Here is a 171,404-nt window from a genome sequence, read left to right on the forward strand (position 1 = left end):
CGTGGTCGAGAGGGAAACAGCCCAGACCGCCAGTTAAGGTCCCAAAGTTGTGGCTAAGTGGGAAAGGATGTAGGACGGCCAAGACAACCAGGACGTTGGCTTAGAAGCAGCCATCGTTTAAAGAAAGCGTAACAGCTCACTGGTCTAAATAAGCTGTCCCGCGCCGAAGATGTACCGGGGCTCAAGCCACACACCGAAACTGCGGACTTGTCTTTGACAAGTGGTAGCGGAGCGTTCCGTAAGCCTGTGAAGGTGTGCCGTAAGGCATGCTGGAGGTATCGGAAGCGAGAATGCTGACATGAGTAGCGATAAAGGGAGTGAGAACCTCCCTCGCCGAAAGCCCAAGGGTTCCTGCGCAAGGCCAATCCGCGCAGGGTGAGTCGGCCCCTAAGACGAGGCAGAAATGCGTAGTCGATGGGAAACAGGTTAATATTCCTGTACCCGTGAGAAGTGACGGCCTCTGGAAGTAGTTTTTCCTTATTGGATTGGAGAAGCTGCCAAGGAGGTCCAGGAAATAACTCTCACATATGGACCGTACCCCAAACCGACACAGGTGGGCAGGTTGAATATACCAAGGCGCTTGAGAGAATGGTGTTGAAGGAACTCGGCAAATTGCCCCCGTAACTTCGGGAGAAGGGGGCCCACCGTGAAGGCAACTTTACGGTGGGGGCACAGACTAGGGGGTGGCGACTGTTTACTAAAAACACAGGGCTCTGCGAAGTCGCAAGACGACGTATAGGGTCTGACGCCTGCCCGGTGCCGGAAGGTTAAGAGGAGATGTGCAAGCATTGAATTGAAGCCCCGGTAAACGGCGGCCGTAACTATAACGGTCCTAAGGTAGCGAAATTCCTTGTCGGGTAAGTTCCGACCTGCACGAATGGCGTAACGACTTCCCCACTGTCTCCAACACCAACTCAGCGAAATTGAATTCTCCGTGAAGATGCGGAGTACCCGCGGTCAGACGGAAAGACCCCGTGCACCTTTACTACAGCTTTGCAGTGGTATCAGGATGTGAATGTGCAGAATAGGTGGGAGGCTTTGAAGCCATGGCGCCAGCCGTGGTGGAGCCACCTTTGAGATACCACCCTTTTGCTTCCTGATATCTAACCGAGGTCCGTTATCCGGATCCGGGACCCTGCATGGCGGGTAGTTTGACTGGGGCGGTCGCCTCCCAAAGAGTAACGGAGGCGCGCGATGGTAGGCTCAGGCTGGTCGGACATCAGCTTAAGAGTGCAATGGCAAAAGCCTGCCTGACTGCGAGACTGACAAGTCGAGCAGAGACGAAAGTCGGTCATAGTGATCCGGTGGTCCCGCGTGGAAGGGCCATCGCTCAACGGATAAAAGGTACGCCGGGGATAACAGGCTGATACTCCCCAAGAGTCCACATCGACGGGAGTGTTTGGCACCTCGATGTCGGCTCATCACATCCTGGGGCTGGAGCAGGTCCCAAGGGTTTGGCTGTTCGCCAATTAAAGTGGTACGTGAGCTGGGTTTAGAACGTCGTGAGACAGTTCGGTCCCTATCTGCCGTGGGCGTAGGATACTTGAGAAGAGCTGTCCCTAGTACGAGAGGACCGGGATGGACGCACCTCTGGTGTACCGGTTGTTCCGCCAGGAGCATCGCCGGGTAGCTAAGTGCGGAAGGGATAACCGCTGAAAGCATCTAAGCGGGAAGCCCCCTTCAAGACTAGGTATCCCTATCAGATCCCTGGAAGACCACCAGGTTGATAGGCTGGGTGTGGAAGCGCAGCAATGTGTGAAGCTAACCAGTACTAATTGATCGATCGGCTTGATTGATCCCTCTTGCTACTGTCCTGCAATATGACTTGCGCAGCGGTAAAATCAGCAAGACCAATACAATACGCACCAACAATAGTTCACGATCTTACGAAATATCCGATCTCTTCGCTGTGTTTTGACGGCCCGGTGGCCATAGCGGCCGGGAACCACCTGATCCCATCCCGAACTCAGAAGTGAAACCAGCCTGCGCCGATGGTACTTTGTCTTAAGGCACGGGAGAGTAGGTCACCGCCGGGCCTTCTAAACACAGCAACTCATATTCCCTATACTCAACCAAACATCAAACGCCGCTTCAAACATGACGCGGCGTTATCTGTTTAAATGGCCCGCAAAGCCAAAACAGACCACTGACGCGGGGTGGAGCAGCCCGGTAGCTCGTCAGGCTCATAACCTGAAGGTCGCAGGTTCAAATCCTGCCCCCGCAACCAACATTAAATAAGCTCGCCCAAATGGGCGGGCTTTTTTAATGTCTGGTAGGTGGGGTAGGTGGACTTGAACCGATTGTTCAAACCAAGCAAAGCATCGCTTTGCGCCGGTTCAGCGAAGCGCAGAGCGCGTAGATAAATCCTGCCCTCGCAACCAAATCAATCTTTTGCCGTCAAAAACATCGGGCCGCCCTTGTGGCGGGGGAAGCCATAGCCGTTGACCATGACAACATCGATGGCATCTGGGCTGTTTGCGATGCCTTCCGAGAGGATTTTTTCGCCCTCATTGCGCATTGCAGAGAGAATAGTTTCGGTGATCTCAATATGGGTGAAACTTCTCCGTGTGATGCCCTTCTTCTCTGATTTTGCGACTATGAGTGCATCGACTTCGGGGTCACGTTGGGCTTTGCCGTTTTCGTCGTAGCGATACCATCCGAGGCCGTTCTTTTTGCCAAAGCGGCCCATTTCACAGAGATAATCGCCAAGTGCCACGTAGCGTTCTGCTGGATCGCGGAACGGGGCGAGGCGTTTGCGGGTTGCCCAGGAAATTTCAAGGCCTGCCATGTCCTGCATGGCAAAGAGCCCCATCGGGAAGCCGAATTCGACCATGGCGACATCGATCTGATGGGGGAGCGCGCCGTCTTCGAGCATGTATTCACACTGCTTGCGATAAGCCGACATGATACGGTTTCCGATAAATCCGTCGCAAACGCCGCATGGGACCGCAATCTTGCCTAGCGCACGGCCAAAGGCAAAGGCGGTTGCAAGACTTTTGGCGTCGGCCTTGGCCGTGCGGACGACTTCAAGCAGCTTCATAATATGGGCAGGCGAGAAGAAATGAAGGCCGATTACTCGACCCGGATTAATGCAGCGTGCAGCGATTTCGTTGATGTCGAGATAGGATGTGTTTGAGGCGAGAACTGCATCGGCCTTGCAGTGAAGGGACAGCTTGCCAAAGACGTCATGCTTGACGGCCATGTCTTCGAAGACGGCTTCAACCACCAGATCGGCATTGCCTAGATCCGCGTAGTCGGTGCTGGTCGAAACGGCCGTCATCAGGGCGTCAAACTTATCCTGACTGATCAGACCGCGTTTGAGGCTGCCTGTCAGGTGTTTTTCAACGGTTGCCCGACCATTTGCGCAGGCTGCTTCATCACGTTCAATGATGGTGACATTAAAGCCAGCAAGCAGGGAGGCTGTTGCAATCCCCGCACCCATGATGCCGCCGCCGATGACGCCGATCTCGGAGAGCTTGTTTGGCTTTACGCCATCAAGTTCCGGCAGTTTGGCAACAGCGCGTTCGGCAAAAAAGATATGACGTAAGGCCTTGGATTGATCACTGTCGCGAAGAGTAACGAATGTTTCGCGTTCATGTGCAAGGCCTGCGTCCGCCCCCTGTTCGACGCCGGTGCGGACTGCATTGAGGGCGGCAATAGGTGCAGTTTGACCGCGGGCTTTTTTCGTTGTCGCAGCGTTGAGTGCATCCCATTCATCTGAGCTTGGCACATTAACGGGTGCGCGTTTGGTCAATGGTTCGGGAAGTTCGCAATCTACAATGGTCTTGGCAAAATCAAGGGCAGCATCTCGGAGCGGACCGTGCGTGATGGCATCAATCAGGCCGATTTCATTGGCCTTGGCACTTGTGATCGGTTTGCCACCAGTGATCATGTCGATGGCATCTGTAACCGGAACAAGGCGGGGTAGTCGGACTGTGCCACCGGCGCCCGGGATCAGGCCAAGATTGACTTCCGGCAGGCCCAGTTTGGCTGATGCATCGGCGACGCGGTAGTGACAGCCCAGGGCAACCTCAAGTCCGCCACCAAGGGCGTGGCCATGAATGGTCGCGATGATTGGTTTGGTACAAGCTTCAAGACGTTTGATCACGTCCGGCAAGATCGGGTCCTTTGGCGGTTGGCCAAACTCCGTAACATCGGCACCGGCAATAAAGGTTTTCCCATCGCAAATCAGGATGGCGGCACGCACCCCATCTTTACCATCGATTTGATCAAGTGCATCGACAAGTCCCGCACGAACCACATGGCTGGTGGCATTGATCGGTGGGTTATCAATCGTGATGAAGGCAATGTCGCCTTCATAGCCAACAGTAACGGCGGTCATGTTAAATGTCCTCCGCGCTGATCGGGGTTAGCAAGCAGGCGGTCAGATCGGATTCCGGATCGGCCAGATCGGCAATGACATTGAAATGGTGTTTATCAGGTGCATGAACCGCGCGCGTGGAAGCGCCAAGACCGGTCCAGATATTGGCCAGAAGATCGTTCTGGCGGATAAATTCGGGGCGCTCATCCGCACCAACCCAGCAGGTGATCGAGCAAGGCATAGTCGGGTGCAGAAGGGCAGCACTTTCAACGCAGGTTTCGTCATCATCCAGTCCCAGCACATCATTCATCGATGTTTTCAGGAGCGGGCGCAGATCATGCAGGCCTGATATCGAAACCGTGTTTTCAACGCGCGCCAAAACGGATGGGGACAGGGGCGAGCTGTTGCTGACCATACGGCTGGCCAAATGTCCGCCAGCCGAATGTCCGGTCAGATGTATCGGGCCGGAAATTCGGGCTGCGACATGGTTGATGGCCGCTGCAACCTGACGGGTGATGTGCGACAGGCGGGCTTCCGGGGCGAGGGTATAGCTTGGCAGGCAAACAGCCCATCCTTTGGTGACCGCGCCATTGGCCAGATGCGACCAGCTTGCTTTATCAAACGCCTTCCAATAGCCGCCATGAACAAACACAACCAGCCCCTTGGGCGTGCCGGTTGGCAGGAACAAATCGTATTTTTCACGCGGAGCATCGCCATAGGCAATATCAAGTTCCGCGCGATTATTGCTTAGGAGTTCTTCGCGAAACTTGGCGGATTGCTCTGCCCACATGGCCGGGTACGTGGCGGCTTCGGCAATATAATCGCCATTGGCGTAAGCATCATCCCAGTCTGTAATCATGGCGGCTTTCCCTGCAAATCTGTGTGGTGGCCCGTGATGTGATCGTCGGGCGCATATTGTTTATAGGCGAAATTCTAGGTAAATTCACAGATATTTCAAACTTAAAATATTTGTGCTTGAAATAAAATAAAACGAGGCGTACCGTTTTATCAGTTTCCCGAAACAACCAAACAAATCAGGAAGGGAAAAGCTGGTGAGAGTAGCTTGTCTGGGTGGCGGTCCTGCGGGACTTTATTTTGCAATATCGATGAAATTGCGCGATCCGGCGCACGAAGTTGTCGTGATCGAACGCAACAAGCCTGATGACACATTTGGCTGGGGTGTTGTTCTGTCAGACGAGACTCTGACCAATCTGGCGGAGAACGACACCAAAAGTGCTGAAGCCATTCGTGCCAACTTTTCCTATTGGGATGATGTCGCGGTTCAGTATCGCGGTGAGAAGACGATTTCGACCGGTCATGGTTTCTGTGGCATTGGTCGCAAAAAACTTCTGATCCTGCTGCAGCAGCGCGCTCGTGAATTGGGTGTTGAGCTGCGTTTTGAGACCGAGGCCGAAAGTGCCGCACATTATGCCAAGGCCTATGACCTTGTCGTTGCCTGTGATGGATTGAATTCCAGAACCCGTACCGAGTTTGCCGATCAGTTCCAGCCTGATATCGATACCCGCAAATGCAAGTTTGTCTGGTTGGGAACGCATCAGAAGTTTGATGACGCCTTTACCTTTATCTTTGAAGAAACCGACAAGGGTTGGGTTTGGGCGCATGCCTATCAGTTTGATGATGAAACAGCGACTTTCATCGTCGAATGTTCACAAGAAACCTGGGATGCATTCGGCTTTGGCGAGATGTCCAAGGAAGAGTCGATCGCGACCTGCGAGGAAATCTTCAAGGATCATCTGGGCGGTCATGACCTGATCAGTAATGCGCATCATATCCGCGGATCGGCATGGTTGAGCTTCCCGCGCGTTCTGTGCAAAAGCTGGTCACATGAAAACATCGTTCTGATGGGCGATGCGGCGGCAACTGCGCATTTCTCCATCGGGTCGGGCACCAAGCTTGCACTTGAAAGTGCGATTGCGCTGGCCAATTACCTTCATTCCGAAAGCGACCTTCCGTCCGCCTTTGGCAAATACGAAGACGAACGCCGTCTTGAAGTTCTGCGCCTGCAATCGGCTGCGCGCAACTCGATGGAATGGTTCGAAGAGATCGAGCGTTACTTCGATTTCGATCCGACCCAGTTTACCTATTCGCTTCTGACCCGATCACAGCGCATCAGCCACGAAAACCTGCGTGTGCGCGATGCCAAATGGCTTGAGGGGGCAGAACGCTGGTTCCAGCAGAGTGCCGGGCTCCCAGCAGCCGAGCCTGTACGCCATCCGATGTTCGTCCCGTTCAAGCTGCGTGATATGGAGCTTAAAAACCGTATCGTTGTCTCGCCGATGGCGCAGTACAAGGCGGTTGATGGCAGCCCGACCGACTGGCATCTGGTGCATTATGCCGAACGTGCCAAGGGTGGCGCGGGGCTTGTTTATACCGAGATGACCTGTGTGTCACCCGAAGGGCGCATCACGCCAGGTTGCCCGGGAATTTATGATGGCAGCCACGAACAGGCCTGGAAACGCATCACGGATTTCATTCACGCTGAAACCGATGCCAAGGTCTGCATGCAGATTGGTCATTCCGGGCGCAAGGGTTCGACCCAGCTTGGTTGGGATGAAATGGATGCACCATTGCCCGATGGCAATTGGCCGCTTTTGTCCGCATCGGCGATTGCATGGTCGGATCGCAATGCAGTGCCAAAGGCAATGACGCGCGATGACATGGATATGGTGCGTGATCAGTTTGTGGCATCTGCCAAAATGGCTGATCGTGCGGGCTTTGACATGATCGAAGTCCATGCCGCGCACGGTTATCTTCTGTCATCCTTCATTAGCCCGGTCAGCAATATCCGCGATGATGAGTATGGCGGGTCGCTTGAAAACCGCATGCGTTATCCGCTTGAGGTCATCAATGCAGTGCGTGCAGTGTGGCCTGCGAACAAGCCGATGTCGGTGCGTATTTCGGCCAATGACTGGGTCGGTGATGCCGGTGTAACCCCCGAAGAGGCAGTTGAAATCGCCCGCATACTTCAGGCCAATGATGTCGATATCTGTGACGTTTCTGCTGGGCAGACGACCAAGGATGCCCGCCCGGTTTATGGCCGTATGTTCCAAACGCCGTTCTCTGACCGTATTCGCAACGAAGCAAATATGGCGACCATGGCGGTTGGCAATATCTATGAGGCCGATCATGCCAACTCAATCCTGATGGCCGGTCGCGCTGATCTTGTTTGCCTTGCGCGCCCGCATTTGGCGAACCCGTATTGGACGCTGCATCAGGCAGCAGGCCTTGGCAATCGCACGCAAAATTGGCCAGCCCCTTATTATGCAGGCCGTGATCAGATGTGGCGCCTTGCCGAGCGTGCCGAAACCATGACCGGAAAGGTGTAATCAACCATGTCTGATCTTGCCGTGAAATGTGCATTGATCACCGGCGGCGGTTCCGGGGTGGGGGCCGTTATGGCCCGCATGCTGGCCGATGCCGGGGTAAAGGTCGTTGTTTCTGGCCGTCGCGCCGAAATGCTGGCCGAGGTTGCACAGCACGCCAATATCACGGCAATCACAGCAGATGTAGCCGATGAAGCATCGGTGCGCGCGATGTATGCCAAAATGGTCGATGAGGTCGGTGCACCGGATTTGGTGATTGCCAATGCCGGCATGGCCGAAAGTGCGCCGATTGGCAAAACCTCGGTCGAGCTTTGGCAACGCACGATGGATGTCAATCTGACCGGCACGTTTTTGACGTTCCGCGAAGGACTGGCCGTGATGGATAAATCCAAACCGGGACGTCTGATTTCCATTGCATCAACTGCCGGGCTTAAGGGCTATGCCTATGTCACGGCCTATTGCGCAGCCAAGCATGGTGTTGTTGGCCTGATCAAGGGAATGGCCGCCGAGCTTGCCAATTGTCCGATCACGGTCAATGCGGTTTGCCCGGGCTTTATGGAAACGCCGATGCTTGAAAAATCAGTTGAAAACATCGTTGCGAAAACCGGCATGAGCACAGATGCCGCGCGCGCAAGCCTTGCCAAAATCAATCCGCAGAACCGTTTCATTCAGCCAAGCGAAGTGGCCGATACCGTTCTGTGGCTTTGCAGCCCGAATGCGGCATCCATTACCGGACAGACGATTTCCGTTTCGGGAGGAGAAGTATGAATATGAACAAGTCCGAAGGACTGCCCGAGCATATGGAAAATGAAACGTCTGATCTTTCCAAGGCGCGTTTGCGTGCATGGCTTCAGATCCTGAAAGTATCGCGCAAGATCGAAGGGGAACTTCGCGAAAAGATGCGTGTTGAGTTCGGATCGACCTTGCCGCGGTTTGATGTTCTGGCGGCCCTTTATCGCGAACGTGATGGCATGCGCATGAGCGAGCTTTCCAAATCACTGATGGTATCAAACGGCAATGTCACCGGCATTGTTGATCGGCTGGTAGCCGAGGGGCTTGTCGTCCGTCTGCCGGTCGAAAATGACCGCCGTGCATCCATCGTGCGCCTGACCGAAGCCGGTGAAAAGGACTTTGCCGAACGCGCACTTGTCCATGAAAGCTGGGTTTCGGATCTGTTTTCCGATCTGTCATCGGGCGATGCGGATGCATTGATCCGAATTTTGCGTACCATTTCCCACCATAACGAGGCGCCCCACCATGACTAAGATGGCCAACATCAAGCCAACCCATTTCAACTGGCGCATGGAAGGCGACGTTGCGGTCATTTCATTGGACCGTCCGGATCGCAAAAACCCGCTGACCTTTGATAGCTATGCCGAGCTTCGCGATACCTTCCGCGATCTGGTCTATGCCGATGACATCAAGGCGGTCGTGTTTGGATCAAACGGGGGCAATTTCTGCTCTGGCGGCGATGTGCATGACATTATCGGTCCGCTGATCGACAAGGACATGAAGGGACTTCTGGAATTCACCCGCATGACCGGTGATCTGGTCAAGGCGATCATTGGCTGTGGCAAGCCCGTGATTGCTGCTGTGGATGGTGTTTGCGTGGGTGCGGGGGCAATCATTGCCATGGCATCCGACTTGCGTCTGGCAACCGAAGCTTCCAAAACAGCCTTCCTGTTTACCCGTGTTGGTCTTGCCGGATGTGACATGGGGGCGTGCGCGATCCTGCCGCGCATCATCGGTCAAGGCCGTGCAGCCGAGCTTCTTTATACCGGTCGCGCCATGTCGGCAGACGAAGGTGAGCGTTGGGGGTTCTATAACCGCCTTGTTGAGCCGGACGTTCTTGAAGCCGAAGCCATCGAGCTCGCCACCCGCATTTCCCGTGGTCCGAACTTTGGGCACATGATGACCAAAACCATGTTGGCCCAGGAATGGAATATGTCGATCGAACAGGCGATCGAGGCCGAAGCACAGGCTCAGGCGATCTGCATGCAGACCGAAGATTTCAATCGTGCCTACAAGGCATTCGTTGCCAAGGAAAAACCGGTATTTGAGGGTAACTGATGGCTGATACATCCTACCTCGCCTGGCCGTTTTTTGAAGATCGTCATCGTGAGTTGGCGGTAAAGCTTGATGCATGGGCCAGTGCCAACCTTGATGGCATTGATCATGAAAATGTCGATGCTGCCTGTCGCGATCTGGTCAGCCGTCTGGCCGATGGTGGCTGGCTGCGCAATGCGGCCGTTGATCCGGATGATGCCAGCTCAAAGCTTGATGTCAGATCGCTTTGTCTGATCCGCGAAACGCTTGCGCGTTATGATGGTTTGGCTGATTTCGCCTTTGCCATGCAGGGCTTGGGCAGCGGGGCGATTTCGCTGTTTGGCTCGGAGGCGCAGAAATCCGAATGGCTGCCAAAGGTTCGTAGTGGCAAGGCAATTGCCGCCTTCGCACTGACTGAACCGCAATCGGGATCCGATGTTGCCAATATCGCGCTAGAAGCAAAGCGCGACGGCGGTGACTTTATCCTGAATGGAGAGAAAACCTGGATCTCAAACGGCGGGATTGCAGATTTCTATTGTCTGTTTGCGCGTACCGGCGAAGCACCGGGTGCAAAGGGCCTGTCGGCATTTATCGTCCCTAAAGACCTTCCGGGATTTGAGGTTGCTGAGCGTCTTCACACCATCGCCCCCCATCCATTGGCACGGCTTAAATTCACTGATTGCCGTATTCCGGCATCAAGCTTGATGGGCAAGGGCGGGGACGGGTTCAAGATCGCGATGTCGGTTTTGGATGTGTTCCGATCGACTGTTGCTGCCGCCGCCCTTGGTTTTGCGCGACGTGCCCTTGATGAAACCATCACACGTGTTCAGGACCGCCAATTGTTTGGTGCACCACTGTTTGATCTTCAGATGGTGCAGGGGCATGTGGCCGACATGGCGCTTGATATCGATGCATCGGCCCTTCTGGTCTATCGCGCGGCATGGCTGAAAGACAGCGGTGCTGCACGGGTCAGTCGCGAAGCGGCAATGGCCAAACTTTATTCCACCGATCATGCACAAACCGTCATTGATAAGGCGGTGCAAATTCATGGCGGCGATGGTGTGCGCAGCGGGCACATCGTTGAAACGCTGTACCGGGAAATCCGCGCCCTTCGCATTTATGAAGGCGCATCCGACGTCCAGAAAATAATCATCGCACGGCAAACGCTGGCGCAATAATGGCTGTATCAGGGACTTCACAATGCTCGGACCAACCGCACATACCGATAGCTTCACACGGGACAAGCTTCCCCCGTTTGCAGAATGGCCGGAATTCAATCTGGATGGATTTGCCTATCCCGAATATCTGAATGCCGGGGTCGAACTGACCGACAAGATGGTCGAACAGGGATTTGGTGATAACACCGCCCTGATCGGCAATGGTCGCCAGCGTACCTATAAGGAACTGGCTGACTGGACCAATCGCATCGCCCATGCGCTGGTCGAGGATTACGGCGTTAAGCCGGGCAACCGTGTGATGATCCGTTCGGCCAACAACCCGGCCATGGTGGCTTGCTGGTTGGCGGCGACCAAGGCGGGCGCGGTTGTGGTCAATACCATGCCGATGCTGCGAGCTGGTGAGCTTTCCCAGATTGTTGATAAGGCCGAGATCGAGTTTGCGCTGTGTGATACGCGCCTGATGGATGAGCTGGTGGCCTGCGCCAAGGACAGTAAGTTCTTAAAAAAGGTGATCGGTTTTGATGGCACAGCCAATCATGACGCCGAGCTTGATCGCATTGCCCTGACCAAGTCGGTCAAGTTTGAGGCAGTTAAAACCGGTCGCGATGATGTTGCTTTGCTTGGTTTTACGTCCGGCACGACCGGAAGCCCAAAGGCCACCATGCATTTCCACCGTGATCTTCTGATCATTGCCGATGGCTATGCCAAGGAAGTGCTGAACGTCACGCCTGACGACGTCTTTGTCGGCTCCCCGCCGCTTGCCTTTACTTTTGGGCTTGGTGGTCTTGCGATCTTCCCGCTTCGCTTCGGGGCGACGGCGACCTTGCTTGAAAAGGCATCGCCGCCCAACATGATCGAGATCATCGAAACCTATAAGGCGACCGTTTGCTTTACCGCACCAACTGCCTATCGCGTGATGTTGTCGGCGATGGAAGATGGGGCTGATCTGTCATCACTGCGTGCTGCGGTTTCGGCGGGTGAAACCCTGCCAGCCCCAGTTTACGAAGCATGGATGGTAAAAACCGGCAAGCCGATGCTTGATGGTATTGGCGCGACCGAGATGCTGCATATCTTTATCTCCAACCGTTTTGGCGACAGCCACCCGGCCTGCACGGGCCGTCCTGTCACGGGTTACGAAGCCAAGATCGTTGATAACGATATGAAAGAAGTTCCGGTCGGAACTGTAGGGCGTCTGGCCGTGCGTGGGCCGACGGGATGTCGTTATCTTGATGATGTCCGTCAGGGTGTTTATGTGCGCGATGGCTGGAACCTTACGGGGGACGCGTTCTTTGTGGATGAGAACGGCTACTATCATTTTGCTGCCCGTAACGACGATATGATCGTTTCGTCTGGCTACAACATCGCCGGTCCCGAGGTTGAAGCAGCCCTTCTGTCCCATGCCGCGGTTGCTGAATGTGCTGTCATCGGCGCACCAGATGAAGAACGTGGCACGATCGTTCAGGCCCATGTTGTTCTGGCAGCCGAATATCATCCGACGCCCGAGATGGCCAAAGCGCTTCAGGATCATGTAAAAGCGACGATCGCGCCGTTTAAATACCCGCGTTCCATCGTCTTTATCGAGACACTGCCAAAAACCGCGACTGGGAAAATCCAGCGCTTCAGACTGAAACAGGAAATGTCTGCATGACCGACTTTGCCGCCACCAAATCCCTATTCCATATCCCGAAAGGTGTGATTTACCTTGATGGGAACTCGCTTGGCATGTTGCCGAAAACGGCTGCAAACCGTGCCAAGTCGATGATCGAAGACGAATGGGGGGAAATGCTGATCCGGGGCTGGAATGACGCCAAATGGATGGAGCAACCCGAACGTGTCGGCAATCTTGTCGCGCGTTTGATCGGGGCGGCACCCGGTACTGTGGTTATGGGCGATACCCTGTCGATCAAGGTTTATCAGGCCTTGGCAAGTGCGCTTGAAATGCGCCCGGATCGCAAGGTTGTTGTTTCTGATAACGGCAACTTCCCGACGGACCTTTATATGGCCGATGGCCTGATCAAAAGCCTAGATAAAGGTCATGTCCTTAAAACACCAAACCCGGAAGATGTCGAAAGCCTGATCAACGAAGATCTTGCTGTTTTGATGCTGACCCAGGTGGATTATCGCACGGGCCGCATGCATGACATGAAACGCATCACCGATCTTGCCCATGCGGCGGGTGCGATCGTGATTTGGGATCTGGCCCATTCTGCGGGTGCGGTTCCGGTTGATCTTGCTGGTTGCAATGCCGATTTTGCAGTCGGTTGCACGTACAAGTACCTCAATGGTGGACCGGGCGCGCCAGCATTCATCTATGTCCGTCCCGATCATGCCAAAACCGTCCGTCCGGCACTTTCAGGCTGGCTTGGCCATGCGGCACCGTTTGCCTTTGACCGCGAATATACCCCGGCACCCGATGTATCGCGCATGCGTGTTGGTACCCCGCCGGTTATTCAGATGACGGTCCTTGAAGAAGCGATGAAGGCGTGGGACGGCGTTGAAATGGCCGATATCCGTAGACGCAGTATCGAGCTTTGCGAACAGTTTATTGCCGGTGTTGAAGCAAACTGCCCGATGTTGGAGCTGGCAAGCCCGCGCAATCCTGAAGAACGTGGTTCGCAGGTGTCGTTCAAGTTTGATCAGGGTTACGCCGTGATGCAGGCCTTGATCGCACGTGGTGTGATTGGTGACTTCCGTGCTCCGGACGTGATCCGCTTTGGCTTTACCCCGCTTTATATCGACAATGGCGATTTAGATGGGGCGGTGAAAATCCTTGCTGAAATCATGGAAACCCGTGCTTGGGACAAGCCGGAATTCCACAAACGCAATGCGGTGACCTGATCATGGCAAAGCAAACCACACCATATGATCCAAGCTCTGAGGGCGCACGCACGGACTTCTCCGATCAGATGTCCTATGGGGATTATCTGTCGCTTGATGCGATCCTGACCGCCCAGCATCCGCAATCCAATGCCCATGATGAGTTGCTTTTCATCATTCAGCATCAGACATCCGAACTTTGGATGAAGCTTGCGATCCGGGAAATCGGTGCGGCACGTCGTGCGATCCATAATGGAGATCTGCGTCCGGCATTTAAAATGCTGGCCCGTGTGTCGCGAATTTTCGAGCAGCTTAATAATGCGTGGGATGTTCTGCGCACCATGACGCCAAGTGACTACACCACGTTCCGCGATGCGCTTGGCCCGTCATCGGGGTTCCAGTCCTATCAGTATCGTCAGATCGAATTCATGTTGGGCAACCGCAATCACGCAATGTTGCGCCCGCATGCCCACCGTGAAGACATCACCGAGATGCTGAAGGCCGAACTTGCAACGCCAAGCCTGTATGACGAGGCCTTGCATCTTTTGGCGGGCGAGGGGCTCGAACTTCCCGATCATGTACTGAACCGGGATGTTTCGGCGCCCTACACACCCGATGATGCGGTGATTGCAGCGTGGCACAAGGTTTACAGCGACCCGGCAAAGCACTGGTCGCTCTATGAGCTGGCTGAAAAGTTGGTCGATTTTGAGGACTATTTCCGTCGTTGGCGCTTTAACCACGTCACCACGGTCGAACGCGTTATTGGTTTCAAACGCGGGACCGGGGGGACAGGTGGAGTGAGCTACCTTAAAAAAATGCTGGAAGTAGAACTGTTTCCGGAACTCTGGCGGGTAAGAACCACGCTTTGAGGATAGACGGACGTGATGCAAATACTGCAAGATCAGGGGCAGGCATCAGGTTCGTTAAAACCGCGACGAAAAATGAATAAAAAGTCGTGGGATCAACGTGTTGCTAAACGAACAAATGTATAAACACGGAGGCTTTAATGAAGGGTATGAAGACAACGATTGCAGCGGTTGCTGCATTGTTTGCAGCTGGTGCAGCGCAGGCTGAACCGGTCAAGGTTGGCATGATCACAACGCTTTCGGGCGGTGGTGCCGGTCTGGGTATTGATGCACGTGACGGCTTTATGCTTGCTGTCAAACAGGCAAACAACCCGGAACTCGAAGTGGTGATCGAAGACGATCAGCGCAAGCCGGACGTTGCTGTTCAGCTGGCTGATAAAATGATCCAGCAGGAAAAAGTTGATGTTCTGACCGGTATCATCTGGTCGAACCTTGCCATGGCTGTGGTTCCGTCTGCAGTAGCGCAAGACAAGATCTATCTGTCGGTAAACGCCGCACCGTCCCAGCTTGCTGGCAAGGGCTGCAACAAGAACTATTTCAGCGTTTCCTATCAGAATGACAACCTGCATGAAGCAGCCGGTGGTTATGCGTCGAGTGCCGGTTACAAAAACGCCTTCATCCTCGCACCGAACTATCCGGCTGGTAAGGACTCCCTGACCGGTTTCAAACGCTTCTTCCTTGGTGACATCGCTGAAGAAGTTTACACCAAGCTTGGTCAGACCGACTATGCCGCCGAAATCGCACAGATCCGTGCATCGGGTGCGGACAGCGTCTTCTTCTTCCTGCCGGGTGGCATGGGCATCGCGTTCATGAAGCAGTACGCACAGTCCGGTGTTGATATTCCGCTGATCGGTCCGGCATTCTCGATGGATCAGGGCATTCTTGGTGCCGTTGGTGATGCTGCACTTGGTGTGAAAAACACCTCGAACTGGTCCAAAGACATCGACAATCCGACCAATGCGGCATTCGTTGAAACCTTCCAGGCGGAATATGGCCGTTTGCCGTCGCTTTACGCGTCGTTTGGTTTCGATACGGCCAACCTTCTGCTTTCGGCAATGGGTAAGGCCAACATTTCGGACAAGGATGCATTCCTTGATGCACTGCGTTCCGCAGACTTTAATTCGGTCCGCGGCAAATTCATCTTTGGCCCGAACCAGCATCCGATCCAGGATCTCTATGTTCGTGAAGTCGTGAAAGAAGGCGACGTTCTGACCAACAAAATTGTCGGAACGGCTTTGACTGACCACTCTGACGCATATGCGTCCGAATGCTCGATGTAATCACGAGCTGACAAGCAGCCGGGGGCCGTTCCGAATTCTGTTCGGCCCCTGACTACCTTGTGACGGAGTTTCCAATAATGTTCTCTCTTTTTCTGGAGCAGCTGTTAAACGGCCTTCAGTCTGGTGTGATGCTGTTTTTGATGGCATCGGGACTGACGCTTGTTTTCGGTGTGATGGGGCTGATTAACCTGGCCCATGGCTCGCTCTATATGGTCGGTGCATTTGCCTGTGCGGCAGTTGCGGCATGGACGGGTTCATTCTGGCTTGGCCTTGTTGCCAGCCTGATGGCGGCGGCACTTGCCGGAGCGCTGGTCGAAATGTTGATTATTCGCCGTCTTTATAACCGCGATCACCTTGATCAGGTTCTGGCGACTTTTGCACTTATTTTGATTTTTTCCGAAGGCACGCGCTGGATTTTCGGATCCTTCCCGCTGTTCCTGAGCGTCCCTGATTTCCTGACCGGAACGGTTGTTTTAGGTGGATCGTTCGAATATCCGCTCTTCCGCCTGGCAATCATTATTGCCGGTCTTTTAGTGGCGGCAGGCTTGTTCCTTTTGATTGGCAAGACCCGCCTTGGTATCCGCATTCGAGCCGGTGAAGCCGACCGCGGCATGATTGCTGCCCTTGGTGTCGATATTGATCGCCTTTACACCATGGTATTTGCGCTTGGTGCTGCATTGGCAGGCCTTGCCGGTGCGTTTGTCGGTACCACCCAATCGGTTCAGGTTGGTATGGGCGAGCCTGTTTTGATCCTGGCCTTCGTCGTGATTGTGATCGGCGGGATCGGATCGATCAAAGGTGCCCTTGTTGGATCGCTTCTGGTTGGTTTTACCGACACGATGGGCCGATTTCTTCTGCCGCATGCATTTGCAACTTTCCTAGATCCGTCCAGCGCGACCGCGATCGGATCGGCACTTGCATCCATGTTGATTTATATCGTGATGGCGTTGGTTTTGTTCCTGCGTCCAAGCGGTTTGTTCGGGACGGAAGCCTGATATGACCATGAACCGCGAAACACTTATCAATATTGTTCTGGCCATTGCGCTGGTGGCTGTGCCGCTCATCGCACTTGGCATGGATGAACCCTTTATCATTACCCTTGCCACCAAGGTCGCGATCCTTGCGATGGCCGGCGTGGGGCTTAACCTTGTGCTTGGGTATGGCGGGCTTGTGTCCTTTGGCCATGCTGCGTTCTTTGGAATTGGGGGTTATGCTGCCGGTATCCTTGCCAGCCATGCCCTGAATTACGAACCGATCATGGAAAGCCCGTTCCTGATCGAAGGCACGACGCAGATGATTGCTATCTGGATTGTTGCCTTGATGGTGTCGGGTCTTGTGGCACTGGCGATCGGTGCGATCACGCTTCGGACCAGTGGTGTCTATTTCATTATGATCACACTGGCTTTTGCGCAGATGATCTATTACTTCGCGATTTCCTGGCCGGCATATGGCGGAGAAGACGGGCTTTCGATCTATGTTCGCAACGGCTTCCCGGGGATCAATACCCTTGATCCGATCAGTTTCTTTGCACTTTGTGCGGTGATGCTGGGCATTGCCATGATCTTTTCGGCTGTTCTGATCCGCTCGCGCTTTGGCTTGGCCCTTCAAGGGGCGCGTCAAAACCCGCAGCGTATGACAGCCGTTGGTATTGCGCCGTTTCGCATTCGTCTGGTGGCGTTTGTCATCTCGGCGATGATCACGGCCCTTGCCGGTGCGCTTTATGCCGATCTCAACCGTTTCGTCAGCCCGACGATGCTGTCTTGGCATATGTCTGGCGAGATCATGGTGTTTGTCATCCTCGGCGGTGTTGGACGTTTATTTGGTCCGCTTGCAGGTGCTGCGCTTTACATCATTCTCGAACATCTGTTGGGCAGTGTGTGGGAGTTTTGGCAATTGCCGCTTGGCGTGTTGTTGCTGATTGTTGTTCTGTTCGCGCGCGGTGGTCTTGTTGGTGTATTGGCGGGGGAGCGTAAACATGCCTGATGCCATTCTTTCCCTTTCAAATGTCACCAAGCAGTTCGGATCGCTTCTGGCCAGTGACAATGTGACGCTTGATCTTATGCCCGGTGAAATCCATGCCCTGATCGGTCCGAACGGTGCAGGCAAATCAACCCTGATCAAACAGATCGCGGGCGAGATCACATCGGACAGCGGCGACATTCATTTCAATGGCCAGCATATCAATGGCCTTGATGCCGTTGCCCGGTCACGCATGGGCCTTGCCAGAACGTTTCAGGTGTCATCGCTGATGCCTGAATTCTCGGTCCTTCAGAACGTCATGCTGGCCCGGCAATCTGTCAGCGGCAAGGTATTCCGCTTCTTCCGTCCGGTTCTTGGTGATGCGTCACTGGTGGAACCGGCAATGGCACAGCTTGAACGGGTCGGGCTTGCCGATCGTGCGCAGATGCGTGCGGCCGACATTTCACACGGTGAACGGCGTCAGCTTGAAATGGCAGTCGCCCTTGCGCTTGAGCCAAAGGCGTTTCTTCTTGATGAGCCGATGGCCGGAATGGGACCGGAGGGATCCAAACGTCTGACCGGGTTCCTTGATGGATTGCGGGCACAAGCACCGATCCTTTTGGTCGAACACGACATGGACGCGGTCTTTGCCTTGGCGGATCGTATTTCAGTCCTCGTTTATGGCCGGGTGATTGCGACCGGTACGGTTGATGAAATTCGCGGCAACGAAGATGTCAAACGTGCCTATCTCGGGGAGGAAGCCTGATATGACTGCACTTCTCGAACTTAGTGGCGTGACGGCGTTTTACGGTGCATCACAGGCCCTGTTTGGAATTGATCTTTCGCTCAATGAAGGCGAAGCGGTGGCGCTTATGGGCCGTAACGGCATGGGCAAGACCACGACGATCAAGACCATTTGTCGCATGATGGAACATCGCGATGGTTCCATCCGCTTTGCCGGTCAGGATCTGGCAAAAATGCGATCGCACAAGGCAGCGCGCCTTGGCCTTGGTCTGGTGCCGGAAGGACGTAGATGTTTTGCGCGCCTTAGTGTGACTGAAAACCTGATCGCGGCAGCGCGTCCTGGTGAATGGGATTTTGACCGGGTCGCGGGTTTGTTCCCGCGATTGGCCGAGCGCCGTGATCAGAAGGCCATGACCCTTTCGGGTGGTGAACAACAGATGCTGGCCATTGGCCGGGCGCTTATGACCAATCCGCGTTTGTTGATCCTTGATGAAGCGACAGAGGGGTTGGCGCCGGTTGTGCGTCAGGAAATCTGGGCTGCGATCAATCAGCTCAAGCAATCTGGTTTGACGATCCTTGTTGTGGACAAGTCGCTTAAGGAGCTTTCGGGCGTAGCTGACCGCTATGTGGTGGTCGAGAAGGGTGTGACTGCCTGGACCGGTAAGGTAGATGAGCTGACCGAAGAGTTGGCTGATCGGTATCTGGGGGTCTGATATGGCGGTGTTCACTTACCACCAAAAGGTCCTGTTTCAACATTGCGATCCGGCGGGGATTGTTTTTTACCCCCGCTATTTCGAGATGGTGAATGCCACGGTCGAAGAGTGGTTTGATGTGGTGATCGGCTGTGGCTTTCCGACCATGCATGGTCCGATGCAGGCAGCCGTGCCGACGGCCGGGCTTTCGATCGCATTTACCGCACCAAGCATGCTTGGCGATCAGCTGGAATTCCGCCTCAAGCCAATACGTATCGGCCGGTCGAGCCTTGAGCTTGAAATTGCGGCCTTTGCAGGTGACGAGCAACGCCTGAAAACAACAGTAACGCTGGTCTTTACGAAAAAAGGGGCCGGAAAGTCAGTGGCATGGCCAGATGATTTGCGTGCCAAAATCGAAAAAGAAATCAATCAAGTGGTAGAAAAAAATGCATAAAATCGTTCAGCCAGACGGATGGAAAGAGCCCAAGGGATACGCAAACGGTGTGTTGGCACAAGGTGCAACGCTTTATATCGGCGGTCAGATTGGCTGGAACGCAGATCAGGTGTTTGAAGCCAAGGATTTCGTTGGCCAGATGGAACAGGCGCTTAAAAACATTGCCGCCGTTCTTGAAGCGGCTGGCGGCAAACCCGAATACCTCACGCGCCTGACCTGGTATGTCACCGACAAACAGGAATACCTCGCCAAACAACGCGAAGTTGGCCAGGCATACCGCGCCGTCCTTGGCAAAAACTTCCCGGCCATGACCATGGTGGTGGTCAGCGCCCTTGTCGAAGATGAAGCCCTGCTTGAGATCGAAGGTACGGCGGTTATTCCGGTTTGAGTTTGAAGCCAGATCAAGAGACCGAGACCAGAGAGCAGCTTTTGGCTGCTCTTTGTTGTTTGTGCAAAAGGCAATGTACCAACAGTTTTGCTTTTCCATCGCCGCTGAACTAAGCTTTTAAAAAACAAAAAATAAGTTTCTGCGGAGGAACATCATGAGATCGACCGTTTTGGGGGCGTCCGATGGGGATGCGCCTGCCGTTGGTAATGACGTTGGTTATTCCGGTCTTGGTCCTGAATTCGGGCCGTGGCTGGAAAAGGCGTCGATCCTTGTTGTCGATGATGAGCCGGGCATGCGGAACTTTTTGGTGCGCACGTTGGGCCCCCGCGCCAAGCGGGTGGAGGAAGCGGCTGATTGTGAGGAGGCCACAGCCCTTCTTGATAAGCACCACTTTGACGTCGTCATCCTTGATAACATTATGCCGGGCAAAAGCGGGGTCGAGTGGCTAACCGAGCAGCGTGAGATCGGCTTTTTCTCTGACGCGATCCTGATGACGGCGTATGCGGATCTGGATACCGCGATCAAGGCATTGCGTGCCGGTGCTGTTGACTTTGTCCTGAAACCATTTCGCTCCAACCAGATTTTGAACGCCGTTGCGCGTTGTCTGGATCGTATGCGATTGCGGCGTGAAAACCATGTTTTGCGCCATGAGTTGCGTGCGACGTCTGATCATGTTTTGTTGCGTGACAAGCTGATTGGTTATTCTGCGCAAATTCAGGAAATCCGCGAAACCATTGCCCGGGTCGCCCCACTTCCGACCTCAATCCTGATTTCCGGGCAAAGCGGGACAGGTAAGGAAGTCACGGCGCGTTCGTTGCATTCGCTTTCTGCTCGTGCGGAAAAGCCGTTTGTACCGATCAATTGCGCGGCCATTCCGTCGGAAATGATTGAGGCCGAGCTGTTTGGCCATGTCAAAGGCGCCTTTACCGGCGCACAGTCTGCACGCGATGGTCTTTTCATGCATGCGCAAGGCGGTACACTTTTTCTTGATGAAGTCGGTGAATTGTCGCTTGCCACCCAAAGTAAACTTCTGCGCGCGATTGAAAGTCGCCGTATCCGCCCGGTGGGCTCGGAGCGTGAAGCACCCGTCGACCTGCGCTTTATCTTTGCCACCAATGCCGATCTTGAGACCGAGGTCGAAGCCGGGCGTTTCCGCGCCGATTTGTTTTATCGCATCAATGTCATGCATATCGAAATGCCCCCACTTTGTGAGCGCGGGGATGATGTGCTTGAGCTTGCGACCCTGTTCATGACCAAGCTTTCCAAGCAGCTTGGCGTGCGTGAAGTCCCTATGGACGCCGCCGTTCGGGCCGGGCTAACGCGCTATGACTGGCCCGGCAATGTGCGCGAGTTGCGGAACCTGATCGAGCGCACGCTAATCCTTGGCCGGTTCCCGAACGAATTCCGGGATGCCGAGGCGGAGGTGGCGGCGCAGACTGATGGTGACGAAACCCTTGATGAGATGGAGCGTCGCCACATCCTGGCGATGCTTGATAAAACCGGAGGCAACCGGAACGAGGCCGCAAGGCGTCTTGGTGTATCGCGCAAAACGATTGATCGTAAGTGCGCCAGCTGGGATCAGGAATGACGCTATTTTCGCGATCACTCGTCGATAAACCCAAGCGCACCCGATCTGTTCGGTTCAAATTACTCGCGATCGCGTTGCTGCCCACTTTGGTCATCCTGCCTTTATTGCTGGGCGTCATGATGGTGCGCTGGAACAGCAAGTTTGACGCACTTCTGACATCAAAGGTCAGTGGTGATCTGACAATCGCCCATCAATATTTCACCCATATCCTTGAAAACACAGGCGAGCAGCTTGACGCACTTGGTCAATCAGTAGCGCTTCAGGATATCTTGGCGGCGAATGATACGGCAGCGTTGAACAAGTTGCTTGATGCGCGTCAACAGGCACTGGGTCTTGATTTCCTGTATCTGTCCGATGGTGAAAACCATGTCCAAGGGGCGCATCGTGATGGCGATTGGCCCGTCATTGCAAGTGCGCTGGCCGGGAAATCCTCCACCAGCATCGATATCTTTAGCAATACCGATCTTGCCGCCATTTCGTCGGATCTGGCCGAACGTGCGCAGCTTGAGTTGATCGAAACACCCAATGCCGTGCCCACAACACGCGACCGCGAAACACGGGGCATGGTGGTGCATTCGGCAAGCCATGTCGCATTGCCATCAGGTGAAACCGTCGCCCTGGTTGGTGGTATCCTGCTAAACCAGAATTTGGGTTTCATCGATACCATCAACGATCTGGTCTATCGCCAAAGCAGCCTGCCCGAAGGAAGCCAGGGTACGGCGACCCTGTTTCTGGATGATGTGCGTGTGAGCACCAATGTCCGTCTGTTTGCCGATCGCCGAGCACTTGGCACGCGTGTTTCAAGCATCGTGCGCAAAAAGGTTTTGGAGGATGGAGAGGTCTGGCTTGATCGCGCCTTTGTCGTCAATGACTGGTATATCTCGGCCTATGAGCCGATCACTGACAGTTATGGCAAACGGGTTGGCATGCTGTATGTCGGGTTTCTTGAGGCCCCGTTTGCCCAGACGAAATATGAAAGCCTTTTGATCCTGATCGGTGCTTTCCTGTTTGTCGCCATCCTCTCGGTTCCGCTGTTTCTGCGTTGGGCGCGAGGTATTTTCAAACCGCTTGAGAAAATGACCAATACCATCGCGCGTGTCGAAAGCGGGGATTATTCCGCACGCACTAATATTGATCGGGTACAGGATGAAATCACGCTGGTGGCCGATCATCTCGATGATCTTCTCGATCAGGTGCAAGAACGTGATAAGCGCCTGCGCGCCTGGAATGATCAGCTTAATGCCCGTGTTGATGCCCGCACCAGTGAATTGCGCGAAGCCAACCGCGCGCTTGAAGAAACCACCCGCCAATTGATCATGTCCGAAAAGCTTGCTGCGATTGGTGAAATCACAGCGGGTGTCGCGCATGAGATCAACAATCCCGTCGCCGTCCTTCAGGGCAATCTTGATGTGTTGCGTGATCTGTTGGGCGAGCATGCCTATCTGGGTGAAACCGAATTCCGCCTGATTGACGAACAGGTCAATCGCATCAATCTGATCGTCACCAAACTTCTGCAATTCGCCAAGCCAGAGGAATATGCAGGTTTCGTCGAGCGCCACAGCGTTGCCGAAGTGATCGAGGATTGCATGCCCCTTGTTGCTCACTTGCTGGGGCGGGCTGACATTAAGGTCATCCGCGATCATAAATCGACCCGACTGATCCTGATGAACCGTACAGAGCTTCAGCAGGTTCTGGTCAATCTGATGGTCAATGCACTTCACGCCATGCCTGATCAGGGGACCTTGACCCTGATTGATGTTGATGATGTGCGCGATGAAAAGCCCGGTGTGCTGATAACCGTCCATGACACGGGAACGGGCATGGAAAAGGATGTTCTCGATCGCATTTTCGACCCGTTCTATACGACAAAACGCCGCGAAGGGACTGGTCTTGGTCTATCCATTACCAAGACACTGATTGATCGCCAAGGTGGCTTTATGGATGTGAAAAGTACGCCCGGTGAAGGCACTGAATTCACCATCTGGCTTCCCGAAGCCGATTAAAATACCCCTGCAAATCCGCTCATAAATGCTGCAAATGCGAGTGGACATTTTGTCCATATGCGCGTTTTGCGTGCATTTCATGGTTGGACATTTTGTCCATGCGCGTGCGCTGCAATATCGCCTTTTACTTTTGAAAAGTGACAGAAAGCTTCGCAAGTGACGCTGTGGCACGATGATTGCCACGTTGTGAATTCCGGAACGAACCGCGTTTGCCCTGCACCATGACCAAAAAGTGCGACGGGGAAGGGCAAGAAAATCATAATACCGGGAGGAAACAACGTCATGTTTGACAAGCTAAAGAAAGAACACATCGTCGCTGGCGACGATTTCAATCGCTGGAAAGTTCCACCAGCATCCATCGCCATTCATCTTTGCATCGGCTCTGTCTATGCCTGGAGTATCTTTAATCCGCCATTGATCAAGGAATTCGGTGTGGTTGCCGCAAGCTCCGGTGACTGGGGGCTGCAATCTGTTGTCTGGATTTTCTCGGTCGCCATTGTGGTGCTGGGCTTGGCCGCGGCATTTGGCGGCAAGTGGCTTGAAGAAGTCGGTCCGCGCATGGTTGGCGTGGTTGCTGCGTTCTGCTGGGGCGGTGGTTTCATCGTTGGCGGGGTCGGGATTGCGACCCATCAATTGTGGCTGGTCTATCTTGGCTATGGCGTGCTTGGCGGGGCCGGGCTTGGGCTTGGCTATGTTTCACCGGTATCAACCCTGATCCGCTGGTTCCCGGACCGGCGCGGTATGGCGACCGGCATGGCGATTATGGGCTTTGGCGGTGGTGCGATGATCGCAACCCCGATCAAGGAAGGCCTGCTGTCGGCATTCTATAAAGTTCCTGAATATCTTGGTCCGGAAAGTGCCGTGAACCTTGTTACCGAAGGTGGCAAGCGCATGGCCGAAGTCGGCGGACAGATGGTTGAGGTCGTCGTTGCTGGTGCCGCACAAGTGGCATCCGCCCCGGTTCCGATCGAAGAAGGCGTTTACATTGCAGGCACGGGTAATACCGGTGCGGCCTCGACCTTCTTCACGCTTGGTGTTGTCTATTTCATCGTCATGATGATTGCGGCGTTCTCCTATCGCGTTCCGCGCGAAGGCTGGTTGCCAAAAGGCTGGACGCCGCCGACTGCGGATACCGCGTCCAAGCGCATGATCACCCAGAAAAACGTCCATATCGATCAGGCACTGAAAACCCCGCAATTCTATCTGCTGTGGATTGTTCTGTGCTTTAACGTGACGGCAGGCATCGGGGTGATTGGCGTTGCCAAAACCATGATGTCGGAAATCTTTGGTACGACCTTGCCGCTTGTTGTGAATTCCGCCTTTGCGGCGACCTATGTGTTCATGATTTCGGTCTTTAACATGTGTGGCCGGTTCTTCTGGGCATCCATGTCGGATTATATCGGGCGCAAGAATACCTATTACTGCTTCTTCATTCTGGGCATTGCGCTTTATCTGTCGATCCCGTTTGCCGCAGAACAGGTCAGCATTAATCCGGCTGTGACCTATCTGGTGATGTTCTATGCCGCAACCATGATCATCTTCACGATGTATGGTGGTGGCTTTGCGACCATCCCGGCATATCTGGCGGATATCTTTGGTACCAAATATGTCGGTGGTATCCATGGGCGTCTTCTGACGGCCTGGAGTACCGCTGGTGTGCTTGGTCCGTTGGCGATCACTCAGTTGCGTCAGACCTCGGTCGCAAACTCGATCAAGGATCTGGCAGCAAAGGTCGACCCGGCAGCCTTCCAGGCGAAATTCGGTGCGGGCATTGAACAGCTTGATCAGCTGGTCGCGGCCAAAACCGTTACCATCGGGCGTCTGATGGAAATTGCCCCGGCAGGTACGGTTGATCCGACCTCAAGCCTTTATAACACCACCATGTATGCCATGGCGGCTCTTCTGGCGATCGCATTGATTGCCAACAAGATGGTCCGTCCGATTGACGAAAAGCACTACATGGAAACCAAGGAAAGTGGTGTTGGCGCAACCGGACGCGAAGCAACGTCCGAAGCGTAAGCGACCATGGGCGTCGATCACCGCACCCCTGTGATCGACGCCCGATTGGCTAACGATGTCTGTCCGTTAACCATGTGGGGCATGATTGGCACAGTCATGTACGGTCATGTCTTGGGTCCGGGTTCCGTTCATCCGATCCGGATCCGCGTTCTGTTGCAGGAATAACCTTTAAGCCCGTAGGGGTAATCGGTTATCCTGCAATCAGGATGCCGCCCAGCGCTTTCGGTGTTCATCCACAAAAACGTGCATCCAATCAATGTGATGCCAGTCGCCATGCCGGATATAAAATGATCGATAAGCTCGAAATGTTTATGGTGCTTGCTCGTGAGCAGCATTTTGGCCACGCCGCAGAAGAATGCGGTGTGACACAGCCAACGCTGTCCAGTGCCTTGCGCCAGCTTGAAGACCATCTTGGTGTGGTGCTGGTAAAACGTGGATCACGCTATCAGGGGCTGACGCCCGAAGGTGAGCGTGTTCTGGAATGGGCGCGTCATATTGTCGGCAGCACACGGTCCATGCGTGATGAAATGCGCGCGATGCGGTTTGGTCTGACCGGACAGGTGCAAATTGCGGTAATCCCGACAGCGCTTTCGATGGTCCATGAATTAACCACCCCGTTTCGCGAAAAGCACCCGGATGTCAGCTTTGCCATCCTGTCGCGGACCTCAACGGAAATTCAGGCATTACTGGATGATCTGCAAATCGATGCCGGGATCACGTATCTGGACAATGAACCGCTTGGCCGGGTGACATCGATCCCGCTTTATCGCGAGCGCTATCATCTGGTGACGTCCAATCTGGATGAATTGGGCGATCAAAATGCGATTACCTGGCATGAAACGGCGAAGCTGCCCTTGTGTCTTTTGACGCCGGATATGCAGAACCGACGCATCATTGATCAACATCTTGATGCGGCCGGGGCAAAGGTCAGTGCTACCTTGGAAAGTGATTCCATGATTGCACTGTTCAGCCATGTTCAGACCGGAAACTGGGCCAGCATCATGCCCGAAAAAATGGTCGAAAGTTTTGGTATGCGGGATCGGGTTAAGTCCATTCCGATCATTGAACCGGATGCCAGCCACATGGTCGGCTTGATCGCCGCAAAACGCGAGCCTGCAACCCCTGTGGTTTCAGCGCTTTTGAAGGAAGCCGCCCGAATTTCCGAGCTGCAAACCGTTTGATAGGTTTTCGCTATCGCGTAACGGGATGGCTTTATTGAACAGGCGGGCCGGATGCCCGAAACTGTCAGCAATAATAAATACATGTTCAACATGCTTGAGAGAGAGGCCTGCATGTCGGAAACGACCGAGGACCAAAACGTCCGCGTCGCCGCCATTTGTGATCAGTTGATCACGTTGGAAGGGCCGCTATTGCCAATCCTGCACGAGGTGCAGGAAGAATTTGGCCATATCCCTGAAGGCGCGCTTCAGACCATCGCCAAGAAGCTTAATCTCAGCCGGGCAGAGGTGCATGGGGTTGCAAGCTTCTATCACGACTTCCGCGAGGAAAAGGCAGGTAAGCACGTCGTCAAGATTTGCCGCGCCGAAGCCTGTCAGGCCATGGGGGCAGATGCGCTTGGGGAAAAGGTGCGCCGTCATCTCAATGTTGACTGGTCGCAAACCACAGCGGATCGCAAAGTCACCCTTGAACCGGTCTTTTGCCTTGGTCTTTGCGCCTGTGCACCGGCCGCGATGATCGATGGCAAGGTTGTTGGCCGCGTCAGTGCCGATCGCATTTTGGCAAAGGTGGGGTCATGAGCATCAAGGTTTACGTTCCACTTGATTCCGGTGCCGTCGCACTTGGTGCCGATGACGTTGCAACCGCCATCGCGCAAAAGGCATCATCGGCCGGGGCCGATATCAAGCTCGTGCGCAATGGTTCGTTTGGCATGTATTGGCTCGAACCGATGGTCGAGGTCGAAACACCGCGCGGTCGCGTGGCCTATGGCCCGGTGACCACCGATGATATCGATGCGCTGTTTGCGTCTGATTTCCTGACCGGTGGGGAACATCCGCTTTATCTGGGCAAGACCCAGGATATCCCGTTCTTGAAAAGCCAGTCGCGTTTGACCTTCCAGCGCTGCGGGTTCATTGACCCGGTATCGCTTGAAGATTACCGTGCCCATGATGGTCTGACAGGGCTTGAAAACGCGCTTAAGATGTCGGATGCGGAAATCGTCAAGGCTGTCACAGACAGTGGCCTTCGTGGTCGCGGTGGTGCCGGTTTCCCGACCGGCATTAAATGGAACACGGTCCGCGAAGCAAACGCCGATCAGAAATACATCGTCTGTAACGCTGATGAAGGCGATAGCGGAACGTTCGCCGATCGCATGATCATGGAAGGCGAGCCGTTTGTTCTGATCGAAGGCATGATCATTGCTGGCCTCGCGACAGGTGCGACCAAGGGCTATGTCTATACCCGTTCAGAATATCCCGATGCCATCCGCATCATGAACGAGGCGATCGAAGTTGCCCGTGCCGCCGGTGTTTTGGGCGATAACGTCCTTGGATCGGGCAAGGCGTTCGATATGGAAGTCCGCATGGGTGCGGGCGCCTATGTCTGTGGCGAGGAAACATCGCTTCTCAACAGCATGGAAGGCAAGCGCGGTGTTGTCCGCGCCAAGCCGCCGCTTCCTGCCCTTGAAGGTTTCATGGGCCGCCCGACGGTTGTGAATAACGTGATTTCGTTGTGCTCTGTTCCGGTGATCCTGGAAAAGGGCTCGGAATATTACCGTGATTTTGGCATGGGCCGGTCGCGTGGCACCATTCCGATCCAGATTGCAGGTAACGTTAAACATGGCGGCCTTTATGAGGTTGGCTTTGGTTTGACGCTGGGCGAAATCGTCGAGCAGATCGGCGGTGGTACAGCAACCGGACGTCCGATCAAGGCGGTTCAGGTCGGCGGTCCTTTGGGGGCCTATTTCCCCAAGGAACTGTTTGATACGCCCTTTGATTACGAAGAATTTGCCAAGCGTGATGGTCTGATTGGTCATGCCGGTGTGGTCGTTTTTGATGACACGGTCGACATGATGAAGCAGGCGCGCTTTGCCATGGAATTCTGCGCGATTGAGTCATGCGGCAAATGCACGCCATGCCGCATTGGTTCGATCCGGGGCACCGAAGTTGTCGACAAGCTCGAACGCGGTGAAGACCCCGAATTGCAGATCGAATTGCTGACCGATCTTTGTGAAACCATGAAGTTCGGATCGCTGTGCGCATTGGGTGGCTTTACGCCCTATCCGGTGATGAGCGCACTGACCCATTTCCCTGATGATTTCAAGCCACGCGCGCTTGATATAGCTGCGGAGTGAAACGATGTCCTTGATCAAAGAAGTCGACTACGGAACCCCCGCGAAGAATTCAGAAAAGACTGTCACCCTGACCATTGATGGCAAGGACGTGACGGTACCCGAAGGTACATCCGTCATGCGTGCCTCAATGGAGGCGGGCATTCAGGTGCCGAAACTGTGTGCGACCGATATGGTCGATGCATTCGGATCCTGCCGTCTGTGCCTGGTCGAAGTCGAAGGCCGCAATGGCACGCCGGCATCCTGCACCACGCCTGTGATGGACGGGATGGTTGTTCGCACCCAGACCGAGCGGCTTAAGAAAATCCGCAAAGGCGTGATGGAGCTTTATATCTCTGACCATCCGCTTGATTGTCTGACCTGTGCGGCCAATGGCGATTGCGAATTGCAGGATATGGCCGGTGCGGTGGGCCTGCGCGATGTGCGTTATGGTTATGAAGGCGGCAACCATGTTGAGGTCCGCCAGAACGGGGAAGAAAATCCGCGCTATATGGCAAAGGATGAAACCAACCCGTATTTCACCTATGACCCGTCCAAATGCATTGTCTGTTCGCGTTGTGTCCGTGCCTGCGAAGAAGTACAGGGCACCTTTGCGCTGACCATCGAAGGCCGTGGCTTTGAATTCCGCGTGTCACCGGGCATGCATGAAGACTTTCTTGATTCCGAATGCGTGTCGTGCGGTGCCTGTGTGCAGGCATGCCCGACCGCAACGCTTCAGGAAAAGTCGGTTATTGAAATCGGTCAGCCGGAACATTCCGTCGTTACCACCTGTGCCTATTGCGGGGTCGGCTGTTCGTTTAAGGCGGAAATGCGCGGCGAAGAACTGGTCCGCATGGTTCCCTATAAGGATGGTAAGGCCAACCGGGGCCATTCCTGTGTGAAGGGGCGTTTTGCCTATGGCTATGCCAATCACAAGGACCGCATCCTGAACCCGATGATCCGCGAAAATGTCGAAGACCCTTGGCAGGAAGTCAGTTGGGAAGAGGCACTTCGGTTCACCGCAGACAAGTTCAAAGGCATTCAGGCCAAGTACGGCAAGGGTGCGCTGGGCGGTATCACCTCGTCCCGTTGCACGAACGAGGAAACCTTCCTTGTTCAGAAACTGATCCGTGCCGGATTTGGCAATAACAACGTTGATACCTGTGCACGTGTTTGCCACTCGCCGACCGGTTATGGTTTGAAAACCACCTTTGGTACTTCGGCCGGGACGCAGGATTTTGATTTTGTCGAACATACCGATGTTGTCATCCTGATCGGGGCAAACCCGACCGATGGCCATCCGGTGTTTGCATCGCGCCTGAAGAAACGTCTGCGCCAAGGTGCGAAACTGATCGTGATCGATCCGCGCCGGATTGATCTTGTTCGGTCCCCGCATATCGAAGCAGTTGCGCATATCGCCCTTCGTCCGGGCACCAACGTTGCGGTTCTGACGTCGCTTGCCCACGTTATCGTGACCGAAGGCCTGTTTGACGAGGCGTTCGTACGTGAACGTTGTGACTGGGATGAGTTCCAGGATTGGGCAACCTTTGTGTCTGATCAGAAGCACAGCCCCGAGGCCATTGCCGATATGATCGGTGTGGACGGGGAAACCATGCGCAAGGCCGCACGTGCCTTTGCCACCGGCGGTAATGGTGCGATTTATTACGGTCTTGGTGTGACGGAGCACTCACAGGGTTCCACCACCGTTATGGCGATTGCCAACCTTGCGATGGCGACCGGCAATATTGGTCGTCCGGGCGTTGGCGTGAACCCGCTACGTGGTCAGAACAACGTTCAGGGTTCATGCGATATGGGATCGTTCCCGCATGAACTTCCGGGCTATCGCCACATTCAGGACAGCGCATCGCGCGATATCTTTGAAGATATCTGGGGCGTTAAACTGGATGACGAGCCGGGCCTTCGTATCCCCAACATGCTCGATGCTGCTGTCGAAGGTACGTTCAAGGGTATCTATATTCAGGGCGAAGACATTCTTCAGTCCGACCCGGATACCAAACATGTCGCCGCCGGTCTGGCAGCAATGGAATGTGTGGTTGTCCATGACCTGTTCTTAAACGAAACGGCGAACTACGCGCATGTGTTCCTGCCCGGTTCGACCTTCCTTGAAAAGGATGGCACATTCACCAACGCAGAACGCCGTATCAACCGTGTTCGCAAGGTAATGACGCCGCTCAATGGCTTTGCTGATTGGGAAGTCACCCAGAACCTTGCACGTGCAATGGGTCTTGACTGGAATTACACCCACCCGTCACAGATCATGGCCGAAATCGCCAAAACCACGCCAAGCTTCACCAATGTCAGCTATGACCTGCTCGAGCGTGAAGGGTCGGTTCAGTGGCCATGTAATGACAAGGCACCGCTTGGCACGCCCGTCATGCATATCGATGGCTTTGTCCGTGGTAAGGGCAAGTTCGTTGTTACCGAATATGTTGCGACCGACGAACGGACCGGTCCGCGCTTCCCGCTTCTTCTGACGACGGGACGTATCCTTAGTCAGTACAATGTGGGGGCGCAGACGCGCCGTACGGAAAACACTGCCTGGCATAAGGAAGACCTTCTGGAAATCCATCCGCATGATGCCGAACAACGTGGCATTCGCGAAGGTGACTGGATCCGTCTTGCATCACGGTCGGGCGAAACATCCCTTCGCGCTACCATCACCGATCGTGTGGCACCGGGTGTGGTGTACACCACTTTCCACCATCCGGGCACGCAGGCCAACGTCATCACCACCGATTACACGGATTGGGCAACCAACTGTCCGGAATACAAGGTGACGGCAGTACAGGTTTCACCGAGCAACGGTCCGTCCGAATGGCAGGTGGAATATGATCGTCAGGCGGAAATGTCGCGCCGGATCAAGCCGCGCGTGGATGCCGCCGAATAGGATGCCCTGCCAGACATTGTGCTATACTCCCTTGGCATGATGTCTGGCACCTCCTTTACCTGAAAAGTTTACAGCCAAAGAGTGAACAGCAATGGCACCTGACAAGCTTGTCTATATGGCCAATCAGATCGCGACCTTTTTTAAATCCCAACCCCATGACGAAGGGGTATCGGGTGTTGCCGGTCATATCAGCGATTTCTGGGAACCGCGCATGCGCAAGCAGCTGTTTGACATGATCGCAGCTGGCCATGATGGTTTTCATCCGCTGGTGATCGAAGCAGCCCCGTCGATCCGCAAGGTCAAAGAAACCGCATGACGCCCAAACCATCTGAGAACCGCATCCTTGATGGCCGTGATTTTGATATGGCACGTGCCGTATCGCGCGATGACGGCAATGATGATGCGCCCATTACCTTGCAGCCGGAAGTCCCGGCTGCATTGACGTTTAATGGGCAATCGCATGCGGTGATGATGGTATCCCCCCATGATCTGGAAGACTTCATGATCGGCTTTTCCCTGTCTGAGGGGATTGTCGATGATGTTTCGCAAATCACGCTGCGCGATGTGCGCAGAACCCTTCAGGGCTATGTGATTGAAGCCGACCTTCATGATGATGTTTTTGATCGTCTTGATGATAAGAAACGCACGCTTGAAGGTCGATCTGGCTGCGGCCTGTGTGGTGTGCAATCGCTTGAGGCAGTGGCAATGGATAAAATCGGCAAAGTCACCCCGTCAAACATGGCGCAAGACGTTGTTCTGCGTGCGATTGATGAATTGCCCGCCCGACAAACGCGCAACCGTGAAGGCGGTGGGCTTTTGCATGCCAGCGCCTTTGTCGATGTGACTGGGGATATCAAACTGGTCCGCGAAGATATCGGCCGTCACAACGCACTTGATAAGGTGCTTGGTGCCGTTGCGCGCGAAGGCATTGATACAGAAGGTGGTTTTGTTCTGATGACCAGTCGCTGTTCATATGAAATCGTCACCAAAACGGTGCAATGCGGCGTTGGCGGGCTTGTGACCTTGTCCGGACCGACCTTAACCGCGGTCAATCTGGCCCGTCAGGCGGGGCTAACCATGATTTGCCGGGAACGTCGTGGGCTGTTTCGCCGCTTTGCCTGATTGATCTGATCAGGTCGATGCGCGTTCGATAATCTCAAATCCGATATCGATTGTATTTGTCGGAAGCGGCCGGTTTTCAATCCGGGCCACCAACGCTTCTGCTGCCTGTTGGCCAAGATGCGGCCGGTCGACCTGCACCGTTGTCAGAGCGGGTAGGGTGAAGGGCGAAAAGTCCTGATTACCAAAACCAAGCACGGCCATGTCTTCAGGGATGCGAAGACCGCGTGCCTGTGCTTCGATCAGGATGCCGTGGGCCAGAAGGTCCGAACTGCACATGATGATGCCGTTCTTGAACCCCTTTTCCAGTCCTGACGTCAGGCCATTGCGTCCGCGCTCAATCGTTGCTCCTGCTTCATACAGAACCTCAATCGGCGCATTTCCCGTCAGTTGAGTGAATTGCGCGGCAAAGGCTTCTTTACGACGGACTGCGCGTTCATCGCCCGCAGAGACGATAAGTGCCTTGTCATAGCCCTTCTTGACCGCATAGCGCGCCATTTCTTCACCGGTTTTGATATGCGAAAAGCCGATGCAAACATCAAGCGGGTTTTCGGTAATGTCCCAGACCTCAATCACCGGGATACCAGCACCAAGAAGCATACGCTTGCAGCCCGCAGAGTGATGGATGCCGGTCAAAAGGATGCCATCGGGCCGGCGGCTGAGCATGGTGGAGACAACAGCCTGTTCTTCATCTTGTGAAAAGCCGGTTTCGGCCATCAAAACGTGATAGCCCGATCCGCGAATGACATTGATGAAGTTCTGCATCATATCGGAATAGATCACGTTCGTGATCGATGGCACGAGGGCCGCGATCAGCTTGCTGCGCTTTGATGCCAGCGCACCTGCAACCATGTTGGGAACGTATCCGGTCAGCTCTATGGCATCCTGAATACGTTGCAGTGTCTTGGCCGAAACCTTTTTCGGATCATTAAGCGCACGTGAGACCGTAACTTGCGAGACACCCGCGATACGACCCACTGTCTCCATCGTGACAGTACCGCTTTTGATCTCGGCTGCGGTGATCGGATCGCTGTTTTTCGCAATGGATGACAAGTGTTTTTGTCTCTTGATCTGGTGACCTGACAATCAATTGTCCGGCGGTGTTGCGGCGCAAAGTCGGCCAATATCAGTCTGTTTCGGACATTACATCAGCAAAATAAGGGGGGCAAGAAGCGTGGCCAGGGTGGGAGCCACTTTACAATACAGGGAGAGGATTGTTGCTTCTTGCCCGGCGGTGTTCGGTCTTACGAGTTACTGGTCGGATCCTTCGCTCATGCGTTTTTTCTTGCGCGCGACCGAGATGGAAAACGCGATCGAAATCACAATCAGGACCCAAAGCAGCACCGCGATCCAGCTTTTGGTAAAGAAGATCGAAAACGTGCCAAAGGATTCCAGGCTTTTGACGAAATAGATTTCAGCCGACGGACCCAGGATAAAGCCGATGATAAAGGGCGCGATTTCAAGCCCGATCTTATGGGCGAGGTAGCCAAACAGACCAAAGATCAAAAGCGTCCAGACATCAAACATTACCCCGTAATTGATTGTGTATGCGCCAACCACGCACATCATCAGGATGATCGGGAACAAGATGTTTTTCGGAACCGTGACCACTTTGGCCAGATGACGGATCGCAAACACCATGACAAGGAACATCACGATATTGGCCACAAGCATGGCAATGATCATCGCATCCCAGGTAATCGGGTTGTTGCCGATAAACAGCGGACCAACCTGTATTCCCTGAAGGGTAAAGGCGCCAATCAGAATGGCGGTGGTTGAATTGCCCGGAATGCCAAGCGACAGGAGTGGCACAAGTGCTCCACCCGTCAGGCCATTATTGGCACTTTCCGATGCAATCACGCCAGCGGGCGCACCCTTGCCGAACTTCTCCGGGTTCTTCGAAAAGTTCTTTTCCTGACTATAGGCCAGAATGGACGCGGCACTGCCGCCAACGCCGGGCAAAATGCCAACAAAGGTGCCAATCGATGACGAGCGGATCAGGTTAATGAATTGGCCTTTGAACACCGAAAGCTTGAACGGCGCACCGCCGATCTTGACCTTCGACAGGCCCTTTTCATCTTTCATGCCCTGTTCGGCATCAATCAGGATGGTCGCCAAACCAAACAGGCCGATCAGAACCGGCAAAAGCGAAAAGCCGCTTTCAAGGTAGTATTCCAGAAATTCCGGAACCAGACGCAGCTCGCCATTGCCGCCGCGCGAAATGTCATAGGCACCGATCAGGCTGATGAAGATGCCCAGAAATCCGCTGAAAATCCCGATCAGTAGGCTGCTTGAAAGGGCTGCCATCACGGTCAGTGCAAAGAATATGATCAGGAACTTTTCGATATAGGAAAACTTGATGGCAAAGTCGGCCAGTGCTGGGGCGAACAGGTAAAGCGCTGCAAGGCTGATCAGGCCGCCAACCAGTGACGATGTAATGCCGATCTTAAGCGCGCGTTCTCCTTCGCCATTCTGGGTCATCGGATACCCGTCAAGCGTGGTCGTGATCGATGACGGAGTGCCCGGAATGTTTAAAAGAATGGCCGGAACAAGGCCGCCGGAAATCCCGCCAACATAAAGACCAAGCAAAAGTGCCAGACCATTTTCAAGTCCCAGCGAATAGGTCAGCGGCAAGCAGACAGCAACCGCCATGGTCGCGGTCATGCCGGGAATGGCCCCAAAAATGATGCCGATCACGGTGCCAGCGGCAACCAGTCCGAAAAACAGCGGGGTAAGAATGGATAGAAGTTCCATAACAAATCTCTTGGCTCAATCCGCGCCAATGGCGCCCGTTTCGGGGCCTTAAGGCAGCGAGATGTTGAAAAGTTCGGACAGGATGTACCAGACGACACTTGGTGCGATCAGCGCATTGGCGCCTGCGATCGTAAGGGTTCGACGGCTGCGTTCATGCAAGAACAGCGTGCTTAGCGCGAACAGATACGGGATCGAGCACAGATAGAACCCAAGTCCGGTATTGGGGAAAAGATCCCCGACACTTGGCATGGCAAGAAAGTAGACCACGGTCAAAGCCAGCGTACCAAAGAAGCGAACATGGTCGATGCCCGCTGGCCACCAGGTGCCATTGGTAACCGTCGCCAAAATGGTACTGCCGCGCGTGATCAGGATCGAGATGAACAGAATGCCAAGGATTACGGCGATAATCGTTGGGAAAATCAGATGTGACGAGCTGAAATCAACCGTCACATGAAAGGGGGAGTCAAACGACATGGGACGCCTCCGATATGTGCCTGTTTTATCCCCATGGTACTGATTTCCAAGCACGATGAAAATCGGATCGGGGTATTTTTAGCGGGATTGGCTGGCGGGGCGCATAAAGCCACCAGATCAGGCAAGGATGGCCCGGCGAATGAATGCCGGGCCAAAGCCATGATTAGTTGGTCGCGATGGAGTCAATAACCTGACGGTACTGATCGCGCTTTGCCTTCAGGTAGCTCGAAGCTTCAGCCTGCGGCTTGTAATTCGGAATGAAGAAGGACGCTTTCTGGGTTTTCTGGATGTCGCCCGCGTCATAGATTTCCTTCAGCGCGGTGTCGATTGCCGCAATCTGTTCTGCATCCATGTCCTTGTTGAACAGGAAGAAGAATTCCTTGTCGAAGGTGAAGTTGCTTGAACCATCAAGGGTGACGCTGACATTCGGGGTGGTGAAGGCCAGAAGTTCGTCACGGGTGGTGTCGCCCATGCCTTCCGGGTTTGCCTGCTCGATGGTTTCTTCACGTGCGGTCAACCAGATGAAGCGCATTGCTTTCTGATCTTCTGCGGCAAGCTGGGTGAACTGTTCGTTTGCCTGAACCGAACCGTTGATCACGTCAGCCTGGCCATCAAACATCAGCTGGTTTTTATCAGCCTGGGAGCCGGTATTGACCGGAACGATGTTGGCTTCCGAACCCGGGTTCATCACACGGGCTGCGTTTTTCATGGCCGAGAAGCCAATTTCGGAAACGCCACCGGCCTGAATGGCAACGCGAACGCGCTGACCAGCCGCTGCCGCAGCAAAGACGTCTTCCATCGACTGCATGGGCGAGTTTTTCGGCACGAGATACGCGTTGCCCGGGTTGATCGCGACGGTCGGGCCGACGATGTAGTTTTCAAAGATGTCGTCATAGCCACGAACACCATACAGGTTCCCGAGATAGGACTGATCATGGAAGATCATGATGGTGGTGCCGCGAGAGTCGCGCTGCAGCGCCTTGAAAGCTTCGCTCGAACCAACAGCATCGACCTTAATATTGATGTCGAGTTTCTTGGCGAGTGCTTCGGCGACAATCGCGCTGTTCTGATAGGTGTCGCCACCGGTTGATTTTGAACCGATGACAAGGCGGATGTTGCTCGGCAGATCAGCAGCAGAGGCGAGAACAGGCGAAGCAACCATGGCGGCAAAGCCAGCAGCGGCGGCGATGGTTTTAAAGAGTCCGGTCATAAGATTCCTCCCGAATGACGTATTCCTGAATATGGGGGTGTCCCCGGTATCCCCAAGGTGTGGTTCCCTTAAGGCGTTGGTGTTGCTTGTTCTTGTTGTTATTCAGCTTGTAAACTAACAAGCGTTATGTATGCGCATACATATTTTGATACATCTTGTTTCAAAGCCTGTCAATTGTTGAATCCGTAAGTCATTTTGCTTAGAGAAAATCATGCTGCGCTGCTTGTAAGGATGCTTGACATCCTGTCTATGTATGCGCATACATAAAGCATCGATCAAAAAACTACAGGTCCCTTGATCTTATGTCGTGTGACAGATTGGCGGGGCCGAACGACGGGAGAGACGTCATGTCCGACAAAATTAAAAAGTCCGCAGAAGATTTAAGAAGTGCGCGTTGGTTCGCGCCTGATGATCTTCGTTCGTTCGGGCATCGTTCGCGTTTGATGCAGATGGGTCTTGATCCCGAAGATTGGACGGGGCGTCCGGTAATCGGCATCCTCAATACTTGGTCGGAGATTAACCCGTGCCACCTGCATTTCCGTGAGCGCGCGGCCGACGTCAAAAAGGGCGTGCATCAGTCGGGCGGTTTCCCGGTCGAACTGCCGACGATTTCCGTCGACGAATCCTTCACCAAACCGACCTCGATGCTTTATCGCAACCTGCTTGCGATGGAGACCGAGGAAATGATCCGTTCTCACCCGCTTGATGGCGTGGTTCTGATGGGCGGTTGCGATAAAACCACGCCGGGCCTTGTGATGGGGGCGCTTTCGGCTGGTGTGCCAATGATCTATCTGCCGGCTGGTCCGATGTTGCGCGGCAACTATGCCGGTAAGATCCTTGGGTCTGGTTCCGATGCCTGGAAATACTGGGACGAACGCCGCGCTGGTAACATCAGTGACGAAGAATGGGTTGGCGTCGAAGGCGGTATTGCCCGTTCATATGGTCACTGCATGACCATGGGAACCGCATCGACCATGACCGCCATTGCCGAGGCGATGGGGCTTTGCCTTCCCGGCGCGTCTTCGATCCCCGCACCAGATGCCGGTCACATGCGCATGTCGACCCAATGTGGTCGCCGCATCGTTGATATGGTTTGGGAAGATTTGACCCCGAACAAGATCGTCACCCCGGAATCGGTTCGGAACTCTGCCGTTGTTGCAATGGCGACCGGCTGTTCGACCAACGCAGTTGTCCACTTACTGGCGATGGCGCGCCGCGCAGGCATTAAAATCACCCTTGATGATCTTGATGCGTTGGGCCGCACGACACCGCTGATCGCCAATATCCGCCCGTCGGGCAAAGGCGATTACCTGATGGAAGATTTCTTCTATGCCGGTGGCCTGCGTGCCCTTATGGCGCAGTTGGGGGATATGCTTGATACGTCTGTAACGACCGTGACCGGCAAGACCCTTGCCGAAACCCTCGAAGGTGCAGTGGTTTATAATGATGATGTCATCCGCCCGCTTTCAAATCCGGTTTATCATGAAGGATCGCTTGCGGTTCTGCGCGGGAACCTGTGCCCGGACGGGGCTGTGATCAAGCCTGCTGCCTGTGACGAGAAGTTCCGCAATCATCAGGGCCCGGCACTTGTCTTTGACAGCTATCCGGAAATGAAAAAGGCGGTGGAAGATGAAAACCTCGAAATTACGCCAGATCATGTGATGGTTCTGCGTAATGCGGGGCCGCTTGGCGGGCCGGGCTTCCCGGAATGGGGCATGCTTCCGATCCCCAAAGCGCTGATCAAGCAAGGTCATCGTGACATGTTGCGTATTTCGGATGCGCGTATGTCTGGCACGTCTTATGGCGCATGTGTGCTTCACGTCGCACCGGAAAGCTACATTGGTGGTCCGCTGGCACTGCTTAAGACTGGCGATATCGTCAAACTTGATCTCGATAACCGTCGTCTGGACATGCTGGTTGATGACGCAGAACTCGAACGTCGCCGTGCGGCCTGGGTTCAGCCCGAACCCCGCTATCAGCGTGGATATGGCTGGATGTTTGGCAAGCATGTCACCCAGGCCAACGAAGGCTGCGACTTTGATTTCCTTTCGCCGGAATTTGGCGAGACCGCAGGCGAACCAGACATCTTCTAAGTCAAAGATACCGATAAGAACCAGGGTCCGGAGTGGTATGTGCCCCGTGACCCGCAGCATTCAGGGATATTGATCCATGGCACTTTCCAAATCCGATCTGCGCGGCGTGCTGTCGGGAATTTCGGGCATCCTTGTTACGCCCTATGACGAAAATGGTGATCTTGCCCCCGCCAAGCTCAAGCCGATCATTGATCGTGCGCTGACCGCCGGTGTGCATTTTCCGGTCGTGAATGGCAATACCGGCGAGTTTTATGCACTGACCACCGATGAAGCCATCACCATGGCGAAATCTGTTGCCGAGATGCTTGATGGTCGCGCACCGATGTTGGCCGGGATTGGTCGTGGTGTGCGTGATGCCTGTGCGCTTGCCAAGGCATCGGCAGAAGCCGGGGCAGAGGCGCTTATGATCCATCAGCCGCCAGATCCTTTCGTCGCCCCGCGCGGTGTTGTTGAATATATCAAACGCATTGCCGATGCATCGGGCGGGCTTCCGATGATGTTGTATCTGCGCAATGACACCATTGGCACCAAGGCGATTGCGGATCTATGTGCCATCGAAGGTGTAGCTGGTGTGAAATGGGCAACGCCAAATGCGATGAAACTGTCCGAGGCAATCAATGCCTGTGATCCGGATATCGTTTGGGTCGGTGGGTTGGCAGAAACATGGGCACCGGCATTTTACGCGGTTGGCGCGCGTGGTTTCACATCGGGTCTGATCAATGTCTGGCCGGAACGTTCCATGGCGATCCACGCAGCGCTTGAGGCAGGTGACTATGCCAAAGCACGCCAATTGATCGGCGATATGAGCGCCTTTGAAGAAGTTCGTGCCGAAGAAATGAACGGTACGAACGTGACCGGTGTGAAAGCCGCACTGAAATTGCTGGGTGATGATTGTGGTGCGACGCGCCCGCCATCTGCTTGGCCATTGACCGATACGCAGCATGCCAAGCTGGTTGGCTTCATGCGCGAAAACAATCTTGTAAAATAAGCGGCCCCGCCGCACCAAGGAGGCACCTATGTCCTATACTCTGACAGGAAAACATCTGATTGCCGGCGCGTGGGTCGCAAGTGATCAGACCTTCCAGTCCGAACCGGCACACGGCCCGGCAAATACCTTCCCGGTCGGAACGCCAGCACTGGTTGATCAGGCTGCCAAGGCCGCCGAAGAAGCGTTTTGGAGTTTCGGTTATTCGACCCGCGAAGAACGCGCAAAATTCATCAATACCATTGCCGATGAAATCGATGCGCGTGGCGATGAAATCACCGAAATCGGCACGCAGGAAACCGGCCTGCCCGAAGCCCGCCTTCAGGGTGAGCGGGGGCGTACGGTTGGCCAGCTTCGTCTGTTTGCAAGCCATATCCTTGATGGCGCTTATCTGGATCGTCGTTATGACGAAGCCCTTCCGGATCGCGCACCGCTGCCGCGTCCTGATCTGCGCTTGATGCAGCGTCCGATTGGCCCGGTTGCCGTGTTTGGCGCGTCAAACTTCCCGTTGGCATTTTCGGTCGCGGGTGGCGATACGGCGTCTGCCTTGGCGGCTGGTTGCCCGGTTGTGGTGAAGGGGCATTCGGCACATCCCGGCACGGGCGAGATTGTTGCACAGGCCATTGATGGCGCGATCAAGAAATGCGGTATCCATCCGGGTGTATTCAGTCTGATCCAGGGTGGCAAGCGTGATGTGGGTCAAAGCTTGGTGCAGCATCCGCTGATCAAGGCGGTTGGCTTTACCGGCTCGCTTGGTGGTGGTCGTGCGCTGTTTGATCTGTGTGCATCACGCCCGGAGCCGATCCCGTTCTTTGGCGAACTTGGCTCGGTCAACCCGATGTTCCTTCTGCCCAATGCGGTGAAGGCGCGCGGCGAAGCACTTGGCAACGGTTGGGCCGGGTCGCTCACCATGGGGGCAGGGCAGTTCTGCACCAATCCGGGGATTGCTGTTGTGATTGATGGTCCGGATGCGGATGCATTCGTTGCCTCGGCCAAAGAAGCACTTTCGGGTGTAGCGGCGCAAACCATGCTGACCGATGGCATGGCAGAAACCTATCGCGCCGGGGCGAAACGCGTTGCTGCAACGTCGGGTGTCAAAGAAGTTCTGACCACGTCATGTGATCTTCGCAATGCGACGCCGTATCTGTTTGAAACCACCGGTGATAACTGGCTTGCCAATCATGAGCTGGGTGAAGAGGTCTTTGGCCCGCTTGGTCTGGTTGTGCGTGTTTCTGATGTTGCTCAGATGCGCACGATTGCCAAATCGCTTGAGGGCCAGCTGACCTGCACGCTGCACCTTGATGCCGATGATGCCGCAGATGCCCGTTCGCTTCTGCCGATCCTTGAGCATAAGGCAGGTCGCGTTCTGGCCAACGGTTTCCCGACCGGTGTGGAAGTTTCCGACACCATGGTGCATGGCGGACCATATCCGGCATCGACGAACTTTGGCGCAACTTCGGTCGGGACGATGGCGATCCGTCGCTTCCTGCGTCCGGTTTGCTATCAGAACATTCCGGACGATGTGCTGCCGGCTGACATCGCGTAACTGCTTTTCCATCAAGATGCGGCCCGATCAGAAATGGTCGGGCAAACCCACGGAGACGAAATATGAGTGATTATGTCCTGAGCAGTGCGACACGCGACAAGCTCAAGAAAGTCAGCACCGCTTCGCTTTGCACTGCGCTCTATAAGCGCAACCTGCGTAACCAGTTCATTCAGAATGTGCATCAGGTCGCGACCAAGGAAGAAAACATGGTCGGGCAGGCCTATACCCTGCGTTACATCCCGGCGCGCGAAGACCGCAACCCGATCGAGGTTTTCCGCGATCCCAATCATCCGCAGCGCATCGCGGTCGAACAATGCCCGGCTGGTCATGTTCTGGTGATGGATAGTCGCAAGGATGCACGTGCGGCATCTGCTGGTTCAATCCTTGTCACCCGTCTGGCACAGCGTGGCGTTGAGGGCATCGTTACCGATGGTGGCTTCCGCGATGCGGATGGCATTGGCAAGCTTAACATTCATTCCTATCACTCCCGCCCGAGTGCCCCGACCAACCTGACCCTGCATGAGGCCTATGACCTTAATGTGCCGATCGGCTGCGGTGATGCGCCGGTCTTCCCGGGTGATGTTCTGGTCGGTGACAAGGATGGCGTGGTTGTTGTCCCGGCCCATCTGGCGGATGAGCTGGCGGATGAATGCACCGGCATGGAAAGCTTTGAGGACTTTGTTCTCGAAGAAGTCCTTGCGGGCAAGCCGATTATTGGTCTGTATCCGGCAACCAAGGATGAAACCAAGGCCAATTACGAAGAATGGCGCAAGAAGACCGGTCGCTAAGACCGGATGCTTCGTCAGCGAAAAAGCCGCTCCAGCTGGGGCGGCTTTTTATTTTGGGGTGTTGGGGTCAGTTGGCGACAGGTGCTGCCTGAAACATGTTTTCATCATGTCGCAGCAGGCTTTGGCCAATCGCGCCCTGTAATGCCAAATCCTTGTCCCATGCCAGATGGGTGATTTGGGGACCGCGGCGGAGTTCCGGCACCTGTGCCTGACTAAGGCCGCGCTGCAATTCCGGTTCCATCATGTCATAGGCGCGTGCACCCGATCCGGTGATGAAAATCTGTTTGGGACCCAAAAGGGCAATCAGATTGGCAATGCCATATCCCAGAACCTTGCCTGCATGGCGGAACAGGTCGGCCAAATCTTCGTCGCCTTTGCGTGCGCGTTCGACCAGATCCATCATTTGTTCTTCGCTTGGGTGCAGGCTATTGGCATCGGGCAGATCAATCAGGCCACGTGCATCGCGAAGGATGGCGTAATCACCGATATAGGCCTCAAGACATCCACGTCGCCCGCAATTGCAAAGCGGTCCATCGGGCTGGTATTTGGTGTGTCCAAATTCGGCAGCCGTTCCGAAATCACCATTATAGACCGATCCGTTCAGGACCAGTCCCATGCCGATACCATAGCCCAGCATGATGACGGCAAAGTCGCCATCGCGATGCAGGTTGGTGTTTTGCGAGATGGCGGTGGCGATGCAGTTGGCGTCATTTGACATCTGCACAATGCCGCCAAACCGTTCACCAAGTGCCTTGGTCAGCGCAATGTTGCGATGGCGCAGGGCAGGGGACCAGATGATTTCGCCGGAATTACTGTCGCATACGCCCTGAACCGCGATGCTGATGCCGACCGGTGGACGTGATGAGAAACCCTTGTGATCGGCGATAAACCCGTCAATCAGCTTGATCAGGGTTGCGATCAGTTCTGCTTCATCAAGGTCGCGGGTATTGATGCTGTGCTCGGAACTTGTTTCGATCTCGCCTTTGAAATTGCCAAGCGCAATTTCGATCAGGTTAATCGTGATCTTGACCCCGATAACGCAGGCCGCATTTGGCACCAGATCAAGCAGAACTTTGGGGCGGCCGCGCGTGGCGCCGTGGTTGCCATTGGTGGCCCCATTCGTGCCATTACTGCCCTGGCTTTCCTGCACCAAGCCTTGTGCCATCAAGTCGGCGGTCAAGGAGGTGACGGTTGCCGGGCTGAGCCCCGTGGCGGTGCCAATATCGATACGTGCCGCAGGGCCATGGATGCGCAAATAACGCAAAATCGCGATCTGGGATGGTTGGCGCGGAGTGTCTGCGTCGGTGCGGCGGCTCATGAGGCTGGTCTGTATCCTTTGAAATGCGCAAGGCGGGCGTTTCACCCGCCTTGTTGATATGGGCATTTTTTATCCCTTTTTGGCAAGGGATTAGAGCAGGCGGCGTGCCGCCAAATTGGTCATCAGTGCTGTAATGCCAAACTGCCACGGATTGATCGCATCGGATCGATCCACCTGATTGATCAGTTTGCCAAGGCTTGGTGTGGAGATGGTGACAATATCGCCCATTTCATGGGTGAAGCCCTTGCCAGCGCCGCCGCGATCATCGGTGGGCGCAAACATGGTGCCCAAAAACAGCATGAAGCCATCCGGGTATTGGTGATGGCGACCAATGGCCTGCCCGACAAGGCTTTCAGGCGTGCGGCTGATCTGGCTCATAGAGCTTACCGCATCAAGGTGATAGCCATCCTTGCCATCAACCGCCATCGCAAGGTCGGCTGATTTCACGGTTTCAAGGGTGAAATGATCGTCAAACAGGCGTATGAACGGGCCGATGGCGCACGACCCGTTATTGTCCTTTGCCTTGCCAAGTAAAAGGGCTGATCTGCCTTCGACGTCGCGCAGATTGACATCATTACCAAGCGTCGCGCCGACGATCTTTCCCATCGAGTTGGCGGCAAGAACGACTTCGGGTTCCGGGTTGTTCCAGTTTGAAATCGGGTGCAGGCCAACATGCGCGCCATATCCGACAGCGGACATAACCGGGGCCTTTGTGAAAATCTCGGCATCCGGGCCGATCCCGACTTCAAGATATTGCGACCATGCGCCTTTTTCGATCAGGATACGTTTGATCTCGGCGGCCTTCTCCGATCCCGGCTCAATCTGCGACAGGTCATCACCGATGATGCCGGTGATTTCGGTTCTGATCTGATCGGCCTTGCTGGCATCGCCGCGTGCCTGTTCCTCGATCACGCGTTCCAGAAGGCTTGCGACAAAGGTGACGCCGCTTGCCTTGATTGCCTGAAGGTCATTGGGGCTTAGAAGGTGGGTGGTTTTGCTATTAGCACCCGGACGGGATTGTTCAATCACATCGCCAAGTGATGCAATCGTCGGGAAGACCGACGCATTTGACAGTCTGGCAACCAGATCGTCGCGTTCGAGTAGCTGGCTTATGGTTGGGGCGAGGCTGCTGATATCTCGCAGCGTTTCGCCGTCAACCAGAACCGGGGTTGGGCCCGACACGCGTGGGTCCCAGATACGTCCGATCAGAACTGCGCGATTGGCGTCTTCTGGCAGGATGTCAGTTTGGTTTGCCGGAAAGCCATGGGTCATGTGGTGGCCTCATCTGTTTTGCGGTTGGTCGCACCCGGGCCTGCCAGATGCAAAAGATGTTCAGGCATTTTGCCCAGAATGATCATGCCCAGGACATCGTCATGGGTAACGTCTTCGGTCCGAACGCTGCCGACCAGTTTGCCGTTCTTCATGACATGCAGCCGATCAGAAAGATCAAACACATCATGAAGATCGTGGCTGATCAACAAAATACCCAAACCGTCACGTTTAAGCTGATCAATCAGCTCACCGACCATTTTGGTCTCATGCACGCCAAGGGCGGCACAGGGTTCATCCATGATCAGTACGCGGGCTTCGAATAAAAGCGCGCGGGCAATGGCAACCGATTGCCGCTGCCCACCGGAAAGGGCGGAAACGGGGGATGTGAATTTCTTGAAATTCGGGTTCAGACGATGCAGGACTTCACGCGCCTTATGTTCCATCGCCGCATCATCAAGAAAACCAAACTTGTCGATGACTTCGCGGCCCAAAAACAGGTTCTGGGCAGCATCAAGATTATCGGCCAATGCAAGGTTCTGATAGATCGTTTCGATATTGTTATCGCGTGCGTCGCGGGCATTTTCGATTTTGGCTTCCTTGCCATCGACAATGATCTGGCCGCTATCGGCCTGATAGGCACCCGACAGGATTTTGATCAGTGTCGATTTGCCAGCGCCATTGTGGCCCAGTACACCGACCACCTCACCGGGATAAAGATCAATCGAAACCCCGTCGACCGCCTTGACCCCGCCAAAGCTGATATGGATGTCGCGCATTTCGACCAGCGGATCATTCGTCATATTGGTATCAGTCATATCCGGTCTCCTTACGCGGTCGGGTCGCTGTAGCGACGGTGGAAATACTTGTCGCTAAACACGGCCAGAACAAGAACCAGTCCGATGACAATGCTTTGAAGCGATGTATCAACACCCAAAAGCGCCATGCCGCTTTGCAGGCTTTGCATCACCAATGCACCAATCAGCGCGCCATAGATCGTCCCAACGCCACCGGCAAGAGATGTGCCGCCAATCACAACTGCTGCAATCACACGTAGTTCATCAAGGGTGCCAAGATCATTGCCAGCCGACTGCAGGCGGGCCGATGAAATGGCCGCACTGATTGCGCACAACACACCCATCAGAGCAAAGACAGCAACAGTCATGCGTTTGACATTGATCCCTGCCAGTTCTGCAGCCTGTGGGTTGCCACCCATCGCAAAGATATAGCGACCAAACCGGGTGCGTTTGACGACAATGGTCAGAACAATCGCCACCAGCGCAACAATCAGAAGCGGGATCGGGATTTCGTGCGCAATTTCAAGGTTTTCCGGTGTGATCGGAATGCCCTTGTTTTCCAATAGGCGCTCTGCCGCGCGGGTTGGCAGGTGATAGGCGTTCAGTGTCGTGATCACGACCAGAACAAGGCCGCCCTTGATGATGGTGTTGGTGTATTCCGCCCAGATCGGTTTGACCGGGAATTCAAATGACAGCCTGCGACGGCGTTCCATGATGGCGGCATAAATGATGGCAAGGATTGCAACCAGTGCGACGATCCAGCTCCAGGTTGCGCCAATCGTGCCTTCAATCCCGCCGCCCAGCAAAATGAAATTATGGTCAAGCGGAGCAACCGTGCGCCCCTGTGTCACCCACCATGCCGCACCACGCCAAACCAGAAGGCCGCCCAGCGTGACGATAAAGGCCGGAACACCAAGATAACCAACGGCAACGCCTTGTAGCCCACCGATAGCTGCACCCAATGCAATGCCGACCAGAACGGTCAAGATCCAAGTGATCGGGTGATTGTAATCAAGGAATTGGGGCAGGATATCGGTCTGAACAACGCCCATGATCATGGCCAGAACACCCAGCATCGCACCGACTGAAAGGTCGATATGGCGGGTGACAATGATCAAGACCATGCCGCAAGCCATAACGGCGACAGAGGCGGTTTGAACAGACAGGTTAAAGATATTGCGTGGCGTGATAAATCGCCCGCCTGATGCGATGTCAAAGCCAACCCAGATGATCAGCAAAACAACGGCAAGGCCAACCAGACGACGGTCGACTTCCATTTTCGAAAGCAGTCGTGACATGAAAAAGCTCGTAAGGCAGCGGGGCCGACATGCTGTGAGGGAGTGTGCGGGTACAGCTGTCGGCCCCTTGTTAAGCAAGGCAGAACGAAACAGTATTGCCTTAGTTGCAGGCAGCTACCTTGCCGCTTGACACGCCTTGGCAGACGACATCCTTGGAAACCCAGCCAGCATCAATCACCAGATCAAGTTTGTTCTGGGTGATCGCAACCGGATCCAGGAAGAAGGATTTCATCGTGACACCATTCGGGCTCTGCCAATCCTGGGTGCCATTTACATCGCCAAGTTTGGTGCCAGACGCCAAATCAACTGCGATTTCCGCTGCGCGCTGACCCAGCAGGCGGGCGTCTTTCCAGACCGAAACTGTCTGGGTGCCAAGGGCGACACGGTTCAGCGCCGCATGATCGCCATCCTGACCGGACACCGGGATGCCTTGCATGCCTTGCGCTGAAAGGGCGGCAACCACACCGCCCGCCGTGCCGTCGTTGGATGCGACAACCGCATCAACCTTGTTATCCGCAGCGGTCAGGAACTGTTCCATGTTGCGCTGTGCAATCGCTGGTTGCCAGCTGTCGGTATAGGCTTCGCCGACAACATTGATCGAACCTGAATCAATCGCAGCCTGAAGCACTTCAAGCTGGCCCTGATGCAGGATGTTGGCGTTCGGATCGGTCGGTGCGCCCTTGATGAAGACATAGTTGCCTTTGGGCTGCGCGCCAAAGACGGCTTCTGCCTGTAGGCGGCCGACTTCCTTATTGTTGAACGTGATGTAATAGGCGTTCGGGTCTTCGATCAGGCGGTCATAGCCAACCACCGGGATGCCTTCGTTAAGTGCCAGCTCAACAGCCGGGCCGATGGATGCGGAGTTTGTGCCAGAACGATAAGGGCATCTGCACCCCGTGCGATCAGGCTTTCGATATCGGAAAGCTGTTTGGATGGATTGCTCTGTGCGTCAGCGCTGATGTATTCCGCGCCGGCTTTTTCCAAAGCAGCCTTGATGGCGGCTTCATCGGTTTTCCAGCGTTCTTCCTGGAAGTTGGACCAGCTGACGCCAACGGTCAGATCGGCCGCAAAGGCGTTGGCAGACAAAAGCACGGTACCGGCCAGCATGGCCGTTGAAAGGAGTTTTTTCATCGGTTTCTTCCCTGAATGAGTGTGTCTTGCAGTGACATTTATTTTTGTTGTCGAAAAAATGTTGACGCGAAGATGGCGTCCTGTCAAATTTTTTTTAGTGATTAAATTAAAAATGACGATCTGAGCGCGAAAATGATCTCAAAATCCTTTGTTTTGGGTTGGGTTTGATGTCTTTTCGCCTGTTGCGTTGCACAATTTAATTTAATAATAGAAAATAAAATGAAGAATGACAGGGAACGTTATGACAGCGAGTTATCACGACATTGATGGGAAATCGGTGCTGGTTACCGGTGGTGCGTCGGGCATTGGGGCTTCTATTGTCCGCGCGTTCTGTGCGCAGGGCGCACATGTTGGTTTTTTTGACATCGATGATGATGCCGCAGCCAAATTAATCGATCAGATTCGCGATCAACATGGTGTGGCACCGGTCTACAAGTCGCTTGATTTGCGCCAGCAATCAGCCATTCCGGCCGCTGTTCGCGAAATCTCGGCGGCGATCGGGCAGATTGATGTTTTGGTCAATAACGCCGCGCGTGATGATCGTCATGCGCCAGAAGATATCGGGCCGGATCAATGGCGGGACGGGTTGGATGTTAATCTCAACCATCACTTCTTTTGCGCGCAGGCAGTCGCCCCGGCAATGAAGCAAAAAGGGGCTGGCAGCATCATTAATTTCAGTTCCGTAAGTTATATGATGGGGCTTCCTGATCTAGTGACTTATGAAACGGCAAAGGCCGGGATCATTGGCCTGACCCGCGCACTTGCGCGCGATTGGGGCCATGACGGCATTCGCGTTAATGCCGTAACCCCGGGCTGTATCATGACCCAACGCCAGCTTGATCTTTGGATTTCGCCTGAAGACGAAGAACGCATTCAGGAACAGCAATGCGTCAAACGCCGCCTTGTTGGTGATGATGTCGCACAGATGGTTCTGTTCTTGGCGTCCGATGTGTCATCGGCCTGTTCATCGCAGAATTTCATTGTCGATGGCGGCATCGTATGATCGCACCCGTTTTGCCTTTCCGCCAAGTCACGCGTTAGTTTGAGTATCCATCATCATGTCGCCCACCAATCTGCCCGAAACCCCGATCATCATTGATGAAAAGGCCAACCCATATCGCGACTGCATTCAGGGATTGGCCAATCAGCCCATCACCGTGGTGCGTCTGCTGCGGGATGCCGTGAATGAAAACCCCGTCGTTGCGCGGGATCGGCATTTTACAGTGCCTGAAATAAAGGACGTGGTGGGTCGACTTGTGGAAAACCGGCCACGTATCGCCATCATTGGCGGCGCACCGGATCATCCCGCACATCTGTTGGACCGCCCGCAGGCCCTGATGGCGGCGATCCGTATTTGGGAAATGGGCGGGGTGCCGTTCCTGTTTCATGTGCCGGTGATTTGCGATGGCACCGCACAAAATAATATCGGTCAAAGCTATTCACTGGCGTCACGCAATCATACAGCAGCGGCGGTCAACATCACGTTCGAAGGTCACAGTTATCATGCTGCCTATGTCATTGCCGGGTGCGACAAATCACCTGCGGCCGTAGTAGCAGGACTGGCATCAGCCGATCATGCGCGCGCCTATCGCGGCGATCAGGCGCCGGTTTGGGCGGTGTTTGCGCCGTCGCATGTTTTAAAGGGCGGTGAAATTCCCGATGGCACACGCCGGATGTTGGAGCATATCGCATCTGATGTCGACGATGCCGGGCATGATGATCTGGGATCGGATATCCGCGAAAATATGCGCTATATCCTGCAATGCACCTCGGACGAGGCCTTTGCCGGATTGTTGGAGCGCGCGCGTCTTCTGGGGATCATTGATGGTGCACTTGAACGGCGCGTGCTGGATCAGTTGGCCGCAGCAACGTGCGACTCAAAAGGGGGCATTTGCGCCTTTAACGGCACGGGCAATTCATCACGGACAATGTTGGCAGCCTTTGGTTTGACGCCGCCTGAGTTGGAGCTTCTGACAGACGTGCCGCCATTTAGTGCCGTGGCGGCCGGGATCGATGCGCTGTTTGGGATTTTCAACAAGCCCGAATATGCGATTGGCAACTTGCTCAAAGCCAACTTCGCCAATTTCGTTCGCATCCATAATGCCACGGGATCAAGCAGCAACATGCTGCTGCATTTGCCGTTCATGATGCGCTATGCCGGTTTTGATGTGTCGATTGATGATTATCAGGATGTGCGTATCAATACGCCCGTGCCGGAAATCTTCGCCCATAGCCTGACCGAAAACCGCGACACATTTGTTCTGGCCCAGCAAATGGCGGAGGGCAAAAATCGCGGCATGGAAAGCATCTATCGCATTCTGGCTGATCTTGGCGTTGCGATGGATCTCGATGCGCCAACTGTACTTGGCATGACATGGGCGGAGCGGATTTCGCATCTTGATAACCCGGTTGATCTGTCGCTTGGCGATGCATCGGTCATCCGCGCGACGCCTGTGCGTCAACGATCCGGTGTGGACGTTTTGACGGGCAGTTTCTTTGAAAATTGTGCGGTCAAGACATCGGGCATGAGCGATCATTTGCTATCGCATTTCGACGATCATGTTTTCATCGTGCGTTATTACGAGAACGAACATCTCTGTAATGCCGACTTTGCATCACCTGATCTGGTAAAGCGTCTGGTTGAAACCGATGGCGTAGACGAAGCACTGATCGCCGCCGTCGTGCGCCGAAATGGTGGCAATCATGTCGATATGACCCACCCCAAAGACATGCTGGCACAAGGGCATTTATCCTTTGCCTTTGTCATTGGCGGGCAGGGGCCGGAAGCATATGGAATGCCTGAAATGTTCTCGCCCTCTCAGAACTTGCGTCATCACCGGATTCTTGAAGCATCATCGATGCTGATTACCGATGGGCGTTATTCCGGTGTGACAAAGGGCGCGTGCATTGGTCATATGGTGCCAGAGGCCTTTGCAGGCGGCGGGATCGGCTATTTGCGCGATGGCGATGTTCTGCGCTTGAACCTGACCAGCTTGAAACTTGATTGGCTGGACCCAAAAGCCTTTTTGCAAGGCGAAGAATTGGCAGCAGACCCAAAATCGCATGACGATCGACGCGATTTGTTTGATGGGCGCATGCAGCGCATGGAAGCCCGCCAATGTGATATTGCCGCAAGCAATGTTCTTGATGCGATTGGCAATGCCGCGCGGGGCATTGTTCCGCGTGCGGTGGATCGACGTGCGATCAAGTCCTGGCGTTAACCTTGATCTGTTTTTTGATCGCGGGGCCTTGTGATGTCACAATCAGGGCATAACTGATTGGGCACAAAGATCAAAACACGGAGGACGATTGCGATGACCAAGCTTGCTGTAACCACCCCGGACGGAAATTTTGATGCCTATGTGGCGATGCCCGAAACACTTCCGGCACCGGTTGTTGTGGTTATTCAGGAAATCTTTGGCGTCAATGCGGTGATGCGCGGCATTGCCGATGATTATGCCAAGCAGGGCTATATCGCAGTCTGCCCCGATCTGTTCTGGCGGATTGAACCGGGCATCGACATCACCGATCAATCCGAAGCCGAATGGAAGCAGGCCTTTGGCTATTATCAGGCATTTAATGTCGACAAGGGTGTCGAAGATATCGCCGCAACCATGAAGGCCGCACGTGGCATTGATGGCGCCAATGGCAAGGTCGGTGTGGTTGGCTTCTGCCTTGGTGGTTTGCTCACCTTCCTTTCAGCGACCCGAACCGATGGTGATGCCTTCGCGGCCTATTACGGTGGCGGCATGAACAATTTCATGGCCGAGGCTGATAACATTTCTAAGCCGCTGATCGTTCATCTTGCTGGCAAGGATGAATATATTCCGGCCGACGCACAGGCTGTGATCAAAGAAGCGCTGGGCGATCATCCGTTGACTGAACTTCATTTCTATCCGGAACGTGACCACGCCTTTGCGCGCAAAGGTGGTGCGCATTACGATGAGGTCGACGCCAATACGGCCAATGGCCGCACAGCAGAATTCTTTGAGGCCAATCTGGTTTAAACCGAAACAGGCACACACGACAAAAGGGCTGCGATCATCGTAGCCCTTTTGTCTTTGTAGGTCTTGGTGGTCGGCTTGGCTTACTTCACCAAAACAGCCAAAAGCTTATCAAGAAACGCTTCGCAACGGCCAAGCTGATCAAGTTCGATGAACTCGTCGGGCTTATGCGCCTGTTCGATGTTGCCAGGGCCACAAACAACGGTCGGGATATCGCCAAGGGCGGAAAATACGCCGGCTTCCGTGCCAAAGCTCACCTTGCCGGTGGTGTTTGCCCCGGTTAGCGCCATGACAAGTTTGGTGACTTCTTCATCGTCACCGGTGGCAAGACCCGGCATATCGGATATGACTTCGATCTCGACCCCGACATCGTCATAGGTTTCGCGCATTTCCGGGATCAGGGTGTTTTCCAGATAATCGAAAATCTGCGCCTTAAGCGCATTACGATCATCATTGGGCAGATTGCGGAATTCAAAATCGACCGTGCAATTTTGCGGTATGATGTTGAGCTGCGTGCCGCCCTTGATCACACCGGTATGGAAGGTGGTGTGGTTTGGGACAAACTCATCATCATGCGGGCCCTCGTCACGGCACTTGCGGCCCAGTTTGCGCAGAAAAACAACAAACTCTGATGCAAACTCAACAGCGTTAACACCTTCACCCGGAAGCGATGAATGCCCGGCTCTGCCGGTGAAATGCGCGCGTGCGGAATATTTGCCTTTGTGCTGGGTGATGACCTTCATTTCGGTCGGTTCGCCGACAATGCACATGGCGGGCTTTTGCGGCAGATTGTTGATCGCCTCAACCAGACTTGGCACACCAAGGCATCCGACTTCTTCGTCATAGGTGAATGCCAGATGGATCGGCACACGCAGGTCTGCATTTTTGAATGCTTCAGCCTTGGCCAGAAGGCACGCCAAAAAGCCCTTCATGTCGCATGATCCGCGGCCATACATCTTGTCGTCGCGAATATCGATCTCGTAGGGATCGGATGCCCAATTCTGGCCTTCGGTCGGGACCACGTCGCTATGACCAGACAGGATTACGCCGCCATTAACCGCCGGGCCGATGGTGGCATAAAGGTTGGCCTTGGTGTTGCTGTCATCGCGGACAACCAGCGTTTCATAGCCAAGCCCGTCAAGGAAGGTTTTGACTTCCTCGATCAGGGCCATGTTTGGTGTCATGCTGACGGATTGATGGGCAATCAGTTTGCGGCACCATTCAATGGTCGCGGTGGACGGTGCAAGTGCGGCGGTGGTCATTCGACGAATTGTTCCTTAAGGATACGTTCTTCGAGATTGTGTTCCGGATCAAACAGCAGCTTGATCTTCATGCTGCGGTCTTCACGGATCTTCACATGCGATACGTCACGGACCTCGGTATAGTCAGCCACGGCAGATACCGGGCGCTTTTCCGGGTTCTCGATCTGAAACACGACTTCGGCCCCGTGCGGCAAAAGCGCACCGCGCCAGCGACGTGGACGAAACGGACTGATCGGGGTAAGTGCCAGCAACCCGCTTCCCATCGGGAGGATCGGACCATGAGCCGAAAGGTTATAGGCCGTGCTTCCCGCAGGCGTACAAACCAGTGCGCCATCGCAAACAAGCTCGGCCAGGCGCTCAACACCATCAACCTTGATACGAAGCTTCGCCGCCTGACGGGTTTCACGCAGAAGCGATACTTCGTTGATCGCAAGCGCACACAGGCTTTCGCCAGAAACAGTATGGGCTTCCATCTGAAGAGGATGCAGCTCAACGGTCTGGGCTTCCTTGATGCGATCGGTCAGATCCATCTCGCGGAATTCATTCATCAAAAAGCCGACCGTGCCCCGGTTCATGCCATAGATCGGCACTTTGCGGCCCATATAACGGTGCAGGGTTTCAAGCATGAAGCCATCCCCGCCAAGGGCGACGATCACTTCGGCCTTGTCAGGCGCGATGTGGCCGTATCGATGTTTCAGCCGGTACATCGCATCCTGTGCGATTTTGGTTTCGGCTGCGACGAAGGCGATGGAATCAAGCTGCATCTGCTTTCCGACGGGTAATTGGGGCTCTGTCCAAAAGGACAATGGCAGACAATAGAGTACGCTTTGCATTGAATTGCAAGGGGCTGCGTCATGTCCGTGATCACACAACGGGCTTTGTGCGCAGGCTGTCTCTGTTGACCTTGCAAAGAAAAGAGTGGAACCTGACAGGCAGGATCAATTCCAATTCAGATTGGCGCAATGTCAAAAGAACCCTTTAGCATCTCGGCAGCCCTTTCACGCATAACCGGTCATGATGACGATGTGCTTGAAGTCGGCGAAAGCATGGAACTTGCTGATGCCACCGCCGGGGCCCTGGTACCAAAGCGTGTGCGTGATCCTGATGCCACCCGGCAAAAGCTTTTGGATGCTGCATTTGGCGAAATCCGCCGGGCCGGATTTGGCGGGGCGTCGATCAATAATATCCTTGATCATAGCGGCTGCACCAAGGGCGCGCTCTATCACCATTTCTCGGGCAAGGCCAAACTGGTCAATGCCGTGATCGAAGAATGCCTGCCGGGTTATGTTGATGAAGTCTGGCTTGATGAGCTTGAGGGCGTTGAGGACATCCTGCCGGTGATGATGGGGCAGGTGGATCGACTTGGGCGCGATGATGCGCCAGAACTTCTTGATGGCGGCTGTCCGCTGGCACGCCTTGCATCCGGGGCGGGCGAGCTTGACGAGGGCCTTCGCAAACGCATCGATGGGGTCTATCGTTATTGGCGGCGCGGTTTGGCGTCGCATATCGGCAAGGCGCAGTTTAACAAGACCGTACGAACCGATATCGAGCCATCATCGGTGGCCGAGTTTCTGATCGCATCCCTGCACGGATTCCTGACCCGCCCACCAGCGCTTCGTAATCTGGAAACCCAAGATGCCTACGCGCGCGAATTTGCCCGCTATCTGAATAATCTTCGTCCCTGAGAGATTTTACGGTGCTCAACGCAACCAGATATTGGTCGGGCAGTAACAACAACAAAAAACTGTTATATATGTTTTATTGACATTCAATTTTGACAAATTACATATATTCCACAAATTGATGACTTTCTAAATTATGGAGACAGGCCCCATGCGCTCTCTTATTCTTTCTGCTGTTACCCTGGTGGCTTTTGCCTTTGTGGGCAGCCCTGCGCAGGCAGAACGCCTTACGGAAAAGCCGTTGGTTGATGCCAACTGGGTAGAAGAACATCTTGAAGATCCGTCTTTGGTGGTTGTTGATATTCGTTCGATGACGAAGGATGGCAGCCCTTATGATGCGGGTCATATTCCCGGTGCGGTTTACGCGCCATACGGCAAGTTTGGCTGGCGCGCAAAGGTCGATGACGTTGTTGGCATGCTGCCGCCCGTTGATGTCATTTCCAAACGCATTGGATCCCTGGGTGTTGATAGCGACAAACAGGTCGTGATCGTGCCGGCGGGTGACAACAGCTCGGACTTTGGTTCCGCAACGCGCGTTTACTGGACTTTCAAAGTTCTTGGTCATGACGCCGTCACCATTCTTGATGGTGGTCAGCGCGCATGGCTTGCCGCAGGCAAACAGGTTTCCAAGGATGCGGTGGCGCCAGTGGCTGTTGCCTTTAATGCCAATTTCCGTCCGGAACTGATTGCTTCTGCGGATGATGTGGCCAAGGCCCGTGCTGAAGGCATCGAGCTTATTGATGCCCGTCCTGTTTCACAGTTCAAAGGCGAAGCCAAAAGCGGTGTCGTTGCCCGTGCGGGTGCAATCCCGGGTGCTAAAAACATTTCGCAATCAGAGTTTTACAATGATGCAGAAGGTGCGTTTGTCGCATCCGACGTAATCGAGAACCTTGTTGGCAATGCCGGTGTGGCAAAGGATGCCAAGGAAATCACCTATTGCAATACTGGTCACTGGGCGTCGGTTGCATGGTTTGGTCTGTCTGAAGTGATGGGCAACAAGAACACGGCGATGTATGATGGTTCCATGACCGAATGGGCTGCCGATCCGAGCCGTGAAGTGGTTATCCCAAAATAACCAGCAGGCTTTAGAAGCCGATCAGCAAGATCAATTTGGACGGAACCGGTGCATGCCGGTTCCGTTTGCATTTGAAGAATTCCATCAGAGTTTTGAGCGTCACCATGTCTGAAACCACCCTAAAAGCGCGCCCGGAAGTGCCGGGCTTTGACTTTGACAAGGGACCGGCTGCGATCACGGCTGTGTTGTTTGTTCTGGTCGGGATTGCCATCGCCCAGGCCGTCGATCTGCATCAGGCAGTTCTTTATGGCCTTGGCGGATTGCTTGGCATTTCGCTTTATCACGCATCCTTTGGCTTTACCGGCGGCTGGCGCCGCTTCTCGGTCGAAAAGCGCGGGCGTGCGATGCGTGCGCAGCTGCTTATGATCGGTGTGGCCGCAGCAGCATTCATTCCGATGCTCGCCCTCGGCAGTCCGCTTGGCAATCCGATTGTCGGCGCCGTTGCCCCGGTGGGCACGTCGGTTTTGATTGGTGCGTTTCTGTTTGGTCTTGGCATGCAGCTTGGTGGTGGCTGTGGATCTGGCACATTGTTCACCGTTGGTGGTGGCAGCGCGCGTATGCTGCTGACGCTCGTCTTCTTTATCATCGGGGCTGTGATCGGAACGGCGCATTTACCGATGTGGCTCGAACTGCCATCGCTTCCGCCCATGAGTGTCGGGCGTGAGTTCGGTGTTGCCGGCGGGCTTGCAATCACCTTTGGTGGCTTGGCGCTGATTGCCCTGATCACGGTGCTTGTTGAAAAACGTGCGCATGGATCGCTTGAAGTCACGCCCGTTGCCCCGCGTTCAGGGGTAGCACGTCTGTTTCATGGTCCATGGCCGCTGGTCTGGACCGGACTTCTTTTGGCCGGGCTTAATATCGCGACCCTTTTGATTGCGGGCCACCCGTGGTCGATCACCTTTGGCTTTGGCCTTTGGGGCGCAAAGATCGCGCAGGTCATCGGTATCCCGGTTGAAGCCTGGGAATTCTGGAATTGGGCGGGGCCTGCCAAGGCGCTTGGCAATTCGGTTCTTGAAGACAACACTTCGGTCATGAATTTCGGCATCGTTATTGGCGCTGCGTTTGCAGCCGCTTTGGCGGGTAAATTCGCACCAAAGGTTTCTGTGCCGCTTGCCTCACTTGTTGCCGCTGCGATTGGTGGTCTTTTGATGGGCTATGGCGCGCGTTTGGCATTTGGTTGCAATATTGGTGCATTCTTTAGCGGGATCGCATCGGGCAGTGTGCATGGTTGGCTTTGGTTCGTGCTGGCATTTGCCGGCAGTTGGATCGGCATCGCGCTACGTCCTGTGTTTGGTATGGATGGTTTCCGGAAATGAGCGAGAAAAACACACTTCTGTTTGGTGCGGTCTTCCTTGCAGCAACCGGTGCCGTTGCGCTTGACCATTACAGCCACAGCAACAACAGCCCGGCGATCGCCAACCCGGCACCGGCAAAACTTCCAAGTGCCAGCGCAAATCCATGTGCCGGGAATCCATGCGCTGCAAACCCATGCGGCTCAAACCCATGTAGTGCGAATCCTTGTGCAGGATACAACCCGTGCGGGGTCAATCCGTGTGCCGCGGGGAATCCATGCAGTCCCTGTAGCCCATGTGCGGCGGCAAACCCATGTGCTGCGGCAAACCCATGTGCTGCGGCCAACCCCTGTGGGGCAGGGTATAATCCATGTGCGGCGTCGCCTTGTAGCGCATCGCCATGCGGTGCCTATAATCCTTGTGGTGCGTCGAACCCGTGTGCGGCCTTCAATCCGTGTGCCGCTTCACCTTGCGCAGCTTCTCCATGTGGGGCGTCACCGTGTGCGCCAGCATCAAGCAATCCATGCGCAGCAGCAAATCCATGTGCCGCCTACAACCCGTGTGGCGCGGCAAATCCGTGTGGGGCAAGTAACCCCTGTTCGGCTTACTGAGCGCCAAAAATTGGTTGAAAAGCATCTGATCATAAACAGGCCCAGCGCGCAAATCTGCGGGGCCTGTTTGCGTAAAACGCGGGGCTGTAACAAATATGGCGTTTGACAAGGGGGGCAAACTCTGCGCATGGTGTCGCTGATATTTGATCGCTCCAGAAGCGTAGAGGGGATGGAAATCCCCCACTGTTGAGTGGTTAACGTAAGAACGCATTGAGATGTCCAGCTACGCGGGTGTCTCCAGAACTGCAAGGCGCAGACCTGATTACTAAACTTCACCGGGCGATGTCCCAGCTGTCTGCAGCCTCTAATTTACGAGTTACCCTTATTTGACCCAGTTTTCCGAACTCGGCCTGGCCGAGCCGGTCCTTCGCGCATTAGCGCAAGAAGGCTACGATGCGCCGACACCCATTCAGGCGCAGTCCATTCCGTCCCTACTAGAAGGTAAGGACCTGCTTGGTATCGCTCAGACCGGTACCGGCAAGACGGCAGCATTCGCGTTGCCGATTCTTGATCGTCTTTCCAAAACCGAAGGTCGTACACCCAAAGGTGCCTGCCGTGTGCTGGTGCTGGCCCCGACGCGCGAACTGGCAGCCCAGATCGGTGACAGCTTCCGTGCCTATGGCCGCTTCCTTAATGTCCGCGTTGCTGTGGTCGTTGGTGGTGTTGCCCATGGTCCGCAGATCAAGGCGATCACGCCGGGTGTTGAGGTTCTTGTTGCGACGCCAGGTCGTTTGCTTGATCACGTTGATAGTGGCAAGTTGAGCCTTAAGCATGTTGATGTGGTTGTGCTGGATGAAGCTGACCATATGCTTGATCTTGGCTTCCTGCCGCCGATCAAACGCATCATTAAAATGCTGCCGCGCGACCGTCAGAACCTGTTCTTCTCAGCCACCATGCCGACCCAGATTGGTCAGTTGGCAGGTGACATGCTGTCAGATCCTGTCAAGGTATCGGTAACGCCGGTTGCAACCACCCAGGAACGTGTCGAGCAGTCGGTTTACCTGATCGAACGCACCCGCAAGCGTCAGCTTCTGGCAGAGCTTCTTGATAATCCGGTTTTCAAGCGTACGCTGGTCTTTACCCGTACCAAGCGTGGTGCCGATCGTGTGGCGCGCCATCTTGAAGCCAACAAAATCAGCGCAGCTGCCATTCACGGTAATAAAAGTCAGAACCAGCGCGAGCGTGCCCTGAACGCCTTTAAGGACGGTCAGATTGGTGTGCTTGTCGCAACCGATATCGCAGCACGCGGTATTGATGTTGATGGCGTTACCCACGTTGTGAACTTCGAACTTCCGAACGTTCCGGAAAGCTATGTCCACCGTATCGGCCGTACGGCCCGTGGTGGAGCAAGCGGTACCGCGATTGCGTTTTGTGATGCCGAAGAACGTGGTCTTCTGCGTGATATTGAAAAAACCACCCGTCAGTCGATCCCGGTGATCGATCGTCGGGATGCTAAAGCCGCAGCCGAACAGGAAGCGCAATCCGAAGAAGCGCGTGAAAATAACCGTGGCCGCCGCAATGGTGGTGGTCAGTCGCGTGGAAATGGTGGTCGTGGTGCATCGGGCGGTAATGGTCGCGGTGGTCGTCAGGCCAATGGCCGGAATGATCGCAATGATCGTTCGGATCGCAGTGATGCGCGCGCATCTGCGCCGCGTCGTGATCGCGACGATGCGCGCAAGGCACCTCAGCGCCGTGACGGCGACGGAAATGCCAATGCGAATGCAGCAGCAGACAAAGCACCGGTAAGCCCGGCGCTGGAAAAATCCAAAAGCCGTTATAAGGGCGGGATCAAATCCCAGCCGGCAAACGGTCGTGGCAATGGTGGCGACAACAATGCTGCCAATGCTGACGGGCGCAAGCGTCCGGTCAAGCGTGTGGATTCCAATGGAAACCGCCGTGACCGTGATCGTAGCGACAATTCAATTTCTTCCGGTCTTTCCTTTATGGGTAGCACCGAGGAACGCCGCGCGAATGGCAACGGGGGCAATGGTGCCCGTAATGCCAGACCGCAAGGCAAGCGCACCGGTGCAAACCGCAATCGCAATCAACGTGGCCCTCAGTCTGGCGGGCAGCCGGGCGGCGCGGGTCGCGCAAACTCTTCTGGAAAACAATCGCGGCGTGAACGCGCCTGATTGTTTTTCGAACCCCTATAGGCGCACCCACGCGGGGTGTGTCGTAACGCCAATCAATACTCGATAGGAGATTTAAAGATGGCAACTGGTACCGTTAAATGGTTCAACGCAACTAAAGGTTTTGGTTTCATTCAGCCGGACGAAGGCGGAAATGACGTATTCCTGCACATCAGCGCTGTTGAACGCGCTGGCATGGGTCACCCGCAGGAAGGCGACAAAATCAACTACGAACTGCGCACCGATTCCCGTTCGGGTCGCGTTTCGGCTGATGATCTGACCGCTGCCTAATTCGGCTTGCCATTCCTTAGTGAATGGCACCGTATTAACGAAGCCCCCATCCGCGAAAGCGGGTGGGGGTTTTGTTTTGCGTGTTTCTGAGTGCATGGCTTAAGGGGGGTATTCTTAGGGGCGCAAAAACGCGATCTTTGCCCGGGTTGCGGCGCTTAAAACATGAAAATGCATGGCGTCACGTGCGCCTGATGGATTGTGTTCGCGGATATGGCGCAGGACCTGTTCATGTTCTGCCAATGGTGCGGCAATCGCGCTGGCATTGGCAAATGGCAGCATCTGGTTTTCATGGATGGTTTGTGCTGCCGGATGCATGGCATCGGCAAACATCGGATTGCCTGATGCCAGCAAAAGAATTTCATGAAAATCCGTATCGGCCATAGCGGCCGCAATCAAGTCGTCCGCATCAAGGGCCGCGCGCATGTCATCAATGCTGCTTTGAAGGGCACTTAGGTGGTCCTTGGTTCGCATTTGCGCTGCCAGTCCCGCGACATAGGGCTCAATCGCCAGACGGAACTGATAGACCTGTGCGGCTTGTCGACTTTTGATCTGATCGCGTGGTGTATGGGTCTGGCGATCGGCAATGTATACGCCTTTGCCTGCATGGATATGCACCATGCCCAATGCCTCGAGTGTCGCAAGTGCTTCGCGCAGGCTGGTGCGACTTATGCCAAGCTCAAGCGCCAGACTTCTTTGGGCGGGCAGCGAGTCACCAGCTTTTAATCCTTTGTTTTTAATCAGATTTCGAATGTCTCGAGCGGCGCGCTCTGGCGTGGTTTCGCTGCGTATCATGTCGTTCCCTGTTTCTGGTCAGACCAGTTTAGGCTGTGCTTATATGTCAAAATCATAGGTTTTAAGCGGTATATGCCGTTCCCTGATATGGAATTTACGACGATCGAAAAAATATTCATAGACAAAAGATCAAAAAATATGCAGCAATTTATACAGGTTAAAAAACGTGCATATTACATTCAAAAATCGGGTAGAGGCTCATGAAACATTTCTTCAAAACCGCAATCGCGGCTCTGACCATGCTTGCCGCACCGCTTGGTGCAGCACAGGCAGGTGCGCTTGACAGCATTGCTGAGGCCGGCGTTCTTAAGGTCGCAGTTCCGCAGGATTTCCCGCCATTTGGGTCGGTCGGGACCGATATGCAGCCAAAGGGCTATGACATCGATATGGCGGCTCTGATCGCCGAGGACCTTGGCGTTAAGCTTGAACTGGTGCCGGTCACGTCAAGCAACCGCATCCCGTATCTGACCACCGGCAAGGTCGATCTGGTGATTTCAAGCCTTGGCAAGAACCCGGACCGCGAAAAGGTGATTGATTTCAGCGATCCATACGCACCGTTCTATAACGGCGTCTTTGGCCCGGCGGATTTCTCGGTTGAAAAGGCAGCTGATCTGACCGGCATGTCGGTCGGTGTGACCCGTGGTGCGATCGAAGATCTGGAACTGACCAAAATTGCGCCGTCGGACGTTGATATCAAACGCTACGAAGACAATAACGGCACGATTTCTGCATTCCTGTCGGGTCAGGTTGACCTGATCGCAACGGGTAATGTCACTGCTGCTGCGATCATTGAACGCAATCCGCCGCGCAAGCCGGAGCCGAAATTCCTGATCAAAAATTCCCCCTGCTATGTCGGCCTGAACAAGGAAGAGCCGGAATTCATGGCCAAGGTCAACGAGATCATTGCCGCTTCCATGAGTGACGGTCGTTTGAATGCGATTGCCGAAAAGTGGCTTGGCATTCCGCTTCCGGAAAAGCTGTAAGCCGATTGGCTGACTGACAGGATCGTTTGAGATCAATGGCATATCAATTCGACTTCGGCGCCATCGTGCCGCATTGGGAGCTGCTGTTTGACGGGGTCATCCTGACCACGGAGCTAACAGTGATCGGGGCTGTGGTTGGCGTCGGGCTCGGTATCATGGGGGCGTGGGCGCGTGCGTCGCGCGCCCCGGTGATCAGCCAGATTGTCGGTGTGTATGTGGAACTGATCCGCAATACACCGTTTCTGGTGCAACTTTTCTTTATCTTCTTCGGGCTTCCGGCCCTTGGCGTGAAGCTGACGGAATTTCAGGCCGCTGTTTTGGCGATGATCGTCAATCTTGGGGCCTATTCGACCGAAATCATCCGTGCTGGTATTCAGGCCATTCCACAAGGGCAGATCGAGGCCGCACAAAGTCTTGCGATGAACCGGCTGCAGATTTTCCGCTATGTCGTGATCTTGCCAGCACTTCAGAAAATCTGGCCGGCTCTTTCTAGTCAGATCGTCATTGTGATGCTGGGATCGTCGGTCTGTTCGCAGATCGCAGCAGAAGAACTGACCTTTGGTGCAAACTACATCCAGGCCATCAATTTCCGCGCCTTTGAAGTCTATTTCGTTGTCACGGGATTGTATCTGGTGATGTCGATTTTGCTGCGCATGGGGCTAAAGGTTCTGGGCAACTTCCTGTTTGAACGGCGGCGTCATGTCTGAATTTTCATTATGGGACATCGTTTATAACCTGCTGATGGCCGGGCGCTGGACGGTGTTGTTGTCCCTGACCGCCTTTGTTCTGGGCGGGGTGGTTGGCCTGATCCTTTTGATGGTGCGCACCGCTGGTAATCCGTGGGCGGTTCGTTTGGTGCGTGGCTATGTCGAGCTGTTTCAGGGCACGCCGCTTTTGATGCAGCTGTTTATCGTATTTTTCGGTTTGCCACTAATCGGGCTTGATGTGTCGCCCTGGGTGGCGGCGACCCTTGGCCTGACCTTGTTCACAAGCGCCTTTTTGACCGAGATCTGGCGCGGATGTGTTGAATCAATTGGCAAAGGCCAATGGGAAGCATCGGCCAGCCTTGGCATGAATTTCACCCAGCAGATGCGCTATATCGTCCTGCCACAGGCGCTGCGAATTGCAGTTCCGCCAACGGTCGGTTTTTCGGTTCAGGTGGTTAAGGGCACGGCTGTTGCCTCGATCATTGGATTTGTTGAGCTGACCAAGGCCGGAACCATGATCACCAACGCCACCTATGCACCGTTCACGGTCTATGGCTGCGTGGCGGTGATGTATTTCCTGATTTGTTATCCGCTATCGCTTTTTGCCCGTCATCTCGAAGGAAGGTTCCGCCATGTCGCTCGTTGAATTGCATGCCATCCATAAAAGCTTTGGCGAGCTTGAAGTCCTTAAGGGCATTGATCTTTCAATCGATGAAGGACAGGTCATCGCCCTGATTGGCAAAAGCGGGTCGGGCAAAAGTACACTTTTACGCACGATCAACGGGCTTGAAGCGATTGATGATGGGGTGATTATGGTGGGCGGGAAAAAGATCAGCGAACGCGATGCAGACATGCTGGCCCTTCGGCTTCAGGTGGGCATGGTGTTTCAGCAGTTCAATCTGTTTCCGCACTACACAGCCCTTGAAAACGTCATGTTGTCGCCGCAGGTCGTTAAAAAGCAATCCAAGACCGAGGCAAAAGAAATTGCCGAAGAAATGCTGGCCAAGGTCGGGCTTGCTGACAAGATGATGCATTACCCCGATCAGCTTTCCGGCGGCCAACAGCAACGCGTGGCAATCGCCCGTGCTCTTGCGATGAAGCCCAAAGTCCTTCTATGTGACGAGGTCACATCCGCCCTTGATCCCGAATTGGTCAATGAGGTGTTGGCCGTTGTCCGCCAACTGGCCGAAGAAGGCATGACCCTTGTCATGGTGACCCATGAAATGCGTTTTGCCCGTGAAGTCTGTGACAAGCTGGTCTTCATGCATCAGGGCCGCATTCATGAAACCGGCGATCCGGAAGATGTCTTCGCCAATCCAAAAACGCCAGAGCTTTCAAGCTTTGTCGGTGGCCTTGCCTGATTGTGCCCAAGCCATTTCGTGATGCTTTTATGACATCTGATGCGTAAAGCGCAGAAAGGTTTAACCATTTAAGGTTGAGGCGCTAGAAGAACTCCTTGATGCCATGACAGGTGATAGGAGCAACTTCGATGCGTGATGATGGGGCAAGTGATCTTGGATCGGGCGGCAAGGCCGTGCCGTCGCCAATCATCGCACTTTTGGATCGCTATCCTTTCCTTGTGCTTGGCCTTCTTCTGGTGGGGGCGTTTACTTCATCCAGTGCAGCGCCACTGGCCGGGCTTTACGTGGTTGAAGGGCTTGGTCAGGCACCCTGGAAGCTTAGCATGGTTGCGATCGTTCAGGTCTGTGTGACCCTGATCGTTAATCGCAGTTTTGGACGTGCAATTGACCGTGCTGTTCCGGTCAAACTGCTGCTGATCACCAGTATCCTGTGCTTTGGAATTGGCATGGCGTTGCTGGGCACGTTTGCCAATTATTGGGTCTATCTCAGCATTGTGTCGATCCTTCTGGGGATCGGCTCCGGGGTGCTGTCGGTCATGTATTCGTTCGGTCGATTGTTTGCTGAGCAGACCAATCGCGATGTCGTCAAATTTAACGGTTTCCTGCGCATGCAGACATCGCTTGGCTGGATGGTCGGACCTGCGGCAGCGCTTTCGTTTTATGGTGTGTTTGGCTTTGCCGCGACCTATTACGCGATTGCCGCCTTGTCCGCAGTTTGGTTCGTCACCTGTTTATGGATCGTCCCGGCGGCGTTTAAAACCCATCACCCCAACAGCCTGAAACGGGGGCAAAAAGTTCCGTTCAATTTCGGGCTTCTGGGGGCGTGCATCCCGGTATTTTTCATCGGGGCGGCCAATGTGGTGTTTGTGTCTGCCGTGCCGCTCTATTTCTCGACCGAGCTTGGCCTGATGGCGTCATCGGCGGGCTTTGCGCTGACCGTAAAATGCTTTGTCGAGGTCGTGGTGATTTACTACTGCGCGTCGCTGATCAAACGGGTGGGGGAGCGCAAGGGCATGTTGATCGCAGCCCTTCTTGGTGCTGTGTTCTTTGGCCTGATCCACGAGGCGACCACACTTTCAGATGTGCTTATTTTGGCGATCCTCGATGGGCTTTATTACGGCATCTTCGCCGGGATCAGCATGACATTCGTTCAGAATTTTGCACCCGATCAGCCCGGTGTCGCCACAAGTTATTATGTCAGCACGCTTTTTGTCGGCGGACTGATTGGCAATCTTTTGACCGGTGTAATCGCCAGCATGTTTGATTTCCAAACGACCGTTTTGATGGCCTGTGTGTTTGCCTTTGTTGGCGGGGGCGTCCTGTTTGTGATGCGTGATGCCAAACCCGATGTCGCGGCCACATCCTGATCAAGATGGCTTGACTTTGAAGCCGTCCCGGTGATGATCGCGGCATGTCAGAAAGTACTGAAAATACCCGTCCGCGATTGCTTGTTGATGCTGATGCCTGTCCGGTAAAGGCTGAATGCGAACGCGTGGCCGAACGTCACCGGATTGAGATGATCCTGGTCTCGAACGGTGGTATTCGCCCGTCGCGCAATCCGCTGATCAAGATTGTTATTGTGCCGCCTGAACCCGATGCGGCCGATGACTGGATTGCCGAAAATGCGCGCGCACGCGATGTGATCGTCACCAACGATATTCCGCTGGCATCACGCGGGCTTGAGATTGGTGCGCGCGTCCTTAAGGCCAATGGGCAGGAATTCACCGAAGCCAATATCGGTAATGCCTTGGCTGGTCGTGAAATTGCTGCTCACATGCGTGAAGTTACTGGCGAGCAGGGGCGCAATGCATCCTTCACGCAAAAGGACCGATCGAAATTCTCAAGCGCGCTTGAGGTGCTGGTTCAGGTCGTGTTGCGCGACTGATCCTGTGCCCGAAACGACGCAGGCCGCCAAAGCGCGGAGCGTCTGGCGGCCTGCACACAGGTCCTGATTTGTAAGGGAACTCAATACAAATCAGGCTTCCCCCCTGCGTAACTTGACATCAACCGGGCAGGGGTTCTGCCCGGCCGACAATATGGTGCGTCTTAGAACGGGTAATGGCGTTTGCCGCTTTGGATCGTGATCCAGCGCATTTCGGTGAATTCATCAATCGATGCCTGCGATCCGAAACGGCCATAGCCAGACGATTTCACACCACCAAACGGCATCTGTGCTTCGTCCTGAACGGTCGGGCTGTTGATGTGGCAAATGCCGCTTTCAATGCGTTTGGCAACTTCCATCGCGCGCGGAATGTTGGTCGAGAAGACCGCGGATGACAGGCCATATTCGCTGTCATTGGCAATACGAACCGCTTCGTCTTCGTTACCAGCGCGGATGACGACACAGATCGGACCAAAGCTTTCCTCGGAATAAATTTTCATCGCAGGCGTCACGTGATCCATCAGGGTCGCGTCCATGAGAACGCCGTCCTTGGCTTTGCCGGAACCGGCAACCAGCTTCGCACCCTTGGACACAGCATCTTCAACCAGTTCTTCGATGCGATTGACCGCTTCGACATTCACAACACCGCCAAGGATGTGTTCGGCCTTTGCCGGATCACCAGCGGTCAGTGTTTTGGCTTTGGCGGCCAGTTTGGCAACAAAGTCATCGGCAACCGCATTGTCGACGATCAAACGTTCGGTCGACATGCAAATCTGGCCCTGGTTCATATAGGCACCAAAGGCCGCGCCATTAACCGCTTCGTCCAGATCGGCATCATCAAGGACAAGGAACGGTGCCTTGCCACCCAGTTCAAGCAGAACCGGTTTAAGGTGTTCTGCACCCAGTTTGGCAATGATGCGACCTACACGGGTCGATCCGGTAAAGTTGATGCGACGAACTGCCGGATGGGCAATCAGGGTTTCAACGATTTCCGGGGCATCTTCCGGTGCGTTGGTCACAACGTTAACAACACCGGCCGGTGCGCCAGCTTCGACCAGGCATTCACCAATCAGGCGATGCAGGGCCGGGCAAAGTTCGGATGCCTTAAGGATCACGGTGTTACCGCAAGCAAGCGGCATGGCAATCGCGCGCGTGCCCAAAATCACCGGCGCGTTCCATGGGGCGATCCCCAGAACAACACCGACAGGCTGGCGCACACCCATGGCCATCAGACCCGGATGATCAGACGGAATGATGTCGCCCGTGATCTGGGTGGTCATCGCACCCGCTTCACGCAGCATATTGGCCGCAAGATGGGCGTTAAATCCGCCCCACATGCGCGTGCTTCCGGTTTCATCAAGAACCAGTTGGCCGAACTGATCGCCTTTGGATTCCATGATGTCGGCGGCCTTAAGCAGGATCTTGCGGCGTGCGCCCGGGCCCATCTTTGACCATTCCGGGAAGGCGGCAGCGGCTGCATCCGCAGCCTTGCGCGCATCTGATGCATTGGCGGCGGCTGCAACGGTGGCGGTTTCGCCGGTTACCGGGTTTTTGCGTTCAAACGTGCGGTTGTTTGATGCGTTGACGTCCTGGTTGTCGATCAACAGTTTGACATCGTTCATGACGTTTCTCCTGACTTTCTCATGTTCTGCTGTGTGGTGGCGAAAGGCTGCATCAAGCAGCCCCAAGGCCAAGGAAGGCCTTTTGCACAGCAGGGTCGGATTGCAGAGCCTTGGCAGTGTCCTGCCCGGTAATGGCCCCGTTTTCGATCAGATATCCCCGATCTGATATGGCAAGGGACTGGTGGGCGTTCTGTTCGACCAGAAGCACACCAACTCCGGTTTTGCGAATGGCAGCAAGTGCCTTGAACAATTCCCCGGTCATGATGGGCGACAACCCCAAAGACGGCTCATCAAGCAGAAGGATATCGGGATTGGACATCAATGCGCGTCCGATCGCGACCATCTGTTGTTCACCGCCACTCATGGTACGGGCTGCCTGGTCAAGCCGTTCAGCCAGTTTCGGGAAAAGATCAATCACCCGTTCAAGGTTCTGTTTTTCTGCCGCCCGGGCCCGTTTGGCAAAGGCACCAAGTTCAAGATTTTCGCGCACGGTCAGTTCGCCAAAAATCCCGCGACCTTCGGGGACAAGGGCAAGGCCCGCCTCAACGATCTTATGGGCGGAAAGTTCGGTCAACTCGCTGCCCGACAAATTGATTTTCGTGTCGCTTTGCGGGGTAACAAGACCAGCACATGCCTTAAGCAGGCTGCTTTTTCCCGCCCCGTTTGCCCCGAGCATCACAACGATTTCACCGCGATCAACCGTAACATCAACGCCGCGAAGGGCTGCGTGCTTGCCATAGGAAACCGACAGGTTTTTGATATCAAGCATGGCTGTCTCCCAGATAGGCACGCACGACTTCGGGGTCGGACAAAACATCATCCGGGGTGCCATCGGCAATCTTGGCCCCGGCATTCATCACGACACAGCGATCACAAAGGCTTCGGATCGCATCCATCACATGTTCGACCATGATGATGGTAAGCCCCTCGTTCTTGAGCTTACGCACAAGGGTAATACCATCCTGAAGCTCGGATGGGTTGAGACCCGCCAGCCATTCATCAAGCAAAAGCAACTTGGGCTGCAGGGCCAAGGCACGGCCAAGCTCAAGACGTTTCTGATCGATATAGGTCAGATCACCAGCCGGTGTGTGGGCCTGTTTGGCAAGGCCGATACGTTCCAGAAGAACCATTGCCTCTTCATGTGCCGCATCCCCCCAAAGCGGGTTGGTGCGATAGGCAAGACCCGCTTCGATATTTTCGATGCAATCAAGATCGGGCAGAACGCGCACCAGCTGGAAGGTGCGGGCAATGCCGGAATGGCTGATCTTGTGGGCCGGAAGACTTGTGATGTTTTTCCCGCCAATGACAACCTTGCCTTCATCGGGCGAAAGGGCTCCTGAAATCAGGTTCATCACGGTGGTCTTGCCCGATCCGTTGGGGCCAAGCAGGCCGACAATTTCACCGGCATAGACATCAAACTGCATCTGGTTGACGGCAATCAACCCGCCAAAGGCCTTATGCAGCCCGGAAATGGACAGAAGGACTTCTGTGCTCATGCTGCTTTCTCCTCTGACTTGGGGGTGTCGTGGTTGCTATCGGTTGAAAGCGCACGCTTTTTCGGTGCGCGGTATTTTTCATACAGGCCGACAACGCCACCGGGCAGAAGATAAACAATGACCATAAACACGCAGCCCAAAAGGATGCTGAAATGGTTCGGGAAGCTTGCGGTCAGAACTTCAAACAGAAGGGTCAGCGGAATGACACCCAGAAGCGGACCAAGCAAACGGCGCGGACCACCCAGAAGCGCCATAATGACGACCTGGAAGGACAGCATCGGGTTAAAGGCAATGATAGGATCGATATAGGTCCAGCGCGGTGCCATGATGGCTCCGGTCAGCGTCATGAACAAGGCCGAGAGGACAAACAGCGCAACTTTGACGCGGGTAACATCAATGCCGCAATGTTTGGCGACGGTTTCATCTTCGCCAATGATGCGAAGCGCAAAGCCAAGGCGCGAACGACCAAGAATGAAGCCGGTCAGAAGCAATACTGCAAACAGCGCAAGCAACTGCCAATAGATGTCATTCTGGGTGATATCAAGGAACACATAGCGTCCCATTTCACGCGTGACATTGACTTCGTACCAACTGACCACCTGGCGTACCAGTTCGGTCAGGCCAAAGGTAAAGATCACGAAATACACACCCGCCAAGCGCAGGGTCGAAAAACCAACCAAAAGGGCAATGACCGATCCGGCAAGACCTGCGAACAAAAGTACCAGCGGGAAAGCCAGAACTTCGCCCAGAACCGCGACGGTATAGGCACCAATCCCAAAGAATACGACAGATGCCAGCGAGATATAGCGCGTCGGGCCAGAGAACATCGACCATGCGGTCGCAAGGATGGCAAAGCTCACCACGCTGATCGCAAGTGACATGTAATAGTTGTCAACAAGCGACGGCAGGAATGCCAAGGCAGCAAAGATCACGGCACCAATGCCGACCGGCTTGATGAAATCAGGTTTTACGATGCTCATGACGCAGCCCTCCCGAACAGACCAGACGGCTTGATGAGCAAGACCAGCAGGAAGATTACATAGGTCACCGCAATGGTCAGACCCGGATCGATATAGGTCGCAACAAGGCTTTCAGCGATACCAAGAATAAGACCGGCAATCAGTGCGCCAAGCAGGTTGCCAACACCGCCCATGATCACAACGATCAGGGCCTTCATGGTAAAGACAACACCCATCGAGGTGGAAAATGTCAGGAACATACTGACCAGAACGCCACCAACGGCGGCAATGGCACCACCCAGTGCAAAGGCAAAGCAGGACGCGAAATTGACATCAATTGCCACAAGGCGGGCCGATGTCGGATCAACGGCAACCGCGCGAAGGGCGGTGCCAATGCGCGTACGTGTCAGGATCAGATAGAAGCCAAGACCAATCACAACGGCAAAGCCAAGTGCCACCAGACGGTTGGCTGCAATCGCTGCGCCAAAGACGTCGACCGCAGCATTGAGAAAATCATAGCTGTAATAGCTGCCACCAAACCAGACCAGCAACACGCCCTGAACGATAAACAGCAGGCCAAAGGTGGCCAGAATGCTGTCGACTTCGAGCATGCCACGGTTCTTTGCGCGAGCGACCAGCGGGGTCAGCAGGATGCGATATATCGCCCAGTTCAGCGCAAAGCTTGCAGGGATGATGATCAAAAGACCGACAATCGGATTGATGCCAAGGGCGGTCATGAAAACAAAGGCAATAAAGGACGCGACAATGACCAGCTCGCCATAAGCGAGGTTCATGATGCGCGATACACCATATTGCAGGGTCAACCCCATGGCGACGAGTGCATACATGCCGCCAAGTGTGATCCCGGAAAAGACTGCGTAGCTAAACATTCACTTTATCCAAAAGGGGCGCCGGGGCCTGCGCAGGTTGTGCGAAACACAAACCCCGACGTCCTTATCAGGTGCGCTTATTGCGCAGCTTTCCATTCAGGCTTCGGGAAGACGAGCTCGGCTGCACCTTCCATGCTGGTCGGTGCAAGACCAACGAACTTGCCGTCCTGCCACTGGCCAACCTGCCAGAAGGTCTGATCGCCCGGCTTGTAGGTGCCAAGGATGGTGTCAAAGCCACCTTTGGCCAGTTCTGCACTGATGGCTTCGCGGTCGGTGGAACCGGCACGCTCGATCGCCTGTTGCAGAGACTGCAGGGTCGACCAGTTAACGATCGATGCCCAACGATCTGGCTCACGCTCGGCAAAGGCGACGTGACGCTTGATGTAATCTGCAATCATCGGATCGTCTTCGCTGGCACCGCCAAGGCTGATGACGCCTTCGGCATTTGCGCCAAAGCGGTTTTTATAAAGCGGGAATGCCGTGCCAACACCGGCATAGAAGACTTTCGGATTAAAGCCCAAAACACGCGACTGTTCGGTCAGGCCAAGGGTGCCCGGCGGATAGGAGAAGGCAACAAAGGTGTCTGCGCCAAGTGATTTGATGTCATTGACGATGGTTGCCAGATCCTGGGAGCCCAGCGGATAGGTCTTGTCATAAACAAGATCAAAGTCGCGTTCTTCAAGTGCTTCGCGACCTGCCTTGGAAAGCTCGATGCCAAAGCCGTCAGCAACCGCGATCATGGCGACCTTGTCGTTGATCTTGCCTTCGTCTTTCAACTCTTTCAGGAACTCAGCCATCTGAACGGCATATTGTTCACCCGTACCCAGCAGCCAATAGGAGTTTTTCCAACGCTGCGCCAGCTGCGGCGCTTTGTCGGTCACAGCCGTACCGGCAAGATGTGCATAGCCCGCGCGATCAAGGATCGGTGCGACCGCAAGGTTAAGGCCAGTGCCCCAAGGCGACAGGATAAAGTCAACCTTGTCCTGGTTGATCAGGCGTTCGACGGCGCGAACAGCTTCTTCGGAGCTCGAACGGTCGTCATATTCAACAACTTCGATCGGAAGCTGTTTATCGCCGACTTTAAGGCCGCCCGCATCATTGATTTCCTTAACCCACATTTCGTAGTTCGGAATGGTGCTGGTGGCGGCCCCCGGTGCGCCCGGGCCGGTTTTTGAGACGGCATAACCAATGCGATATGTTTCCTGGGCATTGGCGCCAAACAGCGTCGCGGAACTCATGAGGGCAGTGGTTGCCGCTGCAATGGTCGCGATGCGCAGTTTTGCAGAAATTTGCATGCTATTCCTCCTGATCTCTTATGCAGAGACGGTTTTCCCGTTTTCGCGCTGTATCAGGAGATTAGGCAAAGAGAATTCTGTTATCTACTTCACAGTGTGAAGTAAATCTCCGGCGTATCCTCCCGCCCATTAGTTCGCATATGCAAAATAACGGGAACGCATTCTTGCTTTGTATTGTTGTTTTTGACGGTTTCTTTGACCGTCATTCTAGTAAGCGACGGAACTGTTATAATGTAAAGATAGCGAAATTGACATTTTAAGACGAAAAATTGTACTTTTATACATGTAACCATTTGGAATAGTTGGGGTCGAAAAAGGCATGTCTCCGCAATCTGAAAGACATATTCCGGTTTCAAGTCCGGTCAGGCTGTCGGATAACCCGTTTGAAGATCTGGTCCCGGTCACAGCCCAAGCTGTGATGGATCGGTTTGATCACCCGCTGTCTGTTCAGAACTGGGTGATGAATGATCCGGGGCGTCGGGATCGATGTTATGCCGTGCTGTTGCTGAGCGGTCGGGCACAAATCGGCTTGCGCCAGGGTACCATCGAATGCCGTGCGCCAGCCCTTGTCTGGTTACCCCTTGGCGAGACGCAGCGTTTTGCGGTTTCAGCGGGCGGGGATGGCTATTTGCTATCTGTCGCAGATGATCTGGTCGCACGTCATTGTGGGGATGTTGGCGGTGGGGCCAATCCGGCAGGGGGTGGGCTTCCTTTGCGATTTGCCGCTGACACCGTTCATAACGTTATCCCGGCGGAAAACAGTGAAAACCTGTCGCTTCTAACGCACAGTTTCGAAGCAATCCGCTTGGAGCTTATGCAAAACGCGCTGGGTGCCAGCCTTGTGGTCGGTGCGCATTTACAGATCATCCTGACCATGGTGCTTCGTTTGGCGGAAGGTGTCATGGAACAGCGCGACAAACATGGTCCGGGCTCAATCACGTTCCAGCGGTTTTTGCAGGTCCTTGAATTGCACTTTCGCGAACATTGGAATGTTGCTGAATATGCAACCGCCCTTGGGGTCAGTGAACGTCGATTGGGGTCGGCGGTTTTGCGTGCGACTGGCAAGCCGCCCTTGACCGTCATTCATGAACGGGTCTTGCGCGAAGCTTGCATGCGTCTTGAACAGTCCCCACTTGGCGTGGCACAGATTGCCTATGGGTTGGGCTTCCGTGATCCGGCCTATTTCAGTCGGTTCTTTAAACGTTATATGGGGGAAGCCCCCGGCGGATATCGCAGGCTCAGACGCGCAGCCGAACGTGTCCGCGACGATACCTTCGCCGCCTGGCCATAAGGTTCCTTGTTTCGATTTGAAACAAGTTTGTCGCGAAAATGTATCAACGACTCACGGCTTGTTTACCGGATTGCACCATTGCGAAGCCATTTTTTGATCCTACTTCTTCGCTTTGGCCGTAACATTAGTGCAATCTCATTTCAGACAGGACCGATCCGTTGCGAAAAGGCAGAACTTTTTTTGTTGGTTTATTGGCTGCCCTTGTACTGCCTTTTGGCATCAGCCTTGCGGAAAACCCGCCCGGTGAAAAGGAACAACAGCGTTATACCTGGCGCAATGCACCGCGCCATTCATCGGGTGTGGCCCCTGATCCGGCAGCACATGCCGATCAGGCGGTTGTTATGGTCATGGCGGCTGATACATTCGGTTGGCGCGGTTATTTCGCAGTCCACCCATGGATCATTTATAAACGTCCCGGTGAAACCAGCTATACCCGCTATGACGTAGTTGGCTGGGGCGGTGGCAATGTCATTCGCCGGAATTATGCGATTTATGATGGGCTTTGGTTTGGCTCCAAGCCAAAAGTGATGGTCGATCATCGCGGCGAAGATGCCGAAGCCCTGATTGATCAGGTCGAAGCCGCTGTAAAGTCCTATCCGTTCCCGCGCGAATATCGCAGTTACCCCGGACCCAACAGCAATACCTTTATCGCGCATATTGGTCGTGAAGTACCCGGCCTTAACCTTGATATGCCGGCCAATGCGATTGGCAAAGATTACCGCCCGATCAGCAATCCGGTCGGATTGTCTTCAAGCGGGCAGGGTATTCAGGCAAACCTTCTGGGTGTGTTTGGTTTCTCCCTTGGTCTGGAAGAAGGGATTGAGTTGAACCTTCTGGGCCTGAATTTCGGGATTGATTTTAACCGTCCTGCACTGCGTCTGCCCTCTGTCGGGCGGCTTGGTATGGATAGTGTCGCTGCCGAGAAAGCCGATCAAGTCAAAGCAGATGAAGTTGCGTTCGAACCCAATAGCTAAACGAAGTCTATTGGTTCGAACTCGCTATGTGAAGACGCCGCCTGTTACGAGGCGGCGTTTTCATTTGGGTTGCAGGTTATTGGCGTGACCAACGCGGGAAGGGATCGTTCAGATTGGCAAAGCGGGTCGGATCGAATTTTCCGATTTCGATTTCCGGATCGACATCAATCAGACATTCTGAAAGTCGCTGGCGCAGCGCTGCTTCATCCATGTTTTGGCCGATAAAGACAATTTCCTGCCGGCGATCAGCAAAGACCGGATCCCATTTCGAAAGAACCAGATCCCGCCAGACCTGATTATCGGGCCATTGACTGCGCGGGACAGCACACCACCAGGTACCAAGGGCCTGATGGGTAACAGCACTTCCGGCCTGACTTAGCTCACCAACCCAATCGGGGCGCGTTGCGATCCAGAAGTGCCCCTTGGCACGCAGGACACCTGGCCATTCGCTACTGAGGAACTCAAACAGGCGTTCGGGGTGGAATGGATAGGATGTACGATAGACAAAGGATTTGATGCCATATTCCTCGGTCTCGGGTACATGATCGGCAAAGCCATAAAGCTCCTTGGCCCAAAGCGGATGGTTTTGCGCACGTTCGAACTCAAACCGGCCAGTATTGAGGATTTCCGATGGATCGACTTTGCCATGTGTCGTTTCAATGATTTTGGCATCGGAATTAAGTGCGCGGATCACGCCAAGGACGGTTTGGCGATCTGATGTTGAAACAAGATCAGACTTGTTGAGTAACACCACATCGGCAAATTCGATTTGTTCGACCAGAAGATCCACAATGCTGCGTTCATCGCCATCGCCAAGGCTTTCGCCCCGGTCCGATAAAAGATCGGTTGAGCTGTAATCAGAAATCAAACGCGCGGCATCCACCACGGTCACCATGGTGTCAAGCTTTGCGATATCGCCCAGCGAGTTGCCGTCCTCATCGCGGAAATCAAAGGTCGCCGCGACCGGAAGCGGTTCGGAGATGCCGGTTGATTTAATCAGCAAATAATCAAAACGGTTTTGCTCGGCCAAACGGCGGACTTCGGCCAAAAGATCATCACGCAGGGTGCAGCAGATGCAGCCATTGGTCATCTCGACCAGCTTTTCATCTGTTTGTGAAAGCTCTGATCCGTTGTTGCGGACCAGATCGGCGTCAATATTGACCTCGCTCATGTCATTGACGATGACGGCCACCTTAAGGCCCTGCCGATTGTTCAGGACGTGATTAAGGGTGGTGGTCTTGCCAGCACCTAAAAAGCCGGACAGGACGGTTACGGGAAGACGGTTCACGGGATACCTCGATATGATGGAGTATTTGTTATGTTATAACATAACATTTATCGATCCAAGTAGATCAAGGCAACCAAAAATTTGCGCAAACCCAGTTCGGGTCGTGCATGTCGACAATACATATGGAGGAAACGGATCGGTTGGAGCGGTCAATACGCCCTAGTTCGTCACCGACTTGATGCTTCCGATCATGTCGGCAAAATAGGGGTTCCATGTCAGACGGGCGTGATATTTTCCCGGCTCAATATGGCCCCAGGCACTGCGCCACAGCTTCGTGCTGTCATCGGGAAGTGCGATATCTTCCTGACCGTTTTCAACAAACACAAAGCTTCCATCCACCCCGTAATAAGGGTTGGAGGGCGAAAACAGTGCGCTTAGATGTGAAAAGTTGCTGATCTGCTGATCAGGCAGGTTGCTGTTTTTACTTTCAACCCGCGTGTCATTGGATGGGGCAGGATTGACGTCATACCAGACCATGCGGGATGCCGCGTTGGTAAAGCCTGTTTCAAACCGTCGAAGTATCGCCATTGGATCAAGCACGCTGTCATGTGCGCTCATGGTGATCAGGGCCGGGCGATCAAACGGTTTGGCATCAAGCGCGTCGGCAACGTCGGTCACACTGCGATAATAAAGCGCTGACGCCTTGGTCGACAGGGACTGATAATTGATCATGTTGTCTTCCGGGTCGGCATCCACCCAATCCCAAAGATATTGAATGACCGGTGTCAGGAACAACAAATCCGTACCGGGCTCTATCCCCGGCGAAAACAGCAACAGCCCGGCAATGTCGGAATTGCGCGCCGCATAGCTGGTAACAAGATTGCCACCGGTCGAAAACCCACCGAGCCAGACTTCATCCACCTCGCGTTCAAGCAACTTGACCTGATGGGCAACCGATCCGGTCCAGTCATCATAATCAGGCAGGCTCAAATCACCGGGTCGTGTACCGTGCCCCGGTAGCAACATCGACCGTGCAAGCCAGCCATCCTGCGCCATTGCTGATGCGATATCATGGAAATACCACGGGCTGGCACCAAGCCCATGGACAAACAGGATACCGCGACGCGGGGCATCGTTGTTTGACGTTTGGTTGCTTGACGCTTGTGGGCGGATTTCAAACGGGATGTTGCGTGCGATCTCTGTTTCATGGTCATCGGTCAAAAAGACCCGATGGGTCGCAATCCAGTCACGCGTTTCAGAAACATAATCGGCAAAGCTATCCTGCTCATATGGCGGGATGTCAGGTGATTGCTGGTAAAGGGCTGTTTCAGGCGGGAATGCGCAGGCCGCCAAAAGCGATGAAAGAATGAATGCCAACAGGGTCGTGCGGATCAGACGCATGGTGGCTCCTTTAACCGGACGTGCGCGAAGGGGATAACAGGGATTGATGTAAATCGCTGAAATATCTACGTCAAACGGGTTTTGACGGATCACGCACTGTTTTGATGGGCGGAAAGGGGACCGACGCCCGATCAAAAGGGCGTCAGTCCAAGGGCCTTAGTTCTGTGTTGATTTGGCTGTCTGGCCAAACAGAACCTTTTTGTCTTCTTCTGACATCTCGCCGGAACGCAGTCCTTCACCGGCCTTGTATGCCGCAACTGTTGCTGCGCGGGCTTTGATGCTTTCAAACCAGCGTTTCAGGTTCGGGAAGTCATTCAAATCCTGCTGCTGCTTTTCATGGCTGACGATCCACGGATAGGACGCCATATCGGCAATTGTGTAATCGTCACCGGCAATGAATTTGCGGCCTTCAAGGCGCTTGTTCAGCACACCATAAAGGCGATTGGTTTCATTGACGTAGCGCGTGATCGCATAAGGGATCTTTTCCGGGGCATAGGTGCCAAAGTGATGGTTCTGTCCTGCCATCGGGCCAAGGCCGCCCATCTGCCAGAACAGCCATTCCATCACGGTCTTGCGGCCGCGCACATCGGTCGGCAGGAACTTGCCGGTCTTTTCGGCCAGATATTGCAAGATGGCACCGGATTCAAACACCGTGATCGCATCGCCGCCATCGGCCGGATCATGGTCGATGATCGCTGGCATGCGGTTGTTGGGCGAGAATGCCAGAAATTCGGGTTTGAACTGATCACCTGTGCCGATATTGACCGGGACGATTTTGTAATCAAGGCCGGCTTCTTCAAGAAACAGGGTGATCTTATGGCCGTTCGGGGTTGGCCAGTAATACAGTTCAATCATGGGCCTAGGGCTCCTTCAATTCTTGTTTGGTGGCTTCATCAATAATCGAAGCTTGCCAATTGAGGTCTTATCGGTCAATTTAAAACGAACGTTCCAAAATACAAGTGCAGGTCACAGTTTCGTGTGAAATCCACGCTGAAGCACCTGATCTGCAAGGAGACCAAATGATCCGTTTCTATTACCACCCGACCCCGAACCCGCAGAAAATCTCGATGATGTTGGAGGCCACCGGCCTGTCATACGAGGTGCTGCCGGTCGATACCCGCAAAGGTCAGCAGCACGATCCGGCATTCCGGGCGATCAACCCGAATGGCAAGGTTCCAGCAATCGTTGACATAGATGGTCCGGGTGGCAAGGAAGTCCGCGTATTTGATTCAAACGCGATCCTGCTCTATCTCGCGGAAAAGTCCGGCAAGTTTCTGGGCAAGCCTGAAGACCGTGGTGAATTCCTGTCATGGTTGATGTACATCGCAACCGGACTTGGCCCGTTTTCAGGTCAGGCCGTTCATTTCCAGCATGTCGCACCAGAAGGCAGCGACTATGGCGTAAACCGTTACCGCAACGAAATCGCGCGCCACTATCAGGTGCTTGAAGATCACCTTGAAGGTCGCGAGTTCATCGTTGGCGATGAAATGACGATCGTTGATATCTCGGCCTGGGGCTGGGTTGATAAGGCACCGTTCGTGCACAAGAACCCGGAAGTCTGGGCGAAATACCCGAATATCAAACGCTGGTTTGATGCCATTAACCGTCTTCCGGCAGCGGTCAGCGCGCGCGAAGTCGGCAGAGATCACGTTTTCAAAACCGAAATGGACGAAGACGCCAAGCGCGCCATGTTCCCGTCCAACTACGCCTAAGGGAGGCGGCAACCTCACCAGAGGGTTTCGCCATAGCAATATGCGCGACGCCTCACTGCCATGTTGGGGGACATGGTTTTGATGTGACCGTATCGGGATCGTCTGGCTGAGGTTGCCGTTATCACCCACCCAAAAGAAAACACCCCGGTCAGATTGACCGGGGTGTTTTGTATTCAAAGCGATGTCAGGCAAATCAGTCGGTGGTTTTCGCACCGAACTGCTTGTTGAACTGCAGAACCAGAAGCGTGACAACAGCACCTGAAAGCAGATAGGCACCAACACCCGGCAGGCCAAACTTGTCGCACAGATAAAGTGCGATCAGCGGCGCAAAACCAGCACCGAGCAGCCATGCAAGGTCAGATGTCAAAGCCGAACCGGTATAGCGATATTCACGCTTGAAGTTCGACGCCAGCGTGCCAGCTGCCTGACCAAAGCACAGGCCAAGAACTGCAAACCCTCCCAGAACAATCATGCCTTCATTGATGACATTGAAGTTGTAAAGAAGCGGGGTCAGAACAGCACCCAGCAAGATGATGCCAGCACTGTAACCAAGCAGACGACGACGGCCCAATTGATCGGCAATGAAGCCCGATGCGATGATGCCAAAGGCACACAACACAGCACCAACACCCTGTGTCAGAAGGAACTGACCCGGATTGCCGTTGGCATAAAGATAGACCCAGCTGAGCGCAAAGACGGTGACAAGGTGGAACAGCGCGTAGCTGACCATCGGGACCAAGGCACCCAGCACAACGGTACGACCGTTATGTTTAAGGGTATCCATGACACGGGCTGCTTCGAGCTCGTTCTTTTCAAGCAGATGGCCGAATTCCGACGTTGCAACCAGACGCAGGCGGGCAAACAGCGCGACCACGTTAATGGCAAAGGCAACGAAGAACGCATAACGCCAGCCAAAGGCCAGGAAGTCATCGGGATGCAGGGTAAGCAGCAGATACGCAAACAGGGATGATGCCAGCATGAAGCCAAGCGGCGCGCCCAGCTGCGGGATCATCGCATACCAACCCTTGCGGTTGTCCGGTGCGTTAAGTGCCAGAAGTGAAGCCAGACCATCCCATGCGCCGCCCCATGCAAGACCCTGAAGGAAGCGGAAAGCACACAGAAGGTAAATCGCAACGATCCCGGCCGAGGCAAAGCTTGGCAGGAATGCCATCGCGGCGGTTGAGCCGCCCAACAGGAACATTGCGATTGTCAGTTTCACGCCGCGGCCATAACGGCGGTCGACCGTCATAAAGACAAGCGATCCAACCGGGCGGGCGATGAAGGCCAGAGAGAAGATGGCAAAGGAATACATGGTGCCGACAAGTGCGGTTTCGCCGGGAAACAGCAATTGCGGGAACACAAGTACCGATGCGATGCAATAAACGAAAAAGTCGAAAAATTCCGATGTCCGGCCAATAATCACGCCAAGCGCAATCTGACCCGGATCGTTGGTGGCGTCGGCGTTATGATGCCGCGCATCGCGTTCCAAACCCGAAGAGGTGGCGGTCGCGTAGTTTTCTGTCGTTTGGTTCACGCCGTTCTCCCTTATTCACTGGTCGGGCCTTTTGGCCCTAACTGCTTTTGATTGGATCACAAATTCGGATCAGAAGGCGATACGACTTTGGATCGAGTCTAAGTATAGACATGTGAATTGCAAACGTCAGTGTCAATTATTGTTCCGCACCGCACAACGCTGGGTTAACATCGGAATGATAATTGTCATTAAGACCCAGCTATGCGCCGCAGGTACCTTGACATTGCTGCGATGCAGCTATAGCAATTCCCGCGAATTTCCTATTCGGCATTTTTTCGAAAAAAAATTGCCACTTTTGTGCCCTTTCCGTGGATGTCTGGAATTATAATTCCTATATGGGGTTGCGGCAGGGTACGACGCGTGGCGGCCTTCGGTGGGTCGTTCATGCGGCTCGCAGGCATATGGTTGTCTGTGAGAACATCTTCCAGAGACTGAGGAAGTATGAAGCGCATGCTTTCAAAACTTGTACGCGGCGTCGCTGTAGCCTCGATGTTTTCGCTTCTGGCCGGTTGCAACCTTGTTGTTATCGACCCGTCGGGTGATATTGCGTCCCAGCAGTCCGACCTGATTATCGTTTCGACCATCCTGATGCTGCTGATCATCGTTCCGGTGATGGCACTGACCGTTTTCTTCGCCTGGAAATACCGTCAGGGAAACAAGGATGCGGAATACGATCCTGAATGGCACCATTCCACGAAACTGGAAGTTGTCATCTGGTCTGCACCGCTGGTGATCATTATCGCCCTTGGCGCGATTACCTGGGTTACCACGCACACGCTTGACCCTTATCGTCCGCTCGACCGCATTGATGCCGAACGTCCGCTTCCCAAAGATCACAAACCGATGGTGATCGAAGTTGTTTCCCTCGATTGGAAATGGCTGTTCCTGTATCCGGAACAGGGTATTGCGACCGTTAACGAGCTCGCGGCTCCGATTGACACTCCGATCCAGTTCAAAATCACCTCTTCGGGTATCATGAACTCCTTCTTCATTCCGGCTCTTGCGGGCCAGATTTATTCGATGGCTGGTATGGAAACCAAACTTCATGCCGTGATCAACGAAGAAGGCGTTTTTGATGGCTTCTCGGGGAACTATAGCGGTGAGGGCTTCTCTCACATGCGCTTCAAGTTCCACGGCCTGAGCGAAGATGGGTTCAATGATTGGGTATCCAAAGTGAAGTCTGATGAGAACTTCCTTGGCCGTGCCCAGTATCTTGAACTTGAAAAACCCAGCGTCAAAGAACCGGTTCACTACTACAGCGCAGTTGATCCGGAGCTCTTTAAAGCGATCCTCAACATGTGCGTCGATCAGTCGAAAATGTGCATGAACGAGATGATGGCGATTGACGAGAATGGCGGTGGCGGTCTGGCCGGTGTCTATAACGTTATGTCTCTGACCTATGACGTTCCACAGATGCGCGGCAGCCAGCCTTTGCCTGATAGCAAGTCCTACGTCGCAACGCTGTGCACCACCCCTGAAAGTGGTTTCTCAAGCGAGATCGCGAACCTGCCATTGTTTGCCAATGGTCAGCGTGATCGCGCCATGAGCGTTGCGCCCGCAGGCGTTTCGACAGGGTTCTGAAGCAGTGCCGGTTGGTGAATGCCAACCGGCCCTTCGCAGTTTTAGCACCGGGTAACCGGTGCCTTTCTGCATTTGAAAGAAGAGTAATCCGATGTTCTCTAATCCGGACCTTTTACACTTTATATTTGGCCGGTTGTCCCTCGACTCCTTCCCGTTCCTCCATGATCCGATCATTCTTGTGACGTTCCTGGGGGTGGTTGTTGGTGGCATCGCCGTTGTTGGCGGTCTGACCTACTTCCGTCTGTGGGGATATCTGTGGCGCGAGTGGATCACCTCGATCGATCATAAAAAGATCGGCATCATGTATATCATCCTGGCAATCATCATGCTTCTGCGTGGCTTTGCCGATGCGCTCATGATGCGTGCCCAGCAGGCAATTGCCTTTAACGGGGCAGAAGGCTTCCTTCCGCCGCACCACTACGATCAGATCTTTACCGCGCACGGCGTGATTATGATCTTCTTCGTGGCAATGCCGCTGGTGACTGGTCTGATGAACTTTGTCGTGCCGCTGCAGATCGGCGCACGCGACGTTGCATTCCCGTTCCTGAACAATTTCAGCTTCTGGATGACCACTTGTGGTGCCGCGCTGATCATGGCGTCGCTGTTTGTTGGCGAATTCGCAATGACCGGCTGGCTAGCATATCCGCCGCTGTCTGACATTGTTTACAGTCCGGGTGTGGGGGTCGATTATTACATCTGGGCCTTGCAGATTGCGGGTGTCGGTACGTTGCTTTCGGGTGTGAACCTGATTGTGACCATCGTCAAAATGCGAGCTCCGGGCATGTCGATGATGAAAATGCCGGTCTTTACCTGGACCTCGCTTTGCACCAACATCCTGATCGTTGCAGCCTTCCCGGTGCTGACCGCGGTTCTGGTTCTGCTTGGTCTGGACCGTTACGCAGACACCAACTTCTTCACCAACGATCTTGGCGGTAACGCCATGATGTACATCAACCTGATCTGGATCTGGGGTCACCCGGAAGTGTACATCCTGATCCTGCCGGCGTTTGGTGTGTTCTCTGAAGTTGTTTCGACTTTCTGCCGCAAGCGTCTGTTTGGTTATAGCTCGATGGTTTACGCCACCGTGGTTATCACCATCCTGTCCTACATCGTCTGGCTGCACCACTTCTTCACCATGGGTTCGGGTGCAAGCGTGAACGCCTTCTTTGGCATCACGACCATGATCATCTCGATCCCGACCGGTGCAAAGGTCTTCAACTGGCTGTTCACCATGTATAAGGGCCGCATCAGCTTTGATGTCCCGATGCTGTGGACAATTGGCTTTATGCTGACCTTCGTTATCGGTGGCATGACCGGTGTTATGCTTGCGGTTCCGCCTGCGGACTTCGTGCTTCATAACAGCTTGTTCCTGATTGCGCACTTCCATAACGTGATTATCGGTGGTGTTGTCTTCGGGATGTTTGCCGGTATCGTTTACTGGTTCCCGAAAGCATTCGGCTTCAAGCTGGACGAGTTCTGGGGCAAGATGTCCTTCTGGCTCTGGACCATTGGCTTCTACTTCGCCTTCATGCCGCTTTATGTTCTCGGCCTGATGGGCGTTACCCGCCGTATGAGCCAGTTTGACGATCCGTCGCTGCAGATCTGGTTCATCATTGCTGCCTTTGGCGCGCTTCTGATTGCCGGTGGTATCGGTTCCTTCATCCTGTCGATCGTTGTTGCGGTGATCAAACGCGACAAGCTTCGCGATGAAACCGGTGACCCGTGGGGTGGTCGTACGCTGGAATGGTCGACTTCGTCACCGCCTCCGGCCTACAACTTCGCCTTCACCCCGGTTGTTCATGAACTGGACGCTTGGGCTGACATGAAGAAACGTGGCTATGTACGTCCGACGTCTGGCTTCCTTGATATCCACATGCCGAAAAACACCGGCGCTGGCTTTATCCTGGCAGCTATCTCGCTCGTTCTTGGTTTCGCACTTGTCTGGCACATGTGGTGGCTTGTTGTGGCAAGCTTCATCGCACTGGTTGGCGGCGCGATTGCCCACACCTTCAACTATGACCGCGATTATCACATCCCGGCATCCGAAGTTGTAGCGACCGAAGAAGAACGTACTGCCCTTCTGGCAAAACAGCAGGCGTAAGGGAATGACAATGGCGAATACTACTGCCTCTCAGACCGAAGCGCCGGTCTTCTATCTGAAAGAAGAGCATCACCCGGAAACGGGTACAATGCTCGGCTTCTGGATCTATCTGATGAGCGACTGCCTCATCTTTGCGATCCTGTTTGCAACGCACGGTGTCCTCGGCCGCAACTACGCGGCCGGGCCATCGCCGGCAGACCTGTTTGATCTGGGGCTTGTCGCGATCAACACCTCCATGCTGCTGTTCTCGTCCATCACCTATGGCTTTGCCATGCTGGCGATGGAAAAGGGCAAAATCGCAGGCACCCAGATCTGGCTGGCAATTACCGGTCTGTTCGGTGTGGCCTTCGTTGGTCTTGAGATCTACGAATTCCATCACCTCTGGAGCCTCGGTGCGACCCCGATGCGCAGCGGCTTCCTGTCGTCGTTCTACACGCTGGTGGCAACGCACGGTCTGCACGTGACCTTTGGTATCATCTGGCTGGTTACGCTGATGGTGCAGGTTGGCAAGCATGGCCTGATCCCGGCCAACAAGCGTCGTCTGATGTGCCTGTCGATGTTTTGGCACTTCCTTGACGTGATCTGGATCGGCGTCTTCTCCGTCGTTTATCTGTTGGGAGTTCTGGGATGAGTGCACATTCACACGCACATGATGACCATCACGGCGATGGTGCCTCTCACGGTTCGTTCAACAGCTATATGATCGGTTTCGTCCTGTCAGTGATCCTGACAGCGATCCCGTTCTGGCTTGTCATGGACGGTGTTCTTGACAGCAAGGTCGCCACTGCAATGTGGATTATGGGTCTTGGCGTGATTCAGATCGTGGTTCACATGGTTTGCTTCTTGCACATGAATACCAAATCCGAAGGTGGCTGGAACATGCTGGCGTTGATCTTTACCCTTGTGATCGTTGCGATTGCCATCGCCGGTTCGCTTTGGGTTATGTATCACCTGAACACCAACATGATGCCGCAGATGGATCATGAGATGATCAAAAGCTTCGGCTGATTGATCACTTGATTTTCAAAGGGGGCGCGATACTTAAACCGGTATCGCGCCCTTTTTTGTTCCACCGATGATGACGCGTTTGAAAGAAAGCGAGATGACGGATAACCGCATTTCCGAAGGTCCCCAGGACCATGCCAAAACCGGTCCTTCCATGGTCACCCGGATTGTTGTTCTGAGCTTGGCGGCAATTCTGTTTTCCGGGTTCTGTGCGCTTGGCATCTGGCAGATTGAACGCCGTGCCTGGAAGCTTGATCTGATCGAACGGATTGATGCGCGGGTACATGGCGATCCGGTTAGCGCGCCATTGCGTGATGATTGGCAGAATGTCAGCCGCCAACGTGATGAATATCGCAAGGTTTCAGTGACGGGCACCTATCGCAACGATCTCGAAACGCAGGTCTATACCGCGACCGATTATGGGGCGGGCTATTGGGTGATGACGCCGCTTTTACGCGAAGATGGCACCATCGTCATGATCAACCGCGGTTATGTTCCCACTGATCGCCGCGAAGCCGATAGTCGTCCGGAAAGCCATTTTGAAGGTCAGGTGACTGTCACAGGTCTTCTGCGCATTGATGAGCCGCTTGGCACCTTTATCCGCGACAATGTGCCCGAAGAAGACCGTTGGTATTCACGTGATGTGCGCGCCATGGCAATCAAACGCGGGCTTAATGGCGATGATGTCGCGCCCTATTTCATTGATGGGGACGGGGCGGAAAACACGGCAAAGCTTCCGGTTGGTGGTCTGACCAAGATCAGCTTCCCGAACAATCACATGACCTATGCCCTGACCTGGTTTGGGCTGGCGGCATTGACCATCGTTGCTGCGTGGATTGTTTTGCGTCCGCGTCGTCGCAAGGCGGATGGCGAAGACGGCGACGATGACTAAGGCCAAGAACCTTTGATGTCTTTGTAAAGAGCCCGGTCCATTGTGATCGGGCTTTTGCTTTTGGGGTTGAGTATGCGCTGACATCCTCCTGCCATACAGGTGTCAGGAACCTGTCGCTGGTGCGGTTTACATTGCTGAGAAACAAGGGGAAATTGCCGTTCGACATCGCACAAATAACACGAGCAAACGCAAGGAGCCCAAAAATGCGATCAGACCGGAACTTGACCTTTTATCACGCGGTCCCGTCACGTAGCGGAACGGTGCATTGGATGTTGCACGAACTCGGTATCGCGTTTGATACCAAACTGCTTGATATCCGGGGGGGAGAAGGGCGGACGCCTGAATATCTGGCCCTGAATCCGTTGGGCAAGGTTCCAACCATCGTCCATGGCGATACCGTGATCACCGAGGCGGCGGCAATTTGCTGCTATCTGGCTGATGCATTCCCCGAGGCCGGATTGGCCCCGGCCCTAGATGATCCGATCCGTGGCGAATATCTGCGCTGGTTGTTCTTTTCCCCATCCACGATCGAGCCTGCCTTTATTGACCGGGTTCGCCAATACGAAGCCGAAGACAGCAGCCAGAATTCCTATCGCGACTGGGAAACACTGGTTCCGATCCTGCTTGATGTTGTTGGCAAAGCCGATCCGTGGCTATTGGGGCAGAAATTCACGACCGTCGATGTTGTGATGGGCTCGACAATCCGGTTTGGTTGCATGTTTGGTATTCTGCTAAAAGACCCGATCTTTGAGGCCTATATCGCCCGGATCGATGCGCGCCCGGCTTATCAACGTGCGCAAGAAATCGATGCGCCGCATTTTGCCGCAGCCATGGCAGGGTAATCGGATCTACCAAATAGTATGAAGAATAAAACGGCCGGTTCCTGCGATTTGGAACCGGCCGTTTGGTGCTTTAGGCGTGTTTTGATGTCGGCTTATGGATTTGTATGATCAATGACTTCGCCGCGTGCCGGATAGCCCTTGGCAATCACGAAATCAAGCGCACCCAAAATCTGGTCAAAGGCCGGGCGGGCGAACGGCATGGTTTGAACCGTACCGAAATAAAGCGTGCCATCCGGACGGACGAGGAACAGGCCAGGCTCGGAGAAAATGGCTGGCTCTTCATAGCCGCTTGAGGTCACACCGTTTGAGGTCGAGATGTAAAGACCCCATTCACGGGCTTTCTCAAGGCTCAGGCCATAACCAAGATCAAGGTTCTCAAGACCCCATTTCGCCTTGGCTTCAACCGCGCGGTCTTCGGCGTCCGATGACAGGACAACAACATTCACGCCGCGCTTGGCGAAGTCTTCGAGCTTGTTATCAAGGTCTTTGAGGTACTTGCCGCAAATCGGGCAATGCAGGCCGCGATAGAACACGACCATGGTGAAGTTTTCCGGTTTCTGATCGGCAAGCGACCAGGTGCCACCACCAACAAGCGGGACGGACAGGGACGGCACAATTTGGCGCGGGATAAGCGGGGTAATTGCAGACATTTCGTTCCTCATGACTTGGGTCGGGAATAATTGAGATTGATTATGGAATGATCGTTCCAAAAATCAACATCTATTCATTCCGATCACTGAACTGTGAACCGAAGTCCGGGAAGTTTTGGCGGAATTCTGCGTCTAACGTCGTTTGGCGACCAGGAACCGTGATCCGGTCTTGGTCGGGTAAACGCCGCTTTCGATGATCTCGAACCCTGCATCGCGCATCATGTCATCAAGCTCGACATAGCCGATGAAATGAACCATCGGTGCCATGCCGATCTTCTGCATCACCCAAATGATCGGGCGCAGAAACTTCATCTTTTCGGCAAGGCAGGGCGTCTTGGAAATGAACAACCCACCGGGTTTGATCAGGTCATGGATCTGATGAACAGTTTGGGCGGGGGCCTCCATCAGATGGAGCATGTTAAACGCAGTTACGACGTCAAACCGGGCGTCCTGTGCCAGCAGTGTTTCCGTCGTTTCCTTGGCAAAGCGAACATTGGGGATGTTTTGCTCATTCGCCTTTTCGGTCGCGATTTCGATCATGCGTCCGGAAATGTCGGTGCCGGTTATCTCGGCAACCAAAGGGGCGAGTTTAAGCGCGGTTGTCCCGGTACCACAGCCAACCTCAAGAACATGATCCTTGGGGGCAAGGTGGGAAGAGGTGCGTTCGAGCGTTTTGGCGTAGGCCGCCTCATCGCCGACGGGTTTGCGTGCATATTTGTCGGCCGCAGAATCCCAGAAGGTATCACTGGCTTTCATGATGGTTCCGCAATTTGGACCCGAAGGTGGGGTCGGGTTGGTGACGGGTAAACTATCAATCAGCGCACACATCTGCGCAACCCGAAATAAACATCGCGGATCAGAAATAAAACCGATAATCAAGCGGGATCAGTGGTGCAGATAGATTTGAGTTAGTCCAGCGCAGCCAGAATGGTGTTGGTATAGTCTTCCAACGTTTCCTGATCCGCACCACGGCGCGACATCAGCTGTACGCCCTGAATGGAACCGGCAAGGAAACGCGCCAAGGCACGAACATTCTTGTCCTCGGGAATGGTGCCATCCTTGATGCCACGCGTCAGGGCAGCGGCAAACATTTCCTCGACCCGACGGAAAGCCTGATGGGCGATGGCCGCGGTTTCCGGATCATGCGGGGCCAGCTCCATACCGGAATTCACCATCAAACAGCCTTTATGGCGGCCTTCGGCACAGCCGGTTTTGGCGGTGTCGCGGAAGGTTTTTTCAATGGCCGCTCGGCCATCTTCCATTTCACGAAGGTCAGCAAAACGCTTGGCACTGATTTTCTGGCTGTAATGATCAAGAACGCGCAGGAATAGCGCCTTCTTGTCGCCAAAGCTTGCATACATGCTGGCACGGTTAAGCCCGGTCTCATCCACCAGATCCTGAACGGAGGTGGATTCAAACCCTTTGCTCCAGAAGATGTTCATTGCGTTATCAAGAACGCTTTCTTCATCAAACGCGCGTGGCCGTGGCATGGCATGTCCTTGGGTCTTTGGCAGAACACTGGAACGAGTGTTCTATAACTCATGTAAAGATGTATCGTATTCCTGACAAAATCAACCATCATGGGATCACATGGCTGTGTCTCTTGTCAGGTTTTATCCCTTTCAGCGACGCTGCAAGGTGACAAAGCTGTAATCCGGGCCATCCGCATTATCGATCTTCTCGCGCGCCGTTTCATTCCATTGATCATCGGGAAGCGGATCAAGGAATGTGTCGCCATCGATATCGGCATGGACTTCGGTAAGCTCGTAGCGCGTCGTGTAAGGCAGGGCGAGGTGGTAAATCTGCGCACCACCGGCAATGATGACTTCATTGACCCTATCGGCACGTGCGATTTCATCGCCCAGCTTCACTGCACTTTCAACATCGTGACAAACGCGCACATTGTCGTGGTCAAACGACCAGTCCTTATCGCGGGTGACAACGATGGTTACGCGTTTGGGCAAGGGGCGGCCAATCGCCTCAAACGTGACACGGCCCATGATCATGGGTTTGCCAAGTGTTAATGCCTTGAACCGTTTAAGGTCTTCGGGCAGTTCCCAGGGCATCCAGCCATCTTTACCAATCGCACCATTTGCTGCGGCGGCGACAACGGCAACGCGTTCAACTTTTTGATCGACCATTAAACGGCCACCTTGCCGGCAATGTGCGGATGCGGGTCATAGCCGACCAGCTCGAAATCATCGAACTTGAAATCAAAGATCGATTTGACGTCGGGATTAATCTTCATGGTCGGAAGCGGGCGGGTTTCACGCGAAAGCTGCAGCTCAACCTGTTCAAGATGGTTGGTGTAAAGATGCGCATCGCCCAGGGTATGGACAAAGTCACCCACGCCAAGATCACAGACCTGCGCAATCATCATGGTCAGCAGCGCATAGGATGCGATGTTAAACGGCACGCCCAGGAAGATATCGGCACTGCGCTGATAAAGCTGGCAGGACAGTTTTCCATCCGCGACATAGAACTGGAACAGGCAGTGACAGGGCGGCAGTGCCATGTTGGGCACATCGGCGACGTTCCAGGCCGAAACGATCAAGCGGCGTGAAATCCGGACTGTTTTTGATTTGGTCAATCAGGCCGGTGATCTGGTCAATCGTCTCGCCATTCGCACCGCGCCATGAACGCCACTGACCACCGTAAACCGGGCCCAGATCGCCATTTTCATCGGCCCATTCGTTCCAGATGCGCACACCATTGTCTTGGAGATATTTGACGTTGGTATCGCCATCAAGGAACCACAGCAATTCATGAATGATCGATTTCAGATGCAGCTTCTTGGTGGTGACCAGCGGGAAACCTTCGGCAAGGTCAAAGCGCATTTGATGGCCAAAGATCGATACAGTGCCGGTGCCGGTGCGGTCTTCTTTCCGGGTGCCGGTGTCGCGCACCAGACGCATCAGATCAAGATATTGCTGCATGCTGTGTCCTGCATTTTTCGGAATCGTGTTTGTCGCAGCATAGTAAGGTCGGCTAGGTCGGGCAATAGGCGGAGCGTCTCAATAATGGTCCTCATAACATCATGCTGAGTCATCAATGCTTCAGCAGCGACCAATCAAATCATCATCTTTAAACCACTCCTCTGGAGCTTGTTCCAAATAGTCTACGTGCATCAAACCCTTTTGCCCTGCGTGAATTGTTGGGATGTTTTCGACAGGAAATGTTGCAGTGAAAGAGACGGTTCCTAGAGCTTGACCGTTACTGAACAAGGCAGGTGATAGCATATTTCCTTTTGAACATGTCCAAGCCAGTTCAAAGGTATCGAGCAAAAAACTTCTTTTCTCCTGCCACCAACGGTCCTCTGCACCTCTGTAGTGTTTTTGCGCGTGCAGAAGTTCGCCTAGTTTTTCCGCATTTTTTCTAAGCTCATCTCTTACAGGAACGTAATACATATCAAGATGTTTACCGCCTGCGACCGACCATTTGATGCTTTGAATTCTCTGCTCACTCATTATGTCCCTCAGAGCTCTTCCTTGGGCCCCGATTTTATGATGTCGTGGGATAGAGCGAACGTATTTTCGCTGCGCGTTAAGATATTGCTCCTGTCTGATTTCGACATAGCACCGAAGTTCATACGCAGCGTAAAACAGCGACTGTGCTTCATCCCTGAGAAGCATTTCTCTTGCTCGATGGATGTAGTTTGATTGATCGACGCCGTATTTATATGCGTTGGACTTAGACATCTCCAGTTCGATCCTCTTAGAAATGTTCCCTAGCAGGCCGCTAGAACCTTCCAAATTGGCTAAGTAATTCAACTACAATATCCTAGTATTGTTTGTGCTCAGCTTTTAATGATTTTTTCCCAATTCCCCTTGTGAAACGGGTTGGTTTTGACCTATATAGGGGCTGTCGGGGCAACCCGACTACGGCGCTAAACTGCGTGACAGAATAGGCTTTACGGACCCGGGGGCGGTACCCGGCGGCTCCACCAAATTTACGGTTGTCCAACTCAGACAATCTTCGTGGGGCCGAAATAGGATCGACGTGAGCAGTAAAAGTCAATGTGGGCGCTCGGCATGGTACCACCGCATCGGGCCAATGTTTGTAAATGCAAACGACAACAATGCTCCGGTTGCTGCTGCCGCCTAAGCGGTACTAGCACCAAAGCGAAATTCCGGTTGCCGGGAGCGGTAATTTGGTGGGGGACGGGGCACCTAGCAACAGAACGCCCCACTCTTGTATTTCTTCCCCGCTTCGTTATGAATAGAGTCATTAATCGGCCCGCCAAGATGTAATTGGTGTGCAGAGATGCTATATGACAATGACGGGATTGGCCGGAAATCGCCGGTATCCCGCCAGATACAGGATTACTGATGCAGAAACCGGAAGAATTCCGTTACGATCTTATGGTCGACCAGGCGCTGCGCGGCGTGGTGAAAGACATTCTTGCGCGCGTGGCCGAAGAAGGCCTTTTCGGCGAGCATCACTATTACATCACCTTCCAGACCAATCATCCCGGTGTTGCCCTGCCTGAAAGTCAGCGTAAAGCACATCCGGATAACATCACCGTTGTTTTGCAGCACCGGTTCTGGGATTTGAAATCCGAAGATGATCACTTCTCGGTCGGAATGAGCTTTGATGGCATGCCGACCACTGTGGTTGTTCCGTTTGATGCGATGCTGGCCTTTGTCGATCCGTCTGCCAACTTCATGCTGACATTCAGCGTCGAAGAAGAAATGGATGACGATGATTTCGATTACGAGGAAGAAGACGATCTGGATGCGGATCTGATCGTTGATGACGAAGATGCAACCCCGACACTGGTTGCAGAGCCGTCCAAAGCACGCAAGAAGCCGAAACCAGATGCCAGCGAGACCGGGGAAGTCATCGCACTGGATGCGTTTCGCAAGAAATAAGCAATTGGCTGCAAGTCCGACCAAGTGCGTAAAAGATACACGGGTTCGACATGGTCATGTCGGACCCGTTTTCTTTTGGCTCAGGCGATTGCCAGATAGACCGAAAGTGTTCCGATTGAAAGGATCGTGGTGATCAGGATCATGCGTCCGGTCAGGATGCTTTCGCGGTTATAAAACTCGGCCAGCATAAAGGGGCCGGTCCCGGTCGGCAGGGCTGCGAGCAGGATTGCCAAATTTGCAAGGTGGCTGGGCAGACCCAAAATCGGTACGGCGGCAACCCAGGTGAGCGCCGGCTGGGCAACCAGTTTCAAAATCACGAAAAGTCCCGTAACGCTCCAGCTTTCCTGTTTTTGCTCCGCCGTTCGATCGGCGAGAAACAGCCCCAAGGCAATCAGCGCACAGGGGGCTGCGGCACCGCCGACCAAGCTTAGATAAACATTAACCGGATCAGGCAGTTCCCACGGGGATAACATCACAACCGTGCCAAGTGTCGGTGCGATCAGAAGCGGGTTCTTGATCAGGGCCTTCATGGTTTTGAAAACAATCGCGCTTCGGCTGCTTTCGGTCTGAAGGCCAAACTCGATCAGGATAATGGCAAAGGCAAACAGCACACAGGCTGTCAGGATGGTCGCAATCAGGGTTGCTGCCATGCCGCTTTCGCCAACAACGGCCAAGATCAGCGGAAAGCCAAGAAAACCAGCATTGGCGTAGCTGGTGGTCAGGCCGTCAATCACTGCATCGACCAAATGATGCCCGGTCGCCATCCGCACGGCGATGGTCAAAACAAAGACAACTGCACAGCCAAATCCAAAGGCCAGTATGAAATCAGGCTGCCAGATTTCATGGGGTTCAGCGCGCGCCATGATGTCAAACAAAAGGGCGGGCAGGGCGAAATAGACAACCAGCCGGTTGATTTCGCGCGTGGCCGTGGGGCCAAGTGCGCCGCTTTTGCGTGCAATCCATCCGGTCAGGATGAGGGCGAAAATTGGCAGGATGATTAGAATTGGGACAGCATGAACAAACCTGAGAAACAGCATCCGGTGACGTGATGCCCATCCTTGATGCACTGAGCGGTTGGGAATTGTCCACTGCAATATCAATCAATTGGGCAGTGGGCTGCGGTTTATGAGACTTTTGGATGTTAAATCGCGCATTTCGGTCCGCAGAATTGCGTAGTTCGCGACTAAATGCGTAAATCCGGGCAAAGAACATGGATATTTGCCCGCCAAGGCGCTATGTTCCGCGTCAATTATCGAGAAAAACAATCCCACCTTGTTTTGAGAGAGACGAGAGCTTCCCATGAGTGATTTTGTCTATAAACCGATGTTTGAGCAGGGTAAGGACACCACACCTTATCGCAAGATCGGAGATGAAGGTGTTTCGACCGTTGACGTCAATGGCGAGACCTATTTGAAAGTCGAACCCGAAGCGATTGAAAAGCTGACCCTTCAGGCTTTCTTTGATTGCTCGCACCTGCTGCGTCCGGGGCACCTTGAACAGCTTCGCAAAATCCTTGATGACGAAGAAGCCACCCCGAACGACAAGTTCGTGGCGATGGACCTTCTGAAAAACGCTTCCATCGCGTCTGGCGGTGTTTTGCCGATGTGTCAGGATACCGGTACGGCAATCGTCATGGGCAAACGTGGTGGCAAGGTCATCACCAATGGTTCTGATGAAGAAGCGCTTTCCAAAGGTATCTGGCAGGCCTATCAGAAGCACAATCTGCGCTTCTCGCAGGTATCGCCGCAAAACATGTTCGATGAAAAGAACACCGGCTCGAACCTTCCGGCGCAGATTGATCTCTATGCGACCAAGGGCGATGAATACAAATTCATGTTCATGGCAAAGGGGGGCGGTTCTGCCAACAAGACCTTCTTGTTCCAGCAGACCAAGGCACTTCTGAACCCGGAAAGCCTGCGCAAGTTTTTGGATGAGAAAATCCGCACGCTTGGTACCTCGGCGTGCCCGCCCTATCACCTTGCCATCGTTATCGGTGGTACGTCGGCAGAAGCATGCCTTAAAACCGTGAAAATGGCGTCGGCACGTTATTATGACAACCTTCCGACCGAAGGTGGTGATCATGGTCAGGCTTACCGCGATCTCGAATGGGAACAGAAGGTTCTTGAGATGACCCGCGAGATGGGTATTGGCGCGCAGTTCGGCGGCAAGTATTTCTGTCACGACGTGCGTGTGATCCGTCTGCCGCGTCACGGTGCAAGTTGCCCGGTTGGTTTGGGTGTGTCGTGCTCTGCCGACCGTCAGATTCTTGGTAAAATCACCAAGGACGGTATCTTTATCGAGGATCTCGAACATGATCCGGCGAAGTACCTTCCGCAGGTGACGGACGAGCATCTTGATGACGAAGTGGTCAAGGTTGACCTTAACCGTCCGATGGATGAAATCCGCAAGCAACTTTCGCAATATTCGGTCAAAACCCGCCTGTCGCTGACCGGTACCGTGATTGTGGCCCGTGACATCGCGCATGCCAAAATCAAGGAACGCCTTGATGCCGGCGAAGAGATGCCCGAATACCTCAAAAACCATCCGGTATATTATGCCGGTCCGGCAAAAACCCCGGAAGGCATGCCTTCGGGTTCATTCGGCCCGACCACGGCTGGTCGGATGGATGCCTATGTTGAGCAGTTCCAGGCCGCTGGCGGTTCGTTTGTCATGTTGGCGAAGGGTAACCGTTCCAAGGCTGTCAAGGATGCCTGCAACAAGTATGGCGGGTTCTATCTTGGCTCGATCGGTGGTCCGGCAGCGCGCCTTGCGCAGGATTGCATCAAGAAAGTCGAAGTGCACGAATATCCGGAACTTGGCATGGAAGCCGTCTGGAAAATCGAAGTGGAAGACTTCCCGGCCTTCATCGTTATCGATGACAAGGGCAACGATTTCTTCTCTGAATTCGGTATCTGATTTCGGCCTGATCCAAGTGATTTGGCCAAAACGGCGCAGGGGAAACCTTGCGCCGTTTTTTGTTTGCATAGCTGACCCGTGGTCAAAGGTCTTGCCGTATGCCGGCTCGCATGGTCTGATTTGGGCAAAATCAAACCTTTATCGGAAAATCTGATATGTCTGAAACTTCCGCGCTTCGTGCCACCAGTACTGCGGAAAGCCGACTTGTTGGTGTCACATCAGCGCTTGCCACGGTGTTTATCTGGGCGGGTTGGCTGATTGCGACCCGCTATGCCATGACATCAAGCTTTACGGCTGTCGATATCGGCCTTTTGCGCTTTGTCGTGCCGTTTGTTCTGTTGGCACCGATCTGGATTAAAAAAGGCATCTGGCCCAAGGGGCTTTCGATTGCCAATGGTCTTCTGATGCTTGTTGGCTCCGGGGCGTTTTATACGCTCATGGTTGCCAGTGCCCTGCAATTCGTCCCGGCAAGCCACGTTGGCATTCTTTTGCCCGGCGTTATGGCCGTTTGGGCAGTCTTGATTGCCGTCATCATGTTTGGCGAACGACCGGGCAAGGTCCGGATTGCCGGTTACGGAGCCGTCATCATCGGCGTGTTGTCACTTGTTGCCCTAAAGCCCGCCGGTGTCATCAGTAGTGAGATACTGTTGGGCTATGGTCTTGTGTCGGCCGGTGCATTCATGTGGGCGTGCTATACCCATGCCATGCGTCAAAGTGGCCTCGGTGCGCTTGAGGCAGCGGCATTTGTTGGCTTCTGGTCGTTTGTCATTATGGCGATCATTGCCCTGTTTACCGGAACCACCCTTGGCGACGCACCGGTTGGTGATGTGATGATGTTGCTGACCGCTCAGGGGCTTTTGGCGGGTTGTGTTGCCGTGATCACCTATGGCCTTGCCGTACGTCACATTGGTTCAACCGGGGCTTCTGCATTTGGTGCCATGACCCCCGCACTCACTGCACTTGGCGGTGTGGTTCTGCTGGGCGAGCAGGGCAATCTTGCCTTGGCGCTTGCGGTGGTTCTTGTGATTTTGGGCGTGATGATCGCATCAGGAGTGTTTCGGCGTAAGAAACACTAAGCCCTTCTGAGAAAAGAACGTTTTGTCAAAGGGCGCTGCGCCCGACATCAAAACAGCAATAAATTGTGTTGCACACGCGAAATGTTCTTTTCGCGTGTGCAGCGTTACGCTAATATACAGGCTGTGAAGGCAACGGAGCCATTCACGTATAAGTTTTATCGACAAGCAACGAGGCTTGTGCAACTTGGTCGGTATCCCATCAGGGTGCCGGGTGGTTTTAGCCTCGGAGTATCAACATGTTTGCCGGTTTCATTCGTTCCGTATCCCCCGAAAATGATCGCGAAACAGGCCGCCCCGCAAAGGGTGCTGCTTTGGCTGATATCTTGCGTTTGTTGCGCACGGTAAGCGCCGTTGCCGATGACGCAAGCGAACGCAATGTCGCGATTGCCAAAATCCTTGATGCGGTCTGTGAGTACTGCAAATGGCCGGTTGGGCATGCCTACCTGCGTGATGGTGATCAATTGTCATCAGCCGGGATCTGGTCGATCAGCGCGTCTATTGCCGACTACGAAATCGCCGAGTTCCGTAAACAATCCGAAGCAACCGTATTTGCCCTTGGTCAGGGCCTTATTGGATCGGTCGCCGCCAATGGCGCCGCAGTTTGCATTGCCGATGTTACGGTGAAAGACGGGTTCCTGCGCGCCAAATCAGCTGCACGTAATGGATTGCGGGGGTGCTTTGCGCTTCCGGTCAAACTGTCGGGTGCCACGGTTGGCGTGATTGAGTTCTTTAGTCCCGAGACGGCCAAGCTTGATGCTGAAATGCTTGAGCTTCTGGGATTTGTCGGTGGGCAAGTTGCCCGCGTGCTTGAGCGTGAAGACGTTCTGAATTCGCGCGAACAATTGGCCTCAGACTTTGAAAGCCAGGTGCAGGGCACGGTCGGCATGCTAGGCGCTGCCGTGGCGCAAATGCGCAGTGCCCTTGATGTCTTGGGCGATAGTAATGACCAGACACGTATTTGCAGCGATGGCATTGATCAGGCAGCGACCCGTGCACTTTCAAAAATCGAAAATGTCGCCGATCAGATGGAAACCCTTAAACGCCAATTGGTCACCGTTGGTGCCGATGCAGCCGAAACGGTCAAAACCACCCATGATATCGGACAGCAGGCACGCGATATGCGCGATGGCTTTGCCACGCTTCAGACGCGTGCAGCGGATGCGGAAAAGATGCTTGCATCCATCTCGGCCATTGCCGCACAAACCAAGATGCTTGGCCTGAATGCCTCGATCGAGGCCGCCCGCGTTGGCGAAGCTGGCAAGGGATTTGCGATTGTCGCCAAGGAAGTCAAAGCCCTTGCCGGACAATCAGCCAGTGCAACCGATGAAATTTCACGTTGGATGAGCTCTATGCTTGATGCGGTCGCCAAAGCCGGTGGCGACATCGAAACCATTGCGCTTGCCATGGATGATCTGCAAACGCGTGCGGAGGCAACCGCATCACAAACCGAACAGCAGGCGGGTATCTGTATTTCAGTGGCAACCGATGCAGATGCAGCCGTTGGCGAAGCCCGCTTGGTAGGCGAAAGTGTTGCTGAAATCACCGCGGCCATTGGCCATAGCGAAACGGTTTCAAGTGAACTCGGTGATGCGGCCAAAAACCTTGAGGCCCAAGGGGCAGAGCTCAGCACCCGGGTTGAAGGATTTGTCGGCAAAATTCTTGCGATGTAGATATCCCGTTCACTTGCCATCAAGGCAGCTCTGCCATTTAATAGCCCGCGAATTGGGGTTTAAAAAATGGCACCTGTAAAACGGGATAACGTGCATGAATATCAAATCAATGATCTTTGCCTCTGCAACCATGGTTGCGGGCATATCGGGCCTGCCCAATTCGGCCAGTGCGTGGGATGCGGACGATCATCGGGTCGTTTGTGAGGTCGCCCATATCCTGACGGATCCTTCTATTGGTGCCTTTGTCGATGACATTTTGGTCGCCGATGCCAATGCGGATGGTTGTCTTTGGGCGGACAAGGTTGCCGAAACCGACGATTACGCCTGGAGCCGTGAAAACCATTTCATCAATGTTCCAGCAGATGCGACAAGCATTGACATGACCCGTGATTGCCCGGTCGAGTTCATTTCTGGCGAGGGCGGACCGCGCAGTTGCGTTGTGGATGCGGTGAACTTTTATGCCCATCAGATCGCGGCGACGGATGTCGATAATGCACAAAAGGCGATTGCGCTTAAATTCCTTGGCAGTTTGATGGCGGACCTGCATCAGCCGTTTAATGTTGGCGGGGCACTGGATCGCACCGTTTCTGTCAATGGAATGGAAACGACTTTGTCAGCACTGGTTGATCAGGCGAAGCCAGAAGGAAGCAGTTCCGATTGGGAACGTGCGGTCAGCGAGTTTGCCGCAGCGATTCCGGTTGCAAACCTTGCAGCTTATGCCAACGGCAATGCGGTTGATTGGGCCAACGAGAGCTTGCTGCTCGCGCGGTCACTTTCGGAAAGCGCAGAGAAAGCTAATGACGTGCTTGATGATGCCGCGCAAGAGAACCTTCGCACAGAGGTTAACTTGCAACTGACGAAGGCTGCTGTTCGCTTGGCAAGAACGATTGAAGCTGCAGCGGCGCGCTATCAGGCCGCTAAATAGAAGCCGCTTCGGAACGTAACATTAAATAGGGGAAAGACGTGATTAAGCGTCTTTCCCTTTTTTGTTTTACAGACCCAGTGGGCGTTCTGCATCAAACTTCGGTGATCGTTTGGCGATGAACCGCGCCAGCGATGGGCCGAACGCCAGAACAGCAAAGAAGCGTGTGGCCTGTAACACCAAGATGAATGACAGATCGACATTGGTGCTGGCAGCAATAATGGCAACTGAATCAAGCCCGCCGGGGCTGGTGGCCAAATATGCCGTCAGCGGATCAACATCCATAAAGATCACAAGCAATACTGATATTCCCGCACAGAAGCCGATCAGAACAAATATCGACAGCAACACTTTCGGGAATGCACGCGCGGCATAGCGCAATACGGGCGGGGTGAATTTAAGCCCGATCACCCAGCCGATCATTGCGTAGGTCAGGCCCAAGAACCATTCAGGCAGAACAACATCAATGACGCCAAGAAGATGCAGGACCATCGTGATAATGATGGGCACTAGAAGTGTACCCGATGGTAGGCGGGATTTCGCGCCGACAACACAGGTTGCAACAACTAGTGCAAGTGTCAGGGCAAAGCCGCCTATATCAAGCGGTGGAAACCAGTTGGCGGCACCCATCTGTGCGGCAATGGCCGGATCAACCCAGAAATTGGCGACACTTGATGCCACACCAACGACGATCACGACGCGCACATATTGCATGAAGGCGACAAGCCTTGCATCCGCGCCAAAGGCCTCAGCCATGATCACCATGGCGGATGCAGCACCAGGTGATGATCCCCAGATGCCAGCGGTGCCCGGCAGTACCTGTTTGATGCAAAGAACCCAACCCAAAAAGCTGCTGGCGAGAAGTGTTAGCGTTGTGACGCCAAGGATCATCGGCCAGTCATGGGCAAAGGAAGTCAGGATGCCCACGGTCATTGACCCGCCAATCATCACGCCAAGTACAGACTGGGCGCCAAGATAAAGGGGCTTTGGCGGGGTTATGGTTGCGCCATTGGTTCCCATGACAATACCAATGATCATCGGGCCGACTAACAGGGCTGCGGGCACATGATAATGATGAAGGAAAGCCGATAGCAGGAGGGATATGCTGACCATCAACATCCATTGAATGGTCTTGGGCAAACGGCCAAGCCGTTCTTTCGGGGGCCAGGCGGGTCTTTCCAAATGATCTGGTGACACGATTGGGGCCTTTGCAAAAAGGGACAGGCACGGCATCGCGGGCGGCGCGATTGGATAGTTTATCGACAAACGGAGCGTGTCGATGCGGTGGGGTTTGCAATTATAGCCTTAAAGCATAAGAAGAATCGAGCGTTGCCTGCGGCGCTGCAGCATACGTGCCGCTTGTGTCGATTGCGTTTGGACAGAGGCGACCAAGTTTCGTATTAGTTTGAGACAACGCGCAAACGCATGAAGCGGCATACGGGGGACAACGTGCCAAAGATATCCTTTGTTATCACGGTCTATAACAAGGCACCGTTTCTGCCGTCAGTGATTGAGGGGCTAAAGGCGCAAACCGGTTCGTTTGAGCGTGAATTCATCTTTATCGATGATGGTTCAAGTGACGCATCTGTTGACGTGATTCGCAGCAAAACTGCGGGAATGGAAAACGTTCGGATCGTTGCGCAGGACAACCATGGGCCTGCGATCGCGACAAATAATGCAGTCGGGATTGCGACGGGCGACTGGATCAAACTTGTTGATTCCGATGATGTGCTTGCACCCTATTGTTCTGAGCTGTTGTTGAAAAATGCGCTGGCGCACGATCTGGATTTCATCTTTGGTTCGGCTGATTACTACAAGATGGAAGCCGGGCCGGTTTTTCCAGCAACTGACATAGATACGCTTGAAACGATCCTGTTTGCGGATCCGCTGTTCACGGTTGTGGATCGCGGTTTTGCCCGTGTCAGCCATTGCATGTTTAAAAAGGAAGTTTTCGAGCGCGCAGGCGGTTGTGACCCGCGCATTTTCTCGCAAGACCACAGTCTATTCATTCGACTGTCGGCCTCGGGCAAGCTTGGGCAAATCAAACACGTAGTCTGTTTAGGGCCGGAAGATGAACCTGGACGGATCATGAATAATCAGGCGCAAGTTATCCATGATGCCAGCATCGCACTGGCCTATTTCGCCAAGGACCATCCAGAGATCGCGTCGGAAAAGAAAAAGCTGATCGCCAAGAAAGTGCTGTCGCGCATTCGGAAATGGGAAAAGAAAGAGCTCAAGATCGGCGGATTTGGCCCTGCTGGCAGGCAGTATCTTCTTTCACGGTTGGGATTGGTTCCTGGCGGGGAAGAGCTGGTTTCGCTGTGTGGTGCGTTCGCTACCAATGCAAAACTGCGCATCCCGACCAGAACCGCGTTGCCGCCGTTAAAGGACATCACCAATGACGACTGAACCGATTGCGTTTTTGTTTGATGGGGATGAGGCATCCGGGCTGACTGTTGTACTGGCGCACGGGGCTGGGGCGCCGATGGATAGCCCGTTTATGGATGCGATGGCAGCCGAGATTGCCAAGTTGGGATTGCGCGTTGCGCGGTTTGAATTTTCCTATATGGCCAAGCGTCGCGTTGATGGCAAACAGCGTGGGCCGGATCGTGCACCGGTTTTGATTGAGTATTATGGCGACGTCGTCCGGCAGCTTGGTGATCCGGCAAAGCTGATCATTGGCGGAAAATCGATGGGTGGGCGCATTGCCAGCATGGTGGCAGATGACCTTGGGGTGGCAGGGCTTGTGTGCCTTGGCTATCCATTTCATCCGCCGGGAAAACCAGAGAACCTTCGGACCGAGCATCTCAAGGGCATGAAAACACCGGCGCTGATCTGTCATGGGACGCGTGATCCATTTGGCAGTCCTGACGAGATTGCAGGCTATGGCCTGTCTGATCAGATTGCGATGCATTGGGTTGCTGACGGCAATCATGATTTCGCCGCGCGCAAAAAATCTGGTCATACGCAGGAAGGCAATATCGCCGAAGCAGCGGCGGCTATTGCGGCTTTTGCCAAAGGAAAAGGGTGACGCGTTAAACGTCACCCTTCGAAGCCCGCAGCCTTACTGGGTTAACAGTGCGCCATATGGATCATCGAGAACAATGCGCCAGGAATTATCCGCTTGGCGTCTCAGCACAGAAACAGAAAGTCCACTGTCACTGATCGCAGTGCCATCGGGTGCGGTCCCCTTCATATCCCATGGGGCGATATGAAGGGCGGTGTCACCGGTGACGACGACCTTGTGCCCGCCGTAATCAAAGGCGGGATTGATGGCAAAGAACTGGGTGAACTGTTCGCGGATGTTTGAGGCGCCGCTGGTTGGTTTACCCGGCTCAAAGCTGATGACGGCATCATGGTTGTAATGGGCCAGGACAGCTTCAATGTCGCGATGTTCAAACGCGCGGGTCATTGAAAGCACGGTATCAAGAACTTGTTTTTGCGTTTCGGTCATGGGGCTTTCCGTTTCGGTTGCGGCTGCCGGGCGCGAAAAGCCCAGCAGAATTAGAGTGATCAGGGTCGGGATCACAAGGCGGCTTTTCATGATGCGTCATCCTTGTCCGGAGCGTAGCAAACGGCCTCGATATTCACGCCGTCCGGATCAAGGATGAAGGCACCGTAATAGTTTTCGCCGTAATGGGGGCGTAGTCCCGGTGCGCCGTTATCTGTTCCACCTGCGGTAAGGGCCGCAGCATGGAAAGCATCAACGGTTTTGCGGTCCTTGGCGCGGAACGCCACATGGGTCATGTGACGGTCCGCCTTCATCAGGCCACCCAGCCAAAAGGCCGGGCCGCTTTCATTGCCAAAACCAACAAAATCTGTGGTGCCGGTAACATCGGCACTTTCTTCGTATTGGATGCTGACACCCAGTGGGGCAAGGGTGGCAACATAGAAGGCCTTTGATTTCTCAAAGTCGCTTACTGGAATAGAAACATGGTCAAGAATTATTGGGGCGTTCTTTCGGTTTGGTGAGCGAGAGGGATCAGGCGAGAGCTTTGTCGCCTGCTTCTGTGAATTGTTGGGCATATTCCGGGGCGAGTTCGGCGGTGGGGCTGCCGATATCGATGCGAATGCCATTGGGATCAAGAAGGGCGAAATGGCGCTGGCCCCACGGTTCGTCGCGTAGTTCCATCGCAAACTCGAAACCCGCTTTGCTGAGGTCTTCGGCAGCATCGCTTGCTTCGGGGACTTCGAGGCCCAAAATGGTGCCTTCGCCCATTGTTGGGGAGTGGAAGATTTCAGGTTGGCTTTCATGACCGGGTTTCATCAGGCCCAATTGAACCGACGGTGCAGTTGGCCAGACAAGCTGGCAATACCAGTCGCCATCAAAGACGGGGGTAAAGCCGAGTTTCTTGTAAAAAGCACGGGTTTGCGTGAACTTCTCGGTGGTGATGATCTGAAACGCGTTGGTGACTTTCATCGTCATGCTCCTGACATTGATGTTAAATCCTGTCCCGATTTCGCAATGGTTGCACATCCCTCCTGACAGGAGCCTGTCAGGAGCGGTATGATAATTTTCAGGGCAGGATGACGAAGGAGCGATCATGAGAAGGGCCGACCGATTATTTCGCCTTGTTCAAATCTTGCGCCGCCGGAAATTGTGCCGGGCATGCGATTTGGCCGAGGAACTGGAAGTTTCCGAACGTACGATTTACCGCGATATTCGCGACCTTGCCGCATCGGGTGTCCCGGTGGAGGGCGAGGCCGGTGTCGGCTATATCCTGCGTGATGGATATGACCTGCCGCCATTGATGTTTGACGCCGACGAGATCGAGGCATTGGTGGTTGCTGCACGCATGGTGCAAAGCTGGACCGATCCGCAAATGGCGCGTGCAGCAGGCGATGCACTCACCAAGATCGAGGCTGTCTTACCTGAAAAGATGCGCGGTCTTGTGGGTGGCGTGCCGATTGCGGTGGCCGAAATCGCGCAAGAACCAATCGCGATTTCCATGCCGGACCTAAGACGGGCTATTCGCGAACGCAATCTGGTCGATCTTAATTACACCGATGCCAAGGGCGACAATACCAAACGTCGTGTCTGGCCACTTGGTATGCTGTTTTTTGGCAGCACCTGGCTTTTGGCCTGCTGGTGCGAATTGCGAGAGGCATTCCGTGTGTTTCGGGCCGATCGTATCCACAGCATGGAAATCTTGACCACCCGCTTTAAGCCGGTTCCGGGGCGCTCCTTGCGCGACTATCTGATTTCCGAAGGGGTAGAGGGCGAAATACTCAATGGCATCGGTCGATAACGAGTTTGTTCTGACGGTTTCAGAACTTCTGGCATCCCTTGGCCATATTCGTCCCAAGCGGATGTTTGGTGGTTTCGGGCTTTATTGCGATGGCGTGTTCTTTGCCATCATTGCTGATGATGTGTTGTATCTCAAAGGTGATGCGCAAACGAAGGATGCCTATGACGTCATGGGAATGGCGCCATTTGTGGTGCCATCCGGGCGGGCGCAGACGCTTTCATATTTTGAAGTGCCCGGTGAATGGCTTGAGGAGGGGGATCAGTTGATCGAGTTTGCCCATATGGCACTTGGTGCGGCCAACCGTGCGCAGGCGATTAAGGATGAAAAGCCGGTCAAATCCCGAAAGCCCAAAGCTGCGAAATCCGGGGGCTGAGAGCTGTTTTCCGCGATACGGTTCGCAAGCATGATCTTATGAAGTTGTATTTCCCCAGAAAAATTCGATTTTTTTGATGTACAAGGCATTCCGGGCTGAACTGGGGATGTTCGGGTTGATGTTTTCTGTGTAGTATTTTTTATGACATAGAACGCATTAGGTTTCTGATTGGTGGCATCGGGACATTTTTGGCACAGCGTTGCCGAGATCACAAAGGTACATACAGACAAGCCGGAGCTGATGCGTGCCCAGGTAAATGCACTGTCACGCCAGATCCCGGTTCTTTACATGCTGTTGCTGGCCAACGCGGTGGCGCTGGCCTACACCCATTACGGTGTCGCCCCGGACTGGATGACAATTTATGCCGTCGTCATTCTGGGTGCGATCTGTATCGTTCGTGCAATCGCATGGAGCCGCGCACGGGTTGATCTTGATAATGTCGATGCCTGTATCAAACATCTGAAACGCATCAGGGTTTTGGCGATTGCCGTTGCGGTACTGTTTACCGCATGGGCCATCACAATGTTTGGCTATGGCGATGCCTATCAACAGGGGCATGTCGCCTATTTCATATCAATCACGGTTGTTGGCTGTATTTTCTGTTTGGTGAATTTTCCACCAGCCGCCCTGTTGGTGGTTGTGATTGTTCTGGGCACCTTTGTGCTTTTCTTTGGCTTTAGCGGCAACGAGGTCTATGTCGCGATTGCGGTCAATATGGCGCTGGTGTCGGTCATGATTGTTCAAATCATCCGCAGCTTTTACGCCAATTTCGCGGGCCTGATCGATACCCAGCACGACCTCGAAGCGCAGCACAAAACAACCATTGAGCTTTCCCGTCAGAACGAAGCATTGGCATTGATTGATCCGCTGACCGGACTTTCAAACCGTCGGGCATTCTTTGCCAAGCTTGATGAAACTGTTGCGCAAACCAACAAAGGTGATCGGTTTGCTGTCGCCATGATCGATCTTGACGGGTTCAAACCCGTCAATGATGTGCATGGCCATCCGGCAGGCGATGAGTTGCTCATGCAAGCAGGTGAACGCCTGCGTGCGGTTTTGGGGTCGGATACGTTGTTGGCCCGGCTGGGCGGGGATGAGTTCGGCATTATCCTGCGCCCATATGAAGATGCGATGGAACTGATCGAGCTTGGCACAAAGTTGTGTCAGGCGCTTAATCGCCCCTTTGTGCTTAGCGGCGGAACGGTTCAGGTTTCGGCATCACTTGGACTTGCGACTTATCCGATTGTCGCGCGCAGCTCAAACGGGCTGTTTGAACGCGCGGATTTTGCGCTTTATCACGCCAAAAAGAACTGCCCGGGCGAGGCCGTTTTGTTCGCTGCCCACCATGAAACCTTGATCCGTCATGATTCCCAGATTGAACAGGCACTGCGCAAAGCCGACCTATCAACGGAGCTTAGCCTGCATTACCAGCCGGTTTTTGACATCGAAACCGGATTGGTCAATTCGGTCGAAGCCCTTGCGCGCTGGGACAATGTTCAGATGGGGCGGATATCGCCCGGAACGTTTTTCCCGGTCGCAGAAAAGACAGGACAGGTTGGATTCTTAACCAGGGTTCTGTTCGAAAAGCTTCTGGTCGATATGGCATCCTGGGGCAATGAAGTGCCGGTTTCCTTTAACCTGTCTGCGCGCGATATCGTTTTGTCAGATACGGTTGAATGGCTGATTGACGAAATTAAGGATCACGGAATTGATCCCAAACGGCTGACATTCGAGGTTACCGAAACCGCGTTCTTGCGTGACTTCGCGGCTGCCCGCACCAGCATCCGATATTTGCGTGAGCATGGCGCACGCATTGCCCTTGATGATTTCGGCATTGGCTATTCCAGCTTGCGTTACGTGCATGAGCTGGAATTTGACGTGTTGAAGGTGGATCGTAGCTTCGTGACGCCATTGGCCAACAACAAGCGCAGCCGCCGGATCGTCAAAACCGTGATCGATATGTGCATCAATCTTGGCATTGACTGTGTGCTTGAGGGGGTTGAAACCGATACCCAACGCGACACGATCATTGGTTTGGGGGGCAGATTGATGCAGGGCTATTACTTTGCTCGTCCAAGCCGCGTGCCTGCGATGGATGCGCTGACTGAAACCTTTCAGTCCTAAACTTGCTTCATTGTCTGGGCGCAAATAAATCCTGTTGAAAGTGATTGCGGGCGACTCGGTTAATAATCCCGCAACCAGATAGCGTTACTCTGTGTCACACGGGGCCATCGAATGTTTCAAAAAGCACGGTGTTCGGTCCCGAATTTCAGCGGGAACGGGGCGTTTGACAATGTCATCGCAGACACAGGTTTCACAGTCATTTGGAATGGCCGTTGCGGGCGAGATTGATCTTGCGCCCGAAATTCGTGATCGTCTGCGAAGCTTGATTGATGGCCTGCCTGATCAACCCGCCAGATTGCGTGTTCTTGGTCATGTCCTGCTTGATCTCGGGCTAAGCGAACTTGCGCTAAATGCCTTTGGCCGTGCACTTTTGCTTGATGATCTTGATGCGGCGACGCATTTGGGGCTGACGCGGGTCTATATTCAGCTGGGGCGTCGTGAGACCGGCCTTGAACATCTGGAAATTGCCATAAGCCTGCGCCCTGATGCACGTGAATTGCGCATCTTGGCCGCCGATCTATTGGGCTGCCGCGATAAGATGCGCGCCCTTGATCAATTGGGTAGTGTTTTGGCTGCTGAGCCAGATCATGCAGGTGCACGCAAGGGCCTTGCCAATCTGGTCCGGACCGTTATTGCCGGACGCATTCAGGCAAAGCGTGAAATTGTCATTCGTGAACGTCCGGAAACCATCGTTGATCACAGCCAGTTTGTCTGGGGTGATGCCGAGCCGTTTGGCGATCTTATCCGTTCATCCGTGGGACGTGCGCGCTACACCACGCAATAGCCTTGCGTGCGTCGCTTAGATGGCGCAGGGGATTGGTGTTGATTGCAGGGATACAATTGTAAAGTCATCAGACAACTGGGCCGGCGCACGGTCCATGAACTGATCAGCAATCTGGGCTGCCAGATCAATTTCCCGACAACTTTCAAACAGCGTGCTTTTTAGCATCTCAAGCAGCTTTTCCTCGCTCAGGAATTTCCCGTCATCAAGGGTCGTTTCAATCAGCGCATCGCTGTAAAGCAGCAGGAAATGTTCTTTGCCAAATCGGATTGTGCGGGTTTCGTACCGCGCATCCCGGATGACGCCCAGCGGGACCCCGGACCCATCAAGATACTTGGCCTGACCACTGACACTGTTGCCCAAAACCGGGGATGTACAGGCCGCACTGGCATAGGAGAAAGTATGTTTTTCACGGTCGATAATGCCATACAGCATCGTGGCATATTGCCCGACGGGCAAAAGACCCTTCAGATGCCGATTAAGGATTTCAAGATATTCGCCCGGTTCATGATCGCGCAATTGATCTGACCAGATCAGGGAATGCAGCCGGAAGGTATTCAGCGCAGCACCAAGGCCATGGCCAGCAAAGTCAACGATGTAAACACCAAGGCGATGCTCATCAAGCGGGACCAACCCCCACATGTCACCGCCAAGTTCGGATGACATCTGGAATGTCGCGCTGATGCGAAGTCCGTAATCAAGGCCCACACCACGATAATGTTCCGGTGCAGGATTAAGGTTTTCCTGCATATCGCGCGCGAGTTTCAGTTCGGACTGGGTGCGTTCCTGATAGGCCTGCAGCTGTTTGACGAGAAGTCGGTTTTCCAGATAGATTTTGGTGCGCGCAATCAGTTCCGCCTTGTTAAGCGGCTTTAAAATCAGATCGGTAGCGCCATCATCGAAAATCCGCGTGCGACCTTCGTTTTCTTCCAATGCTGTCTGGGCAATGATCGGAGTTTCGGTATAGGCCGGATCTGCACGAAGCGCCTTGCACACGCCGTAACCATCCAGCTTTGGCATGATGATATCAAGGATGATCAGGTCAGGGTTATGGGCCTTGACCTGGGCAAGGGTGTCTTCGCCGTCCTTGGCAAAGACCAGATTGGTAAAGCCATCAGCACGCAGATAGGACGCAATGATTTCGCGCGATAGCATGGTGTCATCGGCAATCAGGATCGTAGCACTTTGCGGATTGCGTAAATCAACGGCCACACCATTACTCGCACGTTCCGCATCCGCCAGATAAGCGCTGTCTGCCGGAAGGACATCGTTTTCGCCGTGACTGAAGGTCAATTCGATCGTGCGGCCACTGCGCGAAAACCGAACGGAATTACAAAGGCTTTTGATCAGCGGAAGCCCGCGACCGAATGTTGTGTCCTTGCTGGTGATGTCGGACAGGGCGTTCTCACTTGGCGGGGTAAAACCATGGCCCTGATCATTGATCGCAATGGTGATCTGGCCGTCGTTGAGGCGACGCGCAGCAAGCATGATGGCGCGTGCACCATGTTCGATGGATGCAAGGCGACGTTCGGTTTCTTCGCCTAGTTCGGTAAAGCGGTCCATCGAAAGATGGCCACTGGTATCAAGCCCAAGATTGCCGTGGATAAGCGAGTTCGCAAAGGCTTCCTGAACCGCCATTTCAACAGCGGGTGCGATGGCTTCACTGATTAATCCGCGATAGCGAAGTCCAGTCACAAATTTCCGCACGACCGGTAAGTGATAGGCACTGCGTGTCGACATACACAGCACCAGGTCATGTTCAGTCGAGGTCTTTTGGGTAACCAAGGGGCCAAGGTCACGCAAAACCATATCAGGCAGGCATTCTACGAAGTTCGCGCAATTAAGCCTGATCAGTGCGCCAAGCCATTCACGCCCGCTTTCTGTAGGAAACAGGCAGGCCGAAAAATGACGGTTGTTGGGGAAGTCTTCCGGGGTTTGTCCGGATGCGCGCTTAACTGCGATCTCATCCGGACAAGACCAGATTGAGCCACCAGCCAAAAAGCGGGTTACATCCTGCTCGGCAAGGGAATCTGCCACTGCGATGGTGTATTTTTTCCGCGTATCTGTGCCAGTTGGCATGGATTAGTCTTCCAGCTTGAAAAGGGTGTCAAAGCGCGCGACTTCAAGCATGCGCTTTACCTGTCCCTGTGCGCCGCGGATTACAACGGCGGTATTGGTCTTTTCACCTTCATCACGCGCGAGCAAAAGCATGCCAAGGCCGGCAGAGTCGATGAAATCGACACCTGCGACATCAAGCACGTGGGTACTGGACTGATGTCCGCGGACTTCTTCTATCAGTTTGCGAAAACTTGAATGATCCCCAAATGTGAAGCGACCGGTCAGTTCAACAGTGGTTGTCCCGTTGGCGTTTGCTGTCTTGTAGTTCAAGTTCGGGTACTCCTGACGTGGGGTAACTTAGTAAAAACTATGCTTTTTTTAACTTTGATCTGATTGTGTATGGTTTGGGCAGTCACTGCAAGAATGTTAGCAGTTGTGGCAAACACACCACTGTCGGTATGCTGACTCTTAGTGGCTATATCGGGACACGAACGAAAAAATGCCAGAGCAGGCACGCATTGTAATTGTTGAAGATACGCTTTCGCTGGCGCGGGTGTATCAGGACTACCTGCGTGCAGATGGTCACCGTGTTGATCATGTCGTTAGCGGTACGGACGCGATTGAACGTCTGCGCAATGATCCGCCCGAAGTCCTTGTTCTTGATCTGATTTTGCCTGACATGGATGGCCGTGATGTCCTTAAGGCCGCGTCCAGTATCTGTCCTGATTGCAAAGTTGTGGTTATAACCGCACATGGTTCGATCAATGTTGCGGTTGAAGCCATGCGTGAAGGGGCTTGGGATTTCCTTCTTAAGCCATTCACGGCCGACAAGCTTCGCGAAACGGTTGGCAAGGCCCTTGCCGGCGGACCAGCCATTCAGGATAGCCCGAATGTTGATCTGGCGGGCAAAGACACCGACGAGATGTATTTCGACATCATCGGCGGGTCTGACAATATGCGTGATATTTACCGCATCATTGAAAACGCAGCCCCCAGCCGCGCCACTGTCTTTATCACCGGTGAGTCAGGGACCGGCAAGGAATTGGCTGCCGAAGCAATTCATCGCAGATCAGAACGCGCCAAAGAACCGTTCATTCCACTAAATTGCGGCGCGATCCCCAAGGATTTGATGGAAAGCGAAATTTTTGGCCACGTCAAAGGGGCGTTTACAGGCGCTGTTTCAGACCGCGAAGGTGCAGCCCACCGGGCTGAAAACGGTACGCTGTTTTTGGATGAAATCTGTGAAATGGATATGGATCTTCAGACCAAGCTTTTGCGTTTCATTCAGACCGGGACTTTCCAAAAGGTTGGTGGCAGTTCGATTGAAACGGTTGATGTGCGCTTTGTCTGTGCGACCAACCGTGATCCGCTTGAAGAAGTTCGCGCCGGCCGGTTCCGCGAAGATTTGTATTATCGCCTGCATGTCATCCCGCTGCACATGCCGCCGTTGCGCGATCGTGACAACGATATCCTGCAGATCGCCAATTTCTATTTGCAGCGCTATACCCGCGAAGAAGGCCGTGATTTCGAACGGTTCAGCCCGGAAGTTTCTGCGCTGTTTGCGCGCTATGCCTGGCCTGGCAATATTCGGCAGCTGCAAAACATCATTCGTAACATCGTCGTTCTGAACAACGGTACTGAAGTCAGTCTGGCGATGGTGCCGCGTCCGGTTAATAGCGGCACGGACGATGACAAGTTCGGGTCCGCGACCATCGAAGCCCCGCCACCCCATCCGGTTGTTTCCAACGAAATGGGTGGACCGGGACGCTTGTGGGAAGGCGATCCTGAGGCATTGGCATTTCTAGCCGGTGCGCGGCAAATGCGAAAGGTCGTGGAAAACCACCAGTCGGAAAAAAGCAATCACCTGATTGGCGTTGGGGCCGGGGCGAATGACAGTCATGCGGCTTCACCCCATGCGCTTGCCATCGGTGGGCTTGGCTTTGGCGAGATCAAACCATTGTGGCAGGTCGAAAAGCAGGCGATTGAAGAAGCAATCGAGCGCTGTGGTGGTTCAATCCCGCGTGCCGCAGACGCGCTTGGTGTCAGTCCATCAACGATCTATCGCAAAAAGCAGCATTGGGAAGATAACGGCCTGTAATGGCTGCGACCCTCAGCCTCTTTTCCAAGCCGACAAAGCTGTTTCCAACCGATCCCAGTTATGATCTCCATCTGGCAGTCCAAAGCGCATCTTGTTTGCATCTTGGTCAAACAAACGCACAAGAATGCCCGCTTTGCCAAGGTGGTCAGCAAGGCTAACGCACTCAGTGCCATCGTAGTAGCGAAACAGATCCGTCGCGCCATCTGGGCTAAGGTTGGTGTAGCGCGCGATCATGGCATCAAGTCGTATGCCCTCGCCATGAAGCCGGGTAAGGGTTTCGAATTGCCAGTCGGTATCTGAAAACGCTGCAACACCGATGGAAATTGTCGGGCCCGGCACTGCCCAAGGGCCAATGCGTTGTTCAAGGTTTATGGCCAAATCTGATGCCATTACCGCAAAGCCAAGGCGTGCGCCAGCCAGGCCAAAGAACTTGCCAAAGGATCGCAGGATTATGGTGCGCGGCATTTCATCAATCAGTTGGCATGCCGACTGATCTGGCGTGCAATCTATGAAGGCCTCATCGACAATCAGCCAGCAATCACGATCAGACGCCAGTTTCCCCAGTTCCAAAATGTCCGAAGGCGAGATGAGTTTGCCATCCGGATTGTTCGGATTGACCAGGATGACGACACTGCCAGCGGTTGCCGCGGTCAGGATGTCGCGTGCCGTGCCCAGACGCTCACCCGGTGCGGATAGATGAATTTCGCAGTCATGGCCCGCACGTTGCCAGCATTTTTCATGTTCGCCATAGGTCGGGCCCATGATGTGCACCTTGCCAACCGGGCCGATGTCACGCAGCCAATAGGGGATGGTTTGAATAAGGGCCTGGGTGCCGGGCGTACAGACCAGATTGCCGGGTGACGGCGCTATGTAATATGCCGCTGCCGTTTCCTTAAGCTGATCAAGCTCCGAACGCAGTGGCAATCGTTGCCAGTGGCAAAGATCAATTTCCGGAACGGGATAAGCACGCGGGTTGATCCCGGTCGACAGATCAAGCCAGTCAGCAGCGGCGATACCATATTTTCGGGCAGCAACATCAATGGCACCACCGTGATTGATCGGGGCGGATGGTTCTGAGGTTGCGATATCGTGTGCCATGATGAGCGCCAGCTTGGTTGTATGGGTGTCACGCGATCAAAGCAATTCAGGCAGGTGCGTTGCAGACTTGCCATCGTGCTTGGTGCTGCGTATCGTCCGGCCAACTTCAATACCGGACATTTGTCGATGATCACACCGAAAAAAGCCACCTCGATCGAGGTCTGGCAACAGCTTAATCCGCAATTGCACATTTCCGCACCCGATCAGATCGCATCTGACGTCGTCGAAATCGGTGCGGATGACGGCGGCTTTGATGGTGGTCGTCTGTCTGACCGGTTTTGGGATGAAGGGTACTTCCTGCTGCGTGATGTATTGCCGACAGATGAATTGGCAAAGTTGCGATCAGGTATTGAAGCACTGGTTGCCAATGGTCTGTCACCATCACTGATTTATCTTTACGACGAAGCATGGGACGTTTTCCGCCGTTTGCGCCCGCTGTTGAGCCACTTTTTGGCGGATCGGATCGGGCTTTTGCCGCATTTTTGGGCCTGGCATGTTGATCCGCGTGATGGTGGACGCGGATGGCCACCGCACCGCGATTATCAGGGCGAAAGTGCAATTGGCGATGACATGCTGATCAGTTTGTCGCTTTGGGTGCCGCTAAGTGATGCGACGCCAGACAACGGATGCATGTACGTATTGCCGCGTTCTTTCGAAAAGTGTTATGCTTTACCTGTTTCTAAACCAGAAGATGTTGCTTTGCAGGATGTCAGAGCGCTGCCCGCAGGACCGGGTGCCGTTATGGGGTGGCGACAGGATTTGTATCATTGGGGCGGCCGGGCAAGTGGCCACGCCAATGAGCCAAGGATCAGCCTGTCACTTGAATTCCAAAACGCCGCCTTTGACCCACTTGCCGAACAGCTTCTGAGCTTGGAGCAACCACCTGCCTTTTTGGAACGGCTTAGTTTGATTGCCAGTCAGTTCGAAAAATACCGACACATGCAATCGATTGATGCCGAAACCGTCAAGTGGGCCGAGCTGGTTTTAAAAGAGTGCGCAGTACCAAGTCGGGGCAGCTAACGCCCTGATCGATGTCGGGGGACAGCTGATATATGCTCCGCTTATTGGCTTATGCAGGTTTTACCCTGACTGCATTCCTGTTTATCACGCCGCTATTTCTTTACTACGCATCCCTGCCTGATGAAGCCGTGCGCGATGTGGCCTTTCCCGTCGTCGTGATGGTCGAAGTTGTCGCACTTCTGACCATTGCCATTGGCTGGATGGTCTATGAGCTGACCCGTAAGGCGCAATATGTTTGCCTGATCATTATGATGGGTTTGTTGTTGCTGGGCGATTTGTTTGGCATGCCCCGATTGCTTGGCGCGGAGGCGCTTTTGGGAAGCGAACAAGCATTGGGCACATTCACCGGCATTCTGGTGCTGGTAACCCGTCTTATCGCAGCCTTGATGTTTGTGCTCAGTTGGCATTACGCCAACAAGGAAGATCAGATTTTCGTTCAGGAACAGGTCATTCTTGCGACCACGGTGGTGTTTGTCATCGGGTCGATATCGATGTTTGTGCCGACCTATTTCCTGCCCGATATCGAATTTGGTTTTGGGTACGCATTTCAGGACATCTCAACCCTGATCCTGATGCCAACGCTCGTCATGGCCCTAATGGGGGCGGGTGGTTATTTGGTGCGCTGCTTTGTCCGTCGATCATGGCTTGAAGGTATGCTGTGTGTGCCAATGATGATTGGTGTGTTTAACCATTTCGCACTTTTCTATCTGGCCCCCGACGGGTCTGAATTGGCCGCAAGCTTTATCCTGCCGTCGCGTGTCCTGAGTTACACGATGGTTCTGGGCTATATGCTGTTTTCGATGCGCCATCACTTCCGCCATTCCTATCAGGCGAGCTCGGCCAAAAGCGAATTTTTGGCAACCATGAGCCATGAAATCAGAACGCCATTGAACGGTGTCTTGGGGCTTGCGCAATTGCTTCGTGAAAGCGGGTTGAACAAGACCCAGATGGAACGGGTCAATGGCATCTTGTCTTCGGGCCGTGCCCTGATGGAATTGCTTAATGACATCCTTGATATGAGCAAGATCGAAGCTGGCCGGGTCGAGTTGGAAAACCGCCAGTTTTATCCGTCTGACATCACCTATGACCTGCAACGGATTGTTGGTTCCGTCGCCCGCGAGAAAAACATATCGGTGGTTTGCGATGACATATCCTTGAACAATCTGATGTTCACCGGTGACGAGGTGCGGCTGCGCCAGATCCTGTGGAACCTGATGTCCAATGCGGTCAAATTTACCAATAAGGGCTCGGTGCGTCTCGAGGTCCGAAAGGTCGAAGACCGCCCGGCGAACCTTGAAGATGTTCGGGCGCTGCGTGATGGCGAAGTTCTTTTCCATTTCGCCGTGATTGATACCGGCATCGGGATTTCAGAAGACCGCCTGAAAATGATCTTTGCTCCGTTCACACAGGCCGATAATTCCACCATGCGCCAATATGGTGGGACGGGGCTTGGGCTTTCAATTGCCTATAGCTTGACCGAGTTGATGGGCGGGAAGATGACGGTCAGTTCTGTTGAGCGGCGCGGAACAAGATTTGATGTCTGGATTCCGTTCAAGGCCGATCTTACCGAGGGGCATGTAGTTGGCCATGCCGATGACATCAGTGATGCAACAGATACGGTTTTGAGCGGTGCGCGCGTTCTTGTTGTCGAAGATAACGAGATCAATGCCAATGTGGTTGGCGGGATGCTTAAACGCCATGGGGTTGAGATTTACATTGTCCCCAATGGTCGTGATGCGGTGCATGCGTTCCGCGATGGCGAGTTTGACCTCATCCTGATGGATGCACATATGCCAATTCTTGACGGGGAAGGCGCAACCCGCCACATCCGTGAGCTCGAACGTTTCAACGGCGGTGTTCGCATTCCGATCATCTGTCTGACGGCCGATGCTTTTATCGATCGTCATCGTGATTTCCTGGCCGCGGGCATGGATGAAGTCCTGACCAAACCGGTCGAGGAACGCAAGCTTTACGGAACTTTGCGGCGGTTCTTGCGTAAAAAAGAAAGAAACCAGATCGAGGCCAAAACAGCCAAGCACGCCACGGAAATTGAGCTACCAAGCAATGATGACAGTGCGCAGACAGGCGTGGGTGAACCGCAAAAAACTGCCCACGCGACAGAGGCAACTTTTGATGTCGAAAATGACGATGCAGATGGCGAGCTTTTGGCCAAAACGGTTTTGGTTGAGGAAGTTGACGAGAAATCAGATACTGTAGAAGCCTCACAAGAAGAAGAGACACGAATGGAATTGATTGATCGGTCACGGTTTGACGAAGTATGTGCCGCGCTTGGCAAGGAACAGCTTTTGATGCTTGTAGGTTTGCTGCCTGCTTCTTATCAGGAAGAACGTGGCCGGTTGGTTGAAGCTGCCAACAACAAAGACCCCGAAGCATTGCGCCGCGCCGCGCACACGATCAAGGGAATGGCTGCAAATATGGCGGGTCAGAAACTGGCAGATGCCGCACGCGCACTTGAAACCTTTGACGGTGATATGGGGGACGAGCTGGCAAGCCGTATCGAAGAACTTGATAAACTTGCGAAAGACACAATCGCCGAGATGCAAGAAGCACTTGCCTGAACGGCATATGTTCAGGGTTCCAGCGTTCGACTAAAGAACAGGGCAACTCGAAAGAGCTGCTCTTTTGCTTTGGGAGATCGCGATTGCCCCGTTGCGGCTGTGGATCACTCTTGAATGTCGTGCACGTTGTTTCAATTCTTCCAACCAGTGCGTCAAACAACATGAATTGGTCGTATTTTTTTCGTTGTGACATGGGGGTTTAGGGGCAAGCCACGTGGAAATTGCCTGGAGGGGAATAGAAATCGCGTCTTTGTCACCTAAATGAAATGTTACGGCATCTGTACTTCCGTGGGAAAGAAGTATGCCGGAATCGCTTGTGACCGTCCCATAAAGGAGGCAAGAGTGGCGAGCTTTAGAAAACTCTCTGGCGAGATTGAACGGGAAACGTCGACCCATCACAAACATCTGTCGCCTACCTATGACAAGTGGCGTCGTGATGACCTGTATCATCTGGCCCAGCAAAAAGGCATCGAGAACCGAGCAAACATGACCAACGAAGAGTTGGCGCGTGCATTAAGCCGGGCACAATCAGGTTCTCCGTAACGTCGACGCTGCCAAAGGCATTGTAACCAACAGGTTGGCGCGGTCGTCAAGAAACACAAAAAGGTTGGAACGCAAACGTTCATCACATGTGCGCGCAGCAAAAAAATGCATCTTTCGTGCTACTGTCACCGGATCGCATGTTGAACGTGCATCGCCCCATGATTTGACCTTTCTGATTAAATTAGATAGTTGGGTTGTACGTGGTTGGGGTGACCGTTTTGGTTATTTCCAGACTTATCTTCGGGGAACGGAATTTGCGATTTCATCTGTTGCGGTTGCTCGTCTGCACGCTTCTGTTTAGCGTGGCGGCAATGCCTGTTTATGCTGCGGACACAGCAGGAGATAAGGCCGATATTCGTGTGGCCTTCATCAATCCCGGTTATGGCACCAAGGGTTTCTGGAAAGACGTGCGCGACACAATGCAGGCCGCAGCCGATCAGTTTGGCTTCGACCTGATTGTTTTTGACAGTGATCGCGACTGGAAAATGATGATCGAAAGTGCGGAAAAGGTTTTCGCACTTGATCCGCCCCCCGATTACATCATCGCCGTGAACGAGCATCAGCAGGGCACGCGCATTATTCTTGAAGCGCAAGAGCGCGGCATACCCGTGATCATGTTGCTCAATGACCTCACCAAGGAACAAAAAGACACATACGGCTATCCCGGTCGTGACATCAAAAACTGGATCTTGACGCTTACACCCGATAACGAGCGCGCCGGATATGACATCGCAACGTCCTTGATTGATGGGGCGCGCTTGGCCAACAACGATCATCTTCCCAGAACCTTATGCCTTCTTTCAATTGCCGGGGACCGTAAAACACCTGCATCCCTGCAACGCCTGGACGGGCTTGATCACGCGCTTAGCCGTTATCCGGTTCTGCGCGAACGCCGTCGTCTGGTCGCCAATTGGTCATATGATGAAGCATATCGTCAAACCGCAGCCTGGCTTGAACGCGGTGAATGTGTCGATGCGGTTTGGGCGGCAAATGATGATATCGCACTTGGCGCAATCGCAGCCCTTGAAGAAGCAGGTAGGGTGCCGGGCAAGAACGTTTTTGTCGGCGGATTGAACTGGTCTTCAGCCGGGCTTCAGAACGTTAAAGAAGGCAAAATGACCTTGACCCATGGGGGGCATTTCTTTGCTGGCGCGTGGGTGATGGTTCTGCTGCATGATTACATCAACGGTGTTGAATTCCTGAAAGAAAATCACGAGATATCATTCAGGATGGAAGCGGTGACACGGGAAAATCTAGACTATTTCGAAGATGTTTTGCTGAGCAGGGATTGGAGTAGGATCGATTTTTCCCGGTTTAGTATTGCTAATTCGTCCCCCGGGGCTGAGTATCATTTTGGATTGCAGCCGAAAAGCGATCGGGAAGAATTGGACCGAAACCTTCCTGAATTAAGGCGATGAAGATGAGGTAGACGCGGTTGGTGAAGCAATCTGATGAAACGCAAGGTGATGCGCTTACCGGCCTTCGATTGGGAAGTACGATTGCTGCCCGACAACTTAAATACTCGTTGTTCCTTGCTGTTGGTCTTGGGCTGCTCATTGTCGCGATCCGCGGTTATCAGGATTACGAATGGATCGAAGGCATTTATCACCAGGGCAATCAGCGCCTGATTTCCTCGACCGTTCCCGTTGCGACCCAGGTTCTTGAACGTCACGACCTTGAACTTGCCGAAGTCATGGCGCGTGGCATGCTCAACAACCGGTCGATTGCCCGGGTTATGTTGACCAATGCCGAAGACGGCATCTTCTATGAGCTTGAACGTCCAGCTGGCGAGATACCGACGTCTCGTTGGGCTGAAAAGATGTTTGGTGGTCTTCAGACCATCTCGATCCCCGTGCGTGATCCGGGAGTGAAGCCTGCGACAACCATGGGCGAGTTGGTCATTGACCTTAATCCGCAGGTTTACGTTTCTGCCTATATGACCCGTCTTTCATGGTCATTTCTGGCGACGATGGTTCTTGCAGTCATGATGGCAATTGCCTTTGCCGCCATGAGCTATTTTGTGTTTTCCCGCCCGTTGGTGAAGCTTAGCAACTATCTGATCAAATCTGATCCAACCGATGCAAACCGTCCGTTGGAAATGCCGCCTTATCACCGCCATGACGATGAAGTTCAGCTTTTGGGATCGGTCACGGTTGGTTTGTTTGGCATGATCCGGGGACAGATCGGGCAGCTTCGTCGTGCACGCGATGAACTGCAGGATGCAAACGTGCATCTGGAAGAGCGTGTTGAGCAGCGCACACGTGAGCTTAACGATGCGATGCAGCGGCTTGAAGTTCTGGCATCCACCGATCCGCTGACCGGGCTTCCGAACCGTCGTGCATTTCTGGGTCGGTTTGAAGAAGCCATATCGCTGTGGCGTCGTCGTGAAACGCCAGTATCGATCATTCTGCTCGATATTGATCGGTTCAAGGCATTCAACGATACTTATGGCCATCAGGCAGGCGATGCTGTTTTGGTCGAGCTTGGCAAGGTCATGCGCGCGACCCTGCGTGCCATTGATATGCCAGCCCGTTTGGGCGGCGAAGAATTCGCAGTCCTTCTGCCGGGCGAAGAACTTGACGGTGCGATGAAACTTGCCGAACGTCTGCGGGTTGCATTTGAACAAACCAGTGTTGATTTTGGCGGTAGCAAGCTTTCATTCACATCAAGCTTCGGTGTCGCGGGCCTTCCGTCATCAGAAGGTGTCAAAGCCTTCGACAAGGATGTGATCCATCAGTTTGAAGCATTGAAATCGCGCGCCAATATGGACATTTCAGACGCGCTTTATTCGATTGCCGATGCGGCACTTTATGCGGCGAAGGAAGGTGGGCGTAACCGGTGCAGGCTTGCGGATATGAATACGCTTGGCGAGCATACAAACGTATTCCCGTTTGATGCCTGACGCCTGATGCCGTAGGCGAAGCCCGGGCTGCAAGATTTCCAAACAGTCAGTAGATGATTGATCTGCGAGACGTAAAGTCGCGTGCAGCCTTAAGTGCGTCCGTCGTCATTGCCCTGTCGTGATATTCGGATATCACGATGGATCGAGACGCTCATCAACAAGCCAAAGCTAACCAAAATGGTCATCATCACCGTCCCGCCATAAGACACCAACGGCAACGGCACGCCAACGACCGGGATCAAACCCATCACCATGGCGATATTGATGAAGACATAAAGGAAGAAGGTCGAGGTCACGCCAATGGCCACAAGGCGGCCAAACTGGTTGTTGCAACGAAGCGCGATCACATAGCCATAGGTGATCACAAGCGCGTACAAGGCCAAAAGGGCAAGCCCGCCAACCAGACCGAATTCCTCGCCCAGCATGGTAAAGATAAAGTCGGTCTGCTTTTCCGGCAGGAAGTTCAGATGGCTTTGCGAACCCAGCATGAAGCCCTTGCCAAACAGGCCTCCAGACCCAAGCGCAATCTTTGACTGGGTAATGTGATAGCCAGCACCCAGTGGATCATTTTCCGGGTTCAGGAAGGTCAGAACACGGTTCTTTTGATAATCACGCAGGAACTGCCAACCAATCGGAATGGCGGCTAAAGCCCCGCCAAGGATAAGGCCGAATTTCCAAACCCGCACACCGGCAAGCCAGAAAATCACGCCGCCACCAGCAATCAGAAGCAACGCCGTGCCAAGGTCAGGCTGGCGCAAAACAAGTGCGGCCGGCGCCAGTACCATCAAAAGCGGCGGGATCAGAAGCGGGATGCGCCCGGCTTCTTCAACCGTCAAACCATGGAAGTAACGCGCAAGTGCCAGCACAAGCGAGATTTTCATCAACTCGGAAGGTTGTAGCTGGAAGAAACCAAGATTGATCCAGCGTTGCGCGCCCATGCCGATGTCACCCTTGATCTCCACGCCGACCAGCAAAACAAGGGCAACGAAGTAGGAGAAATAGGCAAGCTTCAGCCATATTCGGATGTCAGTGACAGCAATGATGATCATAAGCGCTGCACCAACTGCAAAACGCATCATCTGGCGTTCGGCCCATGGTTGGAGCGATCCGTTGGCGGCAGAATACAGCATGGCAAAGCCAATGCCCGAAAGGGCTGCGATCAACAGAACCAGCGTCCAGTTCAACAGCAACAAACGCCGGCCAATTGGAACGTAGTCTGGATCTTCACCAATGCGGAACTTGCTCATGGCCATGGATTAGCCCTCATTCTCGTCATTGCGGGCATTCGGGCGAAGCTGGGCGCTGGTTGGCAGGTTGGCCGCAGAAATACCCTGACGGGCTGATTGCAGTTCCTGTGCCTTTTGCAGAAGGTCGCGGACAATCGGTCCGGCAACGCTTGATCCGCCGCCGCCATGTTCGACAACAACCGCGCAGGCATAACGCGGGTTATCGACCGGGGCAAAGGCGACGAACAGTGCATGGTCGCGGAACTTCCATGGCAATTCATCGTTGTCCAGAACGCCGGTGGTTTGGCGTTCGCGCATGGTGATACGGCGTACTTGGCTGGTACCACTTTTGCCCGCCAGTTCCATGCCCTTGATCTTGATGCGCGATCCGTAACCGGTGCCGCGCAATTCGTTGGACACGCCATTCATGCTTTCGCGGATGCGCGCAAGATTGGCACGGCTGACCTGAAGTTCCGGGAATTCTTCGGCCTCGCGGCTTTTGACACCTTCTGGTGTCACAAGATCGCGCGTTAGATGCGGGCGAACGGCTTTGCCCGATGCCAGACGTGCGGTCATGGTGCAAAGCTGAAGCGGGGTCGCAAGAACATAGCCCTGACCGATCGAGGCAATCAGGGTCTCACCGCCTTGCCAACGTTTTCCAAGCTGGATTTCCTTCCAGTCCTTGGTCGGGATCAGGCCGCTTCGTTCGTTGGGCAAATCAATGCCGGTATCTTCGCCAAGGCCAAGCTTGTGCGCCATGGCAGCAATACGGTCGATGCCGATCTTTTGCGAGATTTCATAGAAATAGACATCGCAGGAATGCTTGATCGAGTCATGCATGTTCATCCAGCCATGGCCGCCACGTTTCCAGCAGTGGAAACGCGCATTGCCCAGATCAAGATGACCGTTGCAGAAGTAACGTTGGCCCGGGGTGATGATCCCGGCTTCAAGACCGGCCAAAGCCACGCACATCTTAAAGGTCGAACCCGGCGAGTAGGTGCCGTTTACCGCCTTGTTGGAAAGCGGGGCATAGGGGTTGTTGACCAGACTGTTCCAAAGCTTGTGCGAAATGCCGTTGGTGAAGGCATTCGGGTCATAGGTCGGGTGCGATGACAGCGCCAGGACTTCACCGTTATGGATGTCCATGACGACGGCAGACGCACTTTGTTGTTCTGAAAGGCGCTGGTTGGCAAAGCGCTGCAATTCCAGATCAAGGGTCATCACAACCGTATTGCCGCTTTCACCTTCTTCGCGTTCCAGTTCACGAATGACGCGACCAAGGGCGTTTACTTCGACCTGGCTGGTGCCCGCCTTGCCACGCAGGGCAAGGTCATAGACTTTCTCGACACCGTTTTTGCCGATGGTAAAGCCCGGCAATTCCAGTAACGGATCGCCTGTCAGTTCTTTTTCTGAAACGGCGGCGACATAACCCAGTGTATGGGCAAGATGCGGGCCTTCGGGATAGTCACGGGATCGACCGGCATCAATGATCAGGCCGGGCAGGTCGGGTGCGTTGACGCCAACGCGTGCCACTTCATCCCATGTCAGATTGTCACGAACCGTAACGGGGACGAATGAACGCCTGCGTGCCACATCACGTTCAACACGCTCGATGGTCTCGGGGCCGAGTTCGATAATCTCGTCAAGGATTTCAAGCGTGCGGCGGACATCAGGTGTCTGTTCGCGCACGATCATGATGTGATAGTTCTGCCGGTTCACAGCCAAGGGCGCGCCAAATCGGTCCGTGACCAATCCACGCGGTGGCGGCAGCAAGCGGTGGGAAATTCGGTTTTCATCGGCCAGAGTGCGATAGCGGTCGCTTTCAAGCACCTGCAGGTAATACATCCGCGCAGCCAAACCGGTCAGCAAAACACCCTTGCCAGCACCCAGCATAAGGGCGCGTCGGGTGAACATTCTGAACCTGTCTGAGTCGCGATGCCACATGGGCGTGGGATACCTGTCTTAAGTCGGTGGCCGATGGCCAATATTTACTGGTTCTTGCCCGTTCTAACCGTGTTCACAGGGCTTGAAAACCATCATGTTCAAGCATAGCCGATAGGCGTTGCCAAAACATCAATTTTACACGCGAAAGTACGTCGAAAATCTGGCCTATACATAGCGCAGTAGTGTGTTCTGTGCACGTGCAAGAACCCATGCAACGATGGGAAACAGAACAGCGGTCAAAACATAACTGATCAATGTTGCCTTGATCGGAAGCAGGGCGCCAATAAGGGCGGAGCTGATCAGCCACTGCATCAAAAGGGCCGGGATCGCGACCAAGGCAAAGCCCCACCACATGACGCTAAAGGGCTTGTTATGGAAAAAGCGTCCCTGACTTGCTGATCCGGTTTGCACCAAAAGCAGCACCAGCGAACTGACGCCAAGCGGCAATCCCATCAGAAGATCCTGAAGCAAACCAAGCAAGAAAGCCGTCATCCCGGTCAGAAGGTCCGGGCGGTTGACTGCCCAGTAAAACACCGCCATTAGCGAAAGCGCAGGTGAGGCGGTTGCCAGAAGTGGCACACTGATCGGAAGCAGGTTGATCAGCAAAAGAACAAAGACGCTGAATGCCGGAAAAAGACCACGCGCAATCAGGTCCAGCCGTTGCCAGACGCCGGGTTTCACGGAAGTTCCCCTGCAGGCGTTTGGAGTTTGGCGGCATCACTGCCATCTGCCGGGGCAGCCGGAACAACACCAACACCTGCCGGAATATCAGGGGAAAGTTGGGTGTCGTTGGTGTTGATCGGGGCCTGGCTTTGGCGGATGCGCTGATCGCTCAGGATGCCCTGCAGGCCGTAATCAGCCACGCGCAGATATTCAAGTTGATGGCGACGGAATAGCGGGGCAACGCGCACCGCGTTTTCCGAAACCGATGACACAACACCGATCGGAATGCCTGGCGGGAAAGCGCCACCATGACCTGATGTCAAAATACGATCGCCCGGTGCTACAGCGGCGTCAGCCGTCAGGAAGGTCAGAAGTGGGCGGTTGGTGTTGTCACCCGACAGAAATGCACGATCGCGGGAGTTTTCAACTATTACCGGAACGCGGGAGTTGATGTCCGTGATCAGTAGAACGCGCGATGCCTGATAGCCAGCTTCGGCGACACGCCCGACAAGGCCTTCGTCGGAAATAACAGCCTGACCCTTTGATACACCGTCACGTGAACCCGCCGAGATCATGACGCTATGCGCATAGGCACCGCCCATATCGGCAATCACACGCGATGTCACAAGGTGAAGAACCGGTGGTGCGGTATATTGGGCAAGGTCACGCAGACGGGCATTTTCATGCGACAAGTTACGTGCGGCCTGCTGCCAGGCAAGAAGTTGCTGGTTCTCGCGGCGCAGACGTTCGTTTTCCTCGTACAGATTGGCGAGGTTGTAAATCTTGTCAGTAATTTCGTTGATGCTGGCAGCCGGGCGGGAAACGATATTCATGACCGGAGACACAAGGTCGGCAGAAGCGGCGCGAATGCGTTCGATAAGAACTGTATCAGCCTTACCCAGAAGCATTAAGCCAAACGCCGAAAAGATCAGCAATATGAAAGCGAAGCGGTGAAGCGCCGTGCGTAACGGCGAAAAGATTCGCTGCTGCGGACCGCCATGCTGTGCCAATGTATTCCCCGCAATTCCCAAGTGGTTGTTTCGTATCCCGAGCGGGATATTCAACCATAACGAAATCACCGAGTCGCGTCCAGTACGGATACGACCCGGTGATGATATTTAAAGCCGGTATTTGATTAGTATGCTGTGTGCAGAACGTTGCGCAGCATCTTTTTCTCTTCCAGCGCGCGACCGGTACCCAGTGCGACGCAGGAAAGAGGATCATCTGCAATCGAAACCGGAAGGCCGGTTGCATGACGCAGAACATAATCAAGGTTGCCAAGCATTGCGCCGCCGCCGGTCAGGACGATGCCCTTGTCGACGATATCAGCAGCCAGTTCCGGCGGGGTCTGTTCAAGGGCGACTTTAACCGCCTCGATGATGGCCGATACAGGCTCTGCAAGGCTTTCTGCGATCTGACGTTCAGAAATCAGCAGTTCCTTCGGAACGCCATTCATCAGGTCACGACCACGGATTTCAACGGTTGCGCCATCACCATCATCCGGTGCGCAGGCCGAACCGATTTCCTTCTTGATGCGCTCGGCAGTGCTTTCACCGACCAGAAGGTTATGGGTACGACGGATGTAAGCAATGATTGCTTCGTCCATCTTGTCACCACCAACGCGAACCGAACGTGCATAGACGATACCGCCCAGCGACAGAACGGCAACTTCGGTGGTGCCACCGCCGATATCAACAACCATGGAGCCGGTCGGCTCGGTCACCGGAAGACCGGCGCCGATTGCAGCTGCCATCGGTTCGTCGATCAGCCAGACCTTGCGTGCGCCAGCACTTTCAGCACTTTCCTGAATTGCACGGCGCTCAACAGCGGTCGAACCGGACGGTACGCAAATGATCACTTCCGGGCTCGCGAAGTTGCGGCGGTTGTGAACCTTGCGGATGAAGTGTTTGATCATTTCTTCGGCGATGTGGAATTCCGCAATAACACCGTCACGCAGTGGGCGGATCGCCTGAATGTACCCCGGGGTACGACCGAGCATCTGCTTGGCTTCTTCACCAACTGCAAGGACCTGCTTTTTGCCTTTTTCGTCGGTAATGGCCACCACGGATGGTTCGTTCAGGACGATGCCACGTCCCTTGACGTAAACCAGTGTGTTTGCGGTGCCCAAATCCACCGCCATGTCGGAGGATAAAACCCCAAGAAGCTTGGAAAACATTCCTGCCCTATGCCCCGGTTAATAGTAAAATCTTGAAAGCGAATGTAACGGCTTTGATAGCGCAAGGATTAAGCCGATGCACGAATAATCTGCGCAGGGGATTGAGGAATAATTAAGGCGCACGATTTTCCTCAATTAAGGCGTCAAAAACATGATCAGGATTATGGTCTTGGCGGATTAATTCAATTTCTACCTATATTTTTTGCGATCCCCATTGCGGAAAGGAATTCCGTCACCAGTGTGACTACTTCTGAACTGTTCTCGATCTCGAGTGTTTTGCGAGTCGCTTGTTTTTCAATCATTTCGCCGCTCTCAACCAACTCAAACCGGACGGGTTCGCGGTCCGGACGAAGGTCGCGATCAATCCGCCATTGGCACCATGCAGGAGGATTGAACGGGTCGTTCTTTACCCCGATTAACAGACTAGGCACAAAATTGTCCATTTCGGACATGCATTGCGGACGAAGCCCGACAAGTGTCTTGAAGCGATGATCGAAATGCTTGGCGTGCCCATTGCGATAAATCGCCAATTGCGCAGCCCCTGCACCATAACCATAGCCAAAGATTGCAATGCGATTTGCGTCGACTGCATCCATTCGCGCCAGATAATCCAGTGCGCTAATGGCATCAAATGCCCAATAGGTCAGCCCATGTTTGGGGGTATCAAGTGACCCTTCAGTGCAATATCCCTGTGACGGATGGGCTTTGTTCGGGGAAATCACCAGAACGCCGATACCCTGTTCTTGCAAGGTGGATACCCAGGATGCAGGGAAACTGTCGTCACAGTCAGGCAGGGCGATAACAGCGGGATGTTTAACGTCCGCGCCGCCGGCAGTCTCATGTGGCGGATAGAAATGACCGGGAATGTCAGCCTGCAGACTGACATCGACAGGTGGCACAGACTTTCCCTCAGATGCCAATCGCTGACGAAGCCCGCTCTGCGGATAGGGCAGGGCAGGAATTGTGACAGACTTAACATCCTCGCCAGATGTCGCCGCAAATGCCGGTGGGGCCGCAGCAGCAATCAAAAGGCCAAAAACAAGGCATCCAAGGCGTGACGGTATATTCACTTTAAAGCTTGGCATGACGGTTCCCTTTCGTGAGGCCATCACAGCATAACACGTTGTGTCCCTGCTGGATAATCACACGAAAGCGAGTGTGTATCGACTGGGTTAGCTATAGGCGATTGTGCTGCCTTCAGCGATCAGGTCAATGCGGGTTTGGGCAAAGTCCGTTTGCTCGATCAGGCGCGAGACCGGCTCAAGATATAGCGGGTAGGTGCTGTGATGGATCGGCAGGATGTTGGGCTGACCAAGGGTGTCTGCCATCTGCAAGACCTGTTCTGCCCCCATGCTGATTTGGCCGAGTGGGCCGGTTGTGCCGACCGCACCCATATGCGGGATCAGGATATCTGGTATGCCATGCGTTTTGACTGCTGCCATGACCTCGTCGGTTGGGAAGGTGTCGCCGGTCCAATAGATGTCTTTACGCCAATCCCCGGTTTCGAATGTCAGCCAATAGCCATTTCCTTTGCCCAGCATCGCATTGACCTGCGGGTTTGGTGAATGATGCGCGGGAATCACGGTGACGGTGATTTGGCCATTTTTGGTTGTGATGGTCGTGGACTGTCCCCAATCCATGATCATCTGATTTTGGAAACCCTTACCAGCAAGATTTTCCGCGTCATTGGTCGGGACGATGGTGCGAAGGGACTTTGGCAGGGACTTTTCAGCCAGTTGATCAAAATGATCTTCGTGCATGTGGCTGATGATCATCAAATCGACCGAAGACAAATCAAGTCCCGGAAAGGGTGTCGTGCGGGCGTGGTCGCGGGCATTCGGCCCTTTGGCAAGATCAAACATTTCGTTGGGGTCGGCCATGAAATAGGCTTGCTCACCCTCGCCAAAGGTCGGGTCGGTCAGGATGCGGTGACCATCAAAATCAATTAGCATCGTCGCACCACCCAGCCAGGAAATATCGACGGTTTGTGATGCATTGCCAGTTGTTGCAGCGGCGCTGGTGCTGCTGTTGACCAGCATGCCGGTTGCGGTTGCCGCCATGACGGCAGAGCCCGAAAGAAGGAAGTTACGTCTGTCGGTTTTCATAAGGTTTCTCATCTGAAATACGGGTGATGAGGAAGCTTATGGTCAGAACCTGTGTTCAATAAAGACAGGTAATATTGAACATATAAACCGAAATAAATGGACAATACGTAGCCCGGCAGGCGATAAACCTGCATGAACCTGTCACAAATTCAGACCTTTATCGAAGTCGTCGATGCCGGAAGTTTTGCCGGTGCTGCACGGCGTTTGTCGCTGCCGCGTTCGACCGTCACAGCACGCATTGCCGCATTGGAAGAATATCTGACGGTGCGGCTGCTGCATCGGACCACCCGGCAGGTGACATTGACCGATGACGGGCAGCGCTATCTTGAGCATTGCCGATCTGCGCTTTCGTTGCTGCGGCAAGGCGAAGATGATCTGTCGCAACGATCTGCACCGTCCGGACAGATCAGGCTTTCGGTTCCGGTCGATTACCCCAAGGACATTTTGGCAGATCAGATAAAAAGGTTTCGCCAAACTTACGCTGACGTCCATTTCACGGTGAATGTCAGTGATCAGTTGGTTGATCTGGTTGGCGAAAATTATGATCTGGCACTGCGCGGTCGCAACCCCGGGCGCGACGGGTTAATTGCCCGCCGGTTACGGTTTGAGCCGATGGGGCTTTATGCCAAGCCCAATGCGTTTGCAGATAACACATGGCGCGCCGGGGAGGTGCCGGCGCTGCCTATTCTTGATCACGCGCAGATACTGCAATCTGGCGGGTATGATTTCCGTGATCTTCCGGCGGCACCAATTAAAACCGGCAATTTCGAATTGGCCCGTATTCTGGCCGCATCTGGCGAAATAGCGGCAATCCTGCCCATCAATGGCTGTGTCGATGATGTGGCAAAGGGCAATCTGGTGCAGATCAAATGTCCGGTGACGCTTGATGCTTTAGCCCTTTATGTCGTGATGCCAAGCCGAAAACAATTGCCGCGCCGTGTGCGATTGTTTGTCGATTTCCTGGTGGCCGAATTCAAATTGCCTGACAAACAAGGCAATAAAAAAGGGCGGCGTAATCGCCACCCTTTCTTTGGTTTTAAGCGTTGAATTCCGATCAGGATGCCATGGCATCCGGCGCGGTTTTCTTGCTTTTTTCGATCAGTTTGTTGACGGCAGTGACATATGCCATGCAAGAGGCAACAACCGTATCGGTGTCAGAGGCATTGCCAACAACAGTGCGGTCTTCGCCGTCGAGCTTGACGGTCACGGTGCCTTGCGCGTCGGTACCCTCGGTCACGGCATGGACCTGATAAAGCTTCAGGCGCCAGTCATGCGGGTAGATTTCCTTGATCGCGTTAAAGGTCGCGTCAATCGGGCCATCGCCGGTGGTTTTGGCGGTGCGGACTTCGCCATCAACCGACAGCTCCAGTTCCGCGGTCTGCGGCCCCTTGGAGCCACAGGTAACGGTCAGGCCAACGAATTTGATATGTTCGTTATCGCGCATGCCGTCATCGACGAGTGCGACGATGTCGTCGTCATAGACTTCTTTTTTCTTGTCGGCCAGATCCTTGAAGCGCGCGAAGGCATCTTCAATGGTGTTATCGCCCAGATCGGCAAAGCCCAATTCTTTCAGCTTTTCCTTGAAGGCATGACGACCGGAATGCTTGCCCATCACCAAGCTTGATTTGTTCAAGCCAATGGTTTCCGGTTTCATGATTTCATAGGTTTCGGAATTCTTCAGGAAGCCGTCCTGGTGAATGCCGCTTTCATGGGCGAATGCGTTGGCGCCAACGATTGCCTTGTTCGGCTGAACGACAAAGCCCGACACCGCAGAGACCAGACGCGAAGCATTCATTATCTTGGTGGTGTCAATGCCCGTGGTGAACGGGAAGGCATCGTTACGGGTGTTGATCGCCATGACGATTTCTTCGAGTGCGGCGTTACCTGCACGCTCGCCCAGGCCGTTGATCGTGCATTCGATCTGACGGGCACCGGCATTAACCGCCGAGATCGAGTTGGCAACAGCCATGCCCAAATCGTTGTGGCAGTGAACCGACAGGATTGCCTTATCGATGTTTGGCACGCGGTTAAACAGCATGGTCATCAGATCAGCATATTCGGTCGGGGTCGTGTAGCCAACGGTGTCAGGGATGTTGATCGTGGTCGCACCGGCATTAATGGCGGCTTCGACGCAACGGCACAGGAAGTCATGTTCGGTACGCGAACCGTCTTCTGCGGACCATTCAACATCATCGGTGAATTTGCGGGCCAAAGTGACGCTTTCGATCACTTTTTCCAGAACGCGTTCCGGCTCCATCTGCAATTTGTATTTCATATGCAGGGGGCTGGTTGAGATGAAGGTGTGGATACGCTTGTTTTCAGCAGGCTCCAACGCCTCTGCGGCGCGTTCGATGTCACCCTTGGCGGCACGTGCCAGCGAACAAATGGTCGGGCCTTTGATCTGTTTTGCGATTTCATTGACGGACTGGAAGTCGCCGTTCGATGCAATGGCAAAGCCCGCTTCGATAACATCGACCTTCATTTCCGCCAGTGCATGCGCCACACGCAGCTTTTCATCAAGCGTCATCGAAGCACCCGGGGACTGTTCCCCATCACGCAGGGTGGTGTCGAAAATGATGACGCGATTGTCGTTTGCACTAGCCATTATCTTGTTTCCTGATCAAACGGGCTTTGCCCGGTATGTAAATTCTGTCTGGAAGGAGTGCGGGCCGTCTGGCGCGACTTTTTCCCCTGAGCTGCGGTAAGTGGATCGACTTAATGTCTTGTGATCCTTGACCGGCATGGTTCGCTCAGGGGCGAGTAAGTCGTAGCGAGCCTAGGGCTGCAAGACCAAGGAGACCGAGAATTAGGTTTAGGGCAGACAGCGCAATGGTGCGCGAAGCGGTGGCTTCGGCACAATCGGCATATGCATCAATGTTGCAAATGTCTGCGGTCATCGGTCTTCATCAATTGGCTTTACATGCCAGTCTTTGCTGGCGACGCCCCCAATTTCGTTGGACCGCCCGCCGAGGTCAAGTAATTTTTGTATATTTCGCTGCCTTTTTAGGGTGGAATTTAGCGGCAGGAAAAAAGCTGCCTTCTTTTCTTTCCGTTACGCGGCCAGATCAGGGGGAGGGTTTTACATAAAATTGCGCTAAACATTTCACCCATTCCAAAATCATGCTGGTCGCAAATCGCGTTATCAGATAGTGGTTTCGCCTTGATTTAAGGTCAGGGACCTTGAACCAAAACGCGCGCCACTTGACACCATTGGAACCAACCATGATCAGCCTTTCATTGATCGGGGCGTTTATCCCCACGGCCTTTTTCGTTTCCATTACGCCCGGCATGTGCATGACACTTGCGCTGACCCTGGGCATGACCATTGGCCTGCGCCGCACGGTGTGGATGATGATGGGCGAACTTGTTGGTGTGGGCATTGTTGTGGTGGCATCCGCACTTGGCGTGGCGGCAATCATGTTGCAGTACCCGGCGGTATTTGCCGTTCTGAAATATGTTGGCGGTGGCTATCTGGCGTGGCTTGGTATCCAGCTTTGGCGTTCGCGCGGTCGCATGGCGATTTCTTCAGAAGTCGAAGGGGCGAAAACGGCAACCGCAGCCGGATTGGCGACACAGGGTTTCGTGACCGCGATCGCCAACCCCAAAGGCTGGGCTTTCATGATTTCGCTGCTGCCACCCTTTATCAGTTTGGAGCACTCGATCGCGCCGCAGTTGTCGGTTCTGGTGGCGATCATTCTGATCACCGAACTGATTTGCATGACGCTTTATGCAACCGGTGGACGATCGTTGCGCCGGTTCCTCGAGAAAAGCGGAAATGTTCGGATGCTTAATCGTATTTCGGGAACGCTGATGATAGGTGTTGGCGTTTGGCTCGCCAGTAGCTAACTACCCGCACAAGGATCAGGTTCACATTCTTGCAGCGTTAATGTTTGTTTTGTTGTTATGCAGTAACCATGTGTAAACATACAACTGTTGGCAGGATGATCTGGCATGCGCGAGATACGCTGTATCGTTTTTGATGATGGCGAACTGATCAAGGCACTTTTGGCGCATGGCCGTCGAACCGGCAAAGGTTTGCCCGCAGGTCAGATTTCAAGTTTTGAAATAGAGCGCGGAAAAGAAGTCATCGCCAAAATGACCATCACCGCAGATGACGGAAACAAGATGGTTGTGCCGACATCTGGCGCGGAATTGGCGGCCGCGATGATTGCCTATTGTATCGATCGAAAAGTTCCCGTGCCGGCACATGCTGCGAAATCAATCACAGTCCTTGATGATCATGTAGCGCTTAAGATCACGATGAGCGGCGAAAAGCCGCATTAAGTTTGGGCGGGTCCAAAAAGAAAAGGCGCGAAACATGTTTCGCGCCTTTTGTCTGTTTGCGGGGATCAGCGCTACCACTGCATCATCTTGCCTTTAAGCGCACCCATCCGTTCGTCTTCATCTTTGAATTTGTGCTGTTCTGAAACACCATCCTGCATCTTGGTGATCAAAAGCCACTCCTTGACCTTCATGAAACGCGGGGCAAGGAACTGATAGGTTTCCTTGACCAGTCGAACAGCCATCGGACCGCGTTCAAGCTCCAGTTCTTCCCACTGCATGATCAGCGGCTGCCAAGCGCGCAGGCGCTTGTAAAGGTCATCACGCTTGCTGCGGATATATTGGCGCTGGGATGTGAAGTTACGCAGAACCGACATGATTTCGCCGGTGTTTGCGTCCAGTTCATCAAAGGTGTTTTCGAACTTTTTCTTCGCGTCATCAAGCAGGCGGATCGCCTGGGTGACGGTTTCAAGGACGCCTTTTTCATGCGCATAGATGCGACGCAGTTCCTGCAGCTTGCGGTCGACCATCAGGATCTTGCGATAGCGCACACGCAGCGTTTCAATATAGGACAGCTCATCTGCGACCTGATGCACCAGATTGACAACCTCTTCGCGGTTGTTTTTGCCAAGGCCGAGCTTCTCAGCGACTTCGTCAAAGGCCTGGTTGATCTTTTTCTTGGTGTTCGGGTCTTCGGCAATCTGCATCAACTCGTCCGGGTCGGTGATGAGTTCTTCACTCCCCGACATCCAGGTCACGAGCTGCATGGTAATACGGTTATAGGCAATCGCCTGATGTTCTTCGTCGACTTCCCACGATGCTTCGCCGGTTAGAACTTCAAGCGGCAGATTGTCACCCGGACGCAGAACACTAACGAAATTGAGCGCATTGTCGATCAGGCTGATCAGATCGCCGTCCTTGGATTCAGGATCAATGTCAAATTCGCGGCAAACGGCTTTCAGCGGCAAAGACACGACTGATCCTTCAGCCATTTTCAGAACAAAAAGCGCCTCATTCGAGATGTCAGACTTCTGAAAATGGCATTCTTCGAACGTTTTGAAAATCTTGTGTTCAAGCTCAATCTTGCGTTCGTTCTTGGGTGTCTTCATTCGGTTGCTCCGCCCTGCAAAGCCTATGCACTTTTATGTTGTACATGACAGGAGAGATTTTAAGTGGCTCAAACCTGTTCATTGGCGTGGCAGGACACTGTGTTTGCTCTGTGTCGTCGTCTTTAATTGGGATGTCTCAATTTGCTGAGACTTGGGTATTCACGTCCTGATTAGCCAGTATGTCGAGTGCTATTTATTATTGTAATACGCAAGTGTTCCTGCCGTCCTGCTTCGCCTGATAAAGGGCGCCGTCAGCACGATCAACGAACTCAAGTATATTCTCCCCTAGATGATAGGACGTCAAGCCAATAGAGACCGTTAACCTACCGAAATCTTTACCGGTTTTCTTGTTTATGATCCGCTGGTTCGAAACGTTTTCACGTAGTTTGTTTGCCAGTTTTTCGGCATTTTCGCGCGTTGTATCGGGCAAGATAATTGCGAATTCTTCCCCGCCATAGCGGGCAACGGTATCCGCCCCCTTGGTCGAACTGACCAATACACGCGCAACGGCTTTTAGCACGCCGTCACCGGCACGGTGGCCGAAATTGTCATTAAAGTCCTTGAAGTAGTCGATATCGATCATCAACAAGGAAAGCGGCGCACCAGATTCCATGGTCGTGGTGACAGCATCCCGAAGGGACGTGTCGAAATTCTTGCGGTTGGCAATGCCGGTTAGCGTATCGGTCAATGCATCGCGGCGGACCATCTCAAGCTCGGTCCGGACCCTGCGAACTTCATTGTGATATTCTTCAAGGCTGCCATTGAAATCGCCATAGCAATTGCGTGCGCGATCGGTTGTTGCCGAAAGATTGCGACTGACATGGCGGGCATCATCAAGGGTAATGTCATCAGCCAGCAGCTGACGCGACGCGTTATCAAGTTCCCCACAGAACTGATCGGTTTCAAGCATCACGGAGTGAACAGCTTCTTCGACCCGCTCAACAGCGGCCTGAAGCCCTTCGACCCCAAGCTTGAGATGCTTGTCCATGGCATGCGAGCCCAGATACTTGTGATAAATCCGGTAAACGGTTTCCTCATCAAGATCCTGAGTGTTGCGAATTAGAACTTTCACAAGCTGGTTAAGTTCCGGCACTTCTTCTGCGAAATAGCTATAGAACACATGATAAACCTGCGGCGTTGGTTGCAAGTTCAATTCACTGATCAGCTTCATCACATTGTGCGCAATATCACGCGGGTTCGCGATCTTTGTTGTCGCTGTCACTGCTTGTTATCCGATCCGAAATCCATACCCATTCAGTTATCGGTGTCCCATTCGCCTTTTTAGCATCCTCTTGGGGGATGCTTTGCTCGCTCGATGGCGCATTTGCGCGCGCATAATTTTACAATTATCCCCATCATCGTTCGAAGCAAGGGTCTTTGTCACGTGAATCTATCAACGTGAAAATGACAAAATCAGACATTGTTCCAAACAGGCTTTCTAACTGTCTGATGATAGTCACTTCTTGAACTCATATGATGCGCGCGCCACATGCTCGTTATTGGGAAGTGGAATGCCAGGAACTTGCGCATGTTAACATCGGTATCTGTTTGCCAGCGACCGGCATTGATCGCATTGGTGCTGGTGGCAATGATGGCGTTATCCGTGAAAACGTCATTTGCAGATGAAACGCCAGCTGGCGTTCAGGTCGTCCAAGGTGTTCGGGTTGGCAATGTCGCGCGTATTACTGACGAGTTCCGATCCCGCCTTTCTGATGTTCAGCTTAAATTTTATGACACGCTGATGTCGACGTCGGACATCGTCTTTAGCGACGGTTTGCCCTATGGGCGTCTGGTCGAGCTTTATGAACGCAAAGAGCTTGATTGCGTGATTGATCAAACGCATTTGCCAACACCCGAAACGATTTTCTCATCGCATGATATCCGATTTGAGATGGTGATATTTGGTCGGCGTGGAGACAATCTGTTTGATCGCAACATTGTCACGGTCGGTTATTTGGCGACCTTGCCGCAATTCCCGGTGCCTTTTGTTCAGCCTGTGGAGTGGTATGGATTGCGCACCATTCAACAGGGCGCAGAACTGGTCAAGGTCGGACGCATTGATGTCCTGATTGCCCATGAGGGAATGTTTCGCGATGACCCGTTACTTGAAACCATGCCTTTCCCGCCAGTGCGCGTGGTTGAGCTAACGCTTCAATGCCATGATACCCCGGCAACCCGAGACTTTTTGACGGCCTTTGACCGGCAAATGGACCTGATCGGCGAACGCAGCGACCAATCGATAAAGATCAAAGAACTGTCCGCGGTGATGTATCTCACCAATTAGACACCAAATGAGATGTCAGATGGTCGCTGTGCAGATCAAGGAATCAGGGGACAGAATAGTTTAAGGCCGGGTGCATCGATCTGTTTATTGCCCATAACGGACTTTATGACAGTGACCCGATGATCGCAGAGGTTGCGGCGCTGCCGGAAATCCAGATGCTTGAACTCCGAGTGCAGAGCCATAGCACACCAAGCAATCTGGCGTTTCTTAAGTCTTTTGATGAAAGCCTTTCTCGTATTGAAAAGGAGGCGTCCCGAAGTCTGCCAAACTGTTCAAGCTGTCTCTTTGTTGGAACCAGAGCGAATTCACGTAATCACAAAAAGTCACTGCAATATTGAGGTTGGGATCGTGTTTCAAAAAGCGTGCTTTTGGCTTCTCATCTGCGGTGTAATTTATCTCGTCAGTATTGCCAAAGCAGATGCTGTGGAACCCGTTAACATTGCCAGTACAGTCAGCTTTGAAGAAAGCTGGATGTCGCACGCTCTTCCCGATCAAAGACGGTTTGTCTCTGTGTTGTCGAGCCAAACAAGGCCCGTCATTTTTGATGTCGTTCCGTTAAACCGCTACGATGACTTGATGACGACGGCGCAAACCGATTGCGTGATGAGCGCGTTTCCCGCCGACTTTGCCAATGTCATCGTTGCAAACCATCGCATTGGATTCGAGCTGAAGCTATTTGGCCGCAAAGGTGTTCCTGTTGATCGTCTTGATCGCGTGGAAATAGGACATCTGGCAAATATCCCAAAGCCTCCAGTCCCGTTGCAGGCGGAGTTAAACTGGAACGATGTGCGGTCGATAGAGCAGGGGATGGAACTGCTCGATGCGCGGCGGATTGATGTGCTGATCGCAGATAGTACTCACATCCGAATGCATAAGAACCCTCAGGTCGTTGATCTGAATTATCCCCCGGTCAGGATTGTCGAACTGGCACTTGTTTGTCGGGAAACCGCATCGCTGCGCGATTTTGTAAAGGGCTTTGACGAAGCCATGGCGAATGACAAGTTCGAAGGATCTATCCCCCGAAAGGCGACGTATGATCTGGTAAGGGCTTGGTAAGGACCTGTCGATCTGCGCCATCGCTGATGTCTGGTCTGGAATTCGATTAGTGTGATCTTATATGCAAATATGAACCGGGCGGGACGGAAGATTGAACCGCAGATGGATCTGTTATTCCGCAATCAAGGGCACGAGATTGAGCGCAAAAAACAAAGTAACGAAAAAGCTGGCGGGTCTTCTTGGTGCGGTTTTATGTACCGGACTGTTCGTCATCCCGGGTGCCAAGGCGCAAGAACCGGTGCGCATTGCCAGCAACATCGTTTTTGATGAAACCTGGATCAAGCATGCACGGGGCGATCAACGCGACTTTATCGCAACGCTTGGCAAGCAAAAACGCCCCATTTCATTTCAGGTCGTGCCCTACAACCGCTTTCCCGAGGTGATGGGCAACAATCAGACTGATTGTGTGATGGCATCGAAGATCGACGATTTCGAAGACAGCTTTGCCGCACAAAGCCGTATCCGGTTCGAGCTTAGATTGTTCAACCGCATCGGGGTGGAGCTGAAAGCTCTGCCATTTGTCGAGATCGGCATTCTGGCTAACTTGCCACGACCCAAGGTGCCGCTTGATGGGGAAATCCTATGGCATGACCTTCGAAACCTTGAGCAAGCCGTCGGATTGCTTGATGCCGGGCGCCTTGATGCCATCATCGGGGATGACACGAATATCCGGATCTATGGCAAGGTCGGGATAGAGCAGGCGGATTTGCCGCCCGTCATTGTCGTCAATCTCAAGCTCATTTGTCGGGACACTGAACCCCTGCGCGAATTCGTCAGTGACTTCGATTCATCTATGGGTGTGTCGAGTTCTTTGGACTTTCTACCGAAAGATGGGCGCTATCGGAGCGAGAATGTCTGGTAGCGAAAAAAAGAACTTCGTACATGAATCCATTGCACTACGCCAAAAATTCGGTAATGATTGAAACGATGCAGTGCATCTTTCAGGTGCGTGGTTGCTTTCTGGTTGAGGGTAACCGTGCCTCTATAAGGTGCAAAGCAGAGGTTGTTTTCTTGCATCTCCCACTCTTTGGGAAATGCGCATACTAAACTAAGGACGACTACGGATATGGCTACCGGAACGGTTAAGTGGTTCAATGCGACCAAGGGTTATGGCTTCATCACCCCGGACGAAGGCGGCAAAGATGCATTCGTGCACATCACCGCTGTTCAGCGCGCTGGTTTGCAGGGACTTGATGAGGGTCAAAAAGTTCAATTCGAGCTGATTGAAGGTCGTAACGGCCGCATGTCGGCAGAAGAACTCTCCATCATGTGATTGATTTTGGATTGCAGCTTTTTTGCTGACAACCGTTAACGCGCCGGTTTCCCGGCGCGTTATGCGTTTAAGGGGTTTTGTTGTAGGCTGCGCCAAACACCAACAACAGAAAACAGTGTTGCGCCCATGAGCCTTGAACTCCCCGTCGCCCCGCGTAGTGGCAGCGTCGAAAAACAATCAGAATGGCGCCATGCTGTCCGGCGTGTGTTGCTTGGTTGGCGATCCGCCCTTGATGCCGCGACCCATCAGCATCTCTCAGATCAAATTCGTGGGCATTTCGAAACTTTCCTCAAAGACCGTCCGGCTGCCACAGTCGGATTCTATTGGCCAATCCAAAACGAGATTGACCTGCGTCCTGTGATCGAACGCCATATTGCCGATGGTGGGACGGCGGCCCTCCCGGTCGTGCCGGGCAAGGATCAACCGATGCTGTTTCATGACTGGACACCGCAAACGGAAATGGTGCCGGGCTTTGCCCGTATCCCTGAGCCCCGCGATACACAGGAAGTCCCGGTTCATGTGATGCTGGCGCCATTGGTCGGGTTTGATCCGTCAGGGTATCGATTGGGATATGGCGGGGGCTTCTTTGACCGAACCTTGGCTGCTGTCAAACGCAGGCCGTTGGTGGTCGGTATCGGGTTTGAAGCCACCAAGCTTGATGACATTTTACCCCATCAATATGACGTGCCGGTAGATGTGCTGATTACCGATCAGGGCATTCGCCATATCGACACGACGGCAACCGGTGACGCCGACAAAACCGATCAATCGTCGCCACCCTGTCATCTTGGTGAGTAGGGCTTGGCTTAATCTTCGTTGCGACGATCAATTGTTCTGTCGCGCTCGTAATGATGTTTAAGCGGAAGATCAGGCAGCCATTTCTCACGACGGATCGTCCAAAGCTCGTATGTCGGTACGAGCTTATCTGGTTCATCAAGTGATCCGATATTGATTTCGATCTCGTCATCGGTCTGCGAGAAGACCGACGATCCGCAAGATGGACAGAAATGCCGTCTGTGATAGTCATGGGTTTCACCCGTTACCGTGACGGCGTCAGCTGGAAAAACAGCGGATGCATGAAACAGTGCGCCATGAAATTTGCGGCAATCCATGCAATGGCACAGCCCAACGCGATAGGGCGCACCAACGGCTTCGACCCGAACCTTGCCGCACAGGCAACCGCCTTTGAGCTTTTCCATTTGATGCCTCCGTTAATCCTGACGATCAAAACAGTTACATCAAACCAGACCGGATGGCCAAGCTGATTGCAGCAAAAAGGACATCTGAAACAATGATGTAACAGAAATGTCGTTATTGGATGGTTGGTGGGGGGAAGATCAAAGTGGCTGGGGAACCTGGATTCGAACCAGGACTGACGGAGTCAGAGTCCGTAGGTCTACCGTTAACCTATTCCCCAGCAGTACTTTGGTGTGCGTTATTTATACCCCGGACCGCGTGTTTTGCGCAATGTTGGGCCATTGCAACGTCCGGCAAAGTTGGCTGGGGAACCTGGATTCGAACCAGGACTGACGGAGTCAGAGTCCGTAGGTCTACCGTTAACCTATTCCCCAACAAAACTTGGTCCGCCTGACACGCGATGTGTCGTGGCGTGGGCCGCTATGTATAAAACCCGTCCGGTTTTGGCAACCCCTTTTTTGTTTCCATATGATCAACCATGCGATTACTGCATACGGGATTTGCCTTGTCTCCGATTGTCGTTACACTCATATAGCTGATTCGCCAGATCGTCATATAAATGTCGTGATGGTCGGCGATACAGATCGTGTAACCACAGATGAAGGCAGGTTTTGAAAGGTGAAGCAGGTTAATCCCCATAGCAACTCGCACAGGGCAAACAGCCCGGCAGGCGGCGCTGCATTGGGCGATCACGCCGTGCTTGATGGGCCTGATAAGCCGGGAATGCCACAGCCGGGCACAGAAGTTCGCGTGCCTGAGGGCAGCCAAAAAGCACCTCGTATTGTGGATTGCATCACAGCTCCGCTTTATGCCGCGATCGATTTGGGCAGTTCGAACTGCCGCCTTTTGGTTGCGCGTCCATGCAATGATGGCTTCAAAGTGATTGATGCGTTCTCGCGTGTTGTGCGCCTTGGCGAAGGTGTGCGCGAAAAGGGATATCTTTGCGAAGCGGCAATGGAACGTGCAATTGATGCGCTGCGCGTTTGTGCAAAAAAATTACGTCGCCATCCGGGCGCACGCTTGCGGGCTGTTGCGACCGAGGCCTGCCGTACGGCCAATAACCGTGATGAGTTCGTCAAACGGGTGTTTGATGAAACCGGCATCACGCTTGATATCATCAATCCGGACGAAGAAAGCCGTCTGGCACTTCAGGCCTGCTCGGCCCTTTTGGATGAGCGCCCCTATGCGGTGGTGTTTGATATTGGCGGTGGCAGTACTGAAATTTGCTGGATCAAGGTCGATAAGACCGGCAAGACCCAATGCATTGAAACGCTATCGATGCCGTGTGGTGTGTTGTGCCTGACCGAACGCTATGCGTCGGTCGAGCAACGCCGCGAACGGTTTGAAGCGATGCGCACCGAAATCCGCGAGCGCCTTGAAGAGTTCGCCAAGCGCAATTGCTGCACGGATATGCTTGATGATGACAAGGTCCAGATGGTTGGTACATCTGGAACCGTCACCACATTCTGCGGTATTGCCCTTGGGCTTGAACGCTATGAACGTCACAAGGTTGATGGGTCGGACCTTCGGTTCGATGATGCCGAACGTGTGACCGAACTTCTTCTTCGGATGGAAGCAGACAAGCGCAAAGGCCATCCATGCATCGGTAATCAGCGCGCAGAGCTGATGGATGCGGGGGCTGCGATCTTTGCCGCGATTCGCGATATCTGGCCTTTGGCGACGCTTAAGGTCGCCGATCGGGGCTTGCGCGAGGGTATTTTGGTCGATTTGATGCGCGCAGACGGTCATGCTATTGACCCGTGCGACGCGCGCCGTCATACAGTGTCGCATATTCCGGCCTCCTCCTGATCGGTTGACGTCATCGTCCCGACAGGTCACTGGCCAAAACAGAATTCAGTTCAGGAAAGATAATGAGCGATAATCGCAGCGGAAAAGGCGGGCAGCGCCGCCGCAAGGGTTCGGCCATTGCAGCCATTGATACCGGCGCACGTCGTGGCCTGCGTACGCGTGTCAAAAGTGCCAAGGGGCGCAAAATCTCATCGACGCGTTGGCTCGATCGGCAGCTCAATGATCCTTATGTGCAAGAAGCAAAGCGCCTTGGCTATCGTTCGCGCGCGGCGTTCAAGCTGATTGAAATCAACAATCAGTTTGATCTTCTGCGTCCGGGCATGCGCATCGTTGACCTTGGTGCTGCACCGGGTGGCTGGACGCAGGTTGCGGTTGACATGGTCGGCTCCAAGCACGGCCGTGGTCAGGTTGTTGGTCTTGATATTCTCGAATGGGAAGGCCTTTCTGGCGCGACCTGTCTTCAGGCTGACTTCCTTGATCCGCATGCACCTGACATGATCAAGCACGCCCTGCAGGGGCCTGTGGATGCTGTCATTTCCGATATGTCCCCGGAAACCACTGGCCATCGTCAGACCGACCATATCCGCATCATTGATCTGGTCGAACATGCGTTGATGTTTGCCGAAGAAGTTCTCGCACCGGGGGGTATCTTTATCGCCAAGGTGTTTAAGGGCGGAACGGAAAACGATCTTCTGGATCGCGTGAAAAAGAACTTCCGCGTGACCAAGCACGCCAAGCCGCCGGCATCGCGCCCGGAAAGCCCGGAAGCATACCTGATTGCGACTGGCTTCCGTGGGCAGAATAATGCCGAAGACGATATCAAGAATGCCGAGGTCCGTGACGATGATAGTTGGTCCCCGGTAGAGTAATTTTGGGGCTTTTCCGGCCTTGGATATTGATTTTGCGTGCTTTATTGCCCGCTAAATTAATCATCACCGATATTGCGTTACATCAAACATCCCAGCCCAACTAGCAGGTTATACTTGCGGGTAATGCGTAGCCTTTTGGCTGCGTAATGAAAGCGCCTCTTGGGGGAGGCATTTTTGTGGGGTGTGTAACCAATGATCCAGGACAAAGTATTCCTGACCGGTGTTGAAAGACACTTTGACGAACACGACATCATCGTGTCGAAAACCGACCTTAAGGGTCGGATCACATATGCAAATGATACGTTCCTGCGCGTGGCAGGGTACCGAGAACGCGATATCCTTGGCCAACCGCACAGCATCATCCGCCATCCGGACATGCCACGGTGCGTTTTCTCGTTGCTGTGGCAAACGATTGAAGCCGGGCGCGAGATTTTCGCCTATGTCATCAACCGTTGCTCAAACGGCGATCATTACTGGGTGCTGGCCAATGTGACACCGACCTTTGGTCCGGGTGGCAACATTATTGGCTATCATTCCAACCGCCGTGTGCCGCGACGTGATGCGCTTGAAAAAGTAATCCCGCTCTATAAGACCCTTTGCGAAGAAGAAGCAAAAGAACGCAATCGCAAAGAAGGCATGGCACGCGGAACAGCCATGGTCACCAGTCTCTTGACGGATGCAGGTCTGGATTATGATCAATTTGTTTTCACTCTCTAACCTGCGTGCTTTCCTGGCTGTCAGTTTCATTGCAAGCCTTGCTGTGACCGCGTCGATGTATGTCTGGCCAGGCTTTGTGATGACCGGTGTGCCGATTTTGACCGGTTTGCTGGTGCTGTGTTGTGTGGCGGGTCTTTTGACCATTCATCGCCAACAACGCTATTTGACCGAGCTGTGCGACACCATATTGGCGGCTGCGGACGGCAATATGGATGCGCGCATCTGTAATCGGCAATCGCGCGGAAAGTTGGCCAATCTGCAAAATGCTGTGAACCAGTTGCTTGATCTAACCGAAGCCTTCACCAAGGAAGCCGCGGCTGCGATGAATTGCGCATCGCGCGGAGAATATTTCCGCAAGATCCTGCCGCGTGGTTTGCGTGGTGACTTGGTGGGCTATGCCGAAAAGGTCAACCATGCGCTGTCGATGATGGATGAACAGACCGAAACGTTTCGCAGCAGTGCGGGGCGGATCGGTGATGACATTCGCTTTGTCGTAAGTGACCTGTCGAACAGTGCGGAAGTGCTCAGCTCAAATTCGGACTTCCTGTCACAAAACGTTGGCAAGATTGCAACTCAGGCAACCGACATGCGCAAGGCCGCCGAAGAAAGCAGTCAGGCGCTTGATGGTATTGCAACCGCAACCGAACAGTTCAGCGGTTCGATCCGTCAAATCGGTGCGCAAATCGAGGGATCGGCCGCACTGACAGAGGCCGCTGTATCACGTGCGCGTACTGCGGATGAACATATGGCGCGCCTTGATGCTTTGGCTGTTCGCATCACCGGGGTGATCAATCTGATTACCGAGGTGGCTGAACAAACCAATCTTCTGGCGCTGAATGCCACGATTGAAGCCGCCCGTGCCGGTGAAGCAGGCAAGGGGTTTGCTGTGGTCGCATCCGAGGTCAAAGGGCTTGCCAATCAGACAAGCCACGCGGCCGAGCAGGTGATCAAGGAAATCGGTCAGATGCAGGACATGACCCGCGAGGCGGTGGCCTCTGTGCGTGATATCGGCGAAAAGATCGCCGAGATCGATGACGGTGCCCGTCTGGTGGCCGATGCCACCCGTGAACAGGCCAAAGCCGTTGCCGAAATCAGTGATCGGATCGATCAGGCTGTCGAACGCATGCGCGATATTGTCGATAATGTTGGCAATGTTGCCAGCGGTACGCAGGCATCAGGTGATGTGCTAATCAAGTTGCATGGCGAAGCCAAAAACCTTTTGGGGCAGGCGCAATCGCTTGACGGGGATGTTGGCAAGTTCATCGGACAGGTTTTGCGAAAACCCGAAGCGCACGCTTAACGGCCAGGGATTTGAGCTTTGTCGGTGAATTGTCTTGCGGATTCACAGCATTGCTTTTTGGCAAAAACTTCGCAGCAATGCTGGTCTGCGCACCGGTCACAAAAAAGGGGCTCGCCTGACGGCAGCCCCATCGACCAGTTTCTAACGCAATGCACAAAATAAAGCATCAATAAAATCACAGGGCTGTTATGGGCGCAGAAAACTTGGCATTTAGGGCATAACGTGTATAAATTCCGCGCCAACTCAGATTAACGAGGTGGCCAGATGACCCGCATTGTAGAAGCCCTGACGTTTGACGACGTATTGATCAAACCCGCCGCATCCGAAGTGTTGCCGGCTCAGGTGCAGACCAACACCCGCATTACCAAGAAAATTGACCTGAAAATCCCGCTGCTTTCCTCGGCTATGGATACCGTAACCGAAAGTGCAATGGCGATTGTCATGGCTCAGCATGGCGGCATGGGGGTCATTCACAAGAACCTCGATATCGCACAGCAGGCCGAAGAAGTTCGCCGTGTGAAGAAGTTCGAATCGGGTATGGTTGTTAACCCGATCACTATCCATCCGGACCAGACGCTGGCAGATGCGCTCGATCTGATGGACCTTAACCACATTTCCGGTATTCCGGTTGTCGAGCGCGGCTCGAACAAGCTGGTTGGCATTCTGACCAACCGTGATGTTCGCTTCGCGTCCAACCGTGCACAGCCGGTTTCCGAACTGATGACCCACGAAGGTCTGGTGACGGTCACCGAGAATGTCGACACCACCGAAGCCAAAAAGCTCCTTCACCAACACCGCATTGAAAAGCTTCTGGTTGTTGACGATGCCTATCGTTGCACCGGCCTGATCACGGTCAAGGACATCGAAAAAGCCAAGCTGCACCCGAATGCTTGTAAGGATGAAAGCGGTCGTCTTCGCGTTGCTGCGGCAACCGGTGTGGGCGAAGCTGGTTTCGAACGTGCAGCAGCCCTGGTTGAAGCAGGCGTTGACGTTCTGGTCATTGATACCGCGCACGGCCATTCGGCTGGCGTGATCAAGGCTGTCGAGCAGATCAAGGCTCAGGTTGGTGATACCCAGATTATCGCTGGTAACGTTGCAACTGCCGAGGCGGTCAAAGCATTGGCAGAAGCTGGGGCGGATGCGGTCAAGGTTGGTATCGGTCCGGGCTCGATCTGCACCACGCGTATTGTGGCTGGCGTTGGTGTGCCGCAGCTGACCGCTGTTTTGGATTGTGCCGAAGTTGGCCTTAAGCTTGATGTTCCGATCATTGCGGATGGTGGTATCAAGTTCTCGGGTGACATTGCCAAGGCGATGGCAGCGGGTGCAAGCACCTGCATGGTCGGATCCCTTCTGGCCGGTACCGACGAAGCCCCGGGTGAAGTGATCCTGTATCAGGGCCGTTCCTATAAGTCCTATCGTGGCATGGGGTCGGTTGGTGCGATGGCACGTGGTTCGGCAGACCGTTACTTCCAGCAGGACGTTCAGGACAACCTGAAATTGGTTCCCGAAGGCATCGAAGGTCGCGTTCCTTACAAAGGCCCGGCTGGTCAGATCATTCACCAGCTTGTTGGTGGTCTCAAGGCTTCCATGGGTTACACCGGTTCGGCAACCCTTGCTGATTTCCGTGCCCGTGCAGAATTCGTTCGCATCACCAATGCCGGTCTTCGTGAAAGCCACGCACATGACGTGACCATCACCCGCGAAGCGCCGAACTACCGTCCGGGCGGCTAACCGCGCAGGCACGCTTCTTGATTGGCTGGGCTGCCTTGCGTTTCACGCTGTTGGCGAACAGGCAAAGCCATGATATGAGCGGCGCAGAATTTGGATGGCGGCAGGCTTAACCTGCCGTCATCGTCTTTTTTATCGTAAGGTGTAATTGCGCTTCCCATATCCGAAGCAGCATAACACCCACAAAACAGGTTGGATTTTCGCTTTGAAACCCGGTGCACGTATCGCGGCCGTTATTGAACTATACGACGGTTGGACCCATAACCGAGATGACGCTGACCGCGTTGTGTCAGGCTATTTCGGATCACGCCGTTATATCGGCGGGGGCGATCGCCGTGAAATCAGCGAACGTTTCTACAACCTGATCCGTCATCAGGCCCGCTTGGGTTGGTGGCTGGCAGAGTGCGATTATCAGTTCCAGGATGGCCGTGCGCGCATGATTGCTGATCTTGTGCTGCATGACGGTTTGAAAACCAGCGACATCGAAGATCGGTTCTGCGGCGAACAGTTCTGCCCGGATATTCTGCGTCCCAATGAAAAGCACCTGATCAATAAGCTTTCAGGCAAACCGCTTGATCATGATGCGCAGCCCGGCGCGGTAAAGGCCGAGTTGCCGAAATGGCTTTATACCGAACTGATGAAGCTACATCACGAAAACCTCACAGCGGAAATGGCGGCCTATAATCAGCCTGCGAAACTGGATCTGCGCGTCAACCGTCTGCGCGGTTCTGTTGAAGACGCTATCAAGTCGCTGAAGGCTGATGGCATCAAGGACATCCAACGCACTCCGTTTGCGCCAAATGGTCTTCGTTTGCCGCTGGGGCTGAACATGCTGGTGACAGCGGCCTATAAGGACGGCCTGATCGAAATTCAGGACGAAGCATCGCAGATTTGCGTTCACCTGGTCGATGCCAAGCCGGGCATGACCATCCTTGATATGTGCGCAGGTGGCGGCGGTAAGACCCTTGGTCTTGCGGCAGACATGCGCGGCAAGGGCCGTATTCTTGCCTGCGATACCCATGGCGGACGACTGGACAATGCGCGCAAACGTGCACGTCGTGCCGGTGCAGGCGACTGCATCCAGCAGCGCATCATTGCCGATGAACGTGACAGTTGGCTGCGCAACAAGTCCGGTTTCTTTGACCGTGTGTTGCTTGATGTGCCGTGCTCGGGTCTTGGGACGTTGCGTCGTAACCCGGCGTTGCGTTGGCGTATTGGTCAGCGTGACCTTCGGGGCCTGATGGCTGAACAAAGCAAAATCCTCAAGGCCGGTGCAGCCAAGGTGACCAAGGGCGGTCGTTTGATTTATGCGACCTGCTCGATCATGCCAGAAGAAAACGAACGGCTGATTGAGACCTTTATGCGTGATCGCAAAGATTTCAAACCGGTGCCGATCAATGAAATCTGGCCGGATGCACCGAAATCGGTTCCGGTTCCCGGTGGCAAGGACAAGCCGTGGCTTCGTCTGTCACCGAATGTGCATGGCACGGATGGGTTCTTTGTTGCGGTGTTCGAACGAACCGCAAAAGGCAAGGTAAAGTAATGACAGTGGCGGCTTTGGCATATGGAAACCAGACCAAGCCTTGTACCGCCCTTAATCTGCCTGAACTGAAAAAGGCCCTGCGCGCATCGCTCGCAGGGCCAGTTTTGTTTTACCGTGAACGCAGGATTGCGTTTAAAGGCTCTTCTGCAGATTGCCGATCCCACGGTGCCCCGGATTACGTCCGGGATGATATCCAAAAGCCGCTATTCGGTTTTCTGGGCCGGTGCGTCAAAGATGGTGGTCGGTTCATTCGAGCTATCCGAATTCTCCAGATTGTTCATGCCTGGAACGCCGTCATCTTCGGCACCTGGAATGATTTCCATGCTTTCCGGGGTTGCTTCGCCGGTTTCAGCGGACGGTTCCGGAAGGATGGTTTCATTGGTGTTGGCAGGAGCGAACTCCTCGGTACCAAACAGCGGAAGTGCCGCGCCGTCTTCTTTCTGGGTCATTGCGATTGCGGTTGCAGTGCCTGCGACCAGAACAAGGCCAGCGATGGCCATTGCGATTTTGCTGCCTTTGGAAGTGCTCATGGTTCTGTGTCCCTTGCTTCTATCAAGTATGTGTTGCTCAAACCTGGACGCGATGTTTCCCGCGTTCCGTTGATTGGGATAGTGCGCGATCATTGCGAAGGAAAAAGGAACCAAATGTGGGTTTTTCAGGGATTGAAGCGCGTAAAAACGCCGCAATCGTCCCCAAATGCCCGTGTTTCGGGCGAAAGTTTTTTGAATGCATCGTTGGGCCACCACCTGCGCCGGGTTGCCCATAACGATGGTTTGGCGTATGTACGGCGCAACCCCATCTTCGACGGAGATACGGCCCGATGACTGATCGCGTGCTGATTATTGATTTCGGATCCCAGGTCACCCAGCTTATTGCACGTCGCGTGCGTGAAAGCGGTGTCTATAGCGAGATCCATCCTTTTAATAACATCTCGGATGCGTTCCTTGATGAATATGCCCCCAAGGCCGTGATCCTGTCGGGTGGCCCGGCGTCTGTCCATTGGGACAAGGCACCGTCGGCACCGGCCAAGGTATTTGAGCTTGGTGTTCCGGTTCTGGGCATTTGCTATGGTCAGCAGACCATGGTCAACCAGCTCGGTGGCAAGGTCGCGACGTCGGATCATCGCGAATTTGGTCGTGCCTTTGTTGACGTTATCGAAGATTGCGCGCTGTTTACCGGTGTTTGGGCAGCTGGCGCACGCGAACAGGTCTGGATGAGCCACGGCGACCGCGTTGATGCGCTGCCGGATGGTTTCCGCGTTGTTGGTAAGTCCGAAGGCGCACCGTTTGCCGCCATCGCCAATGACGAAAAGAAATTCTATGCGGTGCAGTTCCACCCGGAAGTGGTTCACACCCCGCATGGTGCACAGCTGCTTCGTAACTTCACGCATGGCGTTGCCGGTTGCTCTGGCGACTGGACGATGAATGCTTATAAGGATGATGCGATCGAAAAGATCCGCAAGCAGGTCGGTGATGGCAAGGTCATCTGTGGTCTGTCAGGTGGTGTTGACAGCTCGGTCACCGCGGTTCTGATCCACGAAGCCATTGGCGATCAGCTGACCTGTGTATTCGTTGATCATGGTTTCATGCGTTCGGGCGAGGCCGATCAGGTCGTCTCCCTGTTCCGCGACCATTACAACATTCCGCTCGTTCATGTGGATGCGTCTGAAACCTTTATCGGTGCCATCGAAGGCGAAACCGACCCGGAAGTAAAACGCAAAACCATTGGCCGTCTCTTCATCGAAACCTTCGAAGAAGAAGCCAAGAAAATTGGTGGCGCAGACTTCCTGGCACAGGGAACGCTTTATCCTGACGTGATTGAAAGTGTGTCCTTCACCGGTGGCCCGTCGGTCACCATTAAGTCGCACCACAATGTTGGCGGTCTCCCGGAACGTATGAACATGAAGCTGGTTGAGCCGCTTCGTGAACTGTTCAAGGACGAAGTCCGCGACCTCGGTCGTGAACTTGGCTTGCCTGACAGCTTCGTTGGTCGTCATCCGTTCCCTGGACCGGGTCTTGCGATCCGTATTCCGGGGCAGCCGATCACGCGCGAAAAGCTCGATGTGCTGCGCAAGGCCGATGCGATCTATCTCGAAGAAATTCGCAATGCGGGTCTGTATGATGCCATCTGGCAGGCATTTGCCGTTCTGCTGCCGGTTCGGACCGTTGGCGTGATGGGCGATGGTCGTACCTATGACTATGCCTGTGCACTTCGTGCAGTCACCTCAACCGATGGCATGACCGCAGACTTCTATGCGTTCCCACCGGAACTGCTTGGCCGCATTGCCAACCGGATCATCAATGAAGTCAACGGCATTAACCGCGTGACCTACGACTTCACGTCTAAACCACCGGGAACCATCGAGTGGGAATAAGTTTTCCGATATCGGAAACAACAAACGGCGCGTCCATTGGGCGCGCCGTTTTGTTTTCATTCGGACATTAGATTTGGAGCAATTCCCTTGTTCATCATCACATTTCTATCTTGATCCAAGTAAAAATAGAAGCTGTGGCAAGATGATGCGGGTTGGTTAATGGTCCCTAGGTGGTAGTAGTCGGACGTTGTATCAGGTTCAAAATGCAAGAAAACTTGATCTACGTTGTGATTTTGTTTCAATTTTACCAAATGATTTCTTAAGCGGCTTTGATCATTTTCTCTAGAGTTTATTTGTTGATATGGGAGGAAATAATTTATGAGGCATTGTTCAATTAGATCTAATTCTTTTTCCATTTTCAAAAAATCAAACATTGAATTGCTTTTTACCGTTTCGATCTTTAGTTTTTCATTTTTGTTGTGAAATCTCATATGGAATAAGCATGATATGAGTAGAACATCTTGATTATAATTCATGGCATGTAGTGCAGTATCTGATAATCCTCGATGCTCTCCATTTATTACTCTTTTTGCTGGATTGTCAGTTTTTCCTATGTAATGAACTTCTGAATGCGCTCCAGTTTGTATGTCGAGCGATGCAAGTAAGTTATGGGATGAAATGCTCTCGCTGACATTTCCATTATTCACTGTTATATAACGTTCGTTATGAGAGATAAGGAAGATATTTTTTGAATTTGCAGGAAGTTAAATCTCTCCGTTGATTTTCCGATTGGAATGTATTGTGGAAAATACAATTTTGTTTTTATTGGTTCGGCTTCTTCGCGCTTTTTTTATTTTCTGTTTTGGTCGGCATACTATGAAATATATGAATTCTCTATCAGAGTAGTTTTTAATTCCGGATTTCATACTTGATAGTAAATATGTATTGAGCTTTCTTTCTAAATTACGTTGCTCTGCCGTATTGGCTGAAGACAAATCAATCAACTGAAAGTTGATAAGTTCGATAGATACAGTATTCTTACTCAACTCATTTTCTAAAGGATCTGTGAAGCCATGAAAAATACCGCGCATTATTTCGCATCCATAGGTTTCTAGTTTTGTGCTGTATATGCAGTCAATGCATCCTATGGTTGTAATTGTGAAGAGTCAAATTTGTGATAATGACAAGTGATCACTGTGTATGAACTCTGAAGTTCGAGTGTTCAAATTTGCATGATGGGTGTTGCCTTATTGTGGCCCATCCGACCCGCAATCGCCTGTCGAGTTGCACGCATTTGACAGGACCTGTTGAACGCTGCGTTCCCAATTAAAGGTCAGGCAGGATGACAGGGCCAAAATTGCGGTCAACGCAATGATCAGGCGAAGCGGGCGCATGGTTTCATTGCCTTTACATTCTGCGGAGCGCAGGCAGGCCAACACCGGTTGTTTCAAACCCACCGTCGGCGGCAACGATCTGGCCGGTCACAAAGCTTGCCTTGTCGGAGCACAAGAAGTGTACCACTTCGGCGATTTCGTTTTCTGTGCCGTATCGGCCAAGCGGCATGGCATCAAGATAGGCTGAGATGATTTCAGGCGAGTGGACGGCCATGGCGAGTTTGGTTTTGACCGGGCCGGGGCACACGCAGTTGGCGCGAATGCCATATTCGCCAAGTTCGGCGGCCTGTTGTTTGGTCATGTGAATGACCGCAGCCTTTGATGTGCCATAGGCGACACGAAGCGTTGATGCGCGAAGGCCCGAGATCGAGCCGATATTAACGATTGCACCTTTGGTTTCCTTGAGTGCCGGAATTGTGGCCTGTGATACAAGGAATACGCCATCAAGGTTGGTTTCCATGATGCGGCGCCAGGTGCCGAAACTGGTTTCTTCGACCGGCAGGAAGTCGGCAACGCCTGCATTGTTCACCACCGCATCAAGTCGCCCAAAGGCGGTAAGAATCGCATCGACCATCTGGTCAACCTGTTCAGGGTCTGAAACGTCATACTCAAAGGCAGACGCGGCATCCGAAACAGTTTTTGACGCAGCTTGGAGTTCCGGTCCATCTCGGTCGATCATGGCGACTTTCCAACCCTGTTCGATGAACAGTTTCGTGGTTGCAAGTCCAATCCCGCGCGCGGCCCCGGTAACCAATGCGACTTTCTGCGTCATGTAAAACGTCCTTTCCTGAAGCATTCCCTGTTGCCAGCACTTTGTGTGCGGCATTGTTTGCATTCATTAAGGCAAAACTCACAGCGCCGGGCAAGCGCCCGATTGGTTCGGTACGAAAATCAAAGCTTTGGCTTAGGCCAGAAACAATTGGGCAGCGTAAACCAGCATGGAAAACAGACTGATGAAATAGGCGATGGAGCGCACGCCATTAATGCCCGGGAGCCGTGTGATACCGGCAAGGTAAAAGCCGGCATGGGCAACGCGGGCGGTAAGGAAGAGTGTCGCACAGGCAATCGTGACGCTGTTTGAAACGCCAATCATATGGGCGATCAAAACAATTATGGCAAAGGGAACCAGATTTTCCAGATGGTTTTGATGGGTGCGTACGCCGCGCGCAGCCATGCCGCTACGTTCGGGCAGGGCATCGCGGTTCCCCATCAGGCGCTTGCCACCGACACCGGGCTGTTTGGCATAGGCATAGTTGTAAGCCCACGGGAAGGCGAGGCAGAGAAGCGCGTTAAGCAGCAAGATGGTCAATTCGTAAGTCACTGGAAATCCTGACGTTGGAAGTTGTGTGTGACGTACGTTGGGAAAGCACTCGGTAGATCATGTTTACGGGGATTTAATCCGCCGGCCGCGTAAGATAAAGCCGGGCACTATGGGATGCCCGGCTTCTTGCGTCAGGTGTCTGCTTCATATTCCAGAAGGTCGCCCGGTTGACAATCAAGTTCCTTGCAGATGGCCGCCAGAGTTTCAAACCGCACACCGCGGACTTTGCCCGATTTCAGAAGCGACAGGTTCTGTTCGCTAATACCGATTTTGGAAGCCAAATCCTTGGATTTCATCTTGCGGGTGGCGAGCATGACATCCAGTCGAACGATAATCCCCATCAGACAAAGCTCCGATTTTCATCATCGATCCGTGCGGCTTCGCCAAGCACCCAGGCAATTACGATGATCAAACCGCCAAGAAACAGCGTGCTGGCTTCGGCGTCGCTCAGCCCGATGGACAAAACACGCTCGCCCGCTGGGCGGTGGAAGGTAGCAAGCACCGAGGTCGCCGCACCCGAGAGCGGTTTGATCAGCGTCTGCGCCAGAAGGGCAATGCCAAAGGCCTTAAGGTGGCGGATTGGTTCAGGCTGGAAAATTGCATTATTGGCAAAGGCGCCAAACATCTTGCGCAATCGATAAAGACCATAGGCCATGACAAGGGACGGGATCATCATCACCGCCATGGTGAGGTATTTCTGCCAGCCTGCCAGGGCATGAAGGTCTTCAAGGCTGATGGTCAGAAGGCTGGCGCTGGCTTCAACCCAACCCGGTACATGCCAGATCAGGGGAACAAGGCAAATCTCAAACACGATGGCGATTGCGCAGACCCAATAAAGAAGGGTGCTGACGGAACGAACGTTTTTTAGGGTATTAACGGGTTGATCGAGCGACATGTGGGGCTCCTCAAGGAAGAAATAGCGAATCAAGTTATTTAATTCATGTAAAACATGAATAATTTATCGAAATGAGTCAATGCGATTTCTCTTGGTAATCGTGAGGGATGGCTGAAAACTGCCGAAATCAAAGGTCCCGCTTGCCTTGGCGCGGCAGGCATGGAAAATAGTCCCCATGTCAGAGAGCAAAACAAAACCCCGCACCCAAAGTCCCGCAGCTGAGAATGAAGATTGTCAGGAATGCGATGCTGCCGCCCGTCTTGGTCTAAGCACCGAGCAGGGCGAAGCCGTAACCCGGGATGCGTCACGGGCCGTTGGTGCAAATCTGTCTTTGCCTGACGTCGAAGCGGCGGCGAAAATCTTTTCGCTTTTGGGGGATGCCGGGCGGTTGCAGCTTGTTTTGCGCTGCATGGAAAAGCCGCAAACCGTAAGCGAGCTTGCCGATGCGACCGAGATGTCGCAATCGCTTTGCAGCCATCACCTTCGCCATCTGCGCGATCAGCGGATTCTCGCATCCGAGCGACGGGGACGGCACATTTTCTATCAGATTGATGATGAACATATTTCGTGCGTGGTGCGAGATGTGTTCGCCCACGTGACGCACGACTAATTCGTTTTCGTTGTAAGTTCAATGTCTTGACGTGCCGTTCTGCCGGGAATGGCACGGATGAAGTGGTGTATTCAATTACAACATTCAAATGGTGGTTTGAATGTTGTTGACAGGCCAATATATGAAGCATAGTTTGAATATAACATATGAATGAAAATTTGATCGTAAGAGGTCTAGAATGTCTTTCATCGCCAAATGGGATGAACTGCCAACGATTGGTCATTGCGCGCACTGCCGGGAATCCCTGATCAACGCCTTGAACAAGGCGGTACCTGATCACGGCTTTTCAAGCGACGCGCAGGGGATTTCAGCAAAGGCTGATCTCAGCACTGCCGATGATGCGAAAATGCGCGATGTGCTGCGCAAGCAAGGTTCTGCCGTTACCCATTACCATTGGCAGGTTGCCGGGATGGATTGCGGATCCTGCGTTGCCAAGATCGAAACCGCCCTTGGCAAGTTTGACGGGGTCTCATGCGTTGATGTGTCGATGATGCGCGAAACCGTGACGCTTGGCATTGATGCAGACCATGATCAAACCCGATCCGATATCACCAAGACCCTCAATAAGCTTGGTTATCCAGCCGCTGAAAAGAACGCCCCCGGTGCTGCGAAAGCATCTGCTACGTCCTGCTGCGGTAGTGGTGGTTGCACGTCTGACGTAAGCGAAACTAGCCATGTGCATGCTAAACAGGATGATGGGACTGAGGCCCATCAAAGCCTTCTGCGCCGAATTGCTCCCTGGTCATCGGAAAATGACGAGATCGCCTTTGCTGCCCTTTGTCTGTTGTTGGGTGGGTTGATTGGGGCGCTTGTTCCGGCAACGGGGCCTTATGCCATGTCGGTTGCATCCGTGCTTGCCGCCTTGCCGGTGATGAAAAAGGCGATCCGGTTGGCGCAAAGCGGTGCCATTTTCTCGATCGAACTTCTGATGTCGGTTGCCGTCATCGGTGCGGTCGCAATTGGCGAAAGCCTTGAGGCTGGGATGGTGGTTTTGCTGTTTGCCATTGGCGAACGTCTTGAAGGCGTTGCTGCCGGGCGGGCCAGAAGTGGTGTTAAGGCCCTGATGAAGCTTGCGCCGGAACAGGCCCGTCGCGTCAGTGATCAGGGCTTTGAAAACGTGACTCCGCGCGATCTTTTGATTGATGACATCGTCGAAGTTCGCCCCGGCGAACGTGTGCCGTCTGACGGGGTTGTTGAAAGTGGCGCTGCCGAGATTGATAACAGCCACCTGACGGGTGAATCTGTTCCGGTCTTTAGCCAGGTCGGCGCAGAAGTCTTTGCCGGTGCGATTGTAACTGACAGTCCGGTGCGCATCCGCGTGACCCGTGCGGCAGGCCAGACCATGCTTGATCGTGTGATCGAACTGGTGGAGCAAAGCGAAAAGCACAAGGCGCCGGTTGAGCGATTTGTTGCCAAGTTTGCCCGGATCTATACGCCGATCATTATGGCGCTTGCCCTTGCAACGGTCGTGATCCCGCCAGTCCTGTTTGGTCAGGCATGGGATGAATGGGTTTATCGCGGTTTGGCGCTGCTTCTGATCGGGTGTCCTTGTGCATTGGTGATTTCAACGCCTGCTGCGGTGACTTCTGCTTTGGCTCGTGCCACCAAGATTGGACTGTTGGTCAAAGGCGGTGCCGGGCTTGAGCTGATCGGGGCGGTGCGCACCATGGCGTTTGATAAAACCGGCACATTGACAGAGGGTAAGCCGAAGCTTGCGGCGATCACCACGGTCGAGGGTTATGGTGAAAATGGTGTGCTGAGCATTGCTGCCGCACTTGAAACCGTGACATCCCATCCATTGGCACGTGCCGTGGTTGAGGCCGCCGAAAGCCGTAATCTTGAACTTCCGGTGATTGAGGATGCCAAAACCATTGCCGGTGCCGGGGTTGAAGGCCGGATTGATGGTGTGATCTATCAGGTTGGCGCTGCCAAACGTCTTGGTACGACGCCAAGCACGGAAATGGCCCAATGGCTGTCTGATCAGGAAGAAGGTGGCAGCACGGCTGTGGTCGTCCTGAAAAACGGACAGGTGATTGGTGCGCTGGCACTGCGTGACGTTGCCCGCGAAGATGCCAAGCAGGCACTTGCTGCGTTGAAAGCACTTAACATCACCCCTGTAATGCTGACCGGTGATGCGACCCGCGTAGCCAAACGCATGGCGGCAGAGCTCGGCATGGATTACCGGGCCGAGCTGATGCCAGAAGACAAGCTCAATGCACTTGCCGCCTTACGCGATGACCCCAGCCGCTCTGGCCCGGTTGCGATGGTGGGCGATGGTATCAACGATGCCCCGGCACTCAAAGCAGCAGACGTTGGTATTGCGATTGGCGGTGGAACCGATATCGCGCTTGAAGCCGCCGATGCAGTCGCGGTCAAGGACCGGCTGGGTGATGTGGTCAATCTGGTGAAGCTGTCGCGTGCGGCTCGTCGCGTGATCCGCGAAAACATCACGATTGCGATCGGGTTGAAGGCCGTCTTCCTTGTCACATCCATCACCGGACTGACCGGATTGTGGTTGGCGGTTCTGGCCGATACCGGTGCGACCGTGCTGGTGACGATCAACAGCCTCAGGCTTTTGATAGCACTTCGTGGTTCGAAATAAGATTGGTCTGAAAAGAGAAAGCGGCGGTTATCGTTTCCCGCATCGATAACCACCGCTTATCCACCTTGAGAGGCCTACGGGGAGAGAGGACCCGTAGGTGAGAGACAAGCCATTTTGGGGGCAAATGCGAATGGGTTGCATTCGCGGGCTGTGTCGAGGCTTGTTATAGGTGAGGAAAAAGATGGACGCAAGTGAAAATCGTTCTCATTTGCGAAGAATTTTTGGTTGATGATCTGGGTGTGAAAATATCCCGACTAAAACAGTCGGTTAGTTTCCCGGTTTTCTGCGTGTTTCAATGCCTTAAAGCAACAAAGCCCGCATGATGTGTGCGGGTTTTGTGCTGTTTATATGGTCGTGTTATCAGGCGCTGATACGCCGCAAATGGTTGTCCCAGTGAAGTGATTTATGCGAATCGTCTGGAAGTTCTACCCGTTTTCGGCGAATCGCATCAATGCGCCAACCATTGCCAAGTCCGCTGGTGCCAACGAATTCCCCAGCGCGATCCGTTGCCGCAAGACCACAGCCATCCGGGGCTGCGATATGGGTCAGGAAGTCGTTTGATTTTGCATCCCAGAATGTGACCAACCCACCACGCGGGCAGGAGATGCCAAATACCTGACCCGATGCGTCAAAGCGCACCGACCCACAATATTGCCGCATGCGGTATTGCACAGTATCGGGGGCTTCAATCGGGCGGATGTCCTGACCCGGCTGCCAGATACCAACCAATGGTACTTGATCATTAATCTCGCCCTGATACTGGAAGCCTGCGGCAATTGTGCCGTTGGCGCTGACATCCAGATGGCGGATCGATAGTTTGTGCCAGTCATGTTTCAGGGCTGCCTGATGGATCAGTTTACCGGTACGCCGATCAATGATCGAAAGGTTCGGTTCCATCGAGCTGATGTTAAGCGGGGTGCGTCCATCCTGATTGGGATGGGTATGCAAACCGCCATTGGCAATCACCAACTGTTCGCCGCCCGGCATCAGGTGCAATTCATGCGGACCTGTGCCAAAGCTGTCAAATTCGGCTACCCGGCGATAGCCATCCTCGGCATCCCAGACGGAGACAACACCGCGTGCATGATCGAAATCATTTTCAGTGATGTAAAGGAACCGGCCGTCATTGGAATAGATCGCATGGCCATAGAAGCGGCGATCTTCAGGGCAATGTAGTTTTGCGCGAACTTCGCCGGTATGACGATCAAGGATCAGTCCATATAGCCCCGGACGTCGTTCCACAGCCGCCACATCAACATGATTGGGACGAAGCCCGATATCGTGGCCACGACCGGGCAGGGCCTGCTCAAACAGGATTTTGCCAGATGCGTTAAACGCGCTGACATAATAGTCGTCATTATCCCCGGCACTGGCGGAGATATAGGATGCACGGTCTTCAATCGTTGGCGTGCTGGCTGCACGCGCGATATTGATCGGTAACAGGGTGAATGCCCCGCCAACACCCATGAGTTTCAAAAACTCGCGACGTTGATGTCTCATTTCATTTTCTCCAATCAAGAGAGCCCTGTTCGCCAATCAGTCGCCGTCAAGCGCATTAAACCCGCCGCCAAGCTGGGTGTTGCCGCCAACATCGTTCTCAACAAGCGTGGTTAAAAAGCCAATCTGCCCGGCCAAATCTAAAAGTTTCTGATAGCCGTCCGGCTGATCAAGCAATTCGGTTATGGAAGGTGGAAGTTCGGAAACGGTGTCCTGAACTGTTTGCCAGTTGAGCCGGAAGGATCGATCAAGCAGGCTGTTATCAAGCAAGGCGGCAAGACCCGCGCCCTCGGTTCCGACATCACCCCACTTACCGTCATAAATGGCAAGAAGCCCGGTCAGGTTATGGGAAATATTGCGAAGGGAGCGTTTCGATGTTTCGCTTTCCGCACGGCTGGCTTTGGCGTCCTTGGCATTTTCACCGAGTGGTCGGCCGAGCTTCTGGGAGGAGATGATCAAAAGGCCTTCGTGAAGCGCGCGATAAAGATCGGTCGCGGCAAACTTCGCGGTCGGATAATCCATGCTATCAGGGCCGGCGTCGCTCATAGCGGTGGCAAATGCTGGCCATTCGGCCTGCAATTCACCCGTAAGGCTGTTGAGGTTCTTGGCAATCGCGCTGCCATAGGCACACAGATAGACGCCGTCTTCATCCGCAGCCACCAATTGATCAGTATGTTTGTCGTCAAACAGAACTTCTTCGAGTGCGGGGAAGCCCTGAAGGGCGGCACTGGCTTCGGCCAGTTGGGCCAGATCGGTATAGGCGGCAGGTTTATCAAACATCAGCTTGCGGAACTGACGGGCGGCCGTGCCGTGTTTGTCCGGCCAATATTCGATATGCTGATCGCGACCATTGGCAACCAACGGGCCCATGCGCCAGGGCTGAATTTCCTGCCAGATATCCATGGCTGTGTGAAAGGCATTCTGGCTGTCTTCAAGCCCACCCTGATCAGGTTCGGCACAGAAATCATCAAGTGTCTCGACCAGATCTCCGGTTGCTGCGTGAAATGCATCAAGTTTGGACGGCATCACATTAGAAAGCAGATGATTCAGGACAGGTTGGTATTTCTCATCAGGGATGTCGGCGTGGGCCTTGGGCGCGGTCAGGCTGATTGCCAGGATCGTCGTGGTCGAAAGCAAAAATCTACGCCAACTGGTCTGAGAGAACATATGTCTTGTCCGGGTTCGTCAGTGATTTCGGGATGTTACAGCGCCCAGGTTCTGCGCCTAGAGCGAGTTTAGAAAAGCAAGCAGCTTACTGCGCGCAGATGGTGGCAGCTTTGTGACTTTGGTTCGGGCTTGTTCGGCTTCGCCCCCATGCCACAGGACTGCCTCCAGAATGGTCGTTGCTCGGCCATCATGCAAGAAGCGCGCACGGGGATCAATTTGTTGCGCGCGGCCAATCCCCCAAAGTGGTGGTGTGCGCCATTCTGTGCCCGATGCCTGGGCCTCGGGCCTGTGGTCCGCCAATCCATCGCCCATGTCATGCAGCAGAAGATCGCTATAAGGCCAGATCACCTGACCGGATTGCTCAATCATGTCGTCGCGCGCAGGCAGGTCATAACGTGGCGTGTGGCAAGATGCACAACCGATCTGATCAAATATCTTCTGCCCGGCAAGGACATCGGGATCATCCGCATTGGTTCCAACAGGTGGTGCGATATTGCGCGTGTAATACAGCACCAGATCCGTGATCAGCGAATGGGCTTCAAGATTTTCGAATTCGGGATCATTACCGTCCGGGGCGCTCAGGCAGCTTTGCTGTGCCTCCGTGCAATCGCCAGAACCGTTGGGATAAAGCGGGGTCGAAAGCCCGATATCAAATTGAAAAGCATTTTGGTTTTGCTGATCCAAAGTCGGCATGCCTGCTTTCCAGCCAAACCTACCGATTGCCATCTGATCATTGGCGATGTCCCAGACCCTGTTTACCCGACCGGAAATGCCATCATCATTGGCATCTTGCGGATCAGCCGCAGCAAGCAAGACATTGTCAGGGATGGCTTCAAGCAAGCCCAAACCGATCATCGGTGTGGCCAGTCTGGGCGACACCATGACATCAGGATGAAGCGGGCCATAGGCAAGATCCGTCATCTCATAACTTGGTTTACGCAACGTGACGGTTTCGCCACCGGCAAGTGGCACTTCGAAATAGCTGTAACTGACCTTGACCCGTCCTTCGGCCTCAACGCCCGGAACCGAGAAATCCTGAAACTGGCCGCCATAGACCGGATCGGGAATGGTGGCGAGCTTGCCATCAAGATGGTCACGTAACTGTTCAGCAGTTTGTGGCGGGATCGACAGGCGCAACAACATGGATGTCGCACCGGCACTTTCATCATTCTCGTCAACCGGGTGGCCGCGACCATTGCGGATATGACAGCCATTGCATGCGCGCGAATTAAACAGTGGACCAAGCCCGTCTGCGGCCTTGGTGCGCGTTGGGGCCGTTACCCAAAGCCTTTGAAAAAGGGCTTCGCCAAGCTTGAAATCAAGCCGCTTTTCAAAGGTCATATTGGCAGAGTAGTGGGTGAAGGCATTCCGGCCATCTGGCCTAAGCCAGGTTGTCGCACCACCCGGAAAAGCGGGGTTCGCCGTTTCTTGTGCGTGCGTCGAGGTCATCGACGTTGCCAACATCAGGCCCGCGAAAGCGGTTGTCACAAGGGCGGGGACTTTTATAGCGCGATGGATCATGGAATGCTTCTAAGTCGGGGCGTTAGAAAATGCAAAACGGCGGGAGAAACCATCCCCCGCCGTTTTGATCATTCAGGCAGGTGCCTGATAATCAGGATTAGTTGACAGCAGCCGGGTTGTCGAGGCTGTCAGAACCTTCGAACTCAATCCCGTCAATGCCAACAGCAGCAATGATCTGTTCGATCGACTTGCTCTGATCGACAAGTGCGTCAACAAAGGTCTGAACAACGGCATTGCCGTCGTCATTGCCCATTGCGATCAGCTGGTCGAATGCTTCGCCACCCTGTGCGCGGGTAACCATTGCCTTGCCAGCAAGAACAGACGCTGCAAGCTTGCCACGCAGTTCGGTATCAAGGGCTGCGTCCTTGGCAGCAACCAGATCGGAAAGCGATGCGCCTTCGACAACCGAGCCGTCAACACGGGTGTAACGGCCAAGGTAAACGTTCTGGATGCCCAGCGCGTCATAGTAGTGGCTGTTATGGGTGTTATCCGAGAAGCAATCATGCTCTTCTTCCGGATCATGCAGCAGCAGGCCAAGCTTGGTGCGCTCGCCACCCAGTTCGCCGTAAGACAGCGAACCCATGCCGGTCACAATTGCGGTCAGGCCCGGAACGCCGTCACCTTCAAGAACGGTTGCTCGTGCTTCGCCATCTTCGGCCCACTGTGCAGTGATCCATTCAAGGTCGGAAACCATCAGATCAGCAGCAGCCTGGAGATATGCACCACGACGGTCGCAATTGCCGTTGGTGCAAGCATCACCAGCGGCGTAATCGGTCCATGCACGTGCGCCAGCACCAGCATCAGTGCCATTCAAATCCTGACCCCAAAGCAGGAACTCAATCGCGTGGTAGCCAGTGGCAACGTTGGATTCAACGTCATCAATTTCATGCAGGCTTTCAAGCAGAGCTGCATCAATGGTTGATGCATCAATGGTTTCACCAGAAATGGTCAGCGTCGGATTGGCGATAACATTGGCGGTGTAAGTCGGGTTTTCTTCGTTTTCTTCGCCGTAAAGTGCGGTTTCGACATAGTCGATCAGGCCTTCGTCAAGCGGCCACGCGTTCACTTTGCCTTCCCAGTCATCAACGATGGCATTGCCAAAGCGATATACTTCGGTCTGCTGGTACGGTGCACGGGCTTCAAGCCATGCCGACTTGGCAGCAGCAAAGGTTTCTGCTGACGGTGCAGCAACCAGCGCGCCGATCGCGGTCTGAAGGTTTTTGGCAGTGATCAGCAAATCTTCGTAACCGGCATGCGCGATATCCGCATAGGTCGTCAGAACGTCTTTGGCGGCTGGTGCGGCATAAGCCTGCGCGCCAAGGGTCGAGACCAATGCGGCCGTGCCCAGAATTTTTGCGATCTTCATAGGAGTTCCCATCTATCCCTGAAAGGTGAGCCAAGGGCAAAGCCCCGTTGATCAAAGCGAAAACCAGAACGCGCAGACGATTTCATCCGCACCCGGAATGTGACTCTGATCACTATGCTTCCGAGTAACTGATACTGCTTGTGATAATGATTTTCAATTAGAAAATCCTGAATATTGGAAATTTTTACGGATATTGAATGTGATAACCACAAATTGATCTGTTCTTAAACTTCTCAGAAGGCATTATGGCCGTAACGTTCGATCATGGATCAGACCATCATTCATCCCGGAGAGGGCAAGATGACTTCGCAGACGTCAGATGAGAAAAAAGTCAAACTTTGGGATTTTCCGGTTCGCCTGTTTCATTGGGCATTGGTTATTGCCATCGTGACCGCATGGTGGACCAACCAGCAGGTGATGATCGATATCCACGCGATTGCCGGTTACAGCGTCCTGGCCTTGGTCATTTTCCGCATCATCTGGGGCTTTGTTGGCAGCTCAAACGCACGCTTTACGTCGTTTTTGACCGGGCCAAATAAGGTGTTTGGCTATGCGTCGAAAATCCCCAACGGGTCGATGGAAGATTTGACCTATGCCGGTCATAACCCCGCCGGGGGCTGGATGGTTGTCGTTCTTATCCTGCTGGTTGGAATGCAGGCTTTCAGTGGCCTTTTTGCCAGCGAAGATACCTTCCTGTTCTTTGATGGGCCGCTTGTTGCCTATGTCAGTTCCGACTTTGCCAACCTGATGAACTGGATCCATCATACCAATATCAATCTGATCTATGGCGCGGTTGGTCTGCATGTGTTTGCCGCCCTGTTCTATCTGGTGGTCAAACGCGAAAACCTGATTGGGGCAATGGTGACCGGTGCGCGCAAGGTGCCGTCAGAACTTACTGATCGGTTTGCCAATATCAGGTTTGCGTCCCCGGTCTTGGGGATTGGTATTCTGGCTGTGTGCGGCGCTTTGGTCTGGATTGGGGTGACGCTTGCGCGTGGTTAGGCCGGTGCTTCCCATTTAACCCCGCTGAATGAATAAGAGCCCCTTGCGATGACAAAGGGCTCTTTTCTTTTGGGATGTAAAATCCCCCGGTCAAAATTTTCACGCGCGCTGAGGGTTCAGCAGTTGGGGGGAAGAAAATCCGACCGGGGGAGCTCGCCAGGGGTAGCGGCGAGCGAAGACTATATCGGCTTATTTGGTTCGATATTCGTCATGGCATCCTTTGCAGGACTTGCCGAGATTACCCATCGCAGCACCCATTGCCGATTTGTCCCCCGCAACTGCTGCCATCGCAAGCGCTGCTTCTTTAAGCTCCGGGAAGCGACCTGCGAAATTGTCCCAATCCGTCCAGACATTTTCCTTGGCGGTTGTTTTCACCGAGGCGTCCATGGTTTTGGGCTCAAATGCGCTTGGTGCTGCGGTCGCGGCAAAGGCAATGCCGTTGGCAAGGTTGCGCACAACGCCATCTGGCAATTCGCACTGGCCTTTCAAATAGCAGCCCAGTGTGCCCATGGCGCCGCCAATACCATCCATCAGCATCTGACGCGTCTGGACAGCCTCGTTATCCATCATCTCATCGGCATTGGCGATCATTGGTGCGACAGATCCAGCGGCGATCATTGCGCCCAGCAGGCCTACAGTAACAAGGTGCTTCATGGCTTCCCTCTATTGTCGTTTTGCTCTCTCTCTGATCGCGAAACAGGCTTTGGTTTCTTATGTCTATAAGAAGCATCTTGTTGCTTCGTGCCTGCCGCTCGGCTTAGTGTCCCAGTTGCGCCCCCGAAACTGGAATCACAAGCGCGTGAATGGAGAATTATTTTTCGACGCATGCGCCAAAGGAAATGCCCCGATATGTCGTCCGCCGCCCCACATGTTACCGCCGATGCCAACGAAGCCGCCATTCGTGAAGGTCGTGCCCGTGCACGCAAGCTCATTCGTGATTGGGACTTAAAGCGGGCCTATATCAATGGTGTTTGGCGCGACGCCGATAGCCGCGAAACCCTTGATGTCTTGGACCCGGCAAAGGGCGACGTGATTGGTGCGGTGCCCTTCATGCGGACATCCGAGGCCCGTCAGGCAATCGATGCGGCCCATGCGGCATTTCCGGCATGGTCACGCAAACTTGCGCGCGAACGTTCAGATATTCTGCGTCGCTGGCGTGATCTTCTCGAAACGCATCAGGAAGAACTGGCATCCCTGATTACCCTTGAGCAGGGCAAACCCTATGATCAGGCGCTGCGCGAAGTCGTCGGGGCGATTGCCTATGCTGAATGGTATGGTGAAGAAGCCAAGCGTGCTTATGGCCAAACCATGCCCGCCACCCAGCGTGACCGGCGTGTGGTTGTGCAAAAGCATCCTGTAGGTGTGGTGGCGGCCATCACGCCCTGGAACTTCCCGCTGACCATGGTGGTACGCAAATGTGCACCGGCATTGGCCGCGGGATGCACGGTGATTGTCAAACCGGCCGAAGATACCCCGCTTTCGGCATTGGCCGCCACCAAGCTTGCCGAACAGGCCGGGTTCCCTGCCGGTGTGTTCAACGTTGTCACGGGATTGCCCCAACCGATTGGTGAGGCACTTACCGGGGATGAGCGGGTGCGCATGTTGTCCTTTACCGGCTCGACCGAGGTGGGCAAGCGCCTGATGGCGCAATGTGCACCAACGATGAAAAAGCTGTCGCTTGAGCTGGGGGGCAACGCACCCTTCATCGTGATGGATGATGCCGATATTGATGCAGCGGTCGCCGGGGCGATGATTTCGAAGTTCCGCAATAGTGGTCAAACCTGCGTTTGTGCCAACCGCATCTTTGTTCAGGATGGCGTCTATGATGCGTTTGTTGAGAAGTTCATTGCCGCAAGCAAGGCGCAAACGGTTGGTAACGGCTTCGTGCCGGGGACTGAGATTGGCCCGCTGATCAATCGTCAGGCGGTGGCAAAAGTCGAACGCCTTGTCGAGAACGCCAAGAAGGCCGGTGCGACACTGATCTATGGCGCAGACCTTCCGAAAGACGGATATTTCACAAGGCCCTTGGTTATGACCGATGTGCCCCATGATGCCGATTGCTTTAACGAAGAACTGTTTGCACCTGTCGCGCCGATCTACCGGTTCGAGAGCGAAGCAGAGGTGATCGAACTTGCCAATCGGGTTCGCACCGGTCTGTCGTCTTATCTTTATAGCCGCGATATCGGACGTATTCAGCGCATCGCCGATCAGCTCGAAACCGGCGTGGTCGGCATCAATGATGGCACCACCAGTCATGAAGGCGCACCTTTTGGTGGTGTGAAGGAAAGCGGGCAGGGTCGCGAAGGCGGTCATTGGGGCTTTGAGGAATATCTTGAACCCAAATACCTCAATTACGCGCTTAGCAATCATTGATCCTTTGACCATCCTGGTCGTCTGAATTTCAGGATCGCAAAACGGCAATAACCAGCCTGGTTATTGCCGTTTTTCATTTCAGCGATAAGCTATGCAAAATTGTCTGGTATAACTCCGGCGATAAAACCCGGTGAATTTATCGCAATTGGCAAAAAATCCATCCTGTACCAAACGGTTTTGTCGTGCATTTCTTCTGCCAAGAGGGCGTTTTAGCCAGCTCATCAGAGCTTAAAACCGTTATCTGATATAGCATGAAGGCATATGGCAGGTGTTGCGGGAGATAAAATATCAAGCAAATCGAGGGCTTTATTTGTCATGATACATTCATGCGCTGAGCGCATGCGGTGATTGTGGCGAAATTGTTTCACGTTATGCGTCGAGCGCATGGGTGGAGTGAGGAATCTCTGCTCGTAGGACGGATCAAACAGGCGTACATCGGTCTCAACGAAATATGACGCAAAACCCAAGCGCGAGATGCGCGGGATGCTTTTGAAAGGAAACGGACATGAAAATGTATCGTGATTATGACCTGGTTGCCCTGCAGCGCGAAGCAGAACGTCTCCGTGCACAGGCTATGCGTGACATGATTGTTGCTCTGGTACGTAAAGTTGGCGCCCTGTTTGGTGCGAACCGCAAGCCGCAGGGCGGCGTACCGGCTGGCGCATAAGCGTTACCGAAAAGATTTCCGGTGCCCGACCAAATGGCTGGCACCCTTAAAAACACCTCCGCATTCCTCCCATGCGGGGGTGTTTTTGTATGTATGCTTCACCTTGGGGCATTGGGCGGCTATTAAAGGGGAAAGACACCTTTCGTTTCCCGGAGAAGTTGGTTCCATGAAACTCGCCCACTATGCCTTTGGTGAAGAAAACCGCGACAATGGCACAATCGTCATCGTGCATGGCCTGTTTGGTCAGGCGCGCAACTGGACGGCGATTGCTCGACGGTTGGCGGAAAAATACCATGTGGTGACCGCGGATCTGCGCAATCACGGGCGATCGGATTGGGATATGGAAATGACCTATCCGGCGATGGCGGCCGATCTTGCCGAACTGATCCGCGATGTATCGGACAAACCGGTCCATCTGGTTGGCCATTCGATGGGCGGCAAGGCATCAATGGTGCTATCGCTTTCCGCTGATGCCGGTTTGGTTGCCGATCTTGTGGTGGTCGATATCGCACCTGTTTCCTATGACCATGATTACAGCGGCTATATCAGTGCCATGCGCGGCGTTGATTTCACCGCAGTATCACGCCGGGCCGAGGTTGAAGATGCCCTGTCATCTGGTGTGTCGGATAAAGGTGTACGGCAGTTCCTTGCCCAGAATGTCACGACTGATAAGGACAGTGGGGTGATGTCATGGCAGGTCAATATCGATGCCATGGCTGAACATCTGGGCGATATTATCGGCTGGCCCGAGGGTGACCTTACCGCTGCACAATATGACGGCGACGTTCTCTTTATCTCCGGTGCCAATTCGCACTATGTCGATCCCAAGGATCGCACCCATATCAAATCGCTGTTCCCCAAGGCGGCCTTTACCAGCATCAAGGGTGCAGGGCATTGGGTGCATGCGGAAAAGCCCGATGCGGTTCTTCTGACCCTGTCTGCCTTCCTGAAACGATAAGAACGGTAGGCGATCATGTATGATCTTCCCAAAGGCTGGTCTATTCCCGATCAGGATCATGTGCGGGTCAGCAATGTCGAATGCCTGTCAGATAACTGGTATCGGCTGTATCGCGTCAGCTTTGATTTGAAGCGGTCAGACGGATCATGGCAAAGCCAAACGCGCGAGGCCTATGAACGGGGCAACGGGGCAGGGATCCTTCTTTATAACCGAACCGACCGCACGGTTATTCTGACCCGTCAGTTCCGCCTGCCATCATTTGTGAATGGCAATGAAGACGGCATGTTGATCGAAGTGCCCGCCGGATTGCTTGATGATCGTGATCCGGCATCGGCCGTGATTGCAGAGGTCGAAGAAGAAACCGGATACAAGATTGGCAAGCCACGTCAGGCCTTTGACCTTTTCATGAGCCCGGGTTCCGTCACCGAACGCCTGCATCTGTTTGTTGCCGAAGTCACACGCAATCACCGCGAAGGGGATGGTGGTGGCCTGCTTGAAGAGGGCGAGGATATCGACGTCCTTGAGATCAGCTTTGATGACATCATCCCGATGATGGCTGATGGGCGGATCCGCGATGCCAAGACCATCATCCTGTTACAGCACGCCCTTCTGACAAAGCTGTTCGATTAATCCCGGATCACCAAGGCAGTTCCGTGCCGTCATAGGCAAAGAAGCCGCCAGAGTGTGATGCATTTAGCTGATCGATCACGTTCAGCATATTCGCACTCGCTTGTGCCGGGCTTTGGACATTAAGCCCGGATTTGGCAAATGGCCCGGAAAGGCCGGTATCGACCGTGCCGGGATGCAGGGCAACGCAAACGCAATCGCGTTTGGTGCGCCCTATTTCAATTGCTGTGCATTTCACCAGTTGGTTAAGCGCTGCCTTGGCGGCGCGGTAGCCATACCATCCCCCCATGCGATTATCGCCAATGCTGCCGACTTTTGCCGAAAGCGTCGCGAAGACCGCCTTGTCCGATCGGGGCAGGAGCGGGCAGAAATGCTTCATCAAAAGGGCTGGGCCAATTGCATTGATCTGAAACTGCTTGGCCATGTAATCGGCATCGATCTGGCGCAGCGACTTTTCCGGCTGGAACGTTTCATCATGCAGATATCCGGTCGCATCAATAATCAGGCGGATATCACACCCGGTATCCTTGGCGCGGTGCTTGGCATCTTCCGCGCAGGCGCTGATGGAGGCTGGATTGGTGAAATCCAGCGCCGGTTCAGTCTTGCGCGAGTACTGCAGAACGGTTGAAAAATGCCCTGATGCGTTTAAGTGATCGACAAAAGCCCGCCCGATCCCCCCGGTAGCCCCAATAACAATGGCGATCTGACCGGGCGCGATAGAGGAAAAGCTCGGGGACGGGATATCTGACATCGCGGGCACCTTTTTGTTTCTCAATGTCCTACGCAATCAGGGCATTGGTGGTTCAAAACAAGGGCTGGTGATGTCATCTCGTTATGACGGGGTTGGGGCCTCGGCCGCTTCGGGCTTCTTTGTTCCGTCCTGCTCATCACGTTCATCGCGCATGATTTCAAACAGAGTTTCGTTTTGGGCGCGCAGTGTATCGATATAACCCTTATCCATGCCATGCTCGTTCCAGCGCGCGCGGAGCTTATCGAGCGTTTCCAGATCGTGTTTGCGAAAGGCCGTCTTTTTGCGTTCTGCCCCGGTCGGTGTCAGGCCGAGCTCAATCAACGCATCGCGACCAAGGTTCAGCGCACTTTCAAATGTTTCGCGCTCCACGCAATGGGCACCGGCATTTTCAAGCTCGTACACGTGGTGGCGGTCAATCGCGCGGGCGAGAATGCGGACATTGGGGTAATGTTTGGCAACATGGGCCACCAGTTCGGTCAGCTTTTCGCGGTCATCAATGGCTGCAACGAACAGCTTTGCCTTATCAATACCCGTGGTGTGCAAAAGATCAGGGCGCATGGCATCGCCGTAATATCCGCGGAAGCCAACACGACCCAAGTTTTCAATGACTTCCGGATCGTGATCAAGAACCACAATTTTATAGCCATTGGTCGCCAGAAGTCGGGTGACGATCTGGCCAAACCGGCCAATCCCGGCAACCACAATGCAGCCGGTCTGATCAATTTCATCGGCTTCGCGGTTTGCAGTTTTGATCAGGCGCGGGGCAAGCAGTCGTTCATGAATGATAAAGGCCGCAGGCGTCAGCATCATGGTCAGTGCGACCGCAAGCGTCAGTTTTTGCACTAGATCAAGGGGCAGGACCCCAACGCCAAGCGCCATGCCAAACAGAACAAAGGCGAACTCGCCAGCCTGTGCCAAGCCGACGGTAAACAGCATGCGATCAACGCCACACATGCGCACCGCGGTGGCGATAACAAACAAAACCGCTGCCTTGACCACCATGATGCCAATGGCAATGGCAAACAGGGTGGCTGGTTCATCAAACAAAAGATTGAAATCAATCCCGGCGCCAACGGTCAGGAAAAACAGGCCCAGCAACAGTCCCTTGAACGGTTCGATATCGTTTTCAAGTTCATGGCGATATTCACTATCAGATAGAACCACACCGGCAAGGAAAGTCCCCAGCGCCGGGCTAAGCCCGATGGCATTCATCAAAAGGGCCGTGCCAATCACCAGCAAAAGGGCGGCTGCGGTGAAAACTTCGCGCAAATGCGCCTTGGCGATGAAGCGGAAAATCGGGCGCATCAAATAACGCCCGCCTACCACGATAGAGGCAATCGCGCCAATAATCACAAGTGGTTGCGCCCATTCGGGTACAAGATCAAGCAACATGCCGCCATGGGCCGATCCATGATCAGCCCCGCCTGCATCCGCGCCAGCAACGACCAGAAGCGGCATGATCGCCAACATCGGGATCACGGCAACGTCCTGGGTCAGAAGAACCGAGAACGAGCTTTTCCCGCCAACCGTGCCAAGCCAGCCTTTTTCACCAAGGGTTTGCAAAACAATCGCGGTGGAAGACAGTGCGAGCACCATGCCAATCGCAACCGATTGCTGCCATGTCAGGCCAAGTGCAAAACACGCAGCGCCAATGATGGCAGTCGTGCCCAGAACCTGCATACCGCCAAGGCCGATCAATTGCCCGCGCATTGCCCAAAGCATGGCGGGACGCAGTTCGAGACCGACCAGAAACAGCATCATGACCACGCCAAATTCTGCGAAATGCTGAAGGTCGGCGGCCTCCGCCCCGACAATGCCCAGTACCGGACCAATCATGACCCCGGCAATCAGATAGCCAAGTACGGATCCCAATCCAAGGCGCTGGGCAATTGGTACAGCGACCACTGCGGCCACAAGATAGATAAAGGCAGAGGACAGGATTTCCATCAGGCAGGCTCCGGCAGTGATGCATTTGGGCAGGGCGATCCCAATGATGCGATTTCAAAGGCCATTATAGCGGGTTTTGGAATGGCTTTAGTCAGGTTTAGCCTGCTTTCAGGGGGAAGGTAAATCACCCGTGTGTGTGCCATGCCGTCACATGTGCTTGAAGTCACTGGTTTTCGAGAAGGCCAGAAATGAAAAAGCCGCCCGTTTGAAGGGGCGGCTTGATACGCGATTTATAATCAGGGCTTATTCAGCCGCATTGATATGCGTGACATTCGGGGCACTGCGTGCGCCTTTGGCTTCGTGATCGTGACGGCGGATGAATTCCTTGATCCGCGGGCTGATCTGTTCGCGCCAGCGACGACCGTTAAACACGCCGTAATGGCCAACACCCTGTTGCAGGTGATGCATGCGCATGCTATCGGGCAGGTTCTTGCACAGCTTGTGGGCCGCGCGGGTCTGGCCCATGCCGGTAATGTCATCGCGCTCGCCTTCGACCGTCAGAAGGGCTGTCTTGGTGATGGCGGACGGATCAACCGGGACACCCTGCCAACGCATGGTGCCTTCTGGCAGGCTATGTTCGTGGAACACGACCTTTAGCGTCTGCAGATAGAAT

At 53.9% G+C, this 171,404-nt stretch carries 154 protein-coding genes, 3 tRNA genes, 2 rRNA genes, 1 other RNA gene and 2 pseudogenes (1 of these 162 running past the window's edge); 94 read left to right on the top strand and 68 right to left on the bottom strand.

The window, feature by feature from the left end; genetic code table 11:
- From ACMZ66_RS14050 to ACMZ66_RS14060, 3 genes are all read left to right on the top strand, one after another.
- Nucleotides 1-1,796 (top strand): 23S ribosomal RNA (locus ACMZ66_RS14050); it begins 949 nt to the left of the window's first position.
- A gap of 125 nt (nt 1,797-1,921) precedes the next feature.
- A 5S ribosomal RNA gene (gene rrf / locus ACMZ66_RS14055) occupies nt 1,922-2,036 on the top strand.
- A gap of 114 nt (nt 2,037-2,150) precedes the next feature.
- Nucleotides 2,151-2,227 (top strand) — tRNA-Met (locus tag ACMZ66_RS14060).
- Between the two features lie 156 nt (nt 2,228-2,383).
- On the opposite strand, the gene ACMZ66_RS14065 is transcribed toward ACMZ66_RS14060, so the two are convergent.
- Nucleotides 2,384-4,342 (bottom strand): 3-hydroxyacyl-CoA dehydrogenase NAD-binding domain-containing protein, encoded by a 1,959-nt coding sequence (locus ACMZ66_RS14065; protein ID WP_416937929.1) that lies wholly within the window; start codon nt 4,340-4,342, stop codon nt 2,384-2,386.
- Between the two features lies 1 nt (nt 4,343).
- On the bottom strand, nt 4,344-5,180 hold the full coding sequence (locus ACMZ66_RS14070) for an alpha/beta hydrolase (RefSeq protein WP_416937931.1): 837 nt from the start codon (nt 5,178-5,180) through the stop codon (nt 4,344-4,346).
- Between the two features lie 193 nt (nt 5,181-5,373).
- On the opposite strand from ACMZ66_RS14070, the gene ACMZ66_RS14075 reads away from it, so the two are divergent.
- From ACMZ66_RS14075 to fdhD, 24 genes are all read left to right on the top strand, one after another.
- Entirely contained in the window at nt 5,374-7,668 is a 2,295-nt protein-coding gene (locus ACMZ66_RS14075) for a bifunctional salicylyl-CoA 5-hydroxylase/oxidoreductase (protein ID WP_416937933.1), read from the top strand.
- Between the two features lie 6 nt (nt 7,669-7,674).
- Complete coding sequence (locus tag ACMZ66_RS14080) at nt 7,675-8,433, top strand: SDR family NAD(P)-dependent oxidoreductase (RefSeq protein WP_416937935.1); 759 nt, start codon at nt 7,675-7,677, stop codon at nt 8,431-8,433.
- A gap of 2 nt (nt 8,434-8,435) precedes the next feature.
- A complete protein-coding gene (locus ACMZ66_RS14085; RefSeq protein WP_416937937.1) occupies nt 8,436-8,930 on the top strand; it encodes a MarR family winged helix-turn-helix transcriptional regulator in 495 nt (164 codons plus the stop codon).
- Nucleotides 8,923-9,735 carry an enoyl-CoA hydratase family protein gene (locus ACMZ66_RS14090; protein ID WP_416937938.1) on the top strand — a complete coding sequence of 271 codons (813 nt, stop codon included), beginning with the start codon at nt 8,923-8,925 and terminating at the stop codon, nt 9,733-9,735. Before ACMZ66_RS14085 ends, ACMZ66_RS14090 begins: the two co-directional genes overlap by 8 nt.
- Complete coding sequence (locus ACMZ66_RS14095) at nt 9,735-10,889, top strand: acyl-CoA dehydrogenase family protein (protein WP_416937940.1); 1,155 nt, start codon at nt 9,735-9,737, stop codon at nt 10,887-10,889. Before ACMZ66_RS14090 ends, ACMZ66_RS14095 begins: the two co-directional genes overlap by 1 nt.
- A 22-nt stretch (nt 10,890-10,911) precedes the next feature.
- Complete coding sequence (locus tag ACMZ66_RS14100) at nt 10,912-12,537, top strand: AMP-binding protein (protein WP_416937942.1); 1,626 nt, start codon at nt 10,912-10,914, stop codon at nt 12,535-12,537.
- Nucleotides 12,534-13,727, top strand: a complete 1,194-nt coding sequence (kynU, locus tag ACMZ66_RS14105) for a kynureninase (RefSeq protein ID WP_416937944.1) — start codon at nt 12,534-12,536, stop codon at nt 13,725-13,727. Before ACMZ66_RS14100 ends, kynU begins: the two co-directional genes overlap by 4 nt.
- 2 nt (nt 13,728-13,729) lie before the next feature.
- Nucleotides 13,730-14,575, top strand: coding sequence for a tryptophan 2,3-dioxygenase (gene kynA, locus ACMZ66_RS14110; protein WP_416937945.1), 846 nt, complete (start codon nt 13,730-13,732; stop codon nt 14,573-14,575).
- Between the two features lie 137 nt (nt 14,576-14,712).
- Nucleotides 14,713-15,852, top strand: coding sequence for an ABC transporter substrate-binding protein (locus tag ACMZ66_RS14115; protein WP_416937947.1), 1,140 nt, complete (start codon nt 14,713-14,715; stop codon nt 15,850-15,852).
- A gap of 77 nt (nt 15,853-15,929) precedes the next feature.
- Nucleotides 15,930-16,847 (top strand): branched-chain amino acid ABC transporter permease, encoded by a 918-nt coding sequence (locus tag ACMZ66_RS14120; protein ID WP_416937949.1) that lies wholly within the window; start codon nt 15,930-15,932, stop codon nt 16,845-16,847.
- Nucleotide 16,848: 1 nt separating this feature from the next.
- A complete protein-coding gene (locus ACMZ66_RS14125; protein WP_416937950.1) occupies nt 16,849-17,835 on the top strand; it encodes a branched-chain amino acid ABC transporter permease in 987 nt (328 codons plus the stop codon).
- The gene (locus ACMZ66_RS14130; protein WP_416937952.1) at nt 17,828-18,577 is read left to right on the top strand and encodes an ABC transporter ATP-binding protein; all 750 of its coding nucleotides are present in this window, start codon (nt 17,828-17,830) and stop codon (nt 18,575-18,577) included. The genes ACMZ66_RS14125 and ACMZ66_RS14130 overlap by 8 nt, the downstream gene beginning before the upstream one ends.
- Before the next feature lies 1 nt (nt 18,578).
- Complete coding sequence (locus ACMZ66_RS14135) at nt 18,579-19,268, top strand: ABC transporter ATP-binding protein (protein WP_416937954.1); 690 nt, start codon at nt 18,579-18,581, stop codon at nt 19,266-19,268.
- A gap of 1 nt (nt 19,269) precedes the next feature.
- Nucleotides 19,270-19,701: an acyl-CoA thioesterase gene (locus ACMZ66_RS14140; RefSeq protein ID WP_416937956.1), complete on the top strand. Its 432-nt coding sequence runs from the start codon at nt 19,270-19,272 to the stop codon at nt 19,699-19,701.
- On the top strand, nt 19,694-20,089 hold the full coding sequence (locus ACMZ66_RS14145) for a RidA family protein (RefSeq protein ID WP_416937958.1): 396 nt from the start codon (nt 19,694-19,696) through the stop codon (nt 20,087-20,089). The genes ACMZ66_RS14140 and ACMZ66_RS14145 overlap by 8 nt, the downstream gene beginning before the upstream one ends.
- A gap of 154 nt (nt 20,090-20,243) precedes the next feature.
- Nucleotides 20,244-21,677 (top strand): sigma-54-dependent transcriptional regulator, encoded by a 1,434-nt coding sequence (locus ACMZ66_RS14150; RefSeq protein ID WP_416937959.1) that lies wholly within the window; start codon nt 20,244-20,246, stop codon nt 21,675-21,677.
- Nucleotides 21,674-23,680, top strand: coding sequence for a cache domain-containing protein (locus ACMZ66_RS14155; RefSeq protein WP_416937960.1), 2,007 nt, complete (start codon nt 21,674-21,676; stop codon nt 23,678-23,680). The genes ACMZ66_RS14150 and ACMZ66_RS14155 overlap by 4 nt, the downstream gene beginning before the upstream one ends.
- 282 nt (nt 23,681-23,962) lie before the next feature.
- Nucleotides 23,963-25,699, top strand: coding sequence for an OFA family MFS transporter (locus ACMZ66_RS14160; protein ID WP_416937962.1), 1,737 nt, complete (start codon nt 23,963-23,965; stop codon nt 25,697-25,699).
- A 287-nt stretch (nt 25,700-25,986) separates the two neighbouring features.
- Nucleotides 25,987-26,880, top strand: a complete 894-nt coding sequence (locus ACMZ66_RS14165) for a LysR family transcriptional regulator (protein ID WP_416937964.1) — start codon at nt 25,987-25,989, stop codon at nt 26,878-26,880.
- 51 nt (nt 26,881-26,931) lie between these two features.
- Nucleotides 26,932-27,456 carry a formate dehydrogenase subunit gamma gene (locus ACMZ66_RS14170; RefSeq protein ID WP_416937965.1) on the top strand — a complete coding sequence of 175 codons (525 nt, stop codon included), beginning with the start codon at nt 26,932-26,934 and terminating at the stop codon, nt 27,454-27,456.
- Entirely contained in the window at nt 27,453-29,009 is a 1,557-nt protein-coding gene (locus ACMZ66_RS14175) for a formate dehydrogenase beta subunit (RefSeq protein ID WP_416937967.1), read from the top strand. The genes ACMZ66_RS14170 and ACMZ66_RS14175 overlap by 4 nt, the downstream gene beginning before the upstream one ends.
- Nucleotides 29,010-29,013: 4 nt before the next feature.
- Nucleotides 29,014-31,893 (top strand): formate dehydrogenase subunit alpha, encoded by a 2,880-nt coding sequence (gene fdhF, locus ACMZ66_RS14180; protein WP_416937969.1) that lies wholly within the window; start codon nt 29,014-29,016, stop codon nt 31,891-31,893.
- Between the two features lie 91 nt (nt 31,894-31,984).
- A complete protein-coding gene (locus tag ACMZ66_RS14185; RefSeq protein ID WP_416937971.1) occupies nt 31,985-32,209 on the top strand; it encodes a formate dehydrogenase subunit delta in 225 nt (74 codons plus the stop codon).
- A complete protein-coding gene (fdhD, locus tag ACMZ66_RS14190) occupies nt 32,206-33,015 on the top strand; it encodes a formate dehydrogenase accessory sulfurtransferase FdhD (RefSeq protein ID WP_416937973.1) in 810 nt (269 codons plus the stop codon). The genes ACMZ66_RS14185 and fdhD overlap by 4 nt, the downstream gene beginning before the upstream one ends.
- A 9-nt stretch (nt 33,016-33,024) precedes the next feature.
- On the opposite strand, the gene ACMZ66_RS14195 is transcribed toward fdhD, so the two are convergent.
- The 4 genes from ACMZ66_RS14195 to ACMZ66_RS14210 all read right to left on the bottom strand — a co-directional run bounded on the left by ACMZ66_RS14195 (nt 33,025) and on the right by ACMZ66_RS14210 (nt 37,450).
- On the bottom strand, nt 33,025-34,065 hold the full coding sequence (locus tag ACMZ66_RS14195; protein WP_416937975.1) for a LacI family DNA-binding transcriptional regulator: 1,041 nt from the start codon (nt 34,063-34,065) through the stop codon (nt 33,025-33,027).
- Nucleotides 34,066-34,263: 198 nt separating this feature from the next.
- On the bottom strand, nt 34,264-35,766 hold the full coding sequence (locus tag ACMZ66_RS14200; protein ID WP_416937977.1) for a tripartite tricarboxylate transporter permease: 1,503 nt from the start codon (nt 35,764-35,766) through the stop codon (nt 34,264-34,266).
- Between the two features lie 48 nt (nt 35,767-35,814).
- Nucleotides 35,815-36,240 (bottom strand): tripartite tricarboxylate transporter TctB family protein, encoded by a 426-nt coding sequence (locus ACMZ66_RS14205; protein WP_416937979.1) that lies wholly within the window; start codon nt 36,238-36,240, stop codon nt 35,815-35,817.
- Between the two features lie 163 nt (nt 36,241-36,403).
- Entirely contained in the window at nt 36,404-37,450 is a 1,047-nt protein-coding gene (locus ACMZ66_RS14210; RefSeq protein ID WP_416937980.1) for a hypothetical protein, read from the bottom strand.
- Between the two features lie 347 nt (nt 37,451-37,797).
- On the opposite strand from ACMZ66_RS14210, the gene araD reads away from it, so the two are divergent.
- The 4 genes from araD (at nt 37,798) to ACMZ66_RS14230 (ending at nt 42,862) form a co-directional block, all read left to right on the top strand.
- The gene (gene araD, locus ACMZ66_RS14215) at nt 37,798-39,543 is read left to right on the top strand and encodes an L-arabinonate dehydratase (protein WP_416937982.1); all 1,746 of its coding nucleotides are present in this window, start codon (nt 37,798-37,800) and stop codon (nt 39,541-39,543) included.
- Between the two features lie 76 nt (nt 39,544-39,619).
- The gene (locus tag ACMZ66_RS14220; RefSeq protein WP_416937984.1) at nt 39,620-40,531 is read left to right on the top strand and encodes a dihydrodipicolinate synthase family protein; all 912 of its coding nucleotides are present in this window, start codon (nt 39,620-39,622) and stop codon (nt 40,529-40,531) included.
- Nucleotides 40,532-40,559: 28 nt separating this feature from the next.
- Nucleotides 40,560-42,074: an aldehyde dehydrogenase (NADP(+)) gene (locus tag ACMZ66_RS14225; RefSeq protein ID WP_416937986.1), complete on the top strand. Its 1,515-nt coding sequence runs from the start codon at nt 40,560-40,562 to the stop codon at nt 42,072-42,074.
- 62 nt (nt 42,075-42,136) lie between these two features.
- Entirely contained in the window at nt 42,137-42,862 is a 726-nt protein-coding gene (locus ACMZ66_RS14230; RefSeq protein ID WP_416937988.1) for a ribonuclease activity regulator RraA, read from the top strand.
- A 67-nt stretch (nt 42,863-42,929) separates the two neighbouring features.
- Here the strand turns inward: ACMZ66_RS14230 and ACMZ66_RS14235 are convergent, their stop codons facing one another.
- The 6 genes from ACMZ66_RS14235 to ACMZ66_RS14260 form a co-directional block, all read right to left on the bottom strand.
- On the bottom strand, nt 42,930-44,180 hold the full coding sequence (locus ACMZ66_RS14235) for an ROK family protein (protein WP_416937990.1): 1,251 nt from the start codon (nt 44,178-44,180) through the stop codon (nt 42,930-42,932).
- 90 nt (nt 44,181-44,270) lie between these two features.
- Nucleotides 44,271-45,452, bottom strand: a complete 1,182-nt coding sequence (locus ACMZ66_RS14240) for a fumarylacetoacetate hydrolase family protein (protein ID WP_416937991.1) — start codon at nt 45,450-45,452, stop codon at nt 44,271-44,273.
- Complete coding sequence (locus ACMZ66_RS14245; protein ID WP_416937993.1) at nt 45,449-46,267, bottom strand: ATP-binding cassette domain-containing protein; 819 nt, start codon at nt 46,265-46,267, stop codon at nt 45,449-45,451. Before ACMZ66_RS14245 ends, ACMZ66_RS14240 begins: the two co-directional genes overlap by 4 nt.
- An 11-nt stretch (nt 46,268-46,278) precedes the next feature.
- On the bottom strand, nt 46,279-47,544 hold the full coding sequence (locus ACMZ66_RS14250) for a sugar ABC transporter permease (RefSeq protein ID WP_416937995.1): 1,266 nt from the start codon (nt 47,542-47,544) through the stop codon (nt 46,279-46,281).
- 100 nt (nt 47,545-47,644) lie between these two features.
- Nucleotides 47,645-48,355: a substrate-binding domain-containing protein gene (locus ACMZ66_RS14255; RefSeq protein WP_416937997.1), complete on the bottom strand. Its 711-nt coding sequence runs from the start codon at nt 48,353-48,355 to the stop codon at nt 47,645-47,647.
- Nucleotides 48,334-48,675, bottom strand: a complete 342-nt coding sequence (locus ACMZ66_RS14260; protein WP_416937998.1) for a substrate-binding domain-containing protein — start codon at nt 48,673-48,675, stop codon at nt 48,334-48,336. The genes ACMZ66_RS14255 and ACMZ66_RS14260 overlap by 22 nt, the downstream gene beginning before the upstream one ends.
- Before the next feature lie 241 nt (nt 48,676-48,916).
- On the opposite strand from ACMZ66_RS14260, the gene ACMZ66_RS14265 reads away from it, so the two are divergent.
- The 3 genes from ACMZ66_RS14265 to ACMZ66_RS14275 all read left to right on the top strand — a co-directional run bounded on the left by ACMZ66_RS14265 (nt 48,917) and on the right by ACMZ66_RS14275 (nt 52,682).
- On the top strand, nt 48,917-49,678 hold the full coding sequence (locus tag ACMZ66_RS14265; RefSeq protein WP_416938000.1) for an SDR family NAD(P)-dependent oxidoreductase: 762 nt from the start codon (nt 48,917-48,919) through the stop codon (nt 49,676-49,678).
- Nucleotides 49,679-49,733: 55 nt separating this feature from the next.
- Nucleotides 49,734-51,896: a dihydroxy-acid dehydratase gene (locus tag ACMZ66_RS14270; RefSeq protein ID WP_416938002.1), complete on the top strand. Its 2,163-nt coding sequence runs from the start codon at nt 49,734-49,736 to the stop codon at nt 51,894-51,896.
- Between the two features lie 93 nt (nt 51,897-51,989).
- Entirely contained in the window at nt 51,990-52,682 is a 693-nt protein-coding gene (locus tag ACMZ66_RS14275) for a dienelactone hydrolase family protein (RefSeq protein ID WP_416938004.1), read from the top strand.
- An 80-nt stretch (nt 52,683-52,762) separates the two neighbouring features.
- Here the strand turns inward: ACMZ66_RS14275 and argE are convergent, their stop codons facing one another.
- Nucleotides 52,763-53,941 (bottom strand): acetylornithine deacetylase, encoded by a 1,179-nt coding sequence (gene argE, locus ACMZ66_RS14280; protein ID WP_416938006.1) that lies wholly within the window; start codon nt 53,939-53,941, stop codon nt 52,763-52,765.
- Entirely contained in the window at nt 53,938-54,705 is a 768-nt protein-coding gene (locus tag ACMZ66_RS14285) for an NAD kinase (protein WP_416938008.1), read from the bottom strand. Before ACMZ66_RS14285 ends, argE begins: the two co-directional genes overlap by 4 nt.
- A gap of 198 nt (nt 54,706-54,903) precedes the next feature.
- On the opposite strand from ACMZ66_RS14285, the gene ACMZ66_RS14290 reads away from it, so the two are divergent.
- The 3 genes from ACMZ66_RS14290 to ACMZ66_RS14300 all read left to right on the top strand — a co-directional run bounded on the left by ACMZ66_RS14290 (nt 54,904) and on the right by ACMZ66_RS14300 (nt 58,014).
- A complete protein-coding gene (locus ACMZ66_RS14290; protein WP_416938010.1) occupies nt 54,904-55,626 on the top strand; it encodes a TetR family transcriptional regulator C-terminal domain-containing protein in 723 nt (240 codons plus the stop codon).
- A gap of 148 nt (nt 55,627-55,774) precedes the next feature.
- The gene (locus tag ACMZ66_RS14295; protein ID WP_416938012.1) at nt 55,775-56,698 is read left to right on the top strand and encodes a sulfurtransferase; all 924 of its coding nucleotides are present in this window, start codon (nt 55,775-55,777) and stop codon (nt 56,696-56,698) included.
- 104 nt (nt 56,699-56,802) lie between these two features.
- Nucleotides 56,803-58,014, top strand: coding sequence for a YeeE/YedE family protein (locus ACMZ66_RS14300; RefSeq protein ID WP_416938013.1), 1,212 nt, complete (start codon nt 56,803-56,805; stop codon nt 58,012-58,014).
- Nucleotides 58,015-58,437: 423 nt separating this feature from the next.
- Here ACMZ66_RS14300 and ACMZ66_RS14305 read toward each other — a convergent pair whose 3' ends face one another.
- The gene (locus tag ACMZ66_RS14305; RefSeq protein WP_416938015.1) at nt 58,438-58,812 is read right to left on the bottom strand and encodes a hypothetical protein; all 375 of its coding nucleotides are present in this window, start codon (nt 58,810-58,812) and stop codon (nt 58,438-58,440) included.
- Nucleotides 58,813-58,927: 115 nt separating this feature from the next.
- On the opposite strand from ACMZ66_RS14305, the gene ACMZ66_RS14310 reads away from it, so the two are divergent.
- Together ACMZ66_RS14310 and ACMZ66_RS14315 are read left to right on the top strand one after the other, a co-directional pair.
- A complete protein-coding gene (locus ACMZ66_RS14310; RefSeq protein WP_416938016.1) occupies nt 58,928-60,733 on the top strand; it encodes a DEAD/DEAH box helicase in 1,806 nt (601 codons plus the stop codon).
- A gap of 78 nt (nt 60,734-60,811) precedes the next feature.
- Nucleotides 60,812-61,021, top strand: a complete 210-nt coding sequence (locus ACMZ66_RS14315; RefSeq protein WP_008892034.1) for a cold-shock protein — start codon at nt 60,812-60,814, stop codon at nt 61,019-61,021.
- 114 nt (nt 61,022-61,135) lie between these two features.
- Here the strand turns inward: ACMZ66_RS14315 and ACMZ66_RS14320 are convergent, their stop codons facing one another.
- A complete protein-coding gene (locus ACMZ66_RS14320) occupies nt 61,136-61,813 on the bottom strand; it encodes a FadR/GntR family transcriptional regulator (protein ID WP_416938018.1) in 678 nt (225 codons plus the stop codon).
- A gap of 200 nt (nt 61,814-62,013) precedes the next feature.
- Between ACMZ66_RS14320 and ACMZ66_RS14325 the strand changes: the two genes are divergently transcribed.
- The 6 genes from ACMZ66_RS14325 (at nt 62,014) to ACMZ66_RS14350 (ending at nt 66,749) form a co-directional block, all read left to right on the top strand.
- Complete coding sequence (locus ACMZ66_RS14325) at nt 62,014-62,796, top strand: transporter substrate-binding domain-containing protein (RefSeq protein ID WP_416938020.1); 783 nt, start codon at nt 62,014-62,016, stop codon at nt 62,794-62,796.
- 35 nt (nt 62,797-62,831) lie between these two features.
- Nucleotides 62,832-63,503 carry an amino acid ABC transporter permease gene (locus ACMZ66_RS14330; protein WP_416938022.1) on the top strand — a complete coding sequence of 224 codons (672 nt, stop codon included), beginning with the start codon at nt 62,832-62,834 and terminating at the stop codon, nt 63,501-63,503.
- Nucleotides 63,496-64,149: an amino acid ABC transporter permease gene (locus tag ACMZ66_RS14335; RefSeq protein WP_416938024.1), complete on the top strand. Its 654-nt coding sequence runs from the start codon at nt 63,496-63,498 to the stop codon at nt 64,147-64,149. Before ACMZ66_RS14330 ends, ACMZ66_RS14335 begins: the two co-directional genes overlap by 8 nt.
- Entirely contained in the window at nt 64,136-64,864 is a 729-nt protein-coding gene (locus tag ACMZ66_RS14340; protein ID WP_416938026.1) for an amino acid ABC transporter ATP-binding protein, read from the top strand. The genes ACMZ66_RS14335 and ACMZ66_RS14340 overlap by 14 nt, the downstream gene beginning before the upstream one ends.
- A 128-nt stretch (nt 64,865-64,992) precedes the next feature.
- Nucleotides 64,993-66,231, top strand: a complete 1,239-nt coding sequence (locus ACMZ66_RS14345) for an MFS transporter (protein ID WP_416938028.1) — start codon at nt 64,993-64,995, stop codon at nt 66,229-66,231.
- A gap of 44 nt (nt 66,232-66,275) precedes the next feature.
- Nucleotides 66,276-66,749: a YaiI/YqxD family protein gene (locus ACMZ66_RS14350; RefSeq protein ID WP_416938030.1), complete on the top strand. Its 474-nt coding sequence runs from the start codon at nt 66,276-66,278 to the stop codon at nt 66,747-66,749.
- A gap of 161 nt (nt 66,750-66,910) precedes the next feature.
- Here ACMZ66_RS14350 and ACMZ66_RS14355 read toward each other — a convergent pair whose 3' ends face one another.
- The 6 genes from ACMZ66_RS14355 to ACMZ66_RS14380 all read right to left on the bottom strand — a co-directional run bounded on the left by ACMZ66_RS14355 (nt 66,911) and on the right by ACMZ66_RS14380 (nt 73,008).
- The gene (locus ACMZ66_RS14355) at nt 66,911-68,368 is read right to left on the bottom strand and encodes an aldehyde dehydrogenase (protein WP_416938032.1); all 1,458 of its coding nucleotides are present in this window, start codon (nt 68,366-68,368) and stop codon (nt 66,911-66,913) included.
- A 52-nt stretch (nt 68,369-68,420) separates the two neighbouring features.
- On the bottom strand, nt 68,421-69,137 hold the full coding sequence (locus tag ACMZ66_RS14360; protein WP_416938034.1) for an ABC transporter ATP-binding protein: 717 nt from the start codon (nt 69,135-69,137) through the stop codon (nt 68,421-68,423).
- Complete coding sequence (locus ACMZ66_RS14365) at nt 69,130-69,864, bottom strand: ABC transporter ATP-binding protein (protein WP_416938036.1); 735 nt, start codon at nt 69,862-69,864, stop codon at nt 69,130-69,132. The genes ACMZ66_RS14360 and ACMZ66_RS14365 overlap by 8 nt, the downstream gene beginning before the upstream one ends.
- Nucleotides 69,861-70,844: a branched-chain amino acid ABC transporter permease gene (locus ACMZ66_RS14370; RefSeq protein ID WP_416938037.1), complete on the bottom strand. Its 984-nt coding sequence runs from the start codon at nt 70,842-70,844 to the stop codon at nt 69,861-69,863. The genes ACMZ66_RS14365 and ACMZ66_RS14370 overlap by 4 nt, the downstream gene beginning before the upstream one ends.
- A complete protein-coding gene (locus ACMZ66_RS14375; RefSeq protein ID WP_416938039.1) occupies nt 70,841-71,713 on the bottom strand; it encodes a branched-chain amino acid ABC transporter permease in 873 nt (290 codons plus the stop codon). Before ACMZ66_RS14375 ends, ACMZ66_RS14370 begins: the two co-directional genes overlap by 4 nt.
- A 77-nt stretch (nt 71,714-71,790) precedes the next feature.
- Nucleotides 71,791-73,008: an amino acid ABC transporter substrate-binding protein gene (locus ACMZ66_RS14380; RefSeq protein ID WP_416938041.1), complete on the bottom strand. Its 1,218-nt coding sequence runs from the start codon at nt 73,006-73,008 to the stop codon at nt 71,791-71,793.
- A gap of 319 nt (nt 73,009-73,327) precedes the next feature.
- On the opposite strand from ACMZ66_RS14380, the gene ACMZ66_RS14385 reads away from it, so the two are divergent.
- Both ACMZ66_RS14385 and ACMZ66_RS14390 read left to right on the top strand, forming a co-directional pair.
- The gene (locus ACMZ66_RS14385) at nt 73,328-74,299 is read left to right on the top strand and encodes a helix-turn-helix domain-containing protein (protein ID WP_416938043.1); all 972 of its coding nucleotides are present in this window, start codon (nt 73,328-73,330) and stop codon (nt 74,297-74,299) included.
- Between the two features lie 191 nt (nt 74,300-74,490).
- Nucleotides 74,491-75,273, top strand: a complete 783-nt coding sequence (locus ACMZ66_RS14390; protein WP_416938045.1) for a DUF3750 domain-containing protein — start codon at nt 74,491-74,493, stop codon at nt 75,271-75,273.
- 76 nt (nt 75,274-75,349) lie between these two features.
- Here ACMZ66_RS14390 and zigA read toward each other — a convergent pair whose 3' ends face one another.
- From zigA to ACMZ66_RS14405, 3 genes are all read right to left on the bottom strand, one after another.
- On the bottom strand, nt 75,350-76,561 hold the full coding sequence (gene zigA, locus ACMZ66_RS14395) for a zinc metallochaperone GTPase ZigA (protein ID WP_416938046.1): 1,212 nt from the start codon (nt 76,559-76,561) through the stop codon (nt 75,350-75,352).
- 159 nt (nt 76,562-76,720) lie between these two features.
- On the bottom strand, nt 76,721-77,902 hold the full coding sequence (locus ACMZ66_RS14400) for an alpha/beta fold hydrolase (RefSeq protein WP_416938048.1): 1,182 nt from the start codon (nt 77,900-77,902) through the stop codon (nt 76,721-76,723).
- Between the two features lie 156 nt (nt 77,903-78,058).
- Entirely contained in the window at nt 78,059-78,757 is a 699-nt protein-coding gene (locus tag ACMZ66_RS14405; RefSeq protein ID WP_416938050.1) for a glutathione binding-like protein, read from the bottom strand.
- 164 nt (nt 78,758-78,921) lie between these two features.
- On the opposite strand from ACMZ66_RS14405, the gene ACMZ66_RS14410 reads away from it, so the two are divergent.
- Nucleotides 78,922-79,614: a glutathione S-transferase family protein gene (locus tag ACMZ66_RS14410; RefSeq protein WP_416938051.1), complete on the top strand. Its 693-nt coding sequence runs from the start codon at nt 78,922-78,924 to the stop codon at nt 79,612-79,614.
- A gap of 193 nt (nt 79,615-79,807) precedes the next feature.
- Here the strand turns inward: ACMZ66_RS14410 and ACMZ66_RS14415 are convergent, their stop codons facing one another.
- On the bottom strand, nt 79,808-81,148 hold the full coding sequence (locus tag ACMZ66_RS14415) for an MFS transporter (protein WP_416938053.1): 1,341 nt from the start codon (nt 81,146-81,148) through the stop codon (nt 79,808-79,810).
- A 450-nt stretch (nt 81,149-81,598) separates the two neighbouring features.
- On the opposite strand from ACMZ66_RS14415, the gene cyoA reads away from it, so the two are divergent.
- From cyoA to ACMZ66_RS14445, 6 genes are all read left to right on the top strand, one after another.
- Entirely contained in the window at nt 81,599-82,729 is a 1,131-nt protein-coding gene (gene cyoA, locus ACMZ66_RS14420; RefSeq protein WP_416938055.1) for a ubiquinol oxidase subunit II, read from the top strand.
- Between the two features lie 91 nt (nt 82,730-82,820).
- Entirely contained in the window at nt 82,821-84,830 is a 2,010-nt protein-coding gene (cyoB, locus tag ACMZ66_RS14425) for a cytochrome o ubiquinol oxidase subunit I (RefSeq protein ID WP_416938057.1), read from the top strand.
- Between the two features lie 10 nt (nt 84,831-84,840).
- Nucleotides 84,841-85,461, top strand: coding sequence for a cytochrome o ubiquinol oxidase subunit III (gene cyoC, locus ACMZ66_RS14430; RefSeq protein WP_416938059.1), 621 nt, complete (start codon nt 84,841-84,843; stop codon nt 85,459-85,461).
- Nucleotides 85,458-85,838 carry a cytochrome o ubiquinol oxidase subunit IV gene (locus ACMZ66_RS14435; protein WP_416938061.1) on the top strand — a complete coding sequence of 127 codons (381 nt, stop codon included), beginning with the start codon at nt 85,458-85,460 and terminating at the stop codon, nt 85,836-85,838. The genes cyoC and ACMZ66_RS14435 overlap by 4 nt, the downstream gene beginning before the upstream one ends.
- Nucleotides 85,839-85,932: 94 nt before the next feature.
- Nucleotides 85,933-86,727, top strand: coding sequence for an SURF1 family protein (locus tag ACMZ66_RS14440; RefSeq protein WP_416938062.1), 795 nt, complete (start codon nt 85,933-85,935; stop codon nt 86,725-86,727).
- A gap of 203 nt (nt 86,728-86,930) precedes the next feature.
- Complete coding sequence (locus tag ACMZ66_RS14445) at nt 86,931-87,569, top strand: glutathione S-transferase family protein (protein WP_416938064.1); 639 nt, start codon at nt 86,931-86,933, stop codon at nt 87,567-87,569.
- A gap of 92 nt (nt 87,570-87,661) precedes the next feature.
- On the opposite strand, the gene ACMZ66_RS14450 is transcribed toward ACMZ66_RS14445, so the two are convergent.
- The 6 genes and pseudogenes from ACMZ66_RS14450 to ACMZ66_RS14475 all read right to left on the bottom strand — a co-directional run bounded on the left by ACMZ66_RS14450 (nt 87,662) and on the right by ACMZ66_RS14475 (nt 91,917).
- A complete protein-coding gene (locus ACMZ66_RS14450) occupies nt 87,662-88,219 on the bottom strand; it encodes a peroxiredoxin-like family protein (RefSeq protein ID WP_416938066.1) in 558 nt (185 codons plus the stop codon).
- Between the two features lie 132 nt (nt 88,220-88,351).
- Nucleotides 88,352-88,975 (bottom strand): class I SAM-dependent methyltransferase, encoded by a 624-nt coding sequence (locus tag ACMZ66_RS14455; protein ID WP_416938068.1) that lies wholly within the window; start codon nt 88,973-88,975, stop codon nt 88,352-88,354.
- Between the two features lie 152 nt (nt 88,976-89,127).
- Nucleotides 89,128-89,709 (bottom strand): TetR/AcrR family transcriptional regulator, encoded by a 582-nt coding sequence (locus tag ACMZ66_RS14460; RefSeq protein WP_416938069.1) that lies wholly within the window; start codon nt 89,707-89,709, stop codon nt 89,128-89,130.
- A gap of 132 nt (nt 89,710-89,841) precedes the next feature.
- On the bottom strand, nt 89,842-90,360 hold the full coding sequence (locus ACMZ66_RS14465; protein WP_416938070.1) for a dihydrofolate reductase: 519 nt from the start codon (nt 90,358-90,360) through the stop codon (nt 89,842-89,844).
- Nucleotides 90,360-91,155: pseudogene (locus ACMZ66_RS14470) on the bottom strand (thymidylate synthase). The gene ACMZ66_RS14465 and the pseudogene ACMZ66_RS14470 overlap by 1 nt, the downstream one beginning before the upstream one ends.
- A gap of 120 nt (nt 91,156-91,275) precedes the next feature.
- On the bottom strand, nt 91,276-91,917 hold the full coding sequence (locus tag ACMZ66_RS14475) for a hypothetical protein (RefSeq protein ID WP_416938072.1): 642 nt from the start codon (nt 91,915-91,917) through the stop codon (nt 91,276-91,278).
- Between the two features lie 125 nt (nt 91,918-92,042).
- Between ACMZ66_RS14475 and ssrA the strand changes: the two genes are divergently transcribed.
- Both ssrA and ACMZ66_RS14485 read left to right on the top strand, forming a co-directional pair.
- Nucleotides 92,043-92,409, top strand: a transfer-messenger RNA (tmRNA) gene (gene ssrA / locus ACMZ66_RS14480).
- A 138-nt stretch (nt 92,410-92,547) separates the two neighbouring features.
- Complete coding sequence (locus ACMZ66_RS14485; protein WP_416938074.1) at nt 92,548-93,090, top strand: SspB family protein; 543 nt, start codon at nt 92,548-92,550, stop codon at nt 93,088-93,090.
- An 80-nt stretch (nt 93,091-93,170) separates the two neighbouring features.
- Here the strand turns inward: ACMZ66_RS14485 and ACMZ66_RS14490 are convergent, their stop codons facing one another.
- On the bottom strand, nt 93,171-94,127 hold the full coding sequence (locus ACMZ66_RS14490) for an AEC family transporter (RefSeq protein WP_416938076.1): 957 nt from the start codon (nt 94,125-94,127) through the stop codon (nt 93,171-93,173).
- Nucleotides 94,128-94,389: 262 nt separating this feature from the next.
- Between ACMZ66_RS14490 and ACMZ66_RS14495 the strand changes: the two genes are divergently transcribed.
- The 4 genes from ACMZ66_RS14495 (at nt 94,390) to ACMZ66_RS14510 (ending at nt 99,677) form a co-directional block, all read left to right on the top strand.
- On the top strand, nt 94,390-96,006 hold the full coding sequence (locus ACMZ66_RS14495; protein WP_416938078.1) for a fumarate hydratase: 1,617 nt from the start codon (nt 94,390-94,392) through the stop codon (nt 96,004-96,006).
- Nucleotides 96,007-96,161: 155 nt separating this feature from the next.
- Complete coding sequence (locus tag ACMZ66_RS14500) at nt 96,162-97,082, top strand: DMT family transporter (protein WP_416938080.1); 921 nt, start codon at nt 96,162-96,164, stop codon at nt 97,080-97,082.
- A 236-nt stretch (nt 97,083-97,318) separates the two neighbouring features.
- The gene (locus ACMZ66_RS14505; protein ID WP_416938082.1) at nt 97,319-98,752 is read left to right on the top strand and encodes a methyl-accepting chemotaxis protein; all 1,434 of its coding nucleotides are present in this window, start codon (nt 97,319-97,321) and stop codon (nt 98,750-98,752) included.
- A 94-nt stretch (nt 98,753-98,846) separates the two neighbouring features.
- Nucleotides 98,847-99,677, top strand: coding sequence for a S1/P1 nuclease (locus tag ACMZ66_RS14510; RefSeq protein ID WP_416938084.1), 831 nt, complete (start codon nt 98,847-98,849; stop codon nt 99,675-99,677).
- 66 nt (nt 99,678-99,743) lie between these two features.
- On the opposite strand, the gene ACMZ66_RS14515 is transcribed toward ACMZ66_RS14510, so the two are convergent.
- Nucleotides 99,744-100,787, bottom strand: a complete 1,044-nt coding sequence (locus ACMZ66_RS14515; RefSeq protein ID WP_416938086.1) for an AbrB family transcriptional regulator — start codon at nt 100,785-100,787, stop codon at nt 99,744-99,746.
- Between the two features lie 336 nt (nt 100,788-101,123).
- Between ACMZ66_RS14515 and ACMZ66_RS14520 the strand changes: the two genes are divergently transcribed.
- Entirely contained in the window at nt 101,124-102,083 is a 960-nt protein-coding gene (locus ACMZ66_RS14520) for a glycosyltransferase family 2 protein (protein ID WP_416938088.1), read from the top strand.
- Nucleotides 102,073-102,705, top strand: a complete 633-nt coding sequence (locus tag ACMZ66_RS14525; protein ID WP_416938090.1) for an alpha/beta family hydrolase — start codon at nt 102,073-102,075, stop codon at nt 102,703-102,705. The genes ACMZ66_RS14520 and ACMZ66_RS14525 overlap by 11 nt, the downstream gene beginning before the upstream one ends.
- 33 nt (nt 102,706-102,738) lie before the next feature.
- On the opposite strand, the gene ACMZ66_RS14530 is transcribed toward ACMZ66_RS14525, so the two are convergent.
- Genes ACMZ66_RS14530 through ACMZ66_RS14540 form a run of 3 tightly spaced genes read right to left on the bottom strand, consistent with a single transcriptional unit; the run spans nt 102,739 to nt 104,094 of the window.
- Nucleotides 102,739-103,218 (bottom strand): YybH family protein, encoded by a 480-nt coding sequence (locus tag ACMZ66_RS14530; RefSeq protein ID WP_416938092.1) that lies wholly within the window; start codon nt 103,216-103,218, stop codon nt 102,739-102,741.
- Complete coding sequence (locus tag ACMZ66_RS14535; protein WP_416938093.1) at nt 103,215-103,700, bottom strand: VOC family protein; 486 nt, start codon at nt 103,698-103,700, stop codon at nt 103,215-103,217. Before ACMZ66_RS14535 ends, ACMZ66_RS14530 begins: the two co-directional genes overlap by 4 nt.
- Nucleotides 103,657-104,094, bottom strand: a complete 438-nt coding sequence (locus ACMZ66_RS14540; RefSeq protein ID WP_416938095.1) for a VOC family protein — start codon at nt 104,092-104,094, stop codon at nt 103,657-103,659. The genes ACMZ66_RS14535 and ACMZ66_RS14540 overlap by 44 nt, the downstream gene beginning before the upstream one ends.
- A gap of 124 nt (nt 104,095-104,218) precedes the next feature.
- Between ACMZ66_RS14540 and ACMZ66_RS14545 the strand changes: the two genes are divergently transcribed.
- From ACMZ66_RS14545 to ACMZ66_RS14560, 4 genes are all read left to right on the top strand, one after another.
- Nucleotides 104,219-104,923: a helix-turn-helix transcriptional regulator gene (locus tag ACMZ66_RS14545; RefSeq protein WP_416938097.1), complete on the top strand. Its 705-nt coding sequence runs from the start codon at nt 104,219-104,221 to the stop codon at nt 104,921-104,923.
- Nucleotides 104,907-105,296: a TfoX/Sxy family protein gene (locus tag ACMZ66_RS14550; protein ID WP_416938099.1), complete on the top strand. Its 390-nt coding sequence runs from the start codon at nt 104,907-104,909 to the stop codon at nt 105,294-105,296. The genes ACMZ66_RS14545 and ACMZ66_RS14550 overlap by 17 nt, the downstream gene beginning before the upstream one ends.
- A gap of 240 nt (nt 105,297-105,536) precedes the next feature.
- Complete coding sequence (locus tag ACMZ66_RS14555; RefSeq protein ID WP_416938100.1) at nt 105,537-107,420, top strand: putative bifunctional diguanylate cyclase/phosphodiesterase; 1,884 nt, start codon at nt 105,537-105,539, stop codon at nt 107,418-107,420.
- A gap of 169 nt (nt 107,421-107,589) precedes the next feature.
- Complete coding sequence (locus ACMZ66_RS14560; protein WP_416938102.1) at nt 107,590-108,204, top strand: tetratricopeptide repeat protein; 615 nt, start codon at nt 107,590-107,592, stop codon at nt 108,202-108,204.
- 15 nt (nt 108,205-108,219) lie between these two features.
- On the opposite strand, the gene ACMZ66_RS14565 is transcribed toward ACMZ66_RS14560, so the two are convergent.
- Together ACMZ66_RS14565 and ACMZ66_RS14570 are read right to left on the bottom strand one after the other, a co-directional pair.
- Nucleotides 108,220-110,280, bottom strand: a complete 2,061-nt coding sequence (locus ACMZ66_RS14565; protein WP_416938104.1) for a SpoIIE family protein phosphatase — start codon at nt 110,278-110,280, stop codon at nt 108,220-108,222.
- Between the two features lie 3 nt (nt 110,281-110,283).
- Nucleotides 110,284-110,589, bottom strand: coding sequence for an STAS domain-containing protein (locus ACMZ66_RS14570; protein WP_416938106.1), 306 nt, complete (start codon nt 110,587-110,589; stop codon nt 110,284-110,286).
- 169 nt (nt 110,590-110,758) lie between these two features.
- On the opposite strand from ACMZ66_RS14570, the gene ACMZ66_RS14575 reads away from it, so the two are divergent.
- A complete protein-coding gene (locus ACMZ66_RS14575) occupies nt 110,759-112,357 on the top strand; it encodes a sigma-54-dependent transcriptional regulator (protein WP_416938108.1) in 1,599 nt (532 codons plus the stop codon).
- A gap of 12 nt (nt 112,358-112,369) precedes the next feature.
- Here the strand turns inward: ACMZ66_RS14575 and cobD are convergent, their stop codons facing one another.
- Entirely contained in the window at nt 112,370-113,455 is a 1,086-nt protein-coding gene (gene cobD, locus ACMZ66_RS14580; RefSeq protein ID WP_416938110.1) for a threonine-phosphate decarboxylase CobD, read from the bottom strand.
- A 54-nt stretch (nt 113,456-113,509) separates the two neighbouring features.
- Here cobD and ACMZ66_RS14585 point away from each other — a divergent pair, with 54 nt between their 5' ends.
- The 5 genes from ACMZ66_RS14585 to ACMZ66_RS14605 all read left to right on the top strand — a co-directional run bounded on the left by ACMZ66_RS14585 (nt 113,510) and on the right by ACMZ66_RS14605 (nt 120,499).
- Nucleotides 113,510-114,475, top strand: coding sequence for a phytanoyl-CoA dioxygenase family protein (locus ACMZ66_RS14585; RefSeq protein ID WP_416938112.1), 966 nt, complete (start codon nt 113,510-113,512; stop codon nt 114,473-114,475).
- Between the two features lie 32 nt (nt 114,476-114,507).
- The gene (locus tag ACMZ66_RS14590; RefSeq protein WP_416938114.1) at nt 114,508-117,054 is read left to right on the top strand and encodes an ATP-binding protein; all 2,547 of its coding nucleotides are present in this window, start codon (nt 114,508-114,510) and stop codon (nt 117,052-117,054) included.
- Nucleotides 117,055-117,396: 342 nt separating this feature from the next.
- Complete coding sequence (locus ACMZ66_RS14595; RefSeq protein WP_416938115.1) at nt 117,397-117,597, top strand: hypothetical protein; 201 nt, start codon at nt 117,397-117,399, stop codon at nt 117,595-117,597.
- Nucleotides 117,598-117,851: 254 nt separating this feature from the next.
- Nucleotides 117,852-119,015, top strand: coding sequence for an ABC transporter substrate-binding protein (locus tag ACMZ66_RS14600; protein WP_416938117.1), 1,164 nt, complete (start codon nt 117,852-117,854; stop codon nt 119,013-119,015).
- Nucleotides 119,016-119,035: 20 nt separating this feature from the next.
- The gene (locus ACMZ66_RS14605) at nt 119,036-120,499 is read left to right on the top strand and encodes a GGDEF domain-containing protein (RefSeq protein ID WP_416938119.1); all 1,464 of its coding nucleotides are present in this window, start codon (nt 119,036-119,038) and stop codon (nt 120,497-120,499) included.
- A gap of 89 nt (nt 120,500-120,588) precedes the next feature.
- Here the strand turns inward: ACMZ66_RS14605 and rodA are convergent, their stop codons facing one another.
- From rodA to ACMZ66_RS14640, 7 genes are all read right to left on the bottom strand, one after another.
- Nucleotides 120,589-121,752, bottom strand: coding sequence for a rod shape-determining protein RodA (rodA, locus tag ACMZ66_RS14610; RefSeq protein ID WP_416938121.1), 1,164 nt, complete (start codon nt 121,750-121,752; stop codon nt 120,589-120,591).
- Between the two features lie 3 nt (nt 121,753-121,755).
- On the bottom strand, nt 121,756-123,639 hold the full coding sequence (mrdA, locus tag ACMZ66_RS14615) for a penicillin-binding protein 2 (RefSeq protein WP_416938123.1): 1,884 nt from the start codon (nt 123,637-123,639) through the stop codon (nt 121,756-121,758).
- A 195-nt stretch (nt 123,640-123,834) separates the two neighbouring features.
- A complete protein-coding gene (gene mreD / locus ACMZ66_RS14620; RefSeq protein ID WP_416938125.1) occupies nt 123,835-124,350 on the bottom strand; it encodes a rod shape-determining protein MreD in 516 nt (171 codons plus the stop codon).
- Entirely contained in the window at nt 124,347-125,396 is a 1,050-nt protein-coding gene (mreC, locus tag ACMZ66_RS14625; protein ID WP_416938127.1) for a rod shape-determining protein MreC, read from the bottom strand. The genes mreD and mreC overlap by 4 nt, the downstream gene beginning before the upstream one ends.
- Before the next feature lie 71 nt (nt 125,397-125,467).
- Nucleotides 125,468-126,508: a rod shape-determining protein gene (locus ACMZ66_RS14630; RefSeq protein ID WP_008892088.1), complete on the bottom strand. Its 1,041-nt coding sequence runs from the start codon at nt 126,506-126,508 to the stop codon at nt 125,468-125,470.
- A gap of 182 nt (nt 126,509-126,690) precedes the next feature.
- Nucleotides 126,691-127,593 (bottom strand): dienelactone hydrolase family protein, encoded by a 903-nt coding sequence (locus ACMZ66_RS14635; protein ID WP_416938128.1) that lies wholly within the window; start codon nt 127,591-127,593, stop codon nt 126,691-126,693.
- Between the two features lie 87 nt (nt 127,594-127,680).
- A complete protein-coding gene (locus ACMZ66_RS14640; RefSeq protein WP_416938130.1) occupies nt 127,681-128,613 on the bottom strand; it encodes an MBL fold metallo-hydrolase in 933 nt (310 codons plus the stop codon).
- A 132-nt stretch (nt 128,614-128,745) separates the two neighbouring features.
- Here ACMZ66_RS14640 and ACMZ66_RS14645 point away from each other — a divergent pair, with 132 nt between their 5' ends.
- A complete protein-coding gene (locus ACMZ66_RS14645; RefSeq protein WP_416938132.1) occupies nt 128,746-129,660 on the top strand; it encodes a LysR family transcriptional regulator in 915 nt (304 codons plus the stop codon).
- Between the two features lie 7 nt (nt 129,661-129,667).
- Here the strand turns inward: ACMZ66_RS14645 and ACMZ66_RS14650 are convergent, their stop codons facing one another.
- On the bottom strand, nt 129,668-131,218 hold the full coding sequence (locus ACMZ66_RS14650) for a 2-isopropylmalate synthase (RefSeq protein ID WP_416938134.1): 1,551 nt from the start codon (nt 131,216-131,218) through the stop codon (nt 129,668-129,670).
- 617 nt (nt 131,219-131,835) lie between these two features.
- Here ACMZ66_RS14650 and ACMZ66_RS14655 point away from each other — a divergent pair.
- Nucleotides 131,836-132,459 carry a LysE family translocator gene (locus tag ACMZ66_RS14655; protein ID WP_416938136.1) on the top strand — a complete coding sequence of 208 codons (624 nt, stop codon included), beginning with the start codon at nt 131,836-131,838 and terminating at the stop codon, nt 132,457-132,459.
- Nucleotides 132,460-132,564: 105 nt separating this feature from the next.
- Nucleotides 132,565-132,897 carry a hypothetical protein gene (locus ACMZ66_RS14660; RefSeq protein WP_416938138.1) on the top strand — a complete coding sequence of 111 codons (333 nt, stop codon included), beginning with the start codon at nt 132,565-132,567 and terminating at the stop codon, nt 132,895-132,897.
- A 71-nt stretch (nt 132,898-132,968) separates the two neighbouring features.
- Here the strand turns inward: ACMZ66_RS14660 and ACMZ66_RS14665 are convergent, their stop codons facing one another.
- Nucleotides 132,969-134,003, bottom strand: coding sequence for a hypothetical protein (locus ACMZ66_RS14665; protein ID WP_416938140.1), 1,035 nt, complete (start codon nt 134,001-134,003; stop codon nt 132,969-132,971).
- A gap of 196 nt (nt 134,004-134,199) precedes the next feature.
- Entirely contained in the window at nt 134,200-135,225 is a 1,026-nt protein-coding gene (locus tag ACMZ66_RS14670; RefSeq protein WP_416938142.1) for a GGDEF domain-containing protein, read from the bottom strand.
- A 306-nt stretch (nt 135,226-135,531) separates the two neighbouring features.
- Between ACMZ66_RS14670 and ACMZ66_RS14675 the strand changes: the two genes are divergently transcribed.
- The 5 genes from ACMZ66_RS14675 (at nt 135,532) to ACMZ66_RS14695 (ending at nt 139,414) form a co-directional block, all read left to right on the top strand.
- The gene (locus ACMZ66_RS14675) at nt 135,532-136,287 is read left to right on the top strand and encodes a hypothetical protein (RefSeq protein ID WP_416938144.1); all 756 of its coding nucleotides are present in this window, start codon (nt 135,532-135,534) and stop codon (nt 136,285-136,287) included.
- Between the two features lie 219 nt (nt 136,288-136,506).
- Entirely contained in the window at nt 136,507-137,343 is an 837-nt protein-coding gene (locus ACMZ66_RS14680; protein WP_416938146.1) for a hypothetical protein, read from the top strand.
- A gap of 136 nt (nt 137,344-137,479) precedes the next feature.
- On the top strand, nt 137,480-138,205 hold the full coding sequence (locus ACMZ66_RS14685; protein ID WP_416938148.1) for a hypothetical protein: 726 nt from the start codon (nt 137,480-137,482) through the stop codon (nt 138,203-138,205).
- 204 nt (nt 138,206-138,409) lie between these two features.
- Nucleotides 138,410-138,616 (top strand): cold-shock protein, encoded by a 207-nt coding sequence (locus ACMZ66_RS14690; RefSeq protein ID WP_007090786.1) that lies wholly within the window; start codon nt 138,410-138,412, stop codon nt 138,614-138,616.
- A gap of 126 nt (nt 138,617-138,742) precedes the next feature.
- Nucleotides 138,743-139,414, top strand: a complete 672-nt coding sequence (locus tag ACMZ66_RS14695; protein WP_416938150.1) for a 5-formyltetrahydrofolate cyclo-ligase — start codon at nt 138,743-138,745, stop codon at nt 139,412-139,414.
- A gap of 8 nt (nt 139,415-139,422) precedes the next feature.
- On the opposite strand, the gene ACMZ66_RS14700 is transcribed toward ACMZ66_RS14695, so the two are convergent.
- From ACMZ66_RS14700 to ACMZ66_RS14710, 3 genes are all read right to left on the bottom strand, one after another.
- On the bottom strand, nt 139,423-139,815 hold the full coding sequence (locus ACMZ66_RS14700; RefSeq protein WP_416938152.1) for a GFA family protein: 393 nt from the start codon (nt 139,813-139,815) through the stop codon (nt 139,423-139,425).
- A gap of 144 nt (nt 139,816-139,959) precedes the next feature.
- Nucleotides 139,960-140,033: transfer RNA gene (locus ACMZ66_RS14705), tRNA-Gln, on the bottom strand.
- 80 nt (nt 140,034-140,113) lie between these two features.
- A tRNA-Gln gene (locus ACMZ66_RS14710) sits at nt 140,114-140,187 on the bottom strand.
- Between the two features lie 244 nt (nt 140,188-140,431).
- Here ACMZ66_RS14710 and ACMZ66_RS14715 point away from each other — a divergent pair.
- The 6 genes from ACMZ66_RS14715 to ACMZ66_RS14740 all read left to right on the top strand — a co-directional run bounded on the left by ACMZ66_RS14715 (nt 140,432) and on the right by ACMZ66_RS14740 (nt 147,779).
- On the top strand, nt 140,432-141,622 hold the full coding sequence (locus ACMZ66_RS14715; RefSeq protein WP_416938153.1) for a Ppx/GppA phosphatase family protein: 1,191 nt from the start codon (nt 140,432-140,434) through the stop codon (nt 141,620-141,622).
- 62 nt (nt 141,623-141,684) lie between these two features.
- Nucleotides 141,685-142,491 carry an RlmE family RNA methyltransferase gene (locus ACMZ66_RS14720; protein WP_416938154.1) on the top strand — a complete coding sequence of 269 codons (807 nt, stop codon included), beginning with the start codon at nt 141,685-141,687 and terminating at the stop codon, nt 142,489-142,491.
- A 192-nt stretch (nt 142,492-142,683) separates the two neighbouring features.
- On the top strand, nt 142,684-143,208 hold the full coding sequence (locus tag ACMZ66_RS14725) for a PAS domain-containing protein (protein WP_416938156.1): 525 nt from the start codon (nt 142,684-142,686) through the stop codon (nt 143,206-143,208).
- Complete coding sequence (locus tag ACMZ66_RS14730) at nt 143,183-144,508, top strand: methyl-accepting chemotaxis protein (protein ID WP_416938158.1); 1,326 nt, start codon at nt 143,183-143,185, stop codon at nt 144,506-144,508. The genes ACMZ66_RS14725 and ACMZ66_RS14730 overlap by 26 nt, the downstream gene beginning before the upstream one ends.
- A 264-nt stretch (nt 144,509-144,772) precedes the next feature.
- Entirely contained in the window at nt 144,773-146,239 is a 1,467-nt protein-coding gene (guaB, locus tag ACMZ66_RS14735; protein WP_416938160.1) for an IMP dehydrogenase, read from the top strand.
- A gap of 202 nt (nt 146,240-146,441) precedes the next feature.
- A complete protein-coding gene (locus ACMZ66_RS14740) occupies nt 146,442-147,779 on the top strand; it encodes an RsmB/NOP family class I SAM-dependent RNA methyltransferase (RefSeq protein ID WP_416938162.1) in 1,338 nt (445 codons plus the stop codon).
- A gap of 203 nt (nt 147,780-147,982) precedes the next feature.
- Here ACMZ66_RS14740 and ACMZ66_RS14745 read toward each other — a convergent pair whose 3' ends face one another.
- Nucleotides 147,983-148,309, bottom strand: a complete 327-nt coding sequence (locus ACMZ66_RS14745; RefSeq protein ID WP_416938164.1) for a hypothetical protein — start codon at nt 148,307-148,309, stop codon at nt 147,983-147,985.
- A gap of 290 nt (nt 148,310-148,599) precedes the next feature.
- Here ACMZ66_RS14745 and guaA point away from each other — a divergent pair, with 290 nt between their 5' ends.
- Complete coding sequence (guaA, locus tag ACMZ66_RS14750) at nt 148,600-150,153, top strand: glutamine-hydrolyzing GMP synthase (protein ID WP_416938166.1); 1,554 nt, start codon at nt 148,600-148,602, stop codon at nt 150,151-150,153.
- Between the two features lie 56 nt (nt 150,154-150,209).
- Here guaA and ACMZ66_RS14755 read toward each other — a convergent pair whose 3' ends face one another.
- The 6 genes from ACMZ66_RS14755 to ACMZ66_RS14780 all read right to left on the bottom strand — a co-directional run bounded on the left by ACMZ66_RS14755 (nt 150,210) and on the right by ACMZ66_RS14780 (nt 153,703).
- Nucleotides 150,210-150,800, bottom strand: a complete 591-nt coding sequence (locus ACMZ66_RS14755) for a hypothetical protein (RefSeq protein ID WP_416938168.1) — start codon at nt 150,798-150,800, stop codon at nt 150,210-150,212.
- Nucleotides 150,801-151,340: 540 nt separating this feature from the next.
- The gene (locus tag ACMZ66_RS14760) at nt 151,341-151,487 is read right to left on the bottom strand and encodes a hypothetical protein (protein ID WP_416938170.1); all 147 of its coding nucleotides are present in this window, start codon (nt 151,485-151,487) and stop codon (nt 151,341-151,343) included.
- A gap of 13 nt (nt 151,488-151,500) precedes the next feature.
- A complete protein-coding gene (locus tag ACMZ66_RS14765; RefSeq protein ID WP_416938172.1) occupies nt 151,501-152,259 on the bottom strand; it encodes an SDR family NAD(P)-dependent oxidoreductase in 759 nt (252 codons plus the stop codon).
- Nucleotides 152,260-152,391: 132 nt separating this feature from the next.
- Nucleotides 152,392-152,808, bottom strand: a complete 417-nt coding sequence (locus tag ACMZ66_RS14770) for an MAPEG family protein (protein ID WP_416938174.1) — start codon at nt 152,806-152,808, stop codon at nt 152,392-152,394.
- 131 nt (nt 152,809-152,939) lie between these two features.
- Nucleotides 152,940-153,149 (bottom strand): helix-turn-helix domain-containing protein, encoded by a 210-nt coding sequence (locus tag ACMZ66_RS14775; RefSeq protein WP_416938176.1) that lies wholly within the window; start codon nt 153,147-153,149, stop codon nt 152,940-152,942.
- Nucleotides 153,149-153,703, bottom strand: coding sequence for a DUF2975 domain-containing protein (locus tag ACMZ66_RS14780; protein ID WP_416938178.1), 555 nt, complete (start codon nt 153,701-153,703; stop codon nt 153,149-153,151). Before ACMZ66_RS14780 ends, ACMZ66_RS14775 begins: the two co-directional genes overlap by 1 nt.
- Before the next feature lie 175 nt (nt 153,704-153,878).
- Here ACMZ66_RS14780 and ACMZ66_RS14785 point away from each other — a divergent pair, with 175 nt between their 5' ends.
- Together ACMZ66_RS14785 and ACMZ66_RS14790 are read left to right on the top strand one after the other, a co-directional pair.
- Nucleotides 153,879-154,313, top strand: coding sequence for an ArsR/SmtB family transcription factor (locus tag ACMZ66_RS14785; RefSeq protein ID WP_416938180.1), 435 nt, complete (start codon nt 153,879-153,881; stop codon nt 154,311-154,313).
- 178 nt (nt 154,314-154,491) lie between these two features.
- Nucleotides 154,492-156,915: a heavy metal translocating P-type ATPase gene (locus tag ACMZ66_RS14790; protein ID WP_416938182.1), complete on the top strand. Its 2,424-nt coding sequence runs from the start codon at nt 154,492-154,494 to the stop codon at nt 156,913-156,915.
- Between the two features lie 360 nt (nt 156,916-157,275).
- On the opposite strand, the gene ACMZ66_RS14795 is transcribed toward ACMZ66_RS14790, so the two are convergent.
- The 4 genes from ACMZ66_RS14795 to ACMZ66_RS14810 form a co-directional block, all read right to left on the bottom strand.
- Nucleotides 157,276-158,415 (bottom strand): DUF1513 domain-containing protein, encoded by a 1,140-nt coding sequence (locus ACMZ66_RS14795; RefSeq protein ID WP_416938184.1) that lies wholly within the window; start codon nt 158,413-158,415, stop codon nt 157,276-157,278.
- A 36-nt stretch (nt 158,416-158,451) separates the two neighbouring features.
- Nucleotides 158,452-159,579: an imelysin family protein gene (locus tag ACMZ66_RS14800; protein ID WP_416938186.1), complete on the bottom strand. Its 1,128-nt coding sequence runs from the start codon at nt 159,577-159,579 to the stop codon at nt 158,452-158,454.
- A 57-nt stretch (nt 159,580-159,636) separates the two neighbouring features.
- Nucleotides 159,637-161,100 carry a di-heme oxidoredictase family protein gene (locus tag ACMZ66_RS14805; protein ID WP_416938188.1) on the bottom strand — a complete coding sequence of 488 codons (1,464 nt, stop codon included), beginning with the start codon at nt 161,098-161,100 and terminating at the stop codon, nt 159,637-159,639.
- 97 nt (nt 161,101-161,197) lie between these two features.
- Nucleotides 161,198-162,466, bottom strand: a complete 1,269-nt coding sequence (locus ACMZ66_RS14810; protein ID WP_416938190.1) for an imelysin family protein — start codon at nt 162,464-162,466, stop codon at nt 161,198-161,200.
- 300 nt (nt 162,467-162,766) lie between these two features.
- Here ACMZ66_RS14810 and ACMZ66_RS14815 point away from each other — a divergent pair, with 300 nt between their 5' ends.
- Complete coding sequence (locus tag ACMZ66_RS14815) at nt 162,767-163,468, top strand: cytochrome b/b6 domain-containing protein (protein ID WP_416938192.1); 702 nt, start codon at nt 162,767-162,769, stop codon at nt 163,466-163,468.
- 189 nt (nt 163,469-163,657) lie between these two features.
- On the opposite strand, the gene ACMZ66_RS14820 is transcribed toward ACMZ66_RS14815, so the two are convergent.
- Complete coding sequence (locus tag ACMZ66_RS14820) at nt 163,658-164,122, bottom strand: c-type cytochrome (protein ID WP_416938193.1); 465 nt, start codon at nt 164,120-164,122, stop codon at nt 163,658-163,660.
- A gap of 195 nt (nt 164,123-164,317) precedes the next feature.
- Here ACMZ66_RS14820 and ACMZ66_RS14825 point away from each other — a divergent pair, with 195 nt between their 5' ends.
- The 4 genes from ACMZ66_RS14825 to ACMZ66_RS14840 all read left to right on the top strand — a co-directional run bounded on the left by ACMZ66_RS14825 (nt 164,318) and on the right by ACMZ66_RS14840 (nt 168,096).
- Entirely contained in the window at nt 164,318-165,841 is a 1,524-nt protein-coding gene (locus ACMZ66_RS14825; RefSeq protein ID WP_416938195.1) for an NAD-dependent succinate-semialdehyde dehydrogenase, read from the top strand.
- 505 nt (nt 165,842-166,346) lie between these two features.
- Nucleotides 166,347-166,508: an RSP_7527 family protein gene (locus tag ACMZ66_RS14830; protein ID WP_416938196.1), complete on the top strand. Its 162-nt coding sequence runs from the start codon at nt 166,347-166,349 to the stop codon at nt 166,506-166,508.
- Between the two features lie 166 nt (nt 166,509-166,674).
- Nucleotides 166,675-167,466 (top strand): alpha/beta fold hydrolase, encoded by a 792-nt coding sequence (locus ACMZ66_RS14835; RefSeq protein WP_416938198.1) that lies wholly within the window; start codon nt 166,675-166,677, stop codon nt 167,464-167,466.
- A gap of 15 nt (nt 167,467-167,481) precedes the next feature.
- Entirely contained in the window at nt 167,482-168,096 is a 615-nt protein-coding gene (locus ACMZ66_RS14840; protein WP_416938200.1) for an NUDIX domain-containing protein, read from the top strand.
- Nucleotides 168,097-168,103: 7 nt separating this feature from the next.
- On the opposite strand, the gene ACMZ66_RS14845 is transcribed toward ACMZ66_RS14840, so the two are convergent.
- From ACMZ66_RS14845 to ACMZ66_RS14855, 3 genes and pseudogenes are all read right to left on the bottom strand, one after another.
- Nucleotides 168,104-168,844: an SDR family NAD(P)-dependent oxidoreductase gene (locus tag ACMZ66_RS14845; protein WP_416938202.1), complete on the bottom strand. Its 741-nt coding sequence runs from the start codon at nt 168,842-168,844 to the stop codon at nt 168,104-168,106.
- Between the two features lie 81 nt (nt 168,845-168,925).
- On the bottom strand, nt 168,926-170,791 hold the full coding sequence (locus ACMZ66_RS14850; protein ID WP_416938204.1) for a monovalent cation:proton antiporter-2 (CPA2) family protein: 1,866 nt from the start codon (nt 170,789-170,791) through the stop codon (nt 168,926-168,928).
- A gap of 243 nt (nt 170,792-171,034) precedes the next feature.
- A pseudogene (locus ACMZ66_RS14855) lies at nt 171,035-171,404 on the bottom strand (polyhydroxyalkanoate depolymerase); the annotation flags it as partial.

This window comes from Thalassospira sp. (genome assembly GCF_048059015.1).
Lineage (GTDB): Bacteria > Pseudomonadota > Alphaproteobacteria > Rhodospirillales > Thalassospiraceae > Thalassospira.

What these genes read in the sequence shown, in the direction of transcription:
- ACMZ66_RS14065 (WP_416937929.1), bottom strand. Translation starts at nt 4,342, where the DNA reads ATGACCGCCGTTACTGTTGGCTATGAAGGCGACATTGCCTTCATCACG.
- ACMZ66_RS14070 (WP_416937931.1), bottom strand. Translation starts at nt 5,180, where the DNA reads ATGATTACAGACTGGGATGATGCTTACGCCAATGGCGATTATATTGCC.
- ACMZ66_RS14080 (WP_416937935.1), top strand. Translation starts at nt 7,675, where the DNA reads ATGTCTGATCTTGCCGTGAAATGTGCATTGATCACCGGCGGCGGTTCC.
- ACMZ66_RS14085 (WP_416937937.1), top strand. Translation starts at nt 8,436, where the DNA reads ATGAACAAGTCCGAAGGACTGCCCGAGCATATGGAAAATGAAACGTCT.
- ACMZ66_RS14090 (WP_416937938.1), top strand. Translation starts at nt 8,923, where the DNA reads ATGACTAAGATGGCCAACATCAAGCCAACCCATTTCAACTGGCGCATG.
- ACMZ66_RS14095 (WP_416937940.1), top strand. Translation starts at nt 9,735, where the DNA reads ATGGCTGATACATCCTACCTCGCCTGGCCGTTTTTTGAAGATCGTCAT.
- ACMZ66_RS14100 (WP_416937942.1), top strand. Translation starts at nt 10,912, where the DNA reads ATGCTCGGACCAACCGCACATACCGATAGCTTCACACGGGACAAGCTT.
- kynU (WP_416937944.1), top strand. Translation starts at nt 12,534, where the DNA reads ATGACCGACTTTGCCGCCACCAAATCCCTATTCCATATCCCGAAAGGT.
- kynA (WP_416937945.1), top strand. Translation starts at nt 13,730, where the DNA reads ATGGCAAAGCAAACCACACCATATGATCCAAGCTCTGAGGGCGCACGC.
- ACMZ66_RS14115 (WP_416937947.1), top strand. Translation starts at nt 14,713, where the DNA reads ATGAAGGGTATGAAGACAACGATTGCAGCGGTTGCTGCATTGTTTGCA.
- ACMZ66_RS14120 (WP_416937949.1), top strand. Translation starts at nt 15,930, where the DNA reads ATGTTCTCTCTTTTTCTGGAGCAGCTGTTAAACGGCCTTCAGTCTGGT.
- ACMZ66_RS14125 (WP_416937950.1), top strand. Translation starts at nt 16,849, where the DNA reads ATGACCATGAACCGCGAAACACTTATCAATATTGTTCTGGCCATTGCG.
- ACMZ66_RS14130 (WP_416937952.1), top strand. Translation starts at nt 17,828, where the DNA reads ATGCCTGATGCCATTCTTTCCCTTTCAAATGTCACCAAGCAGTTCGGA.
- ACMZ66_RS14135 (WP_416937954.1), top strand. Translation starts at nt 18,579, where the DNA reads ATGACTGCACTTCTCGAACTTAGTGGCGTGACGGCGTTTTACGGTGCA.
- ACMZ66_RS14140 (WP_416937956.1), top strand. Translation starts at nt 19,270, where the DNA reads ATGGCGGTGTTCACTTACCACCAAAAGGTCCTGTTTCAACATTGCGAT.
- ACMZ66_RS14145 (WP_416937958.1), top strand. Translation starts at nt 19,694, where the DNA reads ATGCATAAAATCGTTCAGCCAGACGGATGGAAAGAGCCCAAGGGATAC.
- ACMZ66_RS14150 (WP_416937959.1), top strand. Translation starts at nt 20,244, where the DNA reads ATGAGATCGACCGTTTTGGGGGCGTCCGATGGGGATGCGCCTGCCGTT.
- ACMZ66_RS14155 (WP_416937960.1), top strand. Translation starts at nt 21,674, where the DNA reads ATGACGCTATTTTCGCGATCACTCGTCGATAAACCCAAGCGCACCCGA.
- ACMZ66_RS14160 (WP_416937962.1), top strand. Translation starts at nt 23,963, where the DNA reads ATGTTTGACAAGCTAAAGAAAGAACACATCGTCGCTGGCGACGATTTC.
- ACMZ66_RS14165 (WP_416937964.1), top strand. Translation starts at nt 25,987, where the DNA reads ATGATCGATAAGCTCGAAATGTTTATGGTGCTTGCTCGTGAGCAGCAT.
- ACMZ66_RS14170 (WP_416937965.1), top strand. Translation starts at nt 26,932, where the DNA reads ATGCCCGAAACTGTCAGCAATAATAAATACATGTTCAACATGCTTGAG.
- ACMZ66_RS14175 (WP_416937967.1), top strand. Translation starts at nt 27,453, where the DNA reads ATGAGCATCAAGGTTTACGTTCCACTTGATTCCGGTGCCGTCGCACTT.
- fdhF (WP_416937969.1), top strand. Translation starts at nt 29,014, where the DNA reads ATGTCCTTGATCAAAGAAGTCGACTACGGAACCCCCGCGAAGAATTCA.
- ACMZ66_RS14185 (WP_416937971.1), top strand. Translation starts at nt 31,985, where the DNA reads ATGGCACCTGACAAGCTTGTCTATATGGCCAATCAGATCGCGACCTTT.
- fdhD (WP_416937973.1), top strand. Translation starts at nt 32,206, where the DNA reads ATGACGCCCAAACCATCTGAGAACCGCATCCTTGATGGCCGTGATTTT.
- ACMZ66_RS14200 (WP_416937977.1), bottom strand. Translation starts at nt 35,766, where the DNA reads ATGGAACTTCTATCCATTCTTACCCCGCTGTTTTTCGGACTGGTTGCC.
- ACMZ66_RS14205 (WP_416937979.1), bottom strand. Translation starts at nt 36,240, where the DNA reads ATGTCGTTTGACTCCCCCTTTCATGTGACGGTTGATTTCAGCTCGTCA.
- ACMZ66_RS14210 (WP_416937980.1), bottom strand. Translation starts at nt 37,450, where the DNA reads ATGACCGGACTCTTTAAAACCATCGCCGCCGCTGCTGGCTTTGCCGCC.
- araD (WP_416937982.1), top strand. Translation starts at nt 37,798, where the DNA reads ATGTCCGACAAAATTAAAAAGTCCGCAGAAGATTTAAGAAGTGCGCGT.
- ACMZ66_RS14220 (WP_416937984.1), top strand. Translation starts at nt 39,620, where the DNA reads ATGGCACTTTCCAAATCCGATCTGCGCGGCGTGCTGTCGGGAATTTCG.
- ACMZ66_RS14225 (WP_416937986.1), top strand. Translation starts at nt 40,560, where the DNA reads ATGTCCTATACTCTGACAGGAAAACATCTGATTGCCGGCGCGTGGGTC.
- ACMZ66_RS14230 (WP_416937988.1), top strand. Translation starts at nt 42,137, where the DNA reads ATGAGTGATTATGTCCTGAGCAGTGCGACACGCGACAAGCTCAAGAAA.
- ACMZ66_RS14235 (WP_416937990.1), bottom strand. Translation starts at nt 44,180, where the DNA reads ATGAGCCGCCGCACCGACGCAGACACTCCGCGCCAACCATCCCAGATC.
- ACMZ66_RS14240 (WP_416937991.1), bottom strand. Translation starts at nt 45,452, where the DNA reads ATGACCCATGGCTTTCCGGCAAACCAAACTGACATCCTGCCAGAAGAC.
- ACMZ66_RS14245 (WP_416937993.1), bottom strand. Translation starts at nt 46,267, where the DNA reads ATGACTGATACCAATATGACGAATGATCCGCTGGTCGAAATGCGCGAC.
- ACMZ66_RS14250 (WP_416937995.1), bottom strand. Translation starts at nt 47,544, where the DNA reads ATGTCACGACTGCTTTCGAAAATGGAAGTCGACCGTCGTCTGGTTGGC.
- ACMZ66_RS14260 (WP_416937998.1), bottom strand. Translation starts at nt 48,675, where the DNA reads ATGAAAAAACTCCTTTCAACGGCCATGCTGGCCGGTACCGTGCTTTTG.
- ACMZ66_RS14265 (WP_416938000.1), top strand. Translation starts at nt 48,917, where the DNA reads ATGACAGCGAGTTATCACGACATTGATGGGAAATCGGTGCTGGTTACC.
- ACMZ66_RS14270 (WP_416938002.1), top strand. Translation starts at nt 49,734, where the DNA reads ATGTCGCCCACCAATCTGCCCGAAACCCCGATCATCATTGATGAAAAG.
- ACMZ66_RS14275 (WP_416938004.1), top strand. Translation starts at nt 51,990, where the DNA reads ATGACCAAGCTTGCTGTAACCACCCCGGACGGAAATTTTGATGCCTAT.
- argE (WP_416938006.1), bottom strand. Translation starts at nt 53,941, where the DNA reads ATGACCACCGCCGCACTTGCACCGTCCACCGCGACCATTGAATGGTGC.
- ACMZ66_RS14285 (WP_416938008.1), bottom strand. Translation starts at nt 54,705, where the DNA reads ATGCAGCTTGATTCCATCGCCTTCGTCGCAGCCGAAACCAAAATCGCA.
- ACMZ66_RS14290 (WP_416938010.1), top strand. Translation starts at nt 54,904, where the DNA reads ATGTCAAAAGAACCCTTTAGCATCTCGGCAGCCCTTTCACGCATAACC.
- ACMZ66_RS14295 (WP_416938012.1), top strand. Translation starts at nt 55,775, where the DNA reads ATGCGCTCTCTTATTCTTTCTGCTGTTACCCTGGTGGCTTTTGCCTTT.
- ACMZ66_RS14300 (WP_416938013.1), top strand. Translation starts at nt 56,803, where the DNA reads ATGTCTGAAACCACCCTAAAAGCGCGCCCGGAAGTGCCGGGCTTTGAC.
- ACMZ66_RS14305 (WP_416938015.1), bottom strand. Translation starts at nt 58,812, where the DNA reads ATGCGTTCTTACGTTAACCACTCAACAGTGGGGGATTTCCATCCCCTC.
- ACMZ66_RS14315 (WP_008892034.1), top strand. Translation starts at nt 60,812, where the DNA reads ATGGCAACTGGTACCGTTAAATGGTTCAACGCAACTAAAGGTTTTGGT.
- ACMZ66_RS14320 (WP_416938018.1), bottom strand. Translation starts at nt 61,813, where the DNA reads ATGATACGCAGCGAAACCACGCCAGAGCGCGCCGCTCGAGACATTCGA.
- ACMZ66_RS14325 (WP_416938020.1), top strand. Translation starts at nt 62,014, where the DNA reads ATGAAACATTTCTTCAAAACCGCAATCGCGGCTCTGACCATGCTTGCC.
- ACMZ66_RS14330 (WP_416938022.1), top strand. Translation starts at nt 62,832, where the DNA reads ATGGCATATCAATTCGACTTCGGCGCCATCGTGCCGCATTGGGAGCTG.
- ACMZ66_RS14335 (WP_416938024.1), top strand. Translation starts at nt 63,496, where the DNA reads ATGTCTGAATTTTCATTATGGGACATCGTTTATAACCTGCTGATGGCC.
- ACMZ66_RS14340 (WP_416938026.1), top strand. Translation starts at nt 64,136, where the DNA reads ATGTCGCTCGTTGAATTGCATGCCATCCATAAAAGCTTTGGCGAGCTT.
- ACMZ66_RS14345 (WP_416938028.1), top strand. Translation starts at nt 64,993, where the DNA reads ATGCGTGATGATGGGGCAAGTGATCTTGGATCGGGCGGCAAGGCCGTG.
- ACMZ66_RS14350 (WP_416938030.1), top strand. Translation starts at nt 66,276, where the DNA reads ATGTCAGAAAGTACTGAAAATACCCGTCCGCGATTGCTTGTTGATGCT.
- ACMZ66_RS14355 (WP_416938032.1), bottom strand. Translation starts at nt 68,368, where the DNA reads ATGAACGATGTCAAACTGTTGATCGACAACCAGGACGTCAACGCATCA.
- ACMZ66_RS14360 (WP_416938034.1), bottom strand. Translation starts at nt 69,137, where the DNA reads ATGCTTGATATCAAAAACCTGTCGGTTTCCTATGGCAAGCACGCAGCC.
- ACMZ66_RS14365 (WP_416938036.1), bottom strand. Translation starts at nt 69,864, where the DNA reads ATGAGCACAGAAGTCCTTCTGTCCATTTCCGGGCTGCATAAGGCCTTT.
- ACMZ66_RS14370 (WP_416938037.1), bottom strand. Translation starts at nt 70,844, where the DNA reads ATGAGCATCGTAAAACCTGATTTCATCAAGCCGGTCGGCATTGGTGCC.
- ACMZ66_RS14375 (WP_416938039.1), bottom strand. Translation starts at nt 71,713, where the DNA reads ATGTTTAGCTACGCAGTCTTTTCCGGGATCACACTTGGCGGCATGTAT.
- ACMZ66_RS14380 (WP_416938041.1), bottom strand. Translation starts at nt 73,008, where the DNA reads ATGCAAATTTCTGCAAAACTGCGCATCGCGACCATTGCAGCGGCAACC.
- ACMZ66_RS14385 (WP_416938043.1), top strand. Translation starts at nt 73,328, where the DNA reads ATGTCTCCGCAATCTGAAAGACATATTCCGGTTTCAAGTCCGGTCAGG.
- ACMZ66_RS14400 (WP_416938048.1), bottom strand. Translation starts at nt 77,902, where the DNA reads ATGCGTCTGATCCGCACGACCCTGTTGGCATTCATTCTTTCATCGCTT.
- ACMZ66_RS14405 (WP_416938050.1), bottom strand. Translation starts at nt 78,757, where the DNA reads ATGATTGAACTGTATTACTGGCCAACCCCGAACGGCCATAAGATCACC.
- ACMZ66_RS14410 (WP_416938051.1), top strand. Translation starts at nt 78,922, where the DNA reads ATGATCCGTTTCTATTACCACCCGACCCCGAACCCGCAGAAAATCTCG.
- cyoA (WP_416938055.1), top strand. Translation starts at nt 81,599, where the DNA reads ATGCTTTCAAAACTTGTACGCGGCGTCGCTGTAGCCTCGATGTTTTCG.
- cyoB (WP_416938057.1), top strand. Translation starts at nt 82,821, where the DNA reads ATGTTCTCTAATCCGGACCTTTTACACTTTATATTTGGCCGGTTGTCC.
- cyoC (WP_416938059.1), top strand. Translation starts at nt 84,841, where the DNA reads ATGGCGAATACTACTGCCTCTCAGACCGAAGCGCCGGTCTTCTATCTG.
- ACMZ66_RS14435 (WP_416938061.1), top strand. Translation starts at nt 85,458, where the DNA reads ATGAGTGCACATTCACACGCACATGATGACCATCACGGCGATGGTGCC.
- ACMZ66_RS14440 (WP_416938062.1), top strand. Translation starts at nt 85,933, where the DNA reads ATGACGGATAACCGCATTTCCGAAGGTCCCCAGGACCATGCCAAAACC.
- ACMZ66_RS14445 (WP_416938064.1), top strand. Translation starts at nt 86,931, where the DNA reads ATGCGATCAGACCGGAACTTGACCTTTTATCACGCGGTCCCGTCACGT.
- ACMZ66_RS14450 (WP_416938066.1), bottom strand. Translation starts at nt 88,219, where the DNA reads ATGTCTGCAATTACCCCGCTTATCCCGCGCCAAATTGTGCCGTCCCTG.
- ACMZ66_RS14455 (WP_416938068.1), bottom strand. Translation starts at nt 88,975, where the DNA reads ATGAAAGCCAGTGATACCTTCTGGGATTCTGCGGCCGACAAATATGCA.
- ACMZ66_RS14460 (WP_416938069.1), bottom strand. Translation starts at nt 89,709, where the DNA reads ATGCCACGGCCACGCGCGTTTGATGAAGAAAGCGTTCTTGATAACGCA.
- ACMZ66_RS14465 (WP_416938070.1), bottom strand. Translation starts at nt 90,360, where the DNA reads ATGGTCGATCAAAAAGTTGAACGCGTTGCCGTTGTCGCCGCCGCAGCA.
- ACMZ66_RS14475 (WP_416938072.1), bottom strand. Translation starts at nt 91,917, where the DNA reads ATGTCTAAGTCCAACGCATATAAATACGGCGTCGATCAATCAAACTAC.
- ACMZ66_RS14485 (WP_416938074.1), top strand. Translation starts at nt 92,548, where the DNA reads ATGCAGAAACCGGAAGAATTCCGTTACGATCTTATGGTCGACCAGGCG.
- ACMZ66_RS14490 (WP_416938076.1), bottom strand. Translation starts at nt 94,127, where the DNA reads ATGCTGTTTCTCAGGTTTGTTCATGCTGTCCCAATTCTAATCATCCTG.
- ACMZ66_RS14495 (WP_416938078.1), top strand. Translation starts at nt 94,390, where the DNA reads ATGAGTGATTTTGTCTATAAACCGATGTTTGAGCAGGGTAAGGACACC.
- ACMZ66_RS14500 (WP_416938080.1), top strand. Translation starts at nt 96,162, where the DNA reads ATGTCTGAAACTTCCGCGCTTCGTGCCACCAGTACTGCGGAAAGCCGA.
- ACMZ66_RS14505 (WP_416938082.1), top strand. Translation starts at nt 97,319, where the DNA reads ATGTTTGCCGGTTTCATTCGTTCCGTATCCCCCGAAAATGATCGCGAA.
- ACMZ66_RS14510 (WP_416938084.1), top strand. Translation starts at nt 98,847, where the DNA reads ATGAATATCAAATCAATGATCTTTGCCTCTGCAACCATGGTTGCGGGC.
- ACMZ66_RS14515 (WP_416938086.1), bottom strand. Translation starts at nt 100,787, where the DNA reads ATGGTCAGCATATCCCTCCTGCTATCGGCTTTCCTTCATCATTATCAT.
- ACMZ66_RS14525 (WP_416938090.1), top strand. Translation starts at nt 102,073, where the DNA reads ATGACGACTGAACCGATTGCGTTTTTGTTTGATGGGGATGAGGCATCC.
- ACMZ66_RS14530 (WP_416938092.1), bottom strand. Translation starts at nt 103,218, where the DNA reads ATGAAAAGCCGCCTTGTGATCCCGACCCTGATCACTCTAATTCTGCTG.
- ACMZ66_RS14535 (WP_416938093.1), bottom strand. Translation starts at nt 103,700, where the DNA reads ATGCCCAACAATTCACAGAAGCAGGCGACAAAGCTCTCGCCTGATCCC.
- ACMZ66_RS14540 (WP_416938095.1), bottom strand. Translation starts at nt 104,094, where the DNA reads ATGAAAGTCACCAACGCGTTTCAGATCATCACCACCGAGAAGTTCACG.
- ACMZ66_RS14545 (WP_416938097.1), top strand. Translation starts at nt 104,219, where the DNA reads ATGAGAAGGGCCGACCGATTATTTCGCCTTGTTCAAATCTTGCGCCGC.
- ACMZ66_RS14550 (WP_416938099.1), top strand. Translation starts at nt 104,907, where the DNA reads ATGGCATCGGTCGATAACGAGTTTGTTCTGACGGTTTCAGAACTTCTG.
- ACMZ66_RS14555 (WP_416938100.1), top strand. Translation starts at nt 105,537, where the DNA reads ATGCGTGCCCAGGTAAATGCACTGTCACGCCAGATCCCGGTTCTTTAC.
- ACMZ66_RS14560 (WP_416938102.1), top strand. Translation starts at nt 107,590, where the DNA reads ATGTCATCGCAGACACAGGTTTCACAGTCATTTGGAATGGCCGTTGCG.
- ACMZ66_RS14565 (WP_416938104.1), bottom strand. Translation starts at nt 110,280, where the DNA reads ATGCCAACTGGCACAGATACGCGGAAAAAATACACCATCGCAGTGGCA.
- ACMZ66_RS14575 (WP_416938108.1), top strand. Translation starts at nt 110,759, where the DNA reads ATGCCAGAGCAGGCACGCATTGTAATTGTTGAAGATACGCTTTCGCTG.
- cobD (WP_416938110.1), bottom strand. Translation starts at nt 113,455, where the DNA reads ATGGCACACGATATCGCAACCTCAGAACCATCCGCCCCGATCAATCAC.
- ACMZ66_RS14590 (WP_416938114.1), top strand. Translation starts at nt 114,508, where the DNA reads ATGCTCCGCTTATTGGCTTATGCAGGTTTTACCCTGACTGCATTCCTG.
- rodA (WP_416938121.1), bottom strand. Translation starts at nt 121,752, where the DNA reads ATGGCCATGAGCAAGTTCCGCATTGGTGAAGATCCAGACTACGTTCCA.
- mrdA (WP_416938123.1), bottom strand. Translation starts at nt 123,639, where the DNA reads ATGTTCACCCGACGCGCCCTTATGCTGGGTGCTGGCAAGGGTGTTTTG.
- ACMZ66_RS14630 (WP_008892088.1), bottom strand. Translation starts at nt 126,508, where the DNA reads ATGTTTTCCAAGCTTCTTGGGGTTTTATCCTCCGACATGGCGGTGGAT.
- ACMZ66_RS14635 (WP_416938128.1), bottom strand. Translation starts at nt 127,593, where the DNA reads ATGCCAAGCTTTAAAGTGAATATACCGTCACGCCTTGGATGCCTTGTT.
- ACMZ66_RS14640 (WP_416938130.1), bottom strand. Translation starts at nt 128,613, where the DNA reads ATGAAAACCGACAGACGTAACTTCCTTCTTTCGGGCTCTGCCGTCATG.
- ACMZ66_RS14645 (WP_416938132.1), top strand. Translation starts at nt 128,746, where the DNA reads ATGAACCTGTCACAAATTCAGACCTTTATCGAAGTCGTCGATGCCGGA.
- ACMZ66_RS14650 (WP_416938134.1), bottom strand. Translation starts at nt 131,218, where the DNA reads ATGGCTAGTGCAAACGACAATCGCGTCATCATTTTCGACACCACCCTG.
- ACMZ66_RS14655 (WP_416938136.1), top strand. Translation starts at nt 131,836, where the DNA reads ATGATCAGCCTTTCATTGATCGGGGCGTTTATCCCCACGGCCTTTTTC.
- ACMZ66_RS14660 (WP_416938138.1), top strand. Translation starts at nt 132,565, where the DNA reads ATGCGCGAGATACGCTGTATCGTTTTTGATGATGGCGAACTGATCAAG.
- ACMZ66_RS14665 (WP_416938140.1), bottom strand. Translation starts at nt 134,003, where the DNA reads ATGAAGACACCCAAGAACGAACGCAAGATTGAGCTTGAACACAAGATT.
- ACMZ66_RS14675 (WP_416938144.1), top strand. Translation starts at nt 135,532, where the DNA reads ATGTTAACATCGGTATCTGTTTGCCAGCGACCGGCATTGATCGCATTG.
- ACMZ66_RS14680 (WP_416938146.1), top strand. Translation starts at nt 136,507, where the DNA reads ATGAAAGCCTTTCTCGTATTGAAAAGGAGGCGTCCCGAAGTCTGCCAA.
- ACMZ66_RS14690 (WP_007090786.1), top strand. Translation starts at nt 138,410, where the DNA reads ATGGCTACCGGAACGGTTAAGTGGTTCAATGCGACCAAGGGTTATGGC.
- ACMZ66_RS14695 (WP_416938150.1), top strand. Translation starts at nt 138,743, where the DNA reads ATGAGCCTTGAACTCCCCGTCGCCCCGCGTAGTGGCAGCGTCGAAAAA.
- ACMZ66_RS14700 (WP_416938152.1), bottom strand. Translation starts at nt 139,815, where the DNA reads ATGGAAAAGCTCAAAGGCGGTTGCCTGTGCGGCAAGGTTCGGGTCGAA.
- ACMZ66_RS14720 (WP_416938154.1), top strand. Translation starts at nt 141,685, where the DNA reads ATGAGCGATAATCGCAGCGGAAAAGGCGGGCAGCGCCGCCGCAAGGGT.
- ACMZ66_RS14725 (WP_416938156.1), top strand. Translation starts at nt 142,684, where the DNA reads ATGATCCAGGACAAAGTATTCCTGACCGGTGTTGAAAGACACTTTGAC.
- ACMZ66_RS14730 (WP_416938158.1), top strand. Translation starts at nt 143,183, where the DNA reads ATGATCAATTTGTTTTCACTCTCTAACCTGCGTGCTTTCCTGGCTGTC.
- guaB (WP_416938160.1), top strand. Translation starts at nt 144,773, where the DNA reads ATGACCCGCATTGTAGAAGCCCTGACGTTTGACGACGTATTGATCAAA.
- ACMZ66_RS14745 (WP_416938164.1), bottom strand. Translation starts at nt 148,309, where the DNA reads ATGAGCACTTCCAAAGGCAGCAAAATCGCAATGGCCATCGCTGGCCTT.
- guaA (WP_416938166.1), top strand. Translation starts at nt 148,600, where the DNA reads ATGACTGATCGCGTGCTGATTATTGATTTCGGATCCCAGGTCACCCAG.
- ACMZ66_RS14760 (WP_416938170.1), bottom strand. Translation starts at nt 151,487, where the DNA reads ATGCGCCCGCTTCGCCTGATCATTGCGTTGACCGCAATTTTGGCCCTG.
- ACMZ66_RS14765 (WP_416938172.1), bottom strand. Translation starts at nt 152,259, where the DNA reads ATGACGCAGAAAGTCGCATTGGTTACCGGGGCCGCGCGCGGGATTGGA.
- ACMZ66_RS14775 (WP_416938176.1), bottom strand. Translation starts at nt 153,149, where the DNA reads ATGGGGATTATCGTTCGACTGGATGTCATGCTCGCCACCCGCAAGATG.
- ACMZ66_RS14780 (WP_416938178.1), bottom strand. Translation starts at nt 153,703, where the DNA reads ATGTCGCTCGATCAACCCGTTAATACCCTAAAAAACGTTCGTTCCGTC.
- ACMZ66_RS14785 (WP_416938180.1), top strand. Translation starts at nt 153,879, where the DNA reads ATGTCAGAGAGCAAAACAAAACCCCGCACCCAAAGTCCCGCAGCTGAG.
- ACMZ66_RS14790 (WP_416938182.1), top strand. Translation starts at nt 154,492, where the DNA reads ATGTCTTTCATCGCCAAATGGGATGAACTGCCAACGATTGGTCATTGC.
- ACMZ66_RS14795 (WP_416938184.1), bottom strand. Translation starts at nt 158,415, where the DNA reads ATGAGACATCAACGTCGCGAGTTTTTGAAACTCATGGGTGTTGGCGGG.
- ACMZ66_RS14800 (WP_416938186.1), bottom strand. Translation starts at nt 159,579, where the DNA reads ATGTTCTCTCAGACCAGTTGGCGTAGATTTTTGCTTTCGACCACGACG.
- ACMZ66_RS14805 (WP_416938188.1), bottom strand. Translation starts at nt 161,100, where the DNA reads ATGATCCATCGCGCTATAAAAGTCCCCGCCCTTGTGACAACCGCTTTC.
- ACMZ66_RS14810 (WP_416938190.1), bottom strand. Translation starts at nt 162,466, where the DNA reads ATGAAGATCGCAAAAATTCTGGGCACGGCCGCATTGGTCTCGACCCTT.
- ACMZ66_RS14815 (WP_416938192.1), top strand. Translation starts at nt 162,767, where the DNA reads ATGACTTCGCAGACGTCAGATGAGAAAAAAGTCAAACTTTGGGATTTT.
- ACMZ66_RS14820 (WP_416938193.1), bottom strand. Translation starts at nt 164,122, where the DNA reads ATGAAGCACCTTGTTACTGTAGGCCTGCTGGGCGCAATGATCGCCGCT.
- ACMZ66_RS14825 (WP_416938195.1), top strand. Translation starts at nt 164,318, where the DNA reads ATGTCGTCCGCCGCCCCACATGTTACCGCCGATGCCAACGAAGCCGCC.
- ACMZ66_RS14830 (WP_416938196.1), top strand. Translation starts at nt 166,347, where the DNA reads ATGAAAATGTATCGTGATTATGACCTGGTTGCCCTGCAGCGCGAAGCA.
- ACMZ66_RS14835 (WP_416938198.1), top strand. Translation starts at nt 166,675, where the DNA reads ATGAAACTCGCCCACTATGCCTTTGGTGAAGAAAACCGCGACAATGGC.
- ACMZ66_RS14840 (WP_416938200.1), top strand. Translation starts at nt 167,482, where the DNA reads ATGTATGATCTTCCCAAAGGCTGGTCTATTCCCGATCAGGATCATGTG.
- ACMZ66_RS14845 (WP_416938202.1), bottom strand. Translation starts at nt 168,844, where the DNA reads ATGTCAGATATCCCGTCCCCGAGCTTTTCCTCTATCGCGCCCGGTCAG.
- ACMZ66_RS14850 (WP_416938204.1), bottom strand. Translation starts at nt 170,791, where the DNA reads ATGGAAATCCTGTCCTCTGCCTTTATCTATCTTGTGGCCGCAGTGGTC.